Source organism: Sphingobium sp. L-44, from assembly GCF_056859495.1.
This window is the reverse complement of record NZ_JBSXOQ010000117.1, coordinates 1-188408: the sequence shown is the minus strand read 5'-3', so window position 1 is coordinate 188408 and position 188408 is coordinate 1. Positions and strand designations below refer to the sequence as shown.

The following is a 188408-nucleotide window of genomic DNA, read 5'->3' as shown; positions in this document are numbered from 1 at the left end:
CTGCATATGCGCGGCCTGCCCGGCGCAAGCGGGGCTGCTCCCCGATAGCTCAGCGGTAGAGCATTCGACTGTTAATCGAATGGCCGTAGGTTCGAATCCTACTCGGGGAGCCACTATTTCAGCCCTTGGCAAGGCCGGGCTAGCTCCAGAAAATTCGAAATTCAGCGCATCGCATGATTGCGGCACTCGCAGTGCGCAGATGCATTGCGGGCCGGAACCTTTCGGCCCGGCCCGCATGAAGTCATGGTCACGCCCGAAAGCGCGATGCGATCAGCGCGATGCGAACTGACGGCCGCGCGTCGATGCCACGGCCCAGCGCTGCGGCGTCGCGTTCGGCGCGCCTTCCCGCACGAAACACTGGCCGTGCTGCGCCTTGATCGACTGGCATAAAGTCTGCGCATCCGCACGGCTGCCAAAGCCACTGATCGCGATCCGGTGGAAGGTCCGGCCATTGACGGTCGCCTGGCTGGTCAGCACCGGGAAGGCAGCGATGCGCCCATTGACGCGCGCCATGCTGGTCCATTTTTCCTTGGCCACGGCCGGCGAATCGAAAGCACCAAGCTGGACGACCCAGGCGCTCGCGCCCGTGGTAACCGGCTTGATATAGGCGACCTGCTGCATCCGCGCTGCCGGGCTGGCGAGCGGGGCAGCCTTGCCCTTGGCCGGCTTGGCCTTGGCCGCCGGGCCTTCGACAACGAAGTCGCGCTTGACGGCGACGCGCACCGGCGCCGGCTTGGGCGCAGCCTTGACCGCGGGTGCGGGCGTAGACGCCGGCACGGCAGTTTCGATAATCCGGGTGTTGAGCGCGGGTGCGGCAGGGGCGGGCTCGGCCGCCGCCATCTCGATCGGCGAACCGCTCGGCAGGTCCAGCACCGGTGCCGGCTCGGTCGACGCGGCGGCCAACGCCACCGGTGCGGCATCCGGCGCAGCGGGCGCGAGCGCCAGCACCGCCGGTTGGCCCTGATCGGCGCCGTTGACGGTAACGCCCATCAGCGCGGCGACGCGCTGCGGCGCCAGTGCCGGGTCGGCCATACCGGCCCATTGGGCGATACGCTGATTGGCGGCAAGCGGCGCCAGATCCAGCCCGGCGACCAGCCGCGCATCCTTCCAGCGACCGGCCAGCGCATAGGCATAGGCCAGGTTCTGGCGGGTGCGGGCATTGGCCGACGGATCCTGGATCGCGGCGGACAAGATGCGGACGCCTTCGGTCGGATCACCGGCCATGGCGAGCGCCAGGCCATAATCGCCCGCCGGCACATTGTCGGTATTGGCCGCCAGCAGATCGCGCGCGGCGTCATTCTTGCCCAGCGCCACCTCGACCAGCGCCAGGCTGACGATCGTGCGCGAATCGCGGTTGCCCAGCGTCATCGCGTCGGTGAAAGCGGTCTCCGCCGAAACGAAGCGGCCATCCAGCACATAGGCACGGCCCAGCAGCTGGCGATATTGCGCATTGTCGGGCGCCGCCTGCACGGCCGCTTCCGCTGCCTGCACGGCCTTTGCGCCGTCGCGAGCGGCCAGCGCCTTTTCCGCAGCCTCGGCCGGCTTGCCGGGATTGGCGTGCTTGACCGCCGCCGAACGCGGATGGAATGCCGCGCCGGTGCAGCCGACCATCGTCGTCGCCACCATCAAGGAGGAAACGGCCGCCTTGCCAAATGCCGTTCGTTTCATGACCTTACCCACCTATAATCAAAGATCGCCGCGTCAGTGCGGCAATTGCTGGGCAAGCCGATCAATCTCGGGCAGCCCTTCGAGGAAAGCATCCAGTGCTTCGGTAACAACTTGTTGCGCCGACCGGCCGGTCACCGCCGCCGCCAGACGCAGCTTGAGATGACGGCTCGCGTCCAGCCGCAGCGTGAAGGCCGCCTTGCGTGCGTTGTCGACCGCCATCGCCTTGGGCGGCGCGGCGCGCACCGACGCCGGCTTTGCCCGCATCGGCTTGGCAGCCATCACCAGTTCGGCCGGTTCCGGCTCGGCTTCCACCGTCTCGGGCAGAACGACCTGTGCCACGCGCTCGGCCAGTTCCTCGCGTTCGGTCACGACCGCCGGCACCGGAACCGGCGCGAGCACCGTGGTCATCGGCGTCAGGCCGGTGGCAACGGGCGCGGTCGGCGCGGCAGGCTCGTCATCGTGCATCGGCACGTCGAAACCCATGTCGTTCCAGCCCAGATCATCGGACACCATGCCGGCATTGCTCGGGCGACCAAAGCCCAGCATCGGGCGGCGCATCGCCGGCGTGGCCGCGCCCTTGCGCGCCAGCAGGCCGGACGTCAGGGAAGCGATCGGTTTGGCTTCAGCCATGATAGCCCCCTTTTCTTACTGCACGACGCGGCGGCCGAAGCCACCACCGGCGGGACGCGAAGCGGCGGCGGTGCCGACGCTGTTCTGGGGCACGGAAAAGACCGTGCGGCGGAAATTCTTCTCGAGGCGATCGGAGATATAGCTCCACAGCCCGGTCACTTCGGCGGCCGACTTGCCCTTGGGATCGACCTCCATCACCGTGCGGCCGTCGATCATCGAGGCAGCGAAATCGGTGCGATGGTGCAGCGTCACCGGCGCCACCGTGCCATGCTGCGACAGGGCGACAGCGGCTTCGGAGGTGATGCGCGCCTTGGGCGTCGCGGCATTGACGACGAAGATCAGCGGCTTGCCGGCGCGCTCGCACAGGTCGACCGTAGCACCGACCGCGCGCAGGTCATGCGGGCTCGGACGGGTCGGCACGACGATCAGTTCGGCAACCGAAATCACGCTCTGGATAGCCATGGTGATGGCCGGCGGCGTATCGATCACGGCCAGCTTGAACCCCTGCTGGCGCAGGATTTCGAGATCGGCGGCCAGCCGCGCAACCGTGGTCTGGGCAAAGGCGGGATACTCGGCCTCGCGCTCGTTCCACCAGTCAGCCAGCGAACCCTGGGGATCGATGTCGATCAGGACGACCGGACCGGCCCCGGCCAACTGGGCCTGTACGGCCAGATGACCGGACAGGGTCGTCTTGCCCGATCCGCCTTTTTGCGATGCCAATGCCAATATGCGCACGCGCCTTCCCCCAGGTAAATCCAGTTCCGAAACGATTTGGCATGGCGCCGCCTAAAATTCGGTTAACTGGTCTGGCAACCTTGTTGAGGATCACCTATCCCCGGTTTCACATCATGGATCCGGCAATGCTAAGAAGACGTTAACCTTGTTTGACGATAGTGCCGGACGATATTTCCGGTCTGGAGCATGGATATGAAGCCTATCTGGGGAGCCGTTGCGTTCGGCACGCTATTGACGGCCGCCTTGCCGGCGCTTGCCGATGTGAAGGCCGGCGTCGATGCCTGGCAGCAGGGCGATTATGCCAAGGCGATCACCGAATGGCGCCCGCTCGCCAATGCCGGCGATCCCGATGCGCAGTTCAATCTGGGTCAGGCCTACAAGCTTGGCCGCGGCGTTCCGGCCGATCTCAGCAGTGCGGTCGACTGGTATCGCAAGGCGACGGCGCAGGGCCATGCCCGCGCCGAAGATAATCTGGGCCTGCTGATGTTCCAGCAGGGCGATCGCGCCGGGGCCATGCCCTATCTGCAGCATGCCGCCGCCCGCGGCGAAACCCGCGCGCAATATATTGTCGGCACCGCCCTGTTCAACGGCGACATGATCGGCAAGGACTGGGTCCGCGCCTATGCGATGATGACGCGCGCCTCCGCCTCCGGCCTGCCACAGGCAACCACCAGCCTGCAGCAGATGGACAAATATATCCCCGCCGACCAGCGCAAGCAGGGCCTTGCCCTGGCCTCGTCGATGGAGGCGCAGGAAAAGAGCCTGGCCAGCGCCAGCCTGACCCTGCCGGCGACAGCGGCACAGCCCCGCCCGGCTTCTCCCGCCCCGGCTCCAGCAAAGCCAGCGCCCGCACCTGCAACCCAGGTCGCGGTCGCCAAGCCGCAGCCTGTCGCGCCCAAGCCGGCACCGGAGGCAGCCAAACCAGCCCCCTCCAAGCCCGCGCCACCCAAGCCCGCGCCGTCCAGGATGCCGGCACCGGCCGCCGGCGGCGACTGGCGCGTCCAGCTTGGCGCGTTCGGCGACGAAGGCCGCGCCCGTGCGCTGTGGAGCCAGTTGACCCGCAAGGTCAGCGGACTCTCCGGCTATCAACCCTATCTGGTCAAGGCCGGCAGCATCACCCGCCTTCAGGCCGGACCGATCGCCAGCAGCGCCGACGCCTCGCGCCTGTGCAGCAGCATCAAGGCCGCCGGCGCGGACTGCATGCCGAAGAAGAACTAAGCTCGCGCGGGCGCCTAATCCGCGCCCGCACTCGCCAGCATCCAGGCGCGGAACCGTGCCAGTCCCGGATGGCCACCAAGCCCCGTGGGATAGACCAGATAATAGGCCTGCTCGCTCGACAAGGGGCGATCGAACGGGATGACCAGGCTGCCCGCCTCCAGCTCCGGTTGGATCAGGAAGCTGGGGATCAGCGCCACGCCCGCCCCCGCCACAACCGCCTGCGCCAGCATCAGGAAATGCTCGAACGCCGGCCCCGGCGGCAACGGCCCCGCCTCGACGCCCGCTGCCGCGAACCAGCGCGCCCAGGCGTCCCGTCGCGAACTCTGGCTCAGCAGCGGCTTGCCCAGCAGATCGGCCGGCGACCGCAGCACATTGGCCGCCAGCCAGTCCGGCGCGCAGACCGGCACCATCTGTTCGCGAAACAGATAATCCTGCGCCACGCCGGGCCATTCCTCCGGCAGGCCATAATGGATCGCCGCGTCAAATTCCTCCTGCGCGAAATCGAACGGGTCGGATCGCGACGCGAAATCCACCACCAGATCAGGATGCAGCGCGCTGAGGCCCGGCAGGCGCGGCGCCAGCCAGCGCATGCCGAAACTGGGCAGGGTCGCGATCCGCAGCGCCCCCTGCGCCCGCCGCGCCGCCACCCGCCGGGTCGCCCGCCGGATCCGATCGAGCGCCGGGCGGATCTCCTCGGCATAGGCCTGCCCCGCCTCGTTCAGTTGCACCCGCCGCCCGACCCGGTCGAACAGAGGCGTCTGCAACCAATCCTCCAGCAGCGCGATCTGGCGACTGACTGCGCTCTGGGTCAGCCCCACCTCCACCCCGGCGCGCGAGAAGCTGCCATGGGTCGCGGCCGCATCGAAACTGTTGAGCGCGCTCATCGGCGGCAGCCATTTGCGCGCCCTATCCATTCCCGTTCCGCATCAAGTGATGACAGCTCCCTATTTGCGCGACCCACCCTATCCTGCGATAAGGGCGCTGTCATCGTGGAGCGTTCTTATGTCGTCGCAGAATGAAGGAAGCATCGTCGCCCTGGTTCAGTCGGTGCTGGGCGAAGACGCCGGCAAGGCCGCACTGGACGCGCTGGCGATCGATCCCGCACTGCTCGCGCAAAGCGGCCCGACCGTCAGTCGCGCCGCCTTTGCCATGGCGATGAACGTCATCCTGTTCCACGACCTGCTGGAACGGGTACCGAGTGGCGCGGCCTATGTCGCCGACACGCTGGCGCGCGGCGGCCGGGTGATGTTCGACCATGGCGCGCTGCGTACCATCCGCTTTGCCGATGGGCCGACCGGCGCCCTGCCCGCTGGCGAGGATGCCTTCACCCGCATCTTCCTGCCGCTGGGCTATCGCATGGCCGCCCTCTATCCGCTCGATCGCCTCAAGATGACCGGCCGCGCCTATGCCCATGTCGACGCGCCCGAGGCGATCCCGCAATTCTTCCTGTCCGAACTGCATGTCAACCGGTTCGACGCGGAATTTGGCGCGGCCGCGACCCGCATCTTCGGCACCTCGCGCGATCCGATCGACGCCCCGACCATTGCCCTGCTCGACCGCTATGCCGCCGGCGAGCCAGTCGGCTTCGATGATGCCGCCGCTGCTCTGCCCGTCATCGTCTCGGCCTTCGACCGCCAGCATGAACCGCCTGCCTTTGCCGATTATGAGCTGCTGCTCTCCCGCTCCAACGAAGCCGCCTGGATCGCGACCGAGGGCAATGCCTTCAACCATGCGACCGATCGCGTGCCCGATGTCGCGGCTTTGGCCGATCGGCTGAAGGCGGAAGACCGGCCGATGAAGCCCAAGCTCGAAATCTCCGCCACCGGCCGCGTGCGCCAGACCGCCTTCCGCGCCGACAGCGTCGAGCGTCTCTTCGCCGACCGCGAACTGCGCAGCGTGCCCGGCTCCTTCTACGAATTCATCAGCCGCGATATCAACCCGAATACCGGGCGGCTGGACCTCGCCTTCGACACTGGCAACGCCACCGGCATCTTCGCCATGACCAGCGCCAAGGCTTGATCGCGGCCCCGGCTTGGGGCAACGCCTCGGCAGCATTGCTGGGAGCCGCAGAGTGAACGACAAGACCATCCCGTCCTGGATCCTGACCCTGGTCTGCGCCGACCGCGTCGGCATTGTCGCGGCGGTCAGCCAGTTCCTCGCCGAACGGGGCGGCTTCATCACCGACAGCCAGCAATATGCCGATCGCGAGGCCGGCCTCTTCTTCATGCGCGTCGCGTTCGAGGCGACCGACACCGGCATGCGCTTCGACACAGCCGGCCTGCGCGACGAATTTGCCGACATCGGCACCCGCTTCGCGATGGACTGGCGCCTCACCGCAGCGGCCGAACGCCCGCGCATGGTGATCGCCGTGTCGAAGGGGTCGCACTGCCTCGCCGACCTGCTGCATCGCTGGCAGACCGGCACGCTGGCGGTCGACATCATGGGCGTGGTGTCCAACCATCCCGACATGCGCCGCATCACCGAATGGCACGGCATCCCCTATCATGAGTTGCCGCCCAATGGCGACAAGGCCGCGCAGGAGGCCGCCCTGCTCGACCTGTTCGATCGCAGCCGGTCGGAATATCTGATCCTCGCCCGCTATATGCAGGTATTGTCGGAAAATCTGGTCGATCGGCTGGCGGGCCGCTGCGTCAACATCCATCACAGCTTCCTGCCCGGCTTCAAGGGCGCCCGCCCCTATCACCGTGCCCATGAGCGCGGCGTCAAGCTGATCGGCGCAACCGCCCATTTCGTCACCGCCGACCTCGACGAAGGCCCGATCATCGAACAGGCGGTCGAGCGCGTCGACCATCGCGCCACCGCCGACGACATGATCCGCATCGGCCGCGACATCGAGGCCCAGGTGCTGGCCCGTGCCGTCGGCTGGCTCGCCGACAGACGCGTGCTGCGCAATGGCGGCAAGACGGTGGTGTTCCGCTAGAAAGGCCGAGCGGCCCAACATCCGTTCGGTTCGAGCCTGTCGAGAACCCTATTACGCGCCTTCTCGACAAGCGCGAAGCCAACGGCCGTTAAAGCCCCAGCCGCGCCCAGAAATCGCCCGGCGCCAGCACAGCCTCAGCGCTGCGGTTGCGCTCGACGCGCGACCAGCTGCTATGGGGAATATGGATTTGCGGGGTCTGGTCCTGCCGCTGCTGGCGGACACGGGCTTGCTTATGGGTCATCGTCTTCTCCTTGTGCGGGAGGAACACGAAACCGGGCGTTGTCGCTTGGGTACCGTGCGCTTTAGCCGTTGGTGACGCGGAGCAAGCTGACATCCTTCAAAAGCCGCGGAGCGAAACGCTCGACACTCTATCTACCCATCAAATAGAGAAAGGCAAAATAGCTTATCTTGTGCCGCGACCATCCGGGCTTTGCCCGGACGGTCCGCGATCAGCCCAATTGCTCAGCCAAGCCGCGCCGCGTGCCAGCGCAGATGATCGTCCATGAAGCTGGAAATGAAATAATAGCTATGATCATAGCCGTCGCGCAGATGGAGCGTCAGGTCGATGCCCGCTGCGTCGCAGGCCGCGCGCAGCAATTCAGGGCGCAACTGTTCCTCCAGGAAGCTGTCTCCCGCGCCCTGGTCGACCAGCAGCGCATCGGTCCGCGCCCCATCCTCGATCAGCGCGACGGCGTCATGCTTGCGCCACGCCGCCCGGTCCGCGCCCAGATAGCCGCCCAGCGCCTTCTCGCCCCAGGGCACCTGCCCCGGCGCCACGATCGGCGCGAAGGCGGAGACCGCACGATAGCGCTCCGGATAGGTCAGCCCAACGGTCAGCGCGCCATGACCGCCCATGCTGTGCCCCATGATCGACTGGCGATCCATGTCGGCGGGGAACTGGTCGGCGATCAACGCCGGCAATTCCTGCGTCACATAGGACCACATGCGATAATGGGCCGCATAGGGCGCCTGCGTCGCATCGACATAGAAGCCCGCGCCCAGGCCAAAGTCCCAGGCGCCGTCCGGATCGTCGGCCACGCCCTCGCCCCGCGGCGAGGTATCGGGCGCGACGAAGATCAGGCCCAGTTCCGCGCAGGCCCGGCGGAACTCGCCCTTCTCGGTCACATTGGCATGGGTGCAGGTAAGGCCGGACAGATACCAGACCACCGGCAGCTTCGTGCCGGGCGCATGCGGCGGCACGAAGACGGAGAAGGTCATCTCCGTCCCCGTCTCGCGCGAGGCATGGCGATAGACGCCCTGGATGCCGCCAAAGGCCCTGTTGGTCGAAACCGTCTCCACTTGGCTCTTCCTTCCTCATCCGATCCGATGCAGGCCGCACAGCTTGTTGCCGGCGGGATCGCGCAGATAGGCGAGATAGAGCTTGCCGAAGCCGCCCTCGCGCACGCCCGGCGGATCTTCGCACGCCGTGCCGCCCGCCGCGACCCCGGCCGCATGCCAGGCATCGGCCTGCTCGGTCGATGTCATGCGGAAACCGATCGTGCCGCCATTGGCATGGCAGGCCGGCTCCCCGTCGATCGGCTTTGTCACCATGAACAGCGCGCCGTCATGCATGTAGATCAGCCGCCCCTTGTCGTCCTGCATCGCCGGCTTGCCGCCGACCGCACCGAACAGCGCGTCATAAAAGGCGCGCGAAGCGTCGAGATCATTCGATCCCACCATCACATGGCTGAACATGGTCACTCTCCTGTTGGGTTATCGGATCAGAAGACGACGACGCTGCGGATGCTCTCGCCCGCATGCATCAGGTCGAACCCCTTGTTGATGTCCTCCAGCCCCATGACATGGGTGATCATCGGGTCGATCTCGATCTTGCCGGTCATGTACATGTCGACGATCTTGGGCACGTCGGTGCGGCCCTTGGCCCCGCCAAAGGCCGTGCCGCGCCAGTTGCGGCCGGTGACCAGCTGGAACGGACGGGTGCTGATTTCCTTGCCGGCCTCGGCCACGCCGATGATGATGCTGGTGCCCCAGCCGCGATGGCAGGCTTCCAGCGCCACGCGCATCACTTCGGTGTTGCCGGTGGCGTCGAACGTGTAGTCCGCGCCGCCATCGGTCATCGCGACGATCGCGGCGACCACCTCCTCGCGGCTCATGCCCCTGGAGTTGAGGAACTCGGTCATGCCGAACCTGCGGCCCCATTCCTCGCGATCAGGATTGATGTCGACGCCGATGATCTTGTTCGCGCCGGCCAGGCGCGCGCCCTGGATGACGTTGAGGCCGATGCCGCCCAGGCCGAAGATCACGACATTGTCGCCCACCTGCACCTTGGCGGTGTTGATCACCGCGCCCACGCCCGTGGTGACGCCGCAGCCGATATAGCAACTGGTCTTGAACGGCGCGTCCTCGCGGATCTTGGCCAGCGCGATCTCGGGCAGGACGGTGAAGTTGGAGAAGGTCGAACAGCCCATATAATGGAAGATCGGCTGGCCCTTGTAGGAAAAGCGGGTCGTGCCGTCAGGCATCAGCCCCTTGCCCTGGGTCGCGCGGATCGCGGTGCAGAGGTTCGTTTTGCCGCTCAGGCACGACTTACACTGGCGGCATTCCGGCGTGTAGAGCGGGATGACATGGTCGCCCGGCACCAGGCTGGTGACGCCAGCACCTACTTCGCGGACGATGCCGGCGCCCTCATGGCCCAGGATCGAAGGGAAGATGCCCTCGCTGTCGAACCCGTCCAGCGTATAGGCATCGGTATGGCAGATGCCGGTCGCCATGATCTCGACCAGGACTTCGCCCGCCTTGGGGCCTTCCAGATCGACTTCGACGATTTCGAGGGGCTTCTTCGCTTCGAAGGCGACGGCGGCGCGGGTTTTCACGGCGGGCAACTCCCATGACTGGCGTGAACGGACGCCTCGAGGACGCCCTGTTAAAAGCATTCCCGGCGTTCATATCGGTTCCGGCAGCAATTGCCAGCCGATACCGCTGTCAAAAGGAGAGGAAAATCCAGCAGGATCCGAAAAAAACAAAGCGCATCCAGCGACTTGCATCGCCAAATGGATTGCCCTGCCTTTCCCGGTCGCGCCCTGTTTAGAAGGACACGTTGTAAATGAACCAGCCCAGGATCAGCAGGCTGCTCACCAGACAGATACGATCGCCGAAGACATCAATTCGAGACATCTGACACATCCTTCACCCAAAAGACGATCTGCGCCGCCTGTTGAGGAAGAATACATCAGATAAATGGACGTGGGAACAGCAATCTCACGACAAAACGTGCCGCTGGGGCGATGAATGGAAATCACAACATCTTGAAATTTTCGCTGCAGCGCACAGCGATCATTCAACTAATAGAACGATGCCAAAAAGCCGAATAGTGGCAGGCACTTACCGCGGTTCAGCGAAATGCTGCACCGCGGTGGCGCAGGAAGGAGGCCGTCGCCTCCTCCGGCCCGCGATAGGCTTCCTGAAACTCGGCGCTCCAATATTTCAGGTCGTCGAGGTCGATTCGCGCACCCGATACGGCGCAGAGCACGAACTGCCCCGGCCGTACCACGTCGAAATGCGGCGTGTCATAATGCAGCACCGCCAGCCCTTGAATATCGGCAGCCATCAGTCGCCGGTCAGGATGCGGTCGACCAGCTGCTTCACGGTCGGCACGAACCCGTTCGAATAGAAGGGATCCTGCTTGAAGCGATAGGCGGCATGGCCGGCGAACAGCAGATTCTTGTCCAGGTCGCCGCCATGGACCGATTCCTGCAGCGACTTCTGGATGCAGAAGCTGCGCGGATCAGCCAGGCGACCGGTGGAGTTGGTTTCACTGTCCATCCAGCTGGAGAAGCTGCACTGCGACAGGCAGCCCATGCAGTCGGTCTGGTCCTTGCGGATTTCCGCCTTCTCTTCCTCGGTCACGAAGACGAGCGTGTTGTCCGGCGTCTTGAGCGCGGAGGTGAAGCCCTGGCCCACCCATTCGCGCGCGCGCAACAGGTCGCCCACCGTCACCCAGAAATTCTTGCCCTTCACGCCCGCGTCGAGCTGATGGGTATGGTCGCCCGCCTGTTCGGTGCTGAACGGGATCTGGCGGTCCGACCGCGCTTCGAGCGAACGCAGGAAGGGATTGCGGATCGCCGAGCTGTAGAAGCCGGTGGGCGAGAATTTGTGCAGCAGCACGTCGCCCGGTTCCAGCTGCATCAGCCGGTCCTTCCAGTCCTGCGGGATCGGGCTTTCCTGGGTCAGCAGCGGACGGGTGCCGAACTGGAACATGATCGCACCCAGTTCGGGATTGTCGATCCAGTCGTTCCAGTCCTTCAGCGCCCAGACGCCGCCGGCCATGACGATCGGCACATCATCGGAAATGCCGCCTTCGCGCATCGTGGCGCGCAGGTCGCGAACACGCGGATAGGGGTCCTGCGGCGCGCGCGGATCTTCCGCGTTCGACAGGCCGTTGTGGCCGCCGGCCAGCCAGGGATCTTCATAGACCACCGCGCCCAGCCATTCCGATGCCTTGGAATAAGCGCGCTTCCACAGCGCACGGAAGGCCCGGCCCGACGACACGATCGGCAGATAGCTGACATTGTAGGAGGCAGCGATTTCGCTGAGCTTGTAGGGCATGCCCGCGCCACAGGTGACGCCGGCGACCATGCCCTTGGTCTTTTCCAGCACGCCGTGCAGCACGCGCTGCGCACCGCCCATTTCCCACAGCACGTTGATGTTGATCGCGCCCTTGCCGCCGGCAATCTCATAGGCGCGCTTCACCTGCTCGACGGCACCGTCGATGGCATAGGCGATCAGTTCCTCATGGCGGTCGCGGCGGGTGCGGCCATGATAGATTTGCGGGATGATATTGCCCATGGAGTCATAGCTGTCGGCATTGACCGCCGATACCGTGCCGATGCCCCCGGCAGCCGCCCAGGCGCCCGAACTGGCATGGTTGGAAACAGCAACACCCTTGCCACCTTCGACCAGCGGCCAGACTTCACGGCCACCATAGACGATGGGTTTCAAACCCTTGAACAACGACTTCTCCCGCGAAATGAACCGGCCTCCCCAGACCGGTTGAAATGTCGTCCTATAACAGTTTTTGTCAGGGATGACGAACTGTAGGGCGCCCTAGCGCAAAATGTGGGGGCTGGCCAGAGCCTCGCCATATAATGCGGCATAGGCGTCGACCATGGTCTTTTCGTCATAATCGCGCTGCGCCCGCGCCCGGTTTGCCGCCCCCAATGCGGCGCGTAATTGCGGGTCGGCGGCCAGCGTCCCCAGCGCATCGGCCAGCCCCTGCTCGTCCGCCGCGACGAAGGGACGATTGGCCGGCGCCACCATGTTGGCGACATCGCCGACATCGGTGGAGGCCACCGGCAGCCCGGCCGCCATCGCCTCGACCAGCGAGATCGGGAACTGCTCGCTGTCCGACGACAAAGCGAAAATGTCGAACAGGCCGACGAAGCGCCAGGGGTCGGTCATGAACCCGGCCAGGCAGATATCGTCCAGCCCCTGCGCCGCCGCCTCGGCCAGGATCGCGGCGCGCTCCGGCCCCTCGCCCACCACCACCAGTTGCAGCCGTTCGCGATGGGCGGCCACGGCGCGCACCAGCCGGGGAATATTCTTGACCGCGCGCAGCCCTGCCAGCGTGCCGACCAGCAGCTTGCCCGGCGTGCGCACCAGCCCCGGTATCGCATCCGGTGCCGGCGCCTGCGCATAGCGCGCCACATCGATGCCGTTGCGGATCAGATGCACCTTGCCCGCCGGCTGCTTCCACGCCTGATGCGCGATCCGCTCCAGCCGCGCCGAGGGCACGACCAGCGCCTGCGCCCGGCCCAGCGCCATGCGCCGATAGAGATTGCGCTGCGGCTTCAGCCCCGCCGCCTCATCGGCGTTGAAGCCATCCTCATGATGGATCAGCGGCGGCAGGCGCATCGACCGGGCAAACAGCCGGTGCGCCATCACCCCGTCCATCGCCCCCCAATTATAGCCCAGCACCAGGTCATAGCCGGACAGGAACTGCGCGATCGCGCGGAACCGCGCCAGCCCCGGCCGCCCGGCAAAGGGCGGCGCTTCGGGAAAATCGACCGGCACCTGCGGCTCGATCGCGCTGCGGGCAGTGAGCGCCTCGGGCGCGGCGCTGACGATGCTGTGCCGTGCCTTGTCGCCCCAGATGTTCATCAGCCGGATCGCGCGGGCTTCCTTGCCGCCCAGCGTGAAGCTGCCATGGATATGCAGGATGCGCGGCGGATCGCCCCGCCTCACGCCGCCCCCGTCAGCCACGCAGCACGCGTTCCAGCAGGCGGTCGATCCCGGCCGCTGCTTCCGGCTCGTCCAGCGCGGGCGCATGACCGACATCGGGCACCGTCACCAGTTCGGCGCTTACCCCCACCTCGCGCGCCATCCGCTCCGCCGTCGGCGCGCTCAGCAGGTCCGACCGATCCCCGCGCAGCAAAAGGGTCGGAATGCCCTGAAACGCCGCCATCACCGGCCACATGTCGACACCCGCCTCGCCGCCCGGCGCGCGCAGCGGCTCCGCGATCCGCATGTCATAGTCGAGCACGATCCGCCCGCCGCTGTTCAGTCGATAGAGCCGCTTGGCCATGGCCAGCCATTGCTCCAGCCCATAGGCCGGATAGACATCGCCATTCGCTTCCTCCAGCGCGCGGGCAGCATGGACCCAGCTCGGGTGCGACTGGCCGACGCCGACATAGCCACGAATCCGCTCCAGCCCCGCTTCGTCCAGCGTCGGGCCGACATCGTTCAGCACCGCGCCGGCCAGCCATTCGCGATGGGTGGCGGCGATGAGCATGGTGATGATCCCGCCCAGCGACGTGCCGACCGCCACGAAGCGGGTGATCGCCAGGTCCGCCAGCAACCGGCCGATATCCTGCAGATAGGTGAGCGGCACATAGCTCATCGGATCCTTGGCATAGGCGCTTTCGGCGCGCCCCCGCATATCCGGACAGATCACTCGCCAATCGCCCGCCAGCCGCTGCGCCAGCGGCTCGAAATCGCGCGCATTGCGGGTCAGCCCCGGCAGGCACAGCACGGGCGGTCGCCCGTCCTCGCCGCCCGCATAGTCGCGATAATGCAGCCGCAGTCCATCCGGGGACCACCAATATGCGTCACTATAGCCGGTCAAGCTTGATCCTTCCGCCCATGCTCCCCCATATCGCCGCATGGACAACAAGCCGCAAGCCGCCAATTACCACCCCGCCACGGAAATCACCGCGCTGATGCCCGACATCGCCGATCCGGTGCATGCTGCGGACTTTCCACAGACCCTGTTGCGCTTCCGCAATGACCGCGCCGCCGCCACTGTCGGCCTCGATCATCTGAGCGACGCCGAATGGATAGCCCATTTCGGCCGCTTCGCGCCCCTGCCCGACAACCTCCCCCAGCCGCTCGCCCTGCGTTACCATGGCCATCAGTTCCGCCATTATAATCCCGATATCGGCGACGGCCGCGGCTTCCTGTTCGCGCAGATGCGCGACGCGGACGGCCGCCTGCTCGACCTTGGCACCAAGGGATCGGGCCAGACCCCCTATAGCCGCTTTGGCGACGGGCGCCTGACACTCAAGGGCGGCGTGCGCGAGATTTTGGCGACCGAGATGCTGGAGGCGCTGGGCGTCAACACGTCGAAGACCTTCTCGATCATCGAGACCGGCGAGGCGCTGGAGCGCAATGACGAGCCATCCCCCACGCGCGGCGCGGCGATGGTCCGTCTCAGCCATTCGCATATCCGCATAGGCAGCTTCCAGCGCGCCGCCTATATCGAGGACAACAGGTTGCTCGAACGGCTGACCGACTATGCTCTCACCCGCCTCTATGGGGAACAGCCCGGCGACAATCCGCCCGCCCAGTTGCTCGGCCGCGTGGTCGATCGCACCGCCGACCTGGCCGCCAGCTACATGGTCGCCGGCTTCGTCCATGGCGTGCTCAACAGCGACAATATCAATGTCACCGGCGAAAGCTTCGATTATGGCCCCTGGCGCTTCACGCCGCTCTGGGACGCGGGCTTCACCGCCGCCTATTTCGACCATGCCGGCCTCTATGCCTTCGCCCGCCAGGCCGAGGCGATCCATTGGGACGTCGCCCAACTCGCCGTGTCGCTGCGACCATTAACCGAGGCGCCGCCGCTGATCGAACAGCTCGAACGCTTCCCCGCCCTCTATGCCCAGGCGATGCAGCGCCGCTTCTGCTGGCGCCTCGGCGTCCTGCCGGGCGCGAACAGCGCCGCCATGACCGAAACCGCCGTGCGCGCGATGATGACCACCGCGACGCCGATCGATACCTTCTTTCACGACTGGCGCGGCGGCACGCCCCGCAATCCGGCACGGTACAGCGAACCCATCTGGGCCGAACTGCGCGACCAGCTGGCCGACCATGCGCCCGTTCCCGGCGCCCGCGACCACGCCTATTGGTCGGACGAGCCCCCCTGCTCCATGCATATCGATGAAGTGGAGGCGATCTGGAGCGCGATCGACCAGTCCGACGACTGGGGCCCGCTCCACGCCAAGGTCGCCGCCATCCGCCGCATGGGCGAGGCGCATGGGGCAGCGCCCGCACTGCCGTGAGAAAGGCCCAGACCCGGCAAAGCAAGTGTCACCACACCTGATCGCGTGGCGGAATTGGGTGGATTGCCGAACGTCTGCTTACCCTCTCCCGTTTGCGGGAGAGGGAGGGGCCCGCGCCGTAGGCGTGGGAGGGTGAGGGTCTTATGAAGCGAGCGCCCCTCATCCAACTTCGCCTAGCCGGCCTTGCCGGCAAGGCTTCGTATCCTTCTCCCGCTAGCGGGAGAAGGAACGTCCGTCGGTGGTCGATGCGCGACCGTCCAGTCTTTCTAGCCCATTCAGACTTCACCGTCCCCTCAGTCCCTCGGCAAACTTCACGAGCGTGCAGTCCCTATCCGACCTGCATGGCCCCATTACGTCCAAAAAGGCGGGCCAGCCTTTCCCGGTGGCGACGATGATGCTGCCACGCCCCTCCGCGACGCCAATGTGGGCCTTGGAGTCAATGCGGAGCTTGACGGCTGCGCGGCTGCCCTGATCCCTTTTTTGGGGATGATTGCCCTCGTAGATGCCGAACCTCTGGCCCATCCATGAGACATCATGGACGTTGAAATCTGGCCCTTCTTGGGTGCGGGTGATCTTAGCCCCATCGGGGAGGCAGAAATTCTCTGTGCATGGTCCTGCCGGTTCACTTACGGCCGGTGTGCAGGCTTCCAATGCAATCACGATCAGCGGCAGGCAGCATATCCTCATGCAGTCATCGTGTCAGGCGCGGTAGACATGAGCAAGAGCAGCGCAGTCCGCCGCTCAGGCCGGTCGATACTTGCAGGGCAATGGAGCCGCTTACGGCAACTTTGCGGAAAGCACATCCCGCATCGGATTGGCTAAAAATGGCCATTCCCACCCTGTCCTACTCCGCCTTTCTCTGATCTACCCTTGGAAATGGATCAATCACACGATCTTCACGCCATCTCGCGGTCGCTCCGCAACCGCCTGCTGGCGCACGGGCGTCGCTTCACTGTCGCCCCACTGTCGCGTCACCGAGGCGTGGTGATGACCCGATTTCGATGCGCGTGTCGCTTCACAGGCGCGCCGTCGGCGCGTCGCAGGAGCATCACCGGCGCTTTTCCCCGAAATCAGCCTCACGACACTGTGAACTTCGACTGTCGCGTCGATTTCCGGTCGAGACCCGCCAGCAATTTTCAGAAAGAATCCGGATCGGTCCGGCCAATTACCGCAGCTCGCAGCAGCGTAACACGGAAAAAGCGTCCCGCCTTTGCCCCGGAAGGCGGGACGGGACGCTCCATCGGTCGCAGGCCGCCCCGTGATAACCATGCGCGGGCCGCGTCCGTCGAACCAACGACATCGGGGCGACGCCGTTCCGGCGTTGATCGCGGGTCTGGCGCGACCTGCCGCAAAATCCGCCCCATCTGGGCAGCCTCCCAGCTTCCTCTCGCCGGGAGGCACTGCGCCTCAGCGCCGGGCAAGCTGAACGGCCGACTTGTGACTGATGGTCAGGCCCGCATCGGCCCAGTCCTGCCTGCTGCGGCAATCGACGCGCGGCACCAGCGTGCTCGGCTGCACTTCGCGGAAGCAGTAGCGGTCGGTTTTCTCTTCATAGCTGACCTTGGCGTTGCCAAACTTGCCCACGGGCTGGGCGAAGGCGGGCGCGGCGGCAACGGTCATGGCGGCGGCAGCGGCGATGATGGCGATGGTCTTCATGAGCAAATTCCTTCCCTGATTTTAATGGATCGGCGGCGCCGGCGTTCAGCGCTGGGCCAACTGGACGGCCGGCTTGCGGCTGATGGTCAGGCCCGCGTCGGCCCAGTCCTGCTTGCTGCGGCAATCGACGCGCGGCACCAGCGTGCTGGGCTGCACTTCGCGGAAGCAGTAGCGGTCGGTCTTTTCTTCATAGCGGACCTTGGCATTGCCGAACTTGCCTTCGGGCTGAGCGAAGGCGGGCGCGGCAGCAACGGTCATGGCGGTGGCAGCGGCGATGATGGTGATGGTCTTCATGAGCAAATTCCTTCCCTGAAATCTCGTTCCGCGACCCCGATCGGGTCGTGCCAGGAGCATTGCAGGGGCCGTGCCAATTTGCCGAAAGCCCGGAAAATCGGGCCTAAGTCCACGCAAATCACATTTGCCGAACGAAAATTACACCAACAGTCGGCGATATATTTTTATATTTGGCATTTTCCGCGAACGACGATCCATCCCAACTTCGCCACGCATCAGCAAAGCTTTATTGTCAATCAAATCAGTAGTGATAAAATTGCCCCATAGATTTGGAGGTGCAGATGACGATTCACACCCTGTCGGACGACCAGACCCCCACCATCCTGACCGTGCCCGGCCTGATGAACAGCGGTCCGGGCCACTGGCAAAGCCTTTGGGAAAAGGCGCTTCCCGACTGCCATCGGGTCGAACTGGGCAGCTGGGACGCGCCCCATCGCAATGCCTGGATCACCAACCTGGGCCATGCCATCGCCCAGGTTGACGGGCCGGTGATCCTGGCCGCGCACAGCCTTGGCTGCCATGCGGTCGCCTGGTGGGCAGCGTTCGAAACCGGACAGTTGCGGGACAAGGTGGCCGGCGCCCTGCTGGTGGCGCCGCCGGAAGTGGACAGCGGCGCGGTCGACCGCCGCCTCGTCGGCTTCGGCCCCACGCCCAAGGGGCTGCTCCCCTTCCCCTCGATCGTCGTCGCCAGTCGCAACGATCCCTATATCGACTTTGCCAGCGCCCGGCGGCTCGCCCAATTCTGGGGCAGCCAGTTCGCCGACGCGGGCGAAAGCGGCCATATCAACGCCGCGTCGGATCTGGGCGAATGGAGCTTCGGCCAGTTCCTGCTCCACCGCCTGACCGATCGGACAGCGCCGGCCGATCTTGCCGCGGTTCGGAACGAAGAAGCCCGGCGCAGCGCCGAAATGTCGATCCGCTACGGCTTCTGATCGCCGCTCACAGGCGGCCGCCCTGTCCTATTCGACGGCAGGATGGTACAGGATCGATCCGGCATGGGCGCCCACCCCGGCCGGATCGACCCAGCATCATAAAATTTCCAACTTCGGTTCTTAAATGTCCAAATATGCGGGAAATATGGGAAGTTAAGCGGAACATTTCCTATTGGCCGAACGTAGAAGAGCGCCCTCCATGCCCCGCTCTTCCTTCGTTAACCATTTTCGGTCATATCCTGCACCATGTCCGCCGCGCTGACGTCCCATGAACCCGCGACCGGCGCCCTGCTATGGCAGGGCGAAAGCGGCGACGTGGACGATATCGTCGCCCGCGCCCGCTCCGGCTGGCCGCGCTGGGCCGCACAGCCGGTCGCCTTCCGCATCGAAACGCTGCGCCGCTTCGTCAATGTCGTGCGCGCCCATGAGGAGGAACTGGCCGACCTGATCGCCCGCGAAACCGGAAAGCCGCTATGGGACGCCCGGACCGAGGTGACGGCGGTCATGGCCAAGATCGACACATCGGTCGCCGCCTATTCCGAACGCACCGGCCAGCGCCGGCTGGAGGCCAATCTGGGCGCCCGCCAGTCGGTGCGGCACAAGCCCCATGGCGTGATGGCGGTGCTTGGCCCCTATAATTTTCCGGCCCACCTGCCCAATGGCCACATCATCCCCGCGCTGCTGGCGGGCAATGCCGTCATCTTCAAGCCATCGGAAAAGACCCCGGCGGTCGGCGAGATGCTGGTGCGATTCTATCATGAGGCAGGCGTCCCGACCGATGCCGTCCAGTTGCTGCTCGGCGGCGCGGAGGAAGGCAAGGCGCTCGCCGCCCATACCGATGTCGCGGGCATATTGTTCACCGGATCGGCGCAGACCGGCATCGCCATCAACCGCCAGTTCGCGACCCAGCCGGGCAAGATCCTCGCGCTCGAAATGGGTGGCAACAATCCGCTGGTCGTCTGGGACACGCCGGAAATCGGCGCCGCCGCCGCGCTGGTCATCCAGTCCGCCTTCCTGTCGAGCGGCCAGCGCTGCACCGCCGCCAGCCGTCTGATCGTCCGCGACGCGATGGCCGACGCCCTGATCGCCGAGGTCAAGAAGCTTGCCGACCGGCTGATCGTCGATCACCCCCATGCCGATCCGCAGCCCTATATGGGGCCGGTCATCGACAGCCCGACCGCCGATGGCCTGACCGAAAGCTTCCTCTATCTGATGAGCCATGGCGGCCGGCCGATCAAGCATATGGTCCGGCCGCAAAAGGGCCTGCCCTTCCTGACGCCCGCAATCATCGACGTGACGGCGATGAAGGAACGGCCCGATGTCGAGCTATTCGGTCCGCTGCTCCAGATCGTGCGCGTGCCCGATTTCGAAACCGCCATCGCCGAAGCCAATAGCAGCCGTTATGGCCTGTCCGCCTCGCTCGTCGGCGGCAGTCCCGAACAATATGCGCAATTCTGGGGCAATGTCCGCGCCGGCGTGATCAACTGGAACCGGCCCACCAATGGCGCGTCGGGCACCGCCCCGTTCGGCGGCGTCGGCGTATCCGGCAACCACCGGCCCAGCGCCTATTATGCCGCCGATTATTGCGCCTATCCGGTCGCCTCCGCCGAGATCGAACAGCCTCGCGCCACCATCGGCATCGGCCTCAAGGACATAGACGTCAGCGCCATGGGCGATTGACAACCCGGCTACTGGACAAAACTTTTCCTAAGCCCCTCCATATCCATTCTGAATTGAAACTCCGCCGCCCTTTCGCCATGTGGCGAGCATGGCTGACATTGCACCTGCTACCGTCCACCTGGTGGGCGCGGGACCGGGCGACCCGGAACTGCTGACCATCAAGGCCGTGCGCCTGATCCGCGACGCGCGCCTGATCGTGCATGACGGGCTGGTGTCCGACGACATATTGGCGCTGGCCGGCCCGCAGACCGAACTGGTCTCGGTCGCCAAGCAGCGCAGCCGCCACTCCATGCCGCAGGAGGCGATCAACGCCCTGCTGGTCCGCTTCGCTCTGGCTGGCGAGCCGGTCGTTCGCCTGAAGGGCGGCGATCCCTTCATCTTCGGCCGTGGCGGCGAGGAAGTCGACGCCTGCCGCGCTGCCGGCGTGCCGGTCGAGGTCGTGCCGGGCATCAGCGCCGCGATCGGCGCCGCCGCCCAGGCGCAACTGCCGCTGACCCATCGCGAGGCGTCGAGTGCGGTCAGTTTCGTCGCCGGCCAGTGCAAGGGTCTCACGACACAGGACTGGTCGGGCCTTGCGGGAAAAGGCCGCACGCTCGTCATCTATATGGGCGTCGCGACCGCCGCCGACATCGCCGACAAGCTGATGGCCGACGGCGTGTCGCCGGCGATCCCGGTCGCGGTGCTGGAAAATGGCACGCGCGCCGATATGCGCAGCCTGCGCACCCTGCTCGCCGATCTGGGCGACATGGTGGCGCGTGAAGAAGTCAAAAGCCCGGCCCTGATCGTGGTCGGCGACGTGGCAGCCCATGCCCTGGCACGCGATGTGCTGGCGGACTGGGCGGCAAAAGGGGAGAGTATTTCGGAGATGCGTTCGTGAAGATCCTGACGGGCAATGATCTGGTGACCGGTGATGTCATCTGGTGGGCCGGCGATGGCTGGTCGCGCCAGGTCGGCGACAGCGCCGATGTCGGCGAACAGGGCGACGACCTCGCCCGCACCGAGGAAGCGGCGCTGCGTGTCGTCGGCGCCTATGTGATCGACGCGACCGTCACCGACGAGGGCGTGCGCCCGGCCCATATCAAGGACCGCATTCGCGCCCTTGGCCCCACGGTGCGCCCCGACCTCAATTTGAAACCGAATGACGCCGACGCCGGCAACTGGGTGATCTGACATGTATCGCTACGACAGCTATGACCAGTCCATCGTCGACGCCCGCGTCGATGAATTTCGCGACCAGGTGCAACGCCGCCTGACCGGCGCCCTGACCGAGGATCAGTTCAAGCCGCTGCGGCTGATGAACGGCCTCTATCTGCAGCTCCACGCCTATATGCTGCGTGTTGCCATCCCCTATGGCACGCTCAGCGGCAAGCAGATGCGCAAGCTGGGCGAGATCGCGGCCAAGTACGACAAGGGCTATGGCCACTTCACCACGCGCCAGAACCTGCAATATAATTGGATCAAGCTGGCCGATGCGCCCGACATCCTCGCCGAACTGGCGACGGTGGAGATGCACGCCATCCAGACCAGCGGCAACTGCATCCGCAACATCAGTTCCGACCAATATGCCGGCGTTAGCGCCGACGAGGTGGCGGACCCCCGCCCCTGGGCCGAACTGCTGCGCCAATGGTCCAGCTTCCACCCGGAATTCACCTATCTGCCGCGCAAGTTCAAGATTTGCGTGATTGCCAGCGATGACGACCGCGCGGCGATGCGCCTGCACGATATCGGCCTGAAGCTGGTGTCGAAGGATGGCGTGATCGGCGCCGAAGTCTATGCCGGCGGCGGCATGGGCCGCACCCCGATGGTCGCGCCGCAGATCAGGGATTTCGTACCGGAGGAGGAGATCGTCTCCTATCTGGAGGCCTGCCTGCGCGTCTATAATCGCTACGGTCGCCGCGACAACAAGTACAAGGCCCGCATCAAGATCCTGGTCCATGAGATCGGCGTCGAGGAATATAAGCGCCAGGTCGAGGAAGAGTTCGCCCATATGCGCGAACTGGGCCTTAACCCGCCGACCGAGGAACTGGACCGCATCCGCGCCTTCTTCGCCAACCCGGCCTATGAAACGGGCCTGAGCGAAGACATCGACCGTGCCGATCCGGCCTTTGCCCTGTGGGTCGACCGTCAGGTCGCGGCGCACAAGCAGCCGGGCTATGCGATCGTCAATATCAGCCTGAAGCCGTTGACCGGCATTCCGGGCGACGCGTCGGCCGAACAGATCGAACTGGTCGCGTCGCTGGCCGAGCAATATTCGCTCGACGAACTGCGCGTCACCCATGCGCAGAACCTGGTCCTGCCGCATGTGAAGAAGGCCGATCTCTACGCCATCTGGCAGAAGCTGGACGAAGCGGGACTGGCCGAGGCAAACCTTGACCTCATCACCGACATCATCGCCTGCCCCGGCCTCGACTATTGCGCGCTGGCCAATGCCCGCTCGATTCCGCTGGCACAGAAGATCGCGCAGCGCTTCGCCGATGCTGAACGTCAGGCGGAGCTGGGCGAACTGAAGCTGAAGATTTCGGGCTGCATCAACGCCTGCGGCCACCATCATGCCGGCCATATCGGCATTTTGGGCGTCGACCGGAAAGGCGTGGAGAATTTCCAGCTGCTGCTCGGCGGATCGGGCGCGGAGGACGCCTCGCTCGGCCAGATCACCGGCCCCGGCTTCTCCGAGGATGGCGTGGTCGACGCGATCGAGAAGGTCACGGACATCTACCTCGCCGAACGCACCGACGGGGAGCGTTTCCTCGACACCTATCGCCGCATCGGCATGAAGCCCTTCAAGGAGGCGATCTATGGTTGAGTTCCTCTCCTTCCGCGACGGTGAAGCCGCGCAGGAGCCGGCTGTCACGGTCGAATCCTTCACCGGCCAGTCCAACGCCACCGCCGTCCGCATCGAGCCGGGCGAGGATGCACGCGAACTGCTGCCCCACCTCGATCGCCTCTCGCTGGTCGAGGTGAACTTCCCCGCCTATGGCGACGGGCGCGGCTATTCGGCCGCGCGCATCCTGCGGGAATCGGGCTATCAGGGCGAATTGCGCGCCGTGGGCGATGTGCTGGTCGACCAGATCAACGCCATGCGCCGCTGCGGCTTCGACAGTTTCCACCCCGCCAAAGCCCTGGATGACGCCGCCGTGGAGCGCGCGCTCACCCGCTATGCCGACGTCTATCAGAAGACGATCGATGGCCGTCAGCCCGTCTGGGCGAAACGGCATCCGGAGAAAATTGATGGCTGAACCTGCCCGCCAGATCCCAGAGCGGCTAGTAGATGTGATCGATGCCCGCCCCGTCTTTACCCAGGGGGATGCCGATGCGCTCAACACGCGTTTCGAGGGCGTCGATACGCTGACCATGCTCAAGACCGTGTTCGCGGAAGGCCTCGCCGGCAATGTCGGCGTCGTCTCTTCCTTCGGCACGGAAAGCGCGGTGCTGCTCGATCTGGTGGCCAAGGCCGACAAGGCCATCCCGGTGATCTTCGTCGACACGCAGAAGATGTTCGCCGAAACGCTCAACTATCGCGACACGCTGATCGCACGGCTGGGCTTCACCAACAGCAGCGTGGTCGCGCCCGACGCGGCGGTGCTGGCCAAGAAGGACGAAACCGGCCTGCGCTGGTCCTATGACCCCGACGGCTGCTGCGAAATCCGCAAGGTCGAGCCGATGAAGCGCGCCAAGGCGAGCCTGGACGCCTGGATTTCGGGCCGCAAGGCGTTCCAGTCGGTGACGCGCCAGAACCTGCCCCGTTTCGAGGTCGAGGACGGCCGGCTCAAGATTAATCCGCTGGGCGACTGGACCAAGACCGATCTGGAAGCCTATTTCGAGGCCGAACAACTGCCGCGTCACCCGCTGGAGGCGCAGGGCTATCTGTCGATCGGCTGCGAACCCTGCACGTCCAAGGTTCTGCCGGGCGAAGACCCGCGCGCCGGTCGCTGGCGCGGCTGGGACAAGGTGGAATGCGGCATCCATTCACCGGTCACGCCGATCCCCGTCGTCGATCCGGAAGACCCGGCAAACCTGCCCGCCTTCTGATCGCACCGGGCGCCCTGCGGGGTGCCCGTCCCCTATCTTATTGTAACATTGCGTAACAAGCGCGGGCGCGCGCTGGACCTGTCGTGTCAGCAGCGCAATACACTCCCCCCTTTCCAACGGGACTTAAGGGAGTCGCCCCATGGATCGTCGTCAATTTCTGCTTTCCTCGGGCGCGGTTGCGCTCGCCACCGCCGCGCCTCGCGCCCTGGCCCAGACGGCCGGCGCCGATGATGCGCGCCTGTCGGCCGCCTTCGCCACCGCCTTCGAGCGCCAGCTCGACCTGTCGCCGGCCATGGTCACCAGCCTCGACCTCGACAAGGGCGCCCGTTCCGCCGCCAAGAGCCAGCTCGACGACAACAGTAAGTCCGGCACGATGAAGAAGCTGGCCGCGACCCAGGCGGCGATCAAGGAATTCAAGGGCTATGAGGGCGCCGCCCTGTCGGATGCGCAGCGCCTGAACCTGGAGGTCATCCTCTATTCGCTCGACCAGCAGACCGTCGCCCCGGCGAAATTCGGCCTCAACAGCGTCCAGCGCCCCTATCGCATCTTCCAGCAGGGCGGCAGCTATTTCCAGACGCCCGATTTCCTCAACACCGCGCACACCATCAACACGGCCGGTGATTGCGAGGCCTATGTCGCCCGGCTCGATGCCTTCGCCCGCAACCTGCGCACCGACACCGCGCTGCAGCGGGACGAGGCCGCGCGCGGCTATCTCGCCCCCGGATGGTCACTCGACCTGACGCTCGGCCAGATGAAGAAGCTCCGCGGCCAGCCCGCCGCGACCAGCAGCCTGGTCCAGTCGCTGGTGAAGCGCGCCGCCGCCAAGGGCGTGACCGGCGACTGGCAGGCACAGGCCGCCGCGATCGTCGAAAAGTCGATCTATCCCGCGCTCGACGAACAGATCGCCGCGATCGAAGCCTTGAAGCCCAAGACCGCCGCCGGTGACGGCGTATGGCGCACCCCGCGCGGCGATGAAATCTACGCAGCGGCGCTCAAGCAGGCGACCACCACCGACCTTAGCGCCGATCAGATCCACGCCATGGGACTGGAGCAGGTCGCCGACATCAGCGCCAAGCTGGACGTGATCCTGAACGGCGCCGGCTTCACCAAGGGCAGCGTCGGCGAAAAGCTCGCCGCGCTCAATGTCGATCCGGCCCAGCTCTATGCCGACAGCCCGGACGGCCGCGCCGCCCTGCTCGCCCAGCTCAACCGCGATCTCGACGCCATGAAGGCGAAGCTGCCCCAGGCGTTCACGACCATCCCCAATACCCCGCTCGAAATCCGCGCGGTGCCGGTCGAGATCCAGGATGGCGCCTCCAACGGCTATTATAATCGCGCTGCGCTCGACGGCTCGCGCCCGGCCATCTATTTCATCAACCTGAAGGATGTCGGCGACTGGCCGAAATATGGTCTGCCCGCCCTCACCTATCATGAAGGTGTGCCCGGCCATCACCTCCAGATCTCGACCGCGCAGACCGCCGGTGACGTGCCGATGCTGCGCAAGATCGCCTTCATGAGCGCCTATAGCGAAGGCTGGGCGCTCTATGCCGAGCAGTTGGCCGACGAACTGGGCGGCTATGCGACGCCGATCGACCGTGCCGGCTATCTCCAGTCCTTCCTGTTCCGCGCCGCCCGCCTGGTGGTCGACACCGGCATTCATTCCAAGCAGTGGAGCGTCAAGCAGGCGACCGATTACATGGTCGAGAAGACCGGCTTTGCCCGCCCCCGCTGCCAGCGCGAGGTCGAGCGCTACTGCACCCAGCCGGGCCAGGCGACCAGCTACAAGGTCGGCCATGGCAGTTGGACCAAGGCCCGCGAAAAGGCGCAGGCGCTGCTGGGTGACAAGTTCGATATCAAGCAGTTCCACGCCGTTCTTGAGGAAGGCGCGATGCCGCTGTCGATCCTGGAAAAGCGGATCGAGGATCGCGCCCGCGCGCTCGTTCAGGCCTGACACAGGACAAGCGGGTCCGGCCTTTCCTCAAGGCCGGACCCGTTGCATGATCACAAAAGAACAAAGGGGTATCGCCATGCTTCGTGCCGCACAGATTTCCACTGCCGCCCTGATGATCGCTGCGCTCGCCGCGCCGATCGCCGCCCAGACCGATCCGATGACCCCGGACAAGGTCGATGTCTATGATCCGGCCCGGCCGCAGGCGGACTATGTGCGCAAGGAAGTAATGATCCCGATGCGCGACGGGGTGAAGCTGTTCACCGTCATCGTCATGCGCAAGGGCACGAGCCACGGCCCGATCCTGCTGACCCGCACCCCCTATGATGCGGGCAAGGCGACCAGCCGCAACCGCAGCCAAAGAATAGAGGAAATCCTGCCGGTCATGGATGCCGATTTCGTCAATGACGGCTATATCCGCGTCTATCAGGACGTGCGCGGCCTGCACGGGTCGGAGGGCGACTATGTCATGACCCGTCCGCTGCGTGGCCCGCTCAACAAGACCGATGTCGACAATAGCACCGACGCCTATGACACGATCGACTGGCTGGTGAAGAATGTGCCGGAAACCAACGGCAAGGTCGCGATCACCGGCTCCTCCTATCCCGGCTTCACCTCGCTGATGGCGCTGATCGATCCGCACCCTGCGCTGAAGGCCGCCGTGCCGCAGAGCCCGATGGTCGACGGCTGGATGGGCGACGACTGGTTCCATAATGGCGCCTTCCGCAATTTCGGCTTCGGCTACAGCCTGTCGCAGACCGCCAAGAAGGGCGGCGGCGCGATCCCGATGGGCAATGGCGACGAATATACGACGATGCTGAACGCCGGATCGGCCGGCGACTTCGCCCGCGCCTATGGCCTCGACGCCTTCCCTTCGGTCCGCAAGCTGCTCGAACATCCGGCCTATGACGCCTATTGGCAGGAACAGGCGGTAGACAAGCTGCTGGCCAAGCGCACGCTGACCGTGCCGACCATGCTGGTCGTGGGCCAGTGGGACCAGGAGGACAGCTATGGCGCGCCGGCGGTCTACAAGGCGCTGGAACCACAGGACAAGAAGAATGATATGGTCAGCCTGGTGATCGGCCCCTGGCGCCATAGCGGCGTCAATTATGAGGGCCGGAGCCTGGGCGATCTGCAGTTCGAGGGCGATACCGGCCGCCAGTTCCGCGTCGGCACAATGAAGCCTTTCCTCGACCATTATCTCAAGGACAATCCGCCCGCCGGCTACAGCATGCCCGGCTCGCTAACCTATGCGACCGGCATCGACAAATGGGAAACCCGCGCCAAATGGCCGGGCGGCACGCCGACCCCGCTCTATCTCGGCGCCAGTTACAGCCTGTCCTGGGCAAAGCCGGCAACAGCGGGCAGCGACTCCTATGTGTCCGATCCGGCCAAGCCGGTTCCCTATCTGCCCCGGCCGATCCATCAGGACCAGAATGAGGCCTGGCGCACCTGGCTGGTGAAGGACCAGCGTTTCGTCGATGGTCGGCCCGATGTGCTGACCTATGTGACGCCGGTGCTGGACAAGGACGTCCATATCGCCGGCCAGCCGATGGTCGACCTGTTCGCCGCGACCAGCGGGACCGACAGCGACTGGGTGGTGAAGCTGATCGACGTCTATCCGGAGGAAAACACCGCCAATCCGGTCATGGCCGGATATGAACTGCCGATCGGCATCGACATTTTCCGGGGCCGCTACGCCCATGGCTTCGACAAGCCGCAGGCGCTGACTCCGGGCAAGGCGGAAAATTACAAGTTCGGCCTGCCCAATGTGAACCATGTGTTCAAGCCGGGTCATCGCATCATGGTGCAGATCCAGTCCAGCCTGTTCCCAGTCTATGACCGCAACCCGCAGACCTATGTGCCCTCGATCTTCGACGCGAAGCCGGGCGACTACAAGCCAGCGACCCAGAGCGTGCAATATGGCGCGGCGGGCGCCAGCGCGATATGGTTGCCTATCGTCAAATAAGCGGATGGCAATGCGCCGCCGCGATCAAGGGAGGGCATGATGGCGGTTGAACTGAAGATCCTGGCCTGGGCCTGCGTCCTGCTGCTGGTCCATATCTTCGCGGCGGCGCATCTCAAGACGAAGCAATATGGCCTGAAATGGAATACCGGGGCGCGGGATGAAAACCTGCCCCCGCTCGATCCCGTCGGCGGCCGGCTGGTCCGCGCCCAGGCCAATTTCCTGGAAACCTTCCCGATCGCGATCATCGTGCTGTTCGGCGTGGTCGTGGCCGGCCGCACCAGCGAATGGACGGCGATCGGTGGCTGGCTGTGGCTGGTGTCGCGCGCGCTCTACCTGCCGCTCTATGGCCTGGGCGTGCCAGTGGTCCGCTCGCTCGCCTATCTCGCCAGCATGATCGGCCTGTGCATCGTCTTCAAGGCGTTCGTCGCCGGCTGAACCCGGTGGCGGCGGACATGTCCGCCGCCATGCCCGCTTATTCGAGGTCTTCGAGGTAGGAACTGCCCTCGGCCAGATCCGAGAAGCGCGTGATCTTGGCGTCGAACTTCATGCGGATACGGCCGGTCGAACCGTGACGCTGCTTGGCGACGATCACCTCGGCCAGGCCGTAGATGCGCTCCATCTCCTGCACCCATTCCTGATGCTCGGGACCTTCCTTGTTGCCCGGCTCCTTGGCGGCGACATAATAATCCTCGCGGAACACGAACCAGACCATGTCCGCATCCTGCTCGATCGAGCCCGACTCGCGAAGATCTGACAGCTGCGGACGCTTGTCCTCGCGCTGTTCCACCGCACGGCTGAGCTGCGACAGCGCCAGCACAGGGACATGAAGTTCCTTCGCCAACGTCTTCAAACCACGGGAAATTTCCGAAATTTCGTTGACGCGGCTATCGCCCGCCTTGCCGCTGCCCTGCAGCAGCTGGAGATAGTCGACGACGATGAAACCGACATCATGACGGCGCTTGAGCCGGCGCGCGCGGGTGCGCAGCGCCGCGATCGTCAGGCCCGGCGTGTCGTCGATGAACAGCGGCAGTTCCTGCAGGTCGCGCGCGGCGCGCGACAGGTTCTGGAAGTCCGCCCGGCTGATCTTGCCCATGCGGAGCGCTTCGCCGCTGATCCCCGACTGTTCGGCCAGAACGCGGGTCGCGAGCTGGTCGGCCGACATTTCGAGGCTGAAGAAGGCGGTCTTGGCGCCCATATTCTTTTCCGGCGGAATGCCGTCATTATGGTCGCGCAGCCAGCGCGACGCCGCATTATAGGCGATATTGGTCGCCAGCGACGTCTTGCCCATGCCCGGACGACCGGCCAGGATCATCAAGTCGGAATTGTGCAGACCACCGATCTTCTCGTTGAGGCTGTTGATGCCGGTGGTGATACCCGACACATGGCCGCCGCTGTTGAGCGCACGTTCAGCCACCTGTACCGCCATGGTGGAGGCCGAAAGGAAGCTCTTGACCGACCCGCTCTCGCCCTCGCCTTCCGACACTTTGTAAAGCGCGACTTCGGCCAGCTCGATCTGCTCGCGCGGATTGACATCCTCGCTAGTATCCAGAGCATTATCAACCAGTTCTCGACCGACGTTCACAAGCTGACGAAGTAGGGCAAGGTCATAGATCTGGGTCGCGAAGTCGCGCGCACCCAGCAGCGCCGCGCCGCTGCCGGTGAGCTGCGCCAGATAGGCCGCTCCGCCCAGCTCCTTGAGCGCCGGATCCTGTTCCAGCATCGGCTTGAGCGTCACCGGGTTGGCGATCATGTCGCGCTCGATCAGGCGCATCACCGCCTCATAGATACGACCATGCAGTGGCTCGAAGAAATGTTCGGGCTTCAGCTTGAGCTGCACATCCTCCGCGATGCGGTTGTCAATCATCAGCGCGCCGAGCAGCGCAGCCTCCGCTTCGACGTTGCGCGGCAGTTCCAGCCCGCCCTCTTCGGGAGCGGCATTGAGTTTCACGAGTTCGACCATTGCGCCCTCATCGCGCCACGGCGCGGGTCGCGCAAGGGCGAAGGTTGAAACAACCGCATCTCCCCCGCCACAAGTCCCGCTTGCTTTTCGTGGCCCGCCGCCGCACTGACAGCAGACCCGCCATGGCCGATCCGCGCATCATAGACATCAAGCTCGACGAGCGCACCATCTTGTGGCGCAACGCGGATGTCGAGCAGGAACGGCGCATCGCCATTTTCGACCTTCTGGAGGATAATCATTTCGCGCCCGAGCGCGTCCATGCCGACGGCTATGCCGGCCCCTACAAGGTGGTGCTGCGGGTCGAGGAAGGGCGCCTGGTCATCGAGATCAACCGCGCGGACGACAGCCCGCTGGAAGCGATCATCCTGGGCCTGGGCCGTTTCCGCCGGCCGATCCGCGAATATTTCGCGATCTGCGACAGCTATTATCAGGCGATCAGCAATGCCTCGCCCACGCAGATCGAAACCGTCGACATGGCCCGGCGGGGCATTCACAACGACGCAGCGGACATGCTGAAAGAGCGGCTGGAGGGGAAGATCGCGGTCGATTTCGACACCGCGCGCCGCCTGTTCACACTTATCTGCGTCCTGCACATCAAGGGGTAATATCATCGGGCGTTTGACTTTGGGGGGCTTGCTGGTCCGCTTGGGGGCGGTTCTGGCAATCATAATGGTGCTGGGTTCGGCACTGTGGATCTATGCACGCGGGTGGGCTCCGAACCGTGACGAATATCCGACCCAGGGCGTATCGGTGACATCCGACACCGGCCTGGTCGAATGGGGCACGCTGGCGGCGCAGGGGGCGGATTTCGCCTATATTCGCGCGGCCAGGGGCGCCAGCCTGCGCGACCCGCTGTTCGCCGCCAACTGGCGCGGCGCACGCGGCGCGGGCATGCGCTATGGCGCGGCGCTGGACTATAGCCTGTGCGCCAAGGCTGTCGATCAGGCGACCCAGTTCATGACCACCGTGCCGCGCGACAATGCCGCCCTGCCCCCGGTCATCCGGCTGGGGTTCGATCCGTCCTGCGCCACGCGGCCGGGCCGCGATCAGGTGTTGTCGGAACTCAACACGCTGGTCAATCTGGTCGAAAGCCATGCCGGCAAGCCCGCCCTGCTCAACATCAGCGCCGATTTCGACGCCCAATATGACATTGCCAGCGGCATCAACCGGACCTTGTGGGTCGATGGCAATTTCTTCGCGCCCGATTATGCCAAACGGCCCTGGGTGATGTGGACAGCCAGCGACATGCGGCATATCGACGGCGTCGACGGACCGATCAGATGGGATGTGGTGGCACCATGAGTGCAGAAGACAAGAATATCGCCGCGCTGGTCGCGGCAGCACGCGGCGCGCTGGCCCATGCCCATGCGCCCTACAGCCGCTTTGCCGTGGGCGCCGCCGTGCGCCTGACCGATGGTAGCATCGTCACCGGCAGCAATTTCGAAAATGCGAGCTACGGCCTGTCGCTGTGCGCCGAAACGGTCGCGCTGGCGACCGTCAACGCGCAGGGCCGCCTGGCCGATGTCGCCGAAATCGCGGTCGTCGGCGGCGGCATGGCGGCGGACGGCAGCGTCGGCGGCGAAGCGATCGTCAGCCCCTGCGGCCGATGCCGCCAGGTCATCAACGAAGCCGAACAGATGGCCGGCCGCCCCCTGGCCATCTATTGCGTCGCGCCCGAAGGTGACGGCCTGGTCGAACATCGCGTTGCCGACCTGTTGCCCCACGCCTTCGGCCCGGCCGACCTTGGCATCACCCCTGCACAGAAGAGCTGACAGACCCATGTCCATCCTTTCCGACCGCTGGATCCGCAAGCAGGCCCAGTCGAACCGCATGATCGAGCCGTTCGTCGAGAATCAGCGCCGCGACGGCTGCATCAGCTATGGCCTGTCCTCCTATGGCTATGATGCGCGCGTCGCCGACGAGTTCAAGATCTTCACCAATGTCGACAGCGCTGTGGTCGATCCCAAGGATTTCGCCGCCAACAGCTTCGTCGACCGCAAGACCGACGTCTGCATCATCCCGCCCAACAGCTTCGCCCTTGCCCGCACGGTCGAATATTTTCGCGTCCCGCGCGACGTGCTGGTGATCTGCCTTGGCAAATCCACCTATGCCCGTTGCGGCATCATCGTGAACGTCACGCCGCTGGAACCGGGCTGGGAAGGCCATGTGACGCTGGAATTTTCCAATACCACGCCGCTGCCCGCCAAGATCTACGCCAATGAAGGCGCCTGCCAGTTCCTGTTCCTGCAGGGCAACGAGCCTTGCGAGGTCAGCTATGCCGACCGGGCCGGAAAATATATGGGACAGCAGGGTGTGACATTGCCGCGCCTGTGACGCTGTGGCAGCATCGCGGGCCATGAAGCGCACATGGCCCTCCCGATGCTGAAATTCCTGCGCCGATCCAATGACGAGGACGGGCTGCCTCCCAGCGTGGAGGATGACTGGCGCATCTATGCGATCGGCGACATTCATGGTCGGCTCGACCTGCTCGACCAACTGCTTGGCATGCTCGCCGCCGACGATGCGCTGCGGCCTGGGAAGCGGCGATGCCTCATCCTGCTCGGCGATCTGATCGATCGTGGGCCGCATTCGGCGCAGGTGATCGAGCGGGTCCGGGCACTGCACGGATCGGGCAGCGACATCCGGCTGCTCAAGGGCAATCATGAAGAGATTTTCGTCATGGCCGCGCGCGGCGACCAGGGCGCGGTCGGCTTCTTCCGTCGGATTGGCGGCATGGAAACGCTTGCCAGCTACGGCCTGCCGCTTTCGCTCAGCGCCGACATGGACGACAGGGCAATCGCCCACTGGATGATGAACTATATTCCGCGCGCGGATGTCGATTTCCTCGACAGCTTCGTCGATCATCTGACGGTCGGCGATTATCTGTTCGTCCATGCCGGCATCCGCCCCAGAGTGCCGATCGCCGAGCAGCGACCGTCCGATCTGCGCTGGATACGTGGCGATTTCCTCAATCATGGCGGACGGCATGACAAGATGGTGGTCCATGGCCACAGCATCACGCCCGAGGTCGAAAATCTGGCCAATCGCATCGGCATCGATACCGGGGCCTATTATTCCGGCCGGCTGACCGCGATCGGCTTGGAAGGCGCGGACCGCTGGTTCCTGCAGACCGGCGAGACCTGAGCCTTCAGCCGCGACAGCCGCGCCCGGCGCTTTTGTTGCCGGTCCATGGCGGATCGACCGCCATATTTCGTTCCCATGACCAACGGCAAAAATGCCGATCAGCAGGGGACATATCATGCAGAAACGCCATGTTCTGGCGGGGCTTTCGCTCGCCACATGCCTTGTTGCGCCGACCCAACTGCTTGCCGCCCCTGCGCCGGACACCAGCCTGTCGCAGCGGCACAAATTCTCCATCCCGTCGCAGCCCCTGAGCGGCGCGCTGCGGGCGCTGTCGGCGCAGGCCGGCATTCGCATCCTGTTCCCCTATGATGAAGTCGCCAATATCCGCAGCCGCCGGGTCGAAGGATGGCTGAGCACCGACGATGCGCTCAGCCAGTTGCTGGCCGGCACCGAATTGCGCCGATCCCCGGCCGGCGCTGGCGTCATCGCCCTCGTCACCCCGCCCAACCGCAGCGCGGTGCGTCGCCGACCGCTGGCGATCCAGTTCGCGCAGGCGAGTGGCACGGCTACGCTCGATGGCCTCGCCATGGCGCCTGCGCCGGAGCCGGCAGCGGAATCCGCGCCCATCATCGTCACCGGCACCCGCCAGACGACCCGCACCGTCGCCGAAAGCCTGGCGCCGATCGACGTGCTGGGCGAAAAGGATCTGGAAGCCAGCGGCAAGCAGTCGGTGCGCGATCTGCTCGGTACGCTGGTCCCGTCGATCAATGTATCGAACAATGGCGCAGGCGCCAGCTGGGCGGTGCGCACTTTGTCGCTGCGCGGCCTGGGCGGCGACCAGTTGCTGGTACTGGTCAACGGCAAGCGGCGGCACAATACCGCCACCCTGTTCATCAACGGGTCGGTCCAGAATGGCCAGTCGCCGCCGGACCTGGACCTGATCCCCGGCAACGCGATCCAGCGGATCGAGGTGCTGCGCGACGGCGCGTCGGCGCAATATGGGTCGGATGCGATCGCCGGCGTCGTCAACATCATCCTGAAGAACGACACGCAGGGCGGCGCGGCGCTGACCATGGGCAGCACCGCCGACAATGGCGGCTGGCAGGGCCGCTGGCAGATCGACAAGGGTTTCGCGATCGGGCCGGACGGCGGCTATATCCACCTGTCGGGCGAAGGCGTGCTGCAGGACAATACGGTGGTGAACAGCAGTCCGATCACCAGCAATCCCTTCTACCCCACCGGCGACGCGCGCAATGCCGACCCGGACCGCATCCGCGCCAGATATGGCCAGCCGCAGGTGATCGGCGGCAATGCCAGCTATGACACGATGATGCCGGTCGGCGGCGACATGGAGCTGTACAGCTTCGGCACTTACTCCAAGCGCCATGCGGCCGGCTGGCTGACCTATCGCAATCCGGCGGCGCTCAACAATATCCTGGAGATCTACCCCGAGGGCTATATCCCGCGCATCCACGTCTATGACGAGGATTTTCAGGTCGCCGGCGGCCTGCGCGGCGAGATTGGCGGCGGCATCCATGTCGACCTGTCGACCAGCTATGCGCAGGACGAGGTCAAATATGCGCAGACCACCTCGCTCAATCCCTCCATGGGGCCGGCCAGCCCGACCCATTTCTATCTCGGCAAGATCCGCTTCGACGAATGGACCAGCAATCTCGACTTCAGCAAGGAGCTCGACATCGGCCTCGCCGGGCCGCTGTCGGTCGCGGTTGGTGCCGAATATAAGAAGAACAAGTTCCTGATCGGTCCGGGCGACCCGGAATCCTATATCGATGGCGGCTATGTCTCGCCGGCCGGCAGTTGGTTCGCGGGGGCGACGCGGACCGGGGTCGGGTCGCAGGGCGTCACTGGCTTCCTGCCCGAAGGATCGGGTAACTGGAGCCGCGACAACTGGAGCGCCTATATCAATCTGGAAGGCCAGATCGTCGAGGGGCTGGAGTTCGGCCTTGCCGGACGGCATGAGGATTATTCCGACTTCGGCACCACCGATACCGGCAAGGCGTCGCTGCGCATCGAGCCGTTTCGCGGCTTTGCCATTCGCGGCACCGCCAGCACCGGCTTTCGCGCGCCGACGCTGCAGCAGCAACATTATGCCTCCTCCTCCACGATCAACGTCACCGTCAACGGCGTGAACCAGCTGCTGCCGGTGCAGGCGCTGCCGGTCGACGGCGTCGCCGCGCGGGCGCTGGGGGCGCAGCCGCTGAAGCCGGAAAAGTCGACCAACTTTTCCGCCGGCATCGTCCTGACCCCGGCCCCCAATTTCAACGTCACGGTCGATGCCTATCAGATCAAGGTCAGGGACCGCATCCTGCTGTCCGAAACGCTGAGCGGCCCGGTGGTCATGAACGCGCTGGCGGCGGCCGGCATCCAGGGCATTGCCGGTGGCCTCATCTTCTCCAACGCGGCCGACACGCGCACCCGCGGCCTCGACATCGTCAGCACCTATCGGGCGGGGCTGGGCGACTTCGGCACCGCGACGATCAGCCTGTCGGCCAATTTCAACAAGACGATCTTCACCCATATCGATCCGGTCCCCGACGAGATCGCCGCATCCGGGCTGGTGCTGATCGGCCGGGCCAAGCAGGGTGACCTTTCCGAAGGCACGCCGCGCGACAAGCTGATCGGCAACATCCTGTGGGAAAAGGGCGATTTCAACCTGAACCTGCGCGCCACCCGCTATGGCAAAATCTATCAGCGGGCGAGCGCCGCCGTCTATCATACCGAGGATTTCCAAAGCTGCACCGCCAACAGCCCCGGCTGCCTCTATGATTATGTCGATGAGAAGCTGAGCCCCAAGACGATCCTCGACCTCGAACTGGGCTACCGGCTGGCGAAGGGCGTCAAGCTGTCGGTCGGCGCCAATAATCTGCTCAACACCTATCCCAACAAATTGAAGCCCGTGAACCGGACGGCCGGCAGCCTTTACAATGCCTATGCCCCCTATGGGATCAGCGGCGGTTTCTATTATGGCCGGCTGAACCTGGAATTCTGACGCGACAGTTGAAAGTTCACAGTGTCGTGCGACGCCAAATCAGCCGTTTTTGCGGCTTGGCGCGCCTGCCACGCGTCCCTGATGCGCCACCGAAGCGACAGTCACGCCACGGTGAAGCGACACTGAGGCGACATCGAAGCGACAGTCAGGCGACAGCGAAGCGACGATTAGCGCCAGCCGGCCGCCTGCGCCGCCCGCTCGCCCTGCGCATCGGCAGGAGCGCCGTCGATCAGGCCGTCTATGGTGGAAAGGAGGCGCGGATCGGCCGAGGCGGCCTGGCGATATTCGCTCGTCTGGCCCTTGCCGGGTACCGCCTGCAGCAATTGCCAGCCGGCATCGGTGCGGCAGGCGACGCCGGCCATGGCCGCGCCGTCGAAGCTGCGGCACCACCCCCCGCCCTTGCGCCGGAAGCTGAGGCCGATGCGGACCGGGCCATCCTCCCCGGCCGAGGCCAGTTGGCTGTCGAGCGCGGTGGCAAGCGATCCCTGTGCCAGCATCGCACCATCCTTTACCGCAATCGGCCCATCCGGCCCGCCCGACATATGGCCGATGCCAAGGCCCAGCAGCAGGCTGGCGGCGATCCCGCCGCCCGTAACCCAGCTCCAGCGCCGCGAGGGTCGCGCGATCGGCACCACCGTCGGCGGCACCAGCATGGCCTGCATCGACGCGGGCACATCCTCCTGCGCGATCGGCGCGAAATGGCCGGCCAACCGCGCCCGCAGCCGGCGATGCTGCTCCAGCCGGGCGGCCAGCGCGGGATCGTCCGCCACGGCGCGGTCGACGCGCCGCCGCGTCACCTCGTCCAGTTCGCCATCCACCCAGGCGATCAGCATGGCTTCGTCAATGTCGGTCATGCCGCTTCCCCCAATAGTTCGATGAGCGCGCCGCGACCGCGCACCAGTCGCGAGGTCAGCGTGCCCATCGGTATGTTCAATATCGCAGCCGCCTCCTTGTAGGACAGCCCCTCCACCAGCACGAGCGCGATCGCCTCGCGCTGTTCGGGCGGCAATGCCTGCATCGCCCGGTCAACGTCGGACAGGGTCATGGCCTGTTCCACCGCCTTGTCGCCGGCATAGCCGACATCGGCCCCCGCCTCTTCCGGCGCGAAGGTTCTGGCGGCCCGCTGCCGCGCGCGGCCCTCATCGATCCAAAGATTGCGCATGATCCGATACATCCAGCTGTCGAGCCGCGTGCCCGGTTGCCACTGGTCGCGGGCGCGCAGCCCCTTTTCCAGTGCCGCCTGGCACAGATCGTCGCCATCGGCGCGATCATGCGACAGGCTGGCGGCAAAACGCCGCAGCCGGGGCAGGATCGCCAGCAGGTCGCGCTCGAACGACATGGTTTCTCCAAGATATTCTTACAGGGATGAAACGTCCCTGCCCGGCCGTTTCATCCTTCAGAAAGTCCAGCAACCGGAATTTTTTTGACGATGGCCGATTTTGACGCTGAAAAGGCCGGCGATGACCGGCGGGAAGAGACAGAGATGAGATGGACGCGCCCGTTGCTGATCGCGGGGTTGTGGCTGGCGGCACCGGCTGCGCAGGCGCAATTGCTGCCCGCCCCGGCTGCTGGGACGTTGGGGGGCGGTGCGCTGGGCGGGGTCGGCCAGCTTTTGCCCGATACGCTCGACCGACTGGGCAGCGTCGTCGACCAGAGCGGGCTGGAGCGGCTCTCGCCGGCGCGGCTGGCCGATCGGCTGGCAGCGGCGCGCGCGGCGCGGATCGACGCGCTGCTGCGCCAGCATGGCGACGCGGTCGAACTGGACGACCGGCGAGAGCCGGCGCGGCGGGGCATCATCCTGCTGACCGGGGCGGACGCGGCCGCGATCGAGACACTGCGCGCGGCCGGCTATGGCGTGGAACGGATCGAGGCGGAGGGGATCGACATGGCGATCACCCGCCTGACCGTGCCGGACGGCCAGAGCCTGGCGCGCGCGCTGCGCAATGTGCGCAAGATCGCCCCGCAGGCGCAGGCGAGCGCCGACAATCTCTATTTCCCGAGCGGCGTGGCCACAGAGCGGCGATCGGCTGCACTGGCGAGCCATGGCAGTGTCGGGCGCGGCGCGGCGGGCTTGATCGACGGCGGCGTTGCCGCGCATCCGGCGCTGGCCGGCGCGATCGAACAGCGCGGCTTCGTTGCCGGCGCGCCACGGGCCAGCGCCCATGGCACGGCGGTAGCATCCCTGATCGGCGGATATGGCAGCGTGAAGGGCGCCGCGCCGGGCACGCCGCTGCTGGTTGCCGATGTCTATGGCGACGATCCCGCCGGTGGCAGCAGCTTTGCCATCGTCCGCGCGCTGGGCTGGATGGCGGCGCGCGGCGCGAAGGTGGTGACGATCAGCCTGGTCGGGCCGGACAATCCCTTGCTGGCCGGGGCGATCCGGCTGGTGCGCGACAAGGGGGTTATGCTGGTCGCCGCGGTCGGCAATGACGGCCCGGCCGCCCTGCCCGCCTACCCCGCCTCCTACCCGCAGGTGATCGCGGTGACCGGCGTGGACGGGCGGGGCCGGTTGCTGCCCGAGGCCGGGCGCGCGGCCCATGTCGATTTCGCCGCGCCCGGCGCGGACATGATGGCCGCCGACATGGCGGGCGGCCGGGACAAGGTGCGCGGCACATCCTTTGCGGCGCCTTTGGTGGCCGGGCGGCTGATGGCTGGCGGATCGGTCGAGGCGCTGCGGCGGGAGGCAAAACCCGGTCGCGGCAAGGGCTATGGCGCCGGCATATTGTGCGAGACTTGCAGAAATATGGATTGAATTTCCGTACCCTGCGAGAAAAATTCAGACGTCCGGGATTAAAGCGAAACGCGCCGCCGTTGTCCTGTCATCGGATCAAGATGACCAAGGAGACGGTCCATGAAGACGCAGATTATCATCGCAACCGCCTGCCTCGCGGCGCTCACCACGGCCCCCGCCTCGGCCCAATTGCTGGGCGGCGGCGGCGCACTGGGTGGTGGCGGTTTGGGTGGGCTGACCGGCGGCCTAGGCGGCACGCTGGGTGGTTCGTTCGGCGGATCGGGCAGCCTAGATCGCAGCATCGACCTCGACAATGGCCGGGTCGGCGCCAGCGGCAACGGCAATGGCAATGGCCGCGCCGAAGGATCGGCAAGCCGTCGTGGCAAGAGCCGCTCAGCCAGCGGATCGGGATCGGCCAGCGGCAATCTGGCGGTCGATACGCTGGGCACCAACGATGTAACCAGCGCAACCGATACGACGCGCAGCCGGGTGAGCGACACGGTCGGCGCCGCACGGGACCGGGCGCAAAGCGGCGTCGCGACGGCGCGCGATCGGGCGAGCAGCACCGTGGCATCGGCCCGTGACCGGGCAGGCAGCACGGTTGCCACCGCACGGGATCGAGCCAGCTCGACGGCCAGCGGCGCGCGATCGGCGGCGAGCAATGTCGCGGGCAACGCGACCAATGCCGTCGACAGCGCTGCCTCGATCGACGCGAGCGGCCAGCTTTCGGGCAGTGGCGAGACCCATGGCAGCACCAGCCAGCCGCAGAGCGAGGCCGCTACCCCTTCCTCTTCCGATCAGGCGACCGATTGACCCCATAACCCCGTAGCCGTCGCCTGACGGAAGCGGCCGGCGATCCCCATCGGATCGCCGGCCGCATCATGTCCGCAATCGGGCGACGGGATCAGCTGGACGCGACCACCATGGCGCGGGCGCGATCGGTCGCCGCACGCGTGTCCCCCGCCAGTTTCTTCACTTCGGCCGCGACCACCGCAAAGCCGCGCCCCGCCTCGCCCGCCCGTGCCGCCTCGATCGTGGCGTTGAGGGCGAGCAGGTTGGTCTGGTTGGCGATGCCGCTGATCGTGTCGACAATGTCGACCAGCCCGTCGACCGTGCTTTTGAGTTCCGCGCGCAATATCTTGGACGGGGTGGTGTCGGTCGCGATCTTGAGGATTCGCTCGACCCGGCCTTCGGCATTGAAGACCGGGTTATAGGTGGCCTGAAGCCAGATGTCGCGGCCATGCTTGTCGAGGCGCCGATATTCGCCGGCATCGAAATCGCCCTGCGCCAGCTTGTCCCACAGCGCCGCATAGGCGGCCGAGCGCGCCTGGCCTTCGTCGCAGAAGATGCGATGATGGCGGCCGACAATCTCCCCCAGCGCATAGCCCATGGTCGCCAGGAACAGGTCATTGGCCCAGAGGATCGTGCCGTCCGGCGCAAATTCGATCACCGCCTGCGAACGGCAGATGGCGTCCCAGACGGCATCGCGGCTGTGGGGGTGAATGGCCTGGCCCATGAACATAAAACTCCTTCACCCCCGGCCTAGGCAACGATGGTAAATAGCGGCTTAATTCTACGGAAATTACATAATTTGTAACAATATGGCGGACACGGAAAAGGCCGGCGATCCCATCGGACCGCCGGCCTTTCCACCCCCTGACATGCAATCAGCGGTCGATCAGGCAACCCGCGCTTCGAGCGCTTCGACCTCATCGGGATCGCGCAGCACATAGCCACGGCCCCAGACGGTTTCGATATAATTGTCGCCACCACAGGCCAGCGCCAGCTTCTTGCGCAGCTTGCAGATGAACACGTCGATGATCTTGAGTTCGGGCTCGTCCATGCCGCCATAGAGATGGTTGAGGAACATCTCCTTGGTAAGGGTCGTGCCCTTGCGGAGCGAGAGCAGCTCCAGCATCGCATATTCCTTGCCGGTCAGATGGACGCGGTTGCCGTCCACTTCCACGGTCTTCGCGTCGAGGTTCACGGCCAGCTTGCCGGTGCGGATGACCGACTGCGAATGGCCCTTCGAGCGGCGGACCACGGCGTGGATGCGCGCAATCAGTTCCTCGCGATGGAACGGCTTGGTGACATAATCGTCGGCGCCGAAGCCGAACGACCGGACCTTGCTGTCCATTTCGGCGACGCCCGACAGGATCAGCACCGGCGTCTGCACCCGTGCCGCCCGCAGCTTTTTCAGCACGTCATAGCCGTGCATGTCGGGCAGGTTCAGGTCGAGACAGATGATGTCATAGTCGTACAGCTTGCCGAGATCGAGGCCCTCTTCCCCGAGATCGGTGGTGTAGACATTGAAGCCCTCGGTCGTGAGCATAAGCTCGATCGCCTTGGCGGTGGTCGGTTCGTCCTCAATCAGCAGCACGCGCATTGGAAGCCCCTTCGTGTCGCAGGTCCGTTCACCCCACCAGAACGGTTTCTGCTCGCAATCATTAACCAAAAAACTTCTGAAGGACAAAGGTTAATTTTTCGCTAACCCGCAGGAATCCGCGAGTCGTATAAAAACGAATCTATTTACAAAGCGTTGACCCCGTAACGATCCCTATGGAGTCAAGCTGGATTCCGGGACGAAACGAGCAAAGTCCTGCCCTGGTTCCGCCTTTCGCAGGGGCGATCCGCGGCCGTCACAAGGCGGAAATTTGCACTTCGTAAACCAGCCTCAGCAACCATGGTGGCGGGTCAGGAAGTCGAGCAGCGCCTCCACCCGTGCCGGCCGCAGGCGCGAGGGCGGCGTCACCAGATGCAGGCCGAAGGGCGGCGGCCGCCAGTCGAGCAATATCTCCTCCAGTTCACCCGAGCGGATCGCATCGCCGACGATGAAATCGGGCAGACGGGCGATGCCGACGCCAAGCCGCAGCGCGGGCATCATCGCCTCGCCGCTGTTGACGGTGATGCGCGGGCGGACCTGCACCGTGACATTCTGCTGCCCCGGCCCGGTGAAGCGCCAGACATCGGGCGCGGTGACATTGGAATAGCAGAGGCAGTCATGGCTGCCGAGGTCGGACGGATGGGTCGGGCGGCCGCGCTCGGCCAGATAGGCGGGCGAGGCGACGACATGCATATGGACATCCGCCAGCCGGCGCGCGCGCAGCGAACTGTCGGGCATGTCGGCGATGCGGATGGTGGCGTCGAGGCCGAGTTCGACGATGTCGATCTTGGCATCAGACAGATGCAGGTCGACATCGACCAGCGGATTTTCCTTGGTGAACTGCGCGATCAGCGGCGCGATCCGCAGCAGGCCGAAATTCATCGGCGCGCCCAGGCGCACCGTGCCGGAGAGTTCAGCAGTCTCGTCGCGCGCGGCTTCCTCCGCTGCCTGCCCTTCGGCCAGGATGCGCTGGGCATGATCGGCAAGGCGCCGGCCGCTCTCGGTCAGCGCCAGGCGGCGGCTGGTGCGGCTGAACAGGCTGGTGTCGAGATGCTGCTCCAGACGGGTCACCGCCTTGGACACGGTGGCCTTGGAGACGCTGAGCGCCTTGGCCGCGTCAGTAAAGCTGCGATGTTCGACCACGGCGGCGAACATCGCCCAGGCCTCGAAATCAGGTAGGCGCATAGGGAAACAATCCGTTTCAACACTGCTTATTCAAGAAACGAACCTGATCGCTAGATTGTCGGAAAGCAAGCCGGAAGCATCCGGCATCGCAATCGAAAGGCAGACCCCATGAGTACGACAACCGCGAGCCGCATCGAGCGCCGCCCGTTCGCGTCGCTCGGCCATGCCGACCATGGCTGGCTGAACGCACGGCATCATTTTTCCTTCGCCAATTACTATGATCCCGCCCGCATGGGCTGGGGCGCGATCCGGGTATGGAACGACGACGAGATCGGTCCGCGCTCGGGCTTTCCGCCCCACCCGCACAGCGACATGGAGATCATCACCTATGTCCGCACCGGCGCGATCACCCACCAGGACAGCCTGGGCAACAAGGGCCGCACCGAGGCGGGCGACGTCCAGGTGATGTCGGCCGGCACCGGCATCCGCCATGCCGAATATAATCTGGAGGACGAGACCACCACCCTGTTCCAGATCTGGGTCATTCCCCGCTCGGTCGGCGGATCGCCCAGCTGGGGCGCCAAGCCCTTCCCGAAGGGTGATCGCTCCGGCAAGCTGGTCGTGCTGGCCAGCGGCCATGACGAGGACAAGGAAGCGCTGCGCATCCGGGCCGACGCCCGGCTGCTGGGCGGCACGATCAAGGCCGGCGACAGCGTGACCTATGAGGCCGGCGAAGGTCGCCACCTCTATCTGGTCCCGGCGACGGGCCGGATCGAGATCGATGGCCAGACCTTCGAGGCACGGGACGGCGCGGCCATCATCGGCGGCGCGCCCATCACCATCACCGCGGTCGAGGACAGCGAGATCGTCCTGGTCGACAGCGAATAGACATGACGCTTACGCACCGGTCCGTCATTCCCCTCCCCCAGACGGACCGGTCCGGGTCGCCCGCATGCTCCCTCCCTTGTGCGGGCGACCACCCTTTCAACTTTTTGCAGTTTCAGATGAGGAGACGTGACAATGGCTAAGGTTCTGATTCTCTATTATTCGTCCTACGGACATATCGAAACGATGGCCAAGGCGATGGCCGAAGGTGCAGCCGCCGCCGGCGCGCAGGTCGATATCAAGCGCGTACCCGAAACCGCGCCGCTGGAAGTCGCCAAGGCGGCCCATTTCAAGCTGGACCAGGACGCGCCGGTGGCGACCGTCGCCGAACTGGCGGATTATGACGCGATCATCATCGGCACCGGCACCCGCTTTGGCCGCATGTCGAGCCAGATGGCGGCCTTCCTGGATCAGGCCGGCGGCCTGTGGGCGCGCGGCGCGCTCAACGGCAAGGTCGGTGGTGCCTTCACCTCGACCGCGTCGCAGCATGGCGGCCAGGAAGTCACCCTCTTCTCGATCATCACCAACCTGCTGCATTTCGGCATGACGATCGTCGGCCTGGACTATGGCTTTGCCGGCCAGATGGGCGTCGACAAGGTGCGCGGCGGTTCGCCCTATGGCGCGACCACCCTGGCCGATGGCGACGGCAGCCGCCAGCCGAGCGAGGAAGAGCTGGACGGCGCCCGCTATCAGGGCCGCCGGATCGCCGAAACCGCGATCAAGCTGCACGGTTAATCGCCGCCCGCGCCGTCTGGGGAACGCAGCCTGGCTGCGTTCTTCGGTCGCATGGGTGCGCCATCAGGTTGTAGGGAGCTGGCACGCCGGGACTGCGCGCCAGCTCCTTTTTCTTTTTATTATCCCAGCGTCTTGGGCGTGACCCAGACTTCGACCGGGGTGATGAACTTGCCCGGTGCAGGCTTGCCGACGACGACGCGGTCGGCGGTGACCAGTTCGCCATTTTCAAGGTTCAGCGACACCCAGGGCTTGGGCATGCGCTCGAACTTCATCTTCTGGATGGGCTGGCCAGTGGCCGTGTTCATGATGGTGGCAATGATAGACATAGGGCGCGGCCGCTAGCGCCTGGCCCTGCCCCCTGTCCAGAGCCGGAATCGGCAAAATATTTTCGCCCCTCGCGAAAAAAGTTGCTGCCCATGTCACATCGGGCGCGGCCGTCTCGTCATGTCAGCAATAGCAAGCAAAGGAGCTGTATCATGACCGACAAGATCAATCCCTATGCCGCCGCGCCGCAGCTGATGAAGAGCTGGACCGCCCTCTCCACCGCCATCGCCGACAGCCTGGAGCCGAGCCTGATCGAACTGGTGAAGATCCGTTCGTCGCAGATCAACGGCTGCGCCAACTGCATCAACATGCACAGCTATGAAGCGCGCGAGAAGGGCGAGAGCGAACAGCGCATCTATCTGCTGTCCGCCTGGCGCGAGGCGCCCTGCTATACCGACCGCGAGCGCGCTGCGCTGGGCTGGACCGAGGCGCTGACCGAAATCGCCAAGGGCCACACCCATGAAGCGGCCAAGGAAGCGCTGAACTGGGAGTTCACCGAGGAGGAACAGGTGAAGCTGACCCTGATGATCAACATCATCAATGGCTGGAACCGCATCGCCGTCGGCTTCAACCTCTGGTACGACATGCCGATGAAGGCAGCAGCCTGATGGCGCGGGGGACGCAGATGGACGCGGCGGCGCGCTTCGACCCGCTGCGTCCCCGCCTGATCCGGGTCGCCTATCGCATGCTCGGATCGGTCGCCGATGCCGAGGATGTGGTGCAGGACGCCTTCCTCCGCTGGATGAGCACCGACCATGGCGCGGTGCGCGAGCCGGAGGCCTTTTTGCGCCGTATCGTCACCCGCCTCTGCCTCGATCAGATGAAGTCGGCGCGGGCGCAGCGCGAAACCTATGTCGGCCCCTGGCTGCCCGAGCCGGTTGTCGAGGAAGCGGACGAGGAAGAGGATGTCACCCTGCCGCTGATGCTGGCATTGGAGCGGCTGTCGCCGCTGGAGCGGGCAGCCTTCCTGTTGCATGATGTGTTCGGCCTCGCCTTTGACGAGGTGGCGAGGACCATCCAGCGCGATGCCGCCGCCTGTCGCCAGCTTGCCGCCCGCGCGCGCGACCATGTGCGCGACGCGCGCCCCCGTTTCCAGATCGAGAAACAGCGCGGGCTGGAGATTGCCGGCGCCTTCTTCGCCGCGTCGCGCAACGGCGACATGAGCACATTGGGTGCGCTGCTGGCGCAGGATGTCAGCTTCCACAGCGATGGCGGCGGCAAGCGCCCGGCCGCGATCCGCCCGGCGATCGGCCATGGCCAGGTGATGCAGGTGCACAAGGCGCTGGCGGTGCTGTTCGGCAAATATGGATCGACCCTGCTGCGCACCTGCATGGTGAACGGCCTGCCCGGCTTCGTCACCCGCGAGGCCGATGGCGAGTTGCAGACCACCGCGCTCGATATCGAGGACGGGCATGTCACCGCCATCTACATCATGCGCAACCCCGACAAGCTGCGCCATCTGCATTGAATGCTTAATCCCCGGATAAGCCCGTTCCTTGTCAAAATCGCAGCCCCTGCCGCGTCATGGCAGGATCGGGGACCGGGAGCGAAACAGAGATGGTTGGTGCGATCGGCGGCTCGGGCAATGGCTGGGGCCAGTTCAAGAAGGCGATGGAAGATTTTGCCGAAAAGGTTCGGCAGGCAAACCAGAATGGCGGCAGCACGACAGCGAAAGTGACAGAGGCGAGCACGCCTGCGGCCACCACGCCGGTTGCGGCCAGCGAGCCGGTCGCCAGCGTCCAGCCGGCGGTCGAAACGACACCGGCTGCCGCAGCGACCGCGCCGGCGCCGGTGATCGCGAGCGAAACAGCCGTAATCGTCAGCGACAGCGTTTCCCTGTCACCTTCGCTGTCGCCCCTCACCTATAGCGCGCCCACGCCGGCGCCGCGATCGCAGGCCGTCGCGGCGCCGGAAACCACGCTGGACACGCAATTGTCCGACGCGGGCTACTATGCGTCGCCGGCGGCATCGGCCGTCGCCGACCCGGTCGCCCCCGCCCAGCAGGAGGATGCCGCCGCGCTGAGCCAGGCGCAGGTCATCGCCCAGGCTGCCTATGCCCTGGTCGCCCGCGCCGGCGAGGATCATCGGCTGTCGCTGATCCAGCGGGGCTGACGCCCCGCGCCGTCAGCGCGCCAGATAGCCGCCATCGACCGGATAATAGGTTCCGGTCATGAAGGAAGCGCGGTCGGACAGGAGGAAGCTGGTCATGGCAGCGATCTCCTCCGGGCGCGCCAGCCTGTCGAACGCATGCAGGCCGGCGAGGACCGCCCGTTCCGCATCGGTCATGGTCTTGCCGAGTGCCGGGGTTTCGACAAAGGCCGGCCCGACCGCATTCACCCTGATACCCTGGGCGGCATAGTCGAGCGCGGCGGTCTTGGTTATGCCGACGACCGCATGCTTGGACGTCACATAGGCGGCGGAACCGGCCCAGCCGACCGCGCCCAGGATCGAGGCCATGTTGACGATCGCGCCGCCACCGGATTTCAGCATCGCCGGGATCTGATATTTCATGCCGTAGAAGACGCTGTGCAGATCGACGCCGACAACCCGGTGCCAGTCATCGATGGCGATGTCGGCCAGCGGCGTGGACGGCGCGCCGATCCCGGCATTGTTGACCGCCAGATGCAGTCCGCCGAAGGTTTCGACGGCGAAATCGACGCTGGCGCTGACCGCCTGTGCATCGCTCACATCGACCTTGAAGGCGCGCGCGCGATCCTCGCCACAGGATTGCGCGAGACGCTGCGCCCCCGCTTCGTCGAAATCGGCGATGACGACCTTCGCCCCTTCCGCCAGCAAATCCTTCACCACCGCTTCGCCGATGCCCGATGCACCGCCGGTGACGATCGCGACCCGATCCTGAAACAACGCCATTCCAACTGCTCCTTGATTATCGCCGCCGGGCGACGGCATGACTTATGGGAATTAAACTCGACTCAAAGTATCCGGTTCCGTATCCTTTTATGCCGGAGCCGAATGGAAGGAAAGCAGGGATGGCCGCCGACACCAGCCAGCGGGCTGACGGATCAGCGAGCGACGGATCGGCGCGGCCGACCGGCCGGCCATCGCGCGAGGCGGCCGAACAGATTGAAACGACCATGCTGGATGCGGCATTGGCGACCTTCATCGAGGCCGGTTTCCAGGGGGCCAGCATGGAGGCCATCGCCCGCCGCGCCGGGGTGACCAAGCGCACCCTCTATCGCCGCGCCCGGACCAAGTCGGACCTGTTCGTAGAGGTGGTCGAGCGCCTGGCCCGCCAGTCGGGCATGCCCAATCTGGCGCGGGTCGAGGCCGGTCCGCTGGAACAGCGCTTGCAGGCGGCGGGCGAGATATTGCTCGGCTGGCTGCTCAATCCCCATGCGATCGCGCTGTATCGCATGATCGTGGCCGAGGCTGCGCGTCAGCCGGGGCTGGCGCTCAGCGTCGATGGCCCGTTCCAGCGGGCGAGCACGGCGATCGCGGCCATCCTGGCCGAGGATGGCGGCCGGCCGGCAGAGACCGTCAGGCTGGGCGCGGACATGTTCGTGCGGCTGGTTGCCGGCGAGGCGCTGGACCGGGCGGCGCAGGGGATCGAGCCGGCCGGCGTTTCAGACCGGACGCATGCGCGCGCCATGGCGGCCATCGCCTTTTTCCTGGCAGGCTGGCGATCCTGGCCAGCGTCGGCGCCGTCCTTGTCCTAGAGCATCCAGCGACTGAGGCGCGGGGACAGGCGGATGAGGTGCCACAGGGCGAAGGGCGCCAGCAGCGCAAGCGCGAGCAGCCAAGGCCTGGCCAGATAGGGCGTGCCATAATGGATGATCGCGACGTGCAGATACATGATGACCAGTGACGCCCGGCCAAGCGCGGCGAGCGGGGCGGCCATGGGCGCGATGCGGGCGGACAGGCGGAACAGCAGCAACGACGTCGCGATGCCCGATCCGATCGACAGCAAGGGCCAGCCATAGTCGGCCGCCTTCATGTTGAGCGTCGGCAGCCAGCCGGCAAGGCCCGCCAGCGCGAGCAGGCCGAGCGGCGCGATCCACAGGTTACGCCAGTGCAGCCGCGGCCAGAACGCGCCGACCCAGAGCAGGATCATCGCCATCGGCACGCTCAGCAGGCCCAGCGGCGAGGCCGGTGTCACATGACCAATGGCATAGGCGAGCAGCAGCATCGGGATCAGCAGCAATACCCAGCGCCGGTCGAGCGGATCGGGCCAGCGGTTGAGCGCGAGGTTGAACAGGATGCGCGCCATCATCAGGCAGGGCACGAACCAGAAGATGGTATAGGGACCGCGTAGCCAATAGCCGCCAAGCAGGATCGGCAGCAGATCGCGCGGCCATTGGTGGAAGATCGGCAGATTGCCCTTGGCCGGTTCGATGATCTGGTCCACCAGGATCAGCAACGCGAGGAAGATGGCATAGGGGCGCATCTGGCTGACCAGTTGCCGCCGGGTGAAGGCGCCAACGGGATGCGGGCGCGAGAGCATGCCCGACAACAGGAAGAAGAGCGGCATGTGGAAGCTGTACATGGCGTCGCGCAAGGGTCCGCGCGTCCAGACATGGCCGACCACCACGGCGATGATGCCGATGCCGCGCGCGACATCGACCCAGTCGAGCCGCTGCGGCGCATGTTGATAGGCAAGGCCCCTATTCTCCATCGGCTCCACGCCCTATAGGATGCGGCGTGGGCGTCAATCGCCCAACCAGATTACCCGGACGCCAGATTTCCCGATCGGATTGATATTTGACCCTGCTTAGCGACAAAGTGCTGTTCATCGATGGCGAGGCCATCATCCTCGACAAGCCGGCCGGCCTGCCGGTCGACGCGCCGCGCGACGGATCGATCAGCCTTGAAAACCACCTCGCCTCGCTGACCTTCGGCTTTCAGCGCTGGCCGCTGGCGGTCCACCGGCTGGACCGCGACACCAGCGGCTGCCTGCTGCTCGCGCGCAATCCCAAGGCGCACAAGCGCTTTGCCGCCGCGTTCGAGGCCGGCACGGTCGAGAAGCGCTATGTCGCGGTGCTGGAGGGCGTGCCCGAGGCGGATGAGGGCACGATCGCCCTGTCGCTCAAGAAGGTGAGCACGCCGAGCCAGGGCTGGCGCATGATCGCCGCCAAAGCGGGCAAGCCCGCCGTCACCCACTGGCGCAAGCTGGCGGTGAAGGACGGCCGCGCGCTGATCGCCTTCACGCCCGAGACCGGCCGCACCCACCAGATCCGCGTCCATGCCCAGCATGGGCTGGGCTTCGGCATTGTCGGTGACCCGGTCTATGGCGACGGACAGGGCGCGATGCTGCTGCACAGCCGCTTCCTGAGCGTGCCGCGCGGCGACAACAAGCCGCCGGCGCAGGCGACCGCGCCGCTGCCGCAGAGCTTCGTCGATGCGGGTTTCGGCCCCGAGATATTGGAGGAAGCCGGGCTGTAAGCCCCGGCCCTGCGCCATGGTCGCCATCCCCGTCACCCGCTCCATCGCGATCGACAGCGACGAGATTGTCGAGAGCTTCGCGCGCGCGTCGGGGCCGGGCGGCCAGCATGTGAACACCACCGACAGCGCGGTGATGCTGCGCTTCGACGTCGCCGCCTCGCCAGGGCTGCCCGATGTAGTGAAGCAACGGCTGGCGGATCTGGCCGGATCGCGCATGACCCGCGACGGCGTGCTGATCCTGCGCAGCGAGGGCGCACGATCGCAGTTGCTCAACCGGCAGGAGGTGCGCGAGCGGCTGTTCGCGCTGATCCGCGAGGCGACGATCGTGCCCAAGAAGCGGCGCCCGACCAAGCCGACCAAGGCATCGCAGAAGCGCCGCGTCGACGGCAAGGTCAAGCGCGCAGCCGTGAAACAGGGACGCGGCCGGGTCAGGATGGACTGAATCTAGCGGCCATTTACGAATTAACCATCATTGCCTTGCTAGGGAGAATGGGACGCAGGACCGCGTTCCCAGCTTCCCGAGGATGCCATGCCGGCCGAACGCCCTATTCTTCTGCCACCGCGCCCCTGGAACTGGTTCATGTGGGTTGCCGCCACCTTCCTGGGCGTCTTCCTGATCCTCTCGGATTTGCGCCAGCTTGACGGCCTGCACCTGCCCGAAGCCCGACTTCTGATCGGCCGCGACTTCCTGAATGTCTGGTCCGGCGGAACGCTCGCACTGACCGGCCAGCTTGAGCGTCTCTATGATTTTCAGGCCTATATGGACTGGCAGGCCAGGCTTTTCGGCCCGCTGGAGATGCTGAACTACTCCTATCCTCCGCATAGCCTGTTTCTGGCGATGCCCTTTGCGCTGTTTCCCTATCCGGTTGCGCTCGCCCTGTGGACGGGCCTTGGCGCCATCTTCTTTGCCTGGGCGGCCCGTCCCTACATACCGGCCGGCCTGTCCCCCTGGCTTGCGCTGCTGACGCCGGCGGCGATCGTCAATATCTGGGTCGGCCATTATGGGTTCGTCATTGGCGGCCTGTGGCTGCTGTTCTTCGCCCAGTTGCGCCATGCGCCGGTCCGCGCGGGCCTTGTCGCCGGGCTGCTGACGCTCAAGCCCCATCTGGGCCTGCTGATTGCCCTGACGCTGGTCCATCGCAGGGCCTTCCGGGCGATAGGCGCTGCACTCGCCGTCACCCTGGGGCTGATCGGGCTGAGCGGCATGGCATTCGGCTTCGATCTCTGGCCCACCTGGCTGACGGATACCTCGGCCCTCCAGACCCGGATCATGACCGCAGAGGGCGAGAAATTCTACTTCTTCATGATGACATCGGTCTATGTCGCGCTGCGCGAGGGGCCTTATTGGCTGCCGCTGCTGGCCCAGACCCTGTTCGCGGGCAGCGCGCTCTACCTGGCCTGGCGCGCGCGTGACTGCTCCGTCCATCAACTGGCCTTCATCACGGCCACCGCGACGGCCCTGATCACCCCCTATATCTTCAACTATGACCTGACGGTTTGCTGCCTTGGCTTCGCGATCCTGCTTTATGGCCAATGGCACGCGCTTCATCGCAACGAGCGGATCATCCTGTGGATGGCCTTTGCCGCGCCCTTGCTGGTGATGGCGTGGAACCTCATTGCGCCGATCGCCCTGCTTGCCGGCCTTGTCGTCCAGATACGCTGCTACACGGGCATATCCTATGCAGATCTGCTGTTGCCGGCCCCTCTCAAGCGGCGATGGATCGATAATCCCGTTCCCACATCCTAGCCTCTGGCCGAGCGGTGCGGGCCATACTATATGCGTGCCCATGTATGATTTCGCCCCCGCTGCCGACGCCGACAAGGCGACGCTTTACGCCGATCTTCTGTCCGCTGCCGACGCGCTGACCCGTGACGAGCCCGATGCGGTCGCCAATATGGCGAACCTGTCGGCGCTGATCTGGCAGTTCCTGCCCGACCTCAACTGGGCCGGCTTCTATCGCATGGTCGAGGATGAGCTGGTGCTGGGGCCTTTCCAGGGCAAGGCGGCCTGCATTCGCATCCCACTGGGCCGCGGCGTGTGCGGCACCGCCGCGCAGACGTGCGAGACGCAGCTGGTGGCCGATGTCCATGCCTTTCCCGGCCATATCGCCTGCGATGCGGCCAGCGCGTCCGAGATCGTCGTGCCGGTGGTGCATGACGGCCGGCTGATCGGCGTGCTGGACCTGGACAGCCCCCGCCCCGCCCGGTTCGACAGTGCCGACCAGCAGGGGCTGGAAGCGCTGGTCGCGCGGGTCGCCGGCCGCATTGGCTGATCGCTGCCCTGCCCCGTTCCGGGACAGGATTTCATAAGCCGAACATGGCGTTGCACGGATCGTCATGCTAAATTCCGCGCTAGCATGATGACCCTGCGGGCGGCCTGACGCCTCTGCAGGAACAGGGAGCATGATGATGGCCGCGCGCTTTTTCTTCGCCAGCAGCGCCATGGCGCTGATCACCAGCCTTTCGGGGCCGGTTGCCGCGCAGGCGCCAGCGACGTCCGGTACGAGCGTGGTCCGCACCACCACCACGGCGACGACAACGACCGCCACCGCCCATCGCTGGGGGCCGCGCTATGACGGGCGCTGGTATGCCGGTTGGGCCGCGCCGGGCGGCTGGCAAAGCTATCAGCGGCCACGCGTGGGCTTTGCCCTGCCCGCCTACTGGGTCCATCCGCGCTTCTTCATCGCCAATTATGGCGTCTATGGCCTGCCGGCGCCGACCACCGGCTATGGCTGGTCGCGCTATTATGACGATGCGGTGATGACCGACCAATATGGCCGGGTGCGCGACGTGCGCAGCGGCATCGACTGGTCGCGCTATGAGGGCGGCTATGAAGAGGGTGCGCCGCAGCCGGCCGTCATCGCCAGTTCCGGTGGCGAGGCCGGCTATGGTGCGCCCGACGACATGGTCACCTATAGCCCCGCGCCGCAGCCCACGCCGCAGCCCGCCCCGTCCAGCCGCCCCGGCGTGGACTATGATGCGCCGGCCTATGCCAGCAGCGCCGTCAGCCCGAGCGCGACGGCGGTGACGACTGTTCCGGCGGCTCCGACGCCTCCGCCAGCATCGGTGGCGGCGACGAGCGGCACGCACTGGTCGAACCAGCCGGCGACCACGACCGTCGTGTCGGCCGCCCCACCGGTGCCCGGCTTGCCGCCCGGCGGCTATATTTCGGGCGGCTTCTATTATCCGCCGCCGCTGGTGACGACCATCATCATCAATCCCGACGGCACGACCCAGGCGACGACTCGCTACGCGACCGAGGCCGCGCCGCGCTGAACCGTCCGGAACCGCGACCATGGGTCGGTGCGTTGACGGGCGGGATCAGGCGACGGGAGTGGCGCAATGCTGCATCATGTATCGGTGGGCACCAATGATGTGGCGCGGGCGCGGGCCTTCTACGACCCGCTGATGGCGCTGCTGGGCTATCGCAGCCTGCGCGACCATCCCCATTCGCTCGACTATGGCGTGACCGACGTGGTGTTCAGCGTCGAGACGCCGGTAGATGGTGCGCCCGCAAGCGCGGGCAACGGCGTCCATATCTGCTTCGTCGCCGCCGATCGCGGCGCGGTCGACGGATTTCATCGGCTGGCGCTGGAGCTGGGCGGCAGCGATGCCGGGCCGCCGGGCGTGCGGCCGCAATATGACGAGCATTATTATGGTGCGTTCGTGCGCGACCCCGATGGCAACAAGATAGAGGCGGTCACTTTTTCGGCGCGATAGGCGCCCTGCCCCGCGCAGCCAGGACCGATGCGGCGGGCTGTGGCCGGCCATAATGATAGCCCTGCGCGATATGGCAGCCATGCTGGAGCAGCAGCGCTGCCTGTTCAGCCGTCTCCACGCCTTCGGCCACCACCTCCATGCGGAAGCTGCTGCCCAGCTTGATGACGGCGTCGACGATGGCGGCATCGCCGGCATCGCTGTCGACATGGCTGACGAAGCTGCGGTCGATCTTCAGCACATTGACCGGATATTGCTTGAGATGGCTGAGCGAGGCGAAGCCGGTGCCGAAATCGTCGAGGGCGATGCGCACCCCGCCCCGCGCGAACCGGTCGAGCGCGCGCGCGACCTGATCGGCGCCGCGGCCGAGGAAGACCGACTCGGTCACTTCGATCTCGAAATTCTGTGCCGGCACGCCATGCTGATCCAGCCGGGCGAGGACATGATCGGCGAAATCGGCCTGGAGCAGATCCGCCGCCGAGGCATTGACCGCCACCCGGCCGGGATCGAAGCCCATCCGGAGCCATGTCGCCATGTCGTGCAGCACCGCGTCGAGCATGAGGTCGGTCAGGCGGATGGCCAGTTCGCCATGCTCGAAGGCGGCGGCGATGGTGGCGGGCGCCTGCACCCCGAGCCGGGGATGCTGCCAGCGCAGCAACGCCTCATAGCCCAGCACCTGCCCGCTGCGCATGTCGACCTTGGGCTGATAATAGGGTTCGACCAGCCGCTCGGCGATCACCTGGCGGGCCATATGGATCATCGAACTGCGCTGCTGCGCGTCGGCGCGCAACTGGGAATGGAACATGGTGAGCCGGCTGCGACCGCTCGCCTTCGACGCATAGAGCGCCAGGTCGGCCGCCTTGAACAGTTCATGCGCATCGTCGCCATGTTCGCCGAACACGGCGCCGCCGACACTGACCCCGGCTTCGAGCAATTGCCCCTGATAGGCGAAGGGCACCCGCATCTTGTCCAATATCGCCTGGCTGCAGGCCTGCACGGTCGCACTATCCACCAGCGAGGCGGCGATCAGGCCGAATTCGTCGCCGCCGAGGCGCCCGACCACCGCATCGGCCGGTGCCGCCGCCGCGAGACGCTCGGCAAAGCCGCAGAGCAGTGCGTCGCCCGCGTCATGGCCGAGCGAGTCGTTGATCCGCTTGAGGTCATCGATGTCGAACAGCATCAGGCCGAAGCCCGCGCCGGTCGGGCGCGCCTGATCCGCCAGTTCCTCCAGCACGCCCTGCCACAATGTCCGGTTCGGAAGCCGCGTCATCGGATCGTGGGTGGCAGCCCAGCGGATACGTTCTTCCGCATCGCGCTGTTCGGTGACGTCGAGGAAGGTGACGATGATCCGGCGCAACTGGCCGACTTCGGTGCGCGTCGCCCAGCCGGTGCTGCGGATCCAGCGCAGCGCGCCCGTGTCGGCGCGATGGACGCGCAGGGTCGCCTCGAAATGCGGCGGCAGGACATTGGCGGCGACGCCGTCCATCATCGCCTTGAGCTTGTGCCGATCATCGGGATGGACGAGCGACAGGGCCAGTTCGGTGGTGGCCGGCGCATCCGCCGTCAGGCCCAGCATCGCCCGGAATTCCGCCGACCAGCTGCGCTGGCCCGAGCGGGCGTCATAGTCCCAGATGCCGAGCCGCGCCGACTGCACCGCGAGGCGGAAATGCTCCTCGCTCTCGGCCACCGCCTGCTGCGCCAGCTTCTGGTTATGGATATCCTCCAGCGTGCCATACCAGCGGATGATCGCGCCCCGGCCATCGCGCCGTGCGGCCGCGCGCGCGCGCATCCAGCGATAGCTGCCGTCGCGCAGGCGCAGGCGATAATCGACATCGACCGGATCGCCCGACTGGAGCCGCTCGCGCCATAGCGCCAGCGTCCGGTCCATGTCGTCGGGATGCAGGGCGTTGATCCAGCCAGCGCCCATCGCCTGTTCGGGCGAGCTGCCGGTCAGATCGCGCCAGCGCGGCCCGACCTCCTCGATCGCGCCATCGGGGGTGGCGGTCCAGGGAACCTGGGGGCTGAGTTCTACCGACCAGCGATGATGTTCGCGACTTTCCGCCAGCGCGGTTTCCAGCAATTCAGCCTGTTTGTCGCGACGATCATGCATATCCTCGACCGTTCCATACCAGCGCCATGCCCCTGCGGGCATTGCCTGCCGCGTCATGCGGAGCAGGCACCAGCGGCTTGCGCCATCTGCGCAACGCAGGCGAACGACCAGCGGTTCCGGCTGCGACGACGCGGCGGCGGCCCGTATGATGATCCCGATATCGACCGAATCAAAGCCCTTGCGCCAGCCATGGCGCATCAGCCCCATGCGAAGCCCCCCGCCCCGCACCTCGCCCTCGACCCAGTAGGTCAGCAGGCGACCGCGATAATCCGCGAACCAGTGAATGACGGGTGGGCGTACATGCTTGATCTTGGCGGATAATGTCCTGTGCGCGATGTTGGCGCCGGACGGCATATGGGCCGCTGGCTCGCCAAGTTCGCGGGCGCCATCGGCAAAGCGCCGATCAGCGAAGCGATCCATCGCCCATCCCCGATTGCCGTGCCGCCCTGTTCCTCATGCCGGCGATGATGCAGGAAAAGCTTAAACAAGCCTGCACGTAACCGGAATGATCAGGAATCTGTAATTTACAGAAATTGCACCGTCAGCGGCGCAGAATGGCGGCCAGTTCGACCGGCAGCGGCGGCTCGTCCCGCGGCATGACGACGCGGATCGCCTGCGCCTGTTCCTCCGGATCGAAACGGACCCAGCCGGCGCGGCTGAGCTTTTCGAGCGGGCGGTAGCGGATCTTGTACTGCATCCGCTGCGAGCCATCGACCCAATAGCCCAGATACACATAGGCCAGTCCCGCGCGGGCGGCGCGCTGGATATGATCCATGATGATGAAGTTGCCAAGGCCCGGACGATCGTCCAGTTCGGTGTCGAAGAAGCTGTAGATCATCGACAGGCCGTCACCCTGGCGATCGGTCAGGCAGGCGCCGACCAGCTTGCCGGGGCGGCCATCCTCGCCGGGCAGGCGATATTCGACGACATGGCTTTCGACCGGGGTCTGTTCGACCATGTCGGCAAAGTCCATCTCGTCCATTTCGGTCATGCCCCCGCCGGGATGCCGCGCGCGCAGATAGCGCTGGAGCAATTCGAACTGCTCCTCGGTCGACCAGGGCTTGCAGGCGGTGACGACGAGGTCGCTGTTGCGGCGGATCAGCTTGCGCTGGGTCGCGTTGGGCTTGAACTCCTGCGCGACGACGCGGACCGACACGCAGGCCGAGCAATCGGCACAGCTGGGACGATAGGCGACATTCTGGCTGCGGCGGAAGCCGATGCGGCCGAGCGCATCATTGAGTTCCGAGGCATTGTCGCCGTTGAGTTCGGTGAAGACCTTCCGCTCGCTCTTGCCCGGCAGATAGGGGCAAGGGCTGGGGTTCGTCACGAAGAAACGCGGAAAGCGGAATGGTGCGCTCATGCCTCTCCCCCCGATTCAGTCATGCGAATTTGCCTTTTCATGGTCGGACTATGCCGTCCCGGCCCAACCATGAAAAGGTCATTTACCACGAAATTTTTACCGATGGTTAAGCATGTCCCAAAATCAGGCAACCTCGATCGGCGCGACCTCATAACCCGCCGCGCCCAGCGCCGTGATCAGCCGCTGGAGATGGGCGCCATCGCGGGTCTCGCACTCGACGTCGAGGCTGAGCCCCTTGGCCGGCAGATTGGTGAAGATGCGCTGGTGCGACAGTTCCAGGATGTTGACCGCTTCCTGATCGAAGATGCGGGCGACATGGAACAGCGCGCCGGGCCGATCCTGCAGGATGATGCGCAGGCGGGCGAGACGGCCCGAGCGGGCAAGATCGCGCAGCAGCACATTGGCGAGCAGACGGGTGTCGATATTGCCGCCGGTCAGGATCAGGCCGACATTGCGACCGGCAAACTGCTCGCGATAGCTGAGCAGCGCGGCCAGGCCGGCGGCACCGGCGCCCTCCACCACCGTCTTCTCGATCTGGAGCAGCAGGCTGACCGCTTCCTCCAGCCGGCGTTCGGTGACCAGCAGCACATCGTCGGCCAGACGCTCGACGAAGCGGCGGGTGAGTTCGCCCGGCTGCTTCACCGCGATCCCCTCGGCCAGCGTATCGCCATCGCAGGCGAGGTCCGCGCCCTTGATGAAATCATACATCGACGGATACAGCTCCGCCTGCACGCCGATCAGGCGGATATCCGGCTTCATCGCGCGCGCCGCCGTTGCGATGCCCGAGAAGAGGCCGCCGCCGCCGATCGGTATGATCAGCGTGTCGATCTGTGGCGCATCCTCCAGCATTTCCAGACCGACCGTGCCCTGGCCGGCGATGATGTCGGGCTCGTCGAACGGATGAATGAAGGTCAGGCCCTGCTCCACCTCCAGCTTGCGGGCATGGGCATAGGCGTCGTCGAACTTCTCGCCATATTGGACGACGGTGGCGCCATGACCCTGGGTCTGGGTGACCTTCACGATCGGCGTGGTGGTGGGCATGACGATGGTGACGGGCACGCCAAGGCGCTTGCCATGATAGGCAAGGCCCTGGGCATGGTTGCCGGCCGAGGCGCCGATCACGCCCTTGGCCTTGGCCGCTTCATCGAGTTGCAGCAGACGATTGAGCGCGCCGCGTTCCTTATAGGCGGCGGTGAACTGGAGATTTTCGAACTTCAGATAGACGTTGCAGCCAAGCATTTGCGAGAAGGTCTGGCTAATGAGCGTCGGCGTCTTGACGATCGACCCGGAAATGCGTGTCCGGGCCGCAAGGATGTCATCGACGGTGACGGGCAGCGGCAGGGCGCCCTCTATCTTGCTCAGCGTGTTCATGGCGCAGCGCCCTAACGCAAAATTGCCGGTGAAGAAACTGGCACTTGCCGAAAACTGGCCCTATGGCTTGGTTGCACGCACGAAATGTACGAGGCTTATGGCTAATATCGCGTTTATCGGCCTGGGGGTCATGGGCGGCCCGATCGCGGGGCATCTGGCCAAGGCGGGGCATCATCTGACCGTCTACAATCGATCGATCGGCAAGGCCAAGAGCTGGGCCGAGGCCTATGGCGGCGAGGTCGCGATCAGCCCGGCCAAGGCCGCCGAGGAGGCCGACATCGTCATCAGTTGCGTCGGCACCGACGATGACCTGAGCCAGATCACGCTGGGGCGCGAAGGCGCGTTCCGCACGATGAAGCCGGGCGGCCTGTTCATCGACCATACGACCGTGTCGGCGCGGATCGCGCGGCAATTGTCCGTCGAGGGCGAGAGCCTGGGCCTGCACTGCGTCGATGCGCCGGTGTCGGGCGGACAGGCGGGCGCCGAAAATGGCCGGCTGTCGATCATGTGCGGCGGGTCCGCCCCGGCAGTGGCGGCCGCGACGATCGTGATGCAGGCCTATGCCGCGCGCATCGTCCATGTCGGCAAGGCCGGCGCGGGCCAGACGACGAAGATGGTGAACCAGATCTGCATCGGCGGCGTTCTGCAGGGCCTGGCCGAAGCGATGCGCTTTGCCCAGGCGGCGGAACTGGACCTGGACAAGGTGTTCGAGGCGATTTCGGGGGGCGCAGCGCAAAGCTGGCAGATGGACAATAGATGGAAGACGATGGCGCAGGACAGTTTCGATTTCGGGTTTGCGGTGGACTGGATGCGCAAGGATCTGGGGCTGGCACTGGAGGAAGCGCGGGCCAATGGCGCGACCCTGCCGGTGACGGCGATGGTCGATCAATATTACGCCGACGTGCAGGCGATGGGCGGCCATCGGCAGGACACCAGCGCGCTGGTGCGGCGGATCACCCGCGCATGAGGAAGACGATGCTGGCGGCGATCGCCGCGCTTGCTCTGCCGATGCCCGCTTACGCATCGGGCGTGATCGACAATGTGAACGGCATCGCCATCGGACCGGATGGCAAGATCGTCCATTTCGGTGCGCTGATGATCGACGATGAGGGCAAGGTCGAGAAGCTGATCCAGGGCCGCTATCAGGAGCCCGAGTACAAGCCCAAGAAGCCCAAGCGCGGCCAGCCCTGGCCCGAGCGACCGAAAGGCCCGAGCTTCAAGCTGGACGCAGGCGGCAAGACGCTGATCCCCGGCCTGATCGACGCGCATGGCCATGTCATGGGACTTGGCCTGTCGCTGATCACGCTGGACCTGTCCGACACGAAATCGCTGGCCGAAGCTCAGGCGAAGATCCGCGCCTATGCGCAGGAAAATACCGGCCGCAAATGGATCATCGGCACCGGCTGGAACCAGGAGACATGGGGGTTGGGCCGGTTCCCGACCGCCGCCGAACTGGACGCGGCCGTGGGCGACATCCCGGTCTGGCTGGAGCGGATCGACGGCCATGCGGGCTGGGCCAACAGCGCGGCCATCCGCGCGGCCGGCGTCAGCGCGACGACCAAGGCGCCGGCTGGCGGGCGGATCGAGATGGCGGTGGGCAAGCCGGCGGGCGTCTTCGTCGACAAGGCGATGGACCTGATCCAGAAGGTCGTGCCCGCCCCTGCCCCCAAGGATCGCGACAATGCGCTGGAAAAGGCGCAGCGCGCACTGCTGGCAGTGGGGATCACCGGCATTGCCGACATGGGCACCAGCATCCAGGATTGGCAGGCCTTCCGCCGGTCGGCCGATCGCGGCGCGCTGCGCGTGCGGATCATGTCCTATGCCTATGGCCTCGACAATATGGTGCTGATCGCCGGGCCGGAACCCACGCCCTGGCTGTATGACGATCATCTGCGCATGGGCGGGATCAAGCTGCTGCTGGACGGCGCGCTGGGATCGCGTGGCGCCTGGCTGAAGGCGGATTATAGCGATGCGCCCGGCCAGCGCGGCCTGCCGATGATCCCGTCGACCCAGTTGCGCAACATCATGAGCCGGGCGGCGATGGACAATTTCCAGGTTGCTGTCCACGCGATCGGCGACGCCGCCAATGGCGAGATACTCGACGCCATTCAGGAAATGTCGGACACCTATAGCGGCGACCGGCGCTGGCGGGTCGAACATGCCCAGATCATCGATCCGGCCGACCTGCCGCGCTTTGCGCGCTATGGCACGATCGCGTCGATGCAGCCGGTGCATGAAACGTCGGACTGGCGCATGACAACGGCGCGGCTGGGCGAGGCACGGCTGAAGGGCGCCTATGCCTGGAAGGCGATGCTGGACAATAAGGTGCCGTTGGCATTCGGTTCGGACGTGCCGGTCGAAAGCCCCAATCCCTTCCCCGGTATCGCTGCCGCCATGTCGCGACAGGACGCCAAGGGCGAGCCGGCCGGCGGCTGGATGCCCGAGCAGAAGGTGAGCTTCGAGGCGGCGCTGGACGGCTTTACCCGGCAGGCGGCCTTTGCCGGCTTTGCCGAGAAGAAGTTCGGCAGCCTGGTGCCCGGGCAGCGGGCGGACTTCCTGCTGATCGACCGCAATATCGAGACGGCCAGCCCGACCGACATTCGCGGCACGCAGGTGCTGGAAACCTGGATCAACGGCAAGCGGGTCTATGTGAAGGGGCAGTAGCCCCTTCGCTCACATTGCGTTGTCGGCGGCGTTCATGGCGTCGTCGATCGTCTCGGGCAACGGCGGCTGGACCGGGCGATCGCAACCGGCCAGCTTCATATGGGCGCGCAGCGTGTCCATGCGCCCGAGGTTCCAGCGCGCCAGCGGCACGCCGAGCGGGCGGAATTCGGCGCGGTCGAACAGCTCGACCACATAGGTCTTGCACAGCTCATCCACCTGATCGAGCGTCAGCATGCCAAGGTTCATCACCATCGGCTTGCCCGGCACGCCGTTGCGGCCACGCACCAGATCGGTGACGTAAAGGCCGCCGCGCGGATCGACCAGCACGACATCGGCACGCGAGGTGTCGATCATCCGGTGGCTGGCGGCATAGGGCTCGACGAAAACATGGGTGCGCCAGACCAGGAAGCCGGCGGTCAGCAGCGTCACCAAGAAACCGATGAAGATTGGCCGCATCGCGCCCTGTGGCCGGAAGCGCGCCCAGCCAAGTCCGCCGAGCAGGCAGAAGGGGCCGATGAAGCCATGGGCATAGCGGAAGCCCCAGCCATAGCCCTGCGCCAGCGCCAGCAGGCAACCGGCAAGGCAGCCCAGCGCCAGCGGCAAGGCGATCTCGCGCCCGCGGATCGCATCGCGCCAGCGCATCGCCAGCACGCCCAGGCCCGCGAGCGGCACCATCAATATATTGTTCCAGGCGGCATAGCGGCTGAGATTGACCAGTGGTTGCCAGCGATCGCCCAGACGCTGGAACAGGCTGCCCACCTTGTCCGCGACGCCGGCGGAGGGACGCACATCGGTCGGCGCGCCCAGCGAATGAAGCAGGAATCCGGGCCAGATCTTGGCCCAGACGATGACGATCGCGACCAGGGTCAGCGCGTGGAAGGCGGCCACGGTCCAGCGCCGCGCCAGCAGCATCCAGAGGATGAAGGGAGCGATGAAGATGGGCGGGAAATGCCATTGGTGCAGCCCCGCCGCGATCAGCGCGACCACGCCGGCCGACAGATGGCCGGCAATGCCGCCGCGCAGCACCAGCGCCAGCCAGACCATGTTCAATGCGAAATGGCCGGTCATGGCATAGGGGGTCATCGCCGTGACCCAGAGCTGGGCCGAGGACAGTCCCAGCAGCATCGTTACCCAGACGGCATCGGGCCGGTCGGGGAAGAGATGGAGCGCCACCCGCCATAGCGAGAAGAGGCCGAGCACCAGCAAGACCGGGCCGGCGAGATTGGGGTCGCCGATCTGCCAGAACAGGGCCTGGATCGCGCTGTTCACCGGCAGATAGGCGGCGGTCCAGTAATCGGCGGCGCCGAAGGGCGAGAAGAATTCGGGCATGATCGCCCGGCGATAGGGTTCCCATTCGACCGGGATCGGCCGGGCGAACAGGCCTTCGCGCATATAGGCGGCGGCAAAGCGGGCCACTTCCTCGTCGCGAGAAACCGAATAATCCTGGAACAGGGCATAATGGCCGGCCCAGGCGGCAAGGCCGAGCAGCACGACAATCGGCACGATGATGCGCGCGCGCGGTTGTGGCAGGCGAAAGCCCATCCCCTCCGCAAAGGGGGCGGCCAGCGCCAGCAGGAACAGGCCGATCATCAGCGCCGGGAAATCCTGGTCCAGAAACAGGATGACGGCGAGACTGACACCCTGACGCCAGGTCACATGCCAGAGGAAGGTCGCACCCAGCCACAAAGCGAGGCCGATCGCCCCGGCAAGGAACAGGCGCCGCGCGCTGACGAAGGGCATTCCCTTCGGCATCAGCTGTCCAGCAGCGCCTTGTTGACGAAGATGCCGTCCATTTCGACCAGCAGCGGGAAATGGCCCTTGTTGTTGGCGAAGAAGGCGGAGGGAACGAAGGCGCGCGCCTCCAGCCAGTCGATCATCGCGCGATAGCCGGTGCCGCCTTCATAGATGGGACGCACGCCCAGTTCGGTCTGGACGCCGGCCATGTCGGCGATGACGCTCCCCGCCCCTTCGCAGACCGACAGGTCATGGCCCTGCGTGTCCATCTTGAGGAAGGGCCGGGCAAAGCCATGCGCGGCGCGCAGTTCGGGCAGCAGGCTGTCGAGCCGGCGGCACTGCATCTCCACCGTCTTCATCACCTTGTTGCGATCGGCGAAGATCGCGTCCTGTGCGCCCGACGGCGCCTTCAGCGAGCTGAACTGGTCGGCGGCCATGATGTTGAAGCTGGCGGCGCCGTCGAAATCGGACAGGGCCATGTTGAAGACATGCCAGTTACGGTCCGACGCGGCGGCCTTGCTCAGTTCGGCAAAGACGTCCGGGTTCGGCTCGAAGGAGAGGATGGTGCCGGCAAAGCCCGCATCCTTGCGCGCCATGGTCGCATATTGGCCGCGATTGGCGCCGACGTCGAACAGGCAGTCGATGGCGAAGGCGGACAGGAAGCGCTTGAGCGCCTGGATTTCGGGATATTGATGGACGCGGCCGGCCAGCGCTAGGCGCAGGGCCAGCGCGCGGTCCGACAATTCGCGGACATAGCGGTTCATGCGCGCAGCACCTGGCGGTAAATATCCATCGTCGCCAAGGCCATGTCCTTCCAATTGCCCATAATATCTCCATAGGCGCGCGCCCGCGCACCCGCTGCCTGCCTGATGGCCGCGCTTTCGATCAGCGGCAAGAGGGCTTGGGCGAGCGCCGCCGCATTTCCGGCCGGAACCCGCGTGGTGACGCCGTCCGGCAGGGTGCCGAACATGCCGGCGTCCGACGTCACCATCGCCTTGCCATGGTGCAACGCCGACAGGAAGGCGCCGCTCGAATCGATATGGCGATAGGGAAAGACCATCAGGTCGGCTTTCGCCATATGCGCGTCCAGCCGAGGCTCGGTGAGGAAACCGAAATCGGTGATGAGACGGTCGCCGAAGCCGGCGGCATGGACCGGATCGAGGATCGGGGCGACATCCATGAAGGGTTTACCAGCCAGCACCAGTTCGAAGCGATGGCCCGCGCGCCAGAGCGACACGCAGGCCTCCACCAGCAGGTCGACGCCCTTGTACGGGCGGATCGTGCCGAAGAAGAGGATGCGGGGCGCGGCGGGTTCGGGAATGGCGGCGAGGTCCGCCGGGGTGGCGGGCGCAAGGCGCATCGGCGGGTGCGGCGTCACATGGATGCGCGCGGGATCGACGCCCTGCCCGACCAGCGCCCCGCGCGTCGTGTCGCCATGGACGATCAGCGCATCGAAGCGATCGAGCAGCGCGCGATAGCCGCGCCCCTGCAGGCCGCTGTCGGCATGATAGGCATCGGCATTATGGACGGTGTGGACGAGCGCGGTGCGGCCCTTGAGCCGATCGAGCATCAACCGGTCGGCCGGCGCCAGCGGCAGCCACTGGACATGGGTCACGTCCGCGCCGGTCATCGCGTCGAGATTGCCGAGCGCGCAGGTCAGGCCATATTCGGCCGCCTTGGCGAGACGGAAGGCGCGCCCCTCCCCCAGCCGATCGCGCAGGGCCTCGCTGCGGCGAAAGAAGCGCGGGGCGTAGCTATAGCCCTGCGGCACGATCGCATCGGTGGCGCGCATCGGCCGGCCGAGCAGGGTGACGTCCGCCCCCGCCTGCGCCAGGCCGGCGCACAGCCCGTCATCATAGCGCCCGGTGAAGAGCGACGGATCGAGCATGGCAATCTTCATGCGCGCACCAGCCGGCGCAGCGAGGCGAGATGGAGGCCGGCGGCCAGCATCAGGGTCAGGGCATAGAGGCCGAGGAAGCCGAGATCGAAGCGATCGGGCCAAAGCGCGCCGGCGAGCGGAACGCTGAGCAGCGAACCGGCAAGGAAAGGCAGCGAGCGCTGGAGCAGATGGGCAAAGCGGCCGAGCGCGGCCTGGACATAGACCGAGACGCAGATGACCGACAGCGCGACCAGTGCCAGCGCGGTGAGGCCAAGGTCGGCCTGGTCGATCGCGGCTCGGCCGTCGAACAGCTTGTCGAACAGCCAGCCGCCGATCAGCATCAGCAGCGCCGAACCGGCGAGCGCGAAGAAGAGCGCGGCGCCGAGCGCACGGGTCAGAAGCTGGCGCACGCGCGCGCCTTCGCCGGCATGATAGGCGCGGGTGATGCGCGGCAGGGCCGCTTCCACCATGGCGCGCACCAGCATCGAGAGCGAGCGCGACATCTTGAAGAAGAAGTCGAACAGCAACATCGGCCGGGCATCGCTGGTCGCCATGGCGATGGTGAAATAGGGCGCGTTATAGGCGACGATGTCCGACACGGTGAAGGCCGCCGACGCGCCGATATCGCGCAGATAATGGCGGCGCACATGGCCGCCGCCGACACGGAAGGCGAACCAGTGGCTGCGGCGCATATTGAGGCGGCGATGGACATGGACGATGGCATAGCCGATCACCAGAACACTGATCGCCAGTTGCAACGCGACCGACAGGCGCGGGTCGAGCCCGAACAGGATCGCCGCCAGCAGGCCGATCGTCGCCAGGCGGCGGGCGCAATCCAGCCCTTCCCACAGGAAATTGCCGTCGATCGCCGCCAGCGCCCGCTTGGCAAGCAAGGCCGGCAGGTTGAGACAGGCGGTGAGAAAGAAGAGCAGGAACAGCATCGGCATGGCGGTATGCAGCCCGCCCAGCGCCAGCGCGCCGAGCAGGAGGACGACCGCGCCGGCGATCAGCAGCCCGAGGAAGAGGAAGAGCACGCCCATTTCCTCCAGCCGGAAGCCGCCATCGGCCTCCTCATCGCTGCCCAGCCAGAAGCGGCGCAGGCGCGCATAGATGATGCTGGTGAGGCCGAATTCCGCCGAGATGGTGAAATTGCCGAAGGCGACGAGCAGCAGGAAGGCCTGGAACTCCGCCAGCGGCAGCACCCGCACGAAGACGAAGGTGACGGCGAAGCCCCAGATCATCACCAGCCCGACATTGGCGAGCTTGACCAGCGCGAGCATGCGGGCGGATGCCTCCATCCGCGCGAGCATGCTCACTGCGTCGCTGTTCCCAGCGGCTTGCGCGCCCGGAACAGCCGATCATCGAGCGCATAGAAATGGCGCGTGTCGGCGTCGATGTCGCGCGCGTCGATTTCCTCCAGCGCGAAGCCGGCGGCGCGGATGCGATCGGCAAAGTCGAGGCCATATTGGCGGACATGGTCCCACTGGCCAAAGCGCCGTTCGCGCTCGCGCGGGGGGATGTCGAAGCTGCCATCCTCGGTCGGCTTGTCCCACAGCGGCACGATCAGCCAGGCTTCGCCGCCGGGCTTGAGCGCGCGCAGGATATTGCGCAGCACGGCCATGTCATCGGGCACATGCTCCATCACATGGCTGGCATAGAAGAGGTCGTATCGATCGGTGTCGGACAGCGCCATCAGGTCGACCTTGTGCATGCCGGGCACGGTATAGCGCGCGGGATCAAGATCGGCCGGGACATAGTCGGCCGCCGCAGAGAAGCGCTTGACCAGGCTCCCTTCATTGGGGGCCATGTGCAGGATCGCGCCGTCGGTCGGCACGGTCAGCACGCCCTTCATGAGGAGATAGTTCATCAGCCGCTCGCGCGGTGAAGCGCTGCAATTGGGGCAGCCCCATTCGCCATTGTCGCCATAGCGGAAGAAGCCGACGACCGTCATGCCGCAGGCCGGGCAGCCGCGATTGGCGGAGGCACCCAGTGCCTTGCGCAGGTCGAGACCCAATTTGGTCAGATGCTTGCCGGCGGCCTTGGCCACCCGCTGGACAGTAATCACGCCATTCTCCGCTCGGTATCAGCTTCCGGCCTATACAATATGGCGCGGCTTTGGCGAGAGGGGATCAACGCGAAAGACTATCGCGACTGGGCAGGATTCCAGATTGTGACGGTGCGGCCGCTCATCGCCTTGAGCACGCCCTGCAAGGTGGCGGCATAGGCGATCATGATGTCGACCAGCGCGGCAAGCGGCCCGCCGCGCGAGCGCAGGCCGATCCAGGCGAGCAGCGCAAGGCCGATCGCGCCGAGCATGTAGAGCATGGGCGACAGGCGCAGTGCCAGCGCGCCTGCGGCGATCGCGCCGGTCAGGATGAAGGCGCCGCCAAACCAGCGCACGATCTTGCGCGAGGCATATTTGAACCGGTCGATCGCGGCCATGCGGCGCAGTTGCGGGCGCAAATGGCTGTGCGTGTGCCAGGCGCGCGCGGCGATCCGCACCTTGCGCCGATATTCGTCCTTGCGCCCCGTCACCAGCCGCTCGCGCGCAATCACATCCTTCGCCTTCACCAGCCGCTTGCCGGCGAAGACCACCGCCATGGAGACGGTGAGGTCGTCCAGCACGCTATCGGGAAATTCCGGATAGAGAGAGCGACGGATAGAGAAGATCGAGCCGTCGGCGCCCAGCACATTGCCGGTGCGCGACTCCTCGTCCTTCAGTCGCTCCTCGATCCGCCAGTAGAGCGAGCCGACGGCGGCGGTCGCGCTGTCGCCCTCGCCCAGATAATGGAGCGAGCCGAGCACGCCGCCGATATCGGGATCGGCATAGCGGGCGAGCAGATTATCGATCGCGTCGGCATCCAGCAGCACATTGGCGTCGGTGAAGATCAGTATGTCGCCTCGCGCACGGGCGGCCAGCAATTTCATGCCATGCGCCTTGCCGCTGCGACCCGGCCCGCGCAGCAAAGTGACGAGATCGCCCTGCGCCGCGATCAGCGCGGCGGTCTCGTCGGACGATCCATCGTCAAAGGCGAGGATTTCGAGCGTGGGATGCCGGCCTTTCAGCATCGCCAGATTGGCGAGCTTTTCCGGCATCGCACCCGCCTCATTATAGGCGCAGAAAAGCAGCGACGCGCTGGGCACCGGGCAGGCGACCGGCGTTTCCGCGCGGGTTGGCAGCATCCGCAGGATCAGCGGATAAAAGAGGAAGGGCCAGGCGACGGCGACCAACGAGGCCAGCAGGACGAGGGCGAGCAGCAGGTTGGTCACGGTCAATAGGCCTTGTGATGGACCAGCACGCCCAGCGTCGCGACGATGATGCGCAGGTCGCGCCAGATCGACCAGTCGCTGACATATTCCAAGTCCGACTGGAGCCGGTCGATCAGATCCTGATGATGATCGGTTGCGCCGCGATGGCCGCGCACCTGGGCCAGGCCGGTCATGCCCGGCTTGATGCAATGCCGTTCCCAATAGCGGGCATCGACCTCCCAATAGAGGCTGTCGCCTGCCTTGGCGGCGGCGGCATGGGGGCGCGGGCCGACGACGCTCATGTCGCCGTTCAGCACATTGAAGAGCTGGGGCAGTTCATCGATGCTGGTCTTGCGCAGGAACGCGCCGACGCGGGTCACACGATCATCGTCGCGCCTGGTCAGCGTTGCGGCCTTGTGGTCGCTCGCCTCGGTCCGCATCGAGCGGAACTTGTAGATGGAAAAGGGCCGCCCATCCTTGCCGATGCGCGGCTGGCGGAAGAGGATCGGGCCGGGGCTGGTCAGCTTCACCGCCAGAGCGGCGCCGAACAGGACGGGCGACAGCGCGATGGTGGCAATGGTGGCGACGATGATGTCGAACAGCCGCTTGATCAGGCGGTCGCGGAATTGCAGCGGGCCGCCGGCGACGATGATCGTCGGCTGGCCGTCAAACTCGTCCACCCGCGCGGGGGCGAAGCGCAGCAGTTCGGGGACGACGATCTCGCCCCGCGCCGAGAGCGACTTGAGTGCCGCCGACCAGTCATCCATCCGTTCGAGCGGACAGGCGACGATCACCCGCTCCGCCATGCCGACCGCAGCGGCCAGGCGTGCGGCCATGTCGGCATCATGGCGTTCGGGATGGAGATTGGCGGCGTCCGCCTGGATCACCTCCATATGGGCGCCGGTCTCGATCGCGACCCCGTCCATGATGACGGCGGTGAGATGCGGAACATCGCCCAGCAGCCGGACGGCGAGGCGCGCGACGGCCAGACGCACCAGCGCCAGCGTTGCGGCGCCCAGCAGCAGGCCGGTGAGGAAGGTCAGACGGGATAGCTGTTCGGCGATCTTGCCCAGATAGACGATCAGCAACATCAACAGCGCCGCCTGCGCCAGCGCCAGCAGCGCGCGGAAGATGCCGCGGCGCACGCGATCCAGCGTGTTGATGCCATAGGCACCGCCCTGCACCGCGAGGATCGCATAGAGCGGCGCGACCATCGAGAACATCACCAGGCCATGGGGCTTGCCCGGTTCGCCCAGAAAGGCGCCGACGACCAGGAAATTGGCGAGGAGGAAGGCGATGAACAGCCCCGCCATGTCGCCGGCCAGGCACAGCGCATAGAGGCGCAGCCGCACAATTTCCTTCGAGACAGTCAATGAGGCGCCCTGCATGATCATTATGCTGTCCCGTTGGCACCGGGCGGGGCCGGTTGCAAGGCCCGCACCCTAAATGCAGTCACCTGTCGTGCAAATCGACACGAGACCGATAATCGGCTGCGCAATTACGATCCCGACGGCATAGATTATAAAAAGGGTCAGTTGCCATACCGATTTACCGTTCGGCCGAGGTGGAAGGCATAGCCATAGACCATATAGCCCCACGAAGATCGACAGTGTCGCAGCGGCGATGGCGGCCAAGCTCCCATACCAATGAGGCCGAACGAAATGCGCAAAGCCTAGCCAGATCAGCCACGGCCCTATCAACGCCAAAAAACTGCCAAAAGGCGCGCGCAATACGCCGGTCACGCGCCGAACAGCCGGCCGAGCGCCTTGTCGAGCATCACCATTTGCCAGAGCAGCCGGCCATGATCGGCCATGCCAGCCTTGTGATCGGCCGCGACCTTGGCGAGCATCTTCGTGTCGAACCAGCCGGTGCGGGCCAGCGCCGAGCCGCCGGCGACCGCCGTCGCCTCACCCGCCAGCGCGCCGCGGAACCAGGCGCTGATCGGCGTCACGAAGCCCATTTTCGGGCGGTAGAGAATATCCTGCGGCAGGAAGGGCTCCATCGCCTTCTTCATGAGATATTTGCCGCTATTGCCGCGAATGCGCTGGGCCACCGGCAGGCGGGCGGCAAATTCGACCAGCCGATGGTCGAGCAGCGGCTCGCGCGCCTCCAGGCTGACGGCCATGCTCATCCGGTCGCTCTTGGTCAGGATGTCGCCGGGCAGCCAGATGCGGATATCGGCATATTGGGCGCGATCGAGCGGATCGCGCGCCGGGGCATTGGCCATCGCCTTGATATAGCGATCCTCGGCGCGATAGGCGCCCAGTCGGCTCTTCATGTCCTGGCTGAAGAGACGCTGACGCAGCGCATGGGGCGTGACCCCGACCGAGGCGGCATAGGCCTCGCCACCGTCGCCGGCCAGTTCGAGGAAGGTCGATTTGGCGCGCAGCGGGCGCGGCGCCCAGTCGGCCTTGGGATAATAGCGGCCCAGCGTCCCGAACAAGGGTTCGCGCACCGACGCGGGGATCAGGCCGCGCAGCCTTTCCCCCTGCATCTGGAAGCGGTGGCGGCGATAGCCGGCAAACGCCTCGTCCGCGCCGTCGCCGGACAGGGCCACCGTCACCTGCTCGCGCGCCAGTTCGCAGACCCGGTAGGTCGGCAGCGCGGAGGCATCGGCAAAGGGCTCGTCGAAATGGAAGGCCAGCGTGTCGGCCAATCCATAATCATCGGGTGATACGATGCGCGTGCGGTGATCGGTGGCGAAGCGCCGCGCGATCCGGTCGGCATAGGCGGTTTCGTCCAGGCTGGCGACGTCGAAGCCGATGGTGCAGGTCTTGACCGCCTGGTTCGACGCCTCCGCCATCAGCGCGACGACGCTGCTGCTGTCGACGCCGCCGGACAGGAAGGCGCCGAGCGGCACGTCGGACACCATGCGCGAGCGCACCGCCTGACGCATCAGCGCGACCAGTTCCTCCTCCAGCGCCTCGGGCTTGGCCTTGCTGCGATCGGCGAAGCTGATGTCCCAATAGCGTTGCGGATGAGGCAGCGGACGGCCGCGCACGAGGCGCAGCGTCTCGCCCGCGCCCAGCTTGCGCACGCCCGCGACCATGCAGGCATCGTCAGGGACATAGCCATAGGCCAGATAATCCTCGACCGCGCTCAGGTCCGGCGCGCGGCGGAGCAGCGGATGAGCAAGCAGGCTCTTCAGTTCCGATCCGAAGATCAGGCTGCCATCCGACAGCAGGGCATAATGGAGCGGCTTGACCCCCAGCCGGTCGCGCACCAGCCAGAGCGACTGGGCGCGCGCGTCGAACAGGGCGAAGGCGAACATGCCGTTGAAGCGATTGACGCATTCCTCGCCCCATTGGCGATAGCCGTGCAGGATGACTTCGGTATCGCTGTCGGTACGAAAGACATGGCCCTTCGCCTCCAGTTCGGCGCGGACCTCGGCGAAATTGTAGATTTCCCCGTTGAAGGTGACGACCAGGCTTTCATCCTCGGTCAGCATCGGCTGGGCGCCACCGCCAAGGTCGATGATCGACAGGCGCAGATGGCCGAGGCCCACGCCCGGTGCGGTCCAGATGCCGCTGCCGTCCGGGCCGCGATGCGGCATCACGTCCAGCATGGCGCGCACCCGCGCAGGATCGACCGGCTTGGCCGTTTCGAGATGGAAGATGCCCGCAATTCCGCACATTGTTACGGTCCTAGCCTATGCCCGCGCTGCGGTCAGCCAATTCCTTCACATTGCCCAGATCGCGCAGGAAGGCAGAGATCGCCGCGTCGGAGGGATGGCCGGGATGCTCTTCGGCGGAAACGAGGATCGCGACCGAGCGCGGATCACGACCGAGCAGCCGGGCCAGCATGGTCTGGATCTTCACCTCCGGCTTGCTGCCGGTCGGTGCGCCCTGCCCCACCACATAGAAGCTGACGACATGGCGGACCAGCGGGCCGGGACCGGTGATCTGCTCGCCGCGTGCGTCGGTGGGTGCCGGTGCGGGCGAGGACCAGGTCCATTCCTTGTCGGGATCGACCGCGCCCTGGCCGAAACCAACGAGTTCGCGCTTGTCCTCCTGCCGGTCAAAGGCGGCGACGACGAGGTCCACGACCTGTCCGTGCGCATTGGCATAGCGGCCCGAGATGAAATGATCGGCGCCATCGAAGCGCGGTTTCCAGGGATAGGTCTGGGCGGCACTGGTGCGGGTCCAGCCCGGCACCGCCGGCAGATCGATGCGCGATGGCAGCGGCCGGGCAGTGGCCGCAGTGGCCGCCAGCCAGAGCGGCGCGGCAACGATGATGCCGAGTGCGATGGCCGCCAGCATACCAGCCGGCGCCTGCCGCCGGACAGGGCGCTGCAGCGGCACGGGATCGAACCAGGGGTCGCCGGGCTTGCGATCGAAAAATGGCCAAGCGGTCGCCATCACGATGATCATGATGATCGCGAAGAACACCCAGCCATAGACGACATGGTCGAAACCGACGGCGGCATCCACCGTGGTCAGATGGGCGACCAATATGGTGGCGAAGGCGCGCACGCCATTGGCCAGCACCGACAAGGTGAGTGCCCCGACCATGAACAGGATGCGGCGCGGCCAGCTCTGGAAGCAGACATTGCAAACCAGCGCGCCATAGGCGGTCATGGCGATCAGGAATTTGGCGCCCGAACAGGCCTCCGCCACCTCGAAATAGCCGGTCGGGGTGGTGATGAAGATGCCCTCCATATGGGCGGGCACGCCGGCCAGCGTCAGGAACATCATCGAGAGATGCGCCGTCACCAGCTGGAGATGCGGCACGATCTCCTCACCGAAGGGGACCATGAAGAAGGCGTAGAAGAGCGGGAAGAGCAAGGCGCGCGCCACCATCGGCCCGAGCAGCGCGATCACCGCGCCCTGAAGCATCAGGACCAGCGCGCCATGGCGGACCATCGCGACGCCCGCCGCCGCGCCGAGCAGCCAGGCAAAGGCGCCAAGGCCCAGCCAGATCAGGCCCGGCGGCCAGGCGACCGGCTCCAACTGGCGCAGGCCGGGCAGACGCTGCTGCACCAGCCAGGCGATGAGGATCGGGATGAAGAGACAATGGCCGAAGGTGGACGCGTTCCACCAGATCGAAACCATCGAATAGAGATCGTCGAAGAAGAGCGTCAGGATGGCAGCCGCGACCACGCCGAGCGCGGTCAGATGGCCACGCCAGCCGGCAAGGGCCATGCGCGGCATGTCGGCAAGGGAACGGGCGCGATCGGTCATGCGGCCTGCGGGTCGGCCTTGCCCGGCGCGCCGAGCAGCAGGTCGGGCAGACCGCCGAGCGTCGCCGACCAGCGATAGCGGTCCTCGACACGGCGGCGGGCGGCGAGGCCGAGCTGAGCCCCTCGCGCCGGATCGGCGAGCAGCGACAGGATCGTCCCAGCTTCGGCCGCCGGATCGGCCGCGATCAGGAAATCGCGGCCATCGACCGCATCAATGCCTTCGGCAGCCTGGGGCGAAGCAACGACCGGACGGGCCATCGCCATCGCTTCGAGCACCTTGTTCTGGATACCCCGCGCGATACGCAGCGGCGCGACCACCAGATCGGCAGCGGCCAGCCAGCCGCGCACATCGGGCACGCCGCCGGTGACGATGACGCCCGGCAGATCGGCGAGCGCCTGCACCGGCTTCGATGGGTTGCGGCCGACAATGGCGAAGCGCGCGTCGGGGCGTGCGGCCTGGATAGCGGGCAACGTCTGGCGCGCGAAACTCTCCACCGCCTCGACATTGGGGCGATAATCCATTTGGCCGGTGAAGACGATCAGCGGCCCTGCCCCCTTCTCGACGGCCGGGAAATCGGCCGCGGGGTCGAAATAGTCGAGCGCCACGCCATTTTCGAGCGCGACGATCCGGTCGGCGCCAAGGCCGCAGGCATCGCGAAACAGCGCCGCTTCGGCTTCGCTAACGAAGCTGCAGATATCGGCGCGGGCCGCGACCTGACGCTCGAAATCGAGCAGCACGCGGCCCTCGCGGCGGTTGATCCAGCCCATCGGGCCGGAACCCTGCGCGCCATAAGCGGCATATTTGGCCGAATCGAAATCGACGAAATCCATCAGGAACCGCACCCCCGCCGGCAGCATGGGCACGAAATGCGCCATCTGCGCCGAATAGGCAATGACGGCGCGGATCGGCCGTTCCGCCATGACCTGCGCGACCCAGCGATGCAGGTCCGGATGATCGAACAGCGACACCAGCAGCGACTGGCCGCGCGCCAGACCCGAGAGGCCGGCGACGATGCGCGAACGGTCGCGCATCAACACGCACTGGCTGGCCGTCAGTTGCGCCATGTCCGGGGCAAAGCCCATGTCGCGATCATCATCGGCAAAGCAGCCGACATGGACCGGCGCCATCTGCGCCAGCCGCTGGAGCAGATGATAGGACCGGATCTTGTCGCCCCGGTCGGGCGGGAACGGGATACGATGGCAGAGGAAAAGAAGCTCGCCCGTCATCCAAGGCCCCGCGCGATATGCGGACCGATGAGGTTGGCGACGGGCAGCGGCAGCTTCTTCCACAATTCCACCTTGCGCCGATATTGCGGCGAGAGCGGGTTGACGTCACGCGTCTCCTTGCCCGGCGCGGTGCGCAGATGATAGCCGAGCGGATCGCCCTCGAACCCCCATGTCTTCTTCCAGGCTGCGGGGCCGGTGCCGACCTTCGACCGGCCAAAGTCGAAATGGGTGAGGCCGCGCTCGCGAGCCTGGCGCATCAGGGTGAAATAGAGGACTTCGTTGGAGCGCATCGCCCGTGCCTCCAGCCCGGCGCCATGCCAATAGGGCATGCAGGCGCCGCCATGATAGAGGCTGATGACCGCCGACAGGGGCTTGCCGTCCTTCGACACCATGGCGATGTCCGCATCCGCCCCGAACCGGTCGAGGATCGCATCGAACAGCGCGCGCGGAAAGACCGGCGTGCCCAGATTATGGACGCTCTGGCAATAGAGGCGATAATGGATATCGCGCAGCCGCTGGTCGTGCCCGGTCTCGAACTGGAGGTCGTTGCCGAGGCCCTTGCGGATTTCCGCGCGGTGGCGCTTGGGGATCGCCTTCAGTTCCGCCTCGTCACCGGCGGCAAGCGCGCGGGAGAAACCGAGATAAGCGTCGGCCTTGTTCTGCCATGAGGCGCCGCCGGGCGCTTCACCGCCGCGCAGTTCCAGCGTGTCACAACCCAGTCTTTCCGCCTGATACCAGGCGGCATCGGCCAGCTTGGCGATCGCCTTGCGATGGGTTGCGAGGATGCCGCCATCGACCGCGAAGCCGCTGCCGACCAGCGCCTTGCCGAACAGGGCCGAACGGATATGGGTGAGCGGCAGCACGCCGTTGATCTCGCCCGAGGGCGTGCGGGCGACCAGCATGATCGCCTTCTGGCCGGTGCCGGCCTCCACACCCATGATCCAGGCCGGTCGGTGAAAGGGCGTCGAGCCCGGCTGGGCGCAGACCCAGGCATCGATTTCCGCCACGACAGCCGGATCGGACAGGCGCGCCTCTCCGACGATGACGCTCAGATCGACAATCGCATTCATCTGCTCATTCCCTCAGTACCCTGGCACCAACATAGGCCCGAAGGGCTGAATATATGGTAATCAGCCGAGGCCCCGACTGATCATCGGCCCCAGCAGATTGGCGACCGGCAGCGGCAATTTCTTCCACAGTTCGATCCGCCGCTGATATTTTGCGCTGGTCGGGCTGACGTCGCGCAACTGGCCGGTGGGCGACCAGTCATAATAGACGAGAGGCTGCGGATCGAAGCCGAAGCTCTTCTTCCAGGCGGCCTGGCCGCTGCCGACCTTGGACCGGCCAAAGTCGAACCGGCCCGCACCGCGCACGCGGCCATGGCCCATCAGCCGGTAATACATGAGTTCGTTGGACCGCAGCCGGCGGGCATCGGCGCCGCCACCACCCCAGAAGGGCATCACCCGGTCGCCATGATAGAGGGTCAGCACCGCCGAGACCGGGCGATCGCCATCGCGCACGATGCTGATGTCGGCGTCCGCGCCAAAGGCGGCGATTACCTCGCGGAAGAGGCGCGCGGGGAAGACCGGGGTGCCGAGGTTGCGGACGCATTCGGCATAGATGCGATAATGGTCGCGCAGATTCGCCGAGGAGCGGTCATGATCGACGCTGAGCGCGGGATTGGCGAGCGCCTTGCGCAGTTCGGCGCGATGCTTGCGCGGGATGGCGAGCAGTTCGGCCTCGTCATCGGTGGCGAGCGGGCGGACGAAGGCGACATGCTCGCCCTCGCAAACGCGCCACCCCTCCCCCGGTGCGGCACCGCCGCGCAGTTCGACCGGCATATCGCCGCGTGCCCGCGCCTCATTCCGGGCGGCAGCAGCCAGGGCGGCGATCACGGCCGGATCATCGGCCAATATGCCACCATCGACGGCGAAGGCGGCGGACACCAGCGCCTGGCCGAACAGGCGACTGCGCACATGCTGGAGCGGCAGCAGGCCGCAAATCTGGCCCGATGGCGCGACCGCCGCGAGCATCAGCGCCCGGTTTGCGGTCGCCCGCTCGATCGCGATCAGCCAAGCCGGGCGATGAAAGGGCGTGCTGGCGCAATTGGCCAGCACATAGGCATCGGCCGCCTGCGCCTGCGCCGGATCCTTGAGGTCCAGCGTGGTGATCGCCAGATCGGCCCGGTTGCCCGCGATCATGTGGCGCGCGCCGCTTCCTGCGCAACCAGCGCGTCGACGCGGGTCCAGGCGAAATCCTGGGTCAGGCGGCGCAGCTTGGCGGCCATGACGGACAGATTGGTGTAATGGCGCACCCGCGAGCGCAGCGGCGCGCCGGCGACGCGCGGCTGATCCGGGTCGATTTCCCAGGGGTGGAAATAGATGATGGCGGGCCGCTGCGCCTGGCCATTCACCTGGCGGATCGCCCAGCGTGAAAAGCCATAGGGTAGCAGGCGGAAAAAGCCCCCTCCCCCGGCCGCCAGCGTGCGCTGGCCAAGCTTTGCCGTGGTGACCGGCAGTTCGAGCAGATCCGATCCCGCCACCGGCTTCCAGGCGAAGCGCGGCGAATCGGGCCAGCCATAATGATCATGCCGGATCGGCGCGACGCTGCTGGAATAGGCATAGCCTTCTTCCGCCAGGATCGGATGCGCCCACGGCGTGCGCGGGTCGATCGAGAAGCTGGGCGCGCGATAGCCCGACACCTTCTGCCCGCTCGCATCCTCCAGGATCGCACGGGACTTGCGCAGGTCGGCGCGAAATTGTTCGGGGGTGAAGGTGAAGACCCGCGCATGGTCATAGCCATGGCTGGCCACTTCATGCCCGGCTGCGGCGATCCGCCGCATCAACGCGGGATAACGTTCCGCTACCCAGCCCAGGGTGAAGAAGGTGCCAGTGACACCGGCCTGCGCGAACAGATCCAGCACCGCATCAGTATTGCGTTCGACCCGGTGGGCAAGCGCATCCCAGTCGGCACGGCTGATCGTGCGCTCGAACGCGCCGACCTGGAACCAGTCCTCGACATCGACGGACAGGGCATTGTGCATCATGATCTTGTCCCGGTGTTGCCGCGCGGGCGCGATCAGGCGGCGTTGCGCTCCGGATCGGCGGCGCGTTCGTCGCGCTCGACCCAGTCGACCAGCAGGGTCAGCACGCGGCGCAGCGCCGCATCCTGTTCCTCCACGCGGAATTCAAGGCCCGACAGGCGCTCCTCGATCAGGGCGAAACAGCCCTTCAAGGCTTCGGGATCGACCGTCGGCGCGGCATAGGAGGCATGGTTCTGCATCGCGCGCAGGGCGGCGATCTCGGCGCGCAGCGCCTCAATCTCCTCATGCACGGCGGGCGACACGAGATCGGGCTGCGCCGGCGCCTGCCAGGCAACCGCCTGCGGCGCGGGGGCAGCGGCAACCGGTTCGGCCGGTGCGATCGGTTCCGGCGCGGTTTCGCCGGCGGTATCCAGCACGGACGGCGCGATCGGTTCGGCGCTGACATCCTCGTCCACGCCCATATCCTCGATCACTGCCTGGACCGCCTGACCGTCAATCTCGGTCAGTTGCTCCAGCGCGCCCAGCAGCAGCACGCGGCTGACCAGCGCGTTGATGCGGCGCGGCACGCCGCCGGTGGCGGCATAGATGGCGTCAAGCGCATCGTCGGTGAAATAGGGATTGCCGGTCCAGCCGACGAGCGTCAGGCGATGGCTGATATAGGGTTCGACTTCCTGCGGCAGCATCGGGTCGAGATGATGGGTCGCGATCACGCGCTGGCGCAGCTGCTCCAGCTCGGGCGACCGGACAAGGTCGCGAAATTCGGGCTGGCCGAGCAGGAATATCTGCAGCAGCGACTGGCCGCCCAACTGGAAGTTGGACAGCATGCGCAGTTCCTCGATCGCCGAGACCGGCAGGTTCTGCGCTTCGTCCACGATCAGCAGCGAACGGCGGCCGGCGCGGGCCTGCGCCTGCAAATAGGCCTCGATCTGGCGCAATATCTGCGCCTTGGCGACGCCGTCGGTGGCCAGGCCGAAGCTCTGCGCGGCAAGGCGCAGCATGTCATCGCCCTCGACCTGGGTCGACACGATCTTCGTCGCGGTCAGGCGCGCCGGATCGATCGTGCTCATCAGATGGCCGACCAGCGTCGTCTTGCCGGCGCCGATGTCGCCGGTGATGACGATGAAGCCCTCGCCCTGCGCCAGACCATAGCCCAGATAGGACAGTGCCTTGCGATGCGTCGTGCTCTCGAAATAGAAATGCGGGTCCGGCGTCAGCTGGAACGGGCGGCCCTGCAATCCATAGAACTGATCGTACATCTGTCGTCTCCATCCGGCATGCCGGCGTCGCATAGACGCCCTTATAACCGGAATTCCCTTAAAAGCTGTAACGCAGGCCGACCTGGCCCATCGCGTTGATCAGCGTGTCAAAATCATCCGCCTTCGCCGCATCGACGCCGAGCGAAGCCGATGCCGTAAGTTTCCTGGTCAAGCCCCTGAAATAGCTTGTGAAGGCACCATAGTTCAAGACATCGGCACGGGCGCCGCTGGCATCGAAATAATTGATGTAGACCGCCGTATCCAACGAATCGCGATCGTTGAACGCATAGGTGACGGTGCCATTGCCATACCAATTCTGGTCGTGGGTACCGCTGATCAGCACGCTCTGGGTCGTCGGCGTGATGAACTTGCGGTTGGAATAGCCGCCGCCCAGGCCAAAGCCCCAGGGGCCGCGCCGGGTGGAATATTGCCCGGCAACGCCACGATAGCGGAAATTGGCGCCGGTGATGCCGGCCAGCGCATCGTTGAAGCATTCGCCCCCGCCGGTCGGCGAGAAGGCGCAGCCGGTGAGATCGCCGGTAAACGGATTGCGCGGCACGATCAGGTTGGTGCCGGTGAAGGCGGCCGCATCCGCCGTGATCATCCGGCCGAAGCTTTCAATGCCGTCGAACACGGCGATGCCGATGCTGCTGTTGCGCCCCTGCCAGGTGAACTGGCCCTGATAGGACATGCCGCCATAGCGTTCGCCCACCGTCGCCTTGAGCGAAGTACGGCGATTGGGCCGCCACAGTACGCCCACATCCCAGATCAGGTCGCCGAAATCATAATAAAGCTCGCGTGGCGAACTCTTGTCGGTGACATAGCGGCCATTGCGGATGATCGGCACGCCATCCTCGTCCAGCAAGGGCGCGCGCTGGCTGATCTCGATATCCTCATAGCCGATGCCGCCGAGCAGCGCGACCGTGGGCGAAACCGGCATGATCGCATCGACCCGGCCCCAGACATCCTCGAACCGCTGATCGAGCTGGCTGGCATCCTCGCGGCTATAGCCCGCGCTGGCGGTCAGGCCGACCGGCAATATGGTGCCCGGCGCAAAGCCGATGGAACCGTTCAGGTCATGCGTCCAGCTTTGCGCGAACGAGCCATTGGCGATCGCGGCGTCCGGGGCATTTACATCGACATCGTCGTCAACGCGGGCATAGCCCAGCCGATAGGAAGCCTTGATGTCGAGATCGCCGACCTTCGTGGCGTAACTGGGGCCGATATAGCCGCCCCAGATCTGGCTGGTGTAGCGATTGTCGATCGCCGCAGCGCCCGAATAGCCGTCGGTGCGCACGCGCGAGGCGATGCCGCCGGCCTGCAGGGTGAGTTCGGGGGTCAGCTTGTAGCCGGCATTGGCGATCCCACTCAGTACGTCGGAATCGGTCGCGTGACCCCAGCCGAAACTGTGCATATACTGGACGTCCGCTGCGGCGTTGAGCCGGCGGGTCTGGACCTCCACCGTCACGCCGGCGGTGAGATTGGTATAGGTCACGACGTCGCCGTCGCCCTTGAGCGGCACCATCACCACCTGATCGATGCCCAGATAAGGCGTCACGTCGACCTTCCTGGTGGACGCAGGCGTGCCTTGTGCCAGCGCCGGGGCGCTGACACTGGCAAGCACCAGCAGCGAGGTGCCGGCGATCAGGTCACGCGCGGTCATCCCGGCTCGCCCTTGCCATAATAGGAACCGAAGCGACGAGCGCCGCCGGTATAGCGGACGGCGTTGAGCAGCAACTGGACCTGCGCCCCGCCCTTCAGCAGTGCAGCCGCCTCCCGCAGCGCGCTTTCCGACGTCTTGTCGGCGCGCACCACCAGCAGCGCGACCGCGACATGGCTGGCCAGCACGGCAGCGGGCGAGGCCGCGAGCAAGGGCGGGGAATCGAACACGATGATGCGGTCGGGCCGCCCCTCGGTCAGCCGCTGGAGCAGCATTTCGGTCCGCGCCGAGGCAAGATATTCGGTGTCGGCATGGCTGCGCTGCCCCGCCGGAAGGACGGACAACGAGGGAATGTCGGTGCGCAGCACGCAATCCTCGATCGCGACCAGCGGATCGGCGAGCGCATCCATCAGCCCCGGCCCGGCCTGCAGGCCCAGCGTTTCGGGGATGCCCGGATTGCCGAAATCGGCATCGACCAGCAAAATCTCGCGATCCTGCTCCGCCGCCAGACTGAGCGCCAGATTGATCGCGCAGAAGGTCTTCCCTTCGCCGCTATGGGGCGAACAGAGGAGGATGCGGTTGCCGCGCGGATTGTCCTGAAGATGGGTCAGCAGCCCGCGCTTGAGCAGGCGGAACTCCTCGCTCATCGCGGTGACCGGCGCGCCGGGCACCAGGAAGCCGGCTTCGGTCAGTCGGTCGCGATCGACCGGCTGGGCCGGGCTGGTCCAGGCCTGTGCGCGGAAGATCGGCGCTTCATCGGACGCGACCGGAGCCGGCGCCTGCGGCGCGGGATCGAACATCGGCGGCGGTGGCGGCGCATCGGCCGGCACATCGACGGCCGGCGCCGCACGACCACGCAGGGCCGCCTGGAAATCGAAAATCTCGGTGGCGCGTTCGATCAGCGAGCCGCGGCCCTTGATGGGGCTATGCTGGTTCATGGGATCAGGCTCCTTCACGCCGTACCGCGCTGGATGAATTCGACGACGATCAACAACAGACACAGGGCAGCCAGGCCGCCGCTGGCGCCCGCAAACCATTTCATCCGCTGCTTGTCGAGAGCGACCTGGGCCGTGCTGGCGACCTGGGTGATCGACCCGGCGACCGGAATGCCCACCGCCCGTTCCAGACGGGCGGCCGTCGGGAAGGTGCCCTTGAGCTGGCCGATCGCGAAAGCGACGCCAATGCCGGCGCCGATGCCGAGGATCAGCACGCCCAGCAGCAGCAGCGGCCGGTTGGGTGCGGCCGGCGCCGTCGGCAGGCTGGCGGGCTGAAGCACGCTGAACTGCACCGCGCCGGTTTCGGTCTTCACGTCGCCACGCAGGCGGATTTCCTCGCGGTCGGCGAGCAGCTTGTCATATTGGGTCTGGAGCGCGGCATAATCGCGATCCAGCTTTTCCTGTTCGGACGCCACGCCCGGCTCATCGATCTGATGCGCGGTCATGGTGTTGAGATCGGCCTGAAGCTGCGCCTTGCGGGTCGACAGCGCCTGCACGGTGGCGGCCCGTTCGGCCTGCATCGACTTGATCGACAGATAGGCGGGATTGGGCGTACCGGCAGCGGCCGCGCCACTGGCGCCGCCCTGGCGACGCAGATTGTCGACCTGCCGCTGGGCGGCAATCACGTCGGGATGGCTGGCAGTCCAGCCGCGCGCGCGCATGCCGGCGAGTTCGGCCTGGGCCTGGGCCAGCGGGGATGCACCGCCACCGACAGCCACGCCCGGCAGGGTCGCCGGGGTGCCGGCGAGCTGGCCGTTCATCGCGCTGAGCGCGCTCTGCGCCTGCACCAGCTGGGCATCGATATTGTTGATTTCCAGACGGGCCGCATCCATGCGCTGGCTGATCGTGCCGGCGCCCGGCAGCACGCCGGCATAGCGCTGGGCAAATTCGACGCGCCGCTTATCGGCTGCTTCGAGCTGCTTGCCGCGACCGGCGATCTGCTGGTCGAGGAAGGCCAGGCTCTGACGGGTCTCAGTGCGACCGCCGGTCAGATTTTCTTCCTGGAAGATGTCGATCAGCTTCTGCACCACCTGCTGGGCGATGCGGGCATTGGCGCCATCCGACAGGCCGCTGTCGGCCGAGGTCGCGCTGATGTCGATCATGCTGGGGTCCGCCTGGGCCAGCACGGTGATATGCTCACGCAGGGTGGTGATCTTGCCCGCCACGTCGCGCGGTCCGGAAATGGTCTGGGCAAGGTCGGTGCCGCGCACGACCTTTTCCAGATTTTCCGCGCTCAGCAGCGTCTGGCGCACCCGGTCGAGATCCTGCTGGGACTGGACCTGGGTGATGCCGATCTTGTCCTCTAGCAGCGACTGGGTGTTCACATAGACCCGCGCCTTGGATTCATAGCCATTGGGGATGAGCGATACGCCCAGCCAGCCCAGCATGCACACGCCCCAGGCCACGGCCAGCGCAATCCAGCGCCGGCTCCATATGCCGTGGAGTAGGACCAGCAGTTCGTCGTACAGACCCGCCATGATCAGAACATGCTTTCCGGAATGATGATGACGTCGCCGGGCGCCAGCATGACATTGGCCTTGGTGTCGCCCTTCTTGAGCAGGTCGCCGATGCGGACCTGATATTCCTTCTGCTTGCCGCTGGCCTTGTCGAAGCGGACCAGCCGGGCGCGGTTTCCGGACGCATATTCGCTGAGGCCACCGACCGAGATCATGGCATCCAGCAGCGTCATGTTCGCGCGATAGGGGATGGAAGCCGGCTTTTCGGTCGCGCCGACGATCCGCACCTGCTGGCTGTAGGTGCCGGAGAAATTGTCGACGATCACCGATACCAGCGGATTTTCGATATATTGGGTCAGCGCCAGCTTGATGTCATCCGACAGCATCTTGGGCGTCTTGCCGACGGCCGGCATGTCGGTGATCAGCGGCGTGGTGATGCGGCCATCGGGACGCACCTGCACCTTGGCGCCCAGTTCCGGGTTGCGCCAGACAAAGATGGTCAGGTTATCGAGCGGGCCGATGATATATTCCTCGCCCGGCCCTTCCTGGGTTGCGACGAAGGATGCGGGGGGAAGCTGCGGCGCGGAACTGGTCGAAGCGCAGCCCGACAGGGCCACCGCAGGCAGCGATGCACCGATCAGGAGCCTGGAAATCCGCTGGAAACGCATAAAATTCACCCCTTCATACCATCATAGCCGACGCGCGACCGGAAAAAATGATCGCGTGCAGCCCCATGGCTTCATCCTCGTCATGCCGGAAAAGGGTAAAGATAGGGTTAGGCCTGCTGTCGGACATGGATTAGCCAAGTAATAGTTCACGAGGACTTGGGTGGCCAAGAAAGGCCGCGGGACTTGCCGATGCGCCATAGGCACCGGCAAGGAAGATCGCGATGAAATCGCCGACATCGACTGGCGGCAACGCGACCTTTTCGCCCAACCGGTCGATCGGCGTGCAAAGGCAGCCCACGACATTGACCGGCTGGGTAGTCGGCTCGCGCCCGAAGCGGTTGGCCACCGCGATCGGATAGTTGCGCCGCACGACCGTGCCGAAATTGCCGCTGGCGGCCAGTTGATGATGCAGGCCGCCATCGACGACGACGAAGGTTTCACCCTGGCTCTGCTTCACGTCGACCACACGGGTCAGGTAGATGCCAGCCTCCCCCACCAGCCAGCGCCCCAGTTCGATCGCGAATGCGCTGTCGGCCAGAATGTCGGGCAGCGCGCTGAGCGCGGTGTCGAGCGCGACGCCGATCGGCCGGATGTCCAGCCGCTCGTCACCGGGAAAATAGGGAATGCCGAAACCGCCGCCCAGATTGACCAGCGGCGGCGCGACGCCGACGGCGTCGGACAGGCGCGCCGCCAGATCGATGGTCGCCGCCTGAGTCTCGATGATCGCCATCGGGTCGAGCGCTTGGCTGCCGGCGAAGATATGCCAGCCGCGCCAGTCCGCGCCGCCATCGATCATCGCACGCGCCAGCGCGGCCGCGCGATCGGCATCGACGCCGAAGGGCTTGGCGCCGCCGCCCATGCGCATGCCGGACCCTTTGAGGTCGAAATCCGGGTTCACCCGCACGGCGAGGCGCGGCACCTTCCCCAGGCGCTCCGCCACGGTCAGCGCGCGCGCGCCCTCCCCCTCGGACTCCAGGTTGATGGTGATGCCGGCATGGATGGCGGCTTCCAGTTCGTCATTGCGCTTGCCCGGTCCGGCAAAGCTGATCCGCGCCGGGTCCATGCCGGCCTCCAGCGCCATCGCCAGTTCACCGCCCGATGCGATGTCGAACCCGTCGACCAGCCCCGCCATGCGCGAGAGCAGCGGCGCGTAGGGATTGGCCTTGATCGCATAATGAAGATCGATCTTCTTGGGGATCGCCTCGCGGAAGCGACGCACCTGCGCCTCGATGATCCCCATGTCATACACGAACAGCGGCGTGTCGCCCGCTTCGTCGACCAGGCTCGCCGCACCGCAGCCGCCGATCAGCAGCATGCCTTCTTCTTCGGCGAACCAGGCGGGAATGGGGCCCATGGGCTTCATGACGCATACTCCTTGGCCAGCGCGACTCGATCGATCTTGCCATTGGGGTTACGCGGGAACTGTGCAAGCACTAGCGTCTCGCGCGGCTGCATGAAATTGGGCAGTTCGGCCTTCAGATGGGCGGCAACAGCCACGCCGACATTGGCATCGGCGGCGCGCAGCAGTAGCAGCACCGCCTGCCCCAGCCGCTCATCCTTGACGCCAAGAGCGACAGCCTCCGCCACGCCGGGAACGGCGCCAGCCGCCTCCTCGATCTCGGTCGGGCTGATGCGATTGCCGGCCGACTTGATCATCGCATCGTCGCGACCGACAAAATAGAGCAGCCCATCCGCGTCGCGGCGGACGGTGTCGCCGGACCATACGGCGGTGCCGCCATGGCGCGAGGCGGCCGGGGCGGGCTTGAAGCGCTCGGCGGTGCGCGCAGCATCCTGCCAATAGCCCTGCGCCACCAGCGGGCCGGCATGGACCAGTTCGCCCGGCTCGTCATCCTCGGCTAGCGTGCCGTCGGGACGGACCACCAATATCTCGGCAAAGGGAATGGCCGCCCCCATCGAATCCGGGTGACTGTCGACCAGAGCAGGCGACAAATAGGTGGAGCGGAAGGCTTCCGTCAGGCCATACATGGGATAGAGATCGGCCTGCGGGAACAGCGCACGCAGCCGCGCGACCAGCGGCCGGGTCAGTGCCCCGCCGCTATTGGTCAGGCGCCGGAGCTTGGCTGCGATCTCCGTGGGCCAGTCCAGTTCGGTGAGTTGCACCCAGAGCGGCGGCACCCCGGCCAGGGTGGTGATGTCCCAGCGATCGACCGCCTTCACCACGTCGCGCGGGGTCAGATAATCGAGAGGGTAGGCGCAGCCGCCCGCATACCAGGTCGAAAGCAGCTGGTTCTGGCCATAGTCGAAGCTGAAGGGCAGCACGCACAGCGTCCGGTCCTCCGGCCCCATCTCCAGATAATGGGCCACCGACACCGCGCCGAGCCAGAGATTGGCGTGGCTGAGCATCACTCCCTTGGGCCGGCCGGTCGATCCGCTGGTATAGAGGATGGCGGCCAGAGCATCGGGCGCGGCATCGGACGGCGGCAATGCCGCGCCGCCGCTCATCCCTGCGGCCGCATCATCCTCGCGATGGAGATGACAGCCGGCCGGGACATCATCCGAGGCAAGCGTCGACAGGCGGCTGGCCGTGCCGATCAGCAGCGCCGCGCCGCTGTCGGCCAGGATATGGGCGACCTGCGCATGTTTGAGCAGCGGATTGATGGGGACATGGACAAGCCCCGCGCGCGGCGCGGCGAGCGGCATCAGCGCCGCGACCGGCCCCTTGGCCACCCAGCTGGCGACCCGTGCGCCGGGCGCGAGACCAAAGCCCGCCAGCCATCCGGCGAGGCGACCAAGGGCCTGTTCCAGTTCGGCATAATCCTGCGCGCCCGATCGCCCCGCCAGCGCCGGCCGTTCCGGATCGCCACGCAGCAGCAGATGGTCTATCGGCTGCACATCGGCATCGTCGATTGGCGCCTTGGAAGCCAACAGGGGGTCGCTTAACGTCATGTCCAGAATTAGGTCCTAAGGGCAGCTAAGGTGCCGGGAGATAATAGGTTGCTGGTCCCAAGGGAATATCGGACGCTGTCGGAAGTGCGGTCGGCGATCGGCGGCCGGATGGACCGCGCTCATATCGACAGCCTGTTCGACCGGCTGGACTGGTTTGAAACATTGCACCCCCTTTGCCTTGGCGACACCCCGCTCAGGGTGTTCCAACAGACAGAGGACGCCTGCGAGGCCTGGTTGTTCCTTCTCGCGCCCTCGGCTCGTCGCCTAACTGCCCTTGCCAATTGGTATAGTTTCGCCTGGAGCCCCATTTTTCTCGGGGCACCGGACACGCGGCAACAGGCCCGGCTGCTGGAAAATATCGCCCGCCATCTGCTGCGCGATCAGGCGCAGATCAACCTCTATCCGCTTGCCCTGCCCGGCCCGCTGATCGGCGCCTTTCGCCGCGCCGGCTGGTTCGCGGTACAGAGGCCGATGGGCGGCCGATATCTGCTGCACGTCGATGGCCGGGATTTTGCCAGCTATTGGGCGCAGCGTCCCGGCCGGTTGCGCAACCAGGTGCGGCGCAAGGCCCGGCTGGGCCGTTACGACCTCAGCATCCATGACAAGCTGACCGATACGCTGTGGCAGGATTATGTCGATGTCCAGGCGCATAGCTGGAAGGCGCCCGAGCCTGGCCTCAACTTCCTGCGCGTCCTGGCGCAGCGGGAAAGCGATGCCGGCACCTTGCGGCTGGGCTTTGCCCGGCTGGACGGCCGCGCCGTGGCAACCCAATTATGGACGGTGGAGCATGGCACGGCGCTGATCCACAAGCTGGCCCATGACAGCACCCAGGACGAAGGATCGCCCGGCACCTTGCTGAGCCATGCGATGTTCGCCCATGCCATCGACCAGGATCGGGTCGCGACGATCGATTATGGCACCGGTGACAATGACTATAAGCGCGAGTGGATGGACGAGCGCATTCCGCTCCATCAGATCGACCTGTTCAATCCGCGCCGCGCATCCAGCTGGATTCCCGCCGCGCGCACCTGCATTTCCGCGCTTGTCGGATAGGCGGCGAGCCATTAGATAGCCGCCATCATGCGGGCGCAAACCACTCAGCCGGTCGACCGGACAGACGATATCGAAACCCTGGTGCGGGCGCTGCTGCGCGACGTACTGAGCCTGTCGCAGGAGCGGGCCGATGCGTTCGAGGCCGAAACGCCGCTGTTCGGCGCCCTGCCCGAGCTGGACTCGATGGCTGTTGCCGGCCTGCTCACCGAAATGGAAGATCGCTTCGACATCCTGATCGAGGATGAGGATATCGACGGCGACACGTTCGAGACCTTCGGCACGCTGGTCGCGTTCCTGCGCGCCAAGCTGGGCTAAAGACCGCCCTGTCCCAAAAAAGTTCGGGCTGAGCCGTTTCCGGCCCAGCCCTTTTTTTTAGAGTCCGTTTGAGGAAGCCGGTTCCAGCCCGCTCCCCCGCCCAACCGCCCGACCCAGTGTCATCCTGTCGGGTGGTTGGGCGGGGGAGCGGGCCGGAACCGTACTGAAAAATCGCCCTTTCGCGATTTTTCAAACAGGCTCTTACGCTTCGACCAGTTGCTCGAAGTCGGCTTCGGCGAGGAAGCGTTCGACGTCGAGGGCGGCCATGCAGCCCATGCCGGCTGCGGTCACTGCCTGGCGGTAGATCTTGTCGGTCACGTCACCGGCCGCGAAGACGCCCGGAATGGCGGTGTGGGTCGTGCCCTTCTCCACCACGATATAGCCTTCGTCGAGCGGCAGCTTGCCGTCGAACAATTCGGTCGCGGGGTGGTGGCCGATCGCGACGAAGCCGCCATCGGTCGGCACGTGCGACTTCTCGCCGGTGACGGTGTCGATCAGATCGACGCCGACCAGACCTTCAGGCGTACCGCCGCCGACGAACTTGTCGACTGCCTTGTTCCACAGCACCTTGATGTTGGGATGGGCGTGCAGGCGCTGCTGCAGGATCTTTTCCGCGCGCAGCGAATCGCGGCGATGGATCAGGGTCACGTCATGGCTGTGGTTGGTGAGGTAGAGCGCCTCCTCGACCGCGGTGTTGCCGCCGCCGATGACCACGACCTTCTTGCCGCGATAGAAGAAGCCGTCGCAAGTGGCGCAGGCGCTGACGCCCTTGCCCTGCAGATGCTCCTCGCCCTCGACGCCCAGCCACTTGGCCTGGGCGCCGGTGCAGATGACCAGCGTGTCGGCGACATAGAGGGTGCCGCTGTCACCCTTCAGCTTGAAGGGCCGTTCGGACAGGTCGACATCGACGATCTGGTCATACATCATCTGCGCGCCGACATGTTCGGCCTGGGCCTGCATCTGCTCCATCAGCCAAGGGCCCTGGATCACATCCTTGAAACCCGGATAATTTTCGACGTCGGTGGTGATGGTCAGCTGGCCGCCTGGCTGCATACCTTGCACCACGATCGGCGCCAGGCCCGCGCGCGCGCCATAGATGGCGGCGGACAGGCCGGCCGGGCCGGAACCGAGAATGAGCATGCGGGTGGAGTGGGTGGCGGTCATCAATAATTCCAGCTGCGATTCGTGTGGCCGCCAGAGATAGGCCCTGCCAGCCCCCGCGCAAGCAGGAGTTGGGCAGGAGATTTGCTTGGGACGGCCAAAGCTTGAGCCGCAGCATCGCCTCGGCGTTGCACAAGCCGCGTTGCCTTATGATCCATGATATATCACAAATAGCGGATCGATAGGGCATTGGAGAGACGGAGCATGGCGACATTCTTGCTGGTGCATGGCGGGGGACATGGCGGCTGGTGCTATCAGAAGGTCGCGCGGCGGCTGCGCGCGGCGGGGCATGAGGTCCATTGCCCGACGCTGAGCGGCCTTGGCGAGCGCGCCCATCTGCTCAACGCCGACATCGATCTCGACACGCATATCCAGGATGTGGTGGCGCTGATGACGTTCGAGGGGCTGGAGGATGTCATTTTAGTCGGGCACAGCTATGGCGGGATGGTGATCACCGGCGTCGCCGATCGCGCGGCCGAGCGCATCCGCGAGCTGGTCTATCTGGATGCCGCCCATCCCAGGGATGGGGAATCGCTGGAAATAGTGGCACCGGCGCAGATGGAGCCGACCCGTGCCATGGGCCGCACCGTCGACGGGATCGAACTGGTGATGTGGCCCTTCCCCGGCATGGCGGGCTTCTTCGGCATCACCGATCCGGCCGATGTTGCCTGGACCGAGGCGCGGCTGACGCCGCATCCGTGGAAATGTTTCGGCCAGCCGCTACGGCTGGAAAATGGCGACGCGGCGTTTCGCCTGCCGCGCACCAATATCAATTGCACCTATGCGTTGCAGAACAGCCCGGAGGAGGCCCGCGCCCGCCAGCTGGACGGCCATCGCAATTTCGAGATCGATACCGGCCATGACCTGATGATCACCGAGCCGAAGGCGGTCGCTACCATGTTGCTGGAGGTGGCGGGCTAGAGCCCCCTCCCCTTAATCTAGGACGTTGGGCAGATCCTCGAACCCCTTGCGCAGGGCGGCGGACCAGCCCTGCGAAATCATGGCGAATTCCTCATTGTCCGCCTCGATCCGGGTGCGGACGCGGAAGTCGAACATGTCGGTCTCGATCACGGTGAGGTCGAGCGGCATGCCGACCGACAGGTTGGAACGCAGGGTCGAATCCATCGACACCAGCACTGCCTTGGTCGCGTCCTCCAGGCTCGTCTCGCGCTGGATGATGCGGTCGAGGATCGGCTTGCCATATTTATGCTCGCCAATCTGGAAGAAGGGCGTGTCCTCGGTCGCCTCGATGAAATTGCCGGCCGAATAGATGAGGTAAAGGCGCGGCTTGCCGCCCTTGCGCTGGCCCGCGATCATGATCGAGGCGCTGGCGGCCGATCCATCCATGGCGATGCTCTCACGATAGCGGCCCTGCATGGTGCGCATCGCGTCGCCCACCAGCTGCGCCGCGCGGTGCATCGTGTCGCAATTGAGGATGGTTTCGACCTCGGGGTCGCTCTCCGCCTCGCGGATCGCGCGCGACAGCATCGTCTTCACACCCTGGGTGATCGACAGATTGCCCGAACAGAGCAAGGTGATCGCCCGCTCACCCTCGACATGATAGGTGAAGCTTTTCCGGAAGCGGGCAATATTGTCCATGCCCGCATTGGTCCGGGTGTCCGACAGCATGACCAGCCCCTGGTCCACGCGTACCGCCACACAATAGGTCATCGCCCCGAAGTCCTGCTTATCTCTACCCTAGGAGCGGGGCGTGGGCGTGCTCTGCTGTTGCTGGCGTTGCAATTGCCGTTCCTCGACTCCGTCTTCCGCCTGCGCGATCCGGACATCGGCGTCAATGCTGATATCGCCCGCGACCTTAACGGAGCCCCGTATCGGGGCAGCTTCGTCGGCATCCAGACCACTGGCCAAGCGCAAATAGCGTTCGGTGACGCAGACGCGGTTGGACGGATCGAATCCGACCCAGCCCAGCCCCGGCACCAGCGCTTCGGCCCAGCCATGGGTTTCGTGCAGCAGATCGCCTTCGGACGCGAGCAGATAGCCCGAGACATAGCGGGCCGGCACCCCCAGCAGGCGCGCACCGGCAAGGAATATCTGGGCATGATCCTGGCACACGCCAGCACCCAGCGCGAAGGCCTGCGCCGCGGTCGTGTCGGCACCGGTCATGCCCGGCCGATACTGGACGGCATCGCTGATCGCGGCAGACAGGGCATGGAGTTGCGCCAGCGGCCCGTCTCCTTCCGGCAGGGCGGCAACCATGGCGCGGATCGCATCGGACGCCCTGGTCAGCGCCGTGTCGCGCAGGAAATAGCGGGCATCGACCCGGCATTGCGGCAAGCCACCAATGCCATGGGTCTCGCGCGTCTCGACCAGCCCCTCGGCAACGATCACCGCCTCGTTCAGGCTATCATGGCGGACCCACACCGCCTCCATCTCGCCATAGCTGTTGGGACGGAAATTGGTCAGCGCCTCACCATTGATGCTGACCTGCCAGTCATGGACCTTCTGGCCCGGCGTATCGACCGGCACCAGCTTCAGCCGCATGGCGACGCGGCCGGCCGAGGCGGGATAGCCATAGACGGTCTGGTGACGGACGAGCAATTTCATGGCGCGCTTCCCCTCCCCCTTCAGCCGAAATGATAGGTTTCGGCGATCTCGACGCCGAGCCGGTTGCTCATCATCAGGCTGTACTGCACCGTTTCATGCAGGCCGCGGCGGAAAATCTCGCCGGCGTCCAGTTCCTCCAATTCGCTCACCAGTTGCTTCACCGTGTCATGACAGGTGCCGCGCGCATTGTGCCAGCCGGCCAGCCGGTTGAGCCGATAGGCGAGTTGGTCGCAGCAATAGGCGACGCTGCGCGGGAACAGCCGGTTTAGCATCAGGAAGTCGGTGATCTGCCAGGGCGTGTAGGTGCCGCCATAGACATGATGATAGGCGCGCGCGCCCGACAGCGCATAGAGCACCGACGTCCATTGATAATGGTCGCGATTACCGCCGATCACCTCGGTCTCGGGCAGCAGCACATAATATTTTACATCGAGAAGGCGCAGCGTCATCTGTGCTCGTTCGAGCGCCGATCCGCAGCGCAGGAAATCATGGCCCTCATTGCGCAGCTGGCCCGAATGGGCCGCGCCGCGGAAGGTCATGACGCGGGTCTTCACCCAGTCGATCAGCGCCGGCAGCTGCGCTTTGGCCTCGGCCACGTCATAGCTGTCGAGCTTGCGCCAGCCGTCGTTCAGCGCCTCCCACATGTCCTGGGTCAGCATGGTGCGCGCCGACTTGGCATTGGCGCGGGCCTTGAGCAGGCAGGAGCGGATCGAGCTGGGATTGTCGGCGTCCAGCATCAGGAAGGACACGACATCGCTTTCCGTCACCGGGACGCCATCGGGAAACTGATGCCCGGCGCCGGTCGCACGCACGACCGATCGCCATTCGTCGCGATGATGCGCACCCGGCAGGATCGCCATGCGCTGCCCCATCGACAGCAGTCGGGCGGTGGCTTCTGCGCGCTCCATATAGCGCGCCATCCAGAAGAGATTTTCGGCGGTCCGGCTCAGCATGTCTTGGCTCTTTTCACCGTGGGGGCCGACGTCGTTGCGCCCGGCCCGGCATCATCAGGGGCAATCGGAAGGAAGGAGGCGGTCGCGCCCATCAGTCCTGCAACACCCAGGTATCCTTGACCCCGCCGCCCTGGCTGGAATTGACCACCAGCGATCCTTCGGTCAGCGCCACGCGGGTGAGGCCACCTGGGACCAGCCGCAACTGCTTGCCGACCAGGCAATAGGGACGGAAATCGGCATGGCGTCCGACCACGCTGGCGGGGCCGAGCGTCGGCACGGTCGACAGGTCGAGCGTCGGTTGGGCGATGAATTCGCCGGGGTTGGCCTTGATCCGCTCGGCATAGGCCTCGACCTCCGCCTTGCTCGCCTTGGGGCCGATCAGCATGCCATAGCCGCCCGATCCATGGACTTCCTTGGCCACCAGTTCGTGCAGATGCTCCAGCACATAGGCCATTTCGTCGGGCTTGGAACATTGCCAGGTCTGGATATTGTCGAGGATCGGCTCCTCGCCCAGATAGAAGCGGATCATCTCGGGCACATAGATATAGACCGCCTTGTCGTCGGCGATGCCCGATCCGGGCGCAGACGCCAGCGTCACACCGCCATTGCGATAGACGCTGAAAATGCCCGGCACGCCCAGCAGACTGTCGGGGCGGAAGACCAGCGGGTCGATATATTCGTCGTCGATGCGGCGATAGATGACGTCGACCGCCTTGGGCCCGAGCGTCGTCTTCATCCAGAGCCGGTCATTGTCTACGAACAGATCGGTCGGCTCGACCAGTTCGACGCCCATCAGATCGGCGAGGAAGCTATGCTCATAATAAGCGCTGTTGAGCGAGCCGGGCGTCAGCACCACCACCACCGGATCGCCCTTGCAGGCGGGCGGCGCGACTTCCTTCAGGCTCTTGAGCAATTCGGCGGGATAATCGTCGACCGGCGCGACCATGCCCTGCGCGAACAGTTCGGGGAACATGCGCGTCATGATCTCGCGATTTTCGAGCATGTAGGACACGCCCGAGGGGGTGCGGCAATTATCCTCCAACACCTCGAAACTGCCCGGTCCGGTGCGCACGATATCGATGCCGACGATATGGCTATAGACCTTTCCCGGCGGGGTGAAGTCGGCCATTTCGGCCAGATAGGCGCTGTTGCGATAGATGATGTCGGCCGGCATGATCCCGGCCTTCACGATTTCCCCACGATGATAGACGTCGTGCAGGAAGGCATTGAGGGCGCGGGCGCGCTGGCGGATGCCCTTGTCGAGGATGCGCCATTCGTTCGCGGTGAAGATGCGCGGCAGCAGGTCGAAGGGGATCAGTCGCTCCGGGTCGCCGCCCTCGCCATAGACGGCGAAGGTGATGCCGATGCGCCGGAAGATCGCTTCCGCCTCATCCATGCGACGATTGAGCCCGGCTATGCCTGTCCGCTCCACCCATTTCTGCACTTCGTCGTAACAGGGGCGCAGCGAACCATCAGGCTCAAACATTTCATGGAAGGGCAAGTTGTCGTTCCTCCCTCGGCCCTCGGCCGGTTGTGCATTGCAACAATAGTGCGCCGCATCGTTGCGATTGCAAGACAAAAATGGCGGAGCGGAAAAAGCGTTCCTTTGGCGATGTCGGGATTGCGGAAATAGGTCGCGCCGATCGTTTCTACGCGCGCAAACCGGCGCGCGACGGGGGCTCTGACAAGGCGTTCAAAAAAGAATGCAGATTTTTGCAATCGCCCCGTTGACCACCGTCCATCCCCTGCGTATAGCGCCGCCTCACCGCAGGGAAACACCCCCTGCGAAGCCCATGGGGCGGAGTAGCTCAGCTGGTTAGAGCAGCGGAATCATAATCCGCGTGTCGGGGGTTCAAGTCCCTCCTCCGCTACCATTTCCTAGACATCGAAAATGGCCTTTAGGGGCGCATTCAGGCGAGAGACCAGGCCGCAGACGCCGCCTCTGATCGCCCTCAACCTGATCTCAGCAGTGCTCTGGCGATGCCCCTGTCGCTTGCCGCCGCAGCCGCCCGGCGCCTCAATGCAGCTTGAGGCGCGGGCGCACGAAGCGGTTGATATGGCTGACCAGGATCAGCGCGGGGCCGCGTATGTTGCCGTGAACGGCGAGCAGATGCATGCGATAGAGCGACATGTAGACGAAGCGGGCCAGCCGTCCCTCCACCGCCATGCGCCCGCCGACCAGCTTGCCCATCAATGATCCGACCGTCGAATAGCGGCTGAGCGACACCAGCGAGCCATGATCCTTGTAGACGAAGGTCTTGAGCGGGCGATCGGCCATCAGCCGGCCGAGATTGGCGAACACCGTGTCTGCCATCTGGTGCGCGGCCTGCGCGCGCGGCGGGATCGGCCGATCGGCGCCCTGCGGCGTGTAGGAGGCGCAATCGCCCATCGCGAAGACACGGTCGTCGGCCAGACTCTGTAGCGTCGGGCGCACGATCACCTGACCGGCGCGGGACAGTTCCAGCCCATCCAGGCCATCGCGGATCGCCGCCGCCTTGACCCCGGCGGCCCAGACCTGAAGATCGGCGGGGACGAAGCCGCCATCCTTCGTCTCCATTCCCTCGGGCGTGGAGGCGGTGACGGCGACGCCGGCGCGCACCTTGACGCCCAGCACCTCCAGTTCCTCCCGCGCGGCGTCGGCCAGCCGGTCGGGCAAGGCCGGCAGGATGCGCGGCCCGGCCTCCAGCAGGGTGACGTCGAGCCGCTGGCGATCGAACACTTCCAGCCCATAATAGCCCAGCGCATCGGCGGCATTGTAGAGTTCGGCGGCCAGTTCGACCCCGGTGGCGCCGCCGCCGACGATCGCGATCCGCACCCGTGCATCCGACGCGGGATCGGCCGACATGGCGCGCGACACGTGCAGGCAATGGTCGAGCAACTGGTCCCGGAAACTGTCGGCCTGGGCCCGGCTGTCGAGGAACAGGCAATTGTCGGCGACGCCCGGCGTCCCGAAATCATTGGTGACCGATCCATAGGCCAGCACCAGATAGTCGTAGCGCACCGAATGGGCGCTCACCACCTCGCGCCCCTTGGGATCGAACACCGGCGCGATATGGACCCGCCGTGCAGTCCGATCGATGCCCTGCAACGTGCCATAGAGATAGCGATAGCCCCAGCGATGGCAGTGGCTGCGATAGCCGACCTCGTCCAGGCTGGCGTCGAGCGATCCGGTGGCAACCTCGTGCAACAGCGGTTTCCAGATATGGGTGCGATTGCGATCGATCAGGATGATGTCATGCCGCTTGCGGCCGTAGCGGGCGCCGAGCTTGCGCGCGAGTTCGAGGCCGGCGGCACCGCCGCCGACGATGACGATCTGGGTCTTCTTGTCGGGGATCAAGCGCATTCCTCCTCGATCGGCAGACCGGCGGATCGCGATCGGGCGCGCCGGTTGTGCATTGCAATAGGCCGCCCGGCGTCGCAAAGCGAGGCGTGGACAAGCAGAATTTCACCGAACGCAACCGGCGCGACATCATCGAGATCGCCACCCGGCATTTCGCGGAAAAAGGCTATGCCGGCGCGCGGGTGGACGAGATCGCGGCCGCGACCGCGACGTCCAAGCGGATGATCTATTATCATTTCGGCAGCAAGGACGGACTCTATCGCGCGGTCCTGACCGAAGCCTATCGCGGCATCAGATCGGCCGAACTGGAGGCCGAACTGGGCGACCTGCCGCCGCTCGCCGCGCTGGAGCGGCTGACCGCCCTCACCTTCGACTATCATTTCAACCATCCCGAACTGGTGCGGCTGGTGATGGACGAGAATATCCGGGGCGGCCCGCATGTCGGCGAGATTTCGCAAGGGCATAATGAGATCGTCCTGCCCAAGACCCAGGCGCTGATCGATCGCGGCATTGCCGATGGCAGCTTCCGCGCCGGGCTTGACGCCGTCGATTTGCACATGACGATCAGCGCCCTCGCCTTCTACTTCGTGTCCAACCGCCACAGTTTCCACGCGATCTTCGGCGTCGACATGACCAGCGAAGCGGCGGCCGAGCGGCGCCGCGCGCAGGTGATCGACAATGTGCTGCGCTATTGCCGGGCAGACGCCTGAAGGCTGGGCCGAGACCATCGACCGGATCAGAACTGCATCTTGACCTGGCCGCCCAGCGCCAGCGCATCATTGGTGCGGCGATAGGAAAAGGCGCCGGGATCGAGAATATATTGGACGTCCGGCCGGATGCTGAGCCAGCGCCGCAGCTGGATGCCATAGCTCATCTCGATCGCGGTCTCGCCCACCGGCAGCGCGGCATAGCCGCCGGGAATATCCTGCGCATCGGCCTCGGCGCGGCGCAGGCGTGGATTGACCTGCGCATGGACGATGCCGATCGAGATGCTGTCGGCGTCCCGGCCGGCAAAGGTGCCGGTCTTGACCAGCCCGGCGGCATACCAGTGGGTAATCTGCGCCGACGCCTCCGGATTGGCGGTGAACTGGGCGAAGATGGAGAGGCCGCGATTACCCGTCCCTTCGCGCAGGATCATCTGGTCGGCCAGCGCATAGACGCCATAGCGCCCCCGCAGCATGCCCTGCTCGCCGCGCCGGGCGGCGCGTGACGTGTCATAATAGGCGCCGATCTTGTAATGGCCCGGCAGCACATGGCTGCCCGGCGCGATGCCGGGATCATATTCCAGCTCCAGCGGCAGCAATACGCCGGTTGTGCCGCCGGCAAAGGGGCGGAAGGCATTGTCGGGATCGTTGAGGCGCGGATTGACCTGATAGACGCCGGTGCGCAGCGCCAGATCGGGCCGGATGCGATAGCGCACCGCCGCGCCCCAGCGGGCATTGGGATAATTATACCAGCCACTATTGCCCGATTCCGACAGCGGATGGGCACAGAAGGCCGCATTGACGAAATTGCAGCCCAGGATCATCCCGCCCAGATCATTGCCCATGGCAAAATAGCCCAGGCGCAGGTTGAGCCGGCCATTGTCGATATTCTGTTCGTAGCTGAATTCCGAAAGGCGGGTATAATTGCCGCCGGCCGCCTCCTGGATCGGCAGGCGATTGCCGACGATGTCGGAAGAGAGGCCGACGCCGCGCCGGTCGTTGATGGTGACATGCACGATGCCGCCGGAGATGCCGACAATCCGGTCCATGTCGAAATCGAGGCTGGCGCGTAATTGCTGGGTATAGGCGCTGCCCTGCCGCTGGCCGCCATCGACCGCGGCAAAGGCTTCGCCGACATAGTCGGCGCGCACCGTGACGCCCGCCTGCTTCAATCGCGTGCGCAGCCCGCCCCAGTCGCCGGTCAGCGTCTCGCGCGGGGCCGCCACCGACTTTTCCGAGGCAACGTCCTGCGCATGGGCGCCCGCAGCCGGCAGCAGGGTCAGCAATATCGCCACGGTCAGGCGGGCATGATGGTGAAGATGTTGGGCCAAAGCCCCTCCCTTCCGCGCGGCACATCTGCGCGCGGTGACATGAATGATGACGACAAACAGGCGGAGCGGCGCCGGGCCGCCCCGCCCATGGTTCAGCGCAGCGTGTAGGCGATCACATAATCGCCCCGATCAGGCGACTGGCGCGCGCCGCCCGCCGTCACGACCACATATTGCTTGCCGCTTCTGGGCGACTTGTAGCTCATCGGGCCGCCCTGGCTGCCGACCGGCAGGCGGGCCTTCCACACTTCCGCCCCGGTCGCCGCGTTGAAGGCGCGCAGGTAGAAGTCCTGCGTGCCGGCGATGAAGACCAGCCCGCCCTGCGTCGCCAGCGTGCCACCCAGCGTCGGCATGCCGATCGGGATTGGCAGGCCCATGCGAATCCCCATCGGCCCGGTGTCGCGCACCGTGCCTACCGGCACCTGCCACTTGATGGCGCGGCTCTTAAGGTCGATCGCCGTCAGCGTGCCATAGGGCGGCGCCTGACAGGGAATGCCCAGTGCCGACAGGAAGCGGTCCTTCACCACCGAATAGGGCGTGCCCTTCAGCGGAACGCTGCCCATGCCGGTATTGACCGCCTCGCCGGCGCTGCCCGACTGGCCCTTCTGCGCCGCGGTCTGCGGGAACATCTGCACCCACAAGCCCAGCCGCATGTCGTTGACGAAGATGGTGCCGCTGGTCGGATCGGTCGAGATGCCGCCCCAGTTCATGCCGCCCAGCGATCCGGGGAAGCTCAACGACTTGTCGGTGCCGGGCGCGGTGTAGAGCCCTTCATAGCGCATGCCCTTGAAGGCGATGCGGCAGAGCAGCTGGTCGAACGGAGTGGCGCCCCACATGTCCGCCTCGGTCAGCGGACCGACGCCGATCTGCGGCATGCCCAGCGACTTGGGCTGGGTCGGCGAATAGGGTTCGCCCGGAATGTTCGCGGGCTTGACCGGCACTTCCTTGACGTCCGTCAGCGGCTTGCCGGTGGCGCGATCGAGCACATAGATCTGCCCCGCCTTGGTGCCGAAGACGAGCGCAGGCACCTTGCGGGCGGCATCGACGGGGAAGTCGACGAAGCTCGGCTGCATCGGCAGGTCGAAGTCCCAAAGGTCGTTATGGACCGTCTGGAAATGCCATTTTTCGCGACCGGTGGTGGCGTCGAGCGCCAGCATCGACGCGCCATATTTATGATCGAGGGCGCTGCGGGTGACGCCATAGAGATCGACCGAGGCGCTGCCGACCGGCATGAACACGGTGTTGGACGCTGGATCATAGGACATGGCGGCCCAGACATTGGGGGTCGATCGGGCATAGCTCTTGCCCGCCGGCGGCGCGCCGGTGATCGCCGGATTGCCCGGATCGAAGGCCCAGCGCAGCTTGCCCGTAATGACGTCGAAGCCGCGCATCACGCCGCCCGGCATGTCGACCTGCACATTGTCGGCGACACGGCCACCGACCACGACGGTCGTGCCCGCCAGCGTCGGCGCGGAGGTGAGCTGATATTGGGGATCGGGCGCATCGCCGAGGCCGGCCTTCAGGTCGACCCGGCCGTTGGTGCCGAAATCGGCGCAGAACTTGCCGGTGTCGGCATCCAGCGCAATCAGTTCGGCATTGATGGTGTTCATCAGGATGCGGCGCTGGCAGGCGGCGCCGGCCGGCACGGTAGCTGCCGTCACCGGCGTTGCGCCGGGCAGGCTGGGCTGCTGGATCGGCGCATGGGCGTCGAAATAGGCAAGGCCGCGGCAGCGCATCCAGACCGACGCCTTGGCGTTGACCAGCGTCTTCCACTTCTCGCGCCCGGTATCGGCGTCGAGGGCGATGACATTGTTATGCGGGGTGCAGATGAACAGCGTGTCGCCGACCTGCAGCGGGGTATTCTGATCCTCGGCGCCATTGCCGTCGCTCTGGGCGACGTCGCCGGTGCGATAGGTCCAGGCGACCTTGAGCTTGTTCACATTGTCGCGGGTGATCTGGTCGAGCGCAACGAAGCGGCTGCCGCCCGGCGTGTTGCCATAGGCGGTCCAGTCCTTCTGCTCGCGCGCCGGATCGACCGGCACTAGCGATGCCACCTGCCCGGCAAAGGGCACGGTCGGATGGACCATGAACATGCCGGCCGCACCGGCCGCCGAGCCGAGGCCGACCAGCGCCGCCATCAGCAATGCAGGCCTCCAGGCGGGCGACGAACCGTCGCCGCGCCGCAGCAGCGGATAGGAGAGCGCAACGACGGTCGCGCCGACACCCATCGCCAGCAGGCGGGAGATGAGCGGCCAGAAGCTGAAGCCGACTTCCCACAGCGCCCAGAGGACCGTCACCAGGAAGGTGGCGCCGAAGAGCAGGCCGCCGCTGGTCTTGCGCAGGGCGATGAGGCCGCCCGCAAAAACCAGCGCAATGCCGGCGATCAGGAAATAGGGACTGCCGCCGAGGCTGACGAGCTTGCCGCCGCCAATGGCGAAAAAGAGGCCAGCGGCAAGGATCACCGCCCCCAACAGAAGCAGCCAACCGCGAACGAGCGGCTGGCCATGCATTTTCGTGCCTGACACGCGGCACCTCCTTCATCTCTTATGGTCGTCGGAGAGCGGTGCCCACGGGTCCACAGGCCGATCGAGTCGCCCAGCCCTGACGGCTGCGACATTGTGTACTATTTAGTACACTCATGCCTCGCTGGCAAGTTGGGCGCAAATCCCGCGAGGGACGTGCGATGCCGCTGAGGGTTTCCCACAGCGATACGTTATCCCCGGCATGAGCCCATGGGATCGCAGCCCAGCATTTTCCGCGACTTGCACCGATATCGTTGAGGTTTGGCCAACTGCTAGCGTTTTGGGGGTTTCGATGAACCTGGACGAAACTGACCGGAAGATATTGAACAAGCTTCAGATCGATGGTCGCATAACCAACCAGGATCTGGCCAAGCATTGCAACCTCTCGCCATCGGCCTGTTTCGACCGGACCCGCAAGCTGCGCGACAATGGCTATATCTCTTCCTATGTCGCGCTGCTCGACCCGCACCTCAACCAGCGGCCGCTGCTGATCTTCATCGAAGTGCTGCTCAACCGCACCACCGGCGACATCTTCCGCCAGTTTGCCGAAGCGACACGGCGGCAGCGGGACATATTGGAATGCCATATGGTGGCCGGCGGCTTCGACTATCTGATCAAGGTCCGGATGAAGGACATGGCCGCCTATCGGAAATTCTTGGCCGAGGAACTGGTCGACATGCCCGGCGTGCGCGAGACGCGGACCTATGCGGTGCTGGAAGAGGTCAAGTCGACGACGGCGCTGCCGCTATGACTTGAAAGCGGCGCCCTATCCCAGAGCGCCGCTTTCGATCCATTACATGGCGTTGGGATTGGCCGGACCGGCGCCGGCCTGGCCGGTACGCGCCTTTTCCGCCTTCACCATCTCGGCCACTTCGGCCAGCAACTTCTTGGCATCATAGACGATGCCGTCCTTGATCGTGTAGCTGACGCCGCCGACCATTTCCTGCTTGTTGGTTTCCGGGTTCAGACGCGAATGACCGGTGCCATAGAGCGTCTTGAGATTGGCCAGCGGGTTTTCCCTGGTGATGACCATGTCGGCCAGCATGCCGACGCGCAGCACGCCGGTCGGTGGCGCCATGCCCTTGGGCTCATAGAGGGTCTGCGAACCCCACATGGTGGCCGAGCGCATGATCTCCAGCGGCGAGAAGCCGGCTTCGCGCAGCAGTTCCAACTCCTCAATATAGGCGAAGCCATAGACCTTGTAGATGAAGCCGGAATCAGTGCCGACCGTCACCCGGCCGCCGATATTCTTATAGTCGTTCACCAGCTTGAAATAGTTGTTGTAGAATTTCTTCCACGCAAACTCGTTCTCGGTGCCCCAGTCGTAGAAATAGGAACCGTGATTGTCGCGGGTCGACTGGAAATAGGCCCAGAGCTGCGGCGTGGTGTAGAGATTCTGCCAGTCGGCATTGCGCGCCCGCATCAGGTCGCGGGATGCCGCATAGATGTTCATCGTCGGGTCGAAGGTGACATGCTTCTCCTTCTGATGCTTCAGATAATCCCACCAGCGTTCGGATTCCGGCTCGACCGTCTGGTTCCAGATTTCCGCCACCTCGCCGAAGCGATGCTGTTCGTTATTATAGTCATAGTCGGACGGAAAGCGCTGGATCGTCCCGTCCTTCAGCAGGGATTCGAAATGGCCATAATAATGGGTGACGGTATCCAGTCCCGCCTCGGCCGCGTCATAGGCGTTGAAATTGGCGACGCCGGTCTGTGACAGATGGGCCGTGGTGCCCATCTTGTTCTTGTGCGCCTCGTCAATGGCGGCGGCGATGATCTGCGGCGTCTCCTCGGGCCGATTGAAGAATTTGATGCCGTCGATATTGTGCGCGGCAGCCCATTTGACCCAGGCGCGCGCCTTGTCCGGGCTGTCGATCGGCCCGCCGTCCCAGCCGGCACCCAGCGTCTGGTAGTTGAAGATGCGCGGCGCCGCGATCTCGTTGGCGGCGGAGCGGTTCTTTTCCGAACTGGCGACGACCGGATCAGCCAGCGGCACGCCGCGCACCGTGGTCACGCCATGGGCCAGCCACAGCTTGTAGGCATAGCTCATATCCGGCGCCTTGTCGCTGGCGGGGGTGTGGACATGCATGTCGTTGAAGCCGGGCATCACATACATGCCGGTCGCGTCGATCTCATAATCGGCGTCGGTCGGCGCACGCCCCTTCGCCTGCGGCAGGCCGGGCCAGCCGGCCTGGGTGATGGCGGTGATCTTGTTCCCTTCCACCACGATGTCATAAGGGCCGCGCGGCGGTGCGCCGGTGCCGTCGATCAAGGTCGCGCCACGGATCACCAGCTTGCGGAAGGGGCCGACATTGTCAGCGCTGCCGCGCGCCGGCGCGGGCACGAAGGTCGGCTTCTTGCCGTTGACGATGCCGGCCGCGCCGCCGACATACCATTCGTCCGGATCATGCGCCTGGGAGGCGCTGGCGACCGTCATGAGGGCGAGCGCAGCAAGGCCCGACCGGATCAGCATCTTGTTCTTCATTCTTTTCCCGTCCCTGTTGAATTATGATGCCCCGCCCCGTCAGGGATGAGGCAGCCCCTGTTCCGGCATGCCCATGCGCCGCTTTTCGGCAACGACCATGTCCGCGACATCCGCCAGCAATTTCTTCGCGTCATAGACGATGCCGTCCTTGACCGTGTAGCTGACGCCGCCCACCCGTTCGAGCCGCTGGGTCTGTTCATTCAGACGCAGCGTGCCGGTGCCGTAGAGCGTCTTGAAATTCTGCAGCGGATTTTCCTTGAGGATGACAAGATCCGCCAGCTTGCCGACGCGGACCGTGCCGATCGGTGGCACTTCACCCCTGGGATCATAGAGCGTCAGCGCGCCGTTCAGCGTCGCCGACTGGATCACCTGCGACGGATTGAAGCCCGCTTCCTGCAGCAGCTCCAGTTCCTGGACATAGCCAAAGCCATAGGGCTTGAAGATGAAGCCGGAGTCCGACCCGGTGGTCACGCGCCCGCCGATATTCTTGTAGTCGTTAATCAGGCGCATATATTTGTGGTAGAAATTCCGCCACTTGACCTCGATCGCGGTGGTCCAGTCATAGAAATAGGAGCCGTGATTCTCGCGCGAGGACATGTAGAAATTCCACAGCTGCGGCATGGTATATTTGTCGTGCCAGTCGGCATTGCGCGCCAGCATCAGGTCGCGGCCGGCGGCATAGATGGTCATGGTCGGATCGAAGGTGACATGATTGGCCTTCTGATGCTCCAGATAGGCCCACCAGCGATCCGATCCCGGCTCGACGCTTTCTTCCGCCAGATTGGCGACATTGCCGAACCGATCCTGCTCGTCGGCATAATTATAGTCGACCGGCCAGTTCTGGACCGGGCCATTCTTCAGCAGGGATTCGAAATGGCCGTAGAAATGGGTGACGGTGCCAAGGCCCGCGTCGCCCGCCTGTTCGGCATTCATGCGTCCCACGCCGATCTGGGACAGATGCGCCGTCGTTCCCAGCTTCAGCTTCTTCGCCTCGTCCATGATGGCGGCCATCACTTCGGGCGGCTGGTCCGGATCGTCCAGCAGCTTGATGCCGTCGATCCCCTGCTTGGCCGCCCATTGCACCCAGGCGCGGGCCTTTTCGGGCGTATTGGTGCGGCCGCCGGTCCAGCCCTTGCCCTGGCCAGGACGCTGATAGGCGAAGATGCGCGGCGCGACGATCTCGTTACGGGCGGAGCGTGCCCGTTCGCTCAGGGACACTTCCATGGGTGCGAGGTCGACGCCGCGTACCGTTGTGACGCCATGGGCGAGCCACAGCTTGTAGGAATAGGACAAGTCCGGCGCCTTGTCGTCAGTGGATCCATGGACATGCATGTCGATGAAGCCAGGCGTCACGAACATGCCGGTCGCGTCCAGTTCATAATCGGCGTCGGTCGGCGCGCGCCCCTGCTTGAATGGCAGGCCGGGTGTACCGGCCGGCAAGATGTCGGCGATGACGTCATTTTCGATGACGATGTCGACCGGGCCGCGCGGCGGCGCGCCGCTGCCGTCGATCAGGGTGACGCCGCGGATCACCATCTTGCGGAACGGGCCGGCGCCTTCGCCGGCAGCGCGCGCCGGTGCGGGATTGGCGCCGGCGCGGGGCTTGACCGCTTCCACCGGCGCCTTGGCGGGTTGGGCGATCGCCCCGCCGGCAGCCAGTGCGAGCAGTGAAAGGCCGGCGAAACACATGTGTCGCTTGAACATATCATCCCCCTGTATCGATCACGGGGCCGCCATAAGGCCCCCGAAAAGGGAGGCGACCGACTAGGCCGCCCCCCGTGCCAGGCGATCAGAACTTCTTGGTGAGGTTGATGCCGTAGGTGCGCGGCGGCGCGGTAAACACCACCGTCTTGCCGCCGGTGTTGCTGCTGGAACTGGAGCTGACCACCGCCAGTTCGTTGAACAGATTGTTCACGAAGAAATGGGCGCCCCAATTGTTGTCGCTGGCCTGCACACCCAGGCGCAGGTTGGTCAGCGTATAATCGTCCAGCCGGCGCCGATAGGTGTCGGTCGGGCTGATCGTGCTGTAGGAGCTGCCATTATAGGTGACATCGGTGCGGATGACGGCATCCATGGCATCGGTCAGCATATGCTTATATTCGGCCGATCCGCCGAAATTCCATTTCGGCACATTGGCGATCCGGTCGCCCTTGCGGCCCGATGCCACGACGATGGTGCTGACCTGGTCCTCGGTCAACTTGGCATCGGTGTAGGAACCATTGGCGCTGAAGCTGATGCCGGCGATCTCGGTGGAGAATTCCGCCTCGACGCCGCGAATGCGGGCCGCGCCGACGTTGGAGATGAGGCCGAAGACCGAGCCGGTGCCCGCCGTGCGGGCCGACACCTGCATGTTGCTCCAGTCGATCTGGTAGGTCGCCATGTTGAGATAGGTGCGCGGCAGGATCTTGCTCTTGAAGCCCAGTTCATAGTTCCACAGGCTGTCCGATGTGTAGGCGGCCAGCGCCGCCGACAGGCCGATCACCTGGTTGACGCCGCCCGGCCGGAAGCCCTGTGCCGCCTGGGCATAGATCATCACATCGGGGGTCGCCTGATAGGAGATGTTGAACTTGGTAAGAACGCCGTCCTCGGACGACTTGGCTTCGGTATAAGGTGTCACCACCGAGGCATAATGTTCCTGGCCCATGTCGATCCGACCGCCGACCGTTTTCTTGTAATCATAATAGCGCGCGCCAGCGGTCAGCGTCAGCTTGTCGAACAGCTTGTAGGAGATTTCGGCGAAGACCGCCTTCTGCTTCAGCTTGTCGTTGATGGTGCGGTCATAGGCGAGATTGGCGATATCGTCGGGATCGTACAGAAAGCCGGTGTCCGGATCGGCCTTGAGCAGGGTCGAGCGCACCACCGTCTTGCGGTCTTCGCTGAACAGGCCGACGGTCCAGTTGAGCGGGCCATCCCCGGTCGAACTCAGGCGGATTTCGTTAAGCCAGTTCTTGACCGATTGCGGCTGATACAGGCTGGACGACAGCAAGGCGCGGGTGTCGGACAGATAATCGGCGAGCACGTCGGCGGAGCAGGCCGCACCATTGCCGCGATAGGTCTGGCAGCGGGCAGCGGTGTCGCGGCCATTGAACGTATCGCTGACATCGCCGACGACGATGCGGTCGCGGTCGGTGTACGTAGTGATGGCGGTCAGCACGACCGGGCCGAAATCATAGTTGAGCGTCGCATTATAGATGCGATTGGTGTCGTAATTGCCCGATTCCGCGCGCGCGTCGGTGGTCCAGCGCTTGCCGGTTTCGGCATACCAGCGCGGCGATTCACCGGCCGCCTTCTCGTAATTGGCGCTCAGGTCCAGCGTCAGCGCCTCGGTCGGCGTGAAGCGCAGCATGATGCGGCCGCCATAGGTGTAGGGATCGTTGATATTCTTGTAGCCATAATAGCTGTTGTCGACATAGCCCGCGACCTGAGTGGCGTTGCCGACGATGCGGATGGCCAGCTTGTCCTCGATCAGCGGGACGTTCAGCATCCCGTCGAAGGAGGCGCCCATCGATCCGCCCTCGACCGCCGACATGGTGCTGGCAAAGGCCGCCTCGATCTTGTCGGTCTTGGGCTTGTTGAAGATGATGCGCAGCGTGCCGCCCATCGAACCGGAGCCGTAAAGCGTGCCCTGAGGGCCGCGCAGCACTTCGGCGCGCTCCACGTCGAAGATGCGGAAATCGGGCGTGGCGCCGGCAGCATCGCTAGTGGTGCCGACCGAGCCGGATACCGGTGCTTCGTCATAATAGACGCCGACCGTCGGTTCGCCGGCTGCCGTGACACCGCGCAGGATGACGCGGCGATTGCCGGGGCCGCCATCGACGATACGCAGGCTGGGCGTATCGCGGGTCAGTTCGGTAAAGCTGCTGGTGCCCGCCGCTTCCAGGCTGGCGCCGGTGACCGCGGTGATCGCGATCGGCGTGTCCTGAACGCGGGTGTTGCGCTTGAGCGCGGTAACGACGATTTCGCCCTGATCCTGTTCCTGGGCCTGCGCTACGCCGCCAGCCATGGCGACCATGCAGGATAATGCACTGCCGGCCTTCAACAGCTTGAAAAGGCGACCCTTGTGAGATGACAACATAAAAACCCCCTGTTTTTATTTGTTTTCCTCGCCACATTTCTGTTCTTTTCTGGAGGAAACGGTATCAAGGGGGCGGCCGAATGTGTTTCGTAACATTTGACGATTTTGGAGATAATACGCAGATTATTCGGCGATTACGGTAAAATGCCGATAATCTTGCGAACGGGAATCGCGGACGCTGATCCGGCAGCGGGCATCATGGCCTGACCGCAATTTGTGCCATGACGCCCCGCCTCCGTTCAAGGCCGCAACACCCATCCGCCATCGACATGGATCGTCTGGCCAGTGATCCAGCGCCCCGCGTCCGAACAGAGCAGCAGGGCCGTGCCGACCAGTTCATCCGGCTCGCCGCGCGGGCGTAGGGCGCAACTCATCTGCAGGAACTGGATGAACGGGGAATCGTCGGGCACCAGCATCTTGCCGGCGTCCGATGTGACATTGCCCGGCGCGATCGCGTTGCTGGTGATATTGTCCTTGCCCAGTTGCTTGGCGAGCGTGGTGGTGAGACCCACCAGCGCCAGCTTGGAAATGCCGTAGAGGCCGGTTGCGGGGAAGGCCCCGCCCGACGTCTGGTTTATGATCCGGCCGCCACCACGCGCCCGCATCGAAGGGATCACCGCGCGGGCACAGAGCAGCGCACCATTGAGATTGACCGCAAAGGCCCGGTTCCAGGCGTCGAGGCTCACGGCTTCGATATTGTCGTAGCTGATATCGACCATCAGCGCGGCATTATTGATGAGGATGTCGACGCCGCCAAAGGCATCACTCGCCGCCGTCGCCATGGCCAGCGTCGATGCCTCATCGGCCACATCGACCTTGACGGCAATGGCGCGGCCGCCGCTGGCGATGATCTCGTCAGCCACCGCCTGGGCGCCTTCCCCATTGAGGTCAGCAACGACGATGGCGGCACCGGCCGCCGCCAGCCCCAGTGCATAGGCCCGGCCGATGGAATTGCCGCGTCCGCCGGCGCCCGTGACGATCGCGACTTTATCGTCGAGGCGGAACTGGTCGAGAGTGAAGGACATGGATCGGTCTCCTGAAAAGTCAGTCGCCGCAGGCGGCGGAGAGAAAGGGCGTGGCGGCGCGGGACAAGGCTTCGGCACTGGCATCATCGGGCAGGCTGGCCATCAGCAGACCGACATCCTTGCGCAGCAGCGGCGCGCCATGGGCAAAGGCGCCGGGCGTCGGCAGGCGGGCATAAACCTCGAAACCGAAGCTGCGGCCGCTGCTCGCCTTGATGAGGTCGCGCAGGGCCGTGCCATCCAGATCCAGCGCCCTGCCCGCCTCCATCGCGGCGTGGGCCAGACCCATATTGGCCGCCATCAGCGCGTTGTTGACGATCTTCGCCCGTTGCCCGGCGCCGACATCGCCCATCCGCACGATCAGGCCGCCAAAGCTTTCCAGCACCGGCCGGGCGGCCTCGAAGACATCGACCGCACCACCGCACATCAGGGTCAAGGTGCCGGCCGCCGCGGCCGGGCCGCCGCCGCTGACCGGCGCATCGAGGAAGGCGACACCGTGTTCCGCGCAGCGTTCGGCCAGCGCCACGCAATGTTCGGGCAATATGGTCGAATGGATGAAGATCCGGCTGCCCGATCGCATCGCCGGCAATAATTGATCGACGATTTCCGCCACGCCGGCATCATCGACGACGCAGATGCCGACATGATCGCAGGTCGCTCCCAATGTCGCGATGTCCGGCGCTGCTGTGGCGCCCTTTTCGAGAAAGGGCGCCAGCGCATCCGGGCGGCGGGCCCAGAGCGTGAGCGGATAGCCGGCGGCCGCGATCCGTTCGGCCATGGGACCACCCTGGCTGCCAAGGCCGATGAAGCCGATCCGTTCCATCTTGCTCATCCTGCGGTGATCCCGGCATCGATCGAGATGCAATTGCCATGATAGCCACGCCCGGCCGGCGAGGCGAGCAGCGCGACCATGTCGGCGACATCCTCTACCTCGACCGTCCCGCGCATCCCGGAAAAGCGCTTGAGCAGTTCAAGGTCGCAACCTTCGGGCGGCCGGAAATTGGTGGCGATATTGGTGATCATGCCGCCCGGCGCGACGGCGTTGATGCGGATCGGCTGCTTCTGATACTCCATCGCCATCGCCTTGGTGAGATTGAGGAGGCCGGCTTTCGACGCGCAATAGGCGGCGGCATAGGCCTCGCCGATGAAGGCGGCCGAGGAAACGACATTCACGATCGCGCCATTCGCCTTCAGCAGATGCGGGATCGCCGCCTGCGACAGCAGAAAGGGCGCGGTCAGGTTGACCGCCAGCGTCTTGTCCCACAGCAGCCGGGCCATGTCGGGCGAATTGGCGAGATAGATGAGGCCGGCGACATTGCACAGCGCATCGAGCTGGCCGAAATGGGTGACGGCGGCATCGACGGTCGCCCGGCAAGCATCAGGATCGGCCAGATCGACAACCGCCGTCTGATGCTCCCCCTCAGGAAGCAGGCCCAGCGTTTCGGCCAACCCTTCCGCATTGACGTCCACCAACCACAGCCGGGCGCCGGCCTGTGCCAGTTTCACCGCCGTCGCGCGGCCAAGGCCCGAGGCTGCCCCGGTCACCAGCGCCACCTTGCCGCGCATGTCGATCGAGATGCTCATTGCTTGCCCCCCTCTGTCTCGTTCCAGGCCAGGCCCTTGGCGACCTTCCCGGCCATTTCCAGCACCACGCCCTGGATCACCGACGCCTTGGGCCAGCCGGCATGGACCGCATATTGGAGGACGAACTCGTTGAGTTCGGCGGCGGTGCAGTTGCCGCTCGCCATGGCCGCGTGGAAATGGCTGGCGATCGGCACGGTGGCCGCGGAGTCCGCGACGCCCACCAGCGTGAGGAAGCGGCGCGACCGCTGGTCGAGGCCCGGCCGGCACCACATCTCGCCGAACACGAAGTTCAATATGCCATCCTGCAGATAGGGCAGGCCATTGCCGACGCGCGGGCCGTCAAAGGTCATCACCGCGCGAAATTCGCCAAAGCCCTGCTCCATGCGTCGCTGCGCATCCCAGGGTTCGGCGCGGATCGGCGCCTGCAGAACCGGCGCCAGTTCCTGCTCTGCTTCGCCCCGATCAATCGCCGCATCGATCGCCCCGCCCTTGTCCCAGCCGGAATAGACCGCGACATGCAACGCCGCCTCGCGCAATTCGGCCTGGGTCAGCGCGCCGGTCGTCAGTGCCCCACGGACATAGCCGTCCAGCCGGTCGGCGGGCGCATCGGCGCCGGCCGCCGAAGCCAGCGCGATCAGGAAGCGCGCGCGCCGATCCAGCCCCGGACGAGACCAGATTTCAGCATAGATGAAATCGCGCCAGCTGTCCGCCACCGGCGATTGCGGCGCGGGATCATCCCGCCCCGTCAGTTCGGCCTGAAGCCTGTTGCCGAGTGCGCTGCGCGCTGCGGGATCACACAGGCTCATTGCCCGCCCTCCGGCGCGGCCATGCTCATCCAGACATTCTTGGGCTGGAGAAACTCATGCAGCCCCTCGACCCCGCCCAGCCGGCCATGGCCGCTCTGCTTGAAGCCGCCGAACGGGCAATTGGGCTGCATCGCCTCACCTGCGCCATTCACATGGATCATGCCCGCCTGCAGCTCGCGCGCCATATGATGGGCGCGGCGCAAATTCTGGGTGTGGACATAGGCGCCCAGACCATAGTCGGTGCCGTTGGCGAGCGCGATCGCCTCCTCCTCATCCTCGAACGGCGTCACGACCAGCACCGGCCCGAACACCTCATTCCGGGCGATCTCGCACTGGTCCGGCACGTCCGCCAGGATCGTTACCGGCAGGAAGAAGCCATCGGCAAAATCGCCGGCCAGCCGATGGCCGCCCGCGATGATCCGGCCGCCATCGGCGACGCCGCGCGCCACCATCCCGCTGATCCGGTCGAGCGCATTCTGGCTGATCACCGGCCCCAGCACCGTCGCGGGATCGAACGGGTCGCCCGACTGCACATGGCCCGCCATCGCCCCGATCAGGTCGAGATAACGGTCATAAATGCCGCGCTGGACCAGCAGCCGCGTGCCATTGATGCAGCCCTGCCCATTGGAGGAAATCGCCCCAGTCAGCCCCTTCTTCGCCGCGAGCATCAGGTCGGCATCATCGAACACGACCACGGCCGACTTGCCGCCCAGTTCCAGGCCGACGGGCTTGAGCGACTGGGCCGCATTGGTCAGCACCTGGCGCGCGGTCGCGCCCGATCCGATGAATTCGATCTTGTCGATGCCGGGATGGCTGACCATCGCCGCGCCGACATCGGCGCCGCCCGTGACCAGGTTGACGACGCCATCCGGCAGGCCCGCCTCATGCAGCAGTTCGACCAGTTGCATGACGCTGTAGGGGGCAAGTTCCGGTGCCTTGATCACCACGCAATTGCCCGCTGCCAGCACCGGCGCCAGCACCATGGTCGCGGCGAACAGCGGTCCGTTCCACGGCACGATGATGCCGATCACGCCATAGGGATCATAGCTGACATAATCATGGGCCGGCGCGCCCCACATCGGGATGGTGCGACCGTGCAGCTTATCGCACCAGCCGCCGAAATAGCGGAATTTCTGGGCGGCATCATAGCCCATATAGGGCGCCACCATCGCCACCGATCCATTTTCGGCGATCAGGCTCGGCGCGAAATCCGCCGACTTGGCCTCCAGCAGGGCGGCGATGCGGAACATGAGGTCGCGCCTCTTGTCGCCGGGCATCGCGCGCCATGCGGGAAAGGCCCTGCGCGCGGCGGCCGTAGCCCGGTCGACATCCTCTGCATCTGCCAACGCCAGTTCCTGCGTCACCTTGCCGGTGCCGGGATAGACATGGGCGTGGCGCGCCTGGCCGGTGGGCACTTCGCGCTGTCCGCCAATGATGATGGGGTGACGCGGCAATGCGTCGATCACGGGATCCCTGAACGCCATGGCTCTCTCCTTCCGGCGCGGTAAGCGCAGCGGCACCGCTCCAGAACCGGGCGGCGACTCTTGAGATCGTTATTAGTATGCATATTATTAGATCATCAAGGCGATCTCTTTCGGCATCGCCCTTGCGAAATTTCAATCAATATGCGCATTAATTCATATGAACCTCATCCAGCAAAATGACCCGATGGAACCGGCGACCGGCAAGCGGCAGATCGTCCGCCATACCGCCGACGCCCTGCGCCGGCGCATCCTCGCTGCACCGGCCGGCGAGCAGATTGGTTCGCTGCAAACCCTTGCCCGCGAGTTGGAGGTCGGCATCGTCACGGTCCAGCAGGCAGCACGCATCCTGGAGCATGAGGGCTTGCTGGAGGTTCGGCGCGGGCCAGGCGGCGGCTATTATGGCCGGCGACCGCAAATGGCCGATCTGGAACGGATGCTGGGCGCCTATCTGTGCGGCGAACCGGGTTCCTGGCGCGAGATACTCGACATCACCTCGCTGCTGTTCAACCGGCTCTGCGCCGCTGCCGCGCGATGCGACGACCAGGCCCTTCACAGGGAATTACTCGATCTGCGCAGTCAGATCGATGCATGCGATAGCATGGACGGGCTCGGCCAGTTGGAAGGCCGGCTGCAGGACATATTGTTCAAAATGGTCAGCCAGCCCCTGTTCGAGCTGTTGACCCGTGTCGCACTGGGGAGCGCGCGCGATGTGGAGCGCGAGGGCGCCAGGGCCGACATGTTCAACCTCCGCATATGGCGCCACGGTCGCCTGCGCATCATCGACGCCATCGCCGATCATGACCCCGCCCTCGCCCATTTCGAGGCCGACCGCCAAAATCGGCAGGTTTTGGCCGCCTTGTGCGCATTCGACCGCGTGTGAAGCAGCATCGCACACCATAAAGCGATGCGTTCGGGTGCCACTGACAGGCACGCGCCGCTGATGGGCTGTCATGATCCATATGTTGGCCATTTAGCCATTTCCAACTGTGCGACTTTTACATCATTTAGCAAAAAAGCATCGTCAAACAGATATCCACTCGCAATAGCATTGACAATGCGAATAGGTCGCAATAGCAGCCCCTGCAACAATCGAAAGGGGTTCTGAAACAATGGCGAAATATGGAAACACTCCATCCTTCCTTGCACTGAGCTGCGTCGGCGCAATGGCCTTCGCATCCGGCGCGCATGCGCAGGATAATGGCCAGGGCCAGGCACTGGGCGGCGTCACGGTCACCGACACGGCGATCGACGACAGTTCCATCAAGGTGGAAAAGCCCGAATCGCCCAAATATGTTCGCCCCCTGCTGGACACGCCGCAGACCATCACGGTGATCGGCAACCAGACCATCCAGAAGCAGAACCTCCTCACCCTGCGCGACGTGCTGTCGACCGTTCCGGGCATCACCTTCGGCGCGGGCGAAGGCGGCGGCGGCTATGGCGACAGCATCAACCTGCGCGGCCAGAGCGCCAACACCGACATCAGCATCGACGGCGTGCGCGACAGCGCCCAATATAGCCGCACCGACCCGTTCAACCTGGAGCAGATCGAGGTCACCAACGGCGCCAACTCCGTCTATGGCGGTTCGGGCGCGATCGGCGGCAATATCAACCTGGTCACCAAGCGTCCCAAGGCCGACAGCGAAACGCTGGTCCAGGGCGGCATCGGCACGTCCGACTATTATCGGGCGACCATCGACAGCAATGTCCGCGTCAACGAGCAAATCGCCGTGCGCCTCAACGCCATGTATCATGAAAATGACGTCGCCCGGCGCGATGTCGACAGCTACAAGCGCTGGGGCGTGGCGCCCTCGGTCAAGCTGGGCGTGGACGGACCGACCTCGCTGACCCTGCTCTACACCCATCAGGAAGACGAAAATACGCCGCTCTACGGCATCCCCTATTACAAGAATGCGATCTATGACGGGCCGCTGCCCGGCGTGCCCTATAGCGGCTATTATGGCTATAAGAATCTCGACAAGCAGGATCAGACGATCGACCAGGCGACGGCGATCTTCGATCATCGTTTCAGCGACCTGCTGTCGGTCCGCAACCTGTCGCGCTGGCAGCGCGTCGAGCAGAATCTGGTCGTCAACCCGCCACAGGGCGCCTATTGCCTCGCCAACGGCACGCTGCCGACCGGTGCGGCCTGCGCCGCCGGCCAGGTGCCGGGCATGTATTATCCCAGCGGCCCGCGTGGCGGCTTCCGGGACTCGGTCAACCAGACGCTCTACAATCAGCTCGACCTGACCTTCAATATTCCGGGCGGCCATACGCTGGTCATCGGCACCTCGATGCTGCAGGAAGATTACACGCTGGACAATGGCAACGTCCTGCGCAACGCCAACGGCGCCACGCCGAACCCCACGCTCGATCCGATCAGCATCAGCGATCCGAACGGCATCTATACCGGCCCGGTCAACAAGATCCGGTCCGGCCACCAGATGGGCGATCTGTTCAACATCGCGACCTATGCCTTTGCTGCGGCCAAGATCGTCGACGGGCTCGAACTGAATGGCGGCGTCCGCTGGGAGCATAACCGCGCCCGCTTCCGCTCCGACACGATCGCCACGCCGGCCGCAGGCGGCGCCTACACCACCGGCCCGCAGCAGAATGCGAGCGACGATCTCTTCTCCTACCGCGTCGGCCTCGTCTACAAGCCGGCCGACAATGCCAGCCTCTATGTCGCCTATGCCAACAGCAAGACGCCGACGGCCACCACGGTGCGATCGGGCTGCGGCCTGATCATCATCGGGACCAATGGCTCCAACGACGCCTGCGACGCCAATCCGGAACAAGCAGTCAATTACGAGATCGGCGGCAAGATCGACCTGTTCGATGGCGGCCTTCAGTTGACCGCTGCCCTGTTCCGCAACGAGCGCAAAAATTATCGCGTCACCAGCAATGATCCGTTCGTCGGCGCGCTGCCCGTCAATGATGGCCGCAACCGCGTGAACGGTGTCACCCTGGGCGCCAGCGGCAACATCACCGAAGCCTGGACGATCTTCGCCAACTACACCTATCTCGAAAGCAAGGTCATCCAGAGCGTGTCCAATGCGTGCCTTGCGAGCCCGTGGACGGGCACTGCATCCGGGATCGGATCGGCTACGTCCAACCCGTGCGGCAACAATGTTCTGATCCCCGATGTGCAGAAGGGTCAGGATATGACCAATACGCCCAAGCATTCGGGCAGCCTGTTCACCACCTATACCCTGCCCTTCGGGCTGCAACTGGGCTATGGCCTGACCTATCAGGGCAGCTTCGCGCTCAACAATCGCGCCCTGGTCACGCCGCTGGTGGCCGGCAGCACGACGATCGGGCCGATCTATCACTCGGACGATTATCTCGTTCACCGGGCGATGCTGTCCTACACCTTCGCGGAGAAGCTGACCGCCCAGCTCAACGTCCAGAACTTCACCAACGAAAAATATTATACCAGCATCCGCAACAATGGCTGGGCCAATCCGGGCGAAGGCCGCTCCTGGGTGCTGACCCTGGGCTACAAGCTCTAACCCCCCTCTCCCCGCCGGGCCGGCCATGCCCTCCTCGACATGGCCCGGTCTGGCGAACGGAACGCCCGCAGCCCGCTGCGGGCGTTCTTTTTTTGGCCTTCGGGCATGGCGACGGCAGCGCCGCCTGCTAAGGGAAGCGCCATGACCGCCACCGCCGATCTTGCCATCCGCCTGCGCCGCGCCAGCTTCAACCGGGCGCTCCCCGATGCCGACCTAGCCGCCATCGGGCCGATCCTGGCGCAGGATGTGGTGATGGTGACCGGCACCGACAGCGGCGTCATCGCCGGGCGCAAGGCGCAGCTGATGGCCTGGAAGCGCGAATTTGCCGCGCCCGATCGCAGCATCTACACCCGCACGCCCGACACGATCCTCGTCTCGCCCGTCGAACCGATCGCCTTCGAACATGGCCAGTGGCAGGGCGCCGCCGCATCGTCCGGCATCCTCATCGCCTCGGGCGCCTACACCGCCAAATGGCGGCAGATTGGCAGCGAGTGGCTGATCGAGGCGGAACTTTACCTGACCCTGGCCTGAAAAGTCCGCGTCTTCCCTCGCCAAGACGAGCCGCCACGATCTTCGCGCAATAGTTAATAAAATATTGCCGCGCCGGTCCGACAGGATTATGGCGCGCCCACCCTGTCCTTGGCGCCCCGGCGCCGGAGTCGGGGCCGACAATCCAGGGAGCGGAAGGGGGGACTTCGCCACGCGTCACGCAATCCATTGTGACGACATGCGAAGACTTGGCGTTATCCATTATGAAAAAGACCGGTTTCATGATTTCGGCGTCGCTGGCGCTACTTGCTGCCGCCCCCGCTCATGCCTCGCCCGTCACCGGCACCGACGCGCTGCGCGAATGGAATCTGATCGTGCTGGGTGATCTCAGTTCCTCCTCCGAAGTGGAGGGCCGTACCTTCGTTGGCGGCGACCTTACCGGCACCTCCTCCAGCTACCAGATCAGCACCCCCGCTACCTCCACGACCGGACAGGCGGGCCTCACCGTGGTCGGCAATGTCACCGGCGGCATCAAGAATTTGAACAACGGGTCGGGCGCGCTGGTCGGCGGCAATGTCGAAAGCGGCTTCAACCTCAATGGCGCGGCCCAGACGGTGAAGGTCGGCGGCACCATCAGCAACACCAATATCAACCAGAATAGCGTCCAGTCCGGCCTGGCCACGTCGGACCCCGGCTTCGCATCCAGCCTGGCGACGCAGGGCACGGTGCTGGCCGGCAGCATGAAACAATTGTCGACCAACCTGTCGGGCCTGGCCGCCAACAGCGACATGGTCATCAGCGGCAACCGCGCCACCTTCAACGCCAGCCCCGACGCCAACGGCCTGGCCGTCTTCTCGATCAGTGCCGCCGACCTCGACAAGGTGGGCGAGATCGCCTTCAACCTGAACGGCGCCGACACCGCGATCGTCAATGTCAGCGGCAGCACGGTCAGTCTCAACGACAATTTCCTGGGCGGCACCGCCAATCTGGGCGAACATGTGATCTGGAATTTCGGCGACGCCCAGTCGCTCGACCTCACCAATAGCTGGGGCGGATCGCTGCTGGCCCCCTGGGCCGATGCGACCACCGCCAACTATATTCAGGGATCGGCCGTGTTCGGCAACCTGACCCAGAATGGCGAGATGCATCTGGGCACCTATACCGGAACCTATACCCCGCCGATCGATCCGCCGACCGGCAGCAGTTCGGGCGGCACGCCGGTGCCCGAAGCGCCGGGCTGGACCCTGTTCCTGCTCGGCATTGCCGGTGTGCTGCTGGGTCGCCGCCTGATCCGCGAGACCGCCTGAACCGCCCTTTACCGTGCTTTTCCGTCCCTTCACCCTCGGCCAGACGCGGGAAACGGACGGACTGGCGCAGCGCCCTTCTGATCGCCGCCGGGCGGCGGCACAGGGAGCCATTGTTTCACAATCTTTGCAGATCGCCGCTTTCCCATGAAAATGCCCCGCTTCTTCTCCTCGACCGCCTGCGACATGGCGATCGACCTTGGCACCGTGAATACCGTCATCCACGCCCGCGATCGCGGCATCGTGCTCAACGAACCGTCCGTCATTGCGATCGAGACCATCCGCGGCATCCGCAAGGTCAAGGTGGTGGGCAATGAAGCCAAGCTGATGATGGGCAAGACCCCGGCCAATATCCAGGCGATCCGCCCGCTGCGTGACGGCGTGATCGCGGACATCGACGTCGCCGAACAGATGATCAAGCATTTCGTCGAGAAGGCGCAGGATGGCGGGCGTTTCGGCCGCCGCTATGATGTGGTGATCTGCGTGCCGACCGGCTCCACCATGGTCGAGCGCCGGGCGCTGCGCGATGCGGCCTCCAACGCCGGCGCGGCGCGGGTGCAGTTGATCGAGGAGCCGATGGCCGCGGCGATCGGCGCCGGCCTGCCCGTCACCGAACCGCGCGGCGCGATGGTGGTCGATATCGGCGGCGGCACGACCGAAGTGGCCGTGCTGTCGCTCAACGGCATCGCCTACAGCAATTCGGCCCGCGTCGGCGGCGACAAGCTGGACGACGCCATCGCCTCGCACATCCGCCGCGTCCATAATCTGATGATCGGCGAAGCCACCGCCGAGCGCGTCAAATGCGCGATCGGCTGCGCCACCCCGCCCGATGGCGAGGGCGAGCGGATCATCGTCAAGGGCCGCGACCTGGTGAATGGTCGCCCGGCCGAAATGACCATCAGCGAAGCGGAAATCTGCGACGCCCTGTCCGAACCGGTCGGCCAGATCGTGATGGCGGTGATGACCGCGCTGGAACAGACCGCGCCCGAACTCTCGTCCGACATCATCGACGAAGGCATCACCCTGACCGGCGGCGGCGCGCTGCTGCGCCGGCTGGACGAGGCGCTGTCGGAAGCCACCGGCCTGCCCGTGCGGATCGCTGACACGCCGCTGATGTGCGTCGCCATGGGTGCCGGCAAGGCGCTGGAAGACCGCGCCTATGAAGGCGTGCTGACCATGTCCTGACCGGCGCGCACCGCCCCGACGATGGTTGGCGGGCATCGCTTGTCCGTCCAGCGACATCGGCGCTTGCCAGCACCGCCAAATGCCGCCAAGCAAAGCCCCGGATAAAAGAGGATGAGCGGGCGGATGAGCTATTATGACGTTCTGATCGTGGGGGCCGGCCATGCCGGCGCGCAGGCGGCGATCTCGCTGCGGCAGCACGGCTTCGAAGGCTCGGTCGGCATGATCGGCGACGAGAAGGATCCGCCCTATGAGCGCCCGCCTTTGTCCAAGGAATATTTCGCCGGCGACAAGAGCTTCGACCGCATCCTGATCCGCCCCGCCGCCTTCTGGGACGAGCGCAAGATCGACATGTTGCTGGGCAAGCGGGTCAAGAGCGTCGATCCGGTCGGCAAGTTCGTCACCGTCGGCGAGGCGGAAATCGGCTATGACAAGCTGATCTGGTGTACCGGCGGCAGCCCCCGGATGCTGACCTGCAGCGGCGCTGAAGCCGCCAATGTCCATGCCGTGCGCCGCCGCGACGATGTCGACGCGATGATCGCGAAGATCGACAGCGTGAACCATGTCACCATCATCGGCGGCGGCTATATCGGGCTGGAGGCGGCCGCCGTGCTCTCGAAGTTCGGCAAGACCGTCGTCCTGCTCGAAGCGCTCGACCGGGTGCTGGCCCGCGTCGCGGGCGAGGATCTCTCGCGCTTCTACGAGGCGGAGCATCGCGCCCATGGCGTCGATCTGCGTACCGGCGCGAAGATGGACTGTATCGCGGTCGAGGATGGCCGGGCCACTGCGGTGCTGATGCAGGATGGCGAGCGGATCGAGACCGACATGGTGATCGTGGGCATCGGCATCGTGCCCGAAACCGGCCCGCTGATCGCGGCCGGCGCGGCCGGTGGCAATGGCGTCGATGTCGACGAATATTGCCGCACCTCGCTGCCCGACATCTATGCCGTGGGCGATTGCGCATCGCACGCCAACCGTTTTGCCGGCGGCGCGCAGATGCGCCTCGAATCCGTCCAGAACGCCAATGACCAGGCCAAGACCGCCGTGGCCCATATCCTCGGCAAGGAAGAGGCCTATGACGCCGTGCCCTGGTTCTGGTCGAACCAATATGATCTCAAGCTCCAGACCGTGGGCCTCTCGACCGGCTTCGACCAGACCGTGCTGCGCGGCGATCCCGCCACCCGCAGCTTCTCGGTCGTCTATCTGAAGGGCGGCAAGGTGATCGCGCTCGACTGCGTCAATGCGGTCAAGGACTATGTCCAGGGCCGCGCCCACGTGCTATCGGGCGCCCATCTCGATCCCGCACAACTGGCCGATGCCGGCATCCCGCTCAAGGAAGTGGGCCTGGCCTGATCGGTCGGCGACGACGCGACAGTCGGATTTTCCTACGAAGTTCACAGTGTCGTCGCCCCGTTTTGCGCCATTTTCCCGGCATAGGGTCATCGGAAAGCGACGGCAGCGCGACAATCGCGCGCCTGTGAAGCGACACCGACGCGCCAGCGAAGCGACGATCAGGCGACCAGGACGCGACAGGGCGGTTGCGGCGGGCTGCGGCAATGCGGTCGATGTGGGAGCGACAAGAGCGGCCAATTCCATCCCACAGGGTGGACCAGAAAAATGCCGAGTAGGAAAGACGGCCGGGAAGCCGGCCGCTTAGCGCGCTCGATAATCGGAATCTCCCGCTTTTTTTTTTGAACCCGTCGCTCCTTTGAGCGGCAAGTCGAAAGTCGGATGCCCCGATCGGACGAATGCTGATCTAGGCTCGTCCTTGATCCAAAAATACTCGCACCGCATGAAAGGCCCAGGGAACATCTTCCCAAAAGCCCGATGGCTCGCGTGGGAACCTATCACGAATGTCAGCAAGAACCGGCGCGACGTCTGGCGCAGCCAATCGCAGTAGCCAGCGGTCTAGCTGCACCCCGGCCCGAGCCGCGCCACAAAGAACGCTCTCGGCAGCCCATCCGATCCAACCTTCATCTGCTTCTGCAAGATCGCTCGCCAGGGCCAGTTCAAACCACGCTCCGACGAACATTTCGATCACAGCTTTTTCATGCGGTGGCCAGGAGTCCCATCCCGCGAGCGACAGCTTGCCCAGCACTATCTCGGGATTGTTGGCATTCGCTGGATCAGACACTGAAACGTCCAGAATGCGCGGCAGCAGATAGCGAAATTCCTGCTCGTCACCAACCGTCAAGAACGCACCCGAAACATAGCGCCAGAGAGCCATGCCGCTGATTTCACGCAATGGGGTAGCGAGCAAGACATCGGTGCCGCGCGTATCGATACAGCAAGGGCAGCCTTCGATCGTTGACGGCGCCGGCATCTCGAAAGTGCGATACACGGCGTCCAGCGCCTCGCTGGCGCGGATCGTAGCTTGAGCTAAGACGCCCTTGTTCATGAGGCCAGAATGACCGGCAAACGGGCACGATGCGAGCAGAATCTGACGTTTCCCACTCCCCTCCCTTTCAAGGAGGGGAGTGGGGTGGGTGCGCCGCATAGCGGCGGCCTACGGTCGATCGGGCAGAATCTCGCTGCGCTCGCCACCCACCCCAACCCCTCCCTGAAAGGGAGGGGCTATCTGTCGTCCCCATTCTGCCGTCGCTACCCCCGAAACCGGGTCTCGCTTGCCAATTCCCATGGTCCGCCGCGATAGTGCCAGGCGGCCAGGCCTGCGATTGCGATCGGGCGGGGATGGAAATCGGCGCGCAATCGGTCTGCCAGCGCCCGCGCGACCCTGGGCTCCACGTTGTTCTGCACGGTCAGATGCGGGCGAAAGCCGGCCTGGTCCTGCGGCGTCAGCAGGCCTGTGAAGGCGTCCGCCAATTCGTCCCACAACGCCGCCAGATCGGGACTGTCGATGCGATAGGCGACCCCCTGCCCCAGCAGCAACACATCGCCCAGCCGCGCCCGTGGCGCCGGGCCGGCGCATATCTGTTTCATCCGCGTCCTGAGTTCCGGCAGCAGCGAAGGCGGCAGATGATGGAACAGGGTGACATGCGCTGGCACCTGATTGCGTTCGGGCGGAAAATGGGCGCGGCGCAAGCCATCCGCCCAGGCGAAATCGGCGGCGCCCAGCAGCGCGGTGACAATGATCGGATCAGCCAGAACCGCCTCCCTGCAACGCGATGGCGGACTTTCGCCCGGCCGGGACAGGCTATATGATGACAGATGCCGCGCCCGGCAAGCAGGCGTGGACCAGGAGGGGAAGCATCATGCGCGCACCGGCATCCTTCGTCATCATCGCCGTCATCCTGCTGTTATGGAACCTGATGGGGGTCGCTGCCTTCGTCATGCAATATGGCGCCGACCTCAGCGAACTCGCCAGAACCGATCCCGACACCGCCCGCGCCTTCGCCCAGATGCCCGGCTGGGCCTGGGCCGTCTATGCGGTGGCGGTGGGCGCCGGCACGCTGGGCGCAATCGCCCTGCTGCTGCGCCGCCGCGTCGCGGTGCCGCTGTTCCTGCTGTCGCTGCTCGCGGTGATCGTCCAGTTCGGATACACGTTCCTCGGCACCGACCTGCTGGCGGTGAAGGGCGCGGGCGCGGCGATCTTCCCGGCCGTCATCGTCCTGATCGGCATCGGCCAGTGGCTCTACGCCCGCAGTCAGGCGGCCAAGGGCCTGCTGCGCTGATCGGCGCCGATCAGGCCGCGCTCTGCAATATCTCCTGGCCGATCATGTCCACGTCGAACGGCGCGGTCTGGTAGAGGTCGTTGATCCAGTTGCCAAACAGCAGATGGGCATGGCTGCGCCAGCGATTTTCCGGCGGCCGGGTCGGATCGTCGTCGGGGAAATAATGGGCCGGCATCTGGCGGCCGCCGTCGCGCGCATATTCGTCGCCCAGGGTGCGCGTGTCATATTCGACATGGTTGAACATGTGCAGGAAGCCATGACGTGGATCATGCACCAAGCAAGGCCCGGTCTCCGCGCTGTCGGCCAGCAATTGCAGCCCGCGATCGACCGGCAGCGATTCCCGCCGCACTTCCGACCAGCGCGACACGGGGATCGAGAAATCGTCCGAAAAGCCCCGCAGATAGGGCGAGGCCGGGGCATGGTTGCGATGGCGGAACACGCCGAATGCCTTGCGCTCCAGCGCATGTTTCTCGACCCCGTGAAAATGATGGAGCGCCGCCTGTGCCGCCCAGCAGATGCTGAGCGAGCGATGCACATGGGTCTGGGTCCAGTCGAAGATCGCGCGCAGCTCCTGCCAGTAGCTCACCTCCTCGAACGGCAGATGCTCTACCGGGGCGCCGGTAATCAGAAAACCGTCGAATCGCTCGTCGCGCACATCGTTCCAGGCGCGGTAGAAGGACTGCATATGATCGGCGGAGGTGTTGCGCGACACATGGTCGCTGATCCGCACCAGCGTCAGTTCCACCTGCAACGGCGAGGCGCCAAGCAGCCGGGCAAGCTGCGTCTCGGTATCGATCTTGTTGGGCATCAGGTTCAGCAGCGCGATCCGCAGCGGGCGGATATCCTGCCGCACGGCATCCGCCTCGCCCATCACGGCGACGCCCTCGGCTTCCAAGGTGCGGCGGGCGGGCAGGTCGTCGGCAATCTTGATCGGCACGTCTCGTCAGTCCTTCCTGGCGGGGCGACGATCGGTGGCTGAGGTCCGCTTTGTTGCCGGATCGGCCACATCCTCCCGGATCGGGAGTGCCACCTTGCCCGGAACGGCAGGTTGGCGTTGGGCGTCGCCCCAACTCTTGATGCTGGACTATCCCTAGCGCGCGCCGGACCATGTGGCAAGCCCGGCTATATATCGGCCAAGCCGGGCTTTACAGCTCGCCCCGCGCGCGGCGGATCTCGAACCACTTCCGCACATTCTCATTATGCTGCTGATAGGTATCGGCAAAGATATGGCCGCCCTTCCCGTCCGCGACGAAATAGAGCGCGTTCGTCTCGGCCGGATGCAGCACCGCCAGGATCGACAGGCGGCCCGGATTGGCGATCGGCCCCTTGGGCAGGCCGGTCATCGCATAGGTGTTGTAGTCGTTGACGTCGGCGATCTCGGACTTCTTGATCCGGCGCCCGAGCGGCTTGCCCCTGGTGATCGGATAGATGATCGTCGGGTCGGCCTGCAGCATCATGTTCTTGCGCAGACGGTTGCTGTAGACGCCCGCGACCATCGGCCGCTCCTTGGCGATCGCGGTCTCCTTCTCGACGATCGAGGCGAGGATGATCGCCTCCTGGGGCGACTTGGCAATCGTATTGGGCGCGCGTTCGGCCCAGAGCTTCGCCAGCGCCTTGTCCATCGCCGCCTGCATCCGCTTCAGCACGGCGGCGCGCGGCTCGCCCTTGTCGAAGGCATAGCTGTCGGGCAGCACGCTGCCCTCCTGCGGCACCGCGACATCGCCGGTCAGCTCGTCATTCGCCATCAGCCGTTCCTGCACCAGGATCGACGGCATGCCTTCGGGGATGGTGACCAGCCGGGTCAGCGTCTTGCCGCCCTGCAGGATCGACAATATCTCGCGGTTGCTGGCGCCCTTGGGCACCACGAACTCGCCGGCCTTGATCGGCTTGGCGCCGCCAAAGACCTTCGCGCGGGTCAGGAAGGCATCGGCCGAACGCACAGCGCCAGCCGATTTCAGCAGCACCGCGGCATCGGACAGGGTCGATCCCTCCGGCACGACGATGCTGATATTCTGGGTGGCCGGTCCCGTCTCGGTCCAGCCATGGACGAAGCGGAAACCGACAAAGGCGACAACGGCCAGGCCGATCAGAAGGATGATGCAGCCCAGTCGCCGCACCGGATTTGCGCCGGATCGTCTTGCCATCATCCCAACTGCCCGACCCAAATAATGCCCAACCGGCTATGGCTTACATGATCCTCCCCTTTTCAGGGGAGGATCAGGCGTATCAGATCGCCTTCATGATGAGCGAGGCGTTGGTGCCGCCGAAGCCGAACGAGTTGTTCAGCACCGCGCGCACCTTGCGCTCCTTGGCGACGTGCGGGACCAGGTCCACGCCCTTGCAGCTTTCGCTCGGCTCGTCGAGGTTGAGCGTCGGCGGCACGATCTGGTCGCGCATGGCGAGGATGCAGAAGATGCTCTCCACCGCGCCCGCGCCGCCCAGCAGGTGGCCGATCGCCGACTTGGTCGACGACATCGACATGCTGCCCAGATGATCGCCGAACAGACGCTTGACCGCGCCCAGTTCCAGTTCGTCGCCCAGCGGGGTCGAGGTGCCATGCGCGTTCACATAGTCGATATCTTCCAGGCTGAGGCCCGAGCGCTTGAGCGCCATCTGCATCGAACGGAAACCGCCATTGCCTTCCGGGTGCGGCGCGGTGACATGATAGGCGTCGCCGGTCAGGCCATAGCCGATGACTTCGGCATAGATTTTCGCGCCGCGCGCCTTGGCCCGCTCATATTCTTCCAGCACGACCACGCCCGCGCCTTCGCCCATGACGAAGCCGTCACGGTTGACGTCATAGGGACGCGACGCCTTTTCCGGCGTGTCGTTGAAGCCGGTCGAGAGCGCACGCGCCTGGGCGAAGCCGGCGATGCCGATCGGGCAGATCGCGCTTTCCGCGCCACCCGCCAGCATCACGTCAGCATCGTCCATCGCGATCATGCGCGCAGCGTCGCCGATCGAGTGGGCGCCGGTCGAGCAGGCGGTGACGACGGCATGGTTCGGACCCATCAGGCCGTATTTGATCGAGACCTGGCCCGAGATCAGGTTGATCAGGCGGCCATGGACGAAGTGCGGCGAAACCCGGTTGGGGCCCTTGTTGGCCAGCACCAGCGATTCGCTTTCGATGCCCGGCAGGCCGCCGATGCCCGAACCGATCGAGCAGCCGGCGCGCAGGCGCTCTTCTTCCGACATATTGTCCAGGCCCGCGTCGCGCAGCGCCTGGCTGGCGGCGGAAATGCCATAGACGATGAACGGATCGACCTGGCGCTGGATCTTGTGGTCGACGTCCAGCGAGGCGTCATAGCCATATTCATGATCCGCCGGCTTCACTTCGCAGGCGATGCGGCACTTATAATCGGTGGCGTCGAAGCGGGTGATCGTCGCCGCGCCGGATTTCGACGCGATGATGTTCTTCCAGGTGGTTTCGACATCCCCGCCAAGCGGGCTTACCATGCCAAGGCCGGTTACGACGACGCGACGCATATGCTTGCTCCGAAATTCCAATTTTTGGTTCCGTGCCGCTCATCTAGGCGTTCCACACGCACTTGTGAACGGCAGGCCAGATACGAAAAGGCTCCCCAAGCTCCGGGATCACCGGACAGGAGGAGCCAATCCTTGTGCAAGGAGGGCGGCCCGCCACTGGGGGCAGGCCGCGAAGCCCTTAGGCCTTGCTGTCGATATAGTCGATCGCGTCCTTGACGGTGGCGATCTTCTCAGCCGCATCGTCCGGGATTTCGACGCCGAATTCTTCTTCGAACGCCATCACCAGTTCAACGATGTCCAGGCTGTCTGCGCCCAGATCGTCGATGAAGCTGGCGTCCTCGGTCACCTTCTCGGCTTCGACGCCCAGATGCTCGACGACGATTTTCTTTACGCGATCCGCGGTCTCACTCATGAGTGGTCCTTCTTACTGGGTATCGTTGGTGGTTCTGAATAACCGTTAAGGCATTGCCCTAGTGCCAAGCCCCGATAGAGGCAAGAGGGAAGCCCGCCAAGCCCCTAGATGGAGGGACAGGTGCGTTTCGGCAATAAAAAGCCGGAAAAAACCCGGAAACAACGGGTTGTTTACCAAAATTTCAGCCGCTTGTGCCAGCAAATAGCGATGATAAGCCGCCTGTGCCCCGACCAGTTCATCACCCCGAAACGGGCAAGAATGACCGCCTGGCTGATGCTGGCAGCAACGCTGATCGGCCTCGCCTACCTGTTCGCGACGGCCAATGGCACGGTAGATTCGCTTGGCCGACCGCTTGGCACCGACTTTTCAAACGTCTGGACGGCGGGATGGATGGCCGACCATGGCCAGGCCGCCCAGGCATGGAACTGGCCCGCCCATCATGAAGTGCAGAAGGCGATCCATCATGATCCCGTCATCCCTTTCTATGGCTGGCACTATCCCCCGCCCTTCCTGATCCTGGCCACGTTGCTGGCGCAAATCCCCTACACCCCTGCCCTGCTGCTGTGGCAGGGACTGACGCTGGCCGGCGCGCTGATGGTCGTCCGCCATGTCCTGCCGGGTCAGCGCGACGCGCTGCTCATCGCGCTCGGTGCGCCGGTGGTGATGGTGTGCCTGGGCCATGGCCAGAATGCGTTCATGACCGCCGGCCTGCTGGGCGGCGGCATGGCCCTGCTCGACCGACGTCCCTGGATCGCCGGCATGCTGCTGGGCGCATTGGTCTACAAACCGCAATTTGCGGTGCTGATCCCGGTGCTGATCATCGCGCGCGGCAATGTCCGCGCCTTCCTGGCCGCCGGTTTAACCTCGGCCGGCCTGTGCCTGCTGACATTGCTGATCTGGGGCTGGCCGGTGTGGCAGGCCTTCATCGATTCGCTGCCGCTGACGCGGCATATCATCATCGAAAATGGCGCCACCGGCTGGGAAAAGATCCAGAGCCCCTTTGCGGCGGTCCGCCAATGGGGTGGCAGCATTCCGGCCGCCTATGTGGTGCAGGGCCTGGTGACAGCCATCGCCATCGCTATCGCCGCACTGGTCGCCCGCCGCGGGACGATGGAAGTGCGGGGTGCCGCCGCGCTCAGCGCCGCCCTGCTCTGCACGCCCTATGTGCTCGACTATGACTATGTGCTGCTGGGAATGGCGATCGCCTTCGTCGCCGCCGACATGGGCAAGCGCGGCGCGCTTGGCTGGGAACGCAGCTGGCTGGCCTATGCCTGGATGGCGCCGCTGTTCGGCCGAGCCCTGTCGGAATGGACCCATGTGCCGGTCAACCTGATCGCCGCGATCGCGGTGCTGGCACTCGCGATGCGGCGCGCCATCCTGCTGGACGGCGCGCTCGCTTATAACCTGCCCGGCCGGACGAAGATCGCCTGACCGGGACTTCAATCAGATCATCGCCATGCCGCCGTTGACGTGCAGGGTCTGGCCGTTGACATAGCCAGCTTCCTTGCTCGCCAGATAGGCGACTGCCGCGCCGATATCGTCGCCATCGCCCAGATCGCCGGCCGGGATCTTGGCCAGGATCGTGCCCTTCTGGGCATCGTTCAGCGCATCGGTCATGGCCGAGCGGATGAAGCCGGGCGCAACGCAGTTCACGGTGATGCCGCGGCTCGCCAGTTCCTGGCCCAGCGATTTCGACATGCCGATGATGCCGGCCTTCGACGCGCAATAGTTGGACTGGCCCGGATTACCGGTGACGCCCACGACCGAGGTGATCGAGATGATGCGGCCAAAGCGCGCCTTCATCATCGGCTTGGCGGCGGCGCGGCACAGGCGGAAGGCGGCTTCCAGATTGACCGCGATCACCTGCGACCATTCCTCGTCCTTCATGCGCAGGATCAGATTGTCGCGGGTGATGCCGGCATTATTGACCAGGATGTCGATCTTGCCGCCCAGCGCTTCCACCGCCTGCGGCACCAGCGCGTCGACGGCAGCCGGGTCAGACAGGTTGCAGACCAAGGTCTTGTGGTCGCCGCCCAGTTCCGCGGCAAAGGCCTTGAGCTTTTCCTCATTGCTGCCCGACAGCGCCAGCGTGGCGCCCTGCGCAGCCAGCGCCTTGGCGATGGAGGAGCCGATGCCCCCAGAAGCGCCAGTCACCAGCGCGGTCATTCCCGTCAGATCGAACATTCTAGTCTCCCTTGAAGTGTGGCGGCCGGCGGTCGAAGAAGGCGGTGATCGCCTCGTCATGATCCGCGGTCGCGTGGGCCAGCGCCTGCATGGCGCCCGCCATTTCCAGTATCTGTGATAGTTCTGCCGTCTGCGCCGCACGCAGCAACCGTTTGGTCATCCGCGTCGCATGCGGCGGATTGGCGGCGATCGCATCAGCCTGCGCCCGCGCCACCGTCATCAAGTCCGCGTCGGGCACGACATCGCCGACCAGCCCGATCCGCAGTGCCTCGCCCGCGTCGATCGTCTCGCCGGTCAGCGACAGCTGCGACGCCTTGGAAAAGCCGATGATGCGCGGCAGCAACCAGGCCCCGCCATCACCGGAGACGAGGCCAAGCTTCACGAAGCTTTCGGCAAAGCGCGCGCCTTGCCCCGCGATGCGCAGGTCGCACATGCAGGCCAGGTCCAGCCCCGCGCCGATCGCAGGGCCATTGACCGCCGCGATCACCGGCAGCTCGATCGCCTGGAACAGCAGAGGCAGGCGCTGGATGCCCGCGCGATAATTGCGCCGCGTCTGCGCCGGCAGGCTGGCGCGCAGCCCGCCGGCATCGGGCCGCATCGCGTTGAGATCGCCGCCCGAGGAGAAGGCACTGCCCGCCCCGGTCAGGATCGCGACATGGATGCTCGCGTCCCGGTCCGCCGCCTCGAACACGTCGCACAGCGCATCCACCATCGCCGGATCGGAGATGGGGTTGCGCCGGTCGGGCAGGTTCAGCGTGACCGTCAGGACGGCCCCGTCGCGCTGGGTTAGAACGGGGGGGCTAAGGACCGGGCTCTCGCTCACAGCGCGCCCAGCACCGCCTCGATATCGTCCATCGTCACCACGCTGCGCACGGTGGCGTCGGGCGCGATGCGCTTGACCATCGGGCCAAGCACCTTGCCGCCCAGTTCGACGAAATCGGTGACGCCCGCGTCCCACATCGCGCCGATCGACTCGCGCCAGCGGACGCGGCCGGTGACCTGCTCTACCAGACGCTCGCGAATGTCGGTCGTGTCGCTGATCGGCGCGGCCAGCACATTGGCATAGACCGGCAGCAGCGGCGCGTTGATCGTCGCTTTCGCCAGCGCTTCGGCCATGGCATCGGCGGCCGGCTGCATCAGCGGACAGTGGAAGGGCGCCGACACCGGCAGCAGCACGCCGCGCTTGATGCCATAATCCTTGACCAGCGCGACGGCGCGCTCGATTGCGCCCTTGTGGCCGGAAATGACGACCTGGCTGGGATCATTGTCGTTGGCGACGGTGCAGACTTCGCCCTCGGCAGCGGCATCGGCCAGCGCCTGCGCCTTTTCGATGTCGGCGCCCAACAGCGCGGCCATCGCGCCCTCGCCCACCGGCACGGCGGCCTGCATCGCCTGACCGCGCAGCTTGAGCAGGCGGGCGGTGGTGCCAAGGTCGAACGCCTCGACCGCGCAGAGCGCACTATATTCACCCAGCGAGTGGCCCGCGACATAATCACCCTTGTCAGCCAGGCTGAAGCCGCCTTCCTTCTGCATCACGCGCAGCGTGGCGAGCGCGTTGGCCATGATCGCCGGCTGGGCGTTCTCGGTCAGGGTCAGGTCGCTCTCAGGGCCTTCCACCATGATGCGGAACAGATGCTGCGACAGGGCGTCATCGACTTCCTGGAACAGTTCCTTTGCCGCCGGGCTTGCCTCGGCCAGCGCCTTGCCCATGCCGACCGACTGGCTACCCTGGCCCGGGAAAAGAAATGCCCTCATCTTCCATCCTCTGATCTACTGGTGTCTTTCCGGAGAAAAACACGGGAATTCACGCACGTTACACTTTGAGACATATATGGCATTGAGGCGTACATTGCTTTTCGGCACGTAACGACCTGATACACCTGCCCCCTGTCTCTCCGGGGGAATATTGCTGGCCCCTTTAACGACGACGGAGTGCAAGGAAAAGGTGCGATATCGCATTGCATGGCTCACGGGATCGGTGCTTGCCCTGTCCGCCTGCGCGGCGGGGCCGAACTATCACGCGCCGCAATCCGCCGCGCTGGGTGTGCCTGCCGGCTATAGCCAGGGCAGCGGCGCCGCGCTGGAAGACGCCACCCTCGCCACCTGGTGGACGCGGCTCAACGATCCGACGCTGACCGGCCTGATCGATCAGGCGATCGCCGGCAACCTGGACATCGTCCAGGCGCAGGCACGGCTGCGGCAGGCGCGGGAATCCCTGCGCCAGGCCAATGCCGCCTTCCTGCCGCAGGTGAACGGATCGGCCAGCGGCGGCAAGAATTACCGCAGCCAGGCCGGCGGCACCCGTGTCGACGACAGCGGCAACGTCATCTCCACCGGCGCCAGCAACTGGTCCAGCAGCTATTCGGCCGGCGCCAATGCCAGCTGGCAGATCGACCTGTTCGGCGAATTGTCGCGCTCGGCCGAAGCCGCGCGGGCCGATCTTGCCGCGTCCGGCTATGACCTCGCCAATGTGCGGATGACCATCATTTCCGAGCTGGTCACCAACTATGTCCAGGCCCGCGCATCGCAGGAACAGCTGCGCATCGCCCGCGAGACGCAGAAGGTGCAGCAGGACAATTACGACATCGCCCGCTGGCGGTTGCAGGCCGGGCTGGTCTCCTCGCTCGACGAGCAGCAGGCCAGGGCCCAGCTCGCCCAGACCAACGCCACCATCCCCCAGCTCGAAGCCAGCCTGAAGGGCAGCCTCAACCGCATCGCCGTGCTGACCGGCCAGGCGCCGGGCGACGCGACCCGCGCGCTCGAAACGCCGGCACCGATCCCCACCGCCGCAACCGACATCGCCACCGGCATTCCGGCCGATACGCTGCGCCAGCGGCCCGATGTGCGCTCGGCCGAACGGGCGCTGGCCGCCGCCACCGCGCGGATCGGCGTCGCCCAGGCGCAGCTCTATCCCTCGCTCGGCATCAGCGGCAACATCGGCACCACGTCGAACGCCTTCAAGGATCTGTTCGACCTCATCACCGGCGGCGTCTTTGCCAATGTCGCCCAGACCATCTTCGATGGTGGTCGCCTCGCCTCGCAGGTTCGCGCACAGAAGGCGGCGACCGATGCCGCCTTCGCCGCCTACAAGCAGAGCGTCCTCGGCGCGCTGGAGGATGTCGAAAATGGCATGGCCTCGCTCGACAGTGCCCGCCGGCGCAAGGTCGAGTTCGCCACCGCCTATGAAGCGTCGAACAATGCCGCGATCCTGGCGCGCAGCCAGTATCAGTCCGGCCTGATCGACTTCCAGACCCTGTCCAGCAGCGAAACCACGTTGCTGAACGCCCGCAACAGCCTTGCCAGCGCCCAATCGGACGAGATCCTGGCCATCGCCCAGCTCTATAATGCGCTGGGTGGCGGCTGGCAGAATATGGATGACCGCCCCCATGAGCAATGACGCCAGCCCCGACCAGGATCTCAACGACTTTCTGGGCGCCAAGCCGGAAAAGCCGCATCGCAAATGGCTGATCCGCGGGATTATCGGCGTCGTGCTGCTGATCCTCGTCCTGCTTGTCGCCCGCTGCTTTGCCGGCGATGACAAGCCCAATTATGCGACCCGCGAGGCGCGCCAGGGCGACCTGACGGTCAGCGTGTCGGCGACCGGCAATTTGAAGCCGATCAACCAGGTCGATGTGGGGTCCGAACAGTCGGGCAAGATCACCGCCGTCTATGTCGACGTCAATGATCGCGTGACCAAGGGGCAGAAGCTCGCCGAACTGGACACCCGCCGCCTGGTCGACACGATCAACCAGACGCAGGCCCAGGTCGCCTCCTCCCAGGCCGGTGTCGCCCAGGCGCAGGCGCAGGTCGCACTGGCCAAGGCGACACTGGATCGCCAGCTCAACGTCTATCAGCTTTCCGGTGGCAAGGTGCCGGCCAAGACCGAACTGGATTCGGCCCGCGCCGACTATAATGGCGCGCTCGCCAACCTTCGTTCGGCCCAGGCGCAGGTGAATGTTTCGCGCGCCCAGCTGTCGACCGCCCAGACCAACCTGTCGATCGCCCAGATCGTCTCGCCGGTCACCGGCGTGGTCCTGTCGCGCGACATCGAGCCGGGCCAGACTGTCGCCGCCTCGCTCAATGCGCCGGTGCTGTTCACCATCGCGGAGGATCTCACCAAGATGGAGGTCGAGGTGTCGGTGGACGAAGCCGATGTCGGCCAGGTCAAGGAAGGCCAGACCGCCAATTTCGCTGTCGACGCCTTCCCCGGTCGCACCTTCCCGGCAAAGGTCACGCGGGTGAATGTCGGATCGAACAGCTCCAGCAGCAGCTCGTCCTCCTCGTCCTCAACCAGCACGACCAGCAGCTCGACCGGCACGGTCGTCGCCTATACCGCCGTGCTGTCGGTCGACAATGCGGACGAAACCCTGCGTCCGGGCATGACCGCGACCGCCGACATCGTGACCCAGGAACTGCATGATGTGCTGCTCGTCCCCAACAGCGCGCTGCGCTTCAAGCCCAGCAGCGGCGCCGGATCGGGCGGCGGCATCACCAGCGTCCTGCCCGGCCCCGGCCGCATGCGCCGCAGCGGCGCCAACCGCCAGGTCAATTTCGGCGCGGGTAGCAGCCAGACCCTCTATGTCCTCGACGAAAAGGGCGATCCCAAGGCGATCCAGGTGACCGTCGGCGCCAGCGACGGATCGCGCACCGTCATCACCGGCGGCGACCTGAAGCCCGGCATGAAGGTCATCACCGGCCAGCTTGCCGCCGGCGCGCAGCAGCCCGCCGAGGACCAGAAGTCCGATAGCGCCGCTGGGGCCAATGGCTCGAAGGACCGCCCGCGCAATCCCGCCGCCGACGGCAGCCCCGCCAGCGTCAAGTCGCTCGGCAATTCGGGCGACGCCGCGCCCCAGACCGCCCCGGTCGCCCCGACGCCCGCTGCCCCCCAGGGCAGCGGCGGCGCGGAGAGCCGGGGCACCGGCCGGCAGAGCGGAACCTGATCCCATGGCCGCCGATCCCATCATCTCGCTGCGGGGGATCACCAAGATCTTCGGCAGCGGCCCCACCGCCTTTCAGGCCTTGAAGGGCATAGACCTCGACATCGAACAGGGTGATTTCGTCGCCGTCATGGGGCCTTCGGGCTCAGGCAAATCGACGACGATGAACATATTGGGCTGCCTCGACGTGCCATCGGGCGGGCAGTTCCTGTTCAAGGGCCGCCATGTCGAAACGCTGGACCGCGACCAGCGCGCGCTGCTGCGCCGCCGCTATCTCGGCTTCGTGTTCCAGGGCTTCAACCTGCTCGCCCGCACCAGCGCGCTCGAAAATGTCGAGTTGCCCCTGCTCTATCGCGGCGAGGACAAGAAGACCCGCTATGACATGGGCATGGCAGCGCTCGACAAGGTGGGCCTGAAGGACTGGTGGGACCATACGCCAGCCGAATTGTCCGGCGGCCAGCAACAGCGCGTTGCCATTGCCCGCGCCATCGTCACCCAGCCCGATGTGCTGCTGGCGGACGAACCGACCGGCAATCTTGATTCCGAACGGTCGGTGGAAATCATGCAATTGCTGACCGACCTCAACCAGAATAGCGGCATCACCGTGCTGATGGTAACGCACGAACCCGACATGGCCGAATTTGCCCATACCATCGTCCATTTCAAGGATGGGCTGGTGGAGCGGATCGAAAAGGGCATGGGCGGACCGCAGAAGGGAGCCGTGGGCTGATGCTGGGCACCACCGTCATCCTCGCCTTCCGGGCAATCAACCGGCACAAGATGCGCAGCTTCCTCACGACGCTCGGCATGATCATCGGCGTCGCCGCCGTCGTCACCATGGTGACGCTGGGCAATGGCGCGACCGCTGCCGTGCGCGAACAGATCAGCTCGCTGGGCGCCAATGTGCTGCAACTGCGCCCCGGTCAGGGCTTTGGCCGTGGCGGCGGCGGGCCGCGCCCGCCCAATTTCAAGGAAGCGGACCTGACCGCGATCGAGAACCAGCTGACCGGCGTGCGCGCCGTGGCGCCGGTGGTCCAGTCGAGCGGCACCGCCATCTATGAAGGCAATAACTGGTCGACCACCGTCTATGGCACGACCTCCGCCTATTCGCAGGTCCAGTCCTGGAATGTGTCGGAAGGCCGGCTGTTCATGCCGGACGAGGAAGAGGCCGGCAAATCGGTCTGCATCATCGGCAATACGGTGCGCACCAACCTGTTCCAGGGCAATGACCCGATCGGCAAGCGGATGCGGATCAAGGGCGTCAGCTGTCAGGTGGTGGGCGTGCTTGCGACCCGCGGCCAGGGCGGCTTTGGCGACCAGGACGATGTCGTCGTGATGCCGATCAAGTTCGTCCAGCGCCGCTTCACCGGCGATCGCGACATCAGCCAGATCATGGTCGCGGTCGACGATGCCTATGACAGCGCGACCGTGCAGGACAGCCTGGAGCAGCTGATGCGCGAGCGCCGCAAGATCAAGGCGGGCGCGGAGGATAATTTCAACGTCTTCGATACCAAGCAGATCAGCGACACGCTGACCGGTACCACCACCATCCTGACCCAGATCGTCGCGGCGGTCGCGGCCATATCCCTGCTGGTCGGCGGCATCGGCATCATGAACATCATGCTGGTGTCAGTGACGGAGCGCACCCGCGAGATCGGCATCCGCCTCGCCATCGGTGCGGTCGCACGCGAAGTGTTGATGCAGTTTCTGGTGGAGGCGATCGTGCTGTCCTGCATGGGCGGCCTGATCGGCCTGGTCATCGCCCTGATCGCATCGGTCGGCATCGCGCCGCTGATGAAGGTGCCCTTCACCTTCGACCCGCAGGTCAATCTGATCGCCTTCCTCTTTTCGGCGGCGATCGGCGTGGTGTTCGGCTATTTCCCGGCGCGCCGGGCGGCCAGCCTGAACCCGATCGACGCGCTGCGGCACGAATAGGCTGATACATTTTCCGACAAAAGGGCGGTTATCCGGGATAATGCTGCGACATCTTCTGCCTAATCCCTCCTGCCATGGCGCCGCTCCGGCGCCGTGGAAGGAATGCCTCCATGAAGATGATCGCCGCCAGCCTCACCAGCAGTGCGCTGCTGTTCGGGGTCAGCCTCACCCCCTTTGCCGACGCGCAGGCACCGCAGACGGCGCAATTGCTGGAGGGCAAGGATCATCCCATCCTGCTCGCCCGCATGACCGTCACCGCCACGCCCCTGCCCGACCCGGCCGACTGAGACACCGCGCGCCGGAGCGGCGCGCGTGAACGGGCTCATCGGCCTGCTCGGCACGCTGGCGCTGCTGCTGGCCGCTGGCGGCGCGATCGGTCTGATCGACCGGCGCGGCTTTCGTCCCGGCTGGCTGCTGGTCGCCGCCGCCCTGGTCGCTGCCAATGATGCGCTGCTGACCCGCGCCTATCGCCATATCCCCGATCTCATCCCCGCCGCCGACTGGAACTGGCAGGGCAAGCTGCTGGCCCTTGCGCTCACGCTGCTGGTGGCCGCCCTGCCCGCCTTCGGCTGGAAGCGGGTCGGCCTTACCCTCCGGCAGGCGCGCGGCAGCCTGACCGCTGCCCTGCCGGTGGCCCTGCTCTATTGCGCCTTCTTCACCGCGCTCGCGCTCTATTTCCCCGACGATCCCAGCAGCGCAGAGGAAATCGCCTTCCAGCTCACCATGCCGGGGCTGGAGGAAGAACCTTTCTATCGCGGCATCCTGCTTTTCGCGCTCGATCGCGCCTTTACCCGGCGGGTCCGCTTCCTGGGCGTCGACTGGGGCTGGGGTGCCCTGCTGTCCTGCGGCCTGTTTGGCCTCGCCCATGCGTTCGGCTATTCCGGCGGCCATTTCAGCTTCGATCCGGTCGTGATGGCGCTTACCGCCATCCCCTCGCTACTCGCCGTCTGGCTGCGCCTGCGTACCGGCAGCCTGCTGCTGCCGATCCTGCTGCACAATTTCGGCAATGCCATCTCGCTGATGTTGTGAGTCGAACAAGGCATTGAAAAATCGCCATTTCTGAACCGATATTCAGCTTAAATCGGGTTTTGATACAATTTCCGACAAAACTGCCCCACCCTTGGGACAGGCTTGCGACAAGCGCGGCCTATCTCTGTCTTCGACGCCGGAAGCGGCGCCCTCGATTGAAACAAGAGGAATGAAGACATGTTCAAGAAGATCATCCTGGCCCTGACCGCCACCGCCGTTGCCGCCAGCCCGATCGTCACCGCCCAGGCCCAGGCCGCGCCCCATCGCGAGACCGTCCGGGTCGTGAAGGAAGGTCCGCACCGCACCGTCGTCCAGAAGAAGACGGTGGTGCGCAACGATCGCCACTGGGCCAAGGGCCAGCGCTTCGATCGACGCTACGCGACCAATTACCGGGTCGTCGACAATTATCGCGGCTATCGCCTGTCGGCCCCGCCGCGCGGTTACCACTGGGTCCGCTCGGGCAATGACGCAGTGCTGGTCGCCCTCACCAGCGGGATCATCGGCGCGGTCGTCGCCGGCGCCATCCGCTAAGCGCCCCACTTCCTGAAAAGCGCCCTGGAGCCACCGCTCCGGGGCGCTTTCGCGTTCAAACCAGCCCGGTCAGATAATAGACGGCGATCACGACGAAGACGGTCATCGTCTTGATGAGCGTCAGCGCGAATATGTCCTTATAGGCCTGGCGATGGGTGAGGCCCGTCACCGCCAGCAGGGTGATGACCGCGCCATTATGCGGCAGGCTGTCCATCCCGCCCGACGCCATCGACGCGACCCGGTGCAGCACTTCGCGCGGAATGCCCGCCGCGTCGCCCGCCGCCACGAACTGGTCCGCCATCGCCGCCAGCGCGATCGACAGGCCGCCCGAAGCCGATCCGGTGATGCCGGCCAGGGTCGTCACCGTAATCGCTTCGTTGATCAGCGGGTTGGGCACCGCCTTCAGCGCGTCCTTGACGACCAGGAAGCCCGGCAGCGCCGCGATCACCCCGCCAAAGCCATATTCGACCGCCGTGTTCATCCCGGCCAGCAAGGCGCCACCGACCGCCGCCTTCGCCCCTTTCGCAAAGCGCCGCGCCACGACCGGGAAAGCGAAGATCAGGATGGTGGCGATGCCCATCAGCAGCGCTCCCTCCACCGCCCACAGCGCCGCTTGCTGTGTCACTTTCGCTGTCACCGGCTCGGGCAGCCCCGCCAGCCGAATACTCACCTCTTCCGCCCCGCCGGTGATGCGCGGGATCAGCAGCGTCAGCGCCAGATTGCCCAGCCCCACCACCAACAGTGGCAGCAGGGCGACCAGCGGGTGGATGGCGACCGCCTCCTCCTGCCGATCGGGTTCGTTGACCAGCGTCTCGGGCGCGCCATAGCCCTCGCCCGCGGCCGCCATCGCCCGGCGCCGCCAGTTGAGATAGGCAAGGCCCGCCGCCGCGATCACCACCGACCCGATCATGCCCAGCGCCGGCGCCGCCCAGGCGGTGGTGCCAAAGAAGCTGGCCGGAATGACATTCTGGATCTGCGGCGTGCCAGGCAGCGCATCCATGGTGAAGGTCAGCGCGCCAAGGCCGATGGTGGCCGGCACCAGCCGCTTGGGAATATCGGCGCGGCGGAACATCTCAGCGGCGAAGGGATAGACGGCAAATACCGCCACGAAGACCGAGACCCCGCCATAGGTCAGCAGCGCCGTCACGATCATGATCGCCGGGATCGCCCGCCCCGCGCCGACGAAACCGATCACCGCCGTCACGATCGCGCGGGAAAAGCCCGATATCTCGACCAGCTTGCCGAACAACGCGCCGAGCAGAAAGACCGGGAAATAGAGCTTCAGGAAGGTGGCGACCTTGTCCATGAACAGGCCGGAAAAGGCGGTGGGCACTGCCGCCGGATCGGTCAGGAACACCGCCAGCATGGCGAGCAAGGGCGCCATCAATATGACGCTCATGCCGCGATAGGCCGCCAGCATCAGCAAGATCAGCGCCAGTGCCGCGATCGCGACCGCCATCCGTCTCTCCTTCTCTTTTTCTGAAGGGCAGGATAGAGATAGGTGAAGCCTGACTGCAAGCAGGGCCGCTGCCGCCCATGGCTGCACCGATGCCGCTTGCCTTTCCCCCGCTTTTCCGTCATAGGCGCGCCTTCGCTCGGCCCCGGATTCGGACGTCGGACGATTTCGAATGCTTGAGACGACAGCCGGAGGGGCGTTCCACATGGGGTGGGCGTCAGCGATCGGCCAACAGATGAGGCAATACCCATGGCTCTTTACGAGCATGTGTTCCTTGCGCGCCAGGATCTGGCACAGGCGCAGGTGGACGCTCTGGCGGAAACCGCCACCAAGATCGTCGAGGAAAATGAAGGCAAGGTGACCAAGGTCGAGACCTGGGGCCTGCGTTCGCTCGCGTACAAGATCGCCAAGAACCGCAAGGCGCACTACGTCATGCTGAACATCGACGCACCGGGCAACGTGATTGCCGAGCTGGAGCGTCAGACCCAGATCAACGAAGACATCATCCGCTACATGACCATCAAGGTCGAAGAGCTGGAAGCCGGTCCGTCGGTGATGATGCGCAAGCAGGAACGCGCCGAACGCGGCGACCGTGCCCCCCGTGGTGACCGTGGCCCGCGCCGTGAGCGCGAAGAAGCCCCGGCTGCCGAATAAGGAGATCTGAAACATGGCACGCCCGTTTTTCCGCCGCCGCAAGAGCTGCCCCTTCGCCGCCAAGGATGCGCCGAAGATCGATTACAAGGACGTCCGCCTGCTGCAGGGCTTCGTGTCCGAGCGCGGCAAGATCGTCCCCAGCCGCATCACCGCGGTGTCCGCCAAGAAGCAGCGTGAGCTGGCCCAGGCCATCAAGCGCGCCCGTCACCTGGGCCTGCTGCCCTACATCGTGAAGTAAGGGAGAAAGACCCATGGAAATCATTCTCCTTGAGCGCATCGAAAAGCTGGGCGCAATCGGCGACGTCGTCACCGTGAAGGACGGTTACGCTCGTAACTTCCTGCTGCCCAACAAAAAGGCTCTTCGTTCGAACGCCGCCAACAAGGCCGTGTTCGAAGCCAACCGCGCGAAGATCGAAGCTGACAACGCCGCTCGTCGTTCGGACGCCGAAAAGGCTGCCGAAGGCGTCAACGGCAAGCAGATCGTCCTGATCCGCCAGTCGTCGAACGCCGGCCACCTGTACGGCTCGGTCGCCGTCCGTGACGTCGTCGACGCGCTGCACGCCGATGGCGTGACCAACGTCTCCAAGGCGATGGTCGTGCTGGAGCGTCCGATCAAGACCCTGGGCGTCTTCGACGTCAAGGTCGCGCTGCACCCGGAAGTGGCCGTCACCATCACGGTGAACGTTGCCCGCTCGCCGGAAGAAGCCGAACTGCAGGCGCAGGGCGTCGACGTGATGGCCGACCTGTTCGAGAAGGACGAAGCCGGCTTCACCGAGGATTACGATCCGAACGCCGAGCCCGGCGAAATCGCCGTCGAGGCGGAAGAAGCCCCGGCCGAAGAAGCCTGAGCCTCTTCGCTCTGACAAACGAGAAAGCCGCCCGTCACCGGGCGGCTTTTTTGCTGCCTTGGGCGGCTGATCGAACGCTCATCGCGCCGGCTCCTGCTCACCGAGCTTGGCCTGTCGGTCCATGAGCAGTGCCGCATCGCCGTCACAGCCCCATTGCCCGATTTCCTGACGCTCTATCCCAAGGGCCACGTCCAGATCGTCGCGCTCGGGCGCCCTGCGCCACCCTTTCCCGGAATGGCAGGCGCAGGAGGGGATCGTCCATCTCGTCTTCACCACTCGCACCGGGCTGCCGCCGCTGGTGCGCGCCTGGATCGATCATCTCGCCGCCCATTTCAGCAACGGCGATATCTTCTCGCCCTGATTTCAGCCCTGCGCCCGGCGACGGCGCGTTTCCCAGCCCTTCTTCGCCGCAGCCGATCGATCCGCGGCCTTGCGCCGGTCGGCGGCATGGCTGTCGGGCTTGCCCCGCCCCGATCCCGACAGGTTGCCCCCGCCCGAATCCTTGTTCACCGTGGCCCAGGCCCGCGCCTCCGCCTCGTCATGCGACACGCCACGCTCTTCATAGCTTTGCGCGATATGCGCGGCCTTGCGCTTCTGCTTACCAGTGTAACGATCCTTGTCGCCTCTGGGCATGCCTGCCTCCTTTTTTCGTCCCATATCGGTTCAAATACCGAGAGGCATTTCCCGAGGATTGCCATTAAGTTGCATGGCGAGAAAATGAGGAACGGAGAGTCGCCATGAACGTTCCGGACATCATGGAGCAACGCACCCTGCTTGAGCGCCTCGCCCGGCATCTCGCCGCCGGGGCAACGCATAACTGGCCCTATTGGGTCGAGGATGCCGCCAGCATATTGGCGATGCTCAAGGAGCCCGATCCGGCCATGCGCGAGACGGGCGACGTGACCGCCTGGCAGGCGATGATCGATACCGCCCTGCAACAGCGCTGGACCATCTTTCCGCCCGGCATGACCGGCGCCGACGAGGATCATGCCGGCAGCGCGGACGAAGAGGGCGAAATTCGCCTCTCGCCCGAGGCTATCGACCAGGACGCCGCCAAGTGGGTCCATCTCCACAGTGCGTCGAAGGAGACACCATGAAGGGATTGTTGAAGCTGGCCTTTCTGACCGGCCTGGGCGCCGTTGCCTGGAAGAGCCTGAAGGAACGCGGCGGCAAGGATGATGGTGCCGCGGCCGATGATCCGGACGATCGCGGCCCGGTCGGCTCGTCCGGCATCGTCCGCGACGCCGGACCGCAGGCGGACGACAGCGATTGGGACATGGTCGATGAACAGTCCGACGAGTCCTTCCCCGCCAGCGATCCGCCCGGCAATTACTGATATTGCCGACGCCCAGTCACGAACCGGCAATCATCGCTCCATTGCCCCCACCCTGCCCGCGCATTAAGAAGCGCGCACGGATGATATCCATCCGTTTCAACAGGGGAATTATTCAACCATGCCTTCGGGTCTGATCGCGCTGCTCGACGATGTTGCCGGTATCGCCAAGATGGCGGCCACGTCGCTGGACGATGTCGCCGCTGCCGCCGGCAAGGCCGGCACAAAGGCCGCCGGCGTCGTCATCGACGATACCGCCGTGACGCCCAATTATGTCATGGGCCTGTCGCCCGAACGCGAACTGCCGATCATCTGGAAGATCGCGCGCGGATCGCTGCGCAACAAATTGCTGTTCCTGCTGCCGGCGGCACTGGCGCTCAGCGCCTTTGCTCCCTGGCTGCTGCCGCCGCTGCTGATGCTGGGCGGCGCCTTCCTGTGCTTCGAGGCGGCGGAGAAGCTGCTGGAGGCGATCCAGGGCGGCCATGACGAGGTGGCGGATGCCGCCGCAACCCTGACCTCCAAGGAACTGGAGGACCAGAAGGTCTCCAGCGCGATCCGCACCGACTTCATCCTGTCGGGCGAGATCATGGCCATCGCTCTTGGCACTGTCGCCAGCGAGCCGATCTGGGAACAGGCGATCATCCTGGTCGTCGTCGCCATCGCGATCACCGCCGGCGTCTATGGTGTGGTCGGCTTCATCGTGAAGATGGACGATATCGGCCTGCACCTCGCCCAGCGCAGCGGCGCGGCGACGCGCGCGATCGGCCGTGGCCTGGTAAAGGCGATGCCGGTCGTGATGAGCGTGCTGGGCGTGGTCGGCACGGCGGCGATGCTGTGGGTCGGCGGCGGCCTGATCGTCCATGGCCTGCACGAATTTCATTGGGATCTGATCCCCGGCACGATCCATCATCTGGCCGAGGGTGCAGCCCATGCCGTGCCCGCGATCGGTCCGGTGATCGACTGGCTGGTGAACGCGATTGGCGCGGGCATTGTCGGCCTGGTGATCGGCAGCATCATCGTTGCCGTGCTGCATCTGTTCAAGAAGCACTGAGGCGATTAAGGGGAGCGCCCGCGCCTTTTCCGGCGCTTCCCCAGCCCGGACGATCCACGTGACCCAATCTTCCCCCTGGCGCATCGAGGCGCGCGCGCTCGTCACGCTCGCCATTCCCATGATCGCGGGCAATGTCGCCTGGTCGGGGATTGCCGCGACCGATCTGCTGCTCGTGGGCCGGCTGGGCGCGGAAGCTGTCGCCGCCGGGGCGCTGGCGATCAATCTCTTCAACGCGCTGCTGATCTTCGGCCTTGGCCTCGTCACCGCCGCCGCGCCGCTGATCGCCAGCGAACGCGGCCGTCGCCGCCATTCGGTGCGCGACGTGCGCCGCACCGTCCACCAAACGCTGCGCGCCGCCGCCTTCTTCGTGCTGCCCGCCTGGCTGATCCTGTGGCATTGCGAGGCGATATTGCGCGCCATGGGCCAGGAGCCGGACCTGGCGCGCGAAGCCGGCCATCTGATGCGCGGCATGCAATGGGCACTGCTGCCCTTCCTCTGCTTCACCACGCTGCGCAACTTCATCTCGGCACTGGAGCGCCCGCTCTGGGGCCTCATCATCATGCTGCTCGGCATACCGTTCAACGTGCTGGTCGGCTGGGCGCTGATCTTCGGTCATCTCGGCCTGCCCGCGCTCGGCCTGCTGGGTGCCGGCATCGCCAGCACCCTGTCCTCGACCTTCCTGTTCCTGGGCCTGCTGACCGTCATCCTGGTCGATCGCCGATTCCGCCGTTATCGGCTGATGGGCCGCTTCTGGACGCGTGACCGCGACCGGCAGCGCGCCGTCTGGACGCTGGGCCTGCCGATCGCGATCACGCTGGGGTTGGAAGTCACGGTGTTCAATGCCTCTGCCTTCCTGATGGGGCTGATCGACCGGGAATCGCTCGCCGCCCATGCCGTGGCGATCCAGATCGCCTCGCTGGTCTTCATGGTGCCGATGGGCATTGGTCAGGCCGCGACCGTGCGCGTCGGCGTCGCATATGGCCGATCCGATCCCGCCGCGATCGGTCGGGCCGGCTGGCTGGCGCTGATCGTCGGCACCGGCTTCGCCATGGCGGCTGCGCTGATGCTGGTCCTGATCCCGCGACCGCTGGTGTCGATCTTCCTCGACGTCCATGATCCGGCCAATCTCGCCACCGCCAATCTGGCGGTCAGCTTCCTGGCGGTCGCCGCGCTGTTCCAGCTGGTCGATGCTGCCCAGGCCGTCGGCGCCGGCGTGCTGCGCGGCATTCAGGATACCAAGGTGCCGATGATCTTTGCCCTTTTCGGCTACTGGATCATCGGTATCGGCGTCGGCGCCCTGCTCGCTTTCCCGATGGGGCTGCATGGCGTGGGCATCTGGTTCGGCCTGGCTGCGGGCCTCGGCACGGTGGCGATCCTGCTGATCGCGCGCTGGTCGCTGCGCGACCGGCTCGGGCTGGTTCTGCGCTAGGAAAACGGCCGCACAATTCGTCGTAAAAATCCGGCCGGTTGCACGGCAGGCACATGGTGCGACGCACAAAGCAATTGAAACGGGGCCGTGTTTCTTGATATGGGCGGCCCATCATGGACTCTCCGACCCCTATCTTCGAAGCGATCGCGCTTCAGAAGTGCCTCAAGGCGACCTATAACAAGATGGTCGTCACGTTGGCCCCGCACATCCTCTACACGCGCCATGACGAGATGTTCATGGACGCCGTGACCACGGACCGCGACGGCCGCCCGCCGCGCGAGCTGAAGCTGGGCACGTTCAAGCTGGCGGGCCTGAGCGACGTCGAGATCCTCGACGAGACGTTCGAGGCGATGCACGGCCTCTATGACCAGGGCGACGACAAATATAAGGGCGTGACCCTGTTCGCGGTCGATCCGCAGAGCGCCGCCGCCTGACCGGCACTGGCATCGCATCGACCCGAATTAAGAAGGGCGGCCATTGGCCGCCCTTTTCTTTTATCGTTACTTCTTCAGCCGATAGCCGGTGCGGAACACCCAGGCGATGATGCCGAGGCATACCGCCAGCATGCCCCCCACGAACAAAAGACTGAACTCGATCCCGACATCACCCTTGCCGAAGAAGGTCCAGCGGAAGCCCGAGATCAAATAGACGATCGGATTGAACAGGGTGATGGTGCGCCACGGCTCGGCCAGCATGTGGATCGAGTAGAAGGCCCCGCCCAGGAAGGTCATCGGCGTGATGATCAGCAGCGGGATCACCTGCAACTGCTCGAACCCCTGCGCCCAGATGCCCAGGATGAAGCCGAACAGGCAGAAGCTCACCGCGATCAGCAGCATGAAGCCGACCATGGCAAAGGGATGGGCGACCGGCAAATCGACGAACAGATGGGCCGTGGCAAAGATGATGAAGCCGACGATCAGCGCCTTGGTGGCCGCCGCCCCGACATAGGCGATCACCGTCTCCATCGCCGACACCGGCGCCGACAGCAGCTCATAGATGGTGCCGGTGAACTTGGGCATGTAGATGCCGAAGCTGGCGTTGAAGATGCTCTCCGTGAACATCGACATCATGATGAGGCCCGGCACGATGAAGGCGGCATAGGGAATGCCGTCAATCTGCGTCATGCGCGAGCCGATCGCCCCGCCAAACACGATGAAATAGAGAGAGGTGGTGATGACCGGCACCAGCAGGCCGGTCAGCCAGGTGCGCCGGAACCGGTGCAGCTCGAACTTGTAGATGGCGGCGACCGCGCGCAGATTGGGGCCGTTCATGCCGCTTTCTCCTGATGGACCAGGCTCACGAAAATATCCTCCAGGCTGCTCTGCCGCGTCTTGAGATCCTTGTAGCCGATACCGAGATCGCCCAGCTTGCGCAGCAGCGAGGAGACGCCGGTGCGTTCAGCGCGGGTGTCGAACAGATATTCGATCTCCTGCCCCTGCGCCTTCAGCGCCACATCCCAGTCGGCCAGTTCGGGCGGCAGCGCCTCGATCGGCTCGGCCAGCATGATCGACAGCGTCTTCTTGCCCAGCTTCTCCATCAGCGCGGTCTTGTCCTCGACCAGCATCAACTGGCCATGGTTGATGACGCCCACCCGGTCGGCCATCTCCTCGGCTTCCTCGATATAATGGGTGGTTAGGATTATGGTGACGCCGGTCTGGCGCAGTTCGCCGATCAGCTTCCACATGTCACGGCGCAGTTCGACGTCGACGCCGGCGGTCGGCTCGTCCAGGAACAGCACGCGCGGCTCATGGCTCAGCGCCTTGGCGATCATAACCCGGCGCTTCATGCCGCCGGACAGTTCGCGGATCTTGTTGTGGCGCTTGTCCCATAGCGACAGGTCGCGCAGCACCTTTTCGACATAGGCGTCGTTGCGCGGCTTGCCAAAGAGGCCCCGGCTGAAGGTGACGGTGTCGATCACCCGCTCGAACTGATCGGTATTGAGTTCCTGCGGCACCAGGCCGATCGCCGCGCGCGCGCCGCGATAGTCGCGGATGATGTCATGGCCGGCGACCGTCACGGTGCCGCCAGAGGGGCGGACATTGGCGCAGATGATCGAGATCATCGTCGTCTTGCCCGCGCCATTGGGGCCGAGCAGCGCGAAAATCTCGCCCTCCTCGATATTCAGGTCGACGCCCTTGAGCGCCTGAAAGCCCGACGCATAGCTTTTCGTCAGGCCCTTGATTTCGATGATGGATGCCATGCGGCAGCGCCCCCTTTCCTTGTGTCGGCAAGATAGGAGGCGGACCGCGCCATGCAACCGGCAGCGCGGCAAATAGCGAAGCCGGGCAACATATTGGAAAAAGATTGAAGCCGGTGAAGCGCGGGCATAGGCTTAACGCTCCACCATGTGGAGAAGGCTATGAAAAAGGCAGTTCTCTATCTTTCGATCGCGTTGATCGTCGTTCCCGATATCGCCATTGCCCAGCAAGGCGGCCGACCGCCGTCCGGCAATGGCGGCGCCCGACCATCTCCGTCCACGCGCCCTGCCCCCGCCCCCTCACGCCCCGGCGGTCCGTCGACACAGCCGTCCCGGCCCGGTGCCTCTCGCCCGCAACCGCCCCGCCCCGGACAGCCTTCGCCCGGTCCGGGCCAGCCAGGTGGACCGGCGGTTCAACCACCCCGACCGGGTGGCCCTTCACCGCAGCCGCCCCGTCCCGGTGGTCCCGGCGTCCAGCCACCACGGCCAGGCCAGCCGCATCGCCCCGGCGCCGGCCGTCCGCCCAATTTCCGGCCGATCCCCGGCCCGGCCTTCCGCTATCCCCATGGCTATCGCTATCGCCGCTGGACGGTCGGCCTGTTCCTGCCGGCGGTCTTCTTCTCCAGCTATTATTATTACAATGACTATTGGCGCCTGGGCCTGGGCGCGCCGCCCTATGGCTATCGCTGGATCCGCTATGGCCCCGACCTGCTGCTGGTCGAGGTCCGGTCGCGCCGCGTGGTCGATGTCGTCTACGGCGCCTTCTACTGAGGCAGAAACAGGAAGGGCCGCATCATCCGATGCGGCCCTTTTCTCTTGCCCCGATCATTCGCCCCGTCGGGTGAAGCGGAAGACGGTTGCCGGCGGGAAATTGCGCACCGTATGGCCGGCGCGGACAACTTCCAGGCCCAGCTGGTCCAGCACCGCACGGCTGACCGGCGGCCGTGTCGAATAGGTGAACTGCACCAGGCTGCCGCCCGGCTTCAGCATGCGGAAGGCTTCGGACAATATGTCGATGTGCATCGCCCGGTCCATCGCCAGCAGCGGCAGGCCGCTGACCACGGTCTGATAGTCGCCGGGGCCACCGGCGGCCGCGACAGAGACGATCTGCGCCGGCGTCTCCAGGATCGATACATGGGGAAAATGACGACGCAGCCCGCGCGCGAAGGCGGGATTGATCTCCACCACCTCCAGCCTGTCGGCGGCCAGTCCCGTTTCCAGGATGGCGCGGGTGAAGACGCCGGTGCCCCCGCCCAGTTCCAGCACGCGGCCGCCCTGCGGATCGATGTCGGCCACCATCAGTCGCGCCAGATAGCGACTGCTGGGCACGACCGAGGCGGTCTGCCGGGGCTTCTTCACCCAGGCGGCGAGGAAATCGAGATATTCGGTGGCGCGGGCGCGAAACTCGCTGTTTGGCAGGGCGATTGCCCGGCTGCGCTTCGGCTTGTGCTGCATGGGCGAAATGCGACCGCTCCTTTCTGGTGCCGACTCCCCTTAGCGGGCCGGAACGCCCCCGTCGATTGGCTTAACAAGATTTCATGCCGGACCAGCAACGGCCGGTCCGGCACAAGTCCTTATTTCTGCTTGCCCGCCTCGGCAGCGGCCAGCACGCGCAGCACATTGCCGGACCAGATTTTCTGTACGTCAGCCTCGCTATAACCGGCCTTCAGCAGGGCGTCGGTGATCTTGGGCAGATCGACCACATCCTCCATGCCGACGACCCCGCCGCCACCGTCCCAATCGAGGCCGATGCCGACATGATCGGGGCCGACGACCTTCAGCGCATGCAGCATATGCGCCATGAAATCGTCGAACGTCGGCCGGTCGGTGTCGGGATAGAGTCGGTCGATCTCCTGCCGCTTGGCGAGCATCGCGGCCCGCGCCTCGGGCGATATCTTCGCATCTTCCCGCATCTGGCTGTAGAGCGCCATCAGCGCCTTCTGCCGTTCCGGATTGGGCTTGGATGCGCGCAGATAGGCGCCATAGGCGTTCATCTGGATCACGCCGCCCTTGGCCGCCAGCGCCTTCAGATGTTCGTCATCGATGTTGCGCGGATGGTCATAGATGGCCTTGCAACCCGAATGGGTCAGCAGCACCGGCGTGGTCGACAGCGCCAGCAGATCGTCCAGCACCTGGTCTGAGCTGTGCGAGGCGTCGGGTACGATGCCGAGGCGGTTCATTTCCTTCAGCAATTCCTTGCCGAGCGGGCTGAGGCCGCCATAGCGCGGCTTCTTTGACGGATCGGTCGAGCTGTCGGCAAACTGGTTATGCGCGAAATGGGCAAAACCCGACACGCGCACGCCCATGTCGTAGAATGTCTTGATCAGCGAGACATCCTCGCCCAGCGGATAGGCATTTTCGATCGACATATAGACGATACGCTTGCCCGCCGCGGCGATCGGCGCCGCGTCCTTCGCCTCCAGCGCCAGCGTGAAATTGTCGGGGTCGGCCGCCACCATCGATCGGATCGACATGCCGCGCAGCAGCGCGAAATCGCGCGCCTTGCGAAAGCCCTCGATCGTCAGCGGCCCCTGCCCGGTATAGATCGCCCAGAAACCGCCGTCCAGGCCGCCCTTCTTCATCCGCGGCAGGTCGACCTGGGTATAGTCGCTATGGACGCCATGCTCCTCGTCGATCGACCAGTCGGGCAGGTCGAGCGATGCCGGTGTATCAAGATGGCTGTCGAGCGTGATCAGCTTCTGGTGCAGCTGATAGACCTGTTTCGACACGGTTTTTGGCTGGGCCTGCGCCGCAATCGGGAGCAGCGCGATCAGCGCTGCCCCCATCAGATAAGCATTCCGCATCAGATCTCGCCCGAAATGGTGAACTGGAAGGTCCGTGGGGACAGCGGCCGGAAATTGCCGTCGCCCGTCACCGCCGGCGAGATATAGGACAGCGTGTCCTTGTCGAAGATATTGTCGAGGTTGAAGCGTGCCTTGACCCCCTTGACCGGGCCCAGCGTGATGCCATCGCCAATGTCGACATAGGCGCTGAACACGGTGAAACCCTTGACGCTCGACCCGGCCGAATTGTCGAAGGTCGACCAGCGACGCGACGTATATTTGCCGCTGATATTGCCCACCAGCCAGCTCGCCGGCTCGATGGTCACGCCGCCATTGACGATCCATTTGGCGCTGTCGGGAATATATTTTCCGTCGGTCCGGTATGTGGTCGCGGCCGTGACGATATCATCCTTGAACTTCGCGATATTATAGGTCGCGTTCAGGTTGAAATAGGCCAGGCCATTCAGGAAGCGCGGCTTGTAGGTGCCGCTGAATTCGGCACCATAGGCGGAAACCCGGCCGACATTCTGATAGAAGGTTTCGATGACGTTGGTCGTGCCCGGCAGGATCGACCCGATCGACTGGATGCGGTTCTTGAACTTGGTGTAATAGACCGCATAGGACGCGTAAAATTCGCCCTGATTGGTGCGGACGCCGGCTTCGAAATTCTGCGACCGTTCCGGTGCCGGCGCGGGCACGCCCGCCGGGCTGCTGTTCAGCGACACCGAAAAGACATCGTCCAGCCCCTTGGGCAGGGCCATATTCTCCGCATAGGATGCGAAGAACTGGCTCTGATTGTCGAACTTGTAGAGGACACCCGCCATCGGCAGGAAACCATCGCTGTAGCTGGTGCGCAATTGCTGCGGCCCCCAGCCCGGCACCCAGGATCCCGCCGTCGCACCGGCACGATAATAATCGTTGAAATCGCGATAGCCGCCATAGCGATAATCGATGTTCAGCGCCTTGATGCCCAGGTCGAAGATCAGCCTGTCGTCCAGCAGAGCGACGCGATCCTTCAGGAACGCCTGGGTCGTGTTGCGCTGGCTCTGGTAATCGCGGCGAACATAGACCAGTTCATCCAGATTGGGCGCGCTGGCGGGCGAACCGTCCGTCGTGTTGTAGCGCGCCTGGGTGCGATTATAGGTATCGACTTCGCCCCAAAGGCCCACTTCCAGCGTATGCGCGCCGATTTCCCAGTGCAGCTTGCTGGTCAGACCATAGCGGTCGCCACCCACCGTCGACAGACCATATTGCGTTCCCTTCGGCGCGAACAGGGCAATGCCGGCGGCCGACTGCCGCTGATATTGCAGCAAGCTGTTGGCATAGGTGTCCGGCGACACGCCATAACCGCCCTTGTCTTCATAATAGGCGGTCGCTTCGGCCCAGACGCCATCGGCGATGCCGGCATGGACGGTACCGCCATAAAGTTTGTCGTCGCGCACATTGATCGCCAGCGTATTGGTATAGGCATAGTTGGCGTTGCTATAGGCCGGGCCGCCCGGAACCGGCGCGAAGCCAGGCGTCGTGTTGGGCACGACCGAGATATAGCCGCGATCCCGGCCGCTCTTACCACCCACATCGGTGCCGGTCAGATACTGGCTGCGGCTGAGCGATGGGGAGTCGAAGTCGTTGAACTTGTTCGACACGAACTTGAACCGCGCCCAGCTGTCCCCGCCAAGATCGGCGTGGAGCATGCCTTCCCAATGTTCGCGGTCGACCGTGCCGTCGCCACGCCACAGATCGGTGTCCAGCTTGGTGCGGCTGACATAGGCCCGGAACGGCCCCACCTGACCGGTGCTGGCGCGGATGAAGGTGCGCTTCATGTTGAAGTCGCCAAAGCTCTGCGACACGAACAGACCCATCTCTTCCTGCGGCTTGATGCTGTTATACTGCACCACCGGGCCAAGCGTGGAGTAGCTGGGCAGGCCGACATCACCGGCGCCCACGGCCGCTTCCACCACGCCCAGATTTTCATTGTCGACATAGCGGAAGACCGGGCTGCCGCCAAAGGCGTCGCTGCGGCCGGTCGGAATGCCGTCGACCACGAAGCCGATCTGGTCCAGGTTGAAGGCGCGGGTCTGCACGCTGTTACCAAATTCATAAAGGCCCAGCGCGCCATCGGTCTGCACGTTGAAGCCGGGCAGCTGCTCCAGCATCTTGAGGCCCGAAATACCCGATGGCGCCGACAGCAGCGCCTCACGCGTCACCGCGACGACATTGCTGACCTTGTCCTCGCCGATGGCTTCGGCCGATTGCGAGATACGACGACCGGTCACGGTGATGCTGTCATTTTCGTCCGTTGGAGCAGCCTCCTGCGCAAAGGCGGCAGTGGATAAGGCACCCGCGCAGCAGGCAAGCAGCAGCGCAGCGCGAGACACGCGACGAACGGACGAAATCGAAGGCATAGAGGCTCCCTGTAGGCCCTGCAAAAGGGCAGTTCGCGCCAATCAGGAGCGCCCGCCCCTTCGGGCTATCGCGCCGTTCCTCTCCGGACCCTGGCCTGTCGATCATCCGTTCGGGCGAGCGCAGCCATGTCATCCATTTGTCATCTGAAACGAGCCCTTCGGGAAAATCCACCACGCGCTTATGATGATTTCTCAAGCGGAACGAGGCGCTTCAAAGCGTTGAGATTTCGCAATCAATGCCCGCTTCCTCGCACGCGCGCACAAAAAATCCTCCCCAGGCCTGGCCTGGGGAGGATCAAAAATTGCATGCCCTCTTCTTTTCGAAGAAGTATCCCTCAGCGCCCCTTCCAGACGCCCGGACGCTTCTCGACGAAGGCGGTCATGCCTTCCTTCTTGTCCTGCGTCGCGGTCAGGATCTGGAACAGGCGGCGCTCGGTCAAAATGCCCTGGGCCAGATTGGTCTCGAACGCGATATTGACCATTTCCTTGTTCACCATCGCCGCCATCGGCGGCATCGCCGCGATCGCGGCGGCGGTCTTGAGCGCGTCGTCCAGCAACTCGGCCGCCGGCACGATCCGCGCGACCAGACCGGCGCACTCGGCCTCCTCAGCGCCCATCATCCGGCCGGTCAGGCACATTTCCATCGCCTTGGCCTTGCCCACGGCGCGGGTCAGCCGCTGCGAACCGCCCATGCCCGGCGCCACGCCCAGCTTCACCTCGGGCTGGCCAAACTTGGCGGTATCAGCCGCCAGGATGAAGTCGGCCATCATCGCCAATTCGCAGCCGCCGCCCAGCGCAAAGCCAGCAACCGCCGCGATCCACGGCTTGCGAGTGGCGACCACCTTGGTCTGCCAGTCGGAGAAGAAATCCTGCAGGAAGAAATCGGCCGCTTCCTTGTTGACCATCTCCTTGATGTCGGCGCCGGCGGCAAAGGCCTTTTCGCTGCCGGTCAGCACCGCACAATGCTGGGTCGGGTCGGCATCATAGGCGGCAAAGGCCGCGCCCAGATCCGCGAGCACCTGGCTGTTGAGCGCATTGAGCGCCTGCGGCCGGTTGAGCGTGATGAGCGTCACCGCGCCCTGCTGTTCCACCAGGATCGTTTCATATGCCATTGCCGTCTCCCTAAGCTGTCAGCGCCGATCTATGTCGGCCAAAAACGGATCGCCAGCCTTTGCGGCGCGGCGATTTTGCCGATCCTATCGGCAAAGATGCATGAAATCCTGATCATAGCTGCGCATATGGGCGCCGCCATCGACATAGAGGGTCTGGCCCGTCACCGCCGTCGCGCCGGCCAGATAGAGAACGGCCTGCGCGATCTGCTCCGCCTGCGGCAGCCGGCCGAGCGGCATCAGTTGCTCCAGCCGCGCCATCTGTTCCGCATCATAGTCGGGCGTGGCGATGGTGAGGCCGGGTGCCACCGCATTGACCCGCACCTGCGGCGCCAGGCTGCTGGCCGCCGTCTTCGTCAGGCCGGCCAGCGCCAGCTTGGACAACGTATAGGCCAACTGATCGCCATGGGGATGGTCGATCCGCTGGTCGAGGATATTGACGATGCAGCGATCACCCGTCCCGGCCGGAACGGTCGCGAACGCCTTGGTCAGCATCGCGGGCGCGGCGCAATTGACCGCATAATGGCGCATCAGATCGTCGGCGGTGACACTGTCGATCCGGTCCTGGCCGAAGATTGCAGCACTGTTGACCAGCAGGTCTGGCGGCCGACCGAACCGTTCGGCAACCTGCGCGACCAGCTCCTCGGCCGCTTCGGGATCGGCAAAGTCGACGACGAACCCCTCCCACTCGGCGCCATTTTCTTCCAGCGCGATCGCCAGATGAGAGTCCAGCCGCGTGTCATGGCTGCCATGGATGGCGAGCGAATAGCCGGCCTGCGCCAGCGCCGCCGAAATGATCCCGCCCAGCCGGCGATGGCCGCCGGTCACCAGCGCCAGCCGGCGCGAGGCCAGCGGCAAGGGGCCGGTCGGCCCGGCATCCTTCTTCGCGCCGCCGATCGGGCGATAGGCGGGCTCGGCGCCCTCCCCCTCTCCGGTCACATCATTCACGAGGCGATGAGCTTCAGCACTTCCTCGCGCGACTTTTCATCGTCGCGGAAGACGCCGAGCATGCGGCTGGTCTTCATGATGACATTGGGGGTGCGCACGCCGCGGCCGGTCATGCAGCCATGGGTCGCCTCGATCACCACGGCGACGCCCTGGGGCTTGAGATTTTCCCAGATGCAGTTGGCGACTTCGGAGGTCAGCCGTTCCTGCACCTGCAGCCGGTTGGCATAGGCGTGCAGCACACGGGCCAGCTTGGAAATGCCGACCACATAGTCGCCCGGCAGATAGGCGATGTGCGCGCGCCCGACGATCGGCGCCATATGATGTTCGCAATGCGACTGGAACGGAATGTCCTTCAGCAGCACGACATCGTCATAGCCGCCCACCTCGTGGAAGATGCGCGAGAGATGATAGGCCGGATCATCATTATAGCCGCGGCAATATTCGCGCCAGGCGCGCGCCACCCGCTCGGGCGTTTCCATCAGCCCCTCCCGCTCAGGCACATCGCCCGACCAGCGGATGAGGGTGCGGATCGCCTCCGACACTTCGGCCGGGACCGGCTCCTTCGAGCCTTCGCCTACGGTTTCCGCATCGGGATCATATGCCATGAACTGGGCCACTCCATAATTGTTGGCCCCGGCATATGGCGACTGCGTGCCCGTCTGACCAGCCCTTTTGCCCCGGCTGGACACAACATCGCTGTGGTGGCAAATCACAGTCTAACGGGAACGCACCACATAAAAATGTCATTACAATCGCAAGATCATGCGCACTGAACGCATCGCCGCCGTCCTTCTGGCAGCCGGCATGTCGACCCGCTTCGGCGAGGAAGACAAGCTGATGGCCGACCTGCGCGGCAAGCCGGTTGCCGCGCATACGCTGGAAACCATCGCCTCCATGGCCTTTGCCGAGCTGGTCGCCGTCGTGCGACCGGTCGAATTTGCGCCGATATTGCATCGCAAGCTTGACCGGCGCGGCTTTGATATCATCGTCAACGAACGGCCCGAGGATGGCCTTTCGAGCAGTATCCGGCTCGCGGTCGAGCATGTGATGGACAAGCGCAAGGTGCGCGGCATCCTGATCTGCCTGGCCGACATGCCCGACGTGCCGCAGACCCATTATAACCATCTCTGCATGGCGGCCGAGGACATAAGATCGGTCGTCGCCAGCACCGACGGCTTCTCTTCCTCCCCGCCCGCCTTCATCGGCCGCAAGCATTTCCCCGAACTGCTGGCACTTAAAGGGGACCAGGGCGCCCGCGCGCTGCTGAGCCACGGCATCCAGATCGAGACGATCGGCAATGTGCTGCACGACATCGATACGCCGGAGGATCTTGGCCGCCCCCCGGTGACACCGACCTGAGGCCCAAAAGGGGCAGGCGAAGCCGCTTTGCCTTGCCCCGCTTCAGGTCGATCGCGTCGGATCGGTCAGACCGTCGCCCATTTCCCGCGGATCAGGGGCACGACTGAGCGGCAGCGAGCCGGTCTGGCGTTCCAGCATGCGATGCACCACTGGCGGCTTGCCGCCGCTGTGCAGCGCGTGGATCGTGTCGCTGTTGGTGATGTCGGCGATGGTGCGCCGCTGATTGTGGCGGACATAGTCGAGCCAGGTCGACACATGATAGCGCTCGACCCAGAGTTCCGGATCGCCCAGGTCGCGCATCAGCGACCATCCATGCGCGCCATCGCGCTTGCGAATGCGGCGGCGCTCGCTCATCGCGCTGAGGAAGGGGACGACCGACCCCACCGGAATGCGATATTCGATGGTGATGACCACCGGGCCACTGCGCGGCTCGACCGGAACGGCCGTCTCCGGCTCGCGCCAGCGGTTCTGGAGATCGAGATTGTCATCGCCGATCTGCGGCAGCGGACGAACGAAGCCGATCAGCGCAGCGACCAGTTGCACCGCGGCGGAGGCATAGAGGGCGTCCACCACGCCATGATCCTCGGCCAGATTGCCGAACAGCCAGGCGCCGATCGCCATGCCACCGAACGCCGTCATCTGATAGATGGCGACGGCGCGGGCGACGACCCAGCGCGGCGCCGACATCTGGACCGATACGTTGAAGGTCGACAGCGCCATGACCCAGCCCGCCCCGGCGAGCAGATAGCCAAGCAAAGCCAGCGCCAGATAGCCCGACATGGCGGTGATCGCCGTGCCCGCCGCCAGCGACAGGGCGGCGGACCGCACGATCGCCTCGATCGAGAAGCGCGCGCGCAGCCGCCGGGTGGACAGCGCCCCGGCCACCGCACCGACGCCGAAGGCGCCGCTGGTAAGGCCGAAGGTCAGCGCGCCACCGCCCAGCACATCGCGCGCCACCAGCGGCATCAGCGCCGACACCGCGCTGGCACCGATGCCGAAGGCACCGCCGCGCAGCAGCACGAGCTGGATCTTGGGCGACATCGAGACATAGCTCACACCGGCCCACATCGCGATGCCCAGCCGCTCGCGCGGCAGCAGCTTGGGCGGCAATTCCGGCCGCCAGCGCGCCAGCACCGCGACCAGGCCGATATAGCTGACCGCATTGGCCAGGAACGCCGCCGCCGCGCCCGCCGCCGCGACGATCACGCCGCCCAGTGCCGGACCAGTGCTGCGGGCGAGGTTGAAGCCCATGCTGTTCATAGCGACGGCACTGGGCAGCACGCTCCGCGGCACCATGTCGCCGACCGATGCCTGCCAGGCCGGGCCGTTCACCGCGGTCGCGCAGCCGATCAGGAAGGTAAAGCCCAGCAGCGTCCAGGGCGTCAGCGCGCCGAGCCAGGCGACCAGCGCAAGGGCAGTCGACACCAGCAGCATGAACAGCTGGCAGGCCATCATCACCTTGCGCCGATCCAGATTGTCGGCGACCGCGCCGGCCCAGAGCGAGAACAGCATGATCGGCAGCGTCGTCGACGCCGGCACCAGCGCCACCAGCACCGGCGAGGCGGACAGCGAGGTCATCATCCAGGCCGCACCGACCGACTGGATCAGCCCGCCGAAATTGGACGCCAGGCTCGCGATCCAGATCGCGCGGAAGATGGGAATGGCAAAGGGCGAGGACGGCTGGGGGGACTCGGTGTCAGGCACGAAAACCATCAAGCGGATTTAGGAACGTCGGTCAAACCCGCGACTCGGCCTTTGGTTCACATCCGTCCGGTACGCAGTGCCCGTGCCCAGTCGGGCCGCCCCCGTGCGTCGGCCGTGGCGGCGGCGCGTTCGGCATCATAGGTGACCAGGACGATCTCCGCGTGCCAGCCGTCGGCCGTCCACTCGATCAGTGCATAACGGGCCTCGGGCGATCCGGTCTCCACCATGTGCGGCCAGGGCCGATCATCGTCATAGGCCGGCAGGCCGACGCTGCCCGGATTGACGATCAGCCCACCCTCGGCGCGACGATGGATGCGCGGCACATGGGTATGGCCGCACAGGATCAGCGGCGCGACGACGCCCCCTGCCCGCGCCTCGATCTCCGCCTCGGTCGCCGCGCGCAGCCCGGTCGGTTCGACCGTTTCCAGCCAATAATCGATGTCGTTGCCCGGCGTGCCATGGACCATCAATATCTCGTCCGTCAGCCACAGCGTCTCGGGCAAGGTGGCGATCCAGTCGCGATGGCGCGGCGCCAGCAGATCATGGGTCGCCCGGTCCGACGCGCCCATCCGGTCGGGCGCCAGCGTCAGCAATTGCCGCTCATGATTGCCCCGGATCGTCGGCATATCCATCGCCATCAGCCGATCGGCGGTCTCGCAGGGGAAGAGCGGCCCCGACAGGATGTCACCAAGATTGACACATAGATCGACATTGCGTGCGGCCACATCCGCCAGCACGGCGTCGAGCGCATCGATATTGCCATGAATGTCGGAAAGAACCGCAATCTTCACCTGATGCTTGTCCCGCTGCAATCGCGCCCCACATCAGGCCCGCATCTGACCTTACGGCAAGGCCATGTCGACGGAAACCGACCATTTCAGGCTTGCACTTTACGTAAACGTAAATACATTCAGGGCCACTTCCGGTGCGCCAAAAGCCGCCAACGGAGAGGGAAAAGGAACCATGGAAGCCTATATCTACGACGCCGTCCGCACGCCCCGTGGCCGGGGCAAGAGCGACGGTTCGCTCCACGACATCCCCCCCATCCAGCTTGCGACGCAGATGCTCGAAGCGGTGCGCGACCGCACCCAGATCGACACTGCCGACGTCGACGACGTGATCCTGGGCTGCGTCAGCCCCGTGGGCGAACAGGGCGCGGACATCGCGCGCGTCGCCGTGCTCAACGCCGATTATGCCCAGACCGTGCCGGGCGTGCAGATCAACCGTTTCTGCGCATCGGGCCTGGAAGCGGTCAACATGGCCGCGGCCAAGGTCCATTCGGGCGAAGCGATGTTCGCGATCGGCGGTGGTGTCGAATCGATGAGCCGCGTGCCGATGGCATCGGACGGCGGCGCCTGGGCGATGGACCCGGCGGTCGCCTACAAGACCTATTTCGCGCCCCAGGGCATCGGCGCCGACGTGATCGCCACCAAGTTCGGCATCAGCCGCGACGATGTCGACGCCTATGCCGTCGAGAGCCAGCGCCGCGCCAAGGCCGCCTGGGACGAAGGCCGTTTCAAGAAGTCGATCGTGCCGGTCCGCGACGTGATCGGCGGCATCGCGCTCGACCATGACGAACATATGCGCCCCGACGCGACGATGCAGTCGCTGGGCAGCCTGAAGCCCAGCTTCCAGGCGCTGGGCGAAGACATGCCCGGCTTCGACACCGTTGCCCTGCTGCGCTATCCCGAGCTGGAAAAGGTCAACCATGTCCATCACGCCGGCAACAGCAGCGGCATCGTCGACGGCGCCGCCGCCGTGCTGGTCGGCAACAAGGAAATCGGCGAGAAATACGGCCTGAAGCCGCGCGCGAAGATCAAGGCGATGGCCTCGATCGGCTCGGAACCGCTGATCATGCTGACCGGCCCGGAATTTGTCGCGGGCAAGTTGCTGGCCCGCGCCGGCATGACCACCGCCGACATCGACCTGTGGGAACTGAACGAAGCCTTCGCCTCGGTCGTGCTGCGCTACATGCAGGCGATGAACCTCGACCATAGCAAGATCAACGTCAATGGCGGTGCGATCGCCATGGGCCATCCGCTGGGCGCCACCGGCGCCATGGTGCTGGGCACCGCGCTCGACGAGCTGGAACGCTCGGGCAAGGGCACCGCGCTCATCAACCTGTGCGTCGGCGCGGGCATGGGCACCGGCATCATCATCGAGCGCGTGTAAGCGGCGGACTTAGGAGAGACACACATGGAAACCATCCGCTTCGACATCGATGCCGACGGCATCGCCACCCTGACGATCGACGTGCCCGGCCAGTCGATGAACGTCATCGGCCCCGACTTCCTGACCGACCTTGACGCCGCCATCACCCGCATCGCGTCGGAAGAGGGCATCAAGGGCGCGGTCATCGCATCGGGCAAGGACAGCGGCTTCATGGCCGGCATGGACCTCAAATATTTCGGGTCGATGCTCGCCAGCGCCGATGGACAGCGCCCCGCCCCCACCGCGATCTTCGACAATGTGTTCGTGCTGAACCAGCTGTTCCGTCGCCTGGAAACCGCCGGCAAGCCGGTCGCTTGCGCGATCGAGGGCACCTGCGTCGGCGGCGGCTTCGAACTGGCGCTGGCCTGCCATCGCCGCTTCGTCGGCGACAGCCCCAAGACCCAGCTCGGCCTGCCCGAAATCCTGATCGGCCTGTTCCCCGGCGGCGGCGGATCGCAGCGCCTGCCGCGCATCATGGGCGTGCAGGCGTCGCTGATGTACATGCTGCAGGGCAAACTGTTCCGCCCAGCCGAAGCCGCGATGCTGAAGGTCGTCGACGGCGTGGTGCCGCAGGGCACGGCGCTCGCCGCCGCCAAGGACTGGGTCAAGGCAAACCCGAGCGCAAGCACCCAGCCCTGGGACGTCAAGGGCTTCAAGGTTCCGGGCGGCGCCGGCGGCTTCAACCCCGCCTTCGTCCAGACCATGGCCGGCGCCCTGCCGATGACGCTGAAACAGACCCAGCGCAACATGAACGCGCCGATCGCCCTGCTGTCGGCGGTCTATGAGGGCATCACTCTGCCGATGGACCGGGCGATCCGGATCGAAAGCAAATATTTCGCCAAGGTCGCCGCCGATCCGCAGGCGTCGAACATGATCCGCACCCTGTTCGTCAACAAGCAGGCGGCCGAGCGCGGCGCACGTCGTCCCAAGGACGAGCCCAAGGCGCCGACGACCAAGCTCGCCATGCTGGGTGCCGGCATGATGGGCGCGGGCATCGCCACCGTCGCAGCGCAGGCCGGGATGGACGTCGTGCTGTTCGACCGCGACCAGGCCTATGCCGAAAAGGGCAAGGCCCATGTCGAGGCGGTGCTGGCCAAGCGGCTGGGCCGTGGCATGACGCCCGAGAAGATGGCCGCCACCCTGGCCCGCGTTACCCCGACCACCGACTATGCCGCACTCGCCGGCGCCGACTTCGTGATCGAAGCCGTGTTCGAGGATGTGAGCATCAAGGCGGAAGTGACCAAGCAGGTCGAAGCCGTGCTGGGCGCCGACACCATCTTCGGTTCCAACACCTCGACCCTGCCGATCACCAAGCTCGCCAATGCCTGGTCCAAGCCCGAGAATTTCATCGGCGTCCACTTCTTCTCGCCGGTCGAGAAGATGCCGCTGGTCGAGATCATCCTGGGTGAAAAGACCGGCCCGGCCGCGATCGCCAAGGCGCTCGACTTCGTTGCCCAGATCAAGAAGACGCCGATCGTCGTCCATGACAGCCGCGGCTTCTACACCTCGCGCAGCTTCGGCACCTATGTGCAGGAAGGCGCGGAGATGGTCGGCGAAGGCATCAATCCGGCGCTCATCGAAAATGCCGGCAAGCAGCTTGGCATGCCGACCGGCCCGCTGGCGGTCAGCGACGAAGTGTCGATCGAACTGGGCGTCAAGATCATGACCGCCGCCAAGAAGGAGCTGGGCGACGCCTATGTCCCCCAGGGGTCGGACGACATCATGCTCAAGATGGTCGAGGCCGATCGCCTGGGCCGCAAGAATGGCAAGGGCTGGTACGACTATCCCGAGGGCGGCAAGAAGCATCTCTCGCCGGTGCTGGGCGATCTGTTCCCGCGCGCCGACGCCCAGCCGGACGTCGAGGAAGTCAAGGAACGGCTCCTCTATCGCCAGCTGATCGAATGCGCCCGCTGCTTCGAGGAAGGCGTGCTGGAAACGCCGGAAGATGGCGACATCGGCGCGATCTTCGGCTGGGGCTTCGCGCCCTATACCGGCGGTCCGTTCAGCCATATGGACACGGTCGGCATCGCCCATGTCGTGGCCGTGCTGGACCGGCTGGCCGCCGCCCATGGCCCGCGCTTTGCCCCCACGGCGCAGCTGCGGGAAATGGCGGCCAACGGCGCGACCTTCTATCGCCCCGTTCCGTCTCGCGCTGCAGCATGAGCGATTTGTAAATCGTAACGCTTCTGTATTAGGTCTCCCCGGACATATTCGGGGAGACCTTTTCTTTATGAGCAAGCCAACGGTTCTGGTCACGGGCGGCGCCGGCTATATCGGCAGCCATGCGGTGCTGGCGCTGAAGGATGCCGGCTATGGCGTGGTGGTGATCGACAATCTGGTCACCGGCTTCCGCTGGGCCGTGCCGCAGGACGTCCCCTTCGTGCAGGGCGACATTGCCGACCAGGCGCTGGTACAGGCGACGCTGCGCGAACATGGCGTCCAGGCGATCATGCATTTCGCCGGATCGGTGGTCGTGCCGGAATCGGTCGAGAACCCGCTCAAATATTATAACAATAACAGCGCCAAGACCCGCGACCTGCTGGAGAGCGTGGTCGCCGTCGGTGTGCCCCATTTCATCTTCTCCTCGACCGCCGCCACCTATGGCATACCGGAGGAAAGCCCGGTCAGGGAAACGACGCCGCAGCGACCGATCAATCCCTATGGCATGTCGAAGCTGATGACGGAGTATATGCTGCGCGACGTCGCCGCCGCCCACGCCATGAACTTCTGCGCGCTGCGCTATTTCAACGTCGCCGGCGCCGATCCGCAGGGCCGCACCGGCCAGTCGACGGCCGGCGCCACCCACCTGATCAAGGTCGCGGTCGAGGCGGCACTGGGCAAGCGCAGCCATGTCAGCGTCTTCGGCACGGATTTCGCCACGCCCGACGGCACCGGCGTGCGCGACTATATCCATGTCAGCGATCTGGCCGCCGCCCATGTGCTGGCGCTCGAAGCGCTGATCGCCCACCCCGATCGCAATTACATGCTCAATTGCGGCTATGGCCGGGGCTTCTCCGTGCTCGAAGTGCTGGACGCGGTCGACCGGGTCACGAACATGACGATCGAGCGCCGGTTGGAAGGGCGCCGTGCGGGCGATCCCGATGCGCTGATTTCCGACAATAGCGCGCTGATGGCGGAATTTCCCTGGCAGCCGCGCTATGCCGACCTCGGCCAGATCGTCGACCATGCGCTCGCCTGGGAACGCAAGCTCAGCGATATCCAGAAGGCATGAGCGAAGCCAGCGTTCGCGCCTTCTTCGCCGCGCAGGCGCCCGATGTGGCGATCATCGACCAGGGCGTCAGCACTGCAACGGTGATCGAGGCGGCCGCCGCGCTGGGCGTCGAACCCGCGCGCATCGCCAAGACGCTGTCGCTGCGCGTCGGCGAAACGGTCGTGCTGGTCTGCGCCCGCGGCGATGCCCGCCTGTCCAATGGCAAGGCGAAGGCAGTGCTAGGCGCTAAGCCGCGCATGCTGGGCGCACATGAGGTGGAGGCAATTACCGGCCATCCGGTCGGCGGCGTCTGCCCCTTCGGCCTCGCCAGCGCCCTGCCCGTCTATTGCGATGTCTCGCTGCAGGCGTTCGACACCGTGTTTCCGGCGGCCGGATCGCGCACCGCCTCGGTCGAACTGACGCCCGATCGGCTTGCCGCCTTGACCGGGGCGCAATGGATCGACATCTGCACCCTTCCCGAAATCGTCGAGTGAGAGCCATGCCGACCGAACATATCTTTGCTACCGGCGCACAGGCTGCCACCGATATCGCCGCCCGCATCGCCACCCTGTTGTCGAACGCCATCACCGAACGCGGTGTCGCGACGCTGGCCGTGTCGGGCGGTCGTTCGCCCCGCCCGGTGCTGGAAGCGCTGTCGAAGGTGCCGCTCGACTGGACGAAGCTGATCGTCACTTTGGTTGACGAACGCTGGGTCGATCCGGTCAGCGCCGACAGCAACGAACGGCTGGTGCGCGAAACCCTGCTCCAGGGTCCGGCCGCCGCCGCCCGCTTCGTGCCGATGAAGAACGGCGCCGCCGACGCCTATGCCGGCCAGAACGCGGTCGAGGCGGACTTTGCCGCCCTGCCCTGGCCGTTCGACATCATCCTGCTTGGCATGGGCGATGACGGCCATACCGCTTCGCTCTTCCCTGAGGGCAAGGAACTGATCGAAGGGCTTTCCAGCCAGGCCTACACCATCGCCGCCACCCCGCCGGTCGCCCCGCATCAGCGGCTTTCGCTGACCGCGCATGCGATCCTGCAGAGCCGCCATATCTTCCTGCAGATCGGCGGCGCGGGCAAGAAGGCGGTCTATGACCAGGCGCTCGCCGGCGGTCCGATCGAAGAGCTACCGATCCGCCTGGCTCTGCTGCAGGACAAGGTGCCGGTCGAGGTGTGGATCAGCGAATCCTAAAACATCCTCCCCTGCAAGGGGAGGGGGACCATGTGCGCAGCAAATGGTGGAGGGGTATCCCGTTTGCGATAGGGCAACACCCCTCCGTCACGCGCTTCGCGCGCGCCACCTCCCCTTGCAGGGGAGGATTATCGGTCGCGCACCGCATGTTTCGAGATCAGATAGCGCCACACCCCGACCGCATTGATCGCCAATAGCGCGACATTCTGCCAGCCGATGCCCTCGCTGTCCGTGTCGAGAAAGCCCCAGGCGATCAGCGCGATCGAACTGGTGACGAACAGCACGAACGCCCAGCCGGTAATCCGCCGCCCCAGGTTCAGCGACACCACCAGCGCCGCAAGGGTGGCGGCGCCGGCACCATAATATTGCAGGGCGGTGAGCAGCGCCTGGTTCATGCCAGACAGAACGTAGCGGCCATGGACATGGTTGCCCGCACAGAATAGGCACCCGGCATGATTGCCCAAATCGACCCGTTCCACGCCATCGCCATCAGCCGCGAGGCCCATGCCCTCAAGGCTGCGGGCCGCTCCATCCTGCACATGGAGTTCGGCCAGCCCTCGACCGGCGCGCCGGCCGCCGCCATCGCGCTGGCGCATGAGGTGCTCGACACCGACCCGATGGGCTATTGGGAAAGCCCGGCGCTCAAGGAACGGATCGCCCGTCTCTATGCCGACCGGCACAATGTCGCCGTCGACCCCGAACAGGTGCTGCTGACCTGCGGCGCCTCGCCCGGCCTGGTGCTGGCGCTCACCAGCCTGTTCGCGCCCGGCGCCCGCGTCGCCACCGCGCGTCCCGGCTATGTCGCCTATCGTAATACCCTCAAGGCCCTCTATCTGGAGCCGGTCGAGATTGCCTGCGGCCCGGACGAACGCTATCAGATCAGCGCCGATGCGCTGGCTGCGCTCGATCCCGCGCCAGACGGCCTGATCCTGGCCAGCCCGGCCAACCCGACCGGCACGATCATCCCGGCCGACGAACTGGCGGCGATCGCCAAAGTGTGCGCCGACCGCGGCATCCGCATCATCTCCGACGAAATCTATCATGGCCTCAGCTTCGGCGAGCCGGCTCGGTCGATGCTGGAATATGCCCCCGACGCGGTGATCGTGAACAGCTTCTCCAAATATTTCAGCATGGCCGGCTGGCGGCTGGACTGGATCGTCGTGCCCGCCGATCTGATCGGCGCGGCGCGGGCGCGGATGGGCAATTTGTTCCTGACGCCACCGGTGCTGGCGCAGCAGGCGGGGCTTGCCGCCTTCGACTGCACCGATGAGCTTGAGGGCCATGTCGACACCTATCGCCGCAACCGGCAATTGCTGCTCGACGCCCTGCCCGCGCTCGGTCTCGCCAGCATCGCGCCGCCCGATGGCGCCTTCTATATCTATGCCGATATCAGCCATCTGACGAATGACAGCCTGGCTTTCTGCCAGAAGCTGCTGCGCGAGACCGGCGTCGCCACCGCGCCCGGCATCGATTTCGATCCGGTCGACGGCCATCGCTTCATCCGCTTCAGCTTCGCCGTCTCGACCGACCGGATCGAGGATGCGATCGCCCGGATGATCCCCTGGTTCCAGGCCCAGCCGAGCCGCTGAAAAAAGAAATGAGCTAACGGACCCGAAAGGGTCCGCAAGGACGCCAGAATGATTATGGCGGCCGTCCGAGCTTATGCGAGGAACGCCAAGGCGGCGGATGCCCGCGCCGGCACCTGAGGCCAATCAAAGATGGTGCGGGCGGTCGGAATCGAACCGACACTCCTTGCGGAACCGGATTTTGAGTCCGGCGCGTCTACCAGTTTCACCACGCCCGCATCTGATCGTGGAAGGGGGCACCTAGCAGGTCATGAACCGGCTGCAAAGCCCCCAAAATCACTCCCGCAACAAAGCCGCCAGGCAGGCGAAACAAGGGCCTAGCGGCGGGCACGCAGCCGGGCGCGCAAAGTGAGGCCATAGCCGATCGTCACGGCCATCCCCGCCGCCACCGCAATGCAGCCGCCGACGACCGCCACCGGTATCGGCGCGAACGCCCAGAAGCCGACATAGATGATGCCGCTGAGCGCCATCGACCAGCCGCCGACCCGCGCCACCTGCCGCGCGCAGGCGTCGGGCAGGAAAGCCTTGGGCATGCGATTGCCATACCAGGCGATCATCAACCCGTTGGCGCCGATCACCAGCCGCGTGACCATGTCACTGTCCAGCCAGTCGAGCTTGCGCCCCTGGCTGGCCGCCAGCGCCAGCAGCAGGATACCGCCGCCCCAGAGCAGGCCCGCCTTCAATTCCCTGTCCATCCTGCCTTCTCCCGATGCTGATCCGGCGCCTCCACGCCGATGCCGAACGACTGGGCAAAGCCCAGCAGCGCCTCTTCCAGCACCGACAGTTTGAGATGATAGATGACCGACTTGCCGGCCTTTTCCGTATGGACCAGCTCGGCCTCCTTCAGCACCGCGAAATGCGCCGACATGGTCGGTTTGGAGACATCGAACTGGTCGCTCAGTTCGCCCGCGCTCATCGGCCCCTGGCGCAGCAATTGCAGCACCCGGCGACGGGTCGGATCGGACAAGGCGCGGAAGACCTGGCTCATGATGAGATAATTAGCTAAACATCAAAATGAGTCAAGCGGCCATGACGATCGCCGTGGCGCTGCCGCGCGGGCTGGGATAGGGAGCGACCAAAGTTTCCTTCAATCCAGGCAGAGACATGGCCCGCAAATATTCCAAACATGGCCCCTATGAAGATGTGCATCGCGAGGAAGCGGAAGCGCCGGCCCCGCCGCCCTGCTGGCTGTGCGGGCGTCCAACGGGCACGACCATCGTGTGGCACCATCCCGTTCCCAAGAGCCGGGGCGGCCGCGACGTCGTGCCGATGCACGGCATCTGCCAGCAGACGCTGATCGCCAATTTCACCAATTCCGAATTGCAGCGCCACGGCATGGACGTGGAGGGCCTGCTGCTCCATCCGCCGATCCGCAAGTTCGTCGACTGGGTGGCGAACAAGGATCCCGATTTTACCGCCACCATCACCAAGAAGCAGCGCTGATCACAGTCAGCGCTGCCACCTGATCGGTTGGTCGGTCAGAACAGGCCCGGCACCTCGCGCTGGGCCGGATTGGGCCGCTGTGGCGCCAGCAATTCACGGGGGGCGGACACCGGCGACGTCACCGCCTTGCGACTTAGCGTCGCCACCGCACCGCCGATCGGCGTGCAGCTGCGCCCGGCGATGAAGTCCAGCGCCTGCCGGGTCGCCGCCTCGCGCGGATCGCCCAGCGGATAGCCGATATCGTCCCACGCCTGGCAACTGGCCTTCATGCTGCTCGCCAGCCCGTCATAATAATCGGCATTGCCCGCGCTGTTCTGGGTGGCGAAGGCGACCACCCGCAACCGGTCGTCACAGGCTTCGCGATCGATCGCGATCTGCCCGACCGGCTTGCCATAGGTGTTGGCGCCGATCAGCGCCGCCTGCGCACCCAGATAGGGGATGAAGGCGTTGATCACCAGTTCGCTCGCCGATGCCGTCCCGCCGCTGCCGATGAAGGCGATGCGCGTGGGCGCCACCGATTGCGCCAGCGGCTCGAAATTATAGGTCTCGTTCTCCGCGCTCTTTTCCGGGCGGAAGGTCATGCGGGTGAAGACGTCGGTCGACGCCCGGTTCGCGCCCATCAGATCGCCCAGCAGCTTGGCGGTCGAGACGAGGCCGCCGCCATTATAGCGCAGGTCGAGGATGATGTCGGTCACGCCCTGCGCCTTGAAACTGGCGAACGCGTCGCGCAGTGGCTGTTCGGCCGACAGGATGAAGGTGCGCAGATTGACATAGCCGACACGGCGGCCGCCATCGTCGATCACCCGCGCGCCATAGCGGTTCGATACCGGCATCAGGTCGAAGTCGCGCTTGGTCACCGATACCGTGCGGGTGCTGGTCGCATCGGCGATGCGCAGCAGCCGGGTCGTGCCGGCGCTATCAGGCCCCATCGCATCGGCCACGGCATCGGCGCCGCCCGACGCGAATAGCGACGACACGCTGCGCATGTTGGTGATGCTGGTGCCGATCTCCAATATCTCCGCGCCGCGATCGATGCCGGCGGCGAGCGCCGGGCCGTTCTCGAACGATTCGATGACGAACAGGCGAGTGCCCCCGCTGTCGGTCGCGAAGCGCAGGCCGAAGCCAGCACTCGACCCCGACTGATAATAGGCATTCTCTGCCTTGATGGAGGTGAGATAGGTGAAATAGCGATCCCGCCGCTGCGACCGCGCGCCCTGCGTCAGCGCGTCGATATAGCTGTCGACGCTGGCATAGCCGGCCGGGCTGCGCGCGGACAGCAGGGTTTCGGGGAAAAGATACCATTCCTTGAGCGTCGCCGCCGCCCAATCCTGCCGCTCCCGCACCGAACAGGTGGCAGTCGGCGTGGGCGTGGGCGTCACGGTCGGCGGCGCAGTGCCCGCACTGTCGGATCCGCCACCGCCACAAGCGGCCAGCATCGCCAGCCCACCCGCCAGCAACGCCAGGCGCGCAACCCCATGCTTCATCATTATTCCCCCCAAAGACCGCAGACGGGATAGGCCGCGCACCGCAGCACGGCAAGACAGCGTTGAAACAAAAGCGCTTTCCGCGCCGTCAACCAACCGCCCCGGCAACGCCTTCCGTCCCCCTGCCCTTGACTTCCCATGCCCCCATATCGATATGGCCGATGAAAATATAACATTATATCATTTAGGAACCATCATGCCCCATTGCGAAGCGCCGGAACGCGATCCGGCCGGCCGCCCCCGCTCCTGGCTGGACGGCTTCGCCATCTGCGCCTCCGCGCTCTGCACCGTCCATTGCCTGGGCCTGCCGCTGCTCTTCGCCTTGCTGCCGACCATCGCCGCCCGGATCGATCCGGGCGAATCCTTCCACCTGCTGATGCTCGCCATCGCCGTGCCGACCAGCCTGTTCGCGCTGCTGCAGGGCTGGCGCCGCCACCGCGCCGCGCTGCCGCTCGGCATCGGCCTGGCTGGCCTGTTGCTGATGGCCGTGGGCGCGCTGCTGGCCCGCACCCCGTTGAGCGAAGCGATCTGGACCGTCGGCGGCAGTGCCCTGCTGGCCGGGGCGCATATCCTCAACTGGCGCCGGGGCCTGCGCACCGCCTGCTGACCGACGCCATAGACCGCCCCGCCTTCCCGCGAGTCGTTCGCAGTTGCAGCATCATTTTCCTGCCTATAGCCTGCTTGCGTAACGAAGCATGGCCGGTATAAGAGCCGCATCGTGCAGATATAGATAACTAACGGAGAAGGACTGTCCTTTGACCGAACCGTCTGCCACGTTCCTGTTGTTCGGTGCCACCGGCGATCTTGCCCGGCGCATGATTTTCCCATCGCTCTACAATCTTCTGTCGGACGGACTGCTGCCCGACGACTTCCTGATCATCGCTTCGGCCCGCACCGAAATGGATGACGAGGCCTTTCGCGAGGAAGTCTGCGCGGCGCTCAAGCAGTTCCTGCCGGCCGACCGCTATGATGCCGACATCGCCGCGCGTTTCCGCGCGATGATCCTCTATCAGCCGGTCGATTCCAGCAACGGCGCCCATTTCGCAGAGCTGGCCGAGCGCGTCGATGGACGCCTGGAACGCGGCATTTCCGTCTATCTCTCCACCCCGCCCTCGCTGTTCGGCCCGACCGCACAGGGGCTGGCCGACGCCGGGCTGCTGACGCCCAGGACGCGGATCGCGATGGAAAAGCCGATCGGCAAGGATCTCGCCTCGTCCAAGGTCGTGAACGACAGCATCGGCCACCTGTTCGCTGAAGAGCAGATTTTCCGCGTCGACCATTATCTGGGCAAGGAAACCGTCCAGAACCTGCTGGCGCTCCGCTTCGGCAATGTCATGTTCGAACCGCTGTGGAACGCCACCGCGATCGACCATGTCCAGATCACCGTCGCCGAAACCGTGGGCCTCGAAGGCCGCGTCTCCTATTATGATGGCGTCGGCGCGCTGCGCGACATGGTGCAGAACCATATCCTCCAGATCCTTTCCATCCTGACGATGGAGCCGCCCGCGCGGATGGACCCCACGGCCGTGCGCGACGAGAAGGTGAAGGCGCTGCGTTCGCTGCGTCCGATGACGGCCGAAACGGTCAAGACCCACAGCGTGCGCGGCCAATATACGCCGGGCGCCGTCGGCGGCCAGATCGTCACCGGCTATGCCGACGAACTGGGCCAGCCGTCCGACACCGAAACCTTCGTCGCGTTGAAGGCGCATATCGACAATTGGCGCTGGCAGGGCGTGCCCTTCTACCTGCGCACCGGCAAGCGACTGCCCGCGCGCCAGTCCGAAATCATGATCCAGTTCAAGCCGGTTCGCCATTCGATCTTCGGCCGTGACGGGCACGGATCGGGGCTGGAGCCGAACACGCTGATCATCCGCCTGCAGCCGGAGGAATATATCCGCTTGCTGATCATGTCGAAGCGGCCTGGGCTGGAGCGCGAAACCCATCTGGAGGAAGTGACGCTCGACGTGTCGCTGACCGCCGCCTTTGCCGGCCAGCGTCGCCGCATCGCCTATGAACGACTGATCCTCGACCTGCTCGCTGGCGACCAGACCTTGTTCGTCCGCCGCGACGAGGTGGAGGCCCAATGGGCCTGGATCGATTCCATCATCGACGGATGGAAGGAGGCGCACATGAAGGTGTCGACCTATTCCTCCGGGAACTGGGGGCCGTCCTCGGCCATTGCCCTAATCGAACGCGACGGAGCCAGCTGGCATGACTGATCTTCACCCCGTGATCGCCAAGGTCACAGAACGCATCACCGAGCGCAGTGCGGCGACGCGCCTCAAATATCTCGACCTGATCGAGCGGGGTCGTGACGCCGGCACCAACCGCGCCCAGCTGTCCTGCGGCAACCTCGCCCATGGCTTTGCCGCGAGTGGCGAGGACAAGGCTGTCATCCGCACCGGCCGGGCGATGAACATCGGCATCATCACCGCCTATAATGACATGCTCTCGGCCCATCAGCCCTATGGCCGCTACCCCGAGCAGATCAAGATCGCCGCGCGCGAGATCGGCGCCACGGCGCAGGTGGCGGGCGGCGTGCCAGCCATGTGCGACGGCGTGACCCAGGGTCAGGCCGGCATGGACCTCTCCCTGTTCAGCCGCGATACCATCGCCCTGTCGACCGCCGTGTCGCTCAGCCATGCGATGTTCGAAGGCAATCTGATGCTCGGCATCTGCGACAAGATCGTGCCGGGCCTGTTGATCGGCGCGCTGCGCTTTGGCCATCTGCCGACCATCCTGATTCCGGCCGGGCCGATGCCCTCGGGCCTCGCCAACAAGGAAAAGGTGCGCATCCGCCAGCTCTATGCCGAGGGCAAGGTGGGCCGCGAGGAACTGCTGGAAAGCGAAAGCGCCTCCTATCATGGCGCGGGCACCTGCACCTTCTATGGCACCGCCAATAGCAACCAGATGATGATGGAAGTCATGGGCCTGCACATGCCCGGCGCCGCCTTCGTCAATCCTGGCACGAAGCTGCGCAGCGAACTGACCCGCGCCGCCACCCATCGCATCGCGGACATTGGTTGGGACGGCAATGACTATCGCCCGCTCGGCCACTGCATCGATGAAAAGGCGATCGTCAACGCGATCATCGGCCTGATGGCCACCGGCGGTTCGACCAACCATGCGATCCACCTGCCCGCCATCGCGCGCGCGGCCGGCATCCATATCGACTGGACCGACTTTGCCGAACTGTCGGACGTGGTGCCGCTGCTGGCGCGCGTCTATCCCAATGGCTCGGGCGATGTGAACCATTTCCACGCGGCGGGCGGCATGGCCGTCATCATCCGCGAACTGCTCGACGCCGGCCTGCTCCATCGCGACATCATGACCGTCGCACGCCAGGATCTGACCGATTATGGCAAGGAACCGGTGCTGCAGGATGATGCGCTGGTCTGGCAGGACGTCCCCGCCAGCCGCGACGAGGCGATGCTGCGTCCGTCCTCCAACCCGTTCCAGGCCGATGGTGGCATGAAGCTGCTGCAGGGCAATCTTGGCCGCTGCGTGATGAAGGTCAGCGCGGTCGACAAGGAACGCTGGACGATCGAGGCACCGGCCGCGATCTTCCACGATCAGGACGATGTGCTGCGCGCCTTCAAGGCGGGCGAACTGGAACGCGACGTCGTCGTCGTCGTCCGCTTCCAGGGCCCGCGTGCCAATGGCATGCCCGAACTGCACAAGCTGACCCCGGCGCTGGGCGTGCTGCAGGATCGCGGCTTCAAGGTCGCGCTGCTGACCGACGGCCGCATGTCGGGCGCATCGGGCAAGGTGCCTGCCGCCATCCATCTGTCGCCCGAGGCGCTGGGTGGTGGCCCGATCGGCAAGCTGCGTGACGGCGACCTCGTCCGCGTCTGCGCGGAAAGCGGTCAGGTCGAGGCGCTGGTCGATGCCGCCACCTGGGACGCGCGCGACATTCCCGCCGCTCCGCCGCCGCCCTATGACACCGGCCGCGAACTGTTCGCGCTGTTCCGCCACAATAGCGACCTTGCCGAACAGGGCGCTTCCCCGATCCTCGCCGCGATGGACGCCGAACTCGCGATATAAGCACAGCCATTCGTGCCGGCGCACTCGGATGCGCTGGCGCGAATGTCCGGAGAGAGAGACAAATGACCGATATCATCGCCGCTGACATTGGCGGCACCAATGCGCGCTTCACCCGCGCCTCGCTGGACGACAAGGGCGTGCCGACACTCGGCACCGTCCGCAAATACAAGGTCGCCGACTATCCCAGCCTCCAGGCCTGCTGGGGCGCGTTCGTCGAAGACGAAAGCAAGGACAGCGACAGCCCGCTGCCCGACGCCGCGTCGATTGCCTTCGCCACCGCCATCGGCCGCGAAGTCATCAAGCTGACCAACAGCAACTGGGTGATCCGCGCCGACACGCTGGCGGAGGATCTGGGCCTGCGCACCGTGCGCCTGGTCAATGATTTCGAGGCGGTGGCCCACGCCGTCTCGCGCCTGCCCGACGAAAATCTGCCCCTGTTGTTCGGCGAGGACCGCCCCTTCCCGCGCGACGGCGGCGTCACCGTGGTCGGTCCCGGCACCGGCCTTGGCGTCGCGATGATCGCCTATGACGATGGCCATCCCCATGTCATTGCGACCGAGGGCGGCCATCTCGACTTCGCCCCGCTCGACCAGATCGAGGTGAAAATCCTCGACTATCTGCGCGACAAGTTCCTGCGCGTCTCGACCGAGCGGATCGTGTCGGGTCCGGGCCTCAACTATATCTACAAGGCGCTCGCCACCATCGGTCACGACCGGGTCATGCTGATGGAAGACCCCGAACTGTGGCAGGCCGCGCTTGACGGCAGCGACGAGTTCGCCCGTCGCGCACTCGACCGCTTCTGCCTCTGCTATGGCTCGGTCGCGGGCGATCTGGCACTGGCGCATGGCCCCCATGCGGTGGTACTGGCCGGCGGCCTCACCCAGCGGATGAAGGATTTTCTCGAACAGAGCGGCTTCCACGCCCGCTTCAAGGCCAAGGGCCGGTTCGAGAGCCTGATGGCCACCGTGCCGATCCGCTGTGCGATCCATGAAGAAATCGGCCTGTTCGGCGCTGCCGCGGCCTTTAGGGAGAAGAATGCATGAGCTTGACCGTCGAACAGGTGATGGAACTGGCCCCGGTGATCCCGGTGCTGGTGGTCGATCGGGTCGAGGATGCGCTCCCCATTGCCCAGGCGCTGGTGAAGGGCGGCCTGCCCGCCCTCGAAGTCACGCTGCGTACCCCCGCCGCGCTCGACGTCATCCGCGAGATGGCGAAGGTCGAGGGCGCGATCGTCGGCGCCGGCACGGTGCTGAACCCGGCCCAGCTCGACGCCGCGATGGAAGCGGGCGCCCGCTTCATCGTCAGCCCCGGCCTCACCGAACCGCTGGGCAAGGCCGCGATCGCCGCCAACATCCCGTTCCTGCCCGGCACCGCCACGGCCGGCGACATCATGCGCGGCATGGACATGGGCCTGTCCCACTTCAAATTCTTCCCGGCGGAAACCTCGGGTGGTCTTCCGGCGCTCAAGGCGCTGGCCGCGCCGCTGCACACCGCCCGCTTCTGCCCGACCGGCGGCATCACCGCCCAGAGCGCACCCGAATGGCTGGCCCAGCCCTTCATCAAATGCGTCGGCGGCAGCTGGGTCGTGCCCAAGGGGCCGGTCGATCCCGCAGTGATCGAGGCACTGGCGCGCGAAGCCGCCGCCCTGCCGCGCTAATCTATCGCGCGGGACCGGACAGAGGGCCATTGCACCCCGTTCGGTCCCGCCCTAGATGCAGATCATGATCACGCGCCGCTTCCTTCCCACCATCGCCCTGATCCTGTCGGGCTGCGCCGGCGCGCATGAAAGCTATCCCTCGCTTGCCAAGCGCCCGGTCGAAAGCGCGCCGATGGCCGAGGCGCCCGCCGCCCCGCTTCCCGTGCCGGCCGACGACAAGCTCAAGGCCCAGATCAGCCAGCTCACCAGCCAGGCGCAGAGCGGCGGCGCCAATTTCGACAAGGCCTATGCCAGCGCCGACCGCGCCGTAAACAGCGCCGGTCGGGCATCGGTATCAAGCGACGCCTGGGTCGCCGCACAGGTTGCGATCAGCGCCGCCGAATCCGCGCGCAACGACAGCGTCTCCGCCCTCGCCAGCCTCGACACCCTGTTCATCGAACGCTCCAACGCGGTCGCCGATGGATCGGAAAAGGGCGGCGTCGCGGATATCGACGCGGCACGCGCCAGCGTCCTGTCGATGGTCGACAGTCAGAATGACCGCATCGACGCGCTGAAGAACCGCCTGCCCCAGCCCTGACCGGAGCATTGGGCATTAGCCCATCTGTCAGCCCGCCAGCCCCGGCAGGCAGGATTTCGCCGACACCGTCGTCGGCAGCGGCACGAGCTGGCTGATCGGCGAGCTGAACGGCTTGTTGATCTCGACCATGCTGGCCTGGCCGACACCGCGACACGCCACATTGGCCTGAATGCTGACATTGGCCGCAGCAATGACGATGCCGTTCGCCTTGGCCCGCGCCACGGCATAGCTGATCTGCTGCTGCGTGGTGCCGCACGCGCTGTCATTGACCATATGGCAGCGCGCCGTGCTGTAGGCAGCCTCGCGCAGCGCCTGCTTGGTCCAGGCCAGCCGTCCCAGTTCGATCACGCCGAACAGGCAGGCGAAGAAGACCGGCGCCAGCAGGGCAAATTCGACCGCGACCGCGCCCGTCTGGTTCGATCGGATAGGGTTCAGCCATCGGGTCATTGCAGGCGCACCGTCGTCTTCTGGGTGATGACCGCCTTTTCCGCGAGCGAGGCCGGGACGAATTGCGGGTTGAACTTGTAGCTCGCGACGATGTCGAGATAATAGCCCGACCGGCTGTTCGCGCTCGCGCCGCTGCCACAGCTCTGGCCGCAACTGTTGGTCGGAATGAAGCTGCCCGTCTGGCTGAGGCAGGCGCAGACGCGGGAACTGTTCGTGCAATTGCCCGTCCCGCCATTGCAGCCGACGGTGACGTTGATCGGGCTTTGCCCCGGCGCCGCCGCCATCGCCTGGACATAGGCGGGGATAGACTGGAACTGCACCGCGTCGCGTGTCTTGAAGGCCGACAGCGATGCGCCGCTGACCGCTTCGGCCAACCGCCCGCGCTGAATGGTGAACTGGGCGATGTCGATCGCGACCAGGCTGATCGTGAAGAACAGGGTCAGCCACAGCGCGAACTCGACGGTGGCCACGCCCCGTTCCGAACGGCGCAGCTTCCCAAAGCAGCCGATCATGCCACCAGTTCCACATCGCCGCCGCTGCCGCCGACCAGATCGCTGATCGACTTGCAGGCGGTGCCGGCATTGGCGCCGCCGCTTGCAGTGACGCGATAGGCGATCAGGGTGAAGCATTGGCCCGCCGACAGGCTGTTGTTGCCGCCCGACATGGTCACGGCCGAATTGGGCAGATGGACGACCCCGGAAAAGACATTCTGCGACCCTGCGCCCCAGTTGGTTGCCTGCGATGTCAGGCTGTCGACCAATATGTCGGCGATGGCCGCCCCTTCGACGGTGCTGGTGGGGGCGATCAGCTTGGTCTTGGCGCCACCGGCCAGGTTGATGGTCCCGCCCAGGATGAAGCTGACATTGACGCCGGCCATGTCATAACCGGAGACTGATACGCCCTCCAGCGTCTGGCCCCAACTCTGGTTGGTGATCGGCGAGGTATAGGGCCAGGTGGTGCCGCCGGTGCCGTTGGTCAGGCCGCCGCTCACCGTGTAGCGCCCGGCGCCGAACAGCACCGATCCGGCGATCGACAGATTACCGTTGATCAGGTGATTGGCGGTCTTGCCGAAGACCAGGCGGCTGCCGCCGGCCGTCACGATATTGCCATTGGCGCTGAACAGCCCGTCCCCCATGAAGAAGCGGCCGCTACCGCTCAGCGTGATGGCATCGCCGCCGGCATTGGCCAGGGTGTAGTTGCCGGTGCCCGCGATCAGGGTGGAATCGCCATCGATCCTGATCTGGCCGGCGACGTCCAGATCGCCATCGCCCAGCGTCATCCAGCTGCCGCCGCCGACGCTGATCCCCTTGAAGCCGTGACTGCCCGCGCCCACCGCCAGCGACGTGCCGCCCGACAGCGTGATGTTGGCGGCGATCGAGACAGGGCCGGCGCCGATCCGGTTGGTGCCCGCAAAGCTGACCGTGCCGGCGCCGATCGACACTTCGCCATTGCCGAAGGTGACGCCGCTCGATCCACTGTTGAAGCCGCCATTGATCCGCCAGACATTGTCACCGAAATTGACAGTCGAACCGCCACCAACCGACACGCCATTGGCGACGGTGACGGTGGAGCCAGCCTGGAAGGTGACGGTGATGCCACCGTCGATCGTGATCCGCGACAGGCAGTAATTGCCGGCCGGCACAGTGAATTTGGCGCTGTTGCCCTGACGGAAGGGGGCTGCACCGGCCGAGGGCGAATTGCCGAAAGTCCATATGTCGGCGCAGGCCGGTGTCACCGGATTGGCGATGGTCCGTGGCGTGCGGAAGGTGCCGAGCAATTGCCGCGCGGTGGCGAGATCCATCGAATTGGCGAGCGGGTCGCTGATCGCGGTCGACTGGTTGATCCGCTTGTCAGCCGCCGGGACATTGCCATTCCAGCTGGGATTGGAAAAGCTGCCCGCATAGCGCAGCAGATCGGCCGACAAGGTGCCATAATTGTTGATGATGTCGGCCGCGCCCGAGACGATTTCCTTGGCCGTGATGCCCGACCCGCCATTGTTGACCGATCCGGCGCCGACCACCGAACAGTCAGTCGCGTTGATCGTCGCGCCGCCCTGCGTCTCGACCGCATTGCCCGACGAGGCGAGGCCCAGGATGCAGGGCGTGGCCGATGCGCTGCCGGCCAGGCGCGCCATCGCGCTGACCTTCACCGGCATGGTCGCCGCTGCGCCCAAAATGCGGCTGAGGCTGAGCGGCAGCGGCGTCGTCAGTTCCACGCGCACCGCCTTGGCGCCGGCTTCGGGCGTGTCGGCCAGCAGCGCGACGTCGATCGTCGCATCGGTGATGCCATGGGCGGTGACCAGGTCGACCGCGGTGGGGCGCAATATCGCCTGCGATCCGTCCGCCTTGTAGGCGACGGCTGCGGCCAGCGCCGCCATGTCGGCCACGCGCTGTGTCGCGATCCGCCGTTCATAGCCGCGATTGAGATCGACAGCGAGCCCCGCCATGCCGATGACGCCGATCAGCGACAGGGCAGCGACGACACTGACACTGCCGTCATGGCTCAGAAATAAATTGCGGAATTTCATGGATAATCCCGAATGAAATGTCGGGACTGCCATTCCGCGCAAAAACTTGATTAATTGCTAATTCACGCAATTTTCGCAAAATAATGTCGGACAATTGGTTGACGACGACGGATCGCCAGAAACCGGAAATGCGCCGATTTTTCAGCCCATCTGGCGCACCGCGCCCTTATGCGCCTTGCCATTATGGACATAATGGTCGACGCCCTCGCGCATGGTGATGATCGCCTCGTCGGTCAGGTCGCGCATATATTTCGCCGGGCGCCCGGCCCAGAGCTGCCGGTGCAACACCGTCTTGCCGGGCGAGAGCAGCGCGCCGGCCGCCAGCATCGCGTCGCTCTCCACGGTGCAGCCGCTCATCACGATCGCGCCCAGCCCCACGAACGCGCGGTCCTCCAGCACGCAGCCATGGACCATCGCCATATGGCCGATCAGCACATCCTCGCCGATGATGGTGGGATAGCCCTCCGCCGGATAGCCCGGACGGCCGTCGCCGGGGCTGTCGCAATGGACGACCGTGCCGTCCTGGATATTGGTGCGCGCGCCGATGCGGATATGGTTCACATCGCCCCGAATCACGCAATTATACCAGATGCTGGCATCCGCGCCGATCTCGACATCGCCGATGATCCGGCATCCCGGCGCGATGAAGGCGCTGGGGTGGATCAGCGGCGCCTTGCCGTTCAGCGGGATGATCGAAACATCAGGATGGTCGGCGGGATGATCGGTCATCTGCGCCTCAACCATTCAGCAGCCGCGCCGCGTGCAGCGCATGATAGGTCAGCACGCCCGAACAGCCGGCCCGCTTGAACGCCATCAGCGTTTCCAGGATCAGCGCATCGCGATCCCCCGAGCCGGCGGCGGCGCCATGCTCGATCATCGCATATTCGCCCGACACCTGATAGGCGAAGACCGGGACGGAGAAACGATCGCGCACCCGCGCGACGATATCCAGATAGGGCAGGCCCGGCTTCACCATCACGCTGTCCGCGCCCTCGGCCAGGTCCAGCGCGACCTCGCGCAGCGCTTCCTCGCCATTGGCCGGGTCCATCTGATAATTTTTCTTGTCGCCCTTCAGCAGCCCGCGCGACCCCACTGCGTCGCGGAACGGACCATAGAAGGCGCTGGCATATTTGGCGGCATAGGCCATGATCTGAACATTGGCATGGCCGGTTTCCTCCAGCGCCTCGCGGATCGCACCGATCCGGCCGTCCATCATGTCGCTGGGCGCGATGATGTCGGCGCCTGCCGCCGCCTGGTTGAGCGACTGGCCGATCAACATGTCGATCGTCGCGTCATTGATCACATAGCCGGTCTCGTCGAGCAGCCCGTCCTGGCCATGGGCGGTATAGGGATCGAGCGCCACGTCCGTCAGCACGCCGATATCGGGCACCGCATCCTTGATCGCGCGGATCGCCCGACACATCAGGTTATCGGGGTTCAGCGCCTCGGCGCCATCGTCGCTGCGACGGTCGGCCTGGGTATTGGGGAACAGGGCCAGGCAGGGAATGCCGGCGTCGCGCGCTTCCTTCGCACGGGCCACCATCAGGTCGACCGACCAGCGCGACACGCCAGGCAGCGCCGCGATCGGCTCCTCGACGCCATTCCCTTCGGTCACGAACAGGGGCCAGATGAAATCGCTGGGCGACAGACGATTTTCGGCATGCATCGCCCGGCTCCAGCCGGTGGCACGGGTACGGCGCATGCGCAGCGCCGGATAGGAGGCAATAGTCATGCCGCGGGTGTAGGCCGCGACCGGAAGGGGATCAAGCCGGACCGATTGTCCTGCCCTTGGCGGGAATGGGTGGAAACAAGACATTCCTCCCCGGCACGGGGAGGGGGACCGCTCGCGTAGCGAGTGGTGGAGGGGCACAGGCCGGATAGCGCAGCGCCAAGAGGCACCTGCCCCTCCGTCAGCGCTTCGCGCTGCCACCTCCCCGTGCCGGGGAGGAATGTCCGCTTCTGCTAGATACCCGGCCTACGCCGCCTCAGCGCCCGTCGTCATCAGCGCCGGCGCTGCCACCGATAACCGTTCGGGTATAATCGATGCGGATGCGGACCCAGGCGCCGACCTGGGGCTTGCCATCGACGCGGGGCGGGCGCACCAGGAATTGCCAGGCGGCCAGGCGCACGGCGCGGCCAAAGCCCGATCCGGTCGGATATTCGCTGATCATCTGGCAATTTTCGACATGATAATGGTCGATCGTCTTGCACGCGACCAGGCCATAGCCCTGCGCCGGCGCATTGGCGGGCAGATAGCTCGACAATTCGGCATGGGTCGGCCGGCGATACCATTCCGCCTCGAACAATTGCACGCCGCCCGGCCCCTCGCCCGGCCCGACGATCGCCTTGGCATTGCCGGTGCCGCTGTCGCCGACGCCCGCCGTCTTCTTTTCCATCTTGCCGATGTCCGCCGCGGCCATCTGGCGGCTGTCGAGCGTAATGAAAGGGAAAGGCGATGGCAGCTGTACCGTCGGCGTCTCGACCGGCCGGGGCGGCGTCACCACCGGCTCGCTCTTCTGCTTGGGCGCGGCGGTATCCCGCTCGCGCTTTTCCGCCTTCTGCGCCTTGGACTTTTCCTTGTTCGCCTGCTTGGCCGGCTCGATATCGAAGCTCACCGGATTGCGATCCTCGACCTTCTTGGGATCGATATGCGGCGCCATCGTCAGCAGCGCCAGCAGCAGGATCGCGTTCAGCACCAGCGCGAACGCCAGGCCGCCGGCCCGCTGCCGCAACTTGTCCCAGGGAATATGCGAAATTATCAAGCGTGCCGACCGGTCTCTATGCGTTGCGCGTCATGCCCAGACGGCGCCGGACAGTCAACGCCGTGGCGGCTGACAAATCGGTAATGTGGTTGGATTGGCCGCCCGACGCCCTGCCCGTCAGCAGACATCCTCTTCGCGCACCACCGGCCGGCTCTCGCGCGTGGCCCGCATCCGGCTGGCCTTGTCGTCGACATCGGACGTCAGCACCACATGATCGTCATGCACTTCCAGCAGCACCCCGGCAAAGGGAAATCCCTCCAGACTGCCGGTCACCCGATAGCTGACAGAATCGCCGACCTTGAAGCTGGCCGGGTCCATGTTGAAGCTGAAGGGGCAACTGCCCTCGCCCATGTCCTGCATCTCACTCTCCTCTTTGACGCCGATCCTATCGCGGCCGGAGCGTCCCGATCAAGCATCGCTGCATCCATATGATCGGGGCTTTTGCAGCCATCGCCGCCCCGCTAAAGGCGGGGCCATGGATATCTGCCTTGCCGCCCCCGCCGACCTGCCCCTGCTCCACCGCGTGATCGAGCGCGCCTATCGCGGCGACGAGGCGCGGGCCGGCTGGACCTTCGAATCCGACCTGCTGACCGACGCCCGCACCGATATCGAGGAATTGCAGGCCATTCTGGCCAGCCCGACCGACCGGCTGCTGGTCGCGATCGACGACAACGGCATGCCGATCGGCTGCGTCCAGATCAGCAAGCGTGACGAGGATGTCGCCTATCTCGGCCTGCTCTGCATCGATCCGCAGCTTCAGGCCGCCGGGCTTGGCCGGCGCATGATCGCTGCGGCAGAGGACCAGGCCGCACGCGATTTCGGCGCGACGACGATCGAGATGACGGTGATCGACCGGCGGCCCGAGCTGATCGCCTATTATCAGCGACGCGGCTATGTGCTGACCGACGAGAAGCGTCCCTTCCCCGTGCCGCTCGATCCGCCGCTGGAAATGGTCGTCCTGGCAAAAGCGCTGGCGGCTCCCGTGCAACTGAGCTAGGCCCGCTCGCGATGCTCACCAAGCTCTATCAGTGGATGCTGGCCAAGGCCGCTCACCCGCACGCCGAACGTTGGCTTTTTGCCTTCAGTTTCATGGAATCCAGCTTCTTTCCGATCCCGCCGCATCCGCTGCTGGGCCTGATGTGCCTGGCGCGGCCGGAAAAGGCGATCCGCTATGGCCTCATCTGCACCATCGCCTCGGTGCTGGGCGGCCTCCTGGGCTATGGCATCGGTCACTTCCTCTATCAGGCGGTCGGCGCACAGATCCTGCATCTGCTTGGCCTGTCGGCGAAATTCCCGGTCGCGGCCTGCTATCTGCGCGACTATGGCGCGGAGATCATCCTGATCAAGGGCGCGACCCCGATCCCGTTCAAGCTGATCACCATCACCGCCGGCTTCATCGGCCTGTCGCTCTTCACCTTCCTGTGGGCCAGCATCCTGTCCCGCGCCTTCCAGTTCATGATCGTCGGCTTCCTGTTCTGGAAATTCGGCCGCCCGATCAAGGCATTCATCGAGAAATATCTGGCACCGCTGTCGGCGCTGTTCCTGGTGCTGGTGGTCGGCGGCTTCGTCGCCGCGTCGATGCTGTCGGGCGGCGGGCAGAAGAGCGATCGCTGCTCCAACGCCACCATGGCCACCATCTCCTGATCCGCCGCAAATGAACGCCCTGCTCGCGCGCCATCCCCGGCTTGCTGCCCTGCTCGCCGGCCTCCTCTCGGCGACCGGTTTCGAGCCGCTGAAACTCTGGCCGGTCACCATCGGCTGCTTCGCGCTGCTGACCCTGCTGATCGAGCGCGCGCCCGATCGCCGCGCCGCCTTCGTGCGCGGCTGGCTGTTCGGGGTCGGCCATTTCACCCTGGGCCTCAACTGGATCGCCCACGCCTTCACCTATCAGGATGCGATGCCGCACTGGTTCGGCTATGGCGCGGTGGTCCTGCTCTCACTCTATCTCGCCGTCTATCCCGGCCTCGCGACCTTGGGCGCCTGGTGGGCCGGGCGCCGTTTCGCCTTCACCGGCCCGGCCTTCCTGCTGCTGTTCGCCGGCTGCTGGATCGCCAGCGAATATGCGCGCGCCACCATCTTCACCGGCTTTGCCTGGAACCCGCTGGGCGTCACCCTGCTGCCGACCGGCGCCGCGATCGCCGCGACGCTGATCGGCACCTATGGCCTGGGCGCGCTGGTCCTGCTCGCCGCCGGCGCCTGCATGCTCGCCGCGCGCCGCCAGTATCGCCCCGCCGCCGCCATCGCCGTGCCGCTCGTCGCTCTCGCGCTCTGGGGCCAGCTCTCGCCCGCGCCGACGCCGCCCGCCGGCGCGCCGCTGATCCGCGTGGTTCAGCCCAATATCGGCCAGGACGAGAAATATTCGGCCGAGCTGGAACAGGCGCATTTCCGCACCCTCGCGACCCTGTCGGGCAAGCCTCGCCCTGCCCCGCGCCTGATCTTCTGGCCCGAAGCAGCGATCCCCGCCTATCTCGACATGGAACCCGAATGGCGCTGGCGCCTCGCCGACCTGATGGGGCCGGGCGACCTGCTGATGACCGGCGCGACCAAGGTCTATTTCAAGGACAAGGGGCCTTATGGCACGACCGAACTGGCCGGCGCCAACAACAGCCTGTTCGTCGTCACGCCCGATGCCCAGCTTGCCGCCCGCTACGACAAGGCGCATCTCGTCCCCTATGGCGAATATCTGCCGATGCGCAGCATTCTCCAGCCGATCGGCTTGTCGCGGCTGGTCCCGGGTGACGTCGATTTCTGGCCCGGCCCCGGCCCGCAGAGCCTGACCCTGCCCGCCACCCTTGGCCGTCCCGCGCTCAAGATGGGCGTGCAGATCTGTTACGAGATCATCTTCTCGGGCCAGGTGGTCGATCGCGCCAATCGGCCCGATTTCCTGTTCAACCCGTCCAACGATGCCTGGTTCGGCAGTTGGGGGCCGGTCCAGCATCTGGCCCAGGCCCGCCTGCGCGCGCTGGAGGAAGGGCTGCCGATCATCCGCTCCACGCCCACCGGCGTGTCCGCCATCGTCGATGCGCGCGGCCATATTCTCCACGCCCTCTCCAGCCATCGCGCGGGCTATCTCGACAGCCGCCTGCCGCCGCCTCTGCCTGCTACCCTGTTCGCGCGGCTGGGCAACTGGGCGCCCTTTGCCTTCCTTCTGATCCTGCTCGGGACGGCCCTTGCCTTGCGCAGAGGCAAAAGCTAATAGCCACATAAAGTTTTCTTTATGTTCATTCGTCCGCAAGCACCTTACGGGAGTCTCATGCGTAACCAATTCCTCTTCACCTCGGAATCCGTTTCCGAAGGCCACCCCGACAAGGTCGCGGACCAGATTTCCGACTCGATCGTCGACCTGTTCCTGTCCAAGGATCCCGAAGCCCGCATCGCGTGCGAAACCCTGACCACGACCCAGCTCGTCGTCCTGGCCGGCGAAATCCGCTGCAAGGGCGTCTATGAAAATGGCGAATGGGCACCGGGCGCCAAGGAAGAGATCGAGGCGACCGTCCGCGCGACCGTGAAGCGCATCGGTTATGAGCAGGACGGCTTCCACTGGGAGACTTTCCGCTTCGAAAACAATCTGCACGGCCAGTCGGCCCACATCGCGCAGGGCGTCGATGAAAGCGGCAACAAGGACGAGGGCGCCGGCGACCAGGGCATCATGTTCGGCTATGCGTCGGATGAAACCCCCGACCTCATGCCCGCCACCCTCTATTATTCGCACAAGATCCTGGAACGCATGGCGGCTGACCGCCACAACAAGGTTGTGCCCTTCCTGGAGCCTGACGCCAAGAGCCAGGTGACGCTGGAATATATCGATGAAAAGCCGGTCCGCGCGACCGCGCTGGTCGTGTCGACCCAGCATGCCGCCGGCATGGACAATGACGACAGCCGCGCCGAACTGCGTGCCTACGTCAAGGGCGTGATGGCCGATGTCCTGCCCGAAGGCTGGCTGCCGGGCGACGAAGCCATCTATGTCAACCCGACCGGCCTGTTCGAAATCGGCGGCCCCGACGGCGACGCCGGCCTCACCGGCCGCAAGATCATCGTCGACACCTATGGCGGCGCTTCGCCCCATGGCGGCGGCGCTTTCTCGGGCAAGGATCCGACCAAGGTCGACCGTTCGGCTGCCTATATCACCCGTTACCTCGCGAAGAACATCGTCGCCGCCGGGCTCGCCCGTCGCTGCACGATCCAGCTCAGCTACGCCATCGGCGTTGCCGAACCGCTCTCGCTCTATGTCGACCTGCATGGCACCGGCACCGTCGAAGCTTCGGCGATCGAAGCTGTGCTGCCGACCCTGGTGCGCCTGACGCCCAAGGGCATCCGCACCCATCTCGGCCTCAACAAGCCGATCTACCAGAAGACCGCCGCCTATGGCCATTTCGGCCGCACGCCCGACGGCGACTATTTCCCCTGGGAAAAGACCGACCTGGTCGACGCGCTCAAGGCGAAGCTGGCCTGAGGCCTGCGGTCTGACGACCAATAGCAAGGGGCGCGGAGAGCTATGCTTTCCGCGCCCTTTTCGCATGTCCGTCACAAGTTGTTACCGGCCTGTCGAAATAAGATGATTTTCCATCGCATTGTCATGACTCGGGGTTATGATGCAGTGCGGTCAGGAATGGGGGTCCGCCGCGACGTCTGAACGCGTTTCGGAAGGCCAGCCATGCCCAAGACGACCAGCGAACCCACATCATCCACCGCTTCCATCCCGCTTTGGCCGCCGCTCGACTGGTTCGGTCAGGCCTTCGACTATGGCGTCGACGCGCTGCAACGCGCCGTCCTGTTCGCCGACGTCAAGCGCCAGCGCGGCGACCAGTATAAGGCGCATCTGGCCGAACGCGTGCCCCATGTGCTGAATTTCGATGGCGAGATCATCCTGTCTGGCGCCGATCTGCCTCGCCCGGTCAATTATGGCCTGGTCCGCATCACCCCGCCAGAGGGCCTGCCGGTCGATCCGGCCAAGCGCCCGGTCATCGTTGTCGATCCGCGCGCCGGCCATGGCCCCGGCATTGGCGGCTTCAAGCCCGACAGCGAGATTGGCGCCGCCCTGCGCGAAGGCCATCCCTGTTATTTCATCGGCTTCACCCCCAATCCGGTCGCGGGGCAGAGCATCGAGGATGTGATGCGCGCGGAGGCCGCCTTCGTCGCCCATGTCGGCGAACTCCACCCCTCCGCCGATGGCAAGCCGGTGGTGATCGGCAATTGCCAGGCCGGCTGGCAGATATTGATGACCGCTGCGGTCTGGCCCGAGCTGTTTGGCCCGATCATCGTCGCCGGCGCCCCGCTCTCCTATTGGGCGGGCGACAATGTCATGCGCTATGGCGGCGGCCTGATGGGCGGCAGCTGGGCGACGGCGATGACCGGCGACATGGGCGCCGGCCGCTTCGACGGCGCCTGGCTGGTGCAGAATTTCGAAAATCTCGATCCTGCCAACACGCTCTGGAAAAAGGATTACACCCTTTATTCCAAGGTCGATACCGAAGCCCCCCGCTATCTCGGCTTCGAGAAATATTGGGGTGGCTATGTCTATCTCAACGATGTCGAGATGCAGTATATCGTCGACAATCTCTTCATCGGTAACCGGCTAGCCACCGCCCAGCTACTGACCTCGGACGGCATCCGCATCGATCTGCGCAACATCCGCTCGCCGATCCTGGTCTTCTGCTCGCATGGCGACAATATCACGCCGCCACCGCAGGCCCTGGGCTGGATCACCGATCTCTATCGCAACGATGCCGAAATCGTCAGCCATGACCAGACGATCATCTATGCCACCCATGACAGTATCGGCCATCTCGGCATCTTCGTCTCGGCCAGCGTCGGGCGGAAGGAGCATCGCGAATTCGTCAGCGCCATCGACCTGATCGACGTGCTGCCCGCCGGCCTCTATCAGGCGACGGTGCAACAGGATCCAGACGGCGCCCTGCCCGGCGCGGTCGATGATGACGGCCAGTATCTGGCGATCCAGCGGCGCGGCATCGCCGATGTCCAGGCAATCGTGCAGCAGGATTTCGACAGCGAACGGCGTTTCGTCGCCGCCCGCCGTGCGTCGGAAGCCAATCTGGAACTGTATCGCCGCTTCGCCCAGCCGCTGGTGCAGGCGATGGCCAGCCCGCAACTGGCCGACTGGCTGGCGCAATGGCACCCGATGCGCCTGTCCTACAGTTGGTCGAGCGACCATCCCATGGCGCAACTGATCGAGGGCTGGGCCGGTGTCGTGCGCGACAATCGGCGCCCGGTCGCGCCCGACAATGGCTTCCTGGCCGGCCAGACCATGGTGTCGGACATGATGGTCGGCGCACTTGATGCCTATCGGGATGCCCGCGACAGGCTCCAGGCACTCAGCTTCGATACGATCTATGGCGCGCCGCTGGTTCAGGCCGCCATGGGCGTCGCCCCGCAGGATGGCCGCCCGCCCCGCCATCACCCCGGCGACACGCCGGAACATCGCACCTTCGTTGCCGAGGAAATGGCCCATCTCAGCGCCGAACTGCACGAAGGCGGCCTGCTGGAGGCGCAGTTGCGGGCGATCTTCCATGTGCTGCGCACCCGCGAGCAGACCGACGCCCGCCGGTTCGAGGAGGCACGCCGGCTGCATATCGACATGCTGCCCGCGGGCATGACGCTGCCGCTGTTCCGGGCGCTGGTGCGCGAGCAGGCCAAGCTGCTGCGCCATGATCCCGATGGCGCGATTGCCGGCATTCCCGAACTGCTCGCCCGCGTCGATCCCGATGCAGTCCGCGCCGGCGGGCAAAAGCTTGCCGCCCTGTTCGACCGCGACGAAGGGCTGACGCAGGAGGAAGCTGCCCGGCTGGGCGCCATGCTCGACCTGTTCAATGCTGCGGCCGATGCCGACCGTGGCTGAGCCATCCTGTCCGGAACATGACGAAAAGTTCATTGGCCTGCACCTGCGGAACCGCGCATAGAGAGGGCGTCGGGCTCGCACCCCTGTCGAGCCCGGCACCCTCCACCCAGGGCAACGCCATGACCCGTCCTCTTGCTACCGCCTTCATCAGCCTTGCATTTCTGGTTGGCAGTGCCGCTCCTGCACTGGCAGCTCCCTGCAAGGATGCGAAGGGCAAGTTCGTCAAATGTCCGCCAAAGGCGGCCCCCAAAAAGGGCCCCTGCAAGGACGCCAAGGGTCGCTTCGCCAAGTGCAAGTGACCTGACGAACTGGACAGACCGGTCGGGCCTTGCCTCCCGGCCAGCCTTCGGGTCGCACCACGGCTAGCCAGCTTCAAGGGCCATCCTGCCGCTCTCCCCTGTTCGGCATCCCATGGCCCTTGTGCTCTGCCCCCTTCCCGCTACCTTGCCTGCATGCATAGCGGGAGGGGGCAGATATTCATGTGGTTGCGGATAGTTGGCGGCTTTGCGATGGCAACAGCCCTGCCCCTTGCCCCATCCGCGCAGGCCCAGCCAAGCCCCATCGCCGTAAAGACCGACAAAAGCTGGACGCACAAGCCGTCCGCCATCGCCTTCCCGCCGAAGATTGACGGCTTTGCTCGCAGTGCGGTCGAGGATCTGAGCAACGGCGCGCTGCTCGATACATCGATCGCCTATGACGATCCGATCAGTCGCACCCATGTGAATATCTATGTCTATCATGCCGCCATGCCGGCCACCGCGATCTGGTTCGATGTCGCGGCCACCATGATCGCGACCAACGACAAGTTCGGGCGCCCCGCAGCCCTGGGCGATCCTGTGGCCTTTGCCCTTCCGGGCAGTTCAGTGCCGGCCGGACTGCGCCAGAGCTTCGCCATCAGCCAGGTCGGCCGCAGCAGCGGCGTTGCCGTCATCGCGCTCGGAGAATGGGTGGTAAAGCTGCGCGTCACCTCGCCCGTCCATGATGCGTCCCAGCTTGATGCCCTGATGGATCGGATGATAGCCCAGATCGGCTGGCCCCGCGCGCACCCGCCGCTCGCGGCGGCCGTTCCGCTCAAACCCTGCTCCCAACCGCTTGTCTTCGGCGCGCCTGCGGACAAGGTGACAAAGGACGGCGCGTCCGTCATTGCCGGCGCGATGATGGGCAATATCGACCGCAGCGTCAGGGAAAAGGCGGCGAAGAATAGAGAAGCCCCGGCCGCCCCGGCCTATTGCGTCCACCCCGATCGGATACAGGGCCGCCTCCCCATCTATCAGGGCGAGACGAATGAGGGCAGCTATGCCATCCCGCTCGGCGATTCGGGCACCATGCTGGTCATCGCCCGAGACACGCTGACCGCCTTGCTGGGCGGCAAGGATGAAAGTAGCGCCCCCTGGACGGTCACCGTCCGCAAGCTCGACCAATGGCTGCAATATCCCAGCTATGCCAGCGCGCCGCCGCCGGCCCAGGCGATCGCGATCGTCCAGTCGGAAAAGCCGCTGTCGACCACCAGCGTCTATAGCAAGCAAAGCCAGATCAGCCTGTCGCCGGACGCTGTCGCCAACTGATAGGGCGCACGCCGCTTGCTCCCTCGGCCTGCCCCCGCTATCGGCCCAACCCATGACCGCGCATAAATCGGGCGACCCGACCACCCTCAACCGCCTTTATGGCCGCCAGTCCGGGCCCAAGCTTCGCAAGGGCCAGCAGGAACTGGTCGACACCCTCCTGCCCGCCGTATCGGTGCCGGCCGAAGGCGACGTCACGGCCGCCGACCTGTTCGGTTATGACCGCCCGCTCCATTTCGAGATCGGTTTCGGCGGCGGCGAGCATATGGCCTATCGCGCCGACATGCTGCCCGACCATGGCTTCATCGGCTGTGAGCCGTTCCTGAACGGCGTGGTGCAGGCGCTTGGCCATATTCGCGACGGCGCGCTCGGCAATGTCCGGCTGCACATGGGCGATGCGCTCGACGTTCTCAGCCGCATCCCCGACGGATCGCTCAGCTTCGTCTATCTGCTCCATCCCGATCCCTGGCCCAAGGCCCGCCATGCGAAGCGCCGGATGATGAACCCCGGCCCGGTCGACATGATCGCGAAGAAGCTCAAGCCCGGCGGCGAGTTCCGCTTCGGCACTGATCATCCGGTCTATCTGCGCTGGGCGCTGATGGTGATGAACGGCCATCCCGAATTCGACTGGCTGGCAAGCGATCCCAAGGATTTCCTGACCCGTCCGGGCGGCTGGCCCGAAACCCGCTACGAGGCCAAGGCCCGGCGCCTGGGCCATGAGGTCTGGTATTTCCGGTACCGGCGCATCTAGTGGTCCGAAAAGATTTTGACATTTGCAGACCCATCCCCGCCGACGGGGGATGCACATGTCAAAATCAATCCACTAGGCAAAAACCCGAGAAAATTAGAGATATTCAAGATAGTTAAATCTACCACCGTGCGAAGCGATGGCCGAAATTTTCCGCAACGGTGATTATTTTCGTGGTGCCTGAAATCTTGCCATCGCCACCGGAAAGTCAGCAAGCGAACGCGAGGTCCACGCCTCTCTGGGCAGGTTGCCGCTTTCCAAGGGACGAGGGCCTGCAGGGTTTTGGTCGATAATCGCAGCCGGCGTACGAACACGGGAACCGCTCTGACGGTTAGCGTCCGCGCTCGTGGTGTAATTTCCGGTGTAGATTGAGGTGATCGCATGGGGTTGGGCATGCCCAACCCCATGCGATTTCGAACTCGGTGGCCACCGGGCTCATCGGTAAGGTGGAGTTACCACACGTCACACG

General features: G+C 65.3%; 180 protein-coding genes, 3 tRNA genes and 1 riboswitch. Of the genes, 88 read left to right on the top strand and 95 right to left on the bottom strand.

Annotation, left to right across the window (positions count from 1 at the left end; genetic code table 11):
- Nucleotides 1–38: 38 nt before the first annotated feature.
- Nucleotides 39–113: transfer RNA gene (locus AC13EK_RS21655), tRNA-Asn, on the top strand.
- 157 nt (nucleotides 114–270) lie between these two features.
- On the opposite strand, the gene AC13EK_RS21650 is transcribed toward AC13EK_RS21655, so the two are convergent.
- Genes AC13EK_RS21650 through AC13EK_RS21640 form a run of 3 tightly spaced genes read right to left on the bottom strand, consistent with a single transcriptional unit; the run spans nucleotide 271 to nucleotide 3033 of the window.
- The gene (locus AC13EK_RS21650) at nucleotides 271–1668 is read right to left on the bottom strand and encodes an SPOR domain-containing protein (RefSeq protein ID WP_170828691.1); all 1398 of its coding nucleotides are present in this window, start codon (nucleotides 1666–1668) and stop codon (nucleotides 271–273) included.
- Between the two features lie 33 nt (nucleotides 1669–1701).
- Complete coding sequence (locus AC13EK_RS21645; RefSeq protein WP_048936914.1) at nucleotides 1702–2298, bottom strand: hypothetical protein; 597 nt, start codon at nucleotides 2296–2298, stop codon at nucleotides 1702–1704.
- Nucleotides 2299–2313: 15 nt separating this feature from the next.
- On the bottom strand, nucleotides 2314–3033 hold the full coding sequence (locus tag AC13EK_RS21640; RefSeq protein WP_004212248.1) for a ParA family protein: 720 nt from the start codon (nucleotides 3031–3033) through the stop codon (nucleotides 2314–2316).
- Between the two features lie 186 nt (nucleotides 3034–3219).
- Here AC13EK_RS21640 and AC13EK_RS21635 point away from each other — a divergent pair, with 186 nt between their 5' ends.
- Nucleotides 3220–4251 carry an SPOR domain-containing protein gene (locus tag AC13EK_RS21635; RefSeq protein ID WP_069337260.1) on the top strand — a complete coding sequence of 344 codons (1032 nt, stop codon included), beginning with the start codon at nucleotides 3220–3222 and terminating at the stop codon, nucleotides 4249–4251.
- A 14-nt stretch (nucleotides 4252–4265) separates the two neighbouring features.
- Here the strand turns inward: AC13EK_RS21635 and gcvA are convergent, their stop codons facing one another.
- The gene (gene gcvA / locus AC13EK_RS21630) at nucleotides 4266–5165 is read right to left on the bottom strand and encodes a transcriptional regulator GcvA (RefSeq protein ID WP_069337259.1); all 900 of its coding nucleotides are present in this window, start codon (nucleotides 5163–5165) and stop codon (nucleotides 4266–4268) included.
- A gap of 88 nt (nucleotides 5166–5253) precedes the next feature.
- Here gcvA and AC13EK_RS21625 point away from each other — a divergent pair, with 88 nt between their 5' ends.
- Complete coding sequence (locus AC13EK_RS21625; RefSeq protein ID WP_069337258.1) at nucleotides 5254–6270, top strand: DUF1338 domain-containing protein; 1017 nt, start codon at nucleotides 5254–5256, stop codon at nucleotides 6268–6270.
- A 52-nt stretch (nucleotides 6271–6322) separates the two neighbouring features.
- Nucleotides 6323–7192 carry a formyltetrahydrofolate deformylase gene (purU, locus tag AC13EK_RS21620; RefSeq protein WP_277788109.1) on the top strand — a complete coding sequence of 290 codons (870 nt, stop codon included), beginning with the start codon at nucleotides 6323–6325 and terminating at the stop codon, nucleotides 7190–7192.
- A gap of 88 nt (nucleotides 7193–7280) precedes the next feature.
- On the opposite strand, the gene AC13EK_RS21615 is transcribed toward purU, so the two are convergent.
- From AC13EK_RS21615 to AC13EK_RS21580, 8 genes are all read right to left on the bottom strand, one after another.
- Nucleotides 7281–7433 carry a hypothetical protein gene (locus tag AC13EK_RS21615; RefSeq protein WP_010338958.1) on the bottom strand — a complete coding sequence of 51 codons (153 nt, stop codon included), beginning with the start codon at nucleotides 7431–7433 and terminating at the stop codon, nucleotides 7281–7283.
- A 221-nt stretch (nucleotides 7434–7654) separates the two neighbouring features.
- The gene (gene fghA, locus AC13EK_RS21610; RefSeq protein ID WP_069337256.1) at nucleotides 7655–8491 is read right to left on the bottom strand and encodes an S-formylglutathione hydrolase; all 837 of its coding nucleotides are present in this window, start codon (nucleotides 8489–8491) and stop codon (nucleotides 7655–7657) included.
- A 15-nt stretch (nucleotides 8492–8506) separates the two neighbouring features.
- Nucleotides 8507–8887: a VOC family protein gene (locus tag AC13EK_RS21605; protein WP_037520482.1), complete on the bottom strand. Its 381-nt coding sequence runs from the start codon at nucleotides 8885–8887 to the stop codon at nucleotides 8507–8509.
- Nucleotides 8888–8913: 26 nt separating this feature from the next.
- A complete protein-coding gene (locus tag AC13EK_RS21600; protein ID WP_069337268.1) occupies nucleotides 8914–10026 on the bottom strand; it encodes an S-(hydroxymethyl)glutathione dehydrogenase/class III alcohol dehydrogenase in 1113 nt (370 codons plus the stop codon).
- A 518-nt stretch (nucleotides 10027–10544) separates the two neighbouring features.
- Nucleotides 10545–10760 carry a DUF2093 domain-containing protein gene (locus tag AC13EK_RS21595; protein WP_004212238.1) on the bottom strand — a complete coding sequence of 72 codons (216 nt, stop codon included), beginning with the start codon at nucleotides 10758–10760 and terminating at the stop codon, nucleotides 10545–10547.
- Nucleotides 10760–12163, bottom strand: coding sequence for an NAD(P)H-dependent flavin oxidoreductase (locus tag AC13EK_RS21590; RefSeq protein WP_004212237.1), 1404 nt, complete (start codon nucleotides 12161–12163; stop codon nucleotides 10760–10762). The genes AC13EK_RS21595 and AC13EK_RS21590 overlap by 1 nt, the downstream gene beginning before the upstream one ends.
- Nucleotides 12164–12256: 93 nt before the next feature.
- A complete protein-coding gene (locus AC13EK_RS21585) occupies nucleotides 12257–13411 on the bottom strand; it encodes a glycosyltransferase (protein ID WP_069337255.1) in 1155 nt (384 codons plus the stop codon).
- Nucleotides 13404–14273: an alpha/beta fold hydrolase gene (locus tag AC13EK_RS21580; protein ID WP_069337254.1), complete on the bottom strand. Its 870-nt coding sequence runs from the start codon at nucleotides 14271–14273 to the stop codon at nucleotides 13404–13406. The genes AC13EK_RS21585 and AC13EK_RS21580 overlap by 8 nt, the downstream gene beginning before the upstream one ends.
- Nucleotides 14274–14310: 37 nt before the next feature.
- On the opposite strand from AC13EK_RS21580, the gene AC13EK_RS21575 reads away from it, so the two are divergent.
- The gene (locus AC13EK_RS21575) at nucleotides 14311–15708 is read left to right on the top strand and encodes a protein adenylyltransferase SelO family protein (RefSeq protein WP_069337253.1); all 1398 of its coding nucleotides are present in this window, start codon (nucleotides 14311–14313) and stop codon (nucleotides 15706–15708) included.
- Between the two features lie 1407 nt (nucleotides 15709–17115).
- On the opposite strand, the gene AC13EK_RS21570 is transcribed toward AC13EK_RS21575, so the two are convergent.
- A complete protein-coding gene (locus AC13EK_RS21570) occupies nucleotides 17116–17364 on the bottom strand; it encodes a hypothetical protein (RefSeq protein WP_069337251.1) in 249 nt (82 codons plus the stop codon).
- A 45-nt stretch (nucleotides 17365–17409) separates the two neighbouring features.
- A complete protein-coding gene (locus AC13EK_RS21565) occupies nucleotides 17410–17658 on the bottom strand; it encodes a hypothetical protein (protein WP_037520923.1) in 249 nt (82 codons plus the stop codon).
- Between the two features lie 281 nt (nucleotides 17659–17939).
- On the opposite strand from AC13EK_RS21565, the gene AC13EK_RS21560 reads away from it, so the two are divergent.
- From AC13EK_RS21560 to AC13EK_RS21515, 10 genes are all read left to right on the top strand, one after another.
- Nucleotides 17940–18590, top strand: a complete 651-nt coding sequence (locus AC13EK_RS21560; protein WP_170828690.1) for an RBBP9/YdeN family alpha/beta hydrolase — start codon at nucleotides 17940–17942, stop codon at nucleotides 18588–18590.
- Between the two features lie 246 nt (nucleotides 18591–18836).
- Nucleotides 18837–20270 (top strand): succinylglutamate-semialdehyde dehydrogenase, encoded by a 1434-nt coding sequence (gene astD, locus AC13EK_RS21555; RefSeq protein ID WP_483022381.1) that lies wholly within the window; start codon nucleotides 18837–18839, stop codon nucleotides 20268–20270.
- A gap of 88 nt (nucleotides 20271–20358) precedes the next feature.
- Complete coding sequence (cobA, locus tag AC13EK_RS21550) at nucleotides 20359–21147, top strand: uroporphyrinogen-III C-methyltransferase (RefSeq protein ID WP_069337249.1); 789 nt, start codon at nucleotides 20359–20361, stop codon at nucleotides 21145–21147.
- On the top strand, nucleotides 21144–21440 hold the full coding sequence (locus AC13EK_RS21545) for a DUF2849 domain-containing protein (RefSeq protein WP_004212225.1): 297 nt from the start codon (nucleotides 21144–21146) through the stop codon (nucleotides 21438–21440). Before cobA ends, AC13EK_RS21545 begins: the two co-directional genes overlap by 4 nt.
- 1 nt (nucleotide 21441) lies before the next feature.
- Nucleotides 21442–23073 (top strand): nitrite/sulfite reductase, encoded by a 1632-nt coding sequence (locus tag AC13EK_RS21540; RefSeq protein ID WP_069337248.1) that lies wholly within the window; start codon nucleotides 21442–21444, stop codon nucleotides 23071–23073.
- Entirely contained in the window at nucleotides 23066–23506 is a 441-nt protein-coding gene (locus tag AC13EK_RS21535) for a DUF934 domain-containing protein (protein ID WP_004212223.1), read from the top strand. Before AC13EK_RS21540 ends, AC13EK_RS21535 begins: the two co-directional genes overlap by 8 nt.
- On the top strand, nucleotides 23499–24299 hold the full coding sequence (locus AC13EK_RS21530) for a phosphoadenylyl-sulfate reductase (protein ID WP_069337247.1): 801 nt from the start codon (nucleotides 23499–23501) through the stop codon (nucleotides 24297–24299). Before AC13EK_RS21535 ends, AC13EK_RS21530 begins: the two co-directional genes overlap by 8 nt.
- Before the next feature lie 139 nt (nucleotides 24300–24438).
- On the top strand, nucleotides 24439–26250 hold the full coding sequence (locus tag AC13EK_RS21525; RefSeq protein ID WP_483022380.1) for a DUF885 domain-containing protein: 1812 nt from the start codon (nucleotides 24439–24441) through the stop codon (nucleotides 26248–26250).
- Between the two features lie 76 nt (nucleotides 26251–26326).
- A complete protein-coding gene (locus AC13EK_RS21520) occupies nucleotides 26327–28216 on the top strand; it encodes a CocE/NonD family hydrolase (protein WP_277788108.1) in 1890 nt (629 codons plus the stop codon).
- 39 nt (nucleotides 28217–28255) lie between these two features.
- Entirely contained in the window at nucleotides 28256–28651 is a 396-nt protein-coding gene (locus AC13EK_RS21515; protein WP_004212218.1) for an MAPEG family protein, read from the top strand.
- 37 nt (nucleotides 28652–28688) lie between these two features.
- On the opposite strand, the gene AC13EK_RS21510 is transcribed toward AC13EK_RS21515, so the two are convergent.
- Nucleotides 28689–30176 (bottom strand): replicative DNA helicase, encoded by a 1488-nt coding sequence (locus AC13EK_RS21510; RefSeq protein WP_010339984.1) that lies wholly within the window; start codon nucleotides 30174–30176, stop codon nucleotides 28689–28691.
- A gap of 122 nt (nucleotides 30177–30298) precedes the next feature.
- Between AC13EK_RS21510 and AC13EK_RS21505 the strand changes: the two genes are divergently transcribed.
- The 6 genes from AC13EK_RS21505 to AC13EK_RS21480 all read left to right on the top strand — a co-directional run bounded on the left by AC13EK_RS21505 (nucleotide 30299) and on the right by AC13EK_RS21480 (nucleotide 36270).
- A complete protein-coding gene (locus AC13EK_RS21505; protein WP_069337244.1) occupies nucleotides 30299–30781 on the top strand; it encodes a UPF0262 family protein in 483 nt (160 codons plus the stop codon).
- 64 nt (nucleotides 30782–30845) lie between these two features.
- Complete coding sequence (locus tag AC13EK_RS21500; RefSeq protein WP_004212215.1) at nucleotides 30846–31478, top strand: GH25 family lysozyme; 633 nt, start codon at nucleotides 30846–30848, stop codon at nucleotides 31476–31478.
- On the top strand, nucleotides 31475–31948 hold the full coding sequence (locus AC13EK_RS21495; protein WP_069337243.1) for a cytidine deaminase: 474 nt from the start codon (nucleotides 31475–31477) through the stop codon (nucleotides 31946–31948). Before AC13EK_RS21500 ends, AC13EK_RS21495 begins: the two co-directional genes overlap by 4 nt.
- Nucleotides 31949–31955: 7 nt before the next feature.
- On the top strand, nucleotides 31956–32510 hold the full coding sequence (gene dcd / locus AC13EK_RS21490; RefSeq protein WP_004212213.1) for a dCTP deaminase: 555 nt from the start codon (nucleotides 31956–31958) through the stop codon (nucleotides 32508–32510).
- A gap of 33 nt (nucleotides 32511–32543) precedes the next feature.
- Nucleotides 32544–33320: a metallophosphoesterase family protein gene (locus AC13EK_RS21485; protein ID WP_069337242.1), complete on the top strand. Its 777-nt coding sequence runs from the start codon at nucleotides 32544–32546 to the stop codon at nucleotides 33318–33320.
- Between the two features lie 115 nt (nucleotides 33321–33435).
- On the top strand, nucleotides 33436–36270 hold the full coding sequence (locus tag AC13EK_RS21480; protein ID WP_069337241.1) for a TonB-dependent receptor plug domain-containing protein: 2835 nt from the start codon (nucleotides 33436–33438) through the stop codon (nucleotides 36268–36270).
- Nucleotides 36271–36437: 167 nt separating this feature from the next.
- Here the strand turns inward: AC13EK_RS21480 and AC13EK_RS21475 are convergent, their stop codons facing one another.
- Both AC13EK_RS21475 and AC13EK_RS21470 read right to left on the bottom strand, forming a co-directional pair.
- A complete protein-coding gene (locus AC13EK_RS21475; protein ID WP_069337240.1) occupies nucleotides 36438–37124 on the bottom strand; it encodes an anti-sigma factor family protein in 687 nt (228 codons plus the stop codon).
- A complete protein-coding gene (locus AC13EK_RS21470; protein WP_004212209.1) occupies nucleotides 37121–37609 on the bottom strand; it encodes an RNA polymerase sigma factor in 489 nt (162 codons plus the stop codon). Before AC13EK_RS21470 ends, AC13EK_RS21475 begins: the two co-directional genes overlap by 4 nt.
- 90 nt (nucleotides 37610–37699) lie before the next feature.
- Here AC13EK_RS21470 and AC13EK_RS21465 point away from each other — a divergent pair, with 90 nt between their 5' ends.
- Nucleotides 37700–39022 carry a S8 family serine peptidase gene (locus AC13EK_RS21465; RefSeq protein WP_277788107.1) on the top strand — a complete coding sequence of 441 codons (1323 nt, stop codon included), beginning with the start codon at nucleotides 37700–37702 and terminating at the stop codon, nucleotides 39020–39022.
- A 99-nt stretch (nucleotides 39023–39121) separates the two neighbouring features.
- Nucleotides 39122–39814: a hypothetical protein gene (locus tag AC13EK_RS21460; protein ID WP_069337234.1), complete on the top strand. Its 693-nt coding sequence runs from the start codon at nucleotides 39122–39124 to the stop codon at nucleotides 39812–39814.
- Nucleotides 39815–39905: 91 nt separating this feature from the next.
- On the opposite strand, the gene AC13EK_RS21455 is transcribed toward AC13EK_RS21460, so the two are convergent.
- The 3 genes from AC13EK_RS21455 to AC13EK_RS21445 all read right to left on the bottom strand — a co-directional run bounded on the left by AC13EK_RS21455 (nucleotide 39906) and on the right by AC13EK_RS21445 (nucleotide 42569).
- Nucleotides 39906–40523, bottom strand: a complete 618-nt coding sequence (locus AC13EK_RS21455) for a methyl-accepting chemotaxis protein (protein ID WP_017502956.1) — start codon at nucleotides 40521–40523, stop codon at nucleotides 39906–39908.
- A gap of 156 nt (nucleotides 40524–40679) precedes the next feature.
- A complete protein-coding gene (ctrA, locus tag AC13EK_RS21450) occupies nucleotides 40680–41387 on the bottom strand; it encodes a response regulator transcription factor CtrA (protein WP_004212203.1) in 708 nt (235 codons plus the stop codon).
- A gap of 288 nt (nucleotides 41388–41675) precedes the next feature.
- The gene (locus tag AC13EK_RS21445) at nucleotides 41676–42569 is read right to left on the bottom strand and encodes a LysR family transcriptional regulator (RefSeq protein ID WP_029548055.1); all 894 of its coding nucleotides are present in this window, start codon (nucleotides 42567–42569) and stop codon (nucleotides 41676–41678) included.
- Nucleotides 42570–42677: 108 nt separating this feature from the next.
- Between AC13EK_RS21445 and AC13EK_RS21440 the strand changes: the two genes are divergently transcribed.
- Together AC13EK_RS21440 and wrbA are read left to right on the top strand one after the other, a co-directional pair.
- Nucleotides 42678–43397 carry a pirin family protein gene (locus AC13EK_RS21440; RefSeq protein WP_069337233.1) on the top strand — a complete coding sequence of 240 codons (720 nt, stop codon included), beginning with the start codon at nucleotides 42678–42680 and terminating at the stop codon, nucleotides 43395–43397.
- Between the two features lie 132 nt (nucleotides 43398–43529).
- Nucleotides 43530–44129: an NAD(P)H:quinone oxidoreductase gene (wrbA, locus tag AC13EK_RS21435; RefSeq protein WP_069337232.1), complete on the top strand. Its 600-nt coding sequence runs from the start codon at nucleotides 43530–43532 to the stop codon at nucleotides 44127–44129.
- Between the two features lie 119 nt (nucleotides 44130–44248).
- Here wrbA and AC13EK_RS21430 read toward each other — a convergent pair whose 3' ends face one another.
- Entirely contained in the window at nucleotides 44249–44434 is a 186-nt protein-coding gene (locus tag AC13EK_RS21430) for a hypothetical protein (protein ID WP_004212193.1), read from the bottom strand.
- A gap of 171 nt (nucleotides 44435–44605) precedes the next feature.
- Here AC13EK_RS21430 and AC13EK_RS21425 point away from each other — a divergent pair, with 171 nt between their 5' ends.
- From AC13EK_RS21425 to AC13EK_RS21415, 3 genes are all read left to right on the top strand, one after another.
- Nucleotides 44606–45061, top strand: coding sequence for a carboxymuconolactone decarboxylase family protein (locus tag AC13EK_RS21425; protein WP_069337231.1), 456 nt, complete (start codon nucleotides 44606–44608; stop codon nucleotides 45059–45061).
- The gene (locus tag AC13EK_RS21420) at nucleotides 45061–45921 is read left to right on the top strand and encodes a sigma-70 family RNA polymerase sigma factor (RefSeq protein ID WP_069337230.1); all 861 of its coding nucleotides are present in this window, start codon (nucleotides 45061–45063) and stop codon (nucleotides 45919–45921) included. Before AC13EK_RS21425 ends, AC13EK_RS21420 begins: the two co-directional genes overlap by 1 nt.
- An 89-nt stretch (nucleotides 45922–46010) precedes the next feature.
- Nucleotides 46011–46565 (top strand): hypothetical protein, encoded by a 555-nt coding sequence (locus tag AC13EK_RS21415; RefSeq protein ID WP_069337229.1) that lies wholly within the window; start codon nucleotides 46011–46013, stop codon nucleotides 46563–46565.
- A gap of 12 nt (nucleotides 46566–46577) precedes the next feature.
- On the opposite strand, the gene AC13EK_RS21410 is transcribed toward AC13EK_RS21415, so the two are convergent.
- Complete coding sequence (locus tag AC13EK_RS21410; protein ID WP_069337228.1) at nucleotides 46578–47324, bottom strand: SDR family NAD(P)-dependent oxidoreductase; 747 nt, start codon at nucleotides 47322–47324, stop codon at nucleotides 46578–46580.
- A 119-nt stretch (nucleotides 47325–47443) separates the two neighbouring features.
- Between AC13EK_RS21410 and AC13EK_RS21405 the strand changes: the two genes are divergently transcribed.
- Nucleotides 47444–48130, top strand: coding sequence for a TetR/AcrR family transcriptional regulator (locus AC13EK_RS21405; protein WP_069337227.1), 687 nt, complete (start codon nucleotides 47444–47446; stop codon nucleotides 48128–48130).
- Here AC13EK_RS21405 and AC13EK_RS21400 read toward each other — a convergent pair.
- The gene (locus tag AC13EK_RS21400) at nucleotides 48127–49086 is read right to left on the bottom strand and encodes an acyltransferase family protein (RefSeq protein WP_069337226.1); all 960 of its coding nucleotides are present in this window, start codon (nucleotides 49084–49086) and stop codon (nucleotides 48127–48129) included. The genes AC13EK_RS21405 and AC13EK_RS21400 overlap by 4 nt on opposite strands.
- 86 nt (nucleotides 49087–49172) lie before the next feature.
- Between AC13EK_RS21400 and AC13EK_RS21395 the strand changes: the two genes are divergently transcribed.
- The 6 genes from AC13EK_RS21395 (at nucleotide 49173) to AC13EK_RS21370 (ending at nucleotide 53573) form a co-directional block, all read left to right on the top strand.
- Nucleotides 49173–49853, top strand: a complete 681-nt coding sequence (locus tag AC13EK_RS21395) for an RluA family pseudouridine synthase (RefSeq protein WP_010339964.1) — start codon at nucleotides 49173–49175, stop codon at nucleotides 49851–49853.
- 16 nt (nucleotides 49854–49869) lie between these two features.
- Nucleotides 49870–50295 carry an alternative ribosome rescue aminoacyl-tRNA hydrolase ArfB gene (gene arfB / locus AC13EK_RS21390; RefSeq protein WP_010339963.1) on the top strand — a complete coding sequence of 142 codons (426 nt, stop codon included), beginning with the start codon at nucleotides 49870–49872 and terminating at the stop codon, nucleotides 50293–50295.
- Nucleotides 50296–50382: 87 nt separating this feature from the next.
- Entirely contained in the window at nucleotides 50383–51600 is a 1218-nt protein-coding gene (locus tag AC13EK_RS21385) for a glycosyltransferase family 87 protein (protein WP_069337225.1), read from the top strand.
- 40 nt (nucleotides 51601–51640) lie between these two features.
- Entirely contained in the window at nucleotides 51641–52126 is a 486-nt protein-coding gene (locus AC13EK_RS21380; protein ID WP_069337224.1) for a GAF domain-containing protein, read from the top strand.
- A 130-nt stretch (nucleotides 52127–52256) separates the two neighbouring features.
- Nucleotides 52257–53129: an RcnB family protein gene (locus AC13EK_RS21375; protein WP_081331705.1), complete on the top strand. Its 873-nt coding sequence runs from the start codon at nucleotides 52257–52259 to the stop codon at nucleotides 53127–53129.
- 66 nt (nucleotides 53130–53195) lie between these two features.
- Complete coding sequence (locus AC13EK_RS21370) at nucleotides 53196–53573, top strand: VOC family protein (protein WP_069337223.1); 378 nt, start codon at nucleotides 53196–53198, stop codon at nucleotides 53571–53573.
- On the opposite strand, the gene AC13EK_RS21365 is transcribed toward AC13EK_RS21370, so the two are convergent.
- The 3 genes from AC13EK_RS21365 to AC13EK_RS21355 all read right to left on the bottom strand — a co-directional run bounded on the left by AC13EK_RS21365 (nucleotide 53554) and on the right by AC13EK_RS21355 (nucleotide 58411).
- Nucleotides 53554–56100: a sensor domain-containing protein gene (locus AC13EK_RS21365; protein ID WP_277788105.1), complete on the bottom strand. Its 2547-nt coding sequence runs from the start codon at nucleotides 56098–56100 to the stop codon at nucleotides 53554–53556. The genes AC13EK_RS21370 and AC13EK_RS21365 overlap by 20 nt on opposite strands.
- A 121-nt stretch (nucleotides 56101–56221) precedes the next feature.
- Entirely contained in the window at nucleotides 56222–57040 is an 819-nt protein-coding gene (locus tag AC13EK_RS21360; protein ID WP_069337221.1) for an arginyltransferase, read from the bottom strand.
- A gap of 123 nt (nucleotides 57041–57163) precedes the next feature.
- Nucleotides 57164–58411, bottom strand: coding sequence for a threonine ammonia-lyase (locus AC13EK_RS21355; protein ID WP_004212176.1), 1248 nt, complete (start codon nucleotides 58409–58411; stop codon nucleotides 57164–57166).
- A 97-nt stretch (nucleotides 58412–58508) separates the two neighbouring features.
- On the opposite strand from AC13EK_RS21355, the gene AC13EK_RS21350 reads away from it, so the two are divergent.
- Together AC13EK_RS21350 and AC13EK_RS21345 are read left to right on the top strand one after the other, a co-directional pair.
- Nucleotides 58509–59378, top strand: a complete 870-nt coding sequence (locus AC13EK_RS21350) for an NAD(P)-dependent oxidoreductase (protein WP_010339958.1) — start codon at nucleotides 58509–58511, stop codon at nucleotides 59376–59378.
- A gap of 8 nt (nucleotides 59379–59386) precedes the next feature.
- Nucleotides 59387–61075 carry an amidohydrolase gene (locus tag AC13EK_RS21345; RefSeq protein WP_069337220.1) on the top strand — a complete coding sequence of 563 codons (1689 nt, stop codon included), beginning with the start codon at nucleotides 59387–59389 and terminating at the stop codon, nucleotides 61073–61075.
- Nucleotides 61076–61084: 9 nt separating this feature from the next.
- Here the strand turns inward: AC13EK_RS21345 and AC13EK_RS21340 are convergent, their stop codons facing one another.
- The 20 genes from AC13EK_RS21340 to AC13EK_RS21245 form a co-directional block, all read right to left on the bottom strand.
- The gene (locus AC13EK_RS21340; protein WP_483022379.1) at nucleotides 61085–62827 is read right to left on the bottom strand and encodes an MFS transporter; all 1743 of its coding nucleotides are present in this window, start codon (nucleotides 62825–62827) and stop codon (nucleotides 61085–61087) included.
- On the bottom strand, nucleotides 62827–63573 hold the full coding sequence (locus AC13EK_RS21335; protein ID WP_069337218.1) for an FkbM family methyltransferase: 747 nt from the start codon (nucleotides 63571–63573) through the stop codon (nucleotides 62827–62829). The genes AC13EK_RS21340 and AC13EK_RS21335 overlap by 1 nt, the downstream gene beginning before the upstream one ends.
- The gene (locus AC13EK_RS21330) at nucleotides 63570–64709 is read right to left on the bottom strand and encodes a glycosyltransferase family 4 protein (protein WP_069337217.1); all 1140 of its coding nucleotides are present in this window, start codon (nucleotides 64707–64709) and stop codon (nucleotides 63570–63572) included. Before AC13EK_RS21330 ends, AC13EK_RS21335 begins: the two co-directional genes overlap by 4 nt.
- Nucleotides 64706–65986 (bottom strand): MATE family efflux transporter, encoded by a 1281-nt coding sequence (locus AC13EK_RS21325; protein ID WP_069337238.1) that lies wholly within the window; start codon nucleotides 65984–65986, stop codon nucleotides 64706–64708. Before AC13EK_RS21325 ends, AC13EK_RS21330 begins: the two co-directional genes overlap by 4 nt.
- 14 nt (nucleotides 65987–66000) lie before the next feature.
- Complete coding sequence (locus AC13EK_RS21320; protein ID WP_069337216.1) at nucleotides 66001–66753, bottom strand: class I SAM-dependent methyltransferase; 753 nt, start codon at nucleotides 66751–66753, stop codon at nucleotides 66001–66003.
- A gap of 77 nt (nucleotides 66754–66830) precedes the next feature.
- The gene (locus tag AC13EK_RS21315) at nucleotides 66831–67958 is read right to left on the bottom strand and encodes a glycosyltransferase (RefSeq protein WP_069337237.1); all 1128 of its coding nucleotides are present in this window, start codon (nucleotides 67956–67958) and stop codon (nucleotides 66831–66833) included.
- Nucleotides 67959–67960: 2 nt separating this feature from the next.
- Nucleotides 67961–69331: a sugar transferase gene (locus AC13EK_RS21310; RefSeq protein WP_069337215.1), complete on the bottom strand. Its 1371-nt coding sequence runs from the start codon at nucleotides 69329–69331 to the stop codon at nucleotides 67961–67963.
- A gap of 344 nt (nucleotides 69332–69675) precedes the next feature.
- Nucleotides 69676–71571 carry an XrtA/PEP-CTERM system amidotransferase gene (locus tag AC13EK_RS21305; protein ID WP_069337214.1) on the bottom strand — a complete coding sequence of 632 codons (1896 nt, stop codon included), beginning with the start codon at nucleotides 71569–71571 and terminating at the stop codon, nucleotides 69676–69678.
- Between the two features lie 10 nt (nucleotides 71572–71581).
- The gene (gene xrtA, locus AC13EK_RS21300; RefSeq protein WP_069337213.1) at nucleotides 71582–73117 is read right to left on the bottom strand and encodes an exosortase A; all 1536 of its coding nucleotides are present in this window, start codon (nucleotides 73115–73117) and stop codon (nucleotides 71582–71584) included.
- Complete coding sequence (locus tag AC13EK_RS21295; protein ID WP_069337212.1) at nucleotides 73114–74343, bottom strand: TIGR03087 family PEP-CTERM/XrtA system glycosyltransferase; 1230 nt, start codon at nucleotides 74341–74343, stop codon at nucleotides 73114–73116. The genes xrtA and AC13EK_RS21295 overlap by 4 nt, the downstream gene beginning before the upstream one ends.
- On the bottom strand, nucleotides 74340–75413 hold the full coding sequence (locus AC13EK_RS21290) for a FemAB family XrtA/PEP-CTERM system-associated protein (protein ID WP_069337211.1): 1074 nt from the start codon (nucleotides 75411–75413) through the stop codon (nucleotides 74340–74342). The genes AC13EK_RS21295 and AC13EK_RS21290 overlap by 4 nt, the downstream gene beginning before the upstream one ends.
- Before the next feature lie 60 nt (nucleotides 75414–75473).
- Complete coding sequence (locus AC13EK_RS21285; RefSeq protein ID WP_069337210.1) at nucleotides 75474–76544, bottom strand: FemAB family XrtA/PEP-CTERM system-associated protein; 1071 nt, start codon at nucleotides 76542–76544, stop codon at nucleotides 75474–75476.
- Nucleotides 76541–77389: an XrtA system polysaccharide deacetylase gene (locus AC13EK_RS21280; RefSeq protein ID WP_081331704.1), complete on the bottom strand. Its 849-nt coding sequence runs from the start codon at nucleotides 77387–77389 to the stop codon at nucleotides 76541–76543. The genes AC13EK_RS21285 and AC13EK_RS21280 overlap by 4 nt, the downstream gene beginning before the upstream one ends.
- Before the next feature lie 32 nt (nucleotides 77390–77421).
- The gene (locus tag AC13EK_RS21275; RefSeq protein WP_069337209.1) at nucleotides 77422–78642 is read right to left on the bottom strand and encodes an XrtA/PEP-CTERM system-associated ATPase; all 1221 of its coding nucleotides are present in this window, start codon (nucleotides 78640–78642) and stop codon (nucleotides 77422–77424) included.
- 58 nt (nucleotides 78643–78700) lie between these two features.
- A complete protein-coding gene (locus AC13EK_RS21270; RefSeq protein WP_069337208.1) occupies nucleotides 78701–80305 on the bottom strand; it encodes a TonB-dependent receptor in 1605 nt (534 codons plus the stop codon).
- Entirely contained in the window at nucleotides 80302–81240 is a 939-nt protein-coding gene (locus AC13EK_RS21265; protein WP_069337207.1) for an AAA family ATPase, read from the bottom strand. The genes AC13EK_RS21270 and AC13EK_RS21265 overlap by 4 nt, the downstream gene beginning before the upstream one ends.
- Before the next feature lie 14 nt (nucleotides 81241–81254).
- Nucleotides 81255–82775, bottom strand: a complete 1521-nt coding sequence (locus AC13EK_RS21260; protein ID WP_004212152.1) for an XrtA system polysaccharide chain length determinant — start codon at nucleotides 82773–82775, stop codon at nucleotides 81255–81257.
- Between the two features lie 2 nt (nucleotides 82776–82777).
- Nucleotides 82778–83422 carry an XrtA/PEP-CTERM system exopolysaccharide export protein gene (locus AC13EK_RS21255; RefSeq protein WP_010339939.1) on the bottom strand — a complete coding sequence of 215 codons (645 nt, stop codon included), beginning with the start codon at nucleotides 83420–83422 and terminating at the stop codon, nucleotides 82778–82780.
- 130 nt (nucleotides 83423–83552) lie between these two features.
- Nucleotides 83553–84785 (bottom strand): pyridoxal-dependent decarboxylase, exosortase A system-associated, encoded by a 1233-nt coding sequence (locus tag AC13EK_RS21250; protein ID WP_069337206.1) that lies wholly within the window; start codon nucleotides 84783–84785, stop codon nucleotides 83553–83555.
- Entirely contained in the window at nucleotides 84782–86329 is a 1548-nt protein-coding gene (locus AC13EK_RS21245; protein WP_069337205.1) for an acyl-CoA ligase (AMP-forming), exosortase A system-associated, read from the bottom strand. Before AC13EK_RS21245 ends, AC13EK_RS21250 begins: the two co-directional genes overlap by 4 nt.
- 48 nt (nucleotides 86330–86377) lie before the next feature.
- On the opposite strand from AC13EK_RS21245, the gene AC13EK_RS21240 reads away from it, so the two are divergent.
- Nucleotides 86378–87382: a GNAT family N-acetyltransferase gene (locus AC13EK_RS21240; RefSeq protein WP_069337204.1), complete on the top strand. Its 1005-nt coding sequence runs from the start codon at nucleotides 86378–86380 to the stop codon at nucleotides 87380–87382.
- Between the two features lie 27 nt (nucleotides 87383–87409).
- Nucleotides 87410–87697 (top strand): acyl carrier protein, encoded by a 288-nt coding sequence (locus AC13EK_RS21235; protein WP_069337203.1) that lies wholly within the window; start codon nucleotides 87410–87412, stop codon nucleotides 87695–87697.
- A 201-nt stretch (nucleotides 87698–87898) separates the two neighbouring features.
- On the opposite strand, the gene trxB is transcribed toward AC13EK_RS21235, so the two are convergent.
- Nucleotides 87899–88861, bottom strand: a complete 963-nt coding sequence (gene trxB, locus AC13EK_RS21230) for a thioredoxin-disulfide reductase (RefSeq protein WP_004212146.1) — start codon at nucleotides 88859–88861, stop codon at nucleotides 87899–87901.
- A gap of 201 nt (nucleotides 88862–89062) precedes the next feature.
- Here trxB and AC13EK_RS21225 point away from each other — a divergent pair, with 201 nt between their 5' ends.
- Nucleotides 89063–89779, top strand: a complete 717-nt coding sequence (locus AC13EK_RS21225; protein WP_069337199.1) for an alpha/beta hydrolase — start codon at nucleotides 89063–89065, stop codon at nucleotides 89777–89779.
- 12 nt (nucleotides 89780–89791) lie between these two features.
- Here the strand turns inward: AC13EK_RS21225 and AC13EK_RS21220 are convergent, their stop codons facing one another.
- The 4 genes from AC13EK_RS21220 to AC13EK_RS21205 all read right to left on the bottom strand — a co-directional run bounded on the left by AC13EK_RS21220 (nucleotide 89792) and on the right by AC13EK_RS21205 (nucleotide 93877).
- Nucleotides 89792–90529 carry a proteasome-type protease gene (locus AC13EK_RS21220; protein ID WP_010339932.1) on the bottom strand — a complete coding sequence of 246 codons (738 nt, stop codon included), beginning with the start codon at nucleotides 90527–90529 and terminating at the stop codon, nucleotides 89792–89794.
- 27 nt (nucleotides 90530–90556) lie between these two features.
- On the bottom strand, nucleotides 90557–91423 hold the full coding sequence (locus AC13EK_RS21215; protein WP_069337198.1) for a transglutaminase family protein: 867 nt from the start codon (nucleotides 91421–91423) through the stop codon (nucleotides 90557–90559).
- A gap of 20 nt (nucleotides 91424–91443) precedes the next feature.
- Nucleotides 91444–92376, bottom strand: a complete 933-nt coding sequence (locus AC13EK_RS21210; protein WP_004212140.1) for an alpha-E domain-containing protein — start codon at nucleotides 92374–92376, stop codon at nucleotides 91444–91446.
- 91 nt (nucleotides 92377–92467) lie between these two features.
- Nucleotides 92468–93877, bottom strand: coding sequence for a circularly permuted type 2 ATP-grasp protein (locus AC13EK_RS21205; RefSeq protein WP_069337197.1), 1410 nt, complete (start codon nucleotides 93875–93877; stop codon nucleotides 92468–92470).
- A 296-nt stretch (nucleotides 93878–94173) separates the two neighbouring features.
- On the opposite strand from AC13EK_RS21205, the gene AC13EK_RS21200 reads away from it, so the two are divergent.
- Nucleotides 94174–94250 (top strand) — tRNA-Met (locus AC13EK_RS21200).
- A 143-nt stretch (nucleotides 94251–94393) separates the two neighbouring features.
- On the opposite strand, the gene AC13EK_RS21195 is transcribed toward AC13EK_RS21200, so the two are convergent.
- Nucleotides 94394–95719, bottom strand: a complete 1326-nt coding sequence (locus AC13EK_RS21195) for an NAD(P)/FAD-dependent oxidoreductase (protein WP_069337139.1) — start codon at nucleotides 95717–95719, stop codon at nucleotides 94394–94396.
- A gap of 86 nt (nucleotides 95720–95805) precedes the next feature.
- Here AC13EK_RS21195 and AC13EK_RS21190 point away from each other — a divergent pair, with 86 nt between their 5' ends.
- The gene (locus AC13EK_RS21190; protein ID WP_017499926.1) at nucleotides 95806–96426 is read left to right on the top strand and encodes a TetR/AcrR family transcriptional regulator; all 621 of its coding nucleotides are present in this window, start codon (nucleotides 95806–95808) and stop codon (nucleotides 96424–96426) included.
- A gap of 26 nt (nucleotides 96427–96452) precedes the next feature.
- On the opposite strand, the gene AC13EK_RS21185 is transcribed toward AC13EK_RS21190, so the two are convergent.
- A complete protein-coding gene (locus AC13EK_RS21185) occupies nucleotides 96453–97751 on the bottom strand; it encodes a carbohydrate porin (protein ID WP_069337138.1) in 1299 nt (432 codons plus the stop codon).
- A 92-nt stretch (nucleotides 97752–97843) separates the two neighbouring features.
- Nucleotides 97844–100258 (bottom strand): membrane-bound PQQ-dependent dehydrogenase, glucose/quinate/shikimate family, encoded by a 2415-nt coding sequence (locus tag AC13EK_RS21180; RefSeq protein ID WP_069337137.1) that lies wholly within the window; start codon nucleotides 100256–100258, stop codon nucleotides 97844–97846.
- 304 nt (nucleotides 100259–100562) lie between these two features.
- Here AC13EK_RS21180 and AC13EK_RS21175 point away from each other — a divergent pair, with 304 nt between their 5' ends.
- Nucleotides 100563–101021, top strand: coding sequence for an Lrp/AsnC ligand binding domain-containing protein (locus tag AC13EK_RS21175; protein WP_017499923.1), 459 nt, complete (start codon nucleotides 100563–100565; stop codon nucleotides 101019–101021).
- A 42-nt stretch (nucleotides 101022–101063) separates the two neighbouring features.
- On the opposite strand, the gene AC13EK_RS21170 is transcribed toward AC13EK_RS21175, so the two are convergent.
- The 8 genes from AC13EK_RS21170 to AC13EK_RS21135 form a co-directional block, all read right to left on the bottom strand.
- The gene (locus AC13EK_RS21170; protein ID WP_193791481.1) at nucleotides 101064–102755 is read right to left on the bottom strand and encodes an amidohydrolase family protein; all 1692 of its coding nucleotides are present in this window, start codon (nucleotides 102753–102755) and stop codon (nucleotides 101064–101066) included.
- Nucleotides 102756–102794: 39 nt separating this feature from the next.
- Nucleotides 102795–104459, bottom strand: coding sequence for an amidohydrolase family protein (locus tag AC13EK_RS21165; RefSeq protein WP_419183509.1), 1665 nt, complete (start codon nucleotides 104457–104459; stop codon nucleotides 102795–102797).
- Nucleotides 104460–104544: 85 nt separating this feature from the next.
- On the bottom strand, nucleotides 104545–106830 hold the full coding sequence (locus AC13EK_RS21160) for a TonB-dependent receptor (RefSeq protein ID WP_234792079.1): 2286 nt from the start codon (nucleotides 106828–106830) through the stop codon (nucleotides 104545–104547).
- 239 nt (nucleotides 106831–107069) lie between these two features.
- The gene (locus AC13EK_RS21155; protein ID WP_069336302.1) at nucleotides 107070–107855 is read right to left on the bottom strand and encodes an SDR family oxidoreductase; all 786 of its coding nucleotides are present in this window, start codon (nucleotides 107853–107855) and stop codon (nucleotides 107070–107072) included.
- Between the two features lie 19 nt (nucleotides 107856–107874).
- The gene (locus tag AC13EK_RS21150) at nucleotides 107875–108684 is read right to left on the bottom strand and encodes an NAD(P)-dependent oxidoreductase (RefSeq protein WP_069336301.1); all 810 of its coding nucleotides are present in this window, start codon (nucleotides 108682–108684) and stop codon (nucleotides 107875–107877) included.
- Complete coding sequence (locus AC13EK_RS21145) at nucleotides 108681–109436, bottom strand: SDR family NAD(P)-dependent oxidoreductase (RefSeq protein ID WP_069336300.1); 756 nt, start codon at nucleotides 109434–109436, stop codon at nucleotides 108681–108683. The genes AC13EK_RS21150 and AC13EK_RS21145 overlap by 4 nt, the downstream gene beginning before the upstream one ends.
- A complete protein-coding gene (locus AC13EK_RS21140) occupies nucleotides 109433–110242 on the bottom strand; it encodes a carboxymuconolactone decarboxylase family protein (protein ID WP_069336299.1) in 810 nt (269 codons plus the stop codon). The genes AC13EK_RS21145 and AC13EK_RS21140 overlap by 4 nt, the downstream gene beginning before the upstream one ends.
- The gene (locus AC13EK_RS21135; RefSeq protein WP_069336298.1) at nucleotides 110239–111726 is read right to left on the bottom strand and encodes an aldehyde dehydrogenase family protein; all 1488 of its coding nucleotides are present in this window, start codon (nucleotides 111724–111726) and stop codon (nucleotides 110239–110241) included. The genes AC13EK_RS21140 and AC13EK_RS21135 overlap by 4 nt, the downstream gene beginning before the upstream one ends.
- A gap of 157 nt (nucleotides 111727–111883) precedes the next feature.
- On the opposite strand from AC13EK_RS21135, the gene AC13EK_RS21130 reads away from it, so the two are divergent.
- From AC13EK_RS21130 to AC13EK_RS21105, 6 genes are all read left to right on the top strand, one after another.
- Nucleotides 111884–112606 carry a GntR family transcriptional regulator gene (locus tag AC13EK_RS21130; RefSeq protein ID WP_069336297.1) on the top strand — a complete coding sequence of 241 codons (723 nt, stop codon included), beginning with the start codon at nucleotides 111884–111886 and terminating at the stop codon, nucleotides 112604–112606.
- A 229-nt stretch (nucleotides 112607–112835) separates the two neighbouring features.
- Complete coding sequence (locus tag AC13EK_RS21125; RefSeq protein WP_069336296.1) at nucleotides 112836–115235, top strand: TonB-dependent receptor; 2400 nt, start codon at nucleotides 112836–112838, stop codon at nucleotides 115233–115235.
- 141 nt (nucleotides 115236–115376) lie between these two features.
- On the top strand, nucleotides 115377–115766 hold the full coding sequence (locus AC13EK_RS21120) for a nuclear transport factor 2 family protein (RefSeq protein ID WP_069336295.1): 390 nt from the start codon (nucleotides 115377–115379) through the stop codon (nucleotides 115764–115766).
- 221 nt (nucleotides 115767–115987) lie between these two features.
- Nucleotides 115988–117031, top strand: coding sequence for a choice-of-anchor A family protein (locus AC13EK_RS21115; protein WP_069336294.1), 1044 nt, complete (start codon nucleotides 115988–115990; stop codon nucleotides 117029–117031).
- A 144-nt stretch (nucleotides 117032–117175) separates the two neighbouring features.
- Entirely contained in the window at nucleotides 117176–118213 is a 1038-nt protein-coding gene (locus AC13EK_RS21110) for a rod shape-determining protein (protein ID WP_004212110.1), read from the top strand.
- Nucleotides 118214–118336: 123 nt separating this feature from the next.
- On the top strand, nucleotides 118337–119563 hold the full coding sequence (locus AC13EK_RS21105; protein ID WP_069336293.1) for an NAD(P)/FAD-dependent oxidoreductase: 1227 nt from the start codon (nucleotides 118337–118339) through the stop codon (nucleotides 119561–119563).
- A 403-nt stretch (nucleotides 119564–119966) separates the two neighbouring features.
- On the opposite strand, the gene AC13EK_RS21100 is transcribed toward AC13EK_RS21105, so the two are convergent.
- Nucleotides 119967–120608, bottom strand: a complete 642-nt coding sequence (locus AC13EK_RS21100) for a hypothetical protein (RefSeq protein ID WP_069336292.1) — start codon at nucleotides 120606–120608, stop codon at nucleotides 119967–119969.
- Nucleotides 120609–120811: 203 nt separating this feature from the next.
- On the bottom strand, nucleotides 120812–121315 hold the full coding sequence (locus AC13EK_RS21095) for a 2'-5' RNA ligase family protein (protein WP_483022382.1): 504 nt from the start codon (nucleotides 121313–121315) through the stop codon (nucleotides 120812–120814).
- 107 nt (nucleotides 121316–121422) lie between these two features.
- Between AC13EK_RS21095 and AC13EK_RS21090 the strand changes: the two genes are divergently transcribed.
- A complete protein-coding gene (locus AC13EK_RS21090) occupies nucleotides 121423–121842 on the top strand; it encodes a sugar transporter (protein ID WP_069336289.1) in 420 nt (139 codons plus the stop codon).
- Nucleotides 121843–121852: 10 nt separating this feature from the next.
- Here the strand turns inward: AC13EK_RS21090 and AC13EK_RS21085 are convergent, their stop codons facing one another.
- From AC13EK_RS21085 to AC13EK_RS21070, 4 genes are all read right to left on the bottom strand, one after another.
- Nucleotides 121853–122779, bottom strand: a complete 927-nt coding sequence (locus AC13EK_RS21085) for a homoserine O-succinyltransferase (RefSeq protein ID WP_069336288.1) — start codon at nucleotides 122777–122779, stop codon at nucleotides 121853–121855.
- A 39-nt stretch (nucleotides 122780–122818) separates the two neighbouring features.
- Nucleotides 122819–122927: riboswitch (SAM-I-IV-variant riboswitch) on the bottom strand.
- 60 nt (nucleotides 122928–122987) lie between these two features.
- Entirely contained in the window at nucleotides 122988–123959 is a 972-nt protein-coding gene (gene mltG, locus AC13EK_RS21080) for an endolytic transglycosylase MltG (RefSeq protein WP_048937054.1), read from the bottom strand.
- Between the two features lie 109 nt (nucleotides 123960–124068).
- A complete protein-coding gene (gene fabF, locus AC13EK_RS21075; protein ID WP_004212097.1) occupies nucleotides 124069–125328 on the bottom strand; it encodes a beta-ketoacyl-ACP synthase II in 1260 nt (419 codons plus the stop codon).
- A gap of 178 nt (nucleotides 125329–125506) precedes the next feature.
- Entirely contained in the window at nucleotides 125507–125740 is a 234-nt protein-coding gene (locus AC13EK_RS21070) for an acyl carrier protein (protein WP_004212096.1), read from the bottom strand.
- Between the two features lie 207 nt (nucleotides 125741–125947).
- Here AC13EK_RS21070 and AC13EK_RS21065 point away from each other — a divergent pair, with 207 nt between their 5' ends.
- Nucleotides 125948–127171 carry a glycosyltransferase family 87 protein gene (locus AC13EK_RS21065; RefSeq protein WP_069336287.1) on the top strand — a complete coding sequence of 408 codons (1224 nt, stop codon included), beginning with the start codon at nucleotides 125948–125950 and terminating at the stop codon, nucleotides 127169–127171.
- A gap of 12 nt (nucleotides 127172–127183) precedes the next feature.
- Here AC13EK_RS21065 and fabG read toward each other — a convergent pair whose 3' ends face one another.
- The 3 genes from fabG to fabD are packed head-to-tail and all read right to left on the bottom strand — an operon-like array spanning nucleotide 127184 to nucleotide 129679.
- Nucleotides 127184–127924, bottom strand: coding sequence for a 3-oxoacyl-[acyl-carrier-protein] reductase (fabG, locus tag AC13EK_RS21060; RefSeq protein WP_004212094.1), 741 nt, complete (start codon nucleotides 127922–127924; stop codon nucleotides 127184–127186).
- 1 nt (nucleotide 127925) lies between these two features.
- Complete coding sequence (locus AC13EK_RS21055; RefSeq protein WP_069336286.1) at nucleotides 127926–128747, bottom strand: crotonase/enoyl-CoA hydratase family protein; 822 nt, start codon at nucleotides 128745–128747, stop codon at nucleotides 127926–127928.
- On the bottom strand, nucleotides 128744–129679 hold the full coding sequence (gene fabD / locus AC13EK_RS21050) for an ACP S-malonyltransferase (protein ID WP_026109186.1): 936 nt from the start codon (nucleotides 129677–129679) through the stop codon (nucleotides 128744–128746). Before fabD ends, AC13EK_RS21055 begins: the two co-directional genes overlap by 4 nt.
- 190 nt (nucleotides 129680–129869) lie before the next feature.
- Between fabD and AC13EK_RS21045 the strand changes: the two genes are divergently transcribed.
- The 7 genes from AC13EK_RS21045 to AC13EK_RS21015 all read left to right on the top strand — a co-directional run bounded on the left by AC13EK_RS21045 (nucleotide 129870) and on the right by AC13EK_RS21015 (nucleotide 136356).
- Complete coding sequence (locus tag AC13EK_RS21045; protein WP_069336285.1) at nucleotides 129870–131321, top strand: efflux transporter outer membrane subunit; 1452 nt, start codon at nucleotides 129870–129872, stop codon at nucleotides 131319–131321.
- On the top strand, nucleotides 131311–132864 hold the full coding sequence (locus tag AC13EK_RS21040; RefSeq protein WP_277788102.1) for an efflux RND transporter periplasmic adaptor subunit: 1554 nt from the start codon (nucleotides 131311–131313) through the stop codon (nucleotides 132862–132864). Before AC13EK_RS21045 ends, AC13EK_RS21040 begins: the two co-directional genes overlap by 11 nt.
- A 4-nt stretch (nucleotides 132865–132868) precedes the next feature.
- Nucleotides 132869–133591 carry an ABC transporter ATP-binding protein gene (locus AC13EK_RS21035; protein WP_069336821.1) on the top strand — a complete coding sequence of 241 codons (723 nt, stop codon included), beginning with the start codon at nucleotides 132869–132871 and terminating at the stop codon, nucleotides 133589–133591.
- Nucleotides 133591–134796, top strand: coding sequence for an ABC transporter permease (locus AC13EK_RS21030; protein WP_483022378.1), 1206 nt, complete (start codon nucleotides 133591–133593; stop codon nucleotides 134794–134796). The genes AC13EK_RS21035 and AC13EK_RS21030 overlap by 1 nt, the downstream gene beginning before the upstream one ends.
- Nucleotides 134797–134906: 110 nt before the next feature.
- Nucleotides 134907–135083 carry a hypothetical protein gene (locus AC13EK_RS21025; RefSeq protein ID WP_170828669.1) on the top strand — a complete coding sequence of 59 codons (177 nt, stop codon included), beginning with the start codon at nucleotides 134907–134909 and terminating at the stop codon, nucleotides 135081–135083.
- Between the two features lie 25 nt (nucleotides 135084–135108).
- Nucleotides 135109–135825 (top strand): CPBP family intramembrane glutamic endopeptidase, BDIM_20840 family, encoded by a 717-nt coding sequence (locus AC13EK_RS21020; RefSeq protein WP_069336820.1) that lies wholly within the window; start codon nucleotides 135109–135111, stop codon nucleotides 135823–135825.
- Nucleotides 135826–136002: 177 nt separating this feature from the next.
- On the top strand, nucleotides 136003–136356 hold the full coding sequence (locus AC13EK_RS21015) for an RcnB family protein (protein WP_004212081.1): 354 nt from the start codon (nucleotides 136003–136005) through the stop codon (nucleotides 136354–136356).
- Nucleotides 136357–136411: 55 nt separating this feature from the next.
- Here AC13EK_RS21015 and AC13EK_RS21010 read toward each other — a convergent pair whose 3' ends face one another.
- Complete coding sequence (locus tag AC13EK_RS21010; RefSeq protein WP_069336819.1) at nucleotides 136412–137815, bottom strand: GntP family permease; 1404 nt, start codon at nucleotides 137813–137815, stop codon at nucleotides 136412–136414.
- 246 nt (nucleotides 137816–138061) lie between these two features.
- On the opposite strand from AC13EK_RS21010, the gene rpsF reads away from it, so the two are divergent.
- From rpsF to rplI, 3 genes are read left to right on the top strand one after another with little or no spacing between them, the layout of a single operon-like run.
- Nucleotides 138062–138466: a 30S ribosomal protein S6 gene (rpsF, locus tag AC13EK_RS21005; RefSeq protein WP_004212077.1), complete on the top strand. Its 405-nt coding sequence runs from the start codon at nucleotides 138062–138064 to the stop codon at nucleotides 138464–138466.
- Between the two features lie 13 nt (nucleotides 138467–138479).
- Nucleotides 138480–138704 carry a 30S ribosomal protein S18 gene (gene rpsR / locus AC13EK_RS21000; RefSeq protein WP_004212076.1) on the top strand — a complete coding sequence of 75 codons (225 nt, stop codon included), beginning with the start codon at nucleotides 138480–138482 and terminating at the stop codon, nucleotides 138702–138704.
- A 13-nt stretch (nucleotides 138705–138717) separates the two neighbouring features.
- On the top strand, nucleotides 138718–139314 hold the full coding sequence (rplI, locus tag AC13EK_RS20995; RefSeq protein ID WP_004212072.1) for a 50S ribosomal protein L9: 597 nt from the start codon (nucleotides 138718–138720) through the stop codon (nucleotides 139312–139314).
- 363 nt (nucleotides 139315–139677) lie between these two features.
- Here rplI and AC13EK_RS20990 read toward each other — a convergent pair whose 3' ends face one another.
- Nucleotides 139678–139947 (bottom strand): plasmid stabilization protein, encoded by a 270-nt coding sequence (locus AC13EK_RS20990; RefSeq protein ID WP_069336817.1) that lies wholly within the window; start codon nucleotides 139945–139947, stop codon nucleotides 139678–139680.
- A gap of 104 nt (nucleotides 139948–140051) precedes the next feature.
- Between AC13EK_RS20990 and AC13EK_RS20985 the strand changes: the two genes are divergently transcribed.
- From AC13EK_RS20985 to AC13EK_RS20965, 5 genes are all read left to right on the top strand, one after another.
- A complete protein-coding gene (locus AC13EK_RS20985) occupies nucleotides 140052–140411 on the top strand; it encodes a hypothetical protein (protein ID WP_017501193.1) in 360 nt (119 codons plus the stop codon).
- Complete coding sequence (locus tag AC13EK_RS20980; protein ID WP_069336816.1) at nucleotides 140408–140650, top strand: hypothetical protein; 243 nt, start codon at nucleotides 140408–140410, stop codon at nucleotides 140648–140650. Before AC13EK_RS20985 ends, AC13EK_RS20980 begins: the two co-directional genes overlap by 4 nt.
- 118 nt (nucleotides 140651–140768) lie before the next feature.
- Nucleotides 140769–141698, top strand: coding sequence for a DUF808 domain-containing protein (locus AC13EK_RS20975; protein WP_069336815.1), 930 nt, complete (start codon nucleotides 140769–140771; stop codon nucleotides 141696–141698).
- A 118-nt stretch (nucleotides 141699–141816) separates the two neighbouring features.
- Nucleotides 141817–143127 carry an MATE family efflux transporter gene (locus tag AC13EK_RS20970; RefSeq protein ID WP_069336822.1) on the top strand — a complete coding sequence of 437 codons (1311 nt, stop codon included), beginning with the start codon at nucleotides 141817–141819 and terminating at the stop codon, nucleotides 143125–143127.
- 113 nt (nucleotides 143128–143240) lie between these two features.
- Nucleotides 143241–143561, top strand: a complete 321-nt coding sequence (locus tag AC13EK_RS20965; protein WP_004212065.1) for a WYL domain-containing protein — start codon at nucleotides 143241–143243, stop codon at nucleotides 143559–143561.
- Nucleotides 143562–143627: 66 nt separating this feature from the next.
- Here AC13EK_RS20965 and AC13EK_RS20960 read toward each other — a convergent pair whose 3' ends face one another.
- Both AC13EK_RS20960 and AC13EK_RS20955 read right to left on the bottom strand, forming a co-directional pair.
- Nucleotides 143628–144398, bottom strand: coding sequence for an ABC transporter permease (locus AC13EK_RS20960; RefSeq protein WP_004212064.1), 771 nt, complete (start codon nucleotides 144396–144398; stop codon nucleotides 143628–143630).
- On the bottom strand, nucleotides 144395–145327 hold the full coding sequence (locus tag AC13EK_RS20955) for an ABC transporter ATP-binding protein (protein ID WP_069336814.1): 933 nt from the start codon (nucleotides 145325–145327) through the stop codon (nucleotides 144395–144397). The genes AC13EK_RS20960 and AC13EK_RS20955 overlap by 4 nt, the downstream gene beginning before the upstream one ends.
- A gap of 159 nt (nucleotides 145328–145486) precedes the next feature.
- Here AC13EK_RS20955 and AC13EK_RS20950 point away from each other — a divergent pair, with 159 nt between their 5' ends.
- On the top strand, nucleotides 145487–146095 hold the full coding sequence (locus AC13EK_RS20950) for an RcnB family protein (protein ID WP_277788101.1): 609 nt from the start codon (nucleotides 145487–145489) through the stop codon (nucleotides 146093–146095).
- 54 nt (nucleotides 146096–146149) lie between these two features.
- On the opposite strand, the gene AC13EK_RS20945 is transcribed toward AC13EK_RS20950, so the two are convergent.
- The 6 genes from AC13EK_RS20945 to folE all read right to left on the bottom strand — a co-directional run bounded on the left by AC13EK_RS20945 (nucleotide 146150) and on the right by folE (nucleotide 153174).
- Complete coding sequence (locus AC13EK_RS20945) at nucleotides 146150–146779, bottom strand: class I SAM-dependent methyltransferase (protein WP_069338172.1); 630 nt, start codon at nucleotides 146777–146779, stop codon at nucleotides 146150–146152.
- 119 nt (nucleotides 146780–146898) lie between these two features.
- Entirely contained in the window at nucleotides 146899–148128 is a 1230-nt protein-coding gene (locus AC13EK_RS20940) for a dipeptidase (protein WP_069338171.1), read from the bottom strand.
- Nucleotides 148128–150512 (bottom strand): TonB-dependent receptor, encoded by a 2385-nt coding sequence (locus AC13EK_RS20935; RefSeq protein ID WP_069338170.1) that lies wholly within the window; start codon nucleotides 150510–150512, stop codon nucleotides 148128–148130. Before AC13EK_RS20935 ends, AC13EK_RS20940 begins: the two co-directional genes overlap by 1 nt.
- 335 nt (nucleotides 150513–150847) lie before the next feature.
- Nucleotides 150848–151624 (bottom strand): enoyl-CoA hydratase-related protein, encoded by a 777-nt coding sequence (locus AC13EK_RS20930; RefSeq protein ID WP_069338169.1) that lies wholly within the window; start codon nucleotides 151622–151624, stop codon nucleotides 150848–150850.
- A gap of 84 nt (nucleotides 151625–151708) precedes the next feature.
- Nucleotides 151709–152569: an SDR family oxidoreductase gene (locus AC13EK_RS20925; protein WP_010335387.1), complete on the bottom strand. Its 861-nt coding sequence runs from the start codon at nucleotides 152567–152569 to the stop codon at nucleotides 151709–151711.
- The gene (gene folE, locus AC13EK_RS20920) at nucleotides 152566–153174 is read right to left on the bottom strand and encodes a GTP cyclohydrolase I FolE (protein WP_069338174.1); all 609 of its coding nucleotides are present in this window, start codon (nucleotides 153172–153174) and stop codon (nucleotides 152566–152568) included. The genes AC13EK_RS20925 and folE overlap by 4 nt, the downstream gene beginning before the upstream one ends.
- Nucleotides 153175–153331: 157 nt before the next feature.
- On the opposite strand from folE, the gene AC13EK_RS20915 reads away from it, so the two are divergent.
- On the top strand, nucleotides 153332–153928 hold the full coding sequence (locus AC13EK_RS20915; RefSeq protein WP_069338168.1) for a nucleotidyltransferase family protein: 597 nt from the start codon (nucleotides 153332–153334) through the stop codon (nucleotides 153926–153928).
- Between the two features lie 42 nt (nucleotides 153929–153970).
- On the opposite strand, the gene AC13EK_RS20910 is transcribed toward AC13EK_RS20915, so the two are convergent.
- Both AC13EK_RS20910 and AC13EK_RS20905 read right to left on the bottom strand, forming a co-directional pair.
- The gene (locus AC13EK_RS20910; RefSeq protein WP_069338167.1) at nucleotides 153971–155641 is read right to left on the bottom strand and encodes an MFS transporter; all 1671 of its coding nucleotides are present in this window, start codon (nucleotides 155639–155641) and stop codon (nucleotides 153971–153973) included.
- Nucleotides 155642–155688: 47 nt separating this feature from the next.
- Entirely contained in the window at nucleotides 155689–156423 is a 735-nt protein-coding gene (locus AC13EK_RS20905) for a metallophosphoesterase family protein (RefSeq protein WP_069338173.1), read from the bottom strand.
- A 172-nt stretch (nucleotides 156424–156595) separates the two neighbouring features.
- Here AC13EK_RS20905 and AC13EK_RS20900 point away from each other — a divergent pair, with 172 nt between their 5' ends.
- From AC13EK_RS20900 to pgl, 5 genes are all read left to right on the top strand, one after another.
- Nucleotides 156596–157804: an acetyl-CoA C-acetyltransferase gene (locus AC13EK_RS20900; protein WP_483022377.1), complete on the top strand. Its 1209-nt coding sequence runs from the start codon at nucleotides 156596–156598 to the stop codon at nucleotides 157802–157804.
- A gap of 24 nt (nucleotides 157805–157828) precedes the next feature.
- On the top strand, nucleotides 157829–160006 hold the full coding sequence (locus AC13EK_RS20895) for a 3-hydroxyacyl-CoA dehydrogenase NAD-binding domain-containing protein (protein WP_069338165.1): 2178 nt from the start codon (nucleotides 157829–157831) through the stop codon (nucleotides 160004–160006).
- Nucleotides 160007–160073: 67 nt separating this feature from the next.
- Nucleotides 160074–161075: a UDP-glucose 4-epimerase GalE gene (galE, locus tag AC13EK_RS20890; RefSeq protein WP_004212048.1), complete on the top strand. Its 1002-nt coding sequence runs from the start codon at nucleotides 160074–160076 to the stop codon at nucleotides 161073–161075.
- Complete coding sequence (locus tag AC13EK_RS20885; RefSeq protein ID WP_069338164.1) at nucleotides 161072–161548, top strand: YbaK/EbsC family protein; 477 nt, start codon at nucleotides 161072–161074, stop codon at nucleotides 161546–161548. The genes galE and AC13EK_RS20885 overlap by 4 nt, the downstream gene beginning before the upstream one ends.
- A gap of 5 nt (nucleotides 161549–161553) precedes the next feature.
- Nucleotides 161554–162246: a 6-phosphogluconolactonase gene (gene pgl, locus AC13EK_RS20880; protein WP_069338163.1), complete on the top strand. Its 693-nt coding sequence runs from the start codon at nucleotides 161554–161556 to the stop codon at nucleotides 162244–162246.
- Between the two features lie 128 nt (nucleotides 162247–162374).
- Here the strand turns inward: pgl and AC13EK_RS20875 are convergent, their stop codons facing one another.
- Nucleotides 162375–162641 carry a hypothetical protein gene (locus tag AC13EK_RS20875; protein WP_017503717.1) on the bottom strand — a complete coding sequence of 89 codons (267 nt, stop codon included), beginning with the start codon at nucleotides 162639–162641 and terminating at the stop codon, nucleotides 162375–162377.
- Between the two features lie 57 nt (nucleotides 162642–162698).
- On the opposite strand from AC13EK_RS20875, the gene AC13EK_RS20870 reads away from it, so the two are divergent.
- Nucleotides 162699–163835, top strand: coding sequence for an aminotransferase class I/II-fold pyridoxal phosphate-dependent enzyme (locus tag AC13EK_RS20870; protein ID WP_069338161.1), 1137 nt, complete (start codon nucleotides 162699–162701; stop codon nucleotides 163833–163835).
- A 130-nt stretch (nucleotides 163836–163965) separates the two neighbouring features.
- Here the strand turns inward: AC13EK_RS20870 and AC13EK_RS20865 are convergent.
- The 3 genes from AC13EK_RS20865 to AC13EK_RS20855 all read right to left on the bottom strand — a co-directional run bounded on the left by AC13EK_RS20865 (nucleotide 163966) and on the right by AC13EK_RS20855 (nucleotide 164820).
- A tRNA-Leu gene (locus tag AC13EK_RS20865) sits at nucleotides 163966–164050 on the bottom strand.
- Between the two features lie 99 nt (nucleotides 164051–164149).
- Nucleotides 164150–164527 carry an ammonium transporter gene (locus tag AC13EK_RS20860; protein WP_234792465.1) on the bottom strand — a complete coding sequence of 126 codons (378 nt, stop codon included), beginning with the start codon at nucleotides 164525–164527 and terminating at the stop codon, nucleotides 164150–164152.
- Nucleotides 164512–164820 carry an autorepressor SdpR family transcription factor gene (locus AC13EK_RS20855; protein WP_069338159.1) on the bottom strand — a complete coding sequence of 103 codons (309 nt, stop codon included), beginning with the start codon at nucleotides 164818–164820 and terminating at the stop codon, nucleotides 164512–164514. The genes AC13EK_RS20860 and AC13EK_RS20855 overlap by 16 nt, the downstream gene beginning before the upstream one ends.
- A 116-nt stretch (nucleotides 164821–164936) precedes the next feature.
- Between AC13EK_RS20855 and AC13EK_RS20850 the strand changes: the two genes are divergently transcribed.
- Nucleotides 164937–165275: a hypothetical protein gene (locus AC13EK_RS20850; protein ID WP_069338158.1), complete on the top strand. Its 339-nt coding sequence runs from the start codon at nucleotides 164937–164939 to the stop codon at nucleotides 165273–165275.
- 35 nt (nucleotides 165276–165310) lie between these two features.
- Here the strand turns inward: AC13EK_RS20850 and AC13EK_RS20845 are convergent, their stop codons facing one another.
- Entirely contained in the window at nucleotides 165311–166762 is a 1452-nt protein-coding gene (locus tag AC13EK_RS20845) for a S41 family peptidase (RefSeq protein ID WP_170828738.1), read from the bottom strand.
- 193 nt (nucleotides 166763–166955) lie between these two features.
- Between AC13EK_RS20845 and AC13EK_RS20840 the strand changes: the two genes are divergently transcribed.
- The 6 genes from AC13EK_RS20840 to AC13EK_RS20815 all read left to right on the top strand — a co-directional run bounded on the left by AC13EK_RS20840 (nucleotide 166956) and on the right by AC13EK_RS20815 (nucleotide 173037).
- Entirely contained in the window at nucleotides 166956–167366 is a 411-nt protein-coding gene (locus AC13EK_RS20840) for a MerC domain-containing protein (protein WP_010337978.1), read from the top strand.
- A gap of 148 nt (nucleotides 167367–167514) precedes the next feature.
- A complete protein-coding gene (gene zwf, locus AC13EK_RS20835; protein WP_069338157.1) occupies nucleotides 167515–168978 on the top strand; it encodes a glucose-6-phosphate dehydrogenase in 1464 nt (487 codons plus the stop codon).
- Nucleotides 168971–170803: a phosphogluconate dehydratase gene (gene edd / locus AC13EK_RS20830; RefSeq protein WP_277788100.1), complete on the top strand. Its 1833-nt coding sequence runs from the start codon at nucleotides 168971–168973 to the stop codon at nucleotides 170801–170803. Before zwf ends, edd begins: the two co-directional genes overlap by 8 nt.
- Before the next feature lie 62 nt (nucleotides 170804–170865).
- Nucleotides 170866–171846 (top strand): glucokinase, encoded by a 981-nt coding sequence (gene glk, locus AC13EK_RS20825; protein ID WP_048937033.1) that lies wholly within the window; start codon nucleotides 170866–170868, stop codon nucleotides 171844–171846.
- Complete coding sequence (gene eda, locus AC13EK_RS20820; protein ID WP_069338154.1) at nucleotides 171843–172460, top strand: bifunctional 4-hydroxy-2-oxoglutarate aldolase/2-dehydro-3-deoxy-phosphogluconate aldolase; 618 nt, start codon at nucleotides 171843–171845, stop codon at nucleotides 172458–172460. The genes glk and eda overlap by 4 nt, the downstream gene beginning before the upstream one ends.
- Nucleotides 172461–172515: 55 nt before the next feature.
- Nucleotides 172516–173037, top strand: a complete 522-nt coding sequence (locus AC13EK_RS20815; protein WP_080572830.1) for a hypothetical protein — start codon at nucleotides 172516–172518, stop codon at nucleotides 173035–173037.
- A 27-nt stretch (nucleotides 173038–173064) separates the two neighbouring features.
- Here AC13EK_RS20815 and AC13EK_RS20810 read toward each other — a convergent pair whose 3' ends face one another.
- From AC13EK_RS20810 to AC13EK_RS20780, 7 genes are all read right to left on the bottom strand, one after another.
- Nucleotides 173065–173484, bottom strand: a complete 420-nt coding sequence (locus AC13EK_RS20810) for a TadE/TadG family type IV pilus assembly protein (RefSeq protein WP_010337972.1) — start codon at nucleotides 173482–173484, stop codon at nucleotides 173065–173067.
- Nucleotides 173481–173996, bottom strand: a complete 516-nt coding sequence (locus AC13EK_RS20805; RefSeq protein ID WP_069338153.1) for a TadE/TadG family type IV pilus assembly protein — start codon at nucleotides 173994–173996, stop codon at nucleotides 173481–173483. Before AC13EK_RS20805 ends, AC13EK_RS20810 begins: the two co-directional genes overlap by 4 nt.
- A complete protein-coding gene (locus tag AC13EK_RS20800; protein WP_069338152.1) occupies nucleotides 173993–176011 on the bottom strand; it encodes a pilus assembly protein TadG-related protein in 2019 nt (672 codons plus the stop codon). The genes AC13EK_RS20805 and AC13EK_RS20800 overlap by 4 nt, the downstream gene beginning before the upstream one ends.
- Before the next feature lie 141 nt (nucleotides 176012–176152).
- Nucleotides 176153–176740, bottom strand: a complete 588-nt coding sequence (locus tag AC13EK_RS20795) for a gamma carbonic anhydrase family protein (protein ID WP_069338155.1) — start codon at nucleotides 176738–176740, stop codon at nucleotides 176153–176155.
- Between the two features lie 7 nt (nucleotides 176741–176747).
- On the bottom strand, nucleotides 176748–177743 hold the full coding sequence (gene hemB / locus AC13EK_RS20790) for a porphobilinogen synthase (RefSeq protein ID WP_069338151.1): 996 nt from the start codon (nucleotides 177741–177743) through the stop codon (nucleotides 176748–176750).
- Between the two features lie 253 nt (nucleotides 177744–177996).
- Nucleotides 177997–178773: a hypothetical protein gene (locus tag AC13EK_RS20785; protein ID WP_081331784.1), complete on the bottom strand. Its 777-nt coding sequence runs from the start codon at nucleotides 178771–178773 to the stop codon at nucleotides 177997–177999.
- Nucleotides 178774–178890: 117 nt separating this feature from the next.
- On the bottom strand, nucleotides 178891–179133 hold the full coding sequence (locus AC13EK_RS20780; protein WP_004212020.1) for a reeler domain-containing protein: 243 nt from the start codon (nucleotides 179131–179133) through the stop codon (nucleotides 178891–178893).
- Between the two features lie 115 nt (nucleotides 179134–179248).
- Here AC13EK_RS20780 and AC13EK_RS20775 point away from each other — a divergent pair, with 115 nt between their 5' ends.
- The 7 genes from AC13EK_RS20775 to trmB all read left to right on the top strand — a co-directional run bounded on the left by AC13EK_RS20775 (nucleotide 179249) and on the right by trmB (nucleotide 187942).
- On the top strand, nucleotides 179249–179770 hold the full coding sequence (locus AC13EK_RS20775) for a GNAT family N-acetyltransferase (RefSeq protein ID WP_069338149.1): 522 nt from the start codon (nucleotides 179249–179251) through the stop codon (nucleotides 179768–179770).
- An 11-nt stretch (nucleotides 179771–179781) separates the two neighbouring features.
- Nucleotides 179782–180417, top strand: a complete 636-nt coding sequence (locus tag AC13EK_RS20770) for a YqaA family protein (protein WP_048937039.1) — start codon at nucleotides 179782–179784, stop codon at nucleotides 180415–180417.
- A gap of 10 nt (nucleotides 180418–180427) precedes the next feature.
- On the top strand, nucleotides 180428–181969 hold the full coding sequence (gene lnt / locus AC13EK_RS20765) for an apolipoprotein N-acyltransferase (protein ID WP_069338148.1): 1542 nt from the start codon (nucleotides 180428–180430) through the stop codon (nucleotides 181967–181969).
- A 57-nt stretch (nucleotides 181970–182026) separates the two neighbouring features.
- Nucleotides 182027–183226 (top strand): methionine adenosyltransferase, encoded by a 1200-nt coding sequence (gene metK / locus AC13EK_RS20760; protein ID WP_069338147.1) that lies wholly within the window; start codon nucleotides 182027–182029, stop codon nucleotides 183224–183226.
- A 201-nt stretch (nucleotides 183227–183427) separates the two neighbouring features.
- Nucleotides 183428–185629, top strand: coding sequence for a DUF3141 domain-containing protein (locus tag AC13EK_RS20755; protein WP_069338146.1), 2202 nt, complete (start codon nucleotides 183428–183430; stop codon nucleotides 185627–185629).
- A 479-nt stretch (nucleotides 185630–186108) separates the two neighbouring features.
- Nucleotides 186109–187194, top strand: a complete 1086-nt coding sequence (locus AC13EK_RS20750) for a hypothetical protein (protein WP_483022376.1) — start codon at nucleotides 186109–186111, stop codon at nucleotides 187192–187194.
- A 52-nt stretch (nucleotides 187195–187246) separates the two neighbouring features.
- A complete protein-coding gene (gene trmB, locus AC13EK_RS20745) occupies nucleotides 187247–187942 on the top strand; it encodes a tRNA (guanine(46)-N(7))-methyltransferase TrmB (protein ID WP_017502318.1) in 696 nt (231 codons plus the stop codon).
- The last annotated feature ends 466 nt before the right edge of the window (nucleotides 187943–188408 follow it).

What these genes read in the sequence shown, in the direction of transcription:
- AC13EK_RS21650 (WP_170828691.1), bottom strand. Translation starts at nt 1,668, where the DNA reads ATGAAACGAACGGCATTTGGCAAGGCGGCCGTTTCCTCCTTGATGGTG.
- AC13EK_RS21645 (WP_048936914.1), bottom strand. Translation starts at nt 2,298, where the DNA reads ATGGCTGAAGCCAAACCGATCGCTTCCCTGACGTCCGGCCTGCTGGCG.
- AC13EK_RS21635 (WP_069337260.1), top strand. Translation starts at nt 3,220, where the DNA reads ATGGATATGAAGCCTATCTGGGGAGCCGTTGCGTTCGGCACGCTATTG.
- gcvA (WP_069337259.1), bottom strand. Translation starts at nt 5,165, where the DNA reads ATGGATAGGGCGCGCAAATGGCTGCCGCCGATGAGCGCGCTCAACAGT.
- AC13EK_RS21625 (WP_069337258.1), top strand. Translation starts at nt 5,254, where the DNA reads ATGTCGTCGCAGAATGAAGGAAGCATCGTCGCCCTGGTTCAGTCGGTG.
- AC13EK_RS21615 (WP_010338958.1), bottom strand. Translation starts at nt 7,433, where the DNA reads ATGACCCATAAGCAAGCCCGTGTCCGCCAGCAGCGGCAGGACCAGACC.
- AC13EK_RS21605 (WP_037520482.1), bottom strand. Translation starts at nt 8,887, where the DNA reads ATGTTCAGCCATGTGATGGTGGGATCGAATGATCTCGACGCTTCGCGC.
- AC13EK_RS21595 (WP_004212238.1), bottom strand. Translation starts at nt 10,760, where the DNA reads ATGGCTGCCGATATTCAAGGGCTGGCGGTGCTGCATTATGACACGCCG.
- AC13EK_RS21575 (WP_069337253.1), top strand. Translation starts at nt 14,311, where the DNA reads ATGGACAACAAGCCGCAAGCCGCCAATTACCACCCCGCCACGGAAATC.
- AC13EK_RS21570 (WP_069337251.1), bottom strand. Translation starts at nt 17,364, where the DNA reads ATGAAGACCATCGCCATCATCGCCGCTGCCGCCGCCATGACCGTTGCC.
- AC13EK_RS21565 (WP_037520923.1), bottom strand. Translation starts at nt 17,658, where the DNA reads ATGAAGACCATCACCATCATCGCCGCTGCCACCGCCATGACCGTTGCT.
- AC13EK_RS21560 (WP_170828690.1), top strand. Translation starts at nt 17,940, where the DNA reads ATGACGATTCACACCCTGTCGGACGACCAGACCCCCACCATCCTGACC.
- astD (WP_483022381.1), top strand. Translation starts at nt 18,837, where the DNA reads ATGTCCGCCGCGCTGACGTCCCATGAACCCGCGACCGGCGCCCTGCTA.
- cobA (WP_069337249.1), top strand. Translation starts at nt 20,359, where the DNA reads ATGGCTGACATTGCACCTGCTACCGTCCACCTGGTGGGCGCGGGACCG.
- AC13EK_RS21540 (WP_069337248.1), top strand. Translation starts at nt 21,442, where the DNA reads ATGTATCGCTACGACAGCTATGACCAGTCCATCGTCGACGCCCGCGTC.
- AC13EK_RS21535 (WP_004212223.1), top strand. Translation starts at nt 23,066, where the DNA reads ATGGTTGAGTTCCTCTCCTTCCGCGACGGTGAAGCCGCGCAGGAGCCG.
- AC13EK_RS21530 (WP_069337247.1), top strand. Translation starts at nt 23,499, where the DNA reads ATGGCTGAACCTGCCCGCCAGATCCCAGAGCGGCTAGTAGATGTGATC.
- AC13EK_RS21525 (WP_483022380.1), top strand. Translation starts at nt 24,439, where the DNA reads ATGGATCGTCGTCAATTTCTGCTTTCCTCGGGCGCGGTTGCGCTCGCC.
- AC13EK_RS21520 (WP_277788108.1), top strand. Translation starts at nt 26,327, where the DNA reads ATGCTTCGTGCCGCACAGATTTCCACTGCCGCCCTGATGATCGCTGCG.
- AC13EK_RS21515 (WP_004212218.1), top strand. Translation starts at nt 28,256, where the DNA reads ATGGCGGTTGAACTGAAGATCCTGGCCTGGGCCTGCGTCCTGCTGCTG.
- AC13EK_RS21510 (WP_010339984.1), bottom strand. Translation starts at nt 30,176, where the DNA reads ATGGTCGAACTCGTGAAACTCAATGCCGCTCCCGAAGAGGGCGGGCTG.
- AC13EK_RS21505 (WP_069337244.1), top strand. Translation starts at nt 30,299, where the DNA reads ATGGCCGATCCGCGCATCATAGACATCAAGCTCGACGAGCGCACCATC.
- AC13EK_RS21500 (WP_004212215.1), top strand. Translation starts at nt 30,846, where the DNA reads ATGGTGCTGGGTTCGGCACTGTGGATCTATGCACGCGGGTGGGCTCCG.
- AC13EK_RS21495 (WP_069337243.1), top strand. Translation starts at nt 31,475, where the DNA reads ATGAGTGCAGAAGACAAGAATATCGCCGCGCTGGTCGCGGCAGCACGC.
- dcd (WP_004212213.1), top strand. Translation starts at nt 31,956, where the DNA reads ATGTCCATCCTTTCCGACCGCTGGATCCGCAAGCAGGCCCAGTCGAAC.
- AC13EK_RS21485 (WP_069337242.1), top strand. Translation starts at nt 32,544, where the DNA reads ATGGCCCTCCCGATGCTGAAATTCCTGCGCCGATCCAATGACGAGGAC.
- AC13EK_RS21480 (WP_069337241.1), top strand. Translation starts at nt 33,436, where the DNA reads ATGCAGAAACGCCATGTTCTGGCGGGGCTTTCGCTCGCCACATGCCTT.
- AC13EK_RS21475 (WP_069337240.1), bottom strand. Translation starts at nt 37,124, where the DNA reads ATGACCGACATTGACGAAGCCATGCTGATCGCCTGGGTGGATGGCGAA.
- AC13EK_RS21470 (WP_004212209.1), bottom strand. Translation starts at nt 37,609, where the DNA reads ATGTCGTTCGAGCGCGACCTGCTGGCGATCCTGCCCCGGCTGCGGCGT.
- AC13EK_RS21465 (WP_277788107.1), top strand. Translation starts at nt 37,700, where the DNA reads ATGGCCGATTTTGACGCTGAAAAGGCCGGCGATGACCGGCGGGAAGAG.
- AC13EK_RS21460 (WP_069337234.1), top strand. Translation starts at nt 39,122, where the DNA reads ATGAAGACGCAGATTATCATCGCAACCGCCTGCCTCGCGGCGCTCACC.
- AC13EK_RS21455 (WP_017502956.1), bottom strand. Translation starts at nt 40,523, where the DNA reads ATGTTCATGGGCCAGGCCATTCACCCCCACAGCCGCGATGCCGTCTGG.
- ctrA (WP_004212203.1), bottom strand. Translation starts at nt 41,387, where the DNA reads ATGCGCGTGCTGCTGATTGAGGACGAACCGACCACCGCCAAGGCGATC.
- AC13EK_RS21445 (WP_029548055.1), bottom strand. Translation starts at nt 42,569, where the DNA reads ATGCGCCTACCTGATTTCGAGGCCTGGGCGATGTTCGCCGCCGTGGTC.
- AC13EK_RS21440 (WP_069337233.1), top strand. Translation starts at nt 42,678, where the DNA reads ATGAGTACGACAACCGCGAGCCGCATCGAGCGCCGCCCGTTCGCGTCG.
- wrbA (WP_069337232.1), top strand. Translation starts at nt 43,530, where the DNA reads ATGGCTAAGGTTCTGATTCTCTATTATTCGTCCTACGGACATATCGAA.
- AC13EK_RS21430 (WP_004212193.1), bottom strand. Translation starts at nt 44,434, where the DNA reads ATGAACACGGCCACTGGCCAGCCCATCCAGAAGATGAAGTTCGAGCGC.
- AC13EK_RS21425 (WP_069337231.1), top strand. Translation starts at nt 44,606, where the DNA reads ATGACCGACAAGATCAATCCCTATGCCGCCGCGCCGCAGCTGATGAAG.
- AC13EK_RS21420 (WP_069337230.1), top strand. Translation starts at nt 45,061, where the DNA reads ATGGCGCGGGGGACGCAGATGGACGCGGCGGCGCGCTTCGACCCGCTG.
- AC13EK_RS21415 (WP_069337229.1), top strand. Translation starts at nt 46,011, where the DNA reads ATGGTTGGTGCGATCGGCGGCTCGGGCAATGGCTGGGGCCAGTTCAAG.
- AC13EK_RS21410 (WP_069337228.1), bottom strand. Translation starts at nt 47,324, where the DNA reads ATGGCGTTGTTTCAGGATCGGGTCGCGATCGTCACCGGCGGTGCATCG.
- AC13EK_RS21405 (WP_069337227.1), top strand. Translation starts at nt 47,444, where the DNA reads ATGGCCGCCGACACCAGCCAGCGGGCTGACGGATCAGCGAGCGACGGA.
- AC13EK_RS21400 (WP_069337226.1), bottom strand. Translation starts at nt 49,086, where the DNA reads ATGGAGAATAGGGGCCTTGCCTATCAACATGCGCCGCAGCGGCTCGAC.
- arfB (WP_010339963.1), top strand. Translation starts at nt 49,870, where the DNA reads ATGGTCGCCATCCCCGTCACCCGCTCCATCGCGATCGACAGCGACGAG.
- AC13EK_RS21385 (WP_069337225.1), top strand. Translation starts at nt 50,383, where the DNA reads ATGCCGGCCGAACGCCCTATTCTTCTGCCACCGCGCCCCTGGAACTGG.
- AC13EK_RS21380 (WP_069337224.1), top strand. Translation starts at nt 51,641, where the DNA reads ATGTATGATTTCGCCCCCGCTGCCGACGCCGACAAGGCGACGCTTTAC.
- AC13EK_RS21375 (WP_081331705.1), top strand. Translation starts at nt 52,257, where the DNA reads ATGATGATGGCCGCGCGCTTTTTCTTCGCCAGCAGCGCCATGGCGCTG.
- AC13EK_RS21370 (WP_069337223.1), top strand. Translation starts at nt 53,196, where the DNA reads ATGCTGCATCATGTATCGGTGGGCACCAATGATGTGGCGCGGGCGCGG.
- AC13EK_RS21365 (WP_277788105.1), bottom strand. Translation starts at nt 56,100, where the DNA reads ATGGATCGCTTCGCTGATCGGCGCTTTGCCGATGGCGCCCGCGAACTT.
- AC13EK_RS21360 (WP_069337221.1), bottom strand. Translation starts at nt 57,040, where the DNA reads ATGAGCGCACCATTCCGCTTTCCGCGTTTCTTCGTGACGAACCCCAGC.
- AC13EK_RS21355 (WP_004212176.1), bottom strand. Translation starts at nt 58,411, where the DNA reads ATGAACACGCTGAGCAAGATAGAGGGCGCCCTGCCGCTGCCCGTCACC.
- AC13EK_RS21350 (WP_010339958.1), top strand. Translation starts at nt 58,509, where the DNA reads ATGGCTAATATCGCGTTTATCGGCCTGGGGGTCATGGGCGGCCCGATC.
- AC13EK_RS21345 (WP_069337220.1), top strand. Translation starts at nt 59,387, where the DNA reads ATGCTGGCGGCGATCGCCGCGCTTGCTCTGCCGATGCCCGCTTACGCA.
- AC13EK_RS21340 (WP_483022379.1), bottom strand. Translation starts at nt 62,827, where the DNA reads ATGCCGAAGGGAATGCCCTTCGTCAGCGCGCGGCGCCTGTTCCTTGCC.
- AC13EK_RS21335 (WP_069337218.1), bottom strand. Translation starts at nt 63,573, where the DNA reads ATGAACCGCTATGTCCGCGAATTGTCGGACCGCGCGCTGGCCCTGCGC.
- AC13EK_RS21330 (WP_069337217.1), bottom strand. Translation starts at nt 64,709, where the DNA reads ATGAAGATTGCCATGCTCGATCCGTCGCTCTTCACCGGGCGCTATGAT.
- AC13EK_RS21325 (WP_069337238.1), bottom strand. Translation starts at nt 65,986, where the DNA reads ATGGAGGCATCCGCCCGCATGCTCGCGCTGGTCAAGCTCGCCAATGTC.
- AC13EK_RS21310 (WP_069337215.1), bottom strand. Translation starts at nt 69,331, where the DNA reads ATGATCATGCAGGGCGCCTCATTGACTGTCTCGAAGGAAATTGTGCGG.
- AC13EK_RS21305 (WP_069337214.1), bottom strand. Translation starts at nt 71,571, where the DNA reads ATGTGCGGAATTGCGGGCATCTTCCATCTCGAAACGGCCAAGCCGGTC.
- xrtA (WP_069337213.1), bottom strand. Translation starts at nt 73,117, where the DNA reads ATGACCGATCGCGCCCGTTCCCTTGCCGACATGCCGCGCATGGCCCTT.
- AC13EK_RS21295 (WP_069337212.1), bottom strand. Translation starts at nt 74,343, where the DNA reads ATGACGGGCGAGCTTCTTTTCCTCTGCCATCGTATCCCGTTCCCGCCC.
- AC13EK_RS21290 (WP_069337211.1), bottom strand. Translation starts at nt 75,413, where the DNA reads ATGAATGCGATTGTCGATCTGAGCGTCATCGTCGGAGAGGCGCGCCTG.
- AC13EK_RS21285 (WP_069337210.1), bottom strand. Translation starts at nt 76,544, where the DNA reads ATGATCGCGGGCAACCGGGCCGATCTGGCGATCACCACGCTGGACCTC.
- AC13EK_RS21280 (WP_081331704.1), bottom strand. Translation starts at nt 77,389, where the DNA reads ATGATGCACAATGCCCTGTCCGTCGATGTCGAGGACTGGTTCCAGGTC.
- AC13EK_RS21275 (WP_069337209.1), bottom strand. Translation starts at nt 78,642, where the DNA reads ATGTACGATCAGTTCTATGGATTGCAGGGCCGCCCGTTCCAGCTGACG.
- AC13EK_RS21270 (WP_069337208.1), bottom strand. Translation starts at nt 80,305, where the DNA reads ATGACCGCGCGTGACCTGATCGCCGGCACCTCGCTGCTGGTGCTTGCC.
- AC13EK_RS21265 (WP_069337207.1), bottom strand. Translation starts at nt 81,240, where the DNA reads ATGAACCAGCATAGCCCCATCAAGGGCCGCGGCTCGCTGATCGAACGC.
- AC13EK_RS21260 (WP_004212152.1), bottom strand. Translation starts at nt 82,775, where the DNA reads ATGGCGGGTCTGTACGACGAACTGCTGGTCCTACTCCACGGCATATGG.
- AC13EK_RS21255 (WP_010339939.1), bottom strand. Translation starts at nt 83,422, where the DNA reads ATGCGTTTCCAGCGGATTTCCAGGCTCCTGATCGGTGCATCGCTGCCT.
- AC13EK_RS21250 (WP_069337206.1), bottom strand. Translation starts at nt 84,785, where the DNA reads ATGAAGCCCATGGGCCCCATTCCCGCCTGGTTCGCCGAAGAAGAAGGC.
- AC13EK_RS21245 (WP_069337205.1), bottom strand. Translation starts at nt 86,329, where the DNA reads ATGACGTTAAGCGACCCCCTGTTGGCTTCCAAGGCGCCAATCGACGAT.
- AC13EK_RS21235 (WP_069337203.1), top strand. Translation starts at nt 87,410, where the DNA reads ATGCGGGCGCAAACCACTCAGCCGGTCGACCGGACAGACGATATCGAA.
- trxB (WP_004212146.1), bottom strand. Translation starts at nt 88,861, where the DNA reads ATGACCGCCACCCACTCCACCCGCATGCTCATTCTCGGTTCCGGCCCG.
- AC13EK_RS21225 (WP_069337199.1), top strand. Translation starts at nt 89,063, where the DNA reads ATGGCGACATTCTTGCTGGTGCATGGCGGGGGACATGGCGGCTGGTGC.
- AC13EK_RS21220 (WP_010339932.1), bottom strand. Translation starts at nt 90,529, where the DNA reads ATGACCTATTGTGTGGCGGTACGCGTGGACCAGGGGCTGGTCATGCTG.
- AC13EK_RS21215 (WP_069337198.1), bottom strand. Translation starts at nt 91,423, where the DNA reads ATGAAATTGCTCGTCCGTCACCAGACCGTCTATGGCTATCCCGCCTCG.
- AC13EK_RS21210 (WP_004212140.1), bottom strand. Translation starts at nt 92,376, where the DNA reads ATGCTGAGCCGGACCGCCGAAAATCTCTTCTGGATGGCGCGCTATATG.
- AC13EK_RS21195 (WP_069337139.1), bottom strand. Translation starts at nt 95,719, where the DNA reads ATGCGCTTGATCCCCGACAAGAAGACCCAGATCGTCATCGTCGGCGGC.
- AC13EK_RS21180 (WP_069337137.1), bottom strand. Translation starts at nt 100,258, where the DNA reads ATGCATGGCCAGCCGCTCGTTCGCGGTTGGCTGCTTCTGTTGGGGGCG.
- AC13EK_RS21175 (WP_017499923.1), top strand. Translation starts at nt 100,563, where the DNA reads ATGAACCTGGACGAAACTGACCGGAAGATATTGAACAAGCTTCAGATC.
- AC13EK_RS21170 (WP_193791481.1), bottom strand. Translation starts at nt 102,755, where the DNA reads ATGAAGAACAAGATGCTGATCCGGTCGGGCCTTGCTGCGCTCGCCCTC.
- AC13EK_RS21165 (WP_419183509.1), bottom strand. Translation starts at nt 104,459, where the DNA reads ATGTTCAAGCGACACATGTGTTTCGCCGGCCTTTCACTGCTCGCACTG.
- AC13EK_RS21160 (WP_234792079.1), bottom strand. Translation starts at nt 106,830, where the DNA reads ATGTTGTCATCTCACAAGGGTCGCCTTTTCAAGCTGTTGAAGGCCGGC.
- AC13EK_RS21155 (WP_069336302.1), bottom strand. Translation starts at nt 107,855, where the DNA reads ATGTCCTTCACTCTCGACCAGTTCCGCCTCGACGATAAAGTCGCGATC.
- AC13EK_RS21150 (WP_069336301.1), bottom strand. Translation starts at nt 108,684, where the DNA reads ATGAGCAAGATGGAACGGATCGGCTTCATCGGCCTTGGCAGCCAGGGT.
- AC13EK_RS21145 (WP_069336300.1), bottom strand. Translation starts at nt 109,436, where the DNA reads ATGAGCATCTCGATCGACATGCGCGGCAAGGTGGCGCTGGTGACCGGG.
- AC13EK_RS21140 (WP_069336299.1), bottom strand. Translation starts at nt 110,242, where the DNA reads ATGAGCCTGTGTGATCCCGCAGCGCGCAGCGCACTCGGCAACAGGCTT.
- AC13EK_RS21135 (WP_069336298.1), bottom strand. Translation starts at nt 111,726, where the DNA reads ATGGCGTTCAGGGATCCCGTGATCGACGCATTGCCGCGTCACCCCATC.
- AC13EK_RS21130 (WP_069336297.1), top strand. Translation starts at nt 111,884, where the DNA reads ATGAACCTCATCCAGCAAAATGACCCGATGGAACCGGCGACCGGCAAG.
- AC13EK_RS21125 (WP_069336296.1), top strand. Translation starts at nt 112,836, where the DNA reads ATGGCGAAATATGGAAACACTCCATCCTTCCTTGCACTGAGCTGCGTC.
- AC13EK_RS21120 (WP_069336295.1), top strand. Translation starts at nt 115,377, where the DNA reads ATGACCGCCACCGCCGATCTTGCCATCCGCCTGCGCCGCGCCAGCTTC.
- AC13EK_RS21115 (WP_069336294.1), top strand. Translation starts at nt 115,988, where the DNA reads ATGAAAAAGACCGGTTTCATGATTTCGGCGTCGCTGGCGCTACTTGCT.
- AC13EK_RS21110 (WP_004212110.1), top strand. Translation starts at nt 117,176, where the DNA reads ATGAAAATGCCCCGCTTCTTCTCCTCGACCGCCTGCGACATGGCGATC.
- AC13EK_RS21105 (WP_069336293.1), top strand. Translation starts at nt 118,337, where the DNA reads ATGAGCTATTATGACGTTCTGATCGTGGGGGCCGGCCATGCCGGCGCG.
- AC13EK_RS21100 (WP_069336292.1), bottom strand. Translation starts at nt 120,608, where the DNA reads ATGAACAAGGGCGTCTTAGCTCAAGCTACGATCCGCGCCAGCGAGGCG.
- AC13EK_RS21090 (WP_069336289.1), top strand. Translation starts at nt 121,423, where the DNA reads ATGCGCGCACCGGCATCCTTCGTCATCATCGCCGTCATCCTGCTGTTA.
- fabF (WP_004212097.1), bottom strand. Translation starts at nt 125,328, where the DNA reads ATGCGTCGCGTCGTCGTAACCGGCCTTGGCATGGTAAGCCCGCTTGGC.
- AC13EK_RS21070 (WP_004212096.1), bottom strand. Translation starts at nt 125,740, where the DNA reads ATGAGTGAGACCGCGGATCGCGTAAAGAAAATCGTCGTCGAGCATCTG.
- AC13EK_RS21065 (WP_069336287.1), top strand. Translation starts at nt 125,948, where the DNA reads ATGATAAGCCGCCTGTGCCCCGACCAGTTCATCACCCCGAAACGGGCA.
- fabG (WP_004212094.1), bottom strand. Translation starts at nt 127,924, where the DNA reads ATGTTCGATCTGACGGGAATGACCGCGCTGGTGACTGGCGCTTCTGGG.
- fabD (WP_026109186.1), bottom strand. Translation starts at nt 129,679, where the DNA reads ATGAGGGCATTTCTTTTCCCGGGCCAGGGTAGCCAGTCGGTCGGCATG.
- AC13EK_RS21040 (WP_277788102.1), top strand. Translation starts at nt 131,311, where the DNA reads ATGAGCAATGACGCCAGCCCCGACCAGGATCTCAACGACTTTCTGGGC.
- AC13EK_RS21035 (WP_069336821.1), top strand. Translation starts at nt 132,869, where the DNA reads ATGGCCGCCGATCCCATCATCTCGCTGCGGGGGATCACCAAGATCTTC.
- AC13EK_RS21030 (WP_483022378.1), top strand. Translation starts at nt 133,591, where the DNA reads ATGCTGGGCACCACCGTCATCCTCGCCTTCCGGGCAATCAACCGGCAC.
- AC13EK_RS21025 (WP_170828669.1), top strand. Translation starts at nt 134,907, where the DNA reads ATGAAGATGATCGCCGCCAGCCTCACCAGCAGTGCGCTGCTGTTCGGG.
- AC13EK_RS21015 (WP_004212081.1), top strand. Translation starts at nt 136,003, where the DNA reads ATGTTCAAGAAGATCATCCTGGCCCTGACCGCCACCGCCGTTGCCGCC.
- AC13EK_RS21010 (WP_069336819.1), bottom strand. Translation starts at nt 137,815, where the DNA reads ATGGCGGTCGCGATCGCGGCACTGGCGCTGATCTTGCTGATGCTGGCG.
- rpsF (WP_004212077.1), top strand. Translation starts at nt 138,062, where the DNA reads ATGGCTCTTTACGAGCATGTGTTCCTTGCGCGCCAGGATCTGGCACAG.
- rpsR (WP_004212076.1), top strand. Translation starts at nt 138,480, where the DNA reads ATGGCACGCCCGTTTTTCCGCCGCCGCAAGAGCTGCCCCTTCGCCGCC.
- rplI (WP_004212072.1), top strand. Translation starts at nt 138,718, where the DNA reads ATGGAAATCATTCTCCTTGAGCGCATCGAAAAGCTGGGCGCAATCGGC.
- AC13EK_RS20990 (WP_069336817.1), bottom strand. Translation starts at nt 139,947, where the DNA reads ATGCCCAGAGGCGACAAGGATCGTTACACTGGTAAGCAGAAGCGCAAG.
- AC13EK_RS20985 (WP_017501193.1), top strand. Translation starts at nt 140,052, where the DNA reads ATGAACGTTCCGGACATCATGGAGCAACGCACCCTGCTTGAGCGCCTC.
- AC13EK_RS20980 (WP_069336816.1), top strand. Translation starts at nt 140,408, where the DNA reads ATGAAGGGATTGTTGAAGCTGGCCTTTCTGACCGGCCTGGGCGCCGTT.
- AC13EK_RS20975 (WP_069336815.1), top strand. Translation starts at nt 140,769, where the DNA reads ATGCCTTCGGGTCTGATCGCGCTGCTCGACGATGTTGCCGGTATCGCC.
- AC13EK_RS20970 (WP_069336822.1), top strand. Translation starts at nt 141,817, where the DNA reads ATGATCGCGGGCAATGTCGCCTGGTCGGGGATTGCCGCGACCGATCTG.
- AC13EK_RS20965 (WP_004212065.1), top strand. Translation starts at nt 143,241, where the DNA reads ATGGACTCTCCGACCCCTATCTTCGAAGCGATCGCGCTTCAGAAGTGC.
- AC13EK_RS20960 (WP_004212064.1), bottom strand. Translation starts at nt 144,398, where the DNA reads ATGAACGGCCCCAATCTGCGCGCGGTCGCCGCCATCTACAAGTTCGAG.
- AC13EK_RS20955 (WP_069336814.1), bottom strand. Translation starts at nt 145,327, where the DNA reads ATGGCATCCATCATCGAAATCAAGGGCCTGACGAAAAGCTATGCGTCG.
- AC13EK_RS20950 (WP_277788101.1), top strand. Translation starts at nt 145,487, where the DNA reads ATGAAAAAGGCAGTTCTCTATCTTTCGATCGCGTTGATCGTCGTTCCC.
- AC13EK_RS20945 (WP_069338172.1), bottom strand. Translation starts at nt 146,779, where the DNA reads ATGCAGCACAAGCCGAAGCGCAGCCGGGCAATCGCCCTGCCAAACAGC.
- AC13EK_RS20940 (WP_069338171.1), bottom strand. Translation starts at nt 148,128, where the DNA reads ATGCGGAATGCTTATCTGATGGGGGCAGCGCTGATCGCGCTGCTCCCG.
- AC13EK_RS20935 (WP_069338170.1), bottom strand. Translation starts at nt 150,512, where the DNA reads ATGCCTTCGATTTCGTCCGTTCGTCGCGTGTCTCGCGCTGCGCTGCTG.
- AC13EK_RS20930 (WP_069338169.1), bottom strand. Translation starts at nt 151,624, where the DNA reads ATGGCATATGAAACGATCCTGGTGGAACAGCAGGGCGCGGTGACGCTC.
- folE (WP_069338174.1), bottom strand. Translation starts at nt 153,174, where the DNA reads ATGGCATATGATCCCGATGCGGAAACCGTAGGCGAAGGCTCGAAGGAG.
- AC13EK_RS20915 (WP_069338168.1), top strand. Translation starts at nt 153,332, where the DNA reads ATGCGCACTGAACGCATCGCCGCCGTCCTTCTGGCAGCCGGCATGTCG.
- AC13EK_RS20910 (WP_069338167.1), bottom strand. Translation starts at nt 155,641, where the DNA reads ATGGTTTTCGTGCCTGACACCGAGTCCCCCCAGCCGTCCTCGCCCTTT.
- AC13EK_RS20900 (WP_483022377.1), top strand. Translation starts at nt 156,596, where the DNA reads ATGGAAGCCTATATCTACGACGCCGTCCGCACGCCCCGTGGCCGGGGC.
- AC13EK_RS20895 (WP_069338165.1), top strand. Translation starts at nt 157,829, where the DNA reads ATGGAAACCATCCGCTTCGACATCGATGCCGACGGCATCGCCACCCTG.
- galE (WP_004212048.1), top strand. Translation starts at nt 160,074, where the DNA reads ATGAGCAAGCCAACGGTTCTGGTCACGGGCGGCGCCGGCTATATCGGC.
- AC13EK_RS20885 (WP_069338164.1), top strand. Translation starts at nt 161,072, where the DNA reads ATGAGCGAAGCCAGCGTTCGCGCCTTCTTCGCCGCGCAGGCGCCCGAT.
- pgl (WP_069338163.1), top strand. Translation starts at nt 161,554, where the DNA reads ATGCCGACCGAACATATCTTTGCTACCGGCGCACAGGCTGCCACCGAT.
- AC13EK_RS20875 (WP_017503717.1), bottom strand. Translation starts at nt 162,641, where the DNA reads ATGAACCAGGCGCTGCTCACCGCCCTGCAATATTATGGTGCCGGCGCC.
- AC13EK_RS20870 (WP_069338161.1), top strand. Translation starts at nt 162,699, where the DNA reads ATGATTGCCCAAATCGACCCGTTCCACGCCATCGCCATCAGCCGCGAG.
- AC13EK_RS20860 (WP_234792465.1), bottom strand. Translation starts at nt 164,527, where the DNA reads ATGGACAGGGAATTGAAGGCGGGCCTGCTCTGGGGCGGCGGTATCCTG.
- AC13EK_RS20855 (WP_069338159.1), bottom strand. Translation starts at nt 164,820, where the DNA reads ATGAGCCAGGTCTTCCGCGCCTTGTCCGATCCGACCCGTCGCCGGGTG.
- AC13EK_RS20850 (WP_069338158.1), top strand. Translation starts at nt 164,937, where the DNA reads ATGGCCCGCAAATATTCCAAACATGGCCCCTATGAAGATGTGCATCGC.
- AC13EK_RS20845 (WP_170828738.1), bottom strand. Translation starts at nt 166,762, where the DNA reads ATGATGAAGCATGGGGTTGCGCGCCTGGCGTTGCTGGCGGGTGGGCTG.
- AC13EK_RS20840 (WP_010337978.1), top strand. Translation starts at nt 166,956, where the DNA reads ATGCCCCATTGCGAAGCGCCGGAACGCGATCCGGCCGGCCGCCCCCGC.
- edd (WP_277788100.1), top strand. Translation starts at nt 168,971, where the DNA reads ATGACTGATCTTCACCCCGTGATCGCCAAGGTCACAGAACGCATCACC.
- glk (WP_048937033.1), top strand. Translation starts at nt 170,866, where the DNA reads ATGACCGATATCATCGCCGCTGACATTGGCGGCACCAATGCGCGCTTC.
- eda (WP_069338154.1), top strand. Translation starts at nt 171,843, where the DNA reads ATGAGCTTGACCGTCGAACAGGTGATGGAACTGGCCCCGGTGATCCCG.
- AC13EK_RS20815 (WP_080572830.1), top strand. Translation starts at nt 172,516, where the DNA reads ATGCAGATCATGATCACGCGCCGCTTCCTTCCCACCATCGCCCTGATC.
- AC13EK_RS20810 (WP_010337972.1), bottom strand. Translation starts at nt 173,484, where the DNA reads ATGACCCGATGGCTGAACCCTATCCGATCGAACCAGACGGGCGCGGTC.
- AC13EK_RS20805 (WP_069338153.1), bottom strand. Translation starts at nt 173,996, where the DNA reads ATGATCGGCTGCTTTGGGAAGCTGCGCCGTTCGGAACGGGGCGTGGCC.
- AC13EK_RS20800 (WP_069338152.1), bottom strand. Translation starts at nt 176,011, where the DNA reads ATGAAATTCCGCAATTTATTTCTGAGCCATGACGGCAGTGTCAGTGTC.
- AC13EK_RS20795 (WP_069338155.1), bottom strand. Translation starts at nt 176,740, where the DNA reads ATGACCGATCATCCCGCCGACCATCCTGATGTTTCGATCATCCCGCTG.
- hemB (WP_069338151.1), bottom strand. Translation starts at nt 177,743, where the DNA reads ATGACTATTGCCTCCTATCCGGCGCTGCGCATGCGCCGTACCCGTGCC.
- AC13EK_RS20780 (WP_004212020.1), bottom strand. Translation starts at nt 179,133, where the DNA reads ATGCAGGACATGGGCGAGGGCAGTTGCCCCTTCAGCTTCAACATGGAC.
- AC13EK_RS20775 (WP_069338149.1), top strand. Translation starts at nt 179,249, where the DNA reads ATGGATATCTGCCTTGCCGCCCCCGCCGACCTGCCCCTGCTCCACCGC.
- AC13EK_RS20770 (WP_048937039.1), top strand. Translation starts at nt 179,782, where the DNA reads ATGCTCACCAAGCTCTATCAGTGGATGCTGGCCAAGGCCGCTCACCCG.
- lnt (WP_069338148.1), top strand. Translation starts at nt 180,428, where the DNA reads ATGAACGCCCTGCTCGCGCGCCATCCCCGGCTTGCTGCCCTGCTCGCC.
- metK (WP_069338147.1), top strand. Translation starts at nt 182,027, where the DNA reads ATGCGTAACCAATTCCTCTTCACCTCGGAATCCGTTTCCGAAGGCCAC.
- AC13EK_RS20755 (WP_069338146.1), top strand. Translation starts at nt 183,428, where the DNA reads ATGCCCAAGACGACCAGCGAACCCACATCATCCACCGCTTCCATCCCG.
- AC13EK_RS20750 (WP_483022376.1), top strand. Translation starts at nt 186,109, where the DNA reads ATGTGGTTGCGGATAGTTGGCGGCTTTGCGATGGCAACAGCCCTGCCC.
- trmB (WP_017502318.1), top strand. Translation starts at nt 187,247, where the DNA reads ATGACCGCGCATAAATCGGGCGACCCGACCACCCTCAACCGCCTTTAT.